Annotated in this window: 194 protein-coding genes, 2 tRNA genes and 5 pseudogenes; 94 read left to right on the forward strand and 107 right to left on the reverse strand. The window is 54.1% G+C overall.

The genetic code is table 11. The features are described from left to right. From RG807_RS10915 to RG807_RS17805, 7 genes and pseudogenes are all read right to left on the reverse strand, one after another. The coding region (locus RG807_RS10915) for a hypothetical protein (RefSeq protein ID WP_309044947.1) at nucleotides 1–273 on the reverse strand (273 nt) is incomplete at its 3' end. A gap of 180 nt (nucleotides 274–453) precedes the next feature. After that, nucleotides 454–1,536 carry an IS630 family transposase gene (locus tag RG807_RS10920; protein WP_200371531.1) on the reverse strand — a complete coding sequence of 361 codons (1,083 nt, stop codon included), beginning with the start codon at nucleotides 1,534–1,536 and terminating at the stop codon, nucleotides 454–456. 97 nt (nucleotides 1,537–1,633) lie between these two features. Next, on the reverse strand, nucleotides 1,634–2,038 hold the full coding sequence (locus RG807_RS10925; protein ID WP_200371533.1) for a hypothetical protein: 405 nt from the start codon (nucleotides 2,036–2,038) through the stop codon (nucleotides 1,634–1,636). A 241-nt stretch (nucleotides 2,039–2,279) separates the two neighbouring features. Beyond that, nucleotides 2,280–2,756, reverse strand: a complete 477-nt coding sequence (locus RG807_RS17735) for a LysR substrate-binding domain-containing protein (RefSeq protein WP_200371535.1) — start codon at nucleotides 2,754–2,756, stop codon at nucleotides 2,280–2,282. A gap of 5 nt (nucleotides 2,757–2,761) precedes the next feature. After that, a pseudogene (locus RG807_RS10930) lies at nucleotides 2,762–3,280 on the reverse strand (IS21 family transposase); the annotation flags it as partial. A 173-nt stretch (nucleotides 3,281–3,453) separates the two neighbouring features. Then, a complete protein-coding gene (locus tag RG807_RS10935; RefSeq protein ID WP_200371537.1) occupies nucleotides 3,454–6,180 on the reverse strand; it encodes a winged helix-turn-helix domain-containing protein in 2,727 nt (908 codons plus the stop codon). Between the two features lie 166 nt (nucleotides 6,181–6,346). Further along, a pseudogene (locus tag RG807_RS17805) lies at nucleotides 6,347–6,510 on the reverse strand (transposase domain-containing protein); the annotation flags it as partial. A 51-nt stretch (nucleotides 6,511–6,561) separates the two neighbouring features. On the opposite strand from RG807_RS17805, the pseudogene RG807_RS10945 reads away from it, so the two are divergent. Continuing rightward, nucleotides 6,562–6,789, forward strand: a pseudogene (locus RG807_RS10945) (transposase); the annotation flags it as partial. 302 nt (nucleotides 6,790–7,091) lie between these two features. Here the strand turns inward: RG807_RS10945 and tnpB are convergent. Continuing rightward, entirely contained in the window at nucleotides 7,092–7,313 is a 222-nt protein-coding gene (gene tnpB, locus RG807_RS10950; protein ID WP_227714992.1) for an IS66 family insertion sequence element accessory protein TnpB, read from the reverse strand. A gap of 20 nt (nucleotides 7,314–7,333) precedes the next feature. Next, nucleotides 7,334–7,699 carry an IS66-like element accessory protein TnpA gene (gene tnpA / locus RG807_RS10955; protein ID WP_200371541.1) on the reverse strand — a complete coding sequence of 122 codons (366 nt, stop codon included), beginning with the start codon at nucleotides 7,697–7,699 and terminating at the stop codon, nucleotides 7,334–7,336. A gap of 376 nt (nucleotides 7,700–8,075) precedes the next feature. On the opposite strand from tnpA, the gene RG807_RS10960 reads away from it, so the two are divergent. From RG807_RS10960 to RG807_RS11005, 10 genes and pseudogenes are all read left to right on the forward strand, one after another. Beyond that, nucleotides 8,076–10,187: a 3-hydroxyacyl-CoA dehydrogenase NAD-binding domain-containing protein gene (locus RG807_RS10960; protein ID WP_200371543.1), complete on the forward strand. Its 2,112-nt coding sequence runs from the start codon at nucleotides 8,076–8,078 to the stop codon at nucleotides 10,185–10,187. Between the two features lie 21 nt (nucleotides 10,188–10,208). After that, nucleotides 10,209–11,393: an acetyl-CoA C-acyltransferase gene (locus RG807_RS10965; RefSeq protein ID WP_200371546.1), complete on the forward strand. Its 1,185-nt coding sequence runs from the start codon at nucleotides 10,209–10,211 to the stop codon at nucleotides 11,391–11,393. A 79-nt stretch (nucleotides 11,394–11,472) separates the two neighbouring features. After that, nucleotides 11,473–12,324: an enoyl-CoA hydratase-related protein gene (locus tag RG807_RS10970; RefSeq protein WP_227714972.1), complete on the forward strand. Its 852-nt coding sequence runs from the start codon at nucleotides 11,473–11,475 to the stop codon at nucleotides 12,322–12,324. A 2-nt stretch (nucleotides 12,325–12,326) separates the two neighbouring features. Beyond that, nucleotides 12,327–14,462: an acetate--CoA ligase family protein gene (locus tag RG807_RS10975; RefSeq protein WP_200371548.1), complete on the forward strand. Its 2,136-nt coding sequence runs from the start codon at nucleotides 12,327–12,329 to the stop codon at nucleotides 14,460–14,462. Nucleotides 14,463–14,536: 74 nt separating this feature from the next. Continuing rightward, on the forward strand, nucleotides 14,537–15,568 hold the full coding sequence (locus RG807_RS10980) for an ABC transporter substrate-binding protein (protein ID WP_200371551.1): 1,032 nt from the start codon (nucleotides 14,537–14,539) through the stop codon (nucleotides 15,566–15,568). After that, on the forward strand, nucleotides 15,565–16,596 hold the full coding sequence (locus tag RG807_RS10985) for an ABC transporter substrate-binding protein (protein WP_200371554.1): 1,032 nt from the start codon (nucleotides 15,565–15,567) through the stop codon (nucleotides 16,594–16,596). The genes RG807_RS10980 and RG807_RS10985 overlap by 4 nt, the downstream gene beginning before the upstream one ends. 129 nt (nucleotides 16,597–16,725) lie before the next feature. Continuing rightward, entirely contained in the window at nucleotides 16,726–17,808 is a 1,083-nt protein-coding gene (locus RG807_RS10990; protein WP_200371556.1) for a quaternary amine ABC transporter ATP-binding protein, read from the forward strand. Beyond that, complete coding sequence (locus RG807_RS10995) at nucleotides 17,798–19,132, forward strand: ABC transporter permease (protein ID WP_200371558.1); 1,335 nt, start codon at nucleotides 17,798–17,800, stop codon at nucleotides 19,130–19,132. Before RG807_RS10990 ends, RG807_RS10995 begins: the two co-directional genes overlap by 11 nt. 266 nt (nucleotides 19,133–19,398) lie before the next feature. After that, complete coding sequence (locus RG807_RS11000; protein WP_200371559.1) at nucleotides 19,399–20,205, forward strand: enoyl-CoA hydratase/isomerase family protein; 807 nt, start codon at nucleotides 19,399–19,401, stop codon at nucleotides 20,203–20,205. 95 nt (nucleotides 20,206–20,300) lie between these two features. Next, nucleotides 20,301–21,247, forward strand: a pseudogene (locus RG807_RS11005) (IS5 family transposase). A gap of 436 nt (nucleotides 21,248–21,683) precedes the next feature. Here the strand turns inward: RG807_RS11005 and RG807_RS11010 are convergent. Next, nucleotides 21,684–22,559 carry a HEPN domain-containing protein gene (locus tag RG807_RS11010; protein ID WP_200371560.1) on the reverse strand — a complete coding sequence of 292 codons (876 nt, stop codon included), beginning with the start codon at nucleotides 22,557–22,559 and terminating at the stop codon, nucleotides 21,684–21,686. Between the two features lie 611 nt (nucleotides 22,560–23,170). Next, nucleotides 23,171–23,473, reverse strand: a complete 303-nt coding sequence (locus tag RG807_RS11015; RefSeq protein WP_200371564.1) for a hypothetical protein — start codon at nucleotides 23,471–23,473, stop codon at nucleotides 23,171–23,173. A gap of 813 nt (nucleotides 23,474–24,286) precedes the next feature. On the opposite strand from RG807_RS11015, the gene RG807_RS11020 reads away from it, so the two are divergent. Beyond that, the gene (locus RG807_RS11020; RefSeq protein WP_200371565.1) at nucleotides 24,287–24,526 is read left to right on the forward strand and encodes a hypothetical protein; all 240 of its coding nucleotides are present in this window, start codon (nucleotides 24,287–24,289) and stop codon (nucleotides 24,524–24,526) included. Beyond that, nucleotides 24,526–24,969, forward strand: a complete 444-nt coding sequence (locus RG807_RS11025) for a hypothetical protein (protein ID WP_200371568.1) — start codon at nucleotides 24,526–24,528, stop codon at nucleotides 24,967–24,969. Before RG807_RS11020 ends, RG807_RS11025 begins: the two co-directional genes overlap by 1 nt. Here the strand turns inward: RG807_RS11025 and RG807_RS11030 are convergent. From RG807_RS11030 to RG807_RS11055, 6 genes are all read right to left on the reverse strand, one after another. Continuing rightward, a complete protein-coding gene (locus RG807_RS11030) occupies nucleotides 24,960–25,643 on the reverse strand; it encodes a metallophosphatase domain-containing protein (RefSeq protein ID WP_200371569.1) in 684 nt (227 codons plus the stop codon). The two genes, RG807_RS11025 and RG807_RS11030, sit on opposite strands and share 10 nt — an antisense overlap. A 7-nt stretch (nucleotides 25,644–25,650) precedes the next feature. Beyond that, nucleotides 25,651–26,346 carry a 3'-5' exonuclease gene (locus RG807_RS11035; protein WP_200371570.1) on the reverse strand — a complete coding sequence of 232 codons (696 nt, stop codon included), beginning with the start codon at nucleotides 26,344–26,346 and terminating at the stop codon, nucleotides 25,651–25,653. Beyond that, on the reverse strand, nucleotides 26,339–27,052 hold the full coding sequence (locus tag RG807_RS11040; RefSeq protein ID WP_200371574.1) for a metallophosphoesterase: 714 nt from the start codon (nucleotides 27,050–27,052) through the stop codon (nucleotides 26,339–26,341). The genes RG807_RS11035 and RG807_RS11040 overlap by 8 nt, the downstream gene beginning before the upstream one ends. A gap of 1,105 nt (nucleotides 27,053–28,157) precedes the next feature. Next, on the reverse strand, nucleotides 28,158–28,634 hold the full coding sequence (locus RG807_RS11045; RefSeq protein WP_200371576.1) for a hypothetical protein: 477 nt from the start codon (nucleotides 28,632–28,634) through the stop codon (nucleotides 28,158–28,160). Then, a complete protein-coding gene (locus RG807_RS11050; protein ID WP_200371579.1) occupies nucleotides 28,622–29,098 on the reverse strand; it encodes a toxin-antitoxin system HicB family antitoxin in 477 nt (158 codons plus the stop codon). The genes RG807_RS11045 and RG807_RS11050 overlap by 13 nt, the downstream gene beginning before the upstream one ends. Before the next feature lies 1 nt (nucleotide 29,099). Continuing rightward, nucleotides 29,100–29,327 carry a type II toxin-antitoxin system HicA family toxin gene (locus RG807_RS11055; RefSeq protein ID WP_200371582.1) on the reverse strand — a complete coding sequence of 76 codons (228 nt, stop codon included), beginning with the start codon at nucleotides 29,325–29,327 and terminating at the stop codon, nucleotides 29,100–29,102. Nucleotides 29,328–29,887: 560 nt separating this feature from the next. Here RG807_RS11055 and RG807_RS11060 point away from each other — a divergent pair. From RG807_RS11060 to RG807_RS11090, 8 genes are all read left to right on the forward strand, one after another. Continuing rightward, the gene (locus tag RG807_RS11060) at nucleotides 29,888–30,460 is read left to right on the forward strand and encodes a recombinase family protein (RefSeq protein WP_200371584.1); all 573 of its coding nucleotides are present in this window, start codon (nucleotides 29,888–29,890) and stop codon (nucleotides 30,458–30,460) included. A 46-nt stretch (nucleotides 30,461–30,506) separates the two neighbouring features. Then, complete coding sequence (locus RG807_RS11065; RefSeq protein ID WP_200371586.1) at nucleotides 30,507–32,492, forward strand: type I restriction-modification system subunit M; 1,986 nt, start codon at nucleotides 30,507–30,509, stop codon at nucleotides 32,490–32,492. Then, a complete protein-coding gene (locus tag RG807_RS11070; protein ID WP_200371588.1) occupies nucleotides 32,489–33,853 on the forward strand; it encodes a restriction endonuclease subunit S in 1,365 nt (454 codons plus the stop codon). The genes RG807_RS11065 and RG807_RS11070 overlap by 4 nt, the downstream gene beginning before the upstream one ends. A 66-nt stretch (nucleotides 33,854–33,919) precedes the next feature. Next, nucleotides 33,920–34,138: a GIY-YIG nuclease family protein gene (locus RG807_RS17740; protein ID WP_353962126.1), complete on the forward strand. Its 219-nt coding sequence runs from the start codon at nucleotides 33,920–33,922 to the stop codon at nucleotides 34,136–34,138. Nucleotides 34,139–34,290: 152 nt separating this feature from the next. Next, a complete protein-coding gene (locus RG807_RS11075; protein WP_200371590.1) occupies nucleotides 34,291–34,581 on the forward strand; it encodes a type II toxin-antitoxin system TacA family antitoxin in 291 nt (96 codons plus the stop codon). Further along, nucleotides 34,578–35,069, forward strand: a complete 492-nt coding sequence (locus RG807_RS11080) for a GNAT family N-acetyltransferase (protein WP_200371592.1) — start codon at nucleotides 34,578–34,580, stop codon at nucleotides 35,067–35,069. Before RG807_RS11075 ends, RG807_RS11080 begins: the two co-directional genes overlap by 4 nt. A gap of 43 nt (nucleotides 35,070–35,112) precedes the next feature. Further along, entirely contained in the window at nucleotides 35,113–38,304 is a 3,192-nt protein-coding gene (locus tag RG807_RS11085; protein ID WP_200371594.1) for a type I restriction endonuclease subunit R, read from the forward strand. Between the two features lie 30 nt (nucleotides 38,305–38,334). Continuing rightward, nucleotides 38,335–39,135, forward strand: a complete 801-nt coding sequence (locus RG807_RS11090) for a hypothetical protein (protein WP_309044948.1) — start codon at nucleotides 38,335–38,337, stop codon at nucleotides 39,133–39,135. Nucleotides 39,136–39,242: 107 nt separating this feature from the next. Here the strand turns inward: RG807_RS11090 and RG807_RS11095 are convergent, their stop codons facing one another. The 3 genes from RG807_RS11095 to RG807_RS11105 form a co-directional block, all read right to left on the reverse strand. Further along, the gene (locus RG807_RS11095; RefSeq protein ID WP_309044949.1) at nucleotides 39,243–39,485 is read right to left on the reverse strand and encodes a hypothetical protein; all 243 of its coding nucleotides are present in this window, start codon (nucleotides 39,483–39,485) and stop codon (nucleotides 39,243–39,245) included. 556 nt (nucleotides 39,486–40,041) lie between these two features. Next, a tRNA-Arg gene (locus tag RG807_RS11100) sits at nucleotides 40,042–40,118 on the reverse strand. A 100-nt stretch (nucleotides 40,119–40,218) separates the two neighbouring features. Then, a complete protein-coding gene (locus RG807_RS11105) occupies nucleotides 40,219–40,758 on the reverse strand; it encodes a YaeQ family protein (RefSeq protein WP_309044950.1) in 540 nt (179 codons plus the stop codon). Between the two features lie 75 nt (nucleotides 40,759–40,833). Here RG807_RS11105 and RG807_RS11110 point away from each other — a divergent pair, with 75 nt between their 5' ends. The 12 genes from RG807_RS11110 (at nucleotide 40,834) to RG807_RS11165 (ending at nucleotide 52,372) form a co-directional block, all read left to right on the forward strand. After that, nucleotides 40,834–41,199 (forward strand): CidA/LrgA family protein, encoded by a 366-nt coding sequence (locus tag RG807_RS11110; RefSeq protein WP_309044951.1) that lies wholly within the window; start codon nucleotides 40,834–40,836, stop codon nucleotides 41,197–41,199. After that, a complete protein-coding gene (locus RG807_RS11115; RefSeq protein ID WP_309044952.1) occupies nucleotides 41,192–41,914 on the forward strand; it encodes an LrgB family protein in 723 nt (240 codons plus the stop codon). Before RG807_RS11110 ends, RG807_RS11115 begins: the two co-directional genes overlap by 8 nt. Nucleotides 41,915–42,081: 167 nt before the next feature. Then, entirely contained in the window at nucleotides 42,082–43,644 is a 1,563-nt protein-coding gene (locus RG807_RS11120) for an ABC transporter substrate-binding protein (protein ID WP_309044953.1), read from the forward strand. Between the two features lie 96 nt (nucleotides 43,645–43,740). Beyond that, on the forward strand, nucleotides 43,741–44,790 hold the full coding sequence (locus RG807_RS11125) for an ABC transporter permease (RefSeq protein ID WP_298453090.1): 1,050 nt from the start codon (nucleotides 43,741–43,743) through the stop codon (nucleotides 44,788–44,790). Next, a complete protein-coding gene (locus RG807_RS11130; protein WP_298453087.1) occupies nucleotides 44,787–45,719 on the forward strand; it encodes an ABC transporter permease in 933 nt (310 codons plus the stop codon). Before RG807_RS11125 ends, RG807_RS11130 begins: the two co-directional genes overlap by 4 nt. A gap of 2 nt (nucleotides 45,720–45,721) precedes the next feature. Continuing rightward, nucleotides 45,722–46,732, forward strand: a complete 1,011-nt coding sequence (locus RG807_RS11135) for an ABC transporter ATP-binding protein (protein WP_309044954.1) — start codon at nucleotides 45,722–45,724, stop codon at nucleotides 46,730–46,732. Then, nucleotides 46,729–47,739, forward strand: a complete 1,011-nt coding sequence (locus RG807_RS11140) for an ABC transporter ATP-binding protein (RefSeq protein WP_298453081.1) — start codon at nucleotides 46,729–46,731, stop codon at nucleotides 47,737–47,739. Before RG807_RS11135 ends, RG807_RS11140 begins: the two co-directional genes overlap by 4 nt. Nucleotides 47,740–47,847: 108 nt before the next feature. Further along, nucleotides 47,848–48,762 (forward strand): LysR family transcriptional regulator, encoded by a 915-nt coding sequence (locus tag RG807_RS11145; protein WP_309044955.1) that lies wholly within the window; start codon nucleotides 47,848–47,850, stop codon nucleotides 48,760–48,762. Beyond that, complete coding sequence (gene pepQ / locus RG807_RS11150; RefSeq protein WP_309044956.1) at nucleotides 48,755–50,047, forward strand: Xaa-Pro dipeptidase; 1,293 nt, start codon at nucleotides 48,755–48,757, stop codon at nucleotides 50,045–50,047. Before RG807_RS11145 ends, pepQ begins: the two co-directional genes overlap by 8 nt. Before the next feature lie 98 nt (nucleotides 50,048–50,145). Then, a complete protein-coding gene (locus RG807_RS11155; protein WP_298453072.1) occupies nucleotides 50,146–50,352 on the forward strand; it encodes a bacterioferritin-associated ferredoxin in 207 nt (68 codons plus the stop codon). Between the two features lie 182 nt (nucleotides 50,353–50,534). Then, entirely contained in the window at nucleotides 50,535–51,011 is a 477-nt protein-coding gene (bfr, locus tag RG807_RS11160; RefSeq protein ID WP_298453070.1) for a bacterioferritin, read from the forward strand. Between the two features lie 8 nt (nucleotides 51,012–51,019). Continuing rightward, nucleotides 51,020–52,372, forward strand: coding sequence for a phosphohexomutase domain-containing protein (locus tag RG807_RS11165; protein ID WP_298453066.1), 1,353 nt, complete (start codon nucleotides 51,020–51,022; stop codon nucleotides 52,370–52,372). Nucleotides 52,373–52,555: 183 nt separating this feature from the next. Here the strand turns inward: RG807_RS11165 and RG807_RS11170 are convergent, their stop codons facing one another. Both RG807_RS11170 and RG807_RS11175 read right to left on the reverse strand, forming a co-directional pair. Beyond that, nucleotides 52,556–53,680: a phospholipase A gene (locus tag RG807_RS11170; RefSeq protein WP_309044957.1), complete on the reverse strand. Its 1,125-nt coding sequence runs from the start codon at nucleotides 53,678–53,680 to the stop codon at nucleotides 52,556–52,558. Nucleotides 53,681–53,693: 13 nt separating this feature from the next. After that, nucleotides 53,694–54,032, reverse strand: coding sequence for a hypothetical protein (locus tag RG807_RS11175; RefSeq protein WP_298453062.1), 339 nt, complete (start codon nucleotides 54,030–54,032; stop codon nucleotides 53,694–53,696). Nucleotides 54,033–54,230: 198 nt separating this feature from the next. On the opposite strand from RG807_RS11175, the gene RG807_RS11180 reads away from it, so the two are divergent. Further along, nucleotides 54,231–54,644, forward strand: coding sequence for a c-type cytochrome (locus RG807_RS11180; protein WP_309044958.1), 414 nt, complete (start codon nucleotides 54,231–54,233; stop codon nucleotides 54,642–54,644). Nucleotides 54,645–54,693: 49 nt separating this feature from the next. On the opposite strand, the gene rep is transcribed toward RG807_RS11180, so the two are convergent. Continuing rightward, complete coding sequence (gene rep, locus RG807_RS11185; protein WP_309044959.1) at nucleotides 54,694–56,712, reverse strand: DNA helicase Rep; 2,019 nt, start codon at nucleotides 56,710–56,712, stop codon at nucleotides 54,694–54,696. 146 nt (nucleotides 56,713–56,858) lie between these two features. Here rep and RG807_RS11190 point away from each other — a divergent pair, with 146 nt between their 5' ends. The 4 genes from RG807_RS11190 (at nucleotide 56,859) to rmf (ending at nucleotide 62,985) form a co-directional block, all read left to right on the forward strand. Beyond that, nucleotides 56,859–58,595 (forward strand): putative bifunctional diguanylate cyclase/phosphodiesterase, encoded by a 1,737-nt coding sequence (locus RG807_RS11190; protein WP_309044960.1) that lies wholly within the window; start codon nucleotides 56,859–56,861, stop codon nucleotides 58,593–58,595. 47 nt (nucleotides 58,596–58,642) lie between these two features. Continuing rightward, the gene (locus RG807_RS11195; protein WP_309044961.1) at nucleotides 58,643–61,000 is read left to right on the forward strand and encodes a Tex family protein; all 2,358 of its coding nucleotides are present in this window, start codon (nucleotides 58,643–58,645) and stop codon (nucleotides 60,998–61,000) included. 68 nt (nucleotides 61,001–61,068) lie between these two features. After that, the gene (gshA, locus tag RG807_RS11200; protein ID WP_309044962.1) at nucleotides 61,069–62,622 is read left to right on the forward strand and encodes a glutamate--cysteine ligase; all 1,554 of its coding nucleotides are present in this window, start codon (nucleotides 61,069–61,071) and stop codon (nucleotides 62,620–62,622) included. A 144-nt stretch (nucleotides 62,623–62,766) separates the two neighbouring features. Continuing rightward, a complete protein-coding gene (rmf, locus tag RG807_RS11205) occupies nucleotides 62,767–62,985 on the forward strand; it encodes a ribosome modulation factor (protein ID WP_309044963.1) in 219 nt (72 codons plus the stop codon). Nucleotides 62,986–63,023: 38 nt separating this feature from the next. On the opposite strand, the gene RG807_RS11210 is transcribed toward rmf, so the two are convergent. Further along, entirely contained in the window at nucleotides 63,024–63,467 is a 444-nt protein-coding gene (locus RG807_RS11210) for a flagellar basal body-associated FliL family protein (protein ID WP_309044964.1), read from the reverse strand. 114 nt (nucleotides 63,468–63,581) lie between these two features. Between RG807_RS11210 and RG807_RS11215 the strand changes: the two genes are divergently transcribed. Together RG807_RS11215 and rsd are read left to right on the forward strand one after the other, a co-directional pair. Next, the gene (locus RG807_RS11215; RefSeq protein ID WP_309044965.1) at nucleotides 63,582–64,088 is read left to right on the forward strand and encodes a disulfide bond formation protein B; all 507 of its coding nucleotides are present in this window, start codon (nucleotides 63,582–63,584) and stop codon (nucleotides 64,086–64,088) included. Nucleotides 64,089–64,189: 101 nt separating this feature from the next. Continuing rightward, on the forward strand, nucleotides 64,190–64,669 hold the full coding sequence (rsd, locus tag RG807_RS11220; protein ID WP_309044966.1) for a sigma D regulator: 480 nt from the start codon (nucleotides 64,190–64,192) through the stop codon (nucleotides 64,667–64,669). 100 nt (nucleotides 64,670–64,769) lie between these two features. Here the strand turns inward: rsd and bamJ are convergent, their stop codons facing one another. The 3 genes from bamJ to RG807_RS11235 form a co-directional block, all read right to left on the reverse strand. Next, a complete protein-coding gene (bamJ, locus tag RG807_RS11225) occupies nucleotides 64,770–65,504 on the reverse strand; it encodes a BamJ family beta-barrel-assembly machinery protein (RefSeq protein WP_309044967.1) in 735 nt (244 codons plus the stop codon). A gap of 159 nt (nucleotides 65,505–65,663) precedes the next feature. Then, a complete protein-coding gene (locus tag RG807_RS11230) occupies nucleotides 65,664–66,050 on the reverse strand; it encodes a DUF4124 domain-containing protein (RefSeq protein WP_309044968.1) in 387 nt (128 codons plus the stop codon). Beyond that, nucleotides 66,044–66,604: a TIGR02444 family protein gene (locus RG807_RS11235; RefSeq protein WP_309044969.1), complete on the reverse strand. Its 561-nt coding sequence runs from the start codon at nucleotides 66,602–66,604 to the stop codon at nucleotides 66,044–66,046. Before RG807_RS11235 ends, RG807_RS11230 begins: the two co-directional genes overlap by 7 nt. Before the next feature lie 46 nt (nucleotides 66,605–66,650). On the opposite strand from RG807_RS11235, the gene RG807_RS11240 reads away from it, so the two are divergent. Further along, complete coding sequence (locus tag RG807_RS11240; RefSeq protein WP_309044970.1) at nucleotides 66,651–68,627, forward strand: ATP-binding cassette domain-containing protein; 1,977 nt, start codon at nucleotides 66,651–66,653, stop codon at nucleotides 68,625–68,627. A gap of 31 nt (nucleotides 68,628–68,658) precedes the next feature. On the opposite strand, the gene ppx is transcribed toward RG807_RS11240, so the two are convergent. After that, nucleotides 68,659–70,140, reverse strand: coding sequence for an exopolyphosphatase (gene ppx / locus RG807_RS11245; RefSeq protein ID WP_435404672.1), 1,482 nt, complete (start codon nucleotides 70,138–70,140; stop codon nucleotides 68,659–68,661). 256 nt (nucleotides 70,141–70,396) lie between these two features. Between ppx and trxA the strand changes: the two genes are divergently transcribed. Both trxA and mobA read left to right on the forward strand, forming a co-directional pair. Continuing rightward, nucleotides 70,397–70,723 carry a thioredoxin TrxA gene (trxA, locus tag RG807_RS11250; RefSeq protein ID WP_100639177.1) on the forward strand — a complete coding sequence of 109 codons (327 nt, stop codon included), beginning with the start codon at nucleotides 70,397–70,399 and terminating at the stop codon, nucleotides 70,721–70,723. 70 nt (nucleotides 70,724–70,793) lie between these two features. Beyond that, nucleotides 70,794–71,384: a molybdenum cofactor guanylyltransferase MobA gene (mobA, locus tag RG807_RS11255; RefSeq protein ID WP_309044972.1), complete on the forward strand. Its 591-nt coding sequence runs from the start codon at nucleotides 70,794–70,796 to the stop codon at nucleotides 71,382–71,384. 175 nt (nucleotides 71,385–71,559) lie between these two features. On the opposite strand, the gene RG807_RS11260 is transcribed toward mobA, so the two are convergent. From RG807_RS11260 to moaB, 4 genes are read right to left on the reverse strand one after another with little or no spacing between them, the layout of a single operon-like run. After that, nucleotides 71,560–72,009: a molybdenum cofactor biosynthesis protein MoaE gene (locus RG807_RS11260; RefSeq protein ID WP_309044973.1), complete on the reverse strand. Its 450-nt coding sequence runs from the start codon at nucleotides 72,007–72,009 to the stop codon at nucleotides 71,560–71,562. A 1-nt stretch (nucleotide 72,010) separates the two neighbouring features. After that, a complete protein-coding gene (gene moaD / locus RG807_RS11265) occupies nucleotides 72,011–72,271 on the reverse strand; it encodes a molybdopterin converting factor subunit 1 (protein WP_309044974.1) in 261 nt (86 codons plus the stop codon). A 1-nt stretch (nucleotide 72,272) separates the two neighbouring features. Continuing rightward, on the reverse strand, nucleotides 72,273–73,484 hold the full coding sequence (locus RG807_RS11270; protein ID WP_309044975.1) for a molybdopterin molybdotransferase MoeA: 1,212 nt from the start codon (nucleotides 73,482–73,484) through the stop codon (nucleotides 72,273–72,275). Between the two features lie 22 nt (nucleotides 73,485–73,506). Continuing rightward, nucleotides 73,507–74,079 carry a molybdenum cofactor biosynthesis protein B gene (gene moaB / locus RG807_RS11275; RefSeq protein WP_309044976.1) on the reverse strand — a complete coding sequence of 191 codons (573 nt, stop codon included), beginning with the start codon at nucleotides 74,077–74,079 and terminating at the stop codon, nucleotides 73,507–73,509. A 365-nt stretch (nucleotides 74,080–74,444) separates the two neighbouring features. Here moaB and rho point away from each other — a divergent pair, with 365 nt between their 5' ends. The 3 genes from rho (at nucleotide 74,445) to RG807_RS11290 (ending at nucleotide 78,464) form a co-directional block, all read left to right on the forward strand. Then, the gene (gene rho / locus RG807_RS11280) at nucleotides 74,445–75,707 is read left to right on the forward strand and encodes a transcription termination factor Rho (protein ID WP_309044977.1); all 1,263 of its coding nucleotides are present in this window, start codon (nucleotides 74,445–74,447) and stop codon (nucleotides 75,705–75,707) included. A 263-nt stretch (nucleotides 75,708–75,970) separates the two neighbouring features. Beyond that, a complete protein-coding gene (ubiD, locus tag RG807_RS11285) occupies nucleotides 75,971–77,458 on the forward strand; it encodes a 4-hydroxy-3-polyprenylbenzoate decarboxylase (RefSeq protein ID WP_309044978.1) in 1,488 nt (495 codons plus the stop codon). Nucleotide 77,459: 1 nt separating this feature from the next. Further along, complete coding sequence (locus RG807_RS11290) at nucleotides 77,460–78,464, forward strand: 2Fe-2S iron-sulfur cluster-binding protein (protein ID WP_309045077.1); 1,005 nt, start codon at nucleotides 77,460–77,462, stop codon at nucleotides 78,462–78,464. 41 nt (nucleotides 78,465–78,505) lie between these two features. On the opposite strand, the gene RG807_RS11295 is transcribed toward RG807_RS11290, so the two are convergent. From RG807_RS11295 to RG807_RS11320, 6 genes are all read right to left on the reverse strand, one after another. Next, nucleotides 78,506–79,747, reverse strand: a complete 1,242-nt coding sequence (locus RG807_RS11295) for a heme biosynthesis HemY N-terminal domain-containing protein (protein WP_309044979.1) — start codon at nucleotides 79,745–79,747, stop codon at nucleotides 78,506–78,508. Next, nucleotides 79,744–80,826 carry a uroporphyrinogen-III C-methyltransferase gene (locus RG807_RS11300; RefSeq protein WP_309044980.1) on the reverse strand — a complete coding sequence of 361 codons (1,083 nt, stop codon included), beginning with the start codon at nucleotides 80,824–80,826 and terminating at the stop codon, nucleotides 79,744–79,746. Before RG807_RS11300 ends, RG807_RS11295 begins: the two co-directional genes overlap by 4 nt. Nucleotides 80,827–80,834: 8 nt before the next feature. Further along, nucleotides 80,835–81,647, reverse strand: a complete 813-nt coding sequence (locus RG807_RS11305) for a uroporphyrinogen-III synthase (RefSeq protein ID WP_309044981.1) — start codon at nucleotides 81,645–81,647, stop codon at nucleotides 80,835–80,837. Further along, nucleotides 81,628–82,569, reverse strand: a complete 942-nt coding sequence (gene hemC / locus RG807_RS11310) for a hydroxymethylbilane synthase (protein ID WP_309044982.1) — start codon at nucleotides 82,567–82,569, stop codon at nucleotides 81,628–81,630. The genes RG807_RS11305 and hemC overlap by 20 nt, the downstream gene beginning before the upstream one ends. A 104-nt stretch (nucleotides 82,570–82,673) precedes the next feature. Then, a complete protein-coding gene (locus RG807_RS11315; protein WP_309044983.1) occupies nucleotides 82,674–83,444 on the reverse strand; it encodes a LytR/AlgR family response regulator transcription factor in 771 nt (256 codons plus the stop codon). Beyond that, entirely contained in the window at nucleotides 83,441–84,409 is a 969-nt protein-coding gene (locus RG807_RS11320) for a sensor histidine kinase (RefSeq protein ID WP_309045078.1), read from the reverse strand. The genes RG807_RS11315 and RG807_RS11320 overlap by 4 nt, the downstream gene beginning before the upstream one ends. Before the next feature lie 307 nt (nucleotides 84,410–84,716). Between RG807_RS11320 and RG807_RS11325 the strand changes: the two genes are divergently transcribed. Together RG807_RS11325 and argH are read left to right on the forward strand one after the other, a co-directional pair. Then, complete coding sequence (locus RG807_RS11325) at nucleotides 84,717–85,568, forward strand: substrate-binding periplasmic protein (RefSeq protein WP_309044984.1); 852 nt, start codon at nucleotides 84,717–84,719, stop codon at nucleotides 85,566–85,568. 58 nt (nucleotides 85,569–85,626) lie between these two features. Next, nucleotides 85,627–87,036, forward strand: coding sequence for an argininosuccinate lyase (gene argH / locus RG807_RS11330; RefSeq protein WP_309044985.1), 1,410 nt, complete (start codon nucleotides 85,627–85,629; stop codon nucleotides 87,034–87,036). 40 nt (nucleotides 87,037–87,076) lie between these two features. Here the strand turns inward: argH and RG807_RS11335 are convergent, their stop codons facing one another. Then, complete coding sequence (locus RG807_RS11335) at nucleotides 87,077–89,545, reverse strand: EAL domain-containing protein (RefSeq protein ID WP_309044986.1); 2,469 nt, start codon at nucleotides 89,543–89,545, stop codon at nucleotides 87,077–87,079. A 117-nt stretch (nucleotides 89,546–89,662) separates the two neighbouring features. Here RG807_RS11335 and RG807_RS11340 point away from each other — a divergent pair, with 117 nt between their 5' ends. The 8 genes and pseudogenes from RG807_RS11340 to RG807_RS11375 all read left to right on the forward strand — a co-directional run bounded on the left by RG807_RS11340 (nucleotide 89,663) and on the right by RG807_RS11375 (nucleotide 101,005). Then, nucleotides 89,663–92,533, forward strand: coding sequence for a class I adenylate cyclase (locus RG807_RS11340; RefSeq protein ID WP_309044987.1), 2,871 nt, complete (start codon nucleotides 89,663–89,665; stop codon nucleotides 92,531–92,533). Between the two features lie 70 nt (nucleotides 92,534–92,603). Beyond that, nucleotides 92,604–92,711 (forward strand): annotated as a pseudogene (lptM, locus tag RG807_RS17810) (LPS translocon maturation chaperone LptM); the annotation flags it as partial. A gap of 126 nt (nucleotides 92,712–92,837) precedes the next feature. Beyond that, nucleotides 92,838–94,088: a diaminopimelate decarboxylase gene (lysA, locus tag RG807_RS11350; RefSeq protein ID WP_298452976.1), complete on the forward strand. Its 1,251-nt coding sequence runs from the start codon at nucleotides 92,838–92,840 to the stop codon at nucleotides 94,086–94,088. Between the two features lie 14 nt (nucleotides 94,089–94,102). Then, nucleotides 94,103–95,020: a diaminopimelate epimerase gene (dapF, locus tag RG807_RS11355; protein WP_309044988.1), complete on the forward strand. Its 918-nt coding sequence runs from the start codon at nucleotides 94,103–94,105 to the stop codon at nucleotides 95,018–95,020. A 16-nt stretch (nucleotides 95,021–95,036) separates the two neighbouring features. Next, the gene (locus RG807_RS11360; RefSeq protein WP_309044989.1) at nucleotides 95,037–95,783 is read left to right on the forward strand and encodes a DUF484 family protein; all 747 of its coding nucleotides are present in this window, start codon (nucleotides 95,037–95,039) and stop codon (nucleotides 95,781–95,783) included. 52 nt (nucleotides 95,784–95,835) lie between these two features. After that, nucleotides 95,836–96,759 carry a tyrosine recombinase XerC gene (gene xerC / locus RG807_RS11365; protein WP_309044990.1) on the forward strand — a complete coding sequence of 308 codons (924 nt, stop codon included), beginning with the start codon at nucleotides 95,836–95,838 and terminating at the stop codon, nucleotides 96,757–96,759. Next, entirely contained in the window at nucleotides 96,759–98,198 is a 1,440-nt protein-coding gene (locus tag RG807_RS11370; protein ID WP_309044991.1) for a sensor domain-containing diguanylate cyclase, read from the forward strand. The genes xerC and RG807_RS11370 overlap by 1 nt, the downstream gene beginning before the upstream one ends. Then, a complete protein-coding gene (locus RG807_RS11375) occupies nucleotides 98,198–101,005 on the forward strand; it encodes an ATP-binding protein (protein ID WP_435404670.1) in 2,808 nt (935 codons plus the stop codon). Before RG807_RS11370 ends, RG807_RS11375 begins: the two co-directional genes overlap by 1 nt. A gap of 6 nt (nucleotides 101,006–101,011) precedes the next feature. Here RG807_RS11375 and RG807_RS11380 read toward each other — a convergent pair whose 3' ends face one another. Further along, nucleotides 101,012–101,377, reverse strand: coding sequence for a hypothetical protein (locus tag RG807_RS11380; protein WP_298452961.1), 366 nt, complete (start codon nucleotides 101,375–101,377; stop codon nucleotides 101,012–101,014). Nucleotides 101,378–101,604: 227 nt separating this feature from the next. Between RG807_RS11380 and RG807_RS11385 the strand changes: the two genes are divergently transcribed. Beyond that, nucleotides 101,605–102,180 (forward strand): septum site-determining protein MinC, encoded by a 576-nt coding sequence (locus tag RG807_RS11385; RefSeq protein ID WP_298452958.1) that lies wholly within the window; start codon nucleotides 101,605–101,607, stop codon nucleotides 102,178–102,180. Between the two features lie 28 nt (nucleotides 102,181–102,208). Beyond that, complete coding sequence (locus RG807_RS11390) at nucleotides 102,209–104,425, forward strand: patatin-like phospholipase family protein (protein WP_309044993.1); 2,217 nt, start codon at nucleotides 102,209–102,211, stop codon at nucleotides 104,423–104,425. Here RG807_RS11390 and RG807_RS11395 read toward each other — a convergent pair. The 3 genes from RG807_RS11395 to RG807_RS11405 all read right to left on the reverse strand — a co-directional run bounded on the left by RG807_RS11395 (nucleotide 104,422) and on the right by RG807_RS11405 (nucleotide 107,680). Further along, nucleotides 104,422–105,105: a GntR family transcriptional regulator gene (locus RG807_RS11395; protein WP_298452954.1), complete on the reverse strand. Its 684-nt coding sequence runs from the start codon at nucleotides 105,103–105,105 to the stop codon at nucleotides 104,422–104,424. The two genes, RG807_RS11390 and RG807_RS11395, sit on opposite strands and share 4 nt — an antisense overlap. 98 nt (nucleotides 105,106–105,203) lie before the next feature. Further along, nucleotides 105,204–106,634 (reverse strand): cardiolipin synthase, encoded by a 1,431-nt coding sequence (gene cls / locus RG807_RS11400; protein ID WP_298453182.1) that lies wholly within the window; start codon nucleotides 106,632–106,634, stop codon nucleotides 105,204–105,206. After that, nucleotides 106,634–107,680, reverse strand: coding sequence for an AraC family transcriptional regulator (locus tag RG807_RS11405; protein ID WP_309044994.1), 1,047 nt, complete (start codon nucleotides 107,678–107,680; stop codon nucleotides 106,634–106,636). The genes cls and RG807_RS11405 overlap by 1 nt, the downstream gene beginning before the upstream one ends. Before the next feature lie 401 nt (nucleotides 107,681–108,081). Between RG807_RS11405 and RG807_RS11410 the strand changes: the two genes are divergently transcribed. The 4 genes from RG807_RS11410 (at nucleotide 108,082) to RG807_RS11425 (ending at nucleotide 111,554) form a co-directional block, all read left to right on the forward strand. Next, on the forward strand, nucleotides 108,082–108,885 hold the full coding sequence (locus RG807_RS11410) for an alpha/beta fold hydrolase (RefSeq protein ID WP_309044995.1): 804 nt from the start codon (nucleotides 108,082–108,084) through the stop codon (nucleotides 108,883–108,885). Between the two features lie 35 nt (nucleotides 108,886–108,920). Beyond that, on the forward strand, nucleotides 108,921–110,003 hold the full coding sequence (locus tag RG807_RS11415) for an SMP-30/gluconolactonase/LRE family protein (RefSeq protein WP_309044996.1): 1,083 nt from the start codon (nucleotides 108,921–108,923) through the stop codon (nucleotides 110,001–110,003). Beyond that, entirely contained in the window at nucleotides 110,003–110,467 is a 465-nt protein-coding gene (locus RG807_RS11420; protein WP_309044997.1) for an acyl-CoA thioesterase, read from the forward strand. The genes RG807_RS11415 and RG807_RS11420 overlap by 1 nt, the downstream gene beginning before the upstream one ends. A 103-nt stretch (nucleotides 110,468–110,570) precedes the next feature. Then, nucleotides 110,571–111,554 (forward strand): NADP-dependent oxidoreductase, encoded by a 984-nt coding sequence (locus RG807_RS11425; RefSeq protein ID WP_309044998.1) that lies wholly within the window; start codon nucleotides 110,571–110,573, stop codon nucleotides 111,552–111,554. A gap of 22 nt (nucleotides 111,555–111,576) precedes the next feature. On the opposite strand, the gene RG807_RS11430 is transcribed toward RG807_RS11425, so the two are convergent. The 6 genes from RG807_RS11430 to speA form a co-directional block, all read right to left on the reverse strand. Beyond that, entirely contained in the window at nucleotides 111,577–113,529 is a 1,953-nt protein-coding gene (locus RG807_RS11430; RefSeq protein WP_309044999.1) for a cation:proton antiporter, read from the reverse strand. 21 nt (nucleotides 113,530–113,550) lie between these two features. Then, entirely contained in the window at nucleotides 113,551–114,342 is a 792-nt protein-coding gene (gene tcdA, locus RG807_RS11435; protein WP_309045000.1) for a tRNA cyclic N6-threonylcarbamoyladenosine(37) synthase TcdA, read from the reverse strand. Nucleotides 114,343–114,477: 135 nt separating this feature from the next. Beyond that, complete coding sequence (locus RG807_RS11440; protein WP_309045001.1) at nucleotides 114,478–116,253, reverse strand: acyl-CoA dehydrogenase C-terminal domain-containing protein; 1,776 nt, start codon at nucleotides 116,251–116,253, stop codon at nucleotides 114,478–114,480. A gap of 265 nt (nucleotides 116,254–116,518) precedes the next feature. Further along, nucleotides 116,519–117,157, reverse strand: a complete 639-nt coding sequence (locus tag RG807_RS11445; protein ID WP_309045002.1) for a ChrR family anti-sigma-E factor — start codon at nucleotides 117,155–117,157, stop codon at nucleotides 116,519–116,521. Continuing rightward, on the reverse strand, nucleotides 117,154–117,753 hold the full coding sequence (locus tag RG807_RS11450) for a sigma-70 family RNA polymerase sigma factor (protein ID WP_309045003.1): 600 nt from the start codon (nucleotides 117,751–117,753) through the stop codon (nucleotides 117,154–117,156). The genes RG807_RS11445 and RG807_RS11450 overlap by 4 nt, the downstream gene beginning before the upstream one ends. 132 nt (nucleotides 117,754–117,885) lie before the next feature. Next, entirely contained in the window at nucleotides 117,886–119,796 is a 1,911-nt protein-coding gene (gene speA, locus RG807_RS11455) for a biosynthetic arginine decarboxylase (protein WP_309045004.1), read from the reverse strand. A 214-nt stretch (nucleotides 119,797–120,010) separates the two neighbouring features. Here speA and speE point away from each other — a divergent pair, with 214 nt between their 5' ends. Continuing rightward, nucleotides 120,011–120,892 carry a polyamine aminopropyltransferase gene (gene speE, locus RG807_RS11460; RefSeq protein WP_309045005.1) on the forward strand — a complete coding sequence of 294 codons (882 nt, stop codon included), beginning with the start codon at nucleotides 120,011–120,013 and terminating at the stop codon, nucleotides 120,890–120,892. Nucleotides 120,893–120,958: 66 nt separating this feature from the next. Here speE and RG807_RS11465 read toward each other — a convergent pair whose 3' ends face one another. Beyond that, nucleotides 120,959–122,227 carry an ammonium transporter gene (locus RG807_RS11465; RefSeq protein ID WP_309045006.1) on the reverse strand — a complete coding sequence of 423 codons (1,269 nt, stop codon included), beginning with the start codon at nucleotides 122,225–122,227 and terminating at the stop codon, nucleotides 120,959–120,961. Nucleotides 122,228–122,298: 71 nt separating this feature from the next. Further along, nucleotides 122,299–122,637, reverse strand: coding sequence for a P-II family nitrogen regulator (glnK, locus tag RG807_RS11470; RefSeq protein WP_200203395.1), 339 nt, complete (start codon nucleotides 122,635–122,637; stop codon nucleotides 122,299–122,301). 390 nt (nucleotides 122,638–123,027) lie between these two features. On the opposite strand from glnK, the gene RG807_RS11475 reads away from it, so the two are divergent. From RG807_RS11475 to trmB, 3 genes are all read left to right on the forward strand, one after another. Beyond that, nucleotides 123,028–123,282, forward strand: a complete 255-nt coding sequence (locus RG807_RS11475; RefSeq protein ID WP_298452910.1) for an accessory factor UbiK family protein — start codon at nucleotides 123,028–123,030, stop codon at nucleotides 123,280–123,282. Between the two features lie 90 nt (nucleotides 123,283–123,372). After that, nucleotides 123,373–124,899 (forward strand): YifB family Mg chelatase-like AAA ATPase, encoded by a 1,527-nt coding sequence (locus RG807_RS11480; RefSeq protein ID WP_309045007.1) that lies wholly within the window; start codon nucleotides 123,373–123,375, stop codon nucleotides 124,897–124,899. Between the two features lie 71 nt (nucleotides 124,900–124,970). Then, nucleotides 124,971–125,723, forward strand: a complete 753-nt coding sequence (gene trmB, locus RG807_RS11485) for a tRNA (guanosine(46)-N7)-methyltransferase TrmB (protein ID WP_410800629.1) — start codon at nucleotides 124,971–124,973, stop codon at nucleotides 125,721–125,723. Between the two features lie 17 nt (nucleotides 125,724–125,740). On the opposite strand, the gene RG807_RS11490 is transcribed toward trmB, so the two are convergent. The 10 genes from RG807_RS11490 to RG807_RS11535 all read right to left on the reverse strand — a co-directional run bounded on the left by RG807_RS11490 (nucleotide 125,741) and on the right by RG807_RS11535 (nucleotide 134,809). Then, the gene (locus RG807_RS11490; RefSeq protein ID WP_309045008.1) at nucleotides 125,741–126,274 is read right to left on the reverse strand and encodes a hypothetical protein; all 534 of its coding nucleotides are present in this window, start codon (nucleotides 126,272–126,274) and stop codon (nucleotides 125,741–125,743) included. Continuing rightward, entirely contained in the window at nucleotides 126,274–127,422 is a 1,149-nt protein-coding gene (hemW, locus tag RG807_RS11495) for a radical SAM family heme chaperone HemW (RefSeq protein ID WP_309045009.1), read from the reverse strand. Before hemW ends, RG807_RS11490 begins: the two co-directional genes overlap by 1 nt. A gap of 5 nt (nucleotides 127,423–127,427) precedes the next feature. Then, nucleotides 127,428–128,027: an RdgB/HAM1 family non-canonical purine NTP pyrophosphatase gene (gene rdgB / locus RG807_RS11500; protein WP_309045010.1), complete on the reverse strand. Its 600-nt coding sequence runs from the start codon at nucleotides 128,025–128,027 to the stop codon at nucleotides 127,428–127,430. A 7-nt stretch (nucleotides 128,028–128,034) separates the two neighbouring features. Next, entirely contained in the window at nucleotides 128,035–128,460 is a 426-nt protein-coding gene (locus RG807_RS11505; RefSeq protein WP_435404673.1) for a DUF4426 domain-containing protein, read from the reverse strand. Nucleotides 128,461–128,492: 32 nt separating this feature from the next. Further along, nucleotides 128,493–129,095 (reverse strand): methionine biosynthesis protein MetW, encoded by a 603-nt coding sequence (gene metW / locus RG807_RS11510; RefSeq protein WP_298452892.1) that lies wholly within the window; start codon nucleotides 129,093–129,095, stop codon nucleotides 128,493–128,495. Next, nucleotides 129,092–130,240, reverse strand: coding sequence for a homoserine O-succinyltransferase MetX (gene metX, locus RG807_RS11515; RefSeq protein WP_309045012.1), 1,149 nt, complete (start codon nucleotides 130,238–130,240; stop codon nucleotides 129,092–129,094). The genes metW and metX overlap by 4 nt, the downstream gene beginning before the upstream one ends. A gap of 135 nt (nucleotides 130,241–130,375) precedes the next feature. Next, nucleotides 130,376–132,340 (reverse strand): dynamin family protein, encoded by a 1,965-nt coding sequence (locus RG807_RS11520; protein WP_309045013.1) that lies wholly within the window; start codon nucleotides 132,338–132,340, stop codon nucleotides 130,376–130,378. A 254-nt stretch (nucleotides 132,341–132,594) separates the two neighbouring features. Next, nucleotides 132,595–133,179, reverse strand: a complete 585-nt coding sequence (locus RG807_RS11525) for a YggT family protein (protein ID WP_309045014.1) — start codon at nucleotides 133,177–133,179, stop codon at nucleotides 132,595–132,597. A gap of 30 nt (nucleotides 133,180–133,209) precedes the next feature. Further along, a complete protein-coding gene (gene proC / locus RG807_RS11530) occupies nucleotides 133,210–134,043 on the reverse strand; it encodes a pyrroline-5-carboxylate reductase (RefSeq protein ID WP_309045015.1) in 834 nt (277 codons plus the stop codon). 61 nt (nucleotides 134,044–134,104) lie between these two features. Beyond that, nucleotides 134,105–134,809, reverse strand: a complete 705-nt coding sequence (locus tag RG807_RS11535) for a YggS family pyridoxal phosphate-dependent enzyme (RefSeq protein WP_309045016.1) — start codon at nucleotides 134,807–134,809, stop codon at nucleotides 134,105–134,107. Between the two features lie 139 nt (nucleotides 134,810–134,948). On the opposite strand from RG807_RS11535, the gene RG807_RS11540 reads away from it, so the two are divergent. The 3 genes from RG807_RS11540 (at nucleotide 134,949) to RG807_RS11550 (ending at nucleotide 138,723) form a co-directional block, all read left to right on the forward strand. Continuing rightward, complete coding sequence (locus RG807_RS11540) at nucleotides 134,949–135,983, forward strand: type IV pilus twitching motility protein PilT (RefSeq protein ID WP_200203444.1); 1,035 nt, start codon at nucleotides 134,949–134,951, stop codon at nucleotides 135,981–135,983. 75 nt (nucleotides 135,984–136,058) lie between these two features. Next, complete coding sequence (locus tag RG807_RS11545) at nucleotides 136,059–137,180, forward strand: PilT/PilU family type 4a pilus ATPase (protein ID WP_298452874.1); 1,122 nt, start codon at nucleotides 136,059–136,061, stop codon at nucleotides 137,178–137,180. A 121-nt stretch (nucleotides 137,181–137,301) separates the two neighbouring features. Next, nucleotides 137,302–138,723 carry an OmpP1/FadL family transporter gene (locus RG807_RS11550; protein ID WP_309045017.1) on the forward strand — a complete coding sequence of 474 codons (1,422 nt, stop codon included), beginning with the start codon at nucleotides 137,302–137,304 and terminating at the stop codon, nucleotides 138,721–138,723. Nucleotides 138,724–138,796: 73 nt separating this feature from the next. Here RG807_RS11550 and polA read toward each other — a convergent pair whose 3' ends face one another. Beyond that, complete coding sequence (gene polA, locus RG807_RS11555; RefSeq protein WP_309045018.1) at nucleotides 138,797–141,544, reverse strand: DNA polymerase I; 2,748 nt, start codon at nucleotides 141,542–141,544, stop codon at nucleotides 138,797–138,799. 87 nt (nucleotides 141,545–141,631) lie between these two features. Here polA and RG807_RS11560 point away from each other — a divergent pair, with 87 nt between their 5' ends. Next, nucleotides 141,632–141,970, forward strand: coding sequence for a DUF2782 domain-containing protein (locus RG807_RS11560; RefSeq protein ID WP_298452865.1), 339 nt, complete (start codon nucleotides 141,632–141,634; stop codon nucleotides 141,968–141,970). A 13-nt stretch (nucleotides 141,971–141,983) separates the two neighbouring features. Here RG807_RS11560 and RG807_RS11565 read toward each other — a convergent pair whose 3' ends face one another. Beyond that, nucleotides 141,984–142,499, reverse strand: coding sequence for a fibronectin type III domain-containing protein (locus tag RG807_RS11565; protein ID WP_309045019.1), 516 nt, complete (start codon nucleotides 142,497–142,499; stop codon nucleotides 141,984–141,986). A 362-nt stretch (nucleotides 142,500–142,861) separates the two neighbouring features. Between RG807_RS11565 and RG807_RS11570 the strand changes: the two genes are divergently transcribed. Then, nucleotides 142,862–143,242 carry a hypothetical protein gene (locus RG807_RS11570; protein WP_309045020.1) on the forward strand — a complete coding sequence of 127 codons (381 nt, stop codon included), beginning with the start codon at nucleotides 142,862–142,864 and terminating at the stop codon, nucleotides 143,240–143,242. A gap of 134 nt (nucleotides 143,243–143,376) precedes the next feature. Here RG807_RS11570 and RG807_RS11575 read toward each other — a convergent pair whose 3' ends face one another. Further along, nucleotides 143,377–144,030: a DUF4124 domain-containing protein gene (locus RG807_RS11575; RefSeq protein ID WP_309045021.1), complete on the reverse strand. Its 654-nt coding sequence runs from the start codon at nucleotides 144,028–144,030 to the stop codon at nucleotides 143,377–143,379. Nucleotides 144,031–144,033: 3 nt separating this feature from the next. Continuing rightward, nucleotides 144,034–144,672, reverse strand: coding sequence for an orotate phosphoribosyltransferase (gene pyrE, locus RG807_RS11580; protein ID WP_309045022.1), 639 nt, complete (start codon nucleotides 144,670–144,672; stop codon nucleotides 144,034–144,036). 81 nt (nucleotides 144,673–144,753) lie between these two features. On the opposite strand from pyrE, the gene RG807_RS11585 reads away from it, so the two are divergent. Next, nucleotides 144,754–145,560 carry an exodeoxyribonuclease III gene (locus RG807_RS11585; protein ID WP_309045023.1) on the forward strand — a complete coding sequence of 269 codons (807 nt, stop codon included), beginning with the start codon at nucleotides 144,754–144,756 and terminating at the stop codon, nucleotides 145,558–145,560. A 271-nt stretch (nucleotides 145,561–145,831) separates the two neighbouring features. Here the strand turns inward: RG807_RS11585 and rph are convergent, their stop codons facing one another. Further along, nucleotides 145,832–146,548, reverse strand: coding sequence for a ribonuclease PH (gene rph, locus RG807_RS11590; protein ID WP_200203464.1), 717 nt, complete (start codon nucleotides 146,546–146,548; stop codon nucleotides 145,832–145,834). 168 nt (nucleotides 146,549–146,716) lie between these two features. Here rph and RG807_RS11595 point away from each other — a divergent pair, with 168 nt between their 5' ends. Beyond that, nucleotides 146,717–147,583 (forward strand): YicC/YloC family endoribonuclease, encoded by an 867-nt coding sequence (locus RG807_RS11595; protein ID WP_309045024.1) that lies wholly within the window; start codon nucleotides 146,717–146,719, stop codon nucleotides 147,581–147,583. Nucleotides 147,584–147,617: 34 nt separating this feature from the next. Here the strand turns inward: RG807_RS11595 and RG807_RS11600 are convergent, their stop codons facing one another. Then, nucleotides 147,618–148,202: a TetR/AcrR family transcriptional regulator gene (locus tag RG807_RS11600; RefSeq protein ID WP_309045025.1), complete on the reverse strand. Its 585-nt coding sequence runs from the start codon at nucleotides 148,200–148,202 to the stop codon at nucleotides 147,618–147,620. A gap of 151 nt (nucleotides 148,203–148,353) precedes the next feature. Here RG807_RS11600 and RG807_RS11605 point away from each other — a divergent pair, with 151 nt between their 5' ends. Together RG807_RS11605 and RG807_RS11610 are read left to right on the forward strand one after the other, a co-directional pair. Next, complete coding sequence (locus RG807_RS11605) at nucleotides 148,354–149,574, forward strand: oxygenase MpaB family protein (RefSeq protein WP_309045026.1); 1,221 nt, start codon at nucleotides 148,354–148,356, stop codon at nucleotides 149,572–149,574. Between the two features lie 254 nt (nucleotides 149,575–149,828). Next, nucleotides 149,829–150,443: a TetR/AcrR family transcriptional regulator gene (locus RG807_RS11610; RefSeq protein ID WP_309045027.1), complete on the forward strand. Its 615-nt coding sequence runs from the start codon at nucleotides 149,829–149,831 to the stop codon at nucleotides 150,441–150,443. 11 nt (nucleotides 150,444–150,454) lie between these two features. On the opposite strand, the gene RG807_RS11615 is transcribed toward RG807_RS11610, so the two are convergent. The 5 genes from RG807_RS11615 to RG807_RS11635 are packed head-to-tail and all read right to left on the reverse strand — an operon-like array spanning nucleotide 150,455 to nucleotide 157,511. Next, nucleotides 150,455–151,876: a coniferyl aldehyde dehydrogenase gene (locus tag RG807_RS11615; RefSeq protein WP_309045028.1), complete on the reverse strand. Its 1,422-nt coding sequence runs from the start codon at nucleotides 151,874–151,876 to the stop codon at nucleotides 150,455–150,457. Nucleotide 151,877: 1 nt separating this feature from the next. Continuing rightward, nucleotides 151,878–152,840 carry an alpha/beta hydrolase gene (locus RG807_RS11620; RefSeq protein WP_309045029.1) on the reverse strand — a complete coding sequence of 321 codons (963 nt, stop codon included), beginning with the start codon at nucleotides 152,838–152,840 and terminating at the stop codon, nucleotides 151,878–151,880. Between the two features lie 2 nt (nucleotides 152,841–152,842). After that, nucleotides 152,843–154,378 carry a class I adenylate-forming enzyme family protein gene (locus tag RG807_RS11625; protein ID WP_309045030.1) on the reverse strand — a complete coding sequence of 512 codons (1,536 nt, stop codon included), beginning with the start codon at nucleotides 154,376–154,378 and terminating at the stop codon, nucleotides 152,843–152,845. 33 nt (nucleotides 154,379–154,411) lie between these two features. Continuing rightward, nucleotides 154,412–156,022: a GMC family oxidoreductase gene (locus tag RG807_RS11630; RefSeq protein ID WP_309045031.1), complete on the reverse strand. Its 1,611-nt coding sequence runs from the start codon at nucleotides 156,020–156,022 to the stop codon at nucleotides 154,412–154,414. Then, the gene (locus RG807_RS11635) at nucleotides 156,012–157,511 is read right to left on the reverse strand and encodes a flavin-containing monooxygenase (RefSeq protein ID WP_309045032.1); all 1,500 of its coding nucleotides are present in this window, start codon (nucleotides 157,509–157,511) and stop codon (nucleotides 156,012–156,014) included. The genes RG807_RS11630 and RG807_RS11635 overlap by 11 nt, the downstream gene beginning before the upstream one ends. 366 nt (nucleotides 157,512–157,877) lie before the next feature. Between RG807_RS11635 and RG807_RS11640 the strand changes: the two genes are divergently transcribed. Then, a complete protein-coding gene (locus RG807_RS11640) occupies nucleotides 157,878–158,651 on the forward strand; it encodes an enoyl-CoA hydratase/isomerase family protein (RefSeq protein WP_309045033.1) in 774 nt (257 codons plus the stop codon). A 6-nt stretch (nucleotides 158,652–158,657) separates the two neighbouring features. Here the strand turns inward: RG807_RS11640 and RG807_RS11645 are convergent, their stop codons facing one another. After that, nucleotides 158,658–159,473 carry an RluA family pseudouridine synthase gene (locus tag RG807_RS11645; protein WP_309045034.1) on the reverse strand — a complete coding sequence of 272 codons (816 nt, stop codon included), beginning with the start codon at nucleotides 159,471–159,473 and terminating at the stop codon, nucleotides 158,658–158,660. Further along, the gene (locus tag RG807_RS11650) at nucleotides 159,473–160,360 is read right to left on the reverse strand and encodes a universal stress protein (protein WP_309045035.1); all 888 of its coding nucleotides are present in this window, start codon (nucleotides 160,358–160,360) and stop codon (nucleotides 159,473–159,475) included. The genes RG807_RS11645 and RG807_RS11650 overlap by 1 nt, the downstream gene beginning before the upstream one ends. 147 nt (nucleotides 160,361–160,507) lie before the next feature. On the opposite strand from RG807_RS11650, the gene gmk reads away from it, so the two are divergent. From gmk to RG807_RS11670, 4 genes are all read left to right on the forward strand, one after another. Beyond that, the gene (gene gmk / locus RG807_RS11655; RefSeq protein ID WP_309045036.1) at nucleotides 160,508–161,152 is read left to right on the forward strand and encodes a guanylate kinase; all 645 of its coding nucleotides are present in this window, start codon (nucleotides 160,508–160,510) and stop codon (nucleotides 161,150–161,152) included. An 89-nt stretch (nucleotides 161,153–161,241) separates the two neighbouring features. Beyond that, the gene (gene rpoZ, locus RG807_RS11660) at nucleotides 161,242–161,454 is read left to right on the forward strand and encodes a DNA-directed RNA polymerase subunit omega (RefSeq protein ID WP_298452807.1); all 213 of its coding nucleotides are present in this window, start codon (nucleotides 161,242–161,244) and stop codon (nucleotides 161,452–161,454) included. A 147-nt stretch (nucleotides 161,455–161,601) separates the two neighbouring features. Then, complete coding sequence (locus RG807_RS11665; RefSeq protein WP_309045037.1) at nucleotides 161,602–163,743, forward strand: RelA/SpoT family protein; 2,142 nt, start codon at nucleotides 161,602–161,604, stop codon at nucleotides 163,741–163,743. Between the two features lie 89 nt (nucleotides 163,744–163,832). Further along, nucleotides 163,833–164,219 (forward strand): RidA family protein, encoded by a 387-nt coding sequence (locus RG807_RS11670; RefSeq protein WP_309045038.1) that lies wholly within the window; start codon nucleotides 163,833–163,835, stop codon nucleotides 164,217–164,219. 65 nt (nucleotides 164,220–164,284) lie between these two features. On the opposite strand, the gene RG807_RS11675 is transcribed toward RG807_RS11670, so the two are convergent. Then, nucleotides 164,285–165,151 (reverse strand): NAD-dependent epimerase/dehydratase family protein, encoded by an 867-nt coding sequence (locus RG807_RS11675; protein WP_309045039.1) that lies wholly within the window; start codon nucleotides 165,149–165,151, stop codon nucleotides 164,285–164,287. A gap of 76 nt (nucleotides 165,152–165,227) precedes the next feature. On the opposite strand from RG807_RS11675, the gene RG807_RS11680 reads away from it, so the two are divergent. From RG807_RS11680 to RG807_RS11690, 3 genes are all read left to right on the forward strand, one after another. Then, nucleotides 165,228–166,187 carry a hydrogen peroxide-inducible genes activator gene (locus RG807_RS11680; RefSeq protein WP_309045040.1) on the forward strand — a complete coding sequence of 320 codons (960 nt, stop codon included), beginning with the start codon at nucleotides 165,228–165,230 and terminating at the stop codon, nucleotides 166,185–166,187. Between the two features lie 8 nt (nucleotides 166,188–166,195). Beyond that, nucleotides 166,196–168,271 carry an ATP-dependent DNA helicase RecG gene (recG, locus tag RG807_RS11685; RefSeq protein WP_309045041.1) on the forward strand — a complete coding sequence of 692 codons (2,076 nt, stop codon included), beginning with the start codon at nucleotides 166,196–166,198 and terminating at the stop codon, nucleotides 168,269–168,271. A gap of 102 nt (nucleotides 168,272–168,373) precedes the next feature. Next, the gene (locus RG807_RS11690; RefSeq protein ID WP_309045042.1) at nucleotides 168,374–169,738 is read left to right on the forward strand and encodes an aminoacyl-tRNA deacylase and HDOD domain-containing protein; all 1,365 of its coding nucleotides are present in this window, start codon (nucleotides 168,374–168,376) and stop codon (nucleotides 169,736–169,738) included. Nucleotides 169,739–170,033: 295 nt separating this feature from the next. On the opposite strand, the gene RG807_RS11695 is transcribed toward RG807_RS11690, so the two are convergent. From RG807_RS11695 to rpsU, 10 genes are all read right to left on the reverse strand, one after another. Next, complete coding sequence (locus RG807_RS11695) at nucleotides 170,034–170,489, reverse strand: DUF2489 domain-containing protein (protein WP_309045043.1); 456 nt, start codon at nucleotides 170,487–170,489, stop codon at nucleotides 170,034–170,036. A 19-nt stretch (nucleotides 170,490–170,508) separates the two neighbouring features. Continuing rightward, nucleotides 170,509–172,806, reverse strand: a complete 2,298-nt coding sequence (locus RG807_RS11700; RefSeq protein WP_309045044.1) for a molybdopterin oxidoreductase family protein — start codon at nucleotides 172,804–172,806, stop codon at nucleotides 170,509–170,511. 160 nt (nucleotides 172,807–172,966) lie between these two features. Beyond that, complete coding sequence (locus RG807_RS11705; RefSeq protein WP_309045045.1) at nucleotides 172,967–176,218, reverse strand: Ig-like domain-containing domain; 3,252 nt, start codon at nucleotides 176,216–176,218, stop codon at nucleotides 172,967–172,969. Between the two features lie 13 nt (nucleotides 176,219–176,231). Continuing rightward, nucleotides 176,232–177,569: an outer membrane protein transport protein gene (locus tag RG807_RS11710; RefSeq protein ID WP_309045046.1), complete on the reverse strand. Its 1,338-nt coding sequence runs from the start codon at nucleotides 177,567–177,569 to the stop codon at nucleotides 176,232–176,234. Nucleotides 177,570–177,907: 338 nt separating this feature from the next. Further along, on the reverse strand, nucleotides 177,908–178,717 hold the full coding sequence (locus RG807_RS11715; RefSeq protein WP_309045047.1) for an OmpA family protein: 810 nt from the start codon (nucleotides 178,715–178,717) through the stop codon (nucleotides 177,908–177,910). Nucleotides 178,718–178,743: 26 nt separating this feature from the next. Continuing rightward, a complete protein-coding gene (locus RG807_RS11720; RefSeq protein WP_309045048.1) occupies nucleotides 178,744–179,118 on the reverse strand; it encodes a DUF4398 domain-containing protein in 375 nt (124 codons plus the stop codon). Between the two features lie 367 nt (nucleotides 179,119–179,485). Then, a tRNA-Ile gene (locus RG807_RS11725) sits at nucleotides 179,486–179,562 on the reverse strand. Nucleotides 179,563–179,661: 99 nt separating this feature from the next. Next, a complete protein-coding gene (gene rpoD / locus RG807_RS11730) occupies nucleotides 179,662–181,518 on the reverse strand; it encodes an RNA polymerase sigma factor RpoD (protein ID WP_309045049.1) in 1,857 nt (618 codons plus the stop codon). 107 nt (nucleotides 181,519–181,625) lie between these two features. After that, nucleotides 181,626–183,362, reverse strand: a complete 1,737-nt coding sequence (dnaG, locus tag RG807_RS11735) for a DNA primase (protein WP_309045050.1) — start codon at nucleotides 183,360–183,362, stop codon at nucleotides 181,626–181,628. 150 nt (nucleotides 183,363–183,512) lie between these two features. Then, nucleotides 183,513–183,728: a 30S ribosomal protein S21 gene (gene rpsU / locus RG807_RS11740; RefSeq protein ID WP_072794797.1), complete on the reverse strand. Its 216-nt coding sequence runs from the start codon at nucleotides 183,726–183,728 to the stop codon at nucleotides 183,513–183,515. 249 nt (nucleotides 183,729–183,977) lie between these two features. Here rpsU and tsaD point away from each other — a divergent pair, with 249 nt between their 5' ends. Beyond that, on the forward strand, nucleotides 183,978–185,036 hold the full coding sequence (tsaD, locus tag RG807_RS11745) for a tRNA (adenosine(37)-N6)-threonylcarbamoyltransferase complex transferase subunit TsaD (protein ID WP_309045051.1): 1,059 nt from the start codon (nucleotides 183,978–183,980) through the stop codon (nucleotides 185,034–185,036). A 1-nt stretch (nucleotide 185,037) separates the two neighbouring features. Here tsaD and plsY read toward each other — a convergent pair whose 3' ends face one another. Beyond that, nucleotides 185,038–185,628 (reverse strand): glycerol-3-phosphate 1-O-acyltransferase PlsY, encoded by a 591-nt coding sequence (gene plsY / locus RG807_RS11750; RefSeq protein ID WP_309045052.1) that lies wholly within the window; start codon nucleotides 185,626–185,628, stop codon nucleotides 185,038–185,040. A 140-nt stretch (nucleotides 185,629–185,768) separates the two neighbouring features. On the opposite strand from plsY, the gene RG807_RS11755 reads away from it, so the two are divergent. Both RG807_RS11755 and folK (RG807_RS11760) read left to right on the forward strand, forming a co-directional pair. Further along, on the forward strand, nucleotides 185,769–186,146 hold the full coding sequence (locus tag RG807_RS11755; protein ID WP_309045053.1) for a dihydroneopterin aldolase: 378 nt from the start codon (nucleotides 185,769–185,771) through the stop codon (nucleotides 186,144–186,146). Beyond that, nucleotides 186,139–186,663 (forward strand): 2-amino-4-hydroxy-6-hydroxymethyldihydropteridine diphosphokinase, encoded by a 525-nt coding sequence (gene folK / locus RG807_RS11760; RefSeq protein WP_309045054.1) that lies wholly within the window; start codon nucleotides 186,139–186,141, stop codon nucleotides 186,661–186,663. Before RG807_RS11755 ends, folK (RG807_RS11760) begins: the two co-directional genes overlap by 8 nt. Here the strand turns inward: folK (RG807_RS11760) and pgi are convergent. The 10 genes from pgi to dksA form a co-directional block, all read right to left on the reverse strand. Beyond that, nucleotides 186,646–188,310 carry a glucose-6-phosphate isomerase gene (gene pgi / locus RG807_RS11765; protein WP_309045055.1) on the reverse strand — a complete coding sequence of 555 codons (1,665 nt, stop codon included), beginning with the start codon at nucleotides 188,308–188,310 and terminating at the stop codon, nucleotides 186,646–186,648. The two genes, folK (RG807_RS11760) and pgi, sit on opposite strands and share 18 nt — an antisense overlap. A 32-nt stretch (nucleotides 188,311–188,342) precedes the next feature. Continuing rightward, complete coding sequence (panC, locus tag RG807_RS11770; RefSeq protein ID WP_309045056.1) at nucleotides 188,343–189,191, reverse strand: pantoate--beta-alanine ligase; 849 nt, start codon at nucleotides 189,189–189,191, stop codon at nucleotides 188,343–188,345. Continuing rightward, complete coding sequence (gene panB, locus RG807_RS11775) at nucleotides 189,188–189,982, reverse strand: 3-methyl-2-oxobutanoate hydroxymethyltransferase (protein WP_298452751.1); 795 nt, start codon at nucleotides 189,980–189,982, stop codon at nucleotides 189,188–189,190. Before panB ends, panC begins: the two co-directional genes overlap by 4 nt. 72 nt (nucleotides 189,983–190,054) lie before the next feature. Then, on the reverse strand, nucleotides 190,055–190,552 hold the full coding sequence (gene folK, locus RG807_RS11780) for a 2-amino-4-hydroxy-6-hydroxymethyldihydropteridine diphosphokinase (protein WP_309045057.1): 498 nt from the start codon (nucleotides 190,550–190,552) through the stop codon (nucleotides 190,055–190,057). Next, nucleotides 190,552–191,934 (reverse strand): polynucleotide adenylyltransferase PcnB, encoded by a 1,383-nt coding sequence (pcnB, locus tag RG807_RS11785; protein ID WP_435404671.1) that lies wholly within the window; start codon nucleotides 191,932–191,934, stop codon nucleotides 190,552–190,554. Before pcnB ends, folK (RG807_RS11780) begins: the two co-directional genes overlap by 1 nt. A 704-nt stretch (nucleotides 191,935–192,638) precedes the next feature. Next, nucleotides 192,639–194,036: a sigma-54-dependent transcriptional regulator gene (locus RG807_RS11790; RefSeq protein WP_309045058.1), complete on the reverse strand. Its 1,398-nt coding sequence runs from the start codon at nucleotides 194,034–194,036 to the stop codon at nucleotides 192,639–192,641. Between the two features lie 7 nt (nucleotides 194,037–194,043). Beyond that, a complete protein-coding gene (locus tag RG807_RS11795; protein WP_309045059.1) occupies nucleotides 194,044–197,007 on the reverse strand; it encodes an ATP-binding protein in 2,964 nt (987 codons plus the stop codon). After that, the gene (locus RG807_RS11800) at nucleotides 196,997–197,173 is read right to left on the reverse strand and encodes a hypothetical protein (RefSeq protein ID WP_298452738.1); all 177 of its coding nucleotides are present in this window, start codon (nucleotides 197,171–197,173) and stop codon (nucleotides 196,997–196,999) included. Before RG807_RS11800 ends, RG807_RS11795 begins: the two co-directional genes overlap by 11 nt. A 50-nt stretch (nucleotides 197,174–197,223) precedes the next feature. After that, the gene (gene gluQRS, locus RG807_RS11805; protein ID WP_309045060.1) at nucleotides 197,224–198,099 is read right to left on the reverse strand and encodes a tRNA glutamyl-Q(34) synthetase GluQRS; all 876 of its coding nucleotides are present in this window, start codon (nucleotides 198,097–198,099) and stop codon (nucleotides 197,224–197,226) included. Between the two features lie 63 nt (nucleotides 198,100–198,162). Further along, nucleotides 198,163–198,603: an RNA polymerase-binding protein DksA gene (dksA, locus tag RG807_RS11810; RefSeq protein WP_298452730.1), complete on the reverse strand. Its 441-nt coding sequence runs from the start codon at nucleotides 198,601–198,603 to the stop codon at nucleotides 198,163–198,165. Between the two features lie 182 nt (nucleotides 198,604–198,785). On the opposite strand from dksA, the gene sfsA reads away from it, so the two are divergent. Further along, a complete protein-coding gene (gene sfsA / locus RG807_RS11815; protein ID WP_309045061.1) occupies nucleotides 198,786–199,517 on the forward strand; it encodes a DNA/RNA nuclease SfsA in 732 nt (243 codons plus the stop codon). On the opposite strand, the gene RG807_RS11820 is transcribed toward sfsA, so the two are convergent. From RG807_RS11820 to RG807_RS11830, 3 genes are read right to left on the reverse strand one after another with little or no spacing between them, the layout of a single operon-like run. Further along, nucleotides 199,501–199,887 carry a Rieske (2Fe-2S) protein gene (locus RG807_RS11820; protein WP_309045062.1) on the reverse strand — a complete coding sequence of 129 codons (387 nt, stop codon included), beginning with the start codon at nucleotides 199,885–199,887 and terminating at the stop codon, nucleotides 199,501–199,503. The two genes, sfsA and RG807_RS11820, sit on opposite strands and share 17 nt — an antisense overlap. Then, entirely contained in the window at nucleotides 199,884–200,243 is a 360-nt protein-coding gene (locus RG807_RS11825) for a pentapeptide repeat-containing protein (protein WP_309045063.1), read from the reverse strand. The genes RG807_RS11820 and RG807_RS11825 overlap by 4 nt, the downstream gene beginning before the upstream one ends. Nucleotides 200,244–200,275: 32 nt before the next feature. After that, on the reverse strand, nucleotides 200,276–201,814 hold the full coding sequence (locus tag RG807_RS11830) for a bifunctional aminoglycoside phosphotransferase/ATP-binding protein (RefSeq protein WP_435404674.1): 1,539 nt from the start codon (nucleotides 201,812–201,814) through the stop codon (nucleotides 200,276–200,278). 157 nt (nucleotides 201,815–201,971) lie between these two features. Here RG807_RS11830 and mrcB point away from each other — a divergent pair, with 157 nt between their 5' ends. Both mrcB and RG807_RS11840 read left to right on the forward strand, forming a co-directional pair. Beyond that, nucleotides 201,972–204,305 (forward strand): penicillin-binding protein 1B, encoded by a 2,334-nt coding sequence (gene mrcB, locus RG807_RS11835; RefSeq protein ID WP_309045065.1) that lies wholly within the window; start codon nucleotides 201,972–201,974, stop codon nucleotides 204,303–204,305. Next, nucleotides 204,302–204,874 carry a tetratricopeptide repeat protein gene (locus RG807_RS11840; RefSeq protein WP_309045066.1) on the forward strand — a complete coding sequence of 191 codons (573 nt, stop codon included), beginning with the start codon at nucleotides 204,302–204,304 and terminating at the stop codon, nucleotides 204,872–204,874. The genes mrcB and RG807_RS11840 overlap by 4 nt, the downstream gene beginning before the upstream one ends. A gap of 55 nt (nucleotides 204,875–204,929) precedes the next feature. Here the strand turns inward: RG807_RS11840 and RG807_RS11845 are convergent, their stop codons facing one another. From RG807_RS11845 to RG807_RS11870, 6 genes are all read right to left on the reverse strand, one after another. Next, the gene (locus RG807_RS11845; protein WP_309045067.1) at nucleotides 204,930–205,850 is read right to left on the reverse strand and encodes a lipase family alpha/beta hydrolase; all 921 of its coding nucleotides are present in this window, start codon (nucleotides 205,848–205,850) and stop codon (nucleotides 204,930–204,932) included. A 345-nt stretch (nucleotides 205,851–206,195) separates the two neighbouring features. Continuing rightward, entirely contained in the window at nucleotides 206,196–207,476 is a 1,281-nt protein-coding gene (hemL, locus tag RG807_RS11850; RefSeq protein ID WP_309045068.1) for a glutamate-1-semialdehyde 2,1-aminomutase, read from the reverse strand. Nucleotides 207,477–207,491: 15 nt separating this feature from the next. Further along, nucleotides 207,492–208,160 carry a thiamine phosphate synthase gene (thiE, locus tag RG807_RS11855; protein WP_309045069.1) on the reverse strand — a complete coding sequence of 223 codons (669 nt, stop codon included), beginning with the start codon at nucleotides 208,158–208,160 and terminating at the stop codon, nucleotides 207,492–207,494. Then, nucleotides 208,148–208,936: a bifunctional hydroxymethylpyrimidine kinase/phosphomethylpyrimidine kinase gene (thiD, locus tag RG807_RS11860; RefSeq protein WP_353962127.1), complete on the reverse strand. Its 789-nt coding sequence runs from the start codon at nucleotides 208,934–208,936 to the stop codon at nucleotides 208,148–208,150. Before thiD ends, thiE begins: the two co-directional genes overlap by 13 nt. 12 nt (nucleotides 208,937–208,948) lie before the next feature. Beyond that, nucleotides 208,949–209,371: a protoporphyrinogen oxidase HemJ gene (gene hemJ / locus RG807_RS11865; protein ID WP_309045070.1), complete on the reverse strand. Its 423-nt coding sequence runs from the start codon at nucleotides 209,369–209,371 to the stop codon at nucleotides 208,949–208,951. Between the two features lie 3 nt (nucleotides 209,372–209,374). Further along, nucleotides 209,375–211,150 (reverse strand): chloride channel protein, encoded by a 1,776-nt coding sequence (locus RG807_RS11870; protein ID WP_309045071.1) that lies wholly within the window; start codon nucleotides 211,148–211,150, stop codon nucleotides 209,375–209,377. A gap of 170 nt (nucleotides 211,151–211,320) precedes the next feature. Here RG807_RS11870 and argC point away from each other — a divergent pair, with 170 nt between their 5' ends. From argC to erpA, 4 genes are all read left to right on the forward strand, one after another. Further along, on the forward strand, nucleotides 211,321–212,358 hold the full coding sequence (gene argC, locus RG807_RS11875; RefSeq protein ID WP_309045072.1) for an N-acetyl-gamma-glutamyl-phosphate reductase: 1,038 nt from the start codon (nucleotides 211,321–211,323) through the stop codon (nucleotides 212,356–212,358). Between the two features lie 9 nt (nucleotides 212,359–212,367). Then, nucleotides 212,368–213,108, forward strand: a complete 741-nt coding sequence (locus RG807_RS11880; protein WP_309045073.1) for a DUF6776 family protein — start codon at nucleotides 212,368–212,370, stop codon at nucleotides 213,106–213,108. A gap of 2 nt (nucleotides 213,109–213,110) precedes the next feature. Further along, on the forward strand, nucleotides 213,111–213,590 hold the full coding sequence (locus RG807_RS11885) for a bactofilin family protein (protein WP_309045074.1): 480 nt from the start codon (nucleotides 213,111–213,113) through the stop codon (nucleotides 213,588–213,590). 84 nt (nucleotides 213,591–213,674) lie between these two features. After that, complete coding sequence (gene erpA / locus RG807_RS11890; RefSeq protein WP_298453167.1) at nucleotides 213,675–214,007, forward strand: iron-sulfur cluster insertion protein ErpA; 333 nt, start codon at nucleotides 213,675–213,677, stop codon at nucleotides 214,005–214,007. A 38-nt stretch (nucleotides 214,008–214,045) separates the two neighbouring features. Here the strand turns inward: erpA and RG807_RS11895 are convergent, their stop codons facing one another. Beyond that, a complete protein-coding gene (locus tag RG807_RS11895; RefSeq protein ID WP_309045075.1) occupies nucleotides 214,046–215,143 on the reverse strand; it encodes an anhydro-N-acetylmuramic acid kinase in 1,098 nt (365 codons plus the stop codon). Nucleotides 215,144–215,149: 6 nt separating this feature from the next. Next, the gene (locus RG807_RS11900; RefSeq protein ID WP_309045082.1) at nucleotides 215,150–216,529 is read right to left on the reverse strand and encodes an OapA family protein; all 1,380 of its coding nucleotides are present in this window, start codon (nucleotides 216,527–216,529) and stop codon (nucleotides 215,150–215,152) included. A gap of 303 nt (nucleotides 216,530–216,832) precedes the next feature. Here RG807_RS11900 and tyrS point away from each other — a divergent pair, with 303 nt between their 5' ends. Further along, the gene (tyrS, locus tag RG807_RS11905; protein WP_309045076.1) at nucleotides 216,833–218,035 is read left to right on the forward strand and encodes a tyrosine--tRNA ligase; all 1,203 of its coding nucleotides are present in this window, start codon (nucleotides 216,833–216,835) and stop codon (nucleotides 218,033–218,035) included. Nucleotides 218,036–218,159 lie beyond the last annotated feature (124 nt).

A 218,159-nucleotide genomic window follows, 5' to 3' on the forward strand; every position in this document is an offset into this window, starting at 1 on the left:
CTTTAGCTCATCCAACCTTTCTTTGGCCAAATCTAAGCGTGAAATCTTGGTATCAGCATTTTTTGAGTCATTGGCGATTTGGAGAGATTCGTTGATGATCTCAACTAGCCGTTGAGCAGACGATGCGGCTATCTGTTGGGTTACATCGAGTTGAGGTTCTTGGGCTGAGTGCGGCCTGCTACCTTTTTGAGAGCTGCCAGGTCTCGATTTGAAGGACCATATCAGGACGAACAACAGAGCCACGACGATGATCAGAACAACTAAACCTTCCACTCACTACTCCATATTGCTAAACGCCAGACCATTGACGCAGTGGTTAGTGTGGGATCATAATATAGTTGGTAACTTAATAATAAAGTCGGTAACTTCGTAATAAAGTTGGTAACTACCGAGCGTTGTGGCAAAGTCGGGTCATTCTTCTCAGGAATCTAGTGTCTCGTTTGGTTAATTCGCTCACTTATTATCAATTAGACTCAGCTTTGCTTTCGCCACCGATGTCATAATGGACTCGGCACTTTTATGCCACCGGAACGGCTTTGCCAGTTTTTCGTTGTGAACCTTGATGAACTTTTTAATCGCAGACTTTAATTCGCCGACACTGGTGAAAATGCCTCGATAAAGTGCCCGTCGCTCCAGTTGGCTAAACCAACCCTCCACCGCATTGAGCCAGGACGCGCTCGTGGGCGTGAAGTGCAGCTTGAATCGAGGGTGCTTGGCCAACCAAGCTTTGGCCTCTGGCGTCTTGTGAGTCGAGCTGTTATCCAGAATCAAATGTAGATCCATACCCTTCGGAGTTTCTCGATCAATCTGTCGCAAGAAATCCAAAAACTCCTTGGCCCGGTGGCGCTGAGTGACTCGACCAATCACCTGGCCCGTCAGTGTATTAAACGCAGCGTACAGACTGGTTGTGCCATGACGCTTGCAATCGTGTGTGCGACGCTCCACTTGTCCTGGACGAAGCTGCAATTTTGGCTGAGTTCGGTCAAGAGCCTGAATTTGGGTCTTTTCGTCAACAGACAGAACCAGTGCATTGTCCGGGGGATTCATATAGAGCCCGACAACATCACAAACCTTCTCGGCGAAGTGAGGGTCGTTGCTGATCTTGAACGTTTTGATCCGGTGCGGTTTCAAATCGGCTGCTTTCCAGATTTGATGCACTTGCCACCGCGTCACCCCGGCATGCTCGGCCATAAGGCTGATGCTCCAGTGTGTGGCTTCTTTCGGAACCTTATGGACCGTGTCATCTAAAATCTTCTTGACGGTTTTACCGGCCAGCTTTCGCGGCTGACCGGGTCGCGGCGCATCATAAAGCCCCTCAAGACCTCGCTCACTGTAGCGTTTGCGCCACTTGAAGACGGTTTGAGTGCTAACCTGAAGAGAGTCTGAGATCCCTTTTGGTGTCTCACCTTCGTTCAGTAACAAAAGAATCTTGGCGCGTTGCGCCAGATGCTGGCTCAGGGTATTGGTTCGGCACCAACTTTCGAGTTCCAACTGATCGTTTACAGTTAGATTAAACGGCGCTGCGGGTTTGGCCACGATGGGAGCCTTTTATTGCTGATGTATAGCTCTTATTATACCCAACATGAATAAGCGAATTAAACAGACGAAACACTAGGCGAGGGAATCTCAGTCTTCAAGCAGTCACTGATCGGATGTCGCGCACCAACCTGATCAACGTTTCGGTGTTGGGATTATCCAGCAGGTGCGTTCGGATGGAGGTTCCATTCAGCCTCCACAAACGGGTGGGTTTGGTGAACCATTCTGCAGCCATTTTTTCATGGCCAGCAGGTGTTAGGAGCACCAGAGCTTTATGCAGCCCAAGAAACAGACCGATCCGCTCGACGACTGGCGCGGGTAATTCGAAGTTCTGATTGTTAGGAGCTTGTATCTCACATGACCAGTGATGCAGGGTCGTTGTCGTGATATCCAACAGTGTTGCTAGCTCGGCGTCAGAAAGATGCCAGCTTTTAGCCTGATCGAGAATCCATCTGAGGCCAGCACTACCGTGGCTATTGGTGATGTTAGGAAGTTGATTCATTGGCATTAGCTCTCCGGAAAGCCTGAGATCAGGCCGGCGCACTGTAGACAACTTAACTTTAACACTTGAACAAGCCCTGCTACATACTCGTGCAGGCCTGATAGGGTAGTTGCGGCGATGGCGTGATGGTGATTAATTGTTGTGAAATTCGCGGGGCCAATGCGAGTAGACGAGATCTCTGAGCAGGTCACTCAGAGGGTTGTCCACGATACAAGCGAGTATGAGGGGCTGGGAGAAGCCCTCATCGGTAAGCGGTATAGCAATCAGTCCGTGAGCCATAGACGCGACGCTGGCAGGAAGGATCGCGATGCCAATATCGGATACCTCTAGAACACGGCTTATGGATATTCCTGCCTTGTTTGCTAATGTCTCCAGTTGTCGCCTCAGAAAGGTTCTTTGGGTAGCCGGCTGAAGCAAAACCGCTCCCCATCAAGCTCCCTAAAACCGATTTTTCCTGCAATCTATGACCCCGGTTCAGAATCACAAAAAGCGGCTCATTTCCTAACCTGGAAACTAATAAGCCAGACAGGGCGCCTTCATCCAGATCTGCGCGGGGAACCCCAGCATCTAGCTTGCCAGCTTTCAGCGATGCGATATGAAAGAGGGCGTTCCCTTTGTGTAACTCCAGATTGGGCATTGGGCGATTTGCGAGTAAATCAGCCAAGACTGAAGTAAGTGTTTTGGAGAAGATGGCGCTTGCCGAATAACCGACCCGCAATGTGCCTCCTCTGGCAGGCCACCGAAGTAACGCAGGGCTTCATCGTGAAGCTGGATAAAAGTCTGGGTATCCAGAGGGCGAAAGGCCAGACCCACGTACATCAACCGCGAGTACGACAGCACGAATACTACAAAATGCAGCGCGCGCTCGTCGCCACCGATCAGCACACTGCGCAACTCACCGGGGTCCACCTGGCACTGAACACCGGGCACGTCGTCCAGAATGGGCTCGTAGTAGCATATCTGAGCCGAGGCCACTTCCTCCTTGAGCATTCGCTCATAGCGGCGAATGGACCGATCTGAAGCTAGCAATTCACCCACCTTCGATTGCAGCTTGCGGGCACTCCTGACGACGCTGGGCTTGGAAAACTTCTTGAGCAAATGCACCAAGTAATCACGGTGGTCGTCGAGGCGCTTTGTGCGCGAGGGATTCTCAATCTGTTCCGAAATCGCGTTCTCATCCATTCGCAGATACTTGCGAACGGTATTGCGGGACAGCACCAGTTCCTGACTGATGGCGCGAATCTACGATCCTTTACCGTTATCGTGCAGTGCTTTGATCTTGTGTATCACAACCCACTCCTTCACTGACATGCCCCCGGCCATCGATAAAAGCGGGGGACAGTAGCTGGTTCTGTGGTTTGACGGTCACTCGGAGGTGGGTCACTTTAATTGGCCACTAACAGTCCATAGCCACTTTATGATTCAAGTGCTGTGGTCTTAGTCAGTTGGAGCAGGCACGCTTTTTGGATTAGGCCCTCCCTGCTGTCGGTATTGAGCTTCCTGAAAATACTGTTGATATGCGTTTTTACCGTACTGATACCAATGAATAGGAACTCGGCAATCTCCTGATTCCTACGGCCTTCAACTATATGAAACAACACGTCAAGCTCTCGTTTCGAAAGTTGATCAAAAGGGGGTGGCAGTGGTTGCTCGCGAAAGGGGGAGGGTGAGGATGCTTCGCTCTTGAGTTCGAAAAGAAGCTTTCGTATTGGGCCTGCATTTTTAAGTAGTTGTGTTGTGCCCTGTTGTTGGAAGGCTTTTTCTGAAAGGCCGAGCTGGAAAAGCTCGAAGAGGTTTTGTCTTTCATGAAAAAATAAGCGATGTAAATTACTTTCTGCTGCAAGTTCTACTGCTTTGTCCAGGCTGTGAAGCGCTATTTCCTCAAGATCCTTACTCCACTGCAGTCGGCTTTGTAGCAGGTAAGCGTCGATCAGCAGCTGCTGGTGGTTTTGCTTATCTAGTGCGGAAATCAAAAGTTCACAACTACTATGGGCATCTTGCCAGTTGCGGCGATGATACTCTACCCAGCAGTAGGCAAGCCGCTCTTCCGGCATAGTGTCTATACCATAGAGTCTTAACACCCGATCCCACTCGCTCAGCCAAACATTGATGGCAGTCTCATCGTCACGCTCTACTGCCAAGCGGACTCGATAAGCGCCGCATAGCCGGTAAACTCCCCAGAGCTTATTTTTAGTAGCGACTGCCTGGGCTTCCGCCCATGCTTTATCGGCCTGCTCAGGTTTGGCTTGAGCCCAATAGAGTCGGGCCTGATGGTGAAGGACCCAAGGCAAGATAGCCGCTGGACGGAATGCCATGGCGATCAATGCGGCGCGATCGAGTAAGCGTTCGGCGCTGTCTAGTCGGTTTATTTCCAGGCGGGCCAAACCCAAACCCAAGAAATAGAAAAGATCGTAGAAATTACGTGCCACGGCCTCCAAATCGCCACTGGGCCTTAATCCGACAAAACGAGCCTCTGCCTGTCGGACCTGACCTTGAGCAATCTCGATCTGGCCGAGCAGGAAATCCAAATAGTTGGGTAATCCTCTAACGCCGAATAACCTTAGTTCATGGAGTGATTGCTCGGCGTTTCTTTTCGCTGTAGATAGCTCGCCAAGCCCGAAGTGGGAACTGGCTCGAAAGAATTTTAATATTGACAGGGCAGCGTTATTGTTTTTTCCGCTTAGCAGCTCAGCGTCACAAATGGATATACAATGGCGCAGGTTGCCCCCGAGATCCGCCTGTCTGGCTCGCAAATAGGCAACTGTTTGACTAAGGCGCTGCTGAGGATTGCTGTTAAGGGGGTGCGGTTTAAGCAAGCGCTTCAGTCGGCTGAGGTTGCTTTTTATACGATTGAGATCGTTGCTAATAATAATTGCCGAGGCTTCGATGATCGCCAGAGTGTGGTGGTCATCTGTTAGCTCCTGAGGGATAGTCTCGATCAGATTAACGACGTCGTTTACTTCGCCCTCACGAACCAAATCGAAAGTGTGCTTCTCGATAAAGCGGAGCAGAGCTTTGAAATCATGACAGCGTCCATACTGCTGAAGTCCCTCAGCATAACGGCCCTTTTGTAGAAACCACTCCACTGCCAGTCGGTGGAGTTCTTGGGTACGGGCTAAATCTGTCTGTTTTAACTGCTTGTATAGGTAGCACTGAAACATAGGGTGATAGCGGTGCCAGCCAATCTCATGGCCATGCGGCTGGACAAACAAGTTGTGTTGCAGTAGCCGTGCTATAGGGTCACGCTTCGATTGGGGATTCAAATGCTTTACAAGGCCTACATTGAATGCGTCGACAACGCTGGTGTCATATAATAGATCGCGCAATGATTCGTTCAGCTGTTCGAGGATCTCCTGTTGGAAATAGGTGCTTATATATTGCTCGGCAAGCGCAGCAACATGTGAGTGGTCGAGCTCAAGCTCATCGCTTTGTCTGAGCTTTTGGTAGGCGCTACCCCAGAGTTGAATACCGGTAATCCAACCTTCGTTGCAAGAGTTGAGATGGCGAACTGCGGCTGGTGTGGTCTCAAATCCTGATAAATTGCAGAGCTTGGCGGTGTCGTCAGCATTAAAGGCTAAATCCGTGAGTTCGAATTCAACCAGCTGATTTTCAGTGCGTAACCGGCTGAGTGCAATGTTGGGGCGGGCGCGAGAGGCAAGTGCCAAGTGCAGATTATCAGGTGCTTCATCCAGAAGGCGTTGAATTCGTTGTTTAACACGAGGAGCTTTAATCTGATCGACGTTATCCAGCACGAGTGTAATAGGGTGCATGAAGTGTTGTATCTGGTTAAGCAACTCCGCCCAGACTCGCTCGGACACCGCAGGCAGCGATTCTTGTGCCTCTTTTAGAAGTTGCTCCCCTACGACCCCGGCTTTTTTGAAGGCGGCAACCAAATAGGTCAGGAAAAGGTTGCTGTCGTTGTCCCGGCTATCCAACGTATACCAGGCGGTATGCAGGTCGGCGCGATGGGCCCATTGGGTTAGCAGCACCGTTTTTCCGTAACCACCAGGGCAGCAGATCATTATTAGTCGATGATGTTTTGCCGTGCTCAAGCGTGCGAGAAGACTGTCACGAACCACCCAGGTCGAAACCTCAGTGGGAATTTTGACTTTATTGATAATAACTGGCACAGGCATAAACATGTCACTCGAGAGTAATTTGTTATCAGGTAAACATTTTTATTCTTAATTAATAAGATGAAAACTCTGTCATCAGTTAACAAGGGTTAGATGGCTCAGTCAATATGCCTTGGTGATTGTCGCAGTTCCGGCAGTGCGCTCTGAATGCTGCGCCCCTCGTAAGGCCTGCCGGCGTCCAGTTGTGCGGTAGCAACTCATCAATGGCATTTTTTTCTGCATCGGCTGTCTCGTCAGCACGTCTTTAAGATAAGCGTACGGATAGTGATCATTGAGCTTTGCAGACTGGATTAAAACTATCACTGCAGCGGCACGTTGAGACTGTAGCAAAACCCCAAACCAGACCGGTTTCGGTAACATTGGGCAAACAGACAAGGAGCAGTCGGAATGCCCTGCTTCAAGTACTACAACTACGACCAGGATGCTATGGTCGTCAATTATCAGGAACAGCTTCAGCCCGGCACCTTTGAACACAAGTTAGATCTGTCGGTGTTTCACCCCAAGTATTGCAACGACGACACAGGCAGCACGGCCTACGATCCTGCCATTCTCCTGAAGATCTTTGTGTTTGCTTACTCCAAGGACATCACCTCCAACCGCGAGATCCAGTGGTGCTGAGAGATCAACAGCACCAGCGCTCGATCTTTCAGGCTCAGTGCCTGTTCTTTGGCGTCTAGGGACGTCATCAACTCCGTCGCTAAGGAACGGAGTTGATCGGCAGAGAGCTGGTTAAGATCGGGATGTTTTTACATACCGAGCAGCATGCCAAGCCACGACCACCAAGACGATGCGCTATTCTGATGATGTTCTGGGTAACCGGCTTATGGTTATAAAACCGAGATCACTCCGGCCTCACCGAGGCGCTGCCATGGAAGTCCTTGAACCAGTGCAGCCAACTGTTCGTCCGTTAACGTCACTTACTTACCACGCCAGGCTTCGCCCCAGTGGAATTTGCCGTGATTCAATCGTCTGGCACAGAGCCAGATGCCCAGGCCATTGTGGATCAGCACTTTCATCTGGTTGCCCCGCTTGTTGGCGAATAGGTACGCACAATGGGGTTTGGTTGAGTCAAGCACCTGAACCACACACGCCAACGCCGTATCTGGCCCGGCCCGCATATCCAGCGGTTTGGTGGCCAGCTAGATCTAGTCAATGCGGATCATGACAACAGCTTACGCAGAAAAGCCGCGCACTGTTGGCCTTGATCGGCGGGCCACTCCACCACAACCGAGCCGCCGGCTCGTGGGGTCTCGATGCGGATGGTGCGATCGGTATCGGCAGGATTGGTGGTATGCCCGCCCATTGCTGGCAAACGAACCGGTACAAAGGCTGGAGGCAGTCCTCCATCTGCTTGTTTCGTCTCCCTGATCCAACGCCGAAGTTGGTTGGCGTTGAGGTCATTATCCAGGGCAATACGTAAAACAGACGCACCCGGACTATGATACTCGGCCACCAGCCGAGCTTTAAATTCCGGAGCGTGCCGACAACGTTTTCGGTAAGGGCGGGGTACGCTTACGTGGTTCATAGATAGTGTCCACTAAAGAATAAGTGGACACTATCTTGAAGGCTTCAGCATCAGGCTCAAGAGGGGTTTGGCGGACGGTTACCGTAAGAGGGCCTAACATAGCGCTTGACGCGCGCACGCAGCTCGCGCTTTCCACCCCGGTTCATATTAATTCCACCCACCTGGTTACGCAAAACCAACCCGCAGGTTGACGCCTCGGTGTGCCTGTCATTGTTATAAGTAGATGTAGGTTAAGCGACGGTGTAGGGCGACTACGGGAAAATAAAATCGCCGAGAAAACCCACATGAGTTCGGAGCCGCAGAGGCAGGAGCTGATTTAGCATCATCGAAGCGCGTTGACCCTAAAGCTAAAGTAACAGAATCAAGAGAGAGTTTTATGGTTGAGTTTCTGAATTACCATACCGAAGGTCCAATAGCGGTGATTAGTCTAAACCACCCGCCAGTTAACTCCTTGGGGCACGGGCTGCGTGTAGCAATTCTGCAGGCTTACCAGAATGCGATTTCTGACTCGGACGTCCGGGCGATCGTCCTGAATTCGTCTGGTCGTATCTTCAGTGGCGGTGCGGATATAAGCGAGTTAGGCAGTGATCTGGCGTGGAGTGAGCCTGCTTTGCCGCATCTTTGCAGAATGCTGGAGGAGTCGCCAAAGCCGGTCATCGCGGCGATCAACGGCATGGCTCTTGGTGGTGGTTTTGAGTTGGCACTGGCCTGCGATTATCGTATCGCCGAAGCCGGCGCTCAACTGGGGCTCCCTGAAGTCCAGCTCGGTCTCATTCCTGGCGCCGGCGGTACCCAACGTTTGCCGCGCTTGGCCAATCCCAAAATGGCGGTAGAGATGATTACTTCCGGCAAACCGGTTTCCGCAGAGCTGACTGTACTCTCTGGGCTGATCGACGAAATCGCCGACGGTGATCTCGCCGATGCCGCGATTCAATTCGCCAATAAGCTACTCATTAATGGGGCACCGGTACGTTCTTGCGTTGACATCCCGGTCGATATTCGCGAGCTAGACGCGAATTACTTTGATGATTTTCGCGCCTCTCTCGGCCGCAAAACCCGCGGTTTCTATGCACCTGAAAGAGGGGTTCAGGCGGTCGAAGCAGCTTGTCGATTACCGCTGACAGAAGGTCTGGCTAAAGAGGCCGAACTGTTCGCTGAGTGCCTAGATACGCCACAAGCCCGAGCTCAGCAACACCTGTTCTTCGCCGAGCGCGAAGCCAGGAAGATCCCGGGGGTCGACCACAAGGTTCCACCGCGCAACATCAAACAGGTTGCCATCATTGGCGCGGGAACTATGGGCGGTGGTATTGCAATGAACTTTGCCAATGCTGGTATCCAGGTCAAACTGCTGGAACAGCAAGAAGATGCGCTCACTCATGGCCTGAACCAGATTCGTAACAACTATGAGAAATCAGTAGAGAAAGGTCGTATAACCGGCGCTCAAGTCGAAGAGCGCATGGCGCTGTTGCAAGGAACTCTAAGCTATGAGGATCTGGCTGACGCCGACTTGGTGATCGAAGCGGTATTCGAAAGCATGGAAGTTAAGCGCGCAGTCTTCAAAAAGCTTGATCAAGTCTGTAAGCCTGGAGTCATTTTGGCCAGCAACACCTCGACGCTCGACCTGGATGCGATCGCCGATGCGACCGACCGACCGCAGGATGTTATCGGCCTGCACTTTTTTAGCCCTGCCAACGTGATGCGCCTGCTTGAAATCGTGCGTGGCGAGAAGACATCAGATGATGTCATTGTCACCGCGCTGAACTTGGCCAGGACTATCAATAAGCAGCCTATCGTGGTCGGTGTCTGCTACGGTTTTGTCGGTAATCGTATGCTCGAGCCCTATGCCCGCGAAGCGAACCGCCTGGTGCTCGAAGGTGCTTCTCCGACGCAGGTGGATAGTGTGCTGACTCGGTTCGGGCTGGCAATGGGGCCGTTTTCAATGTTCGATCTTGCCGGTATTGATATCGGATACATGGTGCGCGAAGCACGCCGCGACATCATTGCCCATGATCCTTCCTACTGTCTCATCTCCGACAAGCTCTGTGAACTGGGTCGCTACGGACAGAAGACCAAACGTGGTTTCTATCTCTACCAAGGTCGCGATAAACAAGAGAACCCCGAGATCCTCGAGTTGGCTGTGCAGATTGCCAGCGAGCTCGGCATTGAGCGACGTGAGATCTCTGACCAAGAGATCTATGAGCGCTGCATTTACATGCTGATCAACGAGGGCGCCAACATTCTGCAGGATGGTATCGCTTATCGCTCAGGTGATTGCGACTTAGCCTGGGCGAACGGTTATGGTTTCCCGATCTGGCGCGGTGGTCCGATGCAGTACGCGGATGAAACAGGACTCAGGCAAATACTCGCTAGCATCGAGAAGTATCGCACCGCACTGGGCGCATACGGCGACATGTGGTTCCAGCCTTCGACCCTGCTAAGGAAGCTGGTTGCAGAGGACAAGACCTTCGCCCAGTTCCAGGTTCAATAACTTTTACGACGAGAATGTATCATGAAAGAAGCCGTTATTGTTTCAACCGCCCGTACACCGATCGGTAAGGCCTTCCGCGGGTCGTTGAATAACATCAAATCGCCGACATTGGCTGCCCATGCAATCCGTGCTGCTGTTGAGCGCGCCGGCATCGAACCCGGCGAGATCGAAGACGTGGTTATCGGTACCGCCCTGCAAGGAGGCACCGCTGGCTGGAACCTGGGCCGAATGAGCGCCCTGGCTGCAGGCCTGCCGACCGGCGTCAGCGGCCAAACTCTGGACCGCCAGTGTGCCTCTGGCTTGATGGCGATCGCCACCGCCGCCAAACAGGTCATTGTCGACGGCATGGACGTGGTGATCGGCGCTGGCCAGGAAAATATCAGTGCGGTGCAAAACCGGTTTTTGGACTGGGCTCTGACCGAACAGGACGAGAACGTCCTACGTCATGTTGAACACGCGTATATGCCGATGCTCTACACCGCAGAAAACGTGGCGAACAAATATGGTGTTAGCCGCCAGGCCCAGGACGAATACGCACTGCAGTCTCAGTTGCGCACCGCCGCCGCCCAGGAGGCGGGCCTTTTCGACAGTGAAATCGTGCCGGTCCTCACCACCAAGGCTGTAGCCAATCGCGAGACCAAAGAGATCAGCTACCAAGAGGTGACCCTGACCAAGGATGAGTGCAATCGGTCTCAGACTACGCAGGAGAGCCTCCAGGCACTGGGCCCGGTAGTCGAAGACGGCACCATCACCGCCGGGAACGCCAGCCAGTTGTCCGACGGCGCTTCGGCTAGCGTACTGATGGATCGCACACTAGCCGAGCGACGCAACCTCGATATCCTTGGGCTTTATCGAGGGATCGCCGTTGCTGGCCTGGCACCGGAAGAGATGGGTATCGGACCGGTCTATGCGATACCCAAACTGCTCAAACAGCATGGCTTGACCATTAACGACATCGGCCTCTGGGAGCTCAACGAAGCTTTCGCCTGCCAGGTATTGTACTGCCGGGACAAGCTGGGTATCGATAATGACAGGCTCAACGTGAACGGCGGCGGTATCTCTATCGGTCACCCCTATGGCATGAGTGGCGCCCGTCAAGTTGGTCATGCCCTGCTCGAAGGCAAGCGGCGCGGTGTGAAGTATGTGGTCGTAACTATGTGCGTAGGAGGGGGGATGGGAGCCGCCGGGCTATTCGAAGTGGCCTGACCTCATAGAACATGGGCTGACAGGTTGTGCTTTGACGCAGAGTCTAAAAGAGATGGAATTGTAAAAGCCTGTCACTAGTTTGTTGAAATTAAATAAAACGGTTGCTTTTATGGAAAGTTCAATTAATCACGGCGTTTTAGTTGTGCGTCGTGGCAAAGTGCTTGAAATTACGCTCGATCGCTCTCCTGCGAATGCGATTAATCGCGCCGCTAGCTATGCCCTCTATGATGCATTCAAGATGCTGAATGACGACCCTGATCTGTTGGTAGGCATTATCACCGGCGCCGGAAAAATGTTTTCGGCCGGCTGGGATATGAAAGAGTTTGCCGGCGAGTCTGAGGTTGCAGACCCTTCATCACTTGACCTGGGGCCAGGCGGTATTGGTGGTCTGCCTGAGTTTGAAGGGCTGACAAAGCCTGTCATTGCCGCCGTTAATGGCTATTGTGTGGGCGGCGCGTTTGAGTGTGTGATGGCGGCAGATTTGATCGTAGCCTCTGAGACAGCTGAATTTATCCTGCCGGATATACAGCTTGGCTTCCTACCCGATGCCGGTGGCTTGCAGCGCTTGCCCAGTATCTTGCCCAAACAGGTCGCCGCTGATTTGTTGTATACAGGACGTAGGATGGGAGCTGCTGAAGCGCATCGCTGGGGGATGGTCCGTGATGTGGTACCGACGGATCAGCTGATGGCTAAGGCCCGTGAGATTGCCGATACGATTGCCGATGGTGCGCCTTTGGCCGTGCAGGCACTCAAAACCGTTTTAAACGCCTTAGAGCCACTCTCGGTCGAGGAACGGTTCGTAAAAACCCACCAGGCCTGGAAGGGCGAAAGTGATTTGACGATCTATGAGCGGATGTTGCGCTCCGAAGACTACTTGGAAGGTCCTCGGGCCTTCGCTGAGAAACGTAAACCTGTTTTTAAAGGGGCCTAAGTATGAAGAAGAGAATTGACCATCCAGTTGTGTTGAACAAAGTGCATAAGCTAGATGCGTTGTTGACCCCGAAGTCTATTGCCTTTGTCGGCGCGTCGCCCACTGAAGGAACCATCGGCAACGATATGATTCGTACATTGGTAGCCGGCGGCTACGAAGGCGATATCTACTTTATCAACCCAAAATATTCGGAGATTGATAATCGGCCTTGTTATGCCTCTCTCTCAGCGTTGCCGCAGACACCAGATCTGGTCGTGCTCAGTGTTGCCGGCCATCGGATTGAAGGGCTTTTTGACGAAGCCATCAAGATAGGCGTGGGTGGCGTCGTTATCTTCGACGCATGCCATATGGTGGAAGAGGCTGACACTACATTACTGGAGCGGCTCAAAAGCAAGGCCCAGGCTGCGGGTATGCCCGTATGTGGCGGTAATGGCATGGGTTATTTCAATTTTATCCATAATACCCATGCCGGCTTTCACGCTCCGAGTGAAAGAAAGGCTGGCAACATTACATTGATCGCACACTCGGGCTCGGTATTTATCTTGCCTGTAAGCAACGATCCGCGTTTTCGCTTCAATCTGGCGGTATCGGCGGGCCAGGAGATCGGTACAACCGTTGCCGACTACTTGGATTATACCCTCGAGCAACCCTCAACCGGCGTTGTTGCGCTCTTTCTGGAAACCGTGCGTGATCCTGCAGGTTTTGAGGCTGCATTGAAAAAAGCCAATGAACGAGGTGTTCCGGTGCTGGTCACCAAGGTTGGGCGAACCGAGGCCAGTGCGCGCCTGGCGGCAACCCACTCGGGGGCGATCGCGGGTAACGACGCCGCTTATGAAGCCCTGTTTGACCGTTATGGAGTCATCCGCACAGCATCACTGGATGAAATGCTGGCAACCGCGCAGCTGTTGTCACAGCCACAAAGGGTCGGTCCGGGCGGCATTGGTTATGTGAGTGACTCCGGTGGCCTGCGAGAGCTGGCGATCGATATTGCCAGCGATATCGATGTTCCCTTCGCGCAGATCACCGATGAAACAACCGATAGATTGCGCAGCTTCCTACCCATGGAGCTGGCGCCGGTCAATCCTCTCGACTGTGCCGGGCCGATGGACGCTAACTATCTCAATGTCTTCGAACAGGGTGTTCGCACCGTGATGGAGGATCCGAATGTTGCTATTGGCATCCTGGAAGTCGGTATGCAAGACAGTTTTATCTATGAGCCAGGTTTGATCGCACTCGCTAAAGAGGTTCAAAGGTATTCCGACAAGCCCTTTGTGGTCATCAACACCCTATCCAGCGCGCAAAACTGTCGAATCGCTGAGGATCTCGCCGACAGTGGCGTCCCATTGATCAACGGTGTCGAGCATGCCTTGAAGGCCATTAGCCACGCGATGAAATATCGGGAGTTCATGGCGCGCCAGCAAATGGTCACTGCCAGTGTGCCTGATGAGGACATCGTCCTGCGTTGGCGGCAACGGCTGACGCAGGGTGAAGCCCTGGGTGAAGCGGACAGTCTGGCCTTATTGTCTGACTTCGGCGTGCCCACGGTAAAAGCCCAGGTTGCCAATGATCGTAATGAGGCGATGGCTGTTGCTCAGGCGGTCGGCTTTCCGCTGGTGTTGAAAACCGCGATGCCTGGTATCCATCACAAGTCCGATGTCGGGGGGGTTGTGTTGGGGCTGGCGGATATCGATGCGTTCACCGAAGCCTATGACGACCTGGTTGAACGACTCGGGCCGCGTGTGACGGTTGAACCGATGGCCGATGAAGGGGTGGAGTTGGCGTTTGGGCTGGTCAAGGATCCGCAATTCGGACCGCTGGTGATGGTTAGTAGCGGAGGTGTGCTTATAGAGGTGTTGAGTGATCGTGCTTTTGCCCTGCCTCCTTTTGATTTGGCGCAGGCACACCGCCTGCTGGATAAGTTGAAAGTTAAGGTGCTATTAGATGGCGTTCGAGGCCGTCCTGCAGCCAATATCGAACACTTGGCCGAATCGCTGGTTCGTTTTTCGGAAATGGCAGCGGTCCTTGGCGATGTATTGCTTGAGGTAGATGTGAACCCTGTTCTGGTCGGACCTAGTGGCTGTATAGCGGTGGATGCCTTGGTGATCGCGGATTCTATTTCCGAGGCGTTCTTGGTGTAAGCCTGGCACGCCATTGCGAGGTCGTAAACAGGACTGTCGTAAAGCTATTAAACAAGTGCAGCGAGGAAGGAAGAATGAAAATAACAAGAAGTGTTAAATCAATTATTGTTGGTATGGGTCTTTCGCTTGGTCTTACAGGTACAGCTTACGCCAACGATAAAGTAGTCATCGCCGATTCAGGTTGGGCCAGTTCTCAGGTCATGCAGCTGGTGCTCGCGGAGGTAATAAAAAACCGTTTAAATGTGGATGTTAAAACGCTGAGGCTTGATCTGAATCTCACCTATCCTGGAATGGACAAGGGTGATGGTACCGTCGATATCCTTAGCGAATTCTGGCTGCCCGCACAACAGCCAGCTTATGATAAATATATTGCCAAGGGATCACGCGAGACCATCGTGCGGGGAAAGAAGTTTACAGGTGAGCAAGGCTGGTATATTCCCGGATATATCCAGGACGAGTATGGCATCAAGTCGATCTATGACCTGGTCAACCCAGAGACCGCTAAACTATTTGATATGAACGGTAATGGTAACGGCGACTTCTGGGCCGGCGCTCCGGGCTGGGAATCAACATCTCGGGGCTTGGTCCAGGCGAAGAGTTACGGTATTTCCGAATATTTTGAGCCCATGGAAGTATCGGACGCCATCATGAAGTCGCAGCTAAAAAAAGCGTTCCGTAAAAAGCAAGGCTTTTTATTTGCCTATTGGAAGCCCGAAGGTGTGCATGCTGAGTATGATCTGCGAAGACTGGAAGAACCGCCTTTTACCGGCTATTCACACGAAAGCGCCAAAGGTAGCCCGGACTATAACCCCGATGGTTGCTTCTACTATATCACACCAACAGAAGATCCTGAGTGGTATGAGAAGAGCGAAATCAACTGTACCTGGCCGGTAATTGATGCTTCGGTCGCTTACTCAAAAAGCCTGGAAACGCGGTTGCCTGAAGTGGCCCAGTTCCTGAGCCAGGTAAGCATGGATTCCGACACAGTGTCACAGTGGAGCTACGAGGTCAGTGCGAATAAGAAGGAAGCTTTAGATGTCGCCCGGGAGTGGATCGCAGCGAACCCCGATGTCGTGAATGGCTGGTTAATAGGAGTAGAGAAATGAAAATAACAAGAAGTATTAAATCAATTATTGTTGGTATGGGCCTTTCGCTTGGTCTTACAGGTACAGCTTACGCCAACGATAAAGTAGTCATCGCCGATCCGGGGTGGGACAGCGCTCAGATCATGCAGCAGGTTCTCGCGGAGGTAATAAAAAACCGTTTAAATGTGGATGTTGAAACTCCGAGGCTTGATCAAAACCTCATCTACGCCAGTATGGATAAGGGTGATGGGAACGTCGACGTTCATAGTGAATTCTGGCTGCCCGCACAACAGCCAGCTTATGATAAATATATTGCCGAGGGATCACGCGAGACCATCGTGCGCGGAAAGAAGTTTACAGGTGAGCAAGGCTGGTATATTCCCGGATATATCCAGGACAAATATGGCGTCAGGTCGGTTCATGATCTGGCCAAACCTGAGATTGCTAAGTTGTTTGATGTCAACGGTAATGGTAAAGGCGACTTTTGGCCCGGCGCACCAGGCTGGGGAACAACGCCTCAGAACTTGGTCCAGGCAAAGAGTTACGGCTTTTCCGAATATTTTGAGCCGATGGAAGTATCGGACGCCATCATGAAAGCACAGCTGAAAACAGCGTTCCGTAGAAAACAAGGCTTGCTACTTTATTATTGGAAGCCTGAAGGTTTGCATCTTCATTATGATCTGCGACTTCTTGAAGAACCGCCTTTTACCGGTTATTCACACGAAAGCGCCAAAGGTAGCCCGGACTATAACCCCGATGGTTGCTTCTACTATGTCTCACCAACAGAAGATCCTGAGTGGTATGAAAAGAGCGATATCCAGTGTGCGTTCCCGGTAATTGATGCTTCGGTCGCTTATTCGAAAAGTCTGGAAACGCGATTGCCTCAAGTGGCCCAGTTCCTGAGCCAGGTGAGTGTTGACCCCGATATAATGTCTCAGTGGAGCTATGAGGTCAGTGCGAATAAGAAGGAAGCTTTAGATGTCGCCCGGGAGTGGATCGCAGCGAACCCCGATGTCGTGAATGGCTGGTTAGCAGGAATTAATCTATAAACGAGTTAAAAAAGCTCTGAGCATGCCTCGCATAGTTTGTTCAGAGCATGGGCTAGTCCCTCTGAATTAATCAGAGACATCTTAGCCGCTTGAAATCAAAAAGCGGATAACAAAAACAAGAGGTCTAACATGACAAACTTGAGTACTCCCTTGCCTGCCATAGAATGCCGAAATGTCTGGAAGGTCTTCGGCAAACGGAGCGATGAGGCCCTCGCGGCGATCAAAAGCCGTGGGCTGACCAAAGAGCAAGTGCTTGAGGAGTTTGCCTGTGTGGTGGGGGTGGCCGATGCTACCTTCCAGGTCCGAGAGGGTGAAGTGTTCTGCATCATGGGCCTATCCGGTAGCGGCAAGTCCACCCTGGTCCGCCATATTAACCGGTTGATAGAACCCACCGCAGGAGACATTCTGGTGGGGGAAGACAATATCAACGCCTTGAATCAGCAAGATCTGCGGCGCATCCGGGCTGAGAAAATTGGCATGGTATTCCAGCACACTGCGCTACTGCCGCACCGCAATGTGAGAGAGAATGTGGCACTCAGTCTCGAGCTGCGCAACATGGATGAGCAACAGCGCCTCAAGATCGCCGATGACAAGCTCGCGCTGGTGCAGCTCACGGGCTGGGGCGACCGTATGCCCGCCGAACTCTCCGGCGGTATGCAGCAACGAGTCGGTTTGGCCAGGGCGATGGCTGCCGACCCTAAGATCCTGCTAATGGACGAACCCTTCAGCGCTCTGGACCCCCTGATTCGGCGGCAGTTACAGGACCAGTTTGTCGAACTGGCTCAGGTGATGAAGAAAACGACTCTCTTTATCACTCATGATCTGGATGAGGCGTTCCGTATTGGTCATCGCATCGCCATCATGAAGGATGGCGCGTTCGTACAGATTGGTACTCCTGAAGAAATTATTACGGCGCCTGCCGATGATTATGTCGCGGAGTTCGTTAAAGATATCTCCCGACTGAAACTGGTCTTTGCCCATACGGTGATGCAACCGTTACAGGCCTATCTCAAAGAGCATAACCTCAAGGCAGATAACTTGGATCTCAGCCAATATCCCACCGCTGCCCGAGATGTGGACCTGAACCAGCTGATTGATCTGGCGGCGGATCATGACGAACCCATCGTGGTGCTAGACGGAGATACCGCAGTGGGTATTATCACAAAGCGTCAATTACTGCGTGGTATTCAAGGTGAGTCGAATGGGAAGTAATGTCATGAGTCAAGATATTAACGACAATGAAACGAAACAGCTGAAGGATTTCCTGGGCAGTTCCATCGATTATTATCAGCGTGAGTTCGAACGGATCGCGAAGGAACAGAAGTTCAGCTTTAATCTGGCGGCAGTGTTGTTCGGTCCTCTCTGGGCGGCCAGTCGTAACGTCTGGGCACTTTTCTGGATGCTGGTTGTTGCTGATGTAGTGGCGCTGGTGATCATTGGCCGGAGCCTGTGGGGCAGTGAAGCTTATCCTGAGGCAAGTCTGTTGTTTGGGTTAAGTTTGTTGGCCCTGTGCCGCGGTGTCGGAGGCTGTCTGGCTAATCACTTCTACCGTAACTATTTTAGTAAATGGTGTACAGGTCAGGAACAGTCTGGTGGTTTGAGCGCACATCGTATTGGTATTGGTGTGGTGCTGATGTTGGCCACTTACCCTTTAACTGTTTATCGCTTCAGCGCTGCTAGTGTAGTGGAGTATTTGGAGACCTTCCCTACCTCACGTGATGTAGCTTTGAAATCAGCTTATTGGATTGACGAAGTGTTCGATTGGCTGACTCTTTCACTGGAAACTTTTTTTGGTTCCATCACCGATGCAATCCGTGGGGTGCTTGATCTGTTGGATCTGCTGTTAATCGGAACTCCCTGGCCGGTGATGACCTTGCTGCTGCTGTTGTTGGCCTGGAAGAAGGCGGGTTGGCGGGTAGTGGTCTTTACTGCGGCAGCACTGGCTTATCTTGGCTTCTTCGGGTTTTGGGATAAAGCGATGAGCACTATGGCGTTGGTAGGGACCTCGGTTTTTGTCTGCCTTCTGTTTGGCATCCCGATAGGTATCCTCGCTGCAAAAAAACCACGTTTCAACGCGGTGTTGACCCCGGTTCTGGACATGATGCAGACGATGCCAAGTTTTGTTTACCTGATCCCGGCAATCGCCTTTTTCTCCATCGGCAAGCCGCCGGCAGTGTTGGCTACCGTTGTATTTGCCATGCCGCCAATGATTCGTCTTACCACTCTGGGTATCCAACAGGTGAGCCCCTCCGTGGTTGAGGCTATGCTGGCCTTCGGCGCTAGCCCCCGGCAGGTATTGTTTAAGGCAGAGCTGCCACTGGCTGTAGACTCCATCATGACGGGGATCAACCAGAGCATCATGATGAGTCTGTCGATGGTGGTGATCGCCGCTCTGATCGGTGCTGGTGGTTTGGGGTATGACGTGCTCTTCTCCCTGCAACAGCTCGAAGCAGGCAAGGGGCTGTTAGCGGGACTTGCCATCGTGCTCTGTGCCATGATTTTGGATCGGATTATTCAGGGCAGAAAAAAAGAATAGCCTACCTCGAAACCCTATGGGCAAAAAACATAGTGCATAGGGTTTCTCAGAGCGCTACCCGCTTAAGTGCACTGAGAAACGGTAAGTGCCACGACCTGAAAGCTGACTTGCTCCGGACTACAATCCAATAACGACGCAAGGACAGCATAGTCACTAATGGCTTTGTAGATTTTTTGTGGGATCGCTGGTTTACGCCAGCTTACCGCCAATTTGTAGGGCACACATCGCACCAATCGACCCAATAATTCTGCCTTGGAGCTTAGTTCATGCCAACACAGCGCAAGTGGAAAACTCTTACCTGTTACCAGAAAGGGCGGATACTTAACGTCCAGTTTGACACAGGGAACCGGCTCAACACTTGTAACTTTACTCTAATGGAGGAGTTGATCGAGCTGGCTCAGGCTCTTCACGACGACAGCGAACTTTCCGCCATCATCCTCCATGGCCAGGAGCAGGTCTTTTGCGGTGGTATGGATCTGATGGCCATTACGCCAGAACGGGCCCAAACTTCGGCACTGGGAGTATGGCGAAAAAAAATGCAGCTGGGACCCAGGATGTGTGAGCTTTGGGAACGACTTGAACCCATCACTATCGCCGCTATTGAGGGCTGGTGTATTGGTGCCGGTGTCGCCTTGAGCGCCGCTTGCGATCTACGTGTGCTTGGACGAAATAGTACTCTCTATGTACCTGAGATAGAACGGGGTATGAGCATGAGCTGGGGTAGCATTCCCCGTATGGTTAGTCTGATTGGCCCAGCCAAAACCAAACGTTTTTTCGCCTTGGCGGAAAAAGTTGATGCTGAGCTGGCGCTGGATTGGGGTATCGCCGATGAGGTGGTACCAGATGGACAAGCCTTGCTAAAAGCGCTGGAACTTGCTGAACGGGCTGCCGCCATGCCGCCAGTGCCACTGCGCATGTGCAAGCAGGGGATTAACGCCGCTGCTCAGGCCCTCAGTCATTCGGTGAGTTATATGGACACCGATCAACTGATACTGACTCAGCGTTCGGAAGACTTTGAAGAAGGAGTTGACTCTTTTCTTGAAAAGCGCTCACCGTCATACGAGGGGCGCTAGCCCATGGCTCGTCGAAATTGTTAGGGAGACTCTAAATAAGTCTCAAAATCAGCGATAATTCCGCCATCGTCAACCGCACAGAATTCATCACCACCATGGATCAGATCACCTTCTCCGAAGCCGAGTACCATAACAAGAAGCACCAGATTCGCCGCGCGGTCTTTCTGGAACGGATGGACAAGCTGATTCCGTGGAAGCAGTTGGAGAAGAAGGTAGCCCGATATTACCCGAAGGGCCAGTTGGGCCGACCACCGTATCCGCTGCCCACTATGTTGTGGGTTCACTGCATGCAGCTGTTCTACAACCTCAGCGACCCGGCCATGGAAAACGCATTGTACGAGATCGAATCCATGCGGTACTTCGCTGGCTTGAAACTGGATCGTTTGCCGGACGAAACCACCATTCTCAAGTTCGGTCATTTTCTGGGGCGCCACGGCCTTGGCAAGGTGTTGTTCAAGGAGGTGAACAAGCACATGGAGAAAAATGGGTTGATGCTGCGTGAAGGCAGCATTGTGGATGCGTCCATCATATTTCTGCCCCAAGCTCCACCAAGAATGAGAGCGGCGAGCGCGATCCGAAAATGCACCAGACCAGAAAAGACAAACAGTATTACTTTGGCAGGAAGATGCATATTGGCGTCGATGACACGCTCGGATTGATTCACAGCATCGACACGACGGCCGCCAATGTCCACGACCTTGTTTCCGCCGGCAACCTTCTTCATGGCGACGAGCAGCGCGTGTTCGGTGATGCCGGTTATCTTGGCATTCAAAAGCGGGATGAGCATAAAGATCGCCAAAATGTATTCTGGTTCGTTGCCAAACGCCCCGGCAGTCGGAAGAAGCTGGACGCCCGCAAACTGAAAGCCGAGAAGCTCAAAGCCAGCGCCCGGGCCAAAGTGGAACACCCGTTCCGGTACATCAAACAAGTCTTTGGCTACAGCAAAGTTCGCTATCGCGGTTTGGCCAAAAATAGTACCCGGTTGAATTTGCTTGCCGCATTCACCAACTTACTGATCGGTGAAAAATATCTACTGACGTAAGGCCAGTGCGCCCGAATTTCGCCGAAATAGCGGGAAACAGGAAAAAATGAACAAATAGAGGGGCTGGATCCTGCCTAAATTGCCTTTGAATAGCTTTTTTTCGAGCTAATAAAGTTATTCAGCAAGAAATCAGGCATTAATCAGACCTTCCTTAGCACTTGAAGTGCGGTTTTTGCCCTCTATATCGACTCATTTCCGGGCACCTTCAGCGACCATTGAAAGTAAGGGCTTATACCATATAGTGCCATATCACTCGGGGATAGGGCTTAGAGAGAAAAGTTACCAACTTTATTACGATGGAAATTGGTCGGTTTTGTGCCAGTGACTTCGAAAGTTACCAACTTTATTTATTTTTATAAGTGATCTGATGTCGTAAAGTGCAGGCTATAGATGTGTTTTGTTACCAACTTTATTACAAGACCACAGTTAGCTGATTTCATGCATCCGCACCAAACAGCATAGAGTCCAAACGGTCACTCGTTGGAACAGAACCAAGCTCAATGACCTTGCACAACACTTCTCTCAGCAAATTGAATGTATCTAACAAATGCAGCTGGCTGTGCTTCGGACGACCATGGGCCGCTTTGGACCGTTCGTCGTAGAGCTTTGCAATTTTCTTTTGACGCTCTCTTCGTCCAGTGCCAGGAGGCTCCAGAAAAGAGGCGATGAGAGCAGAAACCCTAAACCGAAGTTCAGACGAGCTTGGTGAAAACAATGCTTCTAGAGCACCCCACAACGACACAAGGGTGAGAGCTGTATTTTGAATGAACTGCCCCTGGTCAATTGAGTCGCTAGCCAGCGCAAATTCAGAGCTGCTATCCACTAGCTTTTGAGTTATTTCCCAATGGTTCCGAACCCACTCCAGGGATTCGTAGGCTGCTGTACTATCACTTACCGCCAATGGGAAAGAACGCCCTTGAACTTCAAAGGGGTGGAGCGTCTGATCTTTTGCACCTGCGTTTTCTTCCGAAAACGCCATGTTAGAAAATACCGGCAAGGTAATAGCTGGATTAACCCCAAGTCGAAGCAAGAACAATATGACGCGTGCGGTTTGAAGGGACTTTGCGGGTTCATCTTCTTTTTCGAGAGGGATTACGAGCTCTGCCGAGATGTCGTAAGAGACACCACCTGAAGCCGCGGACCATGGACCGGGGTGGTGCGTCTCTGGGGATTCTGGAGGAGCGAAAGCAACCATAAATGGGGCAAAAATACTGGCATAGGTCTTTCTAATTACTATGCCTTTGCCAAGTTCTATTTGCGGCTCAGTTAACTGAAGGCCATGAAGTCCAAAAAAAAATGACTCATTTTGCACAGAGATCCTTTCCTCCTTCAGCTAACACTGAAATAAGCAGCCCGTCAGGGGCGTCCGGTGGAGGCCGCAGGCCGGAACGTACTTAAGTGGTTTGCCCCCGTTTGACTTGATCTCCGGCCAACTGCAACGGAAGCAAACCATGTAAGAATCAGTTTTTGCAGCCGTTTTTGCCGCACGTGATCCTTTCATGCGATGAAACCCAATGGCTGGCGTTTTCACGGGTATCGAAACCGCAACCAGTTTTACCGCCCTTGTTACCGCTGTGAACTTCACCTGTTGGTGTATGCTTGACAGCCATCTTGAACCCTCCTCAAGGGTGCGAGCATTCCAGGATTACCCTGACCGATTGGTGTACGATTTTAGTACACAAAATAAGCCTACACCCTGATCAAAAACTGTTCAAGCATACAGCCTGTATAAATACACATAATGCCTTCCGTCACCGGTGGCAAAACTGAAGCGAAGAGCAGGTTTTGGAATCCGGTGCACGGCCTGGTTATATGTTCTTTCGGTCGTCACTGGACTCGACCTCATCTATTTTTTGGACCAAATCCTGTAGCTCTTTAGCAACATCACCACCACCTCGGACAGTAACTCGGTGTCCTTTATAGTCAACCGTGACCTCTTTCTGAGGGCGGGTTTTGAGGTACTCGATTATCAGGGGGGGCGAGATGTTTTAGGAGGAACCCAGCAGAAGTGATGACCGCAGGTATAGAAAACCCAGAGATCAAATCACTGGCGATCTGAGCGGAAGAGCTATCAGCACGAAATCCCGAGGTAATGAGGTTTGGCTTTTGCTCACCCTGAGATTCGCACTCGTGCATCAGTTGCTTAACAACTTTTGCCTGCCTCTCTTCATCGGTTGGCTTCCATTGATCAACATCATGCAGCGAGACCGCAAACCTGTTCTCCATGGCTATCTTTCCCTCATATAACAGAAATTAGGCCGCACGCTTTATGCTCGCAGAAATTCGACTGCGTCATTATTGCTGACTTTGAACCATCAAACACGTCGCACATGAATTTATAAAACAATAGCTTAGGCGAGCCCGGACATTTCTGCCATGCCATCATTCAGCGTCCCGTATTCGCTGTCCCAAACATACTGGATGAAATCGCTGTGATTAGCCTGGAGGCTCTGAAGAAAAGCCCCGACTCGAATGTTCGCTTTTGTTTAAAAGAAAACATTGCGAGAGGCCACAAGCGGTTGTGCGTTCGAACATAAATTGGCCATGCTGGCTAACTTATAGTTCCAACAACAGGCAAAACAAATAGCCTTTGAAAGAAACGCCAGCGAATCTCTGTTGAATGCGATCTACATCATTACCAAGCAACGCCTACCGAAAAACGCTCTTTTAGCGGGGTGATAGTTAAAGGCCAGGGTAATGCCTGAAAGAACCGGGAGCATTGTTATACTGCGGTATTGCATGGGGCGGGCGAAGCCCTTTCTGCCGGCCGTTGGCCTCTCTTCCCAGCCAGGCATAGCCTGTCCGGTCAGCTATCGGCTCGGCTTGCGCCTCCCCTCATAATAATTTGGCGCTAGTTTTTAATGTAATGCTCCGGCACCAGATAGTTCGCAGCATTAAGCAAGTTTTACAGTTGCTCGGCCGCTCAGGCTAGAAGCCTTGAAACAGCCATTCTAAAGAGCAAAACCAATATCATGTTGCAGCTTCGGCCGGCTAAGACTACAACAATGAGCAAGTCATCAATTTTTTAAAAGGCACATTATGAGCGCTACACATATCACAGAGGAGGAACTCCTCAAAGATCTTGATGCGTATGGAGCCCATGCGGACGAGTTAGCGGAGCTACTAATGCATGAGTTGACGCCGCTGGAGCGGCTCAAAGGGTTGGTTGTACGCTATGACCGACCGTTTGATTCTGTCTGGGAGGAGCACTTTAATTCTGATGAGGATGAACGCGATAAAGTTGCAGAAGATTGCCATAAAGAGGTTAGAGATCGGTAATGGCGGGGTCTTACATCACGGGCCTGACAGCTCTTTGCATCCCGCATCCTGGCCGGCACAAGCCCCTCTGGCACCACTTTGGACCGCCAGATAGATGGCAAATTGCAGGTGCGGATTACCCAGATACATCCTTCCTGTTTGGCAATCGTGAACTGGTTGATTTGACAGAGACTTTCGCGCTCTGGGGTATTGAGCCACCTTTATGTGTGAGTGCTAGCTATGAACGGGCGGTTTTTGACCTGTTATTTTTTTACGTTGAAAAAGAAGGCCGGGTGGTACCGAATGTGCAGCCATCGGATATTGATGATGTGGTGGATTTTCAAATAGTTGTGGATTGGATTAAGCAGTGGGAGCAGGCAGGCCAGCTTCAACGTGGGCAATCGATGCGGGACTGGTTGAACCCTAAAAATCCTTGGGTAGCGATGCAAAAAGATTACTTATAGTTTGGATTGGCGAGAGCTTCTTCATCGACATGGCTGTTGGCGAAAACCTCCAGCACTACAGGGGCGTTGTCTGGCTGGTACCGGACAGTACAAGTGCTGGCGTTGATCAATCGGGTTTTACCTAAACTGTACTCCCCATAACCCTCATGAATATGGCCAAAAATGTGTGCTTTCAGGGCAAGCTGTTGGATCCGGTCCAAGAGCTGATCACACCCTACGTTCTGGCACTGGAAACCTAGGCTTGCCTCATCACCAAAACCCTTGGGCGGGCCATGGGTGATAAGAACATCTGTGTTATCAGGAATGAGCTCCCATTTCTCATGCAGCGCTTCACCTCGGTCGAGCATAAACGCCCAATCCATGAAGGTGGGTGTCCAGGGCGAGCCCCAGAACCTTAGCCCCTCGATTTCAACGCCACTATCCTCGAGATAAGTGGCATTCGTCAGCAGATCCCGCGCGAGGTCTGGAGCTTCTTGAAACACCCAGTCGTGGTTGCCGGCGATGATAATCTTATGTCTGTGGGGCAGGGTGCCCAGCCAGTCGTTGAGATCTTCCAGGTTGTCCAATGTGCCAGCGCCCAGACAGTCGCCAGAATGGATTAAGACATCACCCTCTGGAATCTCTGGTATCCGACGATGCATGCTATGGGTGTCAGAAATACAGACGAGTTTCATAACCATCCTATCGCAGATTGCACTTGCCAGCTTTCTCGCGGATTGCCGAGGCCATATCTTCACCGCTGACAATTCGATCTGACGCAAAACTGCCTCTCAGGCTGAAAGCGCTGGGCAGAGTCAGCAGTTCCCTTTCAAGCGACCAGTCCATAAAGGGAAGTAACCGAACCATGTTGCGGGCATCATCTATGCCACGATGGTGGTGACCCTCTAATGTCAGTCCGTGATACTCCAGGGCATGAATCATCCCATTCTTGCGCTTCTGCCCCGTTGTTCTGCGCCAAATGCGCTTCAGATTCAGGTGCGGATAGTTCATTATCACCGGAAGCGCGCCATTCTTTTCTCCATCTGCCTGAATATGCAAGCGATCATAGTTGCCCCAGCTGCACCAGATGAAATTTTCATGGGGTTGCCCCAGCCACGCGTCGATCATCCGGCACACCTCTGGGAATAGCGGTGCGGCTTCGATCATTGATTGGCGGATACTGGTTAGCGACGTACAGAACTCGCTAATTTGAGGGTTTTTCGCAGGCTGCACCAGAAACGATTGGCTATCCAGTAACTCGCCATTTCTATTGGCCAGAGCGCAGCCAAACTCGATGATTTCCATGTTGTCGGTATTCTGGCCTTCTCCCGTTGGGGTAATCCGGTTTTCCCAGCAAGTTGCTTCCAGATCAACGACTAACAAAGGGCGCTCATCCATCTGTTGTTTGTCCTCTAATCCAGTTAATAATTTCGTTAGCTTGCACTAGGGTTATGTTCCCGGTTTGCTCCAGGGTATCAATCCAAACCTGATTCCCTTTTTGAACCACTTCTGCTGTGCCAATGTGGCCAGAGACAACGGCTGTCACACCGGTTATTGTCTGGTCAGGTCCTTGGGCTCGGTCCCATGGCCAGGTGCAATCAATCGCAAAGCCATCAGATGGTGTGGCCTGGAGAACATCCTGCCAGTTATCTACGGGGCTCTGTGCATGTACCAGCCCAAGGCTGCCATTTTCGCATTCTAGCGTGATCGTCAAGGGCATTTGTTTTATGCATTGGGTAGTCAGCTTCCGATACTCAGAAAAGTCGATTTTATCGACCCACTCTCCTCCAATAGCTCGGTGTTCTTCCCGATACCGGAAGTCGAACGAGCTGACAACAAACATCAGCTCGTGGTTTCCCATGGCACTCTGCACACAATCCGTGGATAGCACCCAGTTCAGCATCTCCCTCGATTTTGGTCCACGGTCTATTACATCACCCAACAAGAAAAGCCGATCCCGAGTTGGTCGGAAGCCCTTTGCTGCCAGTGCCAGTTGAAGCGCGTCAAACTGCCCATGTATATCACCACAGAGCCAATCAGTTCCGTATACGTTGCGCGAAATAGGCTTGTGCGTTGTAAGTTTCGAAATCAAAGTAGATGCCATACCGCTTAAGAACCAGAGGCCATTTTCATTCAACGATATTTGTCAGGGAGCCGTTTTAGCATAGCGTGGAGATCGAGAGTTAAGCCAAGGAAAAAGCCATTTGCTGGCAAAATCCTCTCCCGATTATCAAATGGTCTATAACCGATTTGTGATTGAGGCAGTTTATGGCCAACAGCGAAAGCTGATTGAGAGTACATGAGCTGTTTTAAGTCGAACCAAGTCTAAAACCATGTTGGTGCCAAAATCTCGTGTTTATTGGCCAGAGTTGTCGGATAGTACCCAATCATTACAAGAAATCCTCATCATTGTTCGCAACATGGTTTTAGACTTGAACTGTATACGCAACTTGGTGCTTTGAAATGGGCTGCAAGGTTTTGGGCACTTCTAGAAACGCTCTATTTGGGCCGGATGGTTGGCAGGTTCTGAAAGCTCCTCTTGGCCAAGTACATCAAGACTATAAGGTGGGGGGGTGAGCTAAGCCTGTGTCCGGAATCATTGGCTCATATAAGAGCAAGTCTAAAACCATGTTGATGCTAATGCTGAGTGTTTATTGCTCAGTGTTATCGGATAGTGCCCATTTGTCACATGAATAACGCTTTATTCTCGGCTTAAATGGTTTTTGGCCGGCACTTTTGACGCAACTTGCTTTGGGCGATGGGTCTATAAGGTCACAACATGGTTTTGGTAGGGTGCTCCTCACGCAACTTGAACAAAAACGCAAGAAACTGAAGAGATGAGGCTGTATAACCAGACTATCATCCTGAAAGGCATGCTGTTCACAAGGTGGGGCTCTGCGGCCGTACGTTCTTCGGGATAATGTGGCATGAATGCTCTCATGCGGCCACGACTAGTGACATTTAGGTACAATCGCCAGCTGGACAACTAATTTGACAGCGGGGTACTCCAATATCTGATATTGGTGAGACCCAGCCCTGGTCCCCGCATTCATATTTCCGAATAGGCAAGGCCTACAGCCTCAATGCATTGATCGATTGGGAGCCAAAGTGCTAATGGATCGCCGTCAACAATACGCTTTAAAGACTCAAGTAAAATCTGCCTTGGTACATATGTAATAAATTTCTGGCCAAGGTCTGCAGATAGCTGCCTAGGACTTCAGCATCCGAACAGGCAGTGCAATTTTGGGCAAGTTCATCCTGAGAGATTGTGACATCACAAATTCACGCCAATAGGGCCATAAGTGATAGCTCGCATTCTCGAGAGCAAAAGTATCCAGTGCAGCCTTGTCCTCGATAAGTGAGGTCTCGGTTATCCGATAATCAACCCTATATGAGGCTTCAATTTGAGCAATAGGTCGCTCTTCTGTCTTATCTCCTGGAAGTACAAGCCTGGCGCCAACGTCTATATAGACACGAAAGATATCGAAGGGGGACTCATTACCTTTGATTTCGATTAGGTTGGACTCGACAACGTGGTGTTTGAGCTGAAGGCGGCAGTCTTGCCCCCCTAAACCGAACCGAGGATCAAATTTTGGCTCAACCCAAGCATCTACCCTGGATTGAGATACATCCTCAAACTGTAACCCCTTCTTAGCCTTTTCTAATGGCTCATTCACGACGACCATTGTGCTGCAGATTCCCGGTACTGGTTGATATAAATCACTTCACCTGCCATGGTTTTGTGGTCATGGCTCTGAGGTTCGCAAATATTGATCCAGTTATCACGATCATGCATCAAAACTGCATCAAAACCGCGAAATGTTGCGAGTGCTGCCACTAAAAGCTGGTTTAGACTCACGCCTTCTCCTTCAGCCTTGGTTGCCAAGGCCCGATGCAATGTCTTTGGAAGGCGAAGAGTAACTCGACCACTGAAATTTTCTTCAGGTTCGCAGGGCAGAGGCATTTTTCGCCCTTTCTCATTGAGAACTGCTGCAGTCGTTTCAATAGAATCCAGAGCTAGCTCATAAGCCTCAACATGTGAATCTCCGTACTCTGCAATGTCTGGCAGCTCCTTCACCCGGGCCTCAAAGCATTCTTCACCTTCGAAAGTACCTTGGCGAACAGTAATGTTGTATGCATACGCATTCATTTTATTTCTCCTCCTCAAAATATTTTCTGAGGGCCGCCTCATGGTTATCAATGGTTCTGACAATCTTGGCTATGTAGGCTTGTTTAATTTCTGGGTTTTTCCCGTGACCGCAATTAAAACTGCCACTGTGAAATTCGGGAAGTCCATCATGGAAATATAGCTTGTGACCTCCACGCTTACCGTCGCGAACCTCGAAGCCTAGCTGCTGAAGTAGTGCAATTACTTCCACGCATCTAAGGTTTCCCTTGCGACTCAAGAGTTCCTGCTTCACATCAAGGACTGTCATCGTACCACTCTACTGACACCGTATATAGTGTCACCCTCCGAAAAAGACAAGTTCCTCTCCCTTTAATTACGAAACGTATAGCTGCCGATCCGGCTGTGTAAGCGAGAAGTTATCTTCGCTCAAGAGCGGATGGAAAGCATAGTGAGAGATGCTCTGCATGATCCGGCGCAGCTGATAACTTGTAGGCCCAAACTTTGTTGTGCCAGCATTGTACCGATGACCGCATCCAGCGCCAGCGATTCAAGCGCTCAAGTTCTAAGAGTGTGAAAAAAATCATTCTGTTAGTAATGTCGATTCTGAGAGATTAATCTGGACTAGCATTGCTTGCCACCATTAGAGAACAGGTATTGACCTTCTCGCTCGCTTTTTTTGATAACTTTTTAAGCAGTTAATAAACGGTCGTTTTCTGGACACTTGCCCGCTCTCTCAAAAAACCCGTTATTTCTCTTGTTTTGCGTCCAACAATCACGTACAACAATCTATGAACAGAAAAGGCACCTTTTATGATCGTAGGTTATGCACGAGTCAGCACCCAAGACCAAAATCCTGAGTATCAGGTGGACGCTTTAGGAAAAGCAGGGTGCGAACAGATCTTCCAGGAAAAAATTACCGGTAAGCTTCGAGAGCGACCGGAGCTGTCGCAATGTCTTCGTATGCTCCGGAAGGGAGACACCTTAATTGTTTGGAAGCTGGATAGACTCGCCCGATCACTCAAAGATCTGGTTGAGATTATTCAGGATCTCAACGAAAAAGAGATTGGGTTCAAATCGCTTACAGAGTCCATAGACACGACTAGCTCCGGTGGCCGATTGGTTTTTCATATTTTTGGCGCCCTAGCCGAGTTCGAGCACAGTCTGATTCGTGAGCGCACAATCGCCGGTCTTGCAGCCGCTCGGGCGAGAGGACGGAAGGGTGGTCGCAAACCCTCCATGTCCGACTCCGACATCAGGAAAGCGGCGGCCATGTTGTTGGACCCCAAGATCACGAAGAAAGAAGTCGCTGAACATTTTGAAGTGAGCAGAACAACATTGAACGCCTCACTTCAGCGGCTCGCCGAGCCGGCCGAAACACGCTAGGCACCTTTTACTATTTATCTTTTTACCCTTTAACGGAGTTCCACGGATGAGCCAGGACAAAACCAGCCACTCGCAAACCGCCGCTTTTATCTGGTCGGTAGCCGACCTGTTGCGCGGGGACTTCAAGCAAAGCCAGTATGGCCGGATCATTCTGCCCTTTACGCTGCTGCGCCGTTTGGAGTGCGTTTTGGAACCCAACAAGGCACGGGTACTGGCCGCGGCCAACGAGCATCAGACCAAACCGGACTCAGTGCGCGAAAAGCTGTTGCTTCGGGCCGCTGACCAGCAGTTCTTCAATGCCTCACCTCTGACCCTGGGCACTCTGTCGGACAGCCAGACGGCTGATGACCTGATGAGCTATATCCAGTCCTTCAGTAAGGAAGCACGGGAGATTTTCGAACACTTCAACTTTGAAGACTTTGTTCAGCAGCTCAACGCGAATAACTTGCTGTACCAGGTGGTGCAACGGTTCGCCAGCATCGACCTGAGCCCCAGTATCATCACCAACTTCGGCATGGGGATCATCTTTGAAGAGCTGATCCGCAAGTTTGCTGAAAGCTCTAATGAAACCGCCGGGGAGCACTTTACCCCACGGGACATCGTGCACCTGACGACTTCCCTGGTTCTGACCGGACAGGAAAAGAAGCTCGCACCCAACAGCATCGTGACCATCTACGATCCTACGGCGGGCACCGGTGGATTTTTGTCTGAGGGCGACGAGTACATCCAGCAAATCAGTAAGGGTGTAACGGTTTCCCTGCACGGGCAGGAGCTGAACCCGGAGTCCTATGCCATCTGTATGGCTGACATGCTGATCAAAGGGCAGGAGGTCAGCAACATCAAACTGGGCAACACCCTGTCGGATGACCAGCTGGCCGCCAATACGTTCGACATCATGCTGTCCAATCCCCCGTTTGGCGTGGAGTGGAAGAAGGTTCAGAAACAGGTGAACGACGAACACAAGCACCGGGGCTTTGATGGCCGCTTTGGCCCGGGCCTGCCGCGGGTGTCTGACGGTTCACTGCTATTCCTGTTGCACCTGGTCAGCAAAATGCGCGATGCCCGTGACGGTGGTTCCCGTATTGGCATTATTCTCAATGGCAGCCCCTTGTTTACCGGTGGCGCCGGCAGCGGTGAATCGGAAATCCGGCGCTACCTGCTGCAGAACGACATAGTAGAAGCCATCGTGGCCTTGCCTACCGATATGTTCTACAACACCGGTATTGCAACCTACATCTGGGTGCTATCGAACAACAAGCCTGCCGAACGCAAGGGCAAAGTGCAGCTGATCGACGCAACCGATCGCGCCACCAAGATGCGCAAATCCTTGGGCAGCAAGCGTCAGTTTGTCAGTGACTCGGATCAGGACGACATCGTGCGTCTGTACGGTGATTTCCAAGAAACCAAAAAGAGCAAAATCTTCCCGATTGAAGCCTTTGGCTACCGACGCATTACCGTTGAACGTCCGCTTAAGCTGAACTTCCAGGCCTCGGAAAATCGAATTGCACTCATTGCGGGTGAGAAGGCCATTCAGAAGATGGATCAGGAAGACCAGGACAAGATTCTGGCCGCCTGCCGCGCTATGGACGCCGATACCCTGTACCAAAACCGCAAGCAATTCCAAAAGGCATTGAAGGCCTCACTCACTGACCATCAGGTGTATTTGAGTGCGCCGCAACTGAAAGCACTGCTTAACGCCCTGAGTGAGCGCGATCCAGACGCCAATACTTGCACCGACAGCAAAGGCAATCCCGAGCCAGACACCGGCCTGCGCGACAACGAAAACGTACCGCTGGGCGAGTCCGTGTACGACTACTTTGAGCGGGAAGTCATACCCCATGTGCCGGACGCCTGGATCGACGAGTCAAAGCGCGACGAGAAGGATGGTGAGGTCGGCATTGTTGGGTTTGAGATTCCGTTTAACCGGCACTTTTATGAATTCACGCCACCGAGGCCGTTGGAAGAGATCGACGCAGATCTCAAGGAATGTACTGACCGGATCAAGCAGATGATTGAGGGGTTGTCGGCATGAGCATTCCCAAGTATCCAGAATACAAGGAATCAGGTTTTGACTGGATCGGGGCGTTACCCAAAACTTGGGTTCAAAAAAGACTTGGGCACTTTTTTACGGAACGTAGAGAAAAGGTTAGCGACAAAGAGTTCCAGCCTCTTTCTGTTACCAAAAACGGTATTGTACCGAGGCTCGAGACAGCAGCTAAAACTCAGGACGGTGACAACAGGAAAAAAGTTGTTGCGGGTGACTTTGTGATCAACAGCCGATCTGACCGGAAAGGCTCATCAGGTTTATCTCGGCTCGATGGTTCTGTTTCACTGATTTGCATTGTGCTTGAACCAAAAGAAATATCTGGTCGCTATGCTCACCACTTATTTAGGTCAGAAGTTTTTCAAGAAGAGTTCTACAGAAATGGCAAAGGGATCGTTGCGGACTTATGGAGCACAGGTTTTTCAGAGATGAAAAATATTGTTGTCCCTGTCCCTGGTGAGTTTGAACAAACCAAAATCGCCCGCTTCCTAGACCACGAAACCGCCAAAATCGACGCCTTGATCCGCGAGCAGGAGCGCCTGATAGCGCTGCTTCAGGAAAAGCGCCAAGCGGTGATTTCCCATGCGGTGACCAAGGGGCTTGATCCGAGTGTGCCCATGAAGGACTCTGGGGTAGAGTGGCTTGGGGATGTGCCAGGGCATTGGCAGATTTCAAAATTAGGCCACTATGCAGACATATTGACTGGTTTCCCTTTTCCTTCTGCATCGTTTTCGCATGATGAATCAGACGTTCGGCTTTTACGTGGTGTCAATATCGGTGTTGGCTCACTCAAATGGGTTGATGCCGTCTATTGGCAGCTCGATGAAGGCGGGGAGCTTCTAGGTTATCTCATGAAAGAGGGTCAGATCGTTTTAGGGATGGACAGGCCTTGGATTAGCGAGGGAATGCGGATAGCGCGGGTGGCTCAAGCAGATATGCCATGTTTACTTCTTCAGCGAGTCGCTGCAATTACCCCCAATTCATGGCTTGATGACGGGTATCTATATTACTTTCTTGCTTCAGAGATATTCAAGATTTATGTGGAGCCTGATCTCACTGGAGTGAGTGTTCCCCACATTAGCCCTGAGCAAATACTGGGTTTCAAAATACCCATTCCGGATCTCGACGAGCAGCTCAAGATTGGTCGCTTTATCAAGGTTCAACTTGATCAGATGGCAGCACTTTTTAAGCAGACTAACGAGAGCATTGAGATACTACAAGAACGCCGCTCCGCCCTAATCTCCGCCGCAGTCACTGGCAAAATCGATGTGCGCGATTGGCAGCCACCTGCCGATGAAAGTGCCTTTGACCGGGAAGTATTAGAAGCAGGATCGGAGGTCATAGCGTGAGGCACGGTCGCGGTATCCGGCTGTTCCTGGTGGGGGCCAGACCCTGACAATGCCTTACGCCCTCTGATGTATATCGGCGAGTCCGACGACGTAGCCAAGCGCCTGAAGCAGCACAACCAGCCGGAAGACAAGGGCGCACCCGGAAGACGAGGGCGGCAAGGATTTCTGGGAGCGGGTGTGTCTGATCACCAGCAAAGACCAGAACCTCACCAAATCCCATGTAAAGTATCTGGAAAGCCGGCTCATTGCGCTGACCAAGCAATCAGGCCGGTGTGGCTGGGCTGATAGCCTGGATTCTGATTAACCGTTACCTGTTACTCGCTAATAGACTCCGGGATTCCGGGATAAGGTGATATGTAGATTGAGATCGTCTTATCTGTAATGACATTAGCAGTACGTCCTGCTACGCTTGGAACTATCAAAAGAGGAATCTCATCATGATTTCAGCAAACACGGATCAGCCCAAGCGTGAAACTCTGAACATTCGGATCAAACCCGAAGAGCGTGGTTTGATTGATCGCGCCGCCAAGGCTCGGGGAAAAAATCGCACAGAGTTTGTTCTTGAGGCAGCTCGCATTGCCGCCGAGGAAGCCATTATGGATCAGGCTGTTATCTCGGTAACACCGGAGGCGTATCGGGCGTTTCTTGAACAACTGGATATGCCGCCGACACCGAATGAGCGGTTGCGTAAAACCTTGCAAACTCCGGCACCTTGGGACACGGAATGACACTATCGGCGCCCACACCCATTGGGCCTGAGCATGACGCGGAGAGTTTTGATTCCTCGGAGCCCAGTTTGGACTACTGGCTCAAACGCCGTGCATTGAAGAACCAGGCCAGTGGCGCATCCCGAACCTTTGTGGTCTGTGAAGGCAATCAGGTGAAAGCCTATTACGCCCTGGCGTCCGGTGCTGTGGTTGCAAGCCATACCTCGGGTCGCTTCAAGCGCAATATGCCAGACCCGATTCCGGTTGTGGTACTTGGGCGGTTGGCCATTGATCGTTCGTATCAAGGCGCAGGCTTGGGCCGTGCCTTGGTTCGCGATGCAGGATTGCGGGTTATTCAGGCGGCGGATGCCATTGGTATCAGAGGAATGGTGGTTCATGCCTTGTCTGAGTCGGCTAAAGAGTTTTATCAACGGCTGGGTTTCAACCCTTCGCCCCTTGACCCAATGATGTTGATGGTCACGCTGAGCGATTTAAGAGCCAATGTTTAAGCCACGCCAGATCAGATTTGGCGCAAGCCTTTAGGGAGCAGTTATGGTGGACACCCGCGAGCGCGTATTCCAAAACGACATTCTTGCCGCACTGGAAAGCCAGGGCTGGTTAGTGGGCAAAGCGTCCGAGTACGACAAGGCGAACGCTCTTTATCCGGAAGACTTGATCGGGTATTTCAAAGAGGCTTGGCCCGAGCGCTGGGACAAGTTCGCCAAAGCCAATCCGCAGGCCCCGGAAAACGTGCTGATCCAGAAGACCGTTCGGGAGCTTGAAAAAAAAGGCACGTTGGATGTGCTGCGCCACGGTTTCAAACTGCCTGGCGTTAAAATCGATCAGTGCAGCTTCAAGCCCGACCACGGCATGAACCCGGATACGGAACGTCGATACAAAGCCAATCGCCTGCGCGTGGTGGAAGAAGTGTCCTATTCCCCTCACGCCAAACCCGAAGGCAAGTACAACCCGAGGCTGGATCTGGTGCTGTTTGTGAATGGCATACCTACGGCCACGCTGGAGCTGAAAAGCGAGTTCAAGCAAACCGTTGAGAACGCCAAGCGCCAGTACAAACAAGACCGTCCGGTAAAAGACCCCATTACCCGCAAAGCCGAGCCGCTGCTGACCTTCAAGCGCGGTGCCCTGGTGCATTTCGCGGTCAGCCAGGACGAGGTGGCCATGACCACCAAGCTGGCCGGTAAAGACACCTTCTTCTTGCCGTTCAACCAGGGTTCCTCCGAAGGCGGCGCCGGTAACCCCCGGGCCGAACACGAAAACACCTACGCTACGGCGTACCTGTGGGAACGCCTGTTCCAGAAGGATGCCTGGCTCAAGGTGATCAGTCGGTTCCTACATCTGGAGAAGAAAACCAGCGAGGACTTCCACGGTAACCGCAAAACCAAGGAAACCCTGATCTTCCCGCGCTACCATCAGTGGGATGTGGTCAACTCGCTGGTGAATACCACCCGTGCGGAGGGGGCAGGGCAACGCTATCTGATTCAACATAGCGCCGGTTCCGGCAAATCCAACTCCATTGCCTGGACAGCTCATCAGTTGGCTCAGCTGTACGATGAGAACGGCCAGAAGCTGTTCAACTCGGTCATTGTGGTCACCGACCGTACGGTGCTGGACAGCCAGCTTCAGAACACCGTCTACCAGTTTGAACACGCCCAGGGGGTGGTCTGTCCGATTACCCGGGATGTGGGCAACCAAAGCAAATCTGAGCAGCTGGCCGAAGCACTGGCCGAGCAAACCCGCATTGTTATAGTGACCATCCAAACCTTCCCGGCGCTGTTTGATGCGCTGGATAAGTACCCCAGGCTTGCCTCTGGTCGCTATGCGGTGATTGCCGACGAAGCGCATTCCTCCCAAACCGGCTCATCGGCCTCCAAGCTCAAGGCGATTCTTGGAAGCGACCGGCCCGAAGGCGAAGACATCAGCGCCGAGGACATGCTGGATGCAGCGGTGTCCTCGCGCAAACCCAGCCAGCAGATCAGCTACTACGCTTTCACCGCTACCCCGAAGGCCAAAACCATCGAACTGTTTGGCCGGGTACCCGATGCCTCACTGCCCAGAAGCGACGACAACAAGCCCGAAGCCTTCCATGTGTATTCCATGCGCCAGGCCATCGAGGAAGGCTTTATTCTGGATGTGCTGAAACGCTACACCACCTATGCGGTGGCCTGGAAGTTGGCTCATCCAGACGAAGACGACGAAACCGTGGACTCCAAAAAAGCCCGCACCACGCTGGCCAAATGGGTACGCCTGCATCCCTACAACATCAGCCAGAAGGTGGAAATCATCGTTGAGCACTTCCGGGCCAACGTGAAGCACCTGCTCGACGGCCAGGCCAAGGCCATGGTGGTCACCAGCAGCCGGCAGGAAGCGGTGCGCTATCAGCTGGCGATGCAGAGTTATATAAGCGACCAGGGCTACACCGATGTTCATCCCCTGGTGGCCTTTTCGGGCAGCATCCTGCCCGATGACCATATCCCCGAAGAGGTAACCGAAACCAGCACCCTGCTGAACCCGGATCTCAATGGTCGTGATCACGCCAAGGCCTTCGATACCGAGCAGTACAACGTGATGATCGCCGCCAATAAGTATCAAACCGGCTTTGATCAACCCAAGCTGTGCGCTATGTACGTAGACAAGAAGCTTAAAGGCGTGGACTGCGTACAAACCTTGTCCCGGGTGAACCGGATTTTCCCGGGCAAGGAAACCTTTATTCTGGATTTCTTCAACGACGCAGACGATATTCTGGCGTCTTTCCGGGAGTATTACACCACAGCTGAATTGTCCGGCGTGTCGGACGCTCAGGTGGTCTACGACCTTCAGGAAACCCTGGATGCCGAGGGCATTTATCACTGGGGTGAAGTCGAAGCTTTTGCTCAGGCGTTTTTTGACCCCAAAGCCCAGGCCTCCACACTGAGTTATTACTGCCACCCGGCCCGCGAGCGTTTCACCAAACGCTACAAGCTACTTCGCGACGAACGCGCCAGCGCCCGAGCTGCCAGAGCCCAGGCTGAGGCAGACGGAAACACGGTGGGCCTGAAACAAGCCGAGACATTGTTAACCGAGATTGGCAAAGGGCTGGATCAACTCGACTTGTTCCGCAAGAACCTCACCGGCTTTGTGCGCTCCTACGAGTTTTTGTCACAAATTGTGTCCTTTGAGGACGCCGAACTGGAACAGCTGTGCGTGTTCGCCCGAACCCTGGCGCCACTGCTGCGGCAGGAGTCGTTGGATGATGATGACATCGACATTTCCGAGGTGGAGTTAACTCATTACCGGCTGACCAAGCGCAAAGAGCACGAACTGAAACTGGCGGATGATCAGGGCGAGTATAAGCTGGATCCGATTACCGGTGTCGGAACCGGAAAACCACACGATCCGGAGAAAAAGCGCCTTTCAGAAATTATTGAAACACTGAATGATATTTTTGGTGCTGAGGTGAGTGACGAAGATCAGCTACATTTCGCACATGGGATTGCAGATCGAGTTCGCAGGGATGAACCTGTGATGGCGCAGGTAAACAGCCATTCCACGGAACAGGTCATGCACGGGCTATTCCCCAAGCGATTGACGGATCTGGTGCTGGACTCCATGACGGATCATGAGAAATTATCGATGGAGATCCTTGAAAGCGAACCAAAACAGAAAGCTTTTGCACTACTGATATTGAGTTTGCTGACGAATCAGCAGGCTCACCGGGAAGTGAGCGACCCATCCGTAGATTTATAGTGCTATCTCGGAACTGCCCAGGGAACAATGATGAACGGAATAGTATTTGATGCCGGAATCCTCATCACAGCAGGATTGGCCGTTATTGGTTATTTGTGGAAATTAAGTCGCGAACGCAAAGAAAGCGCGCGTACCCTGTTGTTTCACTTGATGGAAATACGGCAAGAATTACTTATTGAGCGCCCTAAGCTCGCAGCTGCTGTTGATGCATTTCAAGCGGATTTCCAGGAAATCCTTGGGGACAGACCTAACTTGAGGAGCGTACTGGACAAGGGTTTCCCAAGAGAATACGTCGCAACTACTTTAACTTCATTAATGGATGGGTTGGTCAGGGCAGACCCAAAACTGCTTGAGAGCTATGAAATAGCGCTTTATGACTACTCCCGGATTAACCCTCTGCTGGCCCACCGCGTCCGCGGTATGAAATTGCTTCCTAAGTTATCGCAAAATCTAACGGGTATCATGGCTGACCTGACTGGCGCGTTGCCTGATGATGAGGGGGCGGAGTTAGTAAGCTCTCTCGGTAAAAAGGAACTCGAATCGTCCAGCGAGAAAGCGCTCCAAGAATTTGTGCTAGACCTTGAAAAAATAATTCGTCGTATTAGCTTTAGCGCGGGAATGTGGTTTTGGGCGTGTAGCTGGTTTTTAGGAGCAAGGCGCAGAAGAGACGCTATCCAAGATAAATCTGAAAGTATCGACCTACGCGGATTTATGGAATCCTTTTTCAGGGCGATTGCGCTGGCTAACAACCCTCCGGGTGAAGTCAGAGAACAAATCCAGCACGCGAAACTGGACGATATCCTGGATCTGTGGGAAGCCTCTCTGGAGTGATTAACCAACTAGGCGCTTGCCAGGGAACGTCGCAGCGTAATAGTTTTGCCGAGTTGTAATCCCTCCAGCCAGAGAAGGGGCTATGGGCAGTCTTGGCTATATTCTGCTTATCCTAACACCTTTCTCATCAAGCTGATGGCTGTTTGGAGTTCTCTTGGCGATAAGCCCAGTCTGGCGCTCACTGCTGCTTGGTTTGCTCCGTCCAAGCAGTGGCACCAAAGCAGAGCATGAGCGGTCTCCAAAGATCTAAGGCGCTCCTTTTTTTCCTCGACATAAATCCTGTCGTGGCGCTCTGCCAAAACGTCGATTATCACTTTCGCTACCAGGCTGTTCATTTCATCGGCCTTCATAAAAAAATCCTGCAGTTTTGGTCATGTTGGTTGTAAACAACAATAATTATACGAGCCAAAAGGGCGCTAAATTGGCGTTGTACACACTTGTAGAAATATGCGCGGCAGAATAGAGGAACTGTTACTGGAGCGTTCTTTTAAGGGGCAGGACGCCTTGTTCATGGCAACGAATCTTGGAGAGACCAATTCACCAAGGCGAAGTTAAAGCAATGAGCGAGGCCGGAGTGGTCAGTGAGGGCAGGGTGGGTCAATGTGGACAGAGTGGACAGGGTGGACAGGGTGGACAGAGTGGCCACCCTGTGGATAACTTGCGATGACCCCTGCGTTCGGCTCCATCAAAAGGCTCCACTAACCGGTGAGGGCTGGTTCCGATTTGATCTATGCCCGCATTAGGGCGTTTGTGGCTGCAGTTTTGGTCAGCATGCACGTTGACTGCGTTTGCAGCGGTCTTCAGGAGGTGTAATTTGACTTTGTGTCGTGTGGTTACAAGTGTGGTTATTTTTTAGGGTTGGAAATAAAAAAGGCCCTACGCTTTCACGTAAGGCCTTGAAAAATATGGCGCGCCCGACAGGATTTGAACCTGTGACCCCTGCCTTCGGAGGGCAGTACTCTATCCAGCTGAGCTACGGGCGCATTCGAATGCGACGGCTGTGCGTCAATTTCGAGAGCGCAATCTTACGTGCGCAGGCCCGTGCTGTCCAGCCCTCGGTGCGTTCGCCGGGGTTCCTGTGGGTTACGGGAATAGAAGGGCTGGAGTGATGTTTGCTAGCGCATCTTCATTGCTGAACGACACCTCGCCATCCTGAATAGTTACCTGATAACTCATGTTGCGCTCCGCCAGCTTAGCCAAGGCTTCAGTAGATTCGCTCGGCAGTTCAATAATCGTCAGATTTTTGAAGCGGCTCAGTTTACTTTTGTGCTTCTCCAGCCATACGGGAACAGCGCGAGCGCCATAAGCGTACAGGATAACCTGGCGCGCACGGTTGCAGGCTTTGCGTAGGCGGCTTTCGTCGGGTAGGCCCAGTTCAATCCAGAGTTCAATCTCATCACTCAGGCTTTTCTGCCACAGTTCCGGTTCGTCGTCTGTACTTAAGCCTTTGGTGAATTCCAGATCGTCGCTGGCATTCAGGGCAAAGGCCAGGAGGCGAATCATCATGCGCTCATCATTCTCTGACGGGTGTTGCGCTATGGTGAGCTGATGGTCCGCATAATAGTGCCTGTCCATGTCGGCAATATTGAGCGTGGCTTTTAATATAGTTGCTTTGAGCGCCATGGCTGTCCTGCATTGGTATCAAGATGTTGATTTGCGGTAGTGTAAAGCAATTCTGTAAGTGGTGAGTAAGACGACATGCCGATGTTGCGTGGTTTTCTGATTCTGGTTTTGTTTTTCCTGCTTGGTGAGGCCTTGCGGGTACTTTTCCTGTTGCCGGTCAGTGGCGGCGTGCTGGGCATGATTCTTATGACATTATCATTAATGCTGCGGGGCAGGGTGAATGATGACCTGGCAACGGCAAGTCAGGCGCTGATCTCCGTGCTGGTGTTGCTGATCATGCCGGGTGTGGTGGGGGTGTTCTTCCTGGCGTCACAATTCTCAGGGCAGTGGCTGGCGGTTGCTGCTGCCTTGTTGCTGGGCACCTTTCTGAGCGTCCTTACAACACTGCTGGTCATGAAGGGCGTGCTTCGTTTATCGGCACAGAGACGCTCCAATGACTGAGTTCGTCAGCCGTTTTATCGCGATTCCCGACTTGCTTGCGGCCAGCCCGATACTCGCAATCGGGCTTACCTTGACCGCATTTTTTGTCGGAAACTGGCTGTTTGCGCGCATTGGCAAGCCATTATGGATGCCGCCAGTATTGCTCTCCGCAGTAATTTTATCGGCAGTGATTGCGGTGTTATCCATTGATTATGTTCGTTATCAGGAGGGGGCGCTCTGGATTACGGTGTTGCTCGGGCCGGCAACTGTCGCTTTGGGGATTCCCCTGTATCAGCAAATCCATCATATCCGGGCTCTGTGGCTTCCGATTGTGGTTACACTGCCGCTGGCGGCCACAATGGCGGCGGTGTATGCCGTGGTGATCGCATGGACATTAGGTGCTACGCCTGAGGTGCTGGCGTCACTGGCCCCTAAGTCTGTAACCGCGCCGATTGCCATAGGTATTACCGAACAACTGGGTGGATCTGTGGCGCTGATGATGGGTGGGTTGCTGATTACCGGAGTGGTTGCAACGTTGTTTGTTGATCTTTTGGCGAAGTGGTTGCCGGTGGAGGATGAGCGCATTCTCGGGTTTGCCTTGGGCCTCAATGGTCACGCGATAGGCACAGCCAGAGCCTTCGAGATCAGCCATACCGCTGGCGCTTTTTCTTCTCTGGGGATGGGGCTTACAGGCGTGTTTACGGCGCTGATCCTGCCGTTGGTGTTTCGCCTTTGAGAGCGCGATACGCCTATCGAATTCGCCGTCATTCAGTTCGCGCATAGCTGCAAGTTGTAATTTCGATTGCCGTAAGTAGTTTCCGGGACTAGTTTCTAATACAGGCGTCCGGTGCGCCCGAGGTTCGGTGCGCCGTAAAAACTCGTAAAACAACGACGGAAAACGCAATGAAAAAACTACTCGCAGCTTTTATTGGTTCCCTTGCGCTGGCTAGCGCGCCAGTTGCTCTGTCTGCTGAGGCGACAAAAGAGCTTAAAATGGCGTACGACGCCGATCCGGTAACCCTCGATATTCATGAGCAGCTCTCCGGCGGCATTCTGCAGCTATCCCATATGTCTTTTGATCCGCTAGTACGCTGGACCAAAGACCTCGATTTTGAGCCCCGCCTTGCTGAAAGCTGGGAGCGTGTTGATGAGAACACCATGCGCTTCAAGCTGCGTGAGGGGGTGAAGTTCCATTCCGGCAACGAACTCACCACCAAAGATGTGAAGTTCACCTACGATCGCCTGAAGGAAAGCCAGGACTTCAAAGCCATCTTCAAGCCCTTTAGTGGCATTAATATTATTGACGATTACACCTTTGAACTGGTAACCAGCGAGCCATTTCCGCTACTGCTCAATACCGCCACCTACATCTTCCCGCTGGACAGCGAGTTTTATTCCGGTGAAACAGAAGACGGCAAGATGAAGGGCGCTATCCTGAAGCACGGTAACTCTTTTGCTTCCGGTAATCTGTCAGGTACTGGTCCCTACAAGGTGACATCCCGCCAGCAGGGCGTGCGTATGGAATTTGAGCGCTTTGCGAACTATTGGGATGAAGAGTCCCCAGGTAACGTAAAGAAAATCGTGCTGACACCAATCAAAGAGAACAATACGCGGGTTTCGGCACTGCTGTCTGGCGGTGTGGATTTTATCGCCCCGGTACCACCTACCGATCTTGATCGCATCAAGCGTGATAAGAACTCGGAGCTGGTTACCATGAGCGGTACCCGCATCATCCTGTTTCACATGAATCAGGATCGGGTTGAAGCCTTCAAGAACCCAAAGGTTCGCCAGGCGGTCGCTTATGCCATCAATCAGGAAGGCATTGCAGCCAAGATCATGAAAGGCTTTGCCACACCTGCAGCTCAGCTGTCACCGGCTGGCTACCAGGGTTACAACGAATCCTTGAAACCACGCTATGACGTGAAAAAGGCCCAACAGCTGATGAAAGAGGCCGGCTATGAAGACGGCTTCACCATCACCATGATGGCGCCGAACAACCGCTACGTGAACGATGACAAGATCGCGCAGGCAGCAGCTGCCATGCTGGCCCGTATCAACATCAAAGTGGATCTGAAGACTTTGCCAAAAGCTCAGTACTGGCCGGAGTTTGATAACCGTTCTGGCGACATGATGCTGATTGGCTGGCACGCAGATACGGAAGATTCTGCCAACTTCTACGAGTTTCTGACCTTCTGCACAGAAGCGGGCAGTGGCGCAGGCCAGTACAACGCCGGTAACTACTGCAACCCGGAAATCGACGCCTTGGTAGCAAAAGCCAGCGTAGAGACCGATATTGCCAAGCGCACCGCCATGCTGCAGGAAGTTGAGCAGCGCCTATACGACGATGCCGCGTTCATTCCGCTGCACTGGCAGGATCTGGCTTGGGCCAGCAAGAAGAACGTGAAGATTGAGCCGATTCTGAACGTTATGAACTTCCCTTATCTGGGTGATCTGGTCGTAGAGTAAAGGGGAAAACTGCCCCCCTCTCTCCAACCTCTCTCCCGCCTTTCGTTAGGTAAAGGGAGAGAGGCTTTTTAAATACTCATCAGTGGTAATTCCTGCATGTTAGCGTTTTTGGTTCAACGCATTTCCCAGGCAGTGTTGGTCATGTTCGTGATCAGTGTGATCGCCTTTGCCATTCAGGATGGCCTTGGTGACCCGCTTCAGGAAATGGTCGGCATGTCTGTTTCCATGGAGGAGCGCGAAGCCCTGCGTGAAGAACTGGGGCTGAATGATTCCATGGTGGTTCAGTACCTGCGCTTTGCGGGCAAAGCCATTCAGGGCGATTTGGGCAACTCCTATTTTTACGGCAAGCCAACGCTCACAGTGATTGCAGAGCATCTGCCGGCCACTCTGGAGTTGGTGATCGGTGCCAGCCTCATCATCATGCTGTTGTCTGTACCCATTGGCGTTTATGCCGCCATCCGGCCTCAGGCCTGGTTGGCCAAGTTTTTCATGGGCGTGAGCACGGTAGGAATCTCCATTCCTGTGTTTCTTACGGCCATTGTTCTTATCCAGATATATTCCATTGGCATTACCGTTGAGTGGTTTCCTGTAGATTCCGGTTGGGGCCAGTGGCTGAACGGTGCCTTGAGTACTGATGGCGGCATGCCCTCCTACGGGCGTGGCGATGACCTGAAGCACCTTTTTGGAACCTGGAATTCCGGCTTTTTCTCAGAGCTCGGGCTGATGCATCTCGTATTGCCCTGCGTCTCCTTGGCATCCATCATGCTGCCGCTGTTTATCCGCCTGATCCGTGCAGAAATGATGGAAGTGCTGCAAAGCGATTACATTCGTTATGCCCGGGCAAAAGGCCTGAGCTCGGCACGCATTAACTTTCTCCATGCTCTCAAGAACACCATGTTGCCAGTCATTACCGTAGGTGGTGTGCAGGTGGGTGTTATGGTGGCTTACACAATTCTTACGGAAACCGTGTTCCAGTGGCCCGGCGTTGGGTTGATGTTTCTGGAAGCCATTACCCGAAGCGATATTCCTCTGATCGTCGCCTACCTGATGGTGGTGGGGCTGATTTTCGTGATCACTAACACACTGGTGGACCTGGTTTACGGGCTGGTGAACCCCACGGTGAAACTGACAGGTAAGAAAGCATGACAACGGCGACCCTCTCCCGCTGGAATCGCTTTCGCGAGTCCTTCCTTTGGTACAGCTTCAAGCGCGACAAGGTGGCGATTGCCAGCTTTATCGTTTTGCTTTTGATGGTGTTTGCAGCTGTATTCGCGCCACTGTTCGCGCCAACGAATCCTTACGACCTGGCGCAGATCGATATCATGAACTCGGAACTGCCGCCGGTGGGTATGTCCGGGGCTGATCCGGCCTTCCCTCTGGGTACTGATGCCCAGGGCAGGGATATGCTCTCTACCATTCTTTACGGTACACGGGTGTCCTTGTTGATCGGCTTTGGCGCGGTGGTGCTGCAGGCGGTGCTGGGTATATTGTTCGGCCTGCTGGCGGGCTACATGGGCGGCAAAGTCGACTCTATCCTGATGCGGATTGCAGATGTTCAGCTTTCCTTCTCCACCCTGATGGTTGCCATCATTGTGGGCGCGGTGTTCAAGGCCAGTTTCGGCAACCTGATGTTTGGTGAAATCGCCATTTACATGCTGATTTTTATTATCGGTGTAGCTGAATGGCCGCAAATTGCCCGAACCGTTCGGGCGTCTGTGCTGGCGGAGAAAAAGAAAGAGTACGTAGATGCGGCCAAGGTGATGGGCTTTCGCACCAACCGCATCATGTTCCGTCATATTCTGCCCAACACGCTGTCGCCAATTTTTGTTATCGCAACGGTGCAGATTGCTAACGCGATTATTTCCGAAGCGGCTCTGTCGTTCCTTGGCTTGGGTATGCCTGAAACCCAGCCGTCGTTGGGTTCTCTGATCAAATCCGGCTTTGATTACATTCAAAGCGGTTCCTGGTGGATAACTCTGATTCCCGGCCTGGTGCTGGTCGTGCTCGTACTGGTCATCAACCTTTTGGGTGACTGGTTACGGGATGTGATGAACCCACGGCTGTACAAGGGCTAACTATGAAAAGCGACACACCACTGTTGGAAGTAAAGAATCTGGATGTTCGCTTTGCCGTTCGCGGTGGCGATCTCACGGCCCTGCGCGGAATCAGCTTCAGCCTCGATAAAGGGGAGCGGTTAGGATTGGTAGGGGAGTCTGGTGCCGGTAAATCGGTTGCAGCCTTCTCGATCCTCAATCTGATTGCCCGCCCCGGTTATATTGCTGGCGGGCAGATTTTGCTGGAAGGCAAGGACTTGGCGGCCATGAGCGAGCGCGAGCTGCGCAAGATCCGTGGCAATCGCATTGCCATGATCTTCCAGGACCCCATGATGACGCTCAACCCGGTGCTGACCATTGGCACCCAGATGGTTGAAGCTATCAAGGCGCATCGCCGAATCAGCACCAAGGCAGCGCGGGATATAGCACTGGATAAGCTGCGCAAGGTGCAGATCCCCTCGCCGGAAAAGCGTCTCGACCAGTACCCTCACGAGTTATCGGGCGGTATGCGCCAGCGTGTGATCATTGCCATCGCCTTGCTGCTCGACCCGGAAATTATCGTGGCTGATGAGCCCACTACCGCACTGGATGTGACCATTCAGGCGGAAATCATGGCGCTGCTGCTGGATTTGTGTGAACAGGAAAATGTGGCGCTGATGCTGATTACTCACGATCTGGGTGTTGTTTCCCAAGTCACCCAGCGCATGTTGGTGATGTATTCCGGGCGCATTATTGAACAAGGCCCCACGCGGGAAATTATTAACGACGCCCAGCATCCCTACACTCAAGGGCTGATTAATGCGTTGCCGCAGATGGGCGAGCCAGGTGCGCGTTTATTCCAGATTCCCGGTTCCATGCCCTCTCTTAAAAACGTACCTACTGGCTGTCCCTTCCACCCGCGCTGTGATTTTGCAACCGACCAGTGCCGGCAAACCATGCCGGAGTATGTGCGATCGGGGAATGTGGATGTGGCGTGTTACGAAGTCAGCAATCTGATTGAGCAGGAGAAACGCATGCAGGAGGCCGGATCATGACCTCCCCGTTGGTAGAAATTCGCGGGCTGGAAAAACGGTTTGATTTGTCTGGCAGCCTGCTCGAGCAGATAACCTTCAAGGGCGGCCGATTCCAGCGCAAGCAGGAAGCCGTTCATGCCATTAACGGTGTGGATCTGCAGGTGCACAAAGGTGAGGCTTTGTGTGTGGTGGGTGAATCCGGCTGCGGCAAGTCTACGGTTGCCCGAACGGTGATGGGGTTGTTATCACCCAGCGCAGGCGAAGTTCATTACGACGGCCAGCGTATCGACAACCTCAAAGGCCGGGATGTACTGCCGTACCGCCGCAAAATGCAGATGATCTTCCAGAACCCCTATGCCTCCCTGAATCCCCGCATGACGATTCAACAAACGTTGGAAGAACCGATTCATTTCCATCGTCCTGAGCTGTCCCGAGATGAGGTGCGCGGCAAGGTGCAGGAGGTTATGGCATCTGTGGGTATCGACCCGGATTGGGGTAGCCGGTTTGGCCACGAGTTCTCCGGCGGTCAGCGTCAGCGTATAGCCATTGCCCGTGCTCTGGCGGTAGACCCTGAGTTTATTGTGGCGGATGAGCCTATTTCGGCTTTGGACGTATCCATTCAGGCTCAGGTGCTGAACCTGCTGATGGAGGCGCAGGAAACCCGCAATCTAACGTATCTGTTCATCACCCACGATCTGGCCGTAGTAGAGCACTTCGGCACCCGTGTGGCAGTGATGTACCTCGGGCGCGTGTGTGAACTTGCAGAAACAAAAACTCTGTTTGCCGAACCCCGGCACCCATACACCCAGGCGTTGCTTTCGGCTATACCCAAGCTGGAAGACGACAGGCCTAATTACATTCGCCTGCAAGGTGAAGTGCCAACGCCAGTGAACTTGCCTTCTGGCTGTGTGTTTCATGGTCGTTGCCCCTACGCCAATGACCGCTGCCGCCAGCAAATACCCCAATTGATCACTACGGATAGCGGCACACAAGTAGCTTGCCATGCGGTGGAGGAAGGGCGGCTGTAAGCGAGCAGGTTTTAAGTGTGCGGTAGCAATAGGCTATGATGCGCCCAACGATTAAGCCTTAATCGAAATCGCCTACTGCACACTTACCTGTCATTCGCTGGGGAGCCCATGGAAATACGTTGGCTGGAAGACTTCATGGTGCTGGCCCGTGCGCGCCATTTTTCCCGTGCCGCTGAACTGCAGCACGTAAATCAGCCCACGTTCAGTCGCCGAATCAAACTGCTTGAAGAGGCCATGGGTGCCACGCTGGTTAACCGGCAGACATTGCCCTTGTCTCTGACACCCGCCGGGGAGATGTTTTTAGAGCTTTGCCAGCGAACGACTCGGGACGTTCGGGACGTTCGGGGGCAGATTGCCAGTATGGAGGCAGAAGTCTCTGCGCGAATCAGTGTGGGCTCAACCCAGGGACTGTTTTCTCACTTTTACCAGAGCTGGGCCCGTGCAGCGGGCGTAGCAGACAGGCTTCAGCTGAACCTGAAGGCGACCAGCTGGATCGGGGAGCAGTTTCTGGATGCTCTGGATAGTGGAGAATGTGATCTGGTGCTGTGTTATTGGCATCAGGATTTGCCTTGGGGTGGCCGGTTGAGTCGTGGTGAGTATGAATCTATCACCCTGGCCAATGAGTCATTGGTCCCCGTCAGTGTTGTGGCAGAAAACGGTGAGCCCCGATTCTCCTTGCCGGGGGCCGCAGGCCAAACCGTACCGCTGATTGCCTATCACTCACGGGGCTTTTTGCAATCTGCCATTGAGGCGCATCTGTCACGCTGCGAACAATCCGTAAACCTGCTGCCGCTGAATGAGAATACTCAATCGGCCAGTATCAAAGCACTCGTGAAACAGGGCTTTGGTATGGGTTGGCTGCCCAGTCGGATGACAGAAAAGAGCGAGCAGTTCGGCAGTTTGACCCGAGCCGGCGACGAGCGCTGGGATGTGCCGCTGGAGATTCGTTTGATCCGGTTGCGGGAACCTCGTTCAGAAGACCTTTTAACCCTCTGGAAAACACTGGATAACCACCATGCCTGAAACCGACCTGCTATCTCTTCAGATTGATCACGTGGGTATTCTGCAGAAGCGCTATGAACAGGTTCTGGAGGATCACGGTTATGACGGCCTGCTGATCAGTTCCGGTGCTGCCCCCATGCGCTACGGTGATGATCAGGCCTGGCAGTTCCAAGGTTATGGACCTTTCCTTCACTGGACAGGGCTCACGGGTTTTGAACATGCCTGGCTACTGATTCGTAAAGGCAAAAAACCAGTGCTCTCTCTGCATAAGCCCGAGGATTTCTGGCATGCAAGCCTTGAAATCCCACAGGAGCCTTGGCTGGAAAAGTTTGATCTTCGCTTCAATGAAAGCCAGTCGGCGCCTGAGCTGAAAGAAATGAGCCAGCTTGCGATTATTGGCGATCCTTCTTTGCTTGCAGGCTTGCCGGGTGATGAAAACCCCGGTTCTCTATGTGCAGCGCTGGACGAAACGCGGGTGCACAAAACAGCCTACGAAATAGCCTGCCTGGCCCAGGCGAACAAACTGGCAATGGCTGGCCATCATGCTGCTCGCGATGCATTTCTGGCGGGCGCCAGTGAATTTGAAATCAACCTTGCTTATCAGCGAGCAACGCAGCAACGTGAAGCTGAGGCGCCCTATAGCAGCATTATTGGAGTGAATGAGCACGCAGGCACTTTGCACTACCAGTATTACGATACGGCAGTACCCGTTAAATCCCGCAGCTTGTTGATAGATGCCGGGGTGCGCTACCGGGGCTATTGTTCCGATGTTACCCGTACCACCGCGGGTGTTGGCGAAGGGCGATTTGCAGCACTGGTGCATGGTCTTGAGCAATTGCAGTTCAGGCTCTGCAAGATGGTTGCCCCGGGTGTTGATTACCTGGATATTCACCGCAAAACCCACTTTGGCATTGCAGCACTATTGAGTGCAGCAGGGATAGTGGACGGCTTGAGCGATGAAGAGTTGGTTTCTGAAGGCCTTACCCGGGCCTTTTTCCCCCATGGCATTGGCCACTTCCTCGGCGTGCAAGTGCACGATGTGGCCGGCAAACCGGTAGCGCCCCCTGCCGATGCACCTTTCCTGCGCCTCACGCGCACATTGGAGCCCGGTATGGTGGTGACCATCGAACCAGGCTTGTATTTCATACCGTCTTTGCTGGAGCCATTACTATCTGGCCCACTCGGGCACCACATCAACCGGCCGTTGCTTGATGAGTTGCAGGGGTGCGGCGGCATACGCATAGAAGACAACGTAGTGGTAACCGACACAGGGTGCCGCAACCTGACTCGGGAGGCCGAAGCCTGAAACAACCCGTTGCACAAAATTAACACAACACGCTTGCAATCTTTGATGCTAATGATAATAATTATCACTATCTTTAGTGTTGATGGTGAGATTGCATTATGTACGTATGCCTATGCCACGGAGTGACAGACAGAGACATCCGAGCAGCCGCAGATAATGGTGTTTCCTCGATGCGTCAGCTTGGTAAAGAGCTTGGCGTAGGCACCCAGTGCGGGCGTTGCGCCAGTATGGCGCGGGGCATACTGCGAGAAAGCCGCTCACCGGATTACCTGGCCCTGGCGAACATGCTGGCAAGCCCCGCCTGACCCGACTGGCCTTTATTTCCTTTCTGCAATTTTGTAATGCGCCGTAACGCGCTATCCTTGTCGGGTGACGAGAGAGTTAGTCAACCAGAGCGTTGAAGGCTCACCGAACCCGAATCAAACAGCCGGGCAGGCCTTTCGTCAGTGAAGGGAGAATGAGCCGGCTGAGATCAAGGAGTGCTGCAATGAAAGGCGACAAGAAAGTCATCCAGTATCTGAACAAAGTCCTTGCCAACGAACTGACGGCCATCAACCAGTATTTCCTGCATTCGCGCATGTACAAAGATTGGGGCATCACCAAACTCGCGGCCAAGGAATACGAAGAGTCCATCGATGAGATGAAGCACGCTGATCAGTTGATCGAGCGCATCCTGTTCCTGGAAGGCCTGCCCAACCTGCAAGATCTGAACAAGCTGATGATTGGCGAGAACGTTGAGGAAATGATCGCCTGCGACCTCAAGATCGAACACATCGCCCATGTGGATCTGAAAGAAGCCATTATCTACTGCGAAGAAGTGCAGGACTTCACCAGTCGCGAGTTGTTCCGCAGCATCCTCGATAGTGAAGAAGAACACATCGACTGGCTGGAAACCCAGCTTGAAATGATCAGCCAGATGGGCATCCAAAACTATATCCAACTTCAGTCTTCTGCATCGGAGTAAACCAGACAATGGATTTGTCCTGTTTCAAAGCCTATGACCTGCGCGGCAGTGTTCCAGAGCAGTTGAACCCGGTTCTGGCAGAGCGCATCGGGCGAGCCTACGTGGAAATCACCGGCGCCAGGAAGGTTATTGTCGGATACGACATTCGCCTCTCAAGCCACGAAATCACTGAAGCCTTGAGCTCGGGCTTGATGGCCGCAGGTGCGGATGTATTCGATATTGGCTTGTGCGGCACAGAGCACGTGTACTTTGCTACCAACCATTACGGAATGGACGGCGGCATTATGGTGACTGCCAGCCACAACCCCAAAAACCACAACGGAATGAAAATGGTTGGGCCGGGATCCCGCCCTATCAGCTCTGACAATGGTCTGAACGACATCCGCGACAGAGTGCGAGAGCCCTTTGGGGATGCGCGGGTGCAAGGGCGTTATGAGCCACTGGAAGTCACCAGTGCCTACATAGATCATCTTTTGGGTTATGTAGACGCGGCTGCCCTGAAGCCCATGAAAATTGTCGTTAACGCCGGCAATGGTGGCGCTGGCCTGGTGATCGACCAACTCGAAAAGCATCTGCCTTTTGAATTCATCAAAGTGCACCACCAGCCAGACGGCAACTTCCCTAACGGCGTACCCAATCCCATCCTCGAAGAAAACCGCGCGGCCACAGCCGACGCCGTCATCGAGCACGGTGCCGCCATGGGCATCGCCTGGGACGGCGATTTCGACCGCTGCTTCTTCTTCGACGAAAACGGCCGCTTCATTGAAGGCTACTACATCGTTGGCCTGCTGGCAGATCAGTTCCTGCGCAAAACTGGCCCCGGCAAAGTCATCCACGACCCAAGGCTGATCTGGAACACCCTGGATCTGGTAGAGGCTGCTGGCGGCAAAGCCATCGAAAGCAAAACCGGCCACGCCTTCATCAAACAGCGCATGCGCGACGAAGACGCCGTATACGGCGGGGAAATGAGCGCCCACCACTACTTCCGCGACTTCGCATACTGCGACAGCGGCATGATCCCGTGGTTGCTGCTCGCCGAACGCCTGTGCCAGTCCGGTAAGCCGTTCTCATCCCTCATCGACGCCCGAATCGAAGCCTACCCGGCCAGCGGCGAAATCAACCGCACCATCGATAACCCCCCTAAGGTCATCGCTGCGATTGAAGAAAAATACGGCGCCGACGCAAAGAGCGTGAGCTATGTAGATGGCTTAAGCGTGGAATTCGACAACTGGCGCTTCAACCTGCGCATGTCCAACACAGAGCCCGTCGTTCGCTTGAACGTGGAATCCCGTGCTGACATACCACTGATGAAGGCTAAAACTGAAGAGTTGCTTGCAGAAATGGAGCGGTTGAATAAGTAGTTGCGATTGATTAAGTGGCCGTGAGTGGAAGCTAGGTCGGCCACCTGATCTGGCGCTGGGATGTCGGTGGGGCGGCGGTCGGAAACTGTGCGAAGCCATGGATGGCGTAGCCAAGCGTACACGGACGTATCCACAGCGTGTTTCCGACCGCCGCCCCACCGGCAGCCCGGCCAGGCACCAAACTCAAAGCCAATCGTTCAGCATAATCCCAAGCCCAAACCGCTCAATCCGATGATTGTAGTCAATCAGACTCTCCCCATACCCATTGTAATACTGGAAGAACCCCTTAATCGTACCCCCCAACGGAAAGCTATAACCAAACTCCACCGACGTGCGATTATCCGAACGCAAATTGTTCATCAGATTCAAAGAGAATGTCCGATCCTCGGCAAGCTTATAAATCACGCCGTAGTTCGCATGCCCAAGATACCGCTCGATATCCTCATTATCATCTTTACTGTCTTCAGGAATCCGATACCAGGGCTCAACAACAAATAGCCAGCGCCCACTCGTAAAGCCGGCGCTGGCTTTCACCCTGTTCCAACTCCGTGAACGGGGCTCCGACTGCCCATTAGACTGGTGATTCATCCCAATCGTCACACCACTCAGGGTTACCGCTCCCAGATTCCAGTTGGTCTGATGCCGCAAAAAAACCTCCGGCTCATAGTTGGTCTCTCGGAACGGCGCAGAATCATCCTTGTTATACACCTGCCAGAAAGAACGCTGTGTATAACCGAACCATAACGTCGTGCGGTCCTCCAGCCAGCCCGTCAGCAAAGGAACCTTGAAACTTATTTGATACTTGGCTTCCTCATTTTCGAGTTCGTAATCGTAACCTGTCGTCCCCAGTCTGGGGCTGGTTGGTGTTTGGTTGGTGTCATCCATCCAGGTAACCGGGAGGATATAAGAGGGGCGGTGGCTGATAAAACTGCCTGAAAAGGAAAACAGCGCTTTTTCTGCATTAACGCTGCGATCCACCATGTTGCCCATTACGTTTCGGTCAGGGTCATCTTCGTCTGATGCTGTACCCGTATTCTCCAGATTCTGACGGTCAGGCGCTAAATTGTCAGCGGCCTCCTCGGCTTCCTCAATCTGTTGCTCCGGTGCAGTGTCTCGTGCCATTTTGGGATTATTGAACGAGTCGTAACAGGCTAGGCGCGGCACGCCTTCGTTTATCAGCGCGCAGTCTTTCGGGGAGGAAAGCCCGTGTTCTCCGGCGTGCGAATCCCCCTGTGCAACCGCCAGTGTTGGCCACAGACAGGCAAGCGCAGCTGCCTTTGAAAGCATGGCATAAGGGCGTTTGAGCATATTCGAGGTCTCTCTATGTTGCATTGAGGCTGAGCCAGGTACTGGCAATGCCGTAAACCCAAACTCCGATAAGGGTGAGGGCCAAGAGCGCAAAAACAAGCTTATGTCGGAGCTGGTTTTCGGCACTTGCTGCCACAACCCAGCGTAGATACATAAGACCAATAAAACTGATGAAAACACCAAGGCTTGCAATAGCGGGTATCAGCAGCCACGCCGGATTGATACTATGGCCGGTATCTGTCTGACTTGAGAACCAGCCCATCGATGTCAGCAACACTGCCAGCGCGCTGAACTCTGTGATCAGCAGCGCCTTGCGCAGGGGATGTGGGGAGGGTTTCTCCGGGTTATTCATGGGTCGGATCCTGGAAATACTGAGTAAGCTGCAACATGGTAACCGGATGGCCAGAAAGAGTCTCCACGCTTACGTAATGGCAATATAAATGGTGGAAATCAATTTATGATTTTGCTATTCGGTTTTTTTGCCGGGATTCAGTCGCTATAATGCGGCAACCAAAGATTATAACGCTCAAAGGCGAGGTGCATTGTGAAGATGAAGAGAGTCCTGGCTGTCGTACTGCTTGGTTTTGGCATTACGGCCGGTGCCGTCATGGCAAGTGTTGATGATGAAATCCGTGCGCGCATTCAGCCAGTTGGCGAAGTGTGCCTGCAGGGTGAAGAGTGTGGCGAAGCTGCGGCAGCTACCCAAACGGCAAGCTCCGGACCTCGCTCAGGTAGCGAAGTCTATGGTGCTGTATGTCTGGCATGCCACACCACCGGCGCTGCAGGTGCACCGGTTATCGGCAACGCCGGTGACTGGGCTCCTCGTATTGACCAAGGCATGGATACTTTGATCGATCATGCCATCAATGGCTTTAATGCCATGCCAGCTAAAGGTGGCTGTGCCAGCTGTTCAGATGAAGAAATTGTTGCTGCGGTCGAGCATATAGTGGCTGAGAGTAAGTAACGTCAGCATCTTTATTACAAAAACCCCGCTCCGGCGGGGTTTTTGCGTTTTATAACCCTAAATCACCAATCAGGGCGCTTAAGGTTGCTTTGCCCTTTTTCTGGTTCGCTTCAACATCCAGATCGCCTGTGCCCTCCCAGCGCACGTCGTCCGGGGGCAGTTCATCCAGAAACCGGCTGGGAATAGTTTCGATTTTTTCGCCATATTGCCTGCGTTGGGCGGCGTAGGTCAGGGTGAGGGTTTCTTTTGCGCGGGTAATGCCCACGTACATCAGGCGTCGCTCTTCTTCTACGTTGCCTTCTTCAATGCTGGATCGGTGCGGCAGGATTTCTTCCTCCAGCCCCAGAATAAATACGTGAGGGAACTCCAGGCCCTTCGATGCGTGGAGTGTCAGCAGTTGTACTTTATCGCTGTCATCCTCTTCTTCTCGCTGCTCCATCATATCGCGTAGAATCAACTTGGTGATGGCGTCTTCTATGCCCAGCTCATCGGCAGTGCCCTTGCCGTCCTCCAGCATGCGCTGGATCGACTCCACCAGATACCAGATGTTCTCCATGCGGCGTCCGGCCTGTTTCGGCGTGCCGGAGTGCTGGTGCAACCATTCTTCATACTCGATATCCGTGAACAGCTGCTTGATAACCGGCACCGGGTTTTCGCTGTGCAGGCGCTCGCAGGTGACATCCACCCAGTGGGCAAAGCGGCGCAGACGGTCCAGCCCCTTCTCGGTTACGTGGGATTCCGCCCCCATGTCACTCAGGGATTTAAACAGGCTGACGTTGCGCGCCCGGGCGTAGTGGCTCAGCTGTTCAAGGGTGCGAGGGCCGATTTCACGCCGCGGTACATTCACTACTCGCAGGAATGCGGCGTCGTCATCCGGGTTAATCAGCAGGCGCAGGTACGACATGGCGTCCTTGATTTCGTTTTTTGAGAAAAACGATTGCCCTCCCGAAATGTGATAGGGAATCTGGTAAGCCTGCAGCTTCATTTCCAAAAGCCGGGCTTGGTGGTTGCCTCGGTAAAGCACCGCAAAGTCCTTGAACGCCAGCCCCTTTTTCAACTTTTGGTCGAGGATTTCCGTGGCCACCCTTTCGGTTTCTGCGTCTTCGTTACGGCACCGTACAATGCGGATTTCGTCACCGATGGTGTGGTCGCTCCAAAGGGCCTTTTCAAACACGTGAGGGTTGTTGGCAATAACCGTGTTGGCAGCCCGCAAGATGCGCGATGTGGAGCGGTAGTTCTGCTCAAGCTTTACAATCTTCAGGCTCGGGAAGTCTTCCTTCAATTGCGCCAGGTTTTCTGGCCGTGCCCCTCGCCAGGCGTAAATGGATTGGTCATCATCGCCAACAACGGTGAACGCCGCGCGCTCGGCAACCAGCATTCTCACCAGTTCGTACTGACAAATGTTGGTGTCCTGGTACTCGTCCACCAGCATGTAGCGTATTTTTCTGCGCCACTTGGCTAGCACCTCGGGGTTGTTTCGGAACAACTGCACGGGCAGCAAAATAAGATCGTCAAAGTCGACCGCGTTGTATGCCTTCAGGTACTCGTTATAATGCTTGTACACAATGGCAATACGCTGCTCCCGCTCATCCGCCGCTTTGCTGTAGGCTTCCGCTGGCCCCCGCAAGGCGTTTTTCCAGGACGATATGGTCATCTGAACATCGTTGAGCTCGTCGCCGGCATCGGCGCTGGCCTCCCGAAGCATCAGGTCCCGTATCAGGGCTTTGGCATCTTCTGCATCGAAAATAGAAAATCCCGGGTGGTAGCCCAGGTGGGCATGTTCCTCCCGGATCATGTTCAGTCCGAGGTTGTGGAAGGTGGAGACAATCAATCCGCGAGCCAGTTTACGGTCGACAATCCGGCTCACCCGTTCTTTCATCTCACGGGCCGCCTTGTTGGTGAATGTAACGGCCGCAATGTGGCGCCCCGGAATGCCAAGGTGTTCAATCAGATAGGCGATTTTGCGGGTGATTACGCTGGTCTTCCCGCTGCCGGCGCCGGCCAGCACCAGCAAAGGGCCGTCGGTGTAGCGGACTGCTTCATTTTGTCGCGGGTTGAGTTTGTTCACAAATACATTGCCAGAATGGTTTGAGACGGGGGTTGTCTTACTAGGACATTAGTCTACACCAGCCAGACTTCCTGTACCTTGTCGATCTATCAGCTATTCTTTTAACAGAACAGGATTGTTGTTCACGTACCCATGGATTCTGCTTAATGACCTTGCCACTGGAAACTGTTGGCTCAGACCAGCTTCGTCTTCTGGTTCTGACACCGGATTATACCGATTTTCTCTGGCTCAACGCTTTGTTGGCGGATGAGCCTGAGATCCGTACGGATTTAACCTGGTGTCCGGAGCTTTTGGATTGTGACGATCTTATCCGCAACGCGAAGTTCGATGTTCTGGTTTGGGATGTTGCATTCCATGGTGGCCCTGAATCCTCATTTTTGCAGTATCTGGCGGTTGCCAGCGGCGATCGGCCGATATTGGCGCTGGGTGCGGAAACGTCCCGTGAGCGTGCGGCAAGCCTTATTTCTGGTGGTGCATCCGATTATTTGAGTCGTCAGGAACTTGATTCCTGGAATTTTCGCCGAGCAGTAAAATGCCTCTGGTATCAGGAGCAGTTGGCGAACTCGGCCCACAGCCTCTTGGGTCGGGGGGTGGCGAGTGGGTTCATTAACCGGGATCTGTTTTTTGACAGACTGCAGCAAGCGTTACACAGGGCTCAGCGCGGGAACCACCGGCTGGCGCTTTTGCATCTCAACATTGATGATTTTCGCAGTATTAACGAATCCTTTGGTTATCAGAAAAGCGATCAGCTGATGATCAAAGTAGCTGCTAAGGTTCGACTGGCGCTGCGTCGTGTGGATTCTCTGATGCGCATCGGCGGAGACGAACTCGCCATTATTGTTGAAAAGCTTGAAGATACTTTGGACATCACCCAGATTATTCGCAAGATTGTGCAGGTGCTGGATGAGCCAATATCAATTGATAGCCAGAGTGTAGTTGTCAGTGCCAGCCTGGGAGTGGCTACTTTTCCGGAGTCCGGAGACAGCCCCGAAAACCTCATGCGCCGGGCAAACCGGGCGATGTTTGAGGCCAAGCGGGATCCTGGTAGCAGTTACCGCTTTTACGACCGACAGCTGCACATTTCTGCCGGGTACCAACTCAGACTGGAAGCGGACCTTCGCAATGCGCTCAGGGGCGATGAGCTGGAGCTGTATTATCAGCCAAGAATCGATCTGGCCAGTAACGAGGTGCGTGGTGTTGAGTGCCTGTTGCGCTGGAACCATCCAGAGCGTGGTTTGGTCGGGCCCGACGAGTTCATTCCTGTTGCCGAGCGCAGCGGCTTGATCGTTCCGATTGGTTATTGGGTGATCGAGCAGGCCTGCAAGCGCCTGCAGGAGTCTGCAGAAATCGGGTACCCCGGTTTGGTGTTCGCGGTGAACCTTTCGTTCCGCCAGTTTCATGATAGAAAAATGACAGAAACGATATTTCGCATCATTTTCAATGCCAACGTTGATACCAGTTTGCTGGAACTGGAATTAACGGAAAGCGCAATGATGCACGACCCTGAATACGCACAACGTTGCCTGCGGGAGCTTAACCAGCTGGGTATCAGTTTCGCCCTGGATGATTTTGGCACTGGCTATTCCTCTCTCAGTAATCTTCAACACCTACCAATCTCGCTGGTCAAAATTGATAAGTCGTTTGTGCAGGATCTTGGTAAGTCTGCGGATGCCGAGCACATTATCCGTGCGATTATCAGCCTGGCTCATAGTCTCCAGATCAGTGTGGTCGCCGAAGGCGTCGAAACGGAAGGCCAGCTTGAGTTTCTGCGCCAACAGCACTGTGATGAAATACAGGGTTACTATTATGCCCGCCCCATGCCCTGGGTTGACCTTGTGCAATTCCTGAACAAGCGTGGCGAGTCCGCTTGCCTGCAACTGTAAGCCGCTGTACCTTTGCTGCTTTATCAGAAACGCATCACAGAGGTTGCATGAACAGTATCTCCAGGCGCATAGCGGACGAACTCGGCGTACGCGAGCAACAGGTTAATGCCACCGTCGCCCTGCTGGACGAAGGCTCCACCGTTCCTTTTATTGCCCGCTACCGAAAAGAGGTGACGGGTTCTCTGGATGATAGCCAGTTGCGGTCGCTTGAAGAGCGCCTGCGCTATCTCCGGGAACTGGAAGATCGTCGCAGCACCATTCTCAAGAGTATTGAGGAGCAGGGTAAACTGACCGACGAACTGCGTAGCAGCATTGAAAGTGCGGATGCCAAGAACCGGCTAGAGGATCTGTACCTACCCTATAAGCCAAAACGCCGCACCAAAGCCCAGATTGCCCGGGAGGCAGGTCTGGAGCCTCTGGCCGATGCGTTGTATGGCAATCCTACCCTTGAGCCGGAAGCCACAGCTGAAAGTTATATCAATGCGGATGCAGGCGTTGCAGACACCAAAGCTGCCCTCGACGGCGCCCGCTTTATCCTGATGGAGCGCTTCGCCGAGGATGCAGAGCTGTTAGGTGAGCTGCGCGATCTCATCTGGCAGCAAGGCCAGTTAAGAGTCACCGTGATTGAGGGCAAGGAAAACGAAGGTGCCAAATTCCGGGATTACTTCGATCATGTAGAGCCCTTGAAAAAAGTGCCTTCACACCGTGCTCTGGCAATACTGCGCGGTCGCAACGAAGGCATTCTTTCCTACACGCTGGCTGTAGGCGATGTGGAAGATGATCGCCGTCAACCGCACCCCGCTGAGCAACGTATTGCAGCCCGCTGGAACATCCGGGACAACGGCCGTGCCGCCGATAAATGGCTGTCAGAAGTGGTGCGCTGGACCTGGCGGGTAAAGCTGTCCACTCAGATCGAAACAGATCTTATGACCCAGGTACGTGAAGCGGCCGAAACCGAAGCCATCAACGTATTTGCTGCTAACCTGAAAGATTTGCTGTTGCTGGCGCCCGCTGGGCCCCGTCCGACCCTTGGCCTGGACCCTGGGCTACGCACTGGTGTGAAAGTTGCCATCATTGATGGCACCGGCCAGGTAGCAGGGCATGGGGCTATTTTTCCCCACGCGCCTAAAAATCAGTGGGACAGCTCAATCGAAAAACTCGCAGCCTGGTGTCGTGAATACAAAATTGAGTTGGTGGCCATCGGTAATGGCACAGCTTCCCGTGAGACCGAAAAGCTGGTGGGCGATCTTACCAAGCGTTACCCGGAGCTAAAACTGGCGCGCATTGTTGTGAGTGAGTCTGGAGCATCAATCTATTCTGCTTCCGAGTTTGCGTCCAAGGAATTGCCCGATCTGGATGTGACCATCCGTGGTGCTGTCTCCATTGCCCGGCGGTTGCAGGACCCACTGGCCGAACTGGTGAAAATTGAACCCAAGTCAATTGGAGTTGGCCAGTATCAACACGACGTATCTCAGGTTCAGCTTTCCCGCAGCCTGGACGCAGTGGTTGAGGATTGTGTGAATGGTGTTGGCGTTGATCTGAACACAGCCTCCACACCGTTGTTGGCAAGGGTGTCGGGTCTGAATCAGACCATTGCGCAGAATATCATCGAATTCCGCAACCAGAACGGCATGTTCCGCAACCGCAAACAGCTGTTGAAAGTGCCCAGGCTTGGCGCACGCACGTTTGAGCAGGCTGCAGGCTTTCTGCGCATCGCCAGCGGTGAGAATCCATTGGACCGCTCATCGGTGCACCCGGAAGCTTACGGAGTGGTTGAGAGCATTGCGGCAAAGAATAACCGGAAAGTTGATAACATTGTTGGCGATTCCGCGTTCTTGCGAGGTCTGAATCCCCAGGATTACGTAACAGATCAGTTCGGTGTGCCGACCATTCGGGATATTCTCTCCGAACTTGAAAAACCTGGCCGTGACCCGCGCCCTGAATTCCGCTCTGCAAGCTTTGAAGAAGGCGTGGAAACACTGGGCGATCTCGTACCAGGCATGATTCTGGAAGGTTCTGTTACCAACGTGACGAATTTTGGCGCGTTTGTAGACATTGGCGTCCATCAGGATGGGCTGGTGCATATATCGGCACTTTCCCATACCTTTATCAAAGACCCCCGGGAAGTCGTCAAGGCCGGGGATATTGTTAAGGTCAAGGTGATGGAGGTGGATATCCCTCGCAAGCGGATTGCACTTTCCATGCGTATGGACGACCAGCCAGGTGAAAAGTCGGAGTCGAAGCGCTCGGCGCCGGGCAAGTCAGCCAGCAACCGTGCGGGGCAGCCGGCAGGCCGACCAGCACCACAGAACCAGAATAAGGGTGCTGGTCAGAACGCCGGGCAGGGTGCCATGGGGGGCGCATTGGCTCAGGCATTTGCGTCGGCTCGTAAAGACAAGCGTTAGCTCGTTTAAAATATATCCAACAGCCGGCACCGCCCACAAGGCACCGCCGGTTGCAGCAGGAGTCAATCATGGCTGAATCCCGCCACTCTGTATTCCGCCAGTTCGCAGCCAGCGACTGGAACGGGTTTCTGAAAGGGGTAGAGAAAGAAGGTTTGCGCGTTGACCGCAACGGTTTCATCGCGCAAACACCACATCCGGAGGCCTTGGGCTCTGCGCTCACGCACCCGACCATCACAACGGACTATTCCGAAGCCTTGCTGGAGCTCATAACACCCGTTTGTAGCAGCACGTCTGAGATGATGGAGTCCCTGCGCAACACCCATCGGTTCGTACAACAGAATCTGGGAGATGAGGTTTTCTGGCCGGCCAGTATGCCCTGTGAGCTGAATGGCGATGCCAGTATCCCCATTGCCGAGTATGGCTCGTCCAATACCGGGCGGATGAAGCATGTATACCGTCAGGGGTTAGCGGTGAGGTACGGGCGGATGATGCAAAGCATCGCCGGCACTCACTACAACCTTTCGTTGCCGGACAGCTTTATGGAAATCTGGCAGCGCGCGCTGGGTGACCAGCAAAACATGAAGGACTTCAAGTCCGATCAGTATTTTTGGCTGATTCGCAATTTCCGCCGCAGAAGCTGGTTGCTGATGCTTTTGTTCGGCGCCTCACCGGCCCTGGATGCGAGCTTTGTAGACGGCGTGCGTCATGAGCTGGCCAGATGCGGTGAGCGGAGCTGGTTTGGCGAGACAGCCACCTCGTTACGCATGAGTGACCTGGGTTATCACAACAACGCTCAGTCATCGTTGAATATCTGTTTCAACAAGCTCAGCACCTATACCCAAACACTGGATAGAGCCATTCATACCAATTGGCCGGCATACGAAGCGATTGGCACGCAGCGTGATGGAGAGTTTATCCAGATCAACACCAGCGTTTTGCAGATTGAAAATGAGTATTACAGCGCCGTGCGTCCCAAGCGCACTGCCCGAAGCGGAGAAAAGCCGATTCACGCGCTCGAATCCCGCGGTGTAGAGTACATTGAAGTGCGCTGCCTGGATCTCGATCCCTTCTCCCCAGTGGGTGTCAGCGAGGCCCAGGTCGACTTTCTTGATCTCTTTCTGCTGGATTGCTTGTTGTCCGAATCGCCGAAAATCAGCGATGCGGAGTGCGTCTTGCTGGATGACAACTACAAAGACGTTGTCTCCAACGGGCGTCATCATGAGCTCAAGCTGTGCCGAGCGGGTGAGCGCACGCCCGTTGGTGAAGCTGCAACAGCGATTCTGGATGGTCTTGAACCGCTGGCTGAAATACTGGATGGCTGGAACGGTGGAGAGGTTTATCGCAAGGCTCTATCAGCCCAGCGAAGTGTTCTGTCGGGTGATCGTCAGGTGCCGTCTGCCAGGGTTGTTGATGCGATGCAGGCGTCTGGACTCGGCCACCGGGACTGGACAATGGACATGGCTCTCAAGCACCAGAATATGCTTCGCAAGGAAGGTATGGATACTGGCGTAAAAGCTTCATTTGTCGCCGCGGCCAAGGACTCACTGACGCAGCAGCAACAGATTGAAGCCTCAGATACTTTGGCGTTCAGTGATTTTCTGGAGCAGTATCTGCGCTCCTGACCGGAATGGGCTATTGCTTTTGAAAAATGCGGATTTTGCAGAATTGTAAAATCCGCGGGCCTGCTTCACAGAAGGTGTGCAAATATTTGTCACTTTCTGACGCTGGTGCTAGATTCATTAGCATTGGCTTAAGGGAGAATTGGCATGGCAAGGGATATAAAGCTCGGCTGGGATGTTGAAGCGCTGAACAAAGCCTATCGCCAGGGATATATGGCAGCGTCCATGGGAATGGACAAAACTCGCTGCCCCTATCGTGGCGAAGTTGTTGTAGCCGCCTGGGAATCTGGCTGGGAGGATGCCGGTGAGGTTGTCCGGGAAGAAAATGCCCTCGGGGATAACGGCCTGTACTCCCGGATTGCCTGAAGCGCGCTGGTTCTGTATCAGTTCGCGCTTAGCTTGTACTACTTCTGTACAACAAATTCTGTAAACAGCACGCCGGTAATGGCTTCGCCGGTTTGCTGTTCTTCCAGCACCCCGTTTATTCGTGATTTGGCTTCTTCTCGCAGCGCTTGCTGGCCTTCCATCGTGGTCAGCGTGGCCGTATCTGTCTGCTCACCAAACAGCATTACAAGTTCATGGCGCAGCCGTGGCATGTGGGCTTCCACAGCAGATCGTGTTGTCTTCTGAGAGGCTCTGAGGCTCACCGCTGCTTTCAGGTAAGTCAGCTTGCTACCCGGGGTGCCAACATGGGTTACAAAGGCAGGGTCCATGGCAATATAATCCGTGGTACCTGATTTTTCGGTGGTTTCCCCTTCCTCGTTGGTAGCTTCTTCCGCCCAGGCTGTGGAGAGTGCAAAAAGCAGTAGGGCGATACTGAATAGAGCGAATTTTGGCTGGGGTGTCATAGGCTTGCAGTTCGTTATGGTTTAGGGTTTAGTGACAAAATCAGCAGCGGTTCCGCCGGATAAGCCGAGAATAGCAGGCTGGACAGCGCATTTGTGTAAAACTGAGGAATCTTTGTGAAAGTAAGAGCAATTTTTGCACTCATTTTTGTTGTCTGCGCCGGGTTGTTGGGTGTGGCGTTTTATATGGAGTACGTAATGGGGCTTGAGCCCTGTCCCTTGTGTTGGCTCCAGCGCTTTGGCTTTATGGGCGTGGGTCTGGTGAGCTTGCTGGCGGCGTTGCATGGCCCCGGGGAAGTGGGGGTGCGTGTATACGGCTTGCTGCTGGCAGTAACGGCAGGTGCCGGGCTGGGCGTGGCGGGTCGCCAGTTGTGGCTGCAGAACTTGCCTGCTGATCAGGTGCCTGCCTGTGGCCCCTCTGTGGACTATATGCTGGAGGTGCTGCCTTTTATGGAAGTGTTGTCTACGGCACTCAAAGGCACAGGAGACTGCGCTGCCGTGGTTTGGCGCTTTCTTGGTTTGAGCATTCCCGGATGGAGTGCTGTGTTTTTTGTCCTGTTAGTGATTATGGGGCTGACGATGCTCTTCCACCGGGGGCGCGTGAAAACCTGGCTGGTGACCTGAAACGGTTGCGGCCGGTGGCCAGCATAGGGTAACTTGATCCGGACTTAGCCAATATCAGCGTCAGGCCCATTGTTAGGGTTTCCAAGCGGAGAGCGGGTGTCATGTTGGAAAATTGCCGAAATGCCAGGGAACGCTGGGGTGGCGTCAGCGAGCTTATTGATCGCTGGCTAAAGGACCGCCAGGAGTTGCTGGTTCATTACTGCGATTTGTCTGCAGAAAGCGACTTCTCGCAAACCGAAGCTCTGAAACAAAAGTTTGTTCGCCTGTGCGAGGTATTGGTGGACTATGTTTCGACAGGCCATTTCGAAATATATGAGCAGTTGGTCAGGGAGGCCCGGGAGTTCAACGACGGAGGTCTGGAACTGGCAGGCAAGGTATACCCCCGCATTGAGGAAACCACAGAGGTGGCACTCAACTTCAACGATCAGTTGGGGGAGGGCGATTTATCCGAACAGGGCATCACAGCCCTGTTTGAACAGCTTTCTCATCTGGGTGAAACCCTGGAGAGCCGATTTGAAATGGAGGACTTCCTGATACAGCACCTCCATACTGTGCATGCAGATAAAGTCGCATCGGTCTGAACTGTTCAGACATCTGAAGGGATTAAAAAAAAGCCTCAGTAGCGCGAACGCTCTGAGGCTTTTTTGTGGCTTCAGACAAGCTGAAGCTCGGCTTTTCGGATTACTCGGAGGCAGAACCTTCTTCGTTTGCATCCGGGTTAATGGCTAGCAGCTCTACATCAAACACCAAGGTTTCGTTAGGGCCAATCGCTCGGCTTCCGCCTGGGCCGTAAGCCAGGTCAGAAGGGATGTATAGCTTGTAACGGGCACCCTCGCTCATTAGCTGCAGGCCTTCTGTCCAGCCCGGAATGACCTGGTTCAGGCCAAAGGTCACAGGCTCGCCGCGTTCACGGGAGCTGTCAAAAACCTCACCAGAGAGCAGTTCGCCGGTGTAGTGCACCTGCACCATATCGGTTGCACCAGGTTTAACGCCATTGCCTTCTTCCAGAATTTCATACTGGAGGCCGGATTCGGTTGTTTCTATGCCGTCGCGTTCAGCGTTTTCGGCAAGGAAGGTATCACCGGCTTCGCGGTTTTTCTGGGCCAGCTCTTCAATTTGCTTACCCTGCTCTTCCTGCAGAGTCTGCTGGTATTCCATCAGTGCTTGCTGGATTTCTTCACGGCTCATGCGCTTGGTTTCGTCATCGCCTGCGTGTCCATGCTGGATACCCTGAAGGAACTGATCCATTTGCAGGTTTGGCAGGTCGTTGCCCATGCGTTCGCCCAGTACCAGGCCCATGCCATAGCTAACCTTCTGATCGGTAGAGTCCAGCTTTGGATCCGCCGGAGTTTCAGGAGGAGTTGAGCAGCCGGCAACCAAGCCGGTTATCGCCAATGCAAGCAGCGTTTTCTTCATTACATCATCCTTTTGGGTTATGACGGTTTTATAGCGGAGAGGGCCGTGGCCCACGTATTGTGTTTATCAGGTGGGAAAAGGTAACGGGTTCTGAGCGCAGATTCCACTGAACATCTGTTAAGGCGCTACAGATTGTTCCTTGTCGGGGCTGTTAGATCCTTAACTTTCATTATTCACGGCGCCAGTAGGGCTAAGGGAGAAGGGTGCGCTGTAAGGAGATTGCCAGTCGGTCTCTGGGTTCGAGATTCTCGAGGGCGACCGTTGCTTGTCCATCCTTTCAATGGCCAGCGTGTTCCAGGGTCCGTGTTCTGGTGGTTGATCGGCGTAATGCCAATTGCCATCAGTATCCTGCCATTTGAATACTATGTCGGGGCCTTCAGTTGGCACTGGAGAAGGAACCAAGCCTTCAAACGCAGGTATTCCTGACTGGGTCTCTTTGGCGACAGGCTCCGATGCCTGCTCTGCTTCATTCAGACCAAAGAACATAAGTAGCATTAGTAGCCCAAGAGCCGGGAACGCCAGCCGGACAAGCCATTTGATCAGCATGGCTGTACCTCGCCCGAAGCAAAGGCGGAAAAAATATCGACCAGTGTATTGAGTCGCTGCCTGGTGCCTTGCGTTATGCCGGCTGCTGGTGCGGCCGCGGTAAGATTGGACTGGATAAGCTCGTCACATACGTACATGTTGCGTTGTTCCAGTTTGGGGGCTGAAAAAGACCGCCAGGTTATAGCCAGTTCTATGCGCTCCGCCTCCAGCTCAAGGCTGGCCAGGTTTGTGCGCAGGGCACTATAAGCTGTCTGCGCCTTGGGCACCGACATGCGAATGGCTCGCAAGCTGCCGGTTACACGATCGCGCCACTCTGTTACCGTAGCCTCTTCGATACCGGTATATGCCCTGCCGTTGAGTGCAAGCCATCCCGCGCATAAAATTCGTGTTACGCTCCAGCCCTCATTTTGTAAGGCCAGACACGTTTCTTGCGCCAGCGAATGCTGCCAGAACGCCAATGCAAATTGCCAAAGGGGGTTGTCTGGCTCCAGGTCTGCCGGCAACGCCATGGTTTTTAACGGTAAACCCTGGTTGGCTTGAGAACGGGCTGGCATGGGCAATGAACCGACTCTGACAATTTCACGTTGATTATATGACAACATGTTAACGATAACCGATCTCAGTTTACAACGGGGTGGCGTCTGGTTGCTAGATGCTGTTGCTCTGACAGTGCAATCTGGCCAGCGTGTGGCAATTGTGGGTGCCAATGGTGCCGGTAAATCCAGTCTGTTTCAGTTATTACTGGGCCAACTGTCACCCGAGCAGGGTAGTGTGTCACTTCCTGGCGGTACCCGTATTGCCCATATGGCGCAGGAAGTTGAAGCAACAGGGCGAAGCGCGAGAGACTTCGTTCTTGATGGAGACATTGATTTGCGTCGGCTTGAGCGAGAGCTTGAACAAGCTGAAGCCCGGGGCGACGACAATGCCGTTGCGCACATTCACGGTGAGTTGGATATACATGAAGCCTGGTCTGCCGCAAGGCGCGCAGAATCCCTGTTGCGAGGCTTGGGTTTTCAGAATGAAGATGCAGACCGGCCTGTCTCCGCTTTTTCTGGTGGCTGGCGCATTCGCCTGAACCTTGCTCAGGCACTGATGCGCCCTTCAGATCTTCTGCTCCTTGATGAGCCAACCAACCACCTGGATCTGGATGCCTGCCTTTGGCTCGAAAACTGGCTGCGCCGTTATGATGGCACCCTATTGTTCATTTCCCACGACAGGGACTTTATGGACCGGGTGGCTACCCATGTGGTGCATTTTGATCAGCGCAAGCTGGAGGTGTATACGGGTAATTACTCTGGGTTCGAGCTGCAACGCGGCGAAAGGCTTGCGCAACAACAGGCAGGTTTTGAAAAGCAGCAGGCGAGAATTGCAGAGATACAGCGCTTTATTGATCGCTTTAAGGCCAAGGCCACCAAAGCCCGCCAGGCTCAAAGCCGGGTTAAATCGTTGGAGCGGATGGAGAAGATTGCCCCTGCACATATCGATTCGCCGTTCAGTTTCGAATTCCCGATGGCAGACAAAGTATCGAACCCGCTGCTATCAATAAGGCACGGGCAGGCGGGACACGGTGACACCACCATTCTCGGCAACATTAACCTGACTCTTTTGCCGGGCAGTCGCATAGGCCTGTTGGGGCCGAACGGTGCCGGCAAATCCACCTTGATGGATGCCTTGCTTGGGCAGGGTGAACAGGGCGTTTCTAGCACTCTGCTGTCTGGTGAGCGAACCTGTGGTGAGCATTTGGCAATAGGCTACTTTGCCCAGCATCAGTTGGAATCTTTGGACCTCGATGCCAGTCCTTTTCTGCATTTGCAGCGCTTGTCGCCGCGAGCTTCCGAACAGAGCATTCGCAACTTCCTGGGTGGGTTCGATTTCCATGGAGATGAGGCCTTAAGTCCTATCCGGTCTTTCTCGGGTGGTGAAAAAGCTCGAGTTGCCCTGGCGGTTATTGCCTGGCAAAAACCGAACCTGCTCTTGCTTGATGAGCCGACCAACCACCTTGATCTGGAAATGCGCCAGGCATTAACCATGGCCCTGCAGAACTTTGAGGGCGCCATTGTGGTGGTATCCCACGACAGGCACTTGCTGCGTAATACAGTTGATGAATTCTGGTTGGTTAATGATGGCCGCGTTGTGGAGTACCAGGGCGATCTTGAAGATTACGAAAGTTGGCTGGCAGACCGCCGAAAAGACGATACTGAGGCGCCAAAGCGACAGTTGACCGGTATCCAGAATGCCGAGGATCCGCCAGGGGCTGAATCAGACATCGCAGTAGGAGAAAGTGCCGACGACAGAAAAGCCCGCAAGCGTGCAGAAGCAGCACTACGGCAGAAGCTGAGCCCATACCGCAAGCGCCAGACTGCACTGGAAAAGCAGATGGATTCCCTGAATGAGATACTAAGTAATCTCGAAACGGAGCTTGCCGATCCAGCTGTGTACGGTGATGGGTCTAAAGTCCGCTTGAAAGAGCTGTTGGCCAAACAGTCAGAGGCGAAAGGCAAGCTCGAAGATACCGAAGCGGAATGGCTGGAGGTCAGTGAAACGGTCGAGGCGATGGAAGGGGAGCTGGGAGGGTAATTCGTATCCCTCCCATCAGTCCACCAGCCTGTTAGCCGCCCGCTAGCTCAAGTACAAAGTTCTGCTTGGCAAGATATTCCTGCTCGTTCATCAGATCGGCATAGGTGAGCGGGCGCTCATCAAACCAGCATTCCGGGAACGTCAGCAAAAGACCATTTTCTCTTGGCTCCAAGGTGAAGTCCGGTGGCGGCTCCAGATTTCGTGAATGCTGGATCAGCACGGCCAATCGCACCAGAATGCAGAGATGCCTCAGTCGTTCCAGATCACCAGGGTCGACTCCTTCAAAAATGGACGAACTGAATTTCCGCCGATGGCCACGCACCAGAATCGCCAACTCCATTTGTGCCTGCTGGGTAAAACCTGCCAGATCGGAGTAGCGCAGAAGATAGCCACCGTGTTTGTGGTACTGGCTGTGGGAAATAGCCAAGCCAATTTCGTGAAGCCGGCAAGCCCAGCGCAGAGCCTCTTCGTCGGCAAGGGTGTTCAGCCCCCAATGCTTTGCAATTTGCGCCCATGCAGCAACAGCGGTTGCTTCCACTGCAGCCCCGTGGTTCTGGTCTGCTTGATATCGCTCTTGCAGCGCTGAAATACTGCGCTCCCGCACATCTTCATGTTTGATTCTACCGGCGATTCCGTACAGGAGGCCTTCCCGAAGTGCGCCGTCTGTATAGGTCATTTCCTGAATGTTCAGGGATTGGAATACACCCATAAGAATGGCAAAGCCGGCGGGGAAAATGTTTTGTCGATCAGGCCGCAGCCCCAGTTCACCCAGTTTTTCGACGCTGCCCATATCCACCAGTCGCCGACGTAACTCCTCCATGGCGCTCCAGGTTACGGTGCCATCGGTGATCTTCAGGGTTGCCAGCACGTTGCAAATGGCTTTGATTGAGCCGGATGCGCCGACAGAACTTTCCCATCCAACTGATCGAAAGCGCCGGCGAATACCCAACAGCTCCTGTTCCGCATGAGTAATGGCGTTATCCATTTGCTTGCGGGTAATCCGGCCGTCGGCAAAATACCGGTTTCGGAAAGACACGCAGCCCATGTGCAGGCTTTCCAGCTCCTGGGGTTCAAAGCGTTCACCAATAATCAGCTCGGTACTGCCGCCACCTATATCGACCACAAGGCGCCTGCCAGCATCGTCAGACAGCGTGTGCGAGACGCCTAAATAGATAAGGCGAGCCTCCTCCCGGCCCGCAATAATCTCCGCCGGATAGCCCAGGACTTCCTCCGCCCGGGCAATAAATTGGTTGGCGTTGCGTGCCACCCTCAGGGCATTGGTGCCCACTATCTGAACGCCTTCCGGTGGTGTGCCGTTGAGGCGCTGGGCGAACCGCCGCAGGCAGTCCAGGCCGCGTTGCTGGGCTTCTTCCGTCAGGTTGTTGTTGGCATCAAGACCGTCGCCCAGCTGAACTTTTTCGCCCATTCTTTCCATGGTTCGGATTTCGCCCTGAACCAGTCGGGCCACAACCATATGGAAACTGTTCGAGCCCATATCAATGGACGCAAGCATGTCTGGTGGTGCAGCTGTGTTTTCGGCGGAAGAAGTGTCCGTCACGGTGGTCAGGATCCTTTGGTAAGAACTTGCGCGTACTATAAGCGATAATCCCGGTATATGTCAGTCAATGCACCGCTGTACGACAAGCGGAAAGATGATCAATTTGATTGAGGTCAGAAGATTGTGGATTCAAGCCGGTGGATCTACTGCTTCACATCCGCGGGACCAATCGCGTAAAGTAGTCACCAAAGCATTAATCAGGAAAATTGAAATGAGCGGAAATATTGTAAATGTAACGGATGCATCTTTTGAACAGGACGTACTTCAGTCTGACGTGCCCGTGTTGGTAGATTACTGGGCTGAGTGGTGTGGACCTTGCAAAATGATTGCGCCCGTACTCGAAGAAATTGCTGACGAATACGCTGGCAAACTGAAAGTCTGCAAACTCAACATCGACGAAAACGAGCAGACCCCGCCCAAGTTCAACATCCGCGGCATCCCGACTCTGATGTTGTTTAAAAACGGCAACGTTGACGCCACCAAAGTCGGCGCACTGTCCAAATCCCAGCTTGCGGCATTCCTGGACAGCAATCTCTGATTGCATCCTGATGGCCTGAAAACCGCCCCTGGGCCACGCTCTTGGGCGGTTTTTTTTGCTTGGACCTGTGATGACCCAAATAAATTTGGAAAAAGTCTGCGCCCTGCTGCTCGCCGGCGGCGCCGGAACGCGCATGAACGGCCAAGACAAAGGCCTCATGCTTTGGCGCGAACGTCCAATGGCCCACTGGGTAGCCGAAGCCTTGAGCAGCGTTGCCGCCCCATTACTCATCAGCGCTAACCGCTCCTTGCAAGATTACCGCCTGCTGGGCGACGTACTGCAAGACACCCCTGAATTCAAAGGCCAGGGCCCCTTGGTCGGATTGCTCGCAGGCCTGACCGAAGCAAGAAAACGCGGCTTCGACGCCGTGCTTGTCTGCCCCTGCGACACTCCTGGCATACAGCCCAGCGTATTCAAACGTTTATTAACTGTCTGGGAAGAACAGCCTAACGCCCCGGTTATCGCCCAATGCAAAGGAAAATCCCACCCCTTGCACGGTGTGTTTCCTGTTTCACTTATCAACCGGCTGGAAGCCCAACTTAGAGACGACAATCGAAGAGTTATGGTATTCGCTGAAAGCGCCGGCGCCAGAATTCTGGATTGCGCAGATGCCGAAGAAGCGTTCAAGAACCGAAACCGGCCAGAAGATTTAATAAGCTGAAGGCAGTGCCAGCTAGAGGAATGGGCACAAACCAGGGCTTTGGCGGGGAACCTCTTCCCGAAAATGTGCGGAGCCATGGATGGCGGAGCCAAGCGTACAAGGACGTATTAACAGCGTTTTTCGGGAAGAGGTTCCCCGCCAAAGACCGACCAGCCAAGCACCACTTAGGGGCTAGCTACTTACCCCAAGCCTTACCGCGAGCAACATCCGAAGCCTTCTGCTCCACCCAATGCTCCCCAGCCTCAGAAAGCTCCTTCTTCCAGAACGGCGCCGACGTCTTCAAAGCGTCCATAATAAACGCGCAAGCCGCAAACGCATCCGCCCGATGAGCGCTACAAACCCCCACAAACACAATCTGCTCCTGCAACAACAAACGCCCAACCCGATGAATAACCCGAGCCTTCCGCACATCCCAGCGCCGCGAAGCCTCCTCAATCAGCCCCGCAATCACCTGCTCTGTCATCCCGGGATAATGCTCCAGAAACAACCCGGATACATCCGCCGTATCGCCATTGTCACGAACCAGCCCCGTAAATGTGGCAATAGCACCCGTGCCCGCGCCACTATCCCGCAGAGCGGCATATTCAACGCTGGCATCAAAATCCTCAGACTGAACACTGATCATCTCAACCTCCCGTTACCGGCGGGAAAAAAGCCACCTCATCCCCGGCCTTAACCGCCGCTGCAGGCTTCGCTATAGCCTGATTGATCGCAATCATCACCGGTTGCCCGCCTTGCAGCTGTGCCCAAGGCCCGCCGCGACAAGCCAGGGCTGCCAGCAAATCACCGGCCGTCTGCTCCTTCTCTGCCGGTAGCGTGAGTTCCTCCGTACCCAACTCCTCCCGGAGGCGGGCAAAAAAACGAACAGTCAGGGTCTGGTCAGTCATATCAGCTCAATAACTCAGTAAATGGGTAGTAGGTCAGCAGGTCACCCTCTGCCACTGTGGCATGCTCCGGAACCACGGCCAGGCCACCAGCCCAGCAGGCAGAGCTCAACACGCCAGAACTCTGGTTCGGGTAGGCGCTGACCCGTGCGTTGCCGTTAACAGACTCGGTGCGTGCACGGACAAACTCCCTGCGCACGGAAGCCGAAGCAACCGTAAACGCAGCAGGCACCTGTTGGCCCATAGGGTGAACCTGCATGCGCCCTTGGCAGGTGCGGATGTAAGGCATACCTACAACCAGAAATGTCACCAGCACGGCGGCGGGGTTCCCGGGCAGACCCAGTACCGGAGTACCCTTGATCGAGCCGAATGCCAGAGGTTTCCCGGGCTTGATGGCCATGCGCCATAGTGACAGCTCGCCAGACTCTTCCAGCACCGCCCGCACGTGATCCTCCTCACCCACGGACACGCCTCCGCTGGTGATAATCAGGTCTGCTTGCGCTGCCGCGCGTTCAAGCGTGTCGCGAGTAACCGAGCGAGTGTCTCTCAGGGTCTCGCATAGCACTGCATCACAACCGGCGTCTGCCAGCAGTCCAAGCAATGTAAAACGATTGGTGTTGTAAATCTGCCCCGGCCCCAGTGGCGTGCCCGGGTCTACCAACTCATCGCCGGTAGACAGAATCGCGACACGCAATTTTTTCATCACTGTAACGTCAGCCACGCCCATGGACGCCAGAAGGCCCATTTCCTGCGCTCTGATCTTCGTGCCCTTTGCCAAAGCAAGGCTGCCCTCGGCAAGATCCTGGCCGCGCCTGCGAATATTCTGATCGGTTTTCACCTCGGCATTGATCAGGATGCCCTTATCCGTAACATCCACTCGCTCTTGCATGATCACCGTGTCGGCGCCCTCGGGAACCTCCGAGCCTGTAAAAATGCGGGCAGCCGTGCCGGGTTTTAGAGGGCTGGGAGCAGAGCCAGCGGGGATGCGGTCTGAGACTGGCAGAGCCTGGCCAGGAATGTAATCCTCGGCGCGCAGAGCGTAGCCATCCACCGCGCTGTTATCTGCTGGCGGCACATCTGCCGGCACCTGATAATCTTGAGCCAGTATTCGCCCCAGGCTTTCAGTGAGCGGCAAGCACTCGCTCTCTGTGATCACCGGGGCCTTACTCAGAAGGTGGTCAATAGCCTCTTCAACCGGTGTCAGATTGGCGGCCATGGTTCTCTCTCCCTAGTCAAAATTAGCGCGCGGCGCGAGTTCCTATAACCTGATGAAGACGCTCAACGGCGCGTTCAGGTTTGCGGCCAACCAGCGCGGAAAAGTTGCAAGGGCCATGGCGGCTATCGAGCTGAGTACTTAAAATGCCGTTCCAGCCCGTGCGGCATGCTCCGGTAGAACCGGGTAGACAAAAAATCGCTGTATGGTTGGCAAGGCCACCGAAGGCTCTGGACTGAATAGTAGAGGTGCCGATCTCAGCAGCCGACTGGCGTCGGAATTCTTCGCCAAAACCTTCAATAGTCTTGTCCAGCAAGGGCGAAACCGCCTCGGGGGTGCTGTCACGCTCATGAAAGCCGGTACCGCCTGTAATGATCACTACATGCACGTCGGGTTCCGCAATCCAGGCCGACATGGCTGCACGCACGAGATAAACGTCGTCCGGTAGTATGCGCCGTGAAATCAGCGTGTGCCCGGCTTCCAGTACGCTGTCTTCAAGAAACTGCCCGGAGGAGTCCTCCTCGGGCCCACGAGTGTCGGATATTGTGAGAATGGCGATATTGAGTGGGTTAAGTTCGCTGGTGCGTTCACTGCTCATGATCGGGGCTCCGAAAAAACACGAAAAAATTCTATGGTGCCAGTATCCCCATCAGGGCCGGACAATGGAAGGGAGTAACCCATCAGGGGGAGGTTCCGGCCCTTGTGCGCAGGCATGGCGGCTGAAAAAACTGGCGTTAATTTGGTTGGTGCTCTTGACATTGGCCAGCAAGGTAGATGATTATCGGTCTCGCCCTACGAACGTTTGTACCCACTCTATACTGGCTTCTGTTTTTTTCCGGCTCTCATTCGCACCGGTTGCTCCATCTGCCAGCATCTGTTTTGACAACGAATTACACAATCTGTTCAGGGCACCCCTGTCATACCAACGTCCGTTTAATTCCATTCCTGAAAATCTAATAACCTATGAATCTTACTGAACTCAAGCAGAACTCCATGCCCGAATTGCTCGAAATCGCGCAAGAAATGGGCCTCGATAACCTGGCACGCTCGCGTAAGCAGGATGTTATCTTCACGATATTGAAGAAACATGCGAAAAGCGGCGAAGACATTTACGGCGATGGCGTATTGGAGATTCTGCAGGATGGTTTCGGCTTCCTCCGGTCTGCCGACGCTTCGTACCTGGCTGGACCAGACGACATATACGTCTCCCCCAGCCAGATTCGCCGCTTCAACCTGCGCACCGGTGATACCGTTGCCGGCAAGATCCGGCCCCCGAAAGACGGCGAGCGTTATTTTGCTTTGTTGAAAGTGGCTGAGATCAACTTCGACAAACCGGACAACGCCCGTAACAAGATCCTGTTTGAAAACCTGACTCCGTTGTTCCCGGACGAGCGCATGCAGCTGGAAACCGGTAACGGCAGCACCGAGGATCTGTCATCCCGCGTGTTGGACCTGGTTGCGCCTATCGGTAAAGGCCAGCGTGGTTTGATTGTATCGCCACCCAAGGCAGGTAAAACCCTGCTGATGCAGAGTATTGCCCAGTCTATTGCGCGTAATCATCCTGAGTGTCACATCATTGTTCTGTTGATTGATGAGCGCCCGGAAGAAGTGACCGAAATGCAGCGCACCGTGCGCGGCGAAGTGATTGCTTCTACTTTTGATGAACCACCTGCGCGCCACGTTCAGGTAGCCGAGATGGTTATCGAGAAGGCCAAGCGCCTGGTTGAGCATAAAAAAGACGTGGTTATTCTGCTGGATTCCATCACCCGCCTAGCTCGCGCCTATAACACGGTCATCCCGTCATCTGGCAAAGTACTGACCGGTGGTGTTGATGCCCACGCTCTGGAAAAGCCCAAGCGCTTCTTCGGTGCAGCCCGTAATGTAGAAGAGGGCGGCAGCCTGACTATCCTGGCCACGGCTCTGGTGAACACGGGTTCCAAAATGGACGAAGTGATTTACGAGGAGTTTAAGGGCACAGGTAACATGGAAGTGCACCTGGACCGTAAAATCGCCGAGAAGCGGGTGTATCCTGCGCTCAACGTTCGCAGCTCCGGCACGCGCCGCGAAGACTTGCTGATGAGCGAAGCGGATATCCAGCGTGTATGGATTCTGCGTAAGCTGTTGCACTCCATGGACGACGACACTGCGGCCATCGAGTTCTTGCTGGACAAGCTTAAAGACACCAAGACTAATGACGAATTCTTCCAGTCTATGAAGCGTCGCTAGAGTCGAAGTTTTGGGCGTGCGCCTTTATTGGATTACAGTTCAGCTTTAGCGAGTTTTTGCCTTGAGTTAACTGGTGATTCCGTGAACGCGGTGAGGGCCTGCTTTCCCAGACTGTGTCTTGCCAAGGATGGCAAGACCAAGCCCCCAGGGATGGGTTTACGGCGTGTCTGGGAAAGCAGGCCCTCATTGCGTTCTGGCACTGGCTGAGAAGTCTGGAAGGTGGCGAACTCCGTATTAGAAGCTAACCGTGAACGGAGCCAACGATGAAATACAACGATCTGCGGGACTTCATTGACCAGTTGGAGAAACTGGGTGAGCTGAAACGCATCTCAGTGGAAGTAGACCCCCACCTGGAAATGACCGAAATCTGCGACCGCACGCTGCGGGCAGGTGGTCCTGCGTTGTTGTTTGAAAACCCCAAAGGCTACGACATGCCTGTGCTTGCCAACCTCTTCGGCACCACCCGAAGAGTGGCTCTGGGCATGGGGCAAGAAGACGTCACTGCACTCCGGGAAGTGGGCAAACTGCTTGCCTACCTCAAAGAGCCAGATCCCCCCAAAGGCTTCAAAGACGCGATCGAAAAGTTGCCATTGCTTCGGCAAGTGATGCGCATGAGCCCGAAAGTGCTCAGGTCAGCGCCCTGTCAGGACGTGGTGATAGAAAAAGACAAAGTTGATCTTTACCAAATCCCCGTACAGCACTGCTGGCCTGGGGATGCCGGGCCACTGGTGACATGGCCACTGGTGATTACCCGTGGGCCCCACAAAGAACGGCAGAATCTGGGGATTTATAGGCAACAGGTGATTGGTCGTAACCGGCTGATCATGCGGTGGTTGAGTCATCGTGGTGGCGCATTGGATTTTCAGGAGTTTCAGAAACAGAACCCTGGCAAACCTTATCCCGTTGCAGTCGCCCTTGGCGCCGACCCGGCAACCATTCTGGGTGCAGTGACGCCTGTTCCTGATTCTCTTTCCGAGTATGCGTTTGCAGGCTTGTTGCGGGGTAGTCGGACCGAGTTGGTGCAGTGCGGCCTCAGTGATTTGCAGGTGCCAGCCAGTGCCGAAATTGTCCTGGAAGGCTTTATTTACCCGGATGACAACGCCCCGGAAGGCCCGTTTGGTGACCATACCGGTTATTACAACGAAGTGGACGAGTTCCCGGTGTTCACCGTTGAGCGGATCACCCACCGCAAAGATCCGATTTACCACAGCACATATACTGGCAGGCCGCCCGATGAGCCGGCGATTCTGGGTGTGGCGCTGAATGAGGTGTTTATCCCCATTCTGCAAAAGCAGTTTCCGGAGATTGTGGATTTTTATCTGCCGCCCGAAGGCTGCTCCTACCGCTTGGCAGTGGTGACCATGAAAAAGCAATACCCTGGCCATGCGAAGCGCGTGATGATGGGGGTATGGTCTTTCCTGCGCCAGTTTATGTACACCAAGTTCGTGATCGTGACCGATGACGATGTAGATGCCCGTAACTGGGAAGATGTGATTTGGGCCATTACCACCCGCATGGACCCGATTCGCGATACCACTCTGGTCGAAAACACGCCCATTGATTATCTGGATTTTGCATCGCCGGTGTCTGGCCTTGGCTCCAAAATGGGGATGGACGCCACCAACAAATGGCCGGGTGAAACCACCCGCGAGTGGGGCGAGCCCATCGCCATGACCGACGCTGTAAAACAGCGTGTGGACGAACTCTGGGACAGTCTGGGTATTGAAACTTCGGCTGGCCGCCCTGATTGATATGAGCAACAGGCAGTGGCAGGTGACTATTGAGCCCTCCGGCATTCGCTACCTGGCGCCCGCTAACGGGGATCTGTTAAACGCAGCAGGCAGTGCCGGTATTGCTGTTCCCCACGCCTGCAAAAATGGTGTATGCGAACTTTGTGAAGCTCGCCTGAAAAGCGGCTCCGCTCTGAACACCCGAAACCAACAGATGATTCCGGTCGGCGCGCGACTGATGATGTGCAGAACCGCCGCGCTTGACCATCTAGAATTGGAGATGAGTGCCGTTATGGCAGCAGGACAGAATCAGCCCCGAAAGTTTCAGGCAAACGTGGTGGATGTGAGCTCAATCAGCCATGACGTGTATCGGGTTGAGCTTCAGTTGCCGCGGCGGCGGGAGGTGGCTTTTCATGCGGGCCAGTATTTGTCCATCAACCTGCCGGATGCTGAGCCCTGTTATTTTTCCATTGCCAGCAGTCCGTCGGAGCAGAATATTGAGTTGCATATTCAGGCGTCCCCGGAGTGGCTGTCGGCGCAAAAGGTTATTGATGCGCTGACTTCGGGTGAAACCGTCAGCCTGGAATTACCCCACGGCAAAGCCTGTCTGGCGAGCACTCCTGAGAAGCCATTGCTTCTGGTTGCAGCAGGTACGGGGTTTGCGCAGATGAAAAGCCTGGTGGACTATTTGCGCGGCATAGCTTCTAGCCAGCCGGTAAGATTGTTCTGGGGCGTGCGTCGCCACGAGGATATGTACCTCAGATCCATGGCTCGACAGTGGGAACAGGAGTGGCCTGTTTTCAGCTTTCAGCCAGTGGTGGGTGATGACGAAGACAGCGAATGGAGTGGGCACCACGACCAACTTGTACGCGCTGTGTTGGCCTCAGGCATGGATTGGCAAAATGTGGAAGTACACGCCAGTGGCTCGCCAACGATGGTTTACACGTTGATGGACGCTCTGGTGGAAGCGGGGCTTCCACCTCAAGCGTTCTTTTCTGATGTGCTGGAGTATGCACCTCGCAGTTGAGGTGCTGGGTAAATGGTCAAATCTTGCAGGCTGGCCGCTGCTCAGGCCCTTGGCATGGGCAGTTCCGGCAGCCCGTTATCGGTTGCCAGCCCTTGCATCATAAGCTTTATGCTCATTTCTTCATCGCCCATATGAGCGCTCAGTCGGCTCAGTTCTGCCAGAGTGTCCCGGCTGCGGCGTAATCTCAAGCTGGTTTCAAAATATTCCCGGGCTTTTCCCCACAGCTCATTTCTCAAGCTGAGCCGGCCCAGTGCCAGTAGCAACTCCGCATTGCTGGGGCGATCTTTCAGCCACTGCTCTGCGGTAAGAAGCTGCTCGTCGGGTTTGCGACCTTCTATCCGGCCATAGAGGTTGACCAGGTCATCGCTCCAGTGATTGTGTAAAACTTTGCGTAGCAGGGTTTCGGTCTGTGCTTCATCGCCAAGATCGGCCAGCAGGCGGGCATAATCAGCAATGGTTTTTTCATCTCTGCGCAAAAATCCGGGCAGTTCATCCCAGAGGCGGGTGAGTGGCTCCAGGGATGAGTTCGGATCAGCCTGTTGCTGACGCCGGCAGTCTTCGGCAGCCTTTTCCAGCAGGTTGTGCCAAACAAGCCGCTCAAGCTCACCAAGTTCTGATTCGGGGAGCACGCTACGCTTACGCAACTCTGGCAATAGCCTTGAGAGTTCGCGCCAATCTTCAAGACGAAGATAGGTGGTTTTCAGTAGCTTCAGAACGAAGGGGTGGTGTGGAGATTGTTTGCGCAGGCGCACCAGTGTTGCCAACGCTTGTTCCAGACGGTTACCTGCAAGCTGCAGCTGAGCCTGGGTGATGCCCACGGCCATGTCCGATCCTGGAGTGCTTTCAAACGCTTTTCTCAGCAGTTCATCTACGGCTTCATGGTCGCCACTCTCAAACGCTGCCTGGGCAGCTGCCAGATAGTTAATAAGGGGCGTGTCTGCGTGGCTGGCGGCTGAGGTCAACATCTTGCGGGCTCGAGGCCAGTTGCCTTCTGCCAGAGCCAGTAAGCCGATTGTGGTGCGGCGGCGGGCCCTTCGCTCCTTGCCCCGGGAAACCCAGTTGGCAATCAGCCCAGTGCCTTGTCGCATGCGGCGGATCAGGTTTGTAGTGAGCACGATCAGCGCAACCACAACCACCAGGAGCAAAAGCCCAACCCAGAAGTTGGTTTCTACCAGATAGTTGCCCAGGCTGATGCGAATGTAACCCAGGTCGTATTGCAGCCCGAGTGAAAGCGCGGTGCCAATGAGCAGGGCAAAAAGAATGATCAGAAGCAGGCGAATCATGAATCACTGCCTTTGTTGAGTCGGCCTGCCAGCCGCTCTTTGAGCAGGCCCAGAGATTGGCTTATGTCGGGTAGATCCGGTGCTACGTTCCGTGTAGTCAGTTCGCCGAGGGTATTGGTCAAAGCGCTGACTCGTGGATTGCTCCCGTCGTACCAATCGTCAACGGCGGCTTGAGCCTTGGCTAGAGAGCGCTCGTAAAGTGGTTGGTTGCCTCTGAGTACAGCCATCTCTGCTTCTTCAAGCATCAGCTGCAAATTCAGGCGTGCGTATGCGCTCTGGTCTGGCGATAACAGTGGTTTGACAGATTCGTCCAGGCGGCGAACCACAACCACTTGCATCAGGGTAGATTTGAACTTTTTCCAGGCCCTGAGTAGCACGCCGGGTTCGCCGCCTTCTTCGGAAGTTTCCTCAGACTGGGCGTTACCAACAAATCCGGGAGCTTGCTCACTGATAAGTGCTTGATCGGTTAGCTGATGAACGCTGTCTATGACCGCTTCAAGGGTGAGATAGAGCCCGGTTCTGTCGACACTGGAAATGCCTTTTAGTGCCAGAATTTCCCGCGCCAGTTGCTGACGTACAGGGTACACGCCAACATCATCGGATTCGGTCAGCACTTCGTCTGCAGCTTCAAGGGCAGACAGCGCGCCGCGAATGTCTTTTTCAATCAGCAGGCGCTGGTTGGCTATGCGCAGTAAGTACTCTGCCTCTGCCAGTAACCAGTCTGTACGGGTGCGGTTGCCGGCTTCGAGTAATTCGCGGGCAGTGTGATCAATTTGCCGCTGCTGGGTGGCGATCAGTTCGCGCTGGGATGCAAGTTTATCTTCCAGAGCCTGCAAGCGTTGGCTTTGCTGGGTTCCCTGGTCGCCATACATATTCTCAAGCTGCGAGGTATCCTGCTGCAAGCTTTTCAGCGTTTGTAGGGTGGACTGGTTGTCGTTCCATTGCTGCCAGTTCCACAGTGCCAGCGCGGCAACACTGACCAACGCAATGATGGCGATAACCCAAACCGGCCAGACTTTCTGTCGGGCAAGTTGTTCTTTGGCAATCGGGACAGGTAATTGTTTTGTTGTTTCAGTCACGGGCGTCCTTACTTGGCTTTTCCGGAGCCACCGTCCAGGCCTGCCAGTTGTTCTGCGGCGGCGGCCACGATGTCGTTATCGGCAAGGCTTCCTGGTATACACGGAGCCTTGAATCCCGCCGCAAGCGCCTGATCGGCGATACGCCGAGCGGGCACGATGACGGGTCTGTCGTATAGATTATGGCTGCAATTGGCACATAGTGCGATGAGATTGTTCAAGGTTTCTCCAGAGAGCGCAACAATAGCATCCGGGGCGAACGCAATCAGGGCGGTGTTGATCTGCGCAGGCGTGTAATCCGGGCAGAATCTTCGATAAAGAGGCAATATGGTGACTCGGGCACCACGCTCTTCCAGTGTTCTGCGGGTCAATTCTCGCCCTTCCTCGCCTCGGGCAACAAGTACCCGCTCCCCTTCGATATTCGCAAGGCGAGGTAGCTTCAGCAAAGCTTCGCTGGTCCAGCCTTCATCAGGTTTGCGCGGGTTTATGCCATATTCCGCGAGTGCTCTGGCCGTGCCGGCCCCCACGCCATACCAGTCTAGTCCGGTAGGTAGTTGCGGCCACCAGGTATCCAGCTCGTCGAGCAGCAGGCGTGCAGCGTAGGGGCTGACGGCAATAACATGGGAGAACTCGTCGAGGTTGAGAAGGGTGGTGCGCCGTTCGGGGGTTTCTGGCAGAGGCTCTCTTTCTACCAGTGGGAATACGTGCGTCTCGGCGCCGGCAGCCTGAAACTGCCGGGCCAGCCTGGATGCTTCCGGTTCCGGCCGGCATATAAGAATACGCCGGCCGGCCAGGGTGGCTGGATTAGTCTGGAGTGTGGCCATAAACTTCAGCCAGGATTTTGTCTGCACCTAACGCTAAAAGCTCTTCCGCCAATTCACGGCCAAGGCGTTCGCCTTCGGCGCGCGGCGCGCGGCCTTCCACACGGAGAATCTTTGTGCCGTCCACAGCGCCAACCAACCCACGCAACCACAAGGTGTCGTCGTCTTCCAGCAGGGCATAGGCCGCGATAGGCACCTGGCAACCACCTTCAAGGCGACGGTTCATTGCTCTTTCGGCTTTCACCCGGTCGGAGGTGTCAGCGTGGCTCAGGGGTTCCAGCATCGCCCGCAGTTCGTTGTCATTCAGCCGGCACTCAATGCCAAGGGCGCCTTGGCCAACCGCTGGCAGGGATACTGTGTCTGGTATGGCGTAGCGAATTCGGTCATGGAAGCCCAAACGCTTCAGGCCAGAGCTGGCAAGAACGATGGCGTCGTAGTCACCGGCGTCCAGTTTTGCCAGCCGGGTGTTTACGTTGCCCCGTAAAACCCGAATTTCCAGATCTGGCCGGTAGGCACGCAGCTGGGATTCTCGGCGCAGGCTGGCGGTGCCTACCACAGCGCCTTGTGGCAAGGCGTCTACGTTTGCGTAGTTGTTGCTGACAAAGGCATCGGTAGGGTCGTCTCGCTCGCAAATAGCGACCAGGCCCAAGCCTTCGGGAAAGGCCATTGGTACATCTTTCATGGAGTGCACGGCAAGGTCTGCACGGCCGTCAAGCATGGCTTCTTCCAGCTCTTTTACAAACAGACCTTTACCGCCAATTTTAGCCAGAGGCACATCGAGGATTTTATCGCCCTGGGTTTTAATCTTGATCAGTTCCACAGCCACGTTGTCGTGGAGCCGTTCCAGTTCGGCCTTGATGAATTCTGCCTGCCATAGCGCCAAGGCACTACTTCGGGTTGCGACGCGAAGGGTTCGTTTGGACATGATGCTCACTGCCAGTTATGAAAATGTTCGCCAAGGTTACCCTGTGGCGCCGTAAAAGTCCCGTGGATGGCCGCGCTGCAGCGCCTGCAAGGTATGTGGTTGCCTCAGCCCGGCTGTTGTCTTTGTAGCCACTGGCGCACATTGCTGGTGTGCCTTCGGCTTACCTGCAGTTCACCCAGACCGTCTCTGAGTGCTAGCAGGTTTTGGCCATCCGGTGTGCGCCTGAGTGCCTGGATATATTGTACGCCCACCAAAGTGTTGCGGTGAATCCGGAGCAGCTGGTTGGGGTAGGCGCTTTCCAGTTCTTTGAGGGTGTAATCAGATACAGTCTCACCACGGGTATGGTGAATGGTCACGTATTTCTGATCTGCCTGACAATAGCGGATCCCGGCTATATCAATTAGTTCTGTACCTCGATGGGTTCGAACCGACAGCTGCCCATCTTCCACAGTTTCCCGTTCGGCGGCGCTGCCCGCCATGCTGTCAGAAAGTGTGCGTAGCTGTACGCGATTAATCCGCCCCGCACGGGCCAGGGCCTCAGTCAGTGCATCTTTGCGCACGGGTTTGAGCAGGTAGGCTACAGCCTGAACCTCGAAAGCCTGAATTGCATAGTTGTCGTAGGCGGTGCAGAAAATGATTGCTGGCGGGTTGCTGAGCCGGCTCAGGCGCGCGGCTGTTTCCATGCCATCAAGACCGGGCATGCGTATGTCCAGTAAAAGAATATCAGGCTGCAGGCCGGCAACCTGAGTGAGTGTGGTGTCGCCGTCCCCGGCTTCCCCGCAAACCACGTATTCAGGCAGGCTCTCGGCAAGACGCCTCAAGCGCTGCCGGGCTAGAGGTTCATCATCCGCGATTAGAATCTTCTGTTTGGTCATGAGTACTGTGTAGTTTTGGGCAGCCGCAAGGTGACGGTATAAACGTCCCCCTGATGGCTGTGTTTAAGTACAGCGGCCTCCCCGAATAGAGCCTGCAGCCTTGCCTGAATGTTGCTCAGGGCCATTTGGTTGCCGTTGTGCTGACTGCTGTTGTTGTCCGGTTTGGGGTTTTGAACGAGCAGGTACACGTATTTGCCCCGAGCTTCGGCCTCTATGCGCACCGTACCACCCTCGGGGCGAGGTTGTATGCCGTGATAAACCGCGTTCTCAACCAGTGGTTGCAAGGTTAGCGGTGGTATCGCCTGGCGCTCCAGCCCGTCGGCAATGTGCCATTCGAGTTTCAGGCGGGGGCCAAGACGCAGGGATTCGATTGCCAGGTAGCGCTGGCAGAGATCCAGCTCCTTTGTCATTGGAATGAGTTGGTCGCCGGTGCGCAAGCTGGCGCGAAAGAGTTCAGAAAGATCAAGCACGGCTTCTTCGGCCTGTTCCGGATCCGAGGCAATAAGGCTGGCGATGGTGTTCATGCTGTTGAACAAAAAGTGCGGCTGTATTCGCGCCTGCAGGGCAATCAAGTGTGCCTGCATTTCGGCTTCCCGCTGCTGTTGCCACTGGTGCTGCAGGTAGAAGTAGCGAAGAACGATGAGCGTAATCAGCAGAGCCAGCAGGAGCTTTTTGGCGATAGCCTGCCAGTCGACAATGCCCGGTTTCGGATGCAGAACGCTGTCGGCAAACAGGCTGAAGGCGAGCACATCTATGAGCACTATGGCCGCAATAGCGAAGGTGGCCCGGGAGACGGGCATTCGAGCCAACCGGGTGCGCAGGAGGCAAATCAGCGCGGCACTGGTGAGGGTGGTCCACTGTACAAATAGCGAGAGAAGTGCGAAGTAGTTCCAGTCAATCCAGCCGTCGCTGGCCTGAACAATTGCCAGCACCAGCACCAGCAGTTCGCTGGTGATCAGTAGCATGAATACAGAGCGTACCCGACAAAGATCGGGCACGAAAAAATTCTGTATGGCGACAGTCTTGTCCCTGCTCAGGGTAGTCACTTTTCTGCGGGTCAGAATGTTATACTCCCGTCACGATCATTGTGCCCATTCCGCGCGAGATAGTGTTGGGCTGTCAGCACAAAAGATAGACTATATTCAGTACTCACTAAAGCGTTCCCTGTTGCGGCCAAATAATTTGATCCTTCTTCTTCAGGCTCAGGTGGGTTCCGCCGGTTTTTGCGGGAATGACAGTTCGATCTAAATCAAGAGTTAGGCGGAGCCCATAATGAGACAAGCCACCAATAACTCTGAATCTGCAACATTGTTGATTCTGCGGGGTGCTTCGTGCGCAGGACTATTCAAAGCGGTTGTTTTGGCTATTTCACTGCTTGGGTACGCAGCGCAAAGCTTTGCTGAGTGCAGTATAACGCTACGCTGGGATGATGACGCACCTTACTTCATCCCGCAACGGGGCCGTGTTGCGGGCATCGATGCTGATATTAGTCGTGAAGTCATGCGACGAATGAACTGTAATCTTACGCTGGTTAAGCTTCCTTGGGCGCGTGGGCTGGTAGAATTGCGTCAGGGGCGTATCGATATGGTCTCAGGAGCCCATCGCACACCCGAACGGGAAATATACGCTCACTACGCTAATACAGTGCCGACCATCTCGCCCAATCTGCTGTTCATTCGTCGTTCTGACAAAGCTGAGTTCAGGTTTTCGGGATTGCGAGAGGTTCTGAACTCGGGGTTCAAGCTAGGGGCACAAATCAACGTATCTTATAGTGAGGAATACGGCGCCCTCGTCCAGGATTCAAGGTACAGAGGAAATATCGAGTACACGTCCCGCCGGGATTCGCTTTGGAGAATGCTGGCCCTGAGTCGTGTTGATGGGGTAATTGCGGATAAACTGACGGCTATGCACGAGATCCAGGCGCTGGGGCTTTCTGACCGGATAACACACAGCTCGATGGTCGTCTCGAGCATAGAAGCCCATTATATTTTCTCGAAAGAATCAGTCAGCCCGGAGTTTGTCGCGCACTTTGATCGTGCGTTGGAAGCCATGCAAAATGACGGTACCTACGCAGCCATTGTTCATCGTTATGTTTGCCCCTCCTGTCGAGATATGCCCGATTGAACGCACGCTGATATATGAATCTATTTGACTCATTACATGTAACGAGAGTACTTACACCATGACGGACAAGAAACAACCTGATCAGGCCGCAACCTCCGAAAAACCATGGGGTGGACGCTTCAGTGAGCCCACCGACGCATTTGTGGAGCGTTTTACAGCATCTGTCGGGTTTGATCAGCGCCTGTATCACCACGATATTACCGGTTCCATCGCCCATGCGACTATGCTCGCAGAGGTTGGCGTCCTGACGGTGGATGAGCGCGATCTCATTATTGAAGGCCTGAACGGCGTAAAAGAAGACATTGAAGCCGGGCGCTTTGAGTGGTCGGTCAGTCTCGAAGATGTTCACATGAATATCGAGGCCCGGTTAACGGATCGTATTGGTATTACAGGTAAAAAACTGCACACAGGGCGCAGTCGAAATGATCAGGTAGCCACCGATATCCGCCTGTACCTGCGTGATGAAATTGATGTGATTGCCGAAGAACTCAAGCGTCTGCAAGCCGGCCTGCTGGATCTCGCCGAGCGCGAAGCCGATACCATCATGCCGGGCTTTACCCATCTTCAAACGGCACAGCCAGTCACCTTCGGGCACCATCTTCTGGCCTGGTATGAAATGCTGGTGCGTGATGGTGAGCGTTTGCAGGACTGCCGCAAACGCGTGAATGTGATGCCTCTGGGGGCCGCGGCACTGGCAGGTACCACTTACCCGATCGATCGCGCCATGACCGCAAGGTTGCTGGGCTTTGAGCGTCCTTCTGAAAACTCGCTGGATTCGGTCAGTGACCGGGATTTTGCCATTGAGTTTTGCAGCTTCGCGGCCTTGCTGATGACACACATGTCCCGCTTCAGCGAAGAGCTGGTGCTGTGGACCTCAGCGCAGTTTGATTTTATTGATTTGCCGGATCGTTTTTGCACCGGTTCTTCAATCATGCCCCAGAAAAAGAACCCCGATGTGCCCGAGCTTGTCCGCGGAAAATCCGGGCGGGTGACGGGCCATCTGATGTCTTTGCTCATGCTGATGAAGAGCCAGCCGCTAGCGTATAACAAGGACAATCAAGAGGATAAAGAGCCTCTGTTCGACACGGTCGACACTATTAAGGGCTGCTTGAAAGCCTACGCCGACATGGTCCCGGCTATTCGTGCGAAAGCCGATAACATGCGTGTTGCCGCCAAGCGCGGGTTTTCGACGGCAACAGACCTGGCGGATTATCTGGTCAAAAAAGGCATGCCGTTCCGCGATGCCCATGAAGTAGTAGGCAAGGCCGTGGCCTTTGGTGTTGCCGAAGAGCGGGATCTTTCTGATATGACTCTGGTAGAGCTGAAGCGTTTCTCTGACACCATCGATGAAGATGTCTTTGATGTGCTCACACTCGAAGGATCAGTTCAGGCCCGTGACCATTTGGGCGGAACCGCTCCAGCTCAGGTGCGGGCTGCTGTAGGCCGCGCTCGCAAGTTGCTGGGCTGAAGCCTTTGCCCCCGAGCTTGTTGTTACTGAGTTTGGGGGCTTAGCCGCCTATCCGTCCGGTGGGGAGATCTACCGCCACCGGCGTCAGCTCCGCCAGGGGTATAGGTGGCCCAAGCCTGAATCCTTGGCCAAAATGAATGCCCAGTGTCCGGACCTTCCGAAGAATGTCATCGTTCTCGATAAACGTTGCCACCGTTATTTTCCCTGCTTCCTGTGCGATCCGATGCAGCGCTTCTACCATGATCTGCTGAACCGGATCGGTTCCCAGTCTGAGCATCAAACTGCGGTCGAGTTTGACAACGTCTACTGGCAGTTTTGCCGCAAGCCTGTAACTCTCCACAGACGCGCCGGCACCATCCAGTGCTACTCGACAACCAATCCTGTGTAGCGCGTCGCACAACACGGCAACCTCATCCGGGTATTGTGTTGCGTGGGCTTCACGAACCTCAAGGCAAAAGGATTCTGCCGGGTAGTTTGACGCTCCGAGGACAGATTCCATGAAGTCCGCAAAGGTGTCATCCAGGACGCTGGCGAGGGACAGGTTGAAACCACAATATTTCAGCCTGGGCTCCAGTAATTTGTGCTCGCCAAGCCAGGTAAACGTTTGCAGTATGACTTGGCGATCCAGTCGCTTGGCCAAATCAAAACGTTCGGCTACCGGCAGGAACTGCTCCGGCTGCAACCATTGCTCATGCACACCGTTACCTGGAATTCTTGCGAGAATTTCGATGTGATCACCCCAGGTAACGCTGGAGACCGGCTTGAGTGGCTGGAACTCCAGAAACAACGACTGCTTGTCCAGGGCTTTTCGGATCTGGTCGACAAGTTCATTGCTGTCGCTGTGATCCGGTTTCGGGCGTGTGGCGTGGGCAGTGTGAACTCGGTTGCGACCGGATGTTTTGGCGTCATGACACAAATCTGCAGCTTGTCCCAGCAATTGTTCGGAGTTGGTAGGCGTGTTTTTTCCGATTATCAGCAGGCCACCGCTGGCGGTGGTTTGTAGCTGGTGTCCTTGCCACTCGAAAACAAAATTTCGGATGAGGCATAGAAGGTTGTCTGCAAGCTTGCGGGCTGCCGACTCTGTACAGTCTTCGATGAGCAGCGCGAAGGTATCACCGGCAAGCCTCGATACCGTATCCTGTGGCCTACTGCGCACATCGAGAATGCTGGCCAGCTCCCTGAGGTAGCGGTCGCTGGCGCCGTTTCCGGCGATGCTGTTGAAGTTGCCAAAGGCGTCGAGGTTCAGATATAAAAGGCAGCTGTCGGTAGCTTCTTTGCCAGCTTGGTCCAACTGGCGCTGAAGGCGTGCGATAAATTCTCTTCGGTTTGTGAGGCCAGTTACCGGGTCGTGCCGGTATCTGTATTCGCTGTCCCCTGTTTTGCTGGCGCGGTTGCTGATGTCACTGGCTACAACCACAGCACCCGCAGTTTCGCTTTTGTCCGTGCCGGGGTCCCCGATTTTGCTGTCTGTCAGGCGCTGGTAGTGAAACTCGTAGACCGGCCACTCACCACTTTGTTGCGTGACAGGCATGTCCACAATAAAGCTGTCCTGCTCAAAGGCACGTTGCCAGAGCTGTTCCGCCAGATGTCGTTCATTCGGGTGTTTTTCAAGTAACTGACGCAGGTTGTCGCCCACTTTGGGTGTTGCGCCAAACAGGCTGCCAAACAAGCGGGCATAGGGCGCGTTGAAATGCAGCAGATTTAGGTTTTTATCCACGGCAGCGATCAACCCGGGGCTCGCGGCCGTGGTGGCATTCAGTATGTTTGTAGCCTTCAAGCGGGCATGATCGCGTTGCATTTCGCCGGTACGATCTACCAGAGTCCCCCCGAGTTTACGTAACCTGCCGCCGGTTTTAAGGGCTCGGCCATTTAGTGTTGCTCGAATGTTTTTTTCTTTGGCAGTCAGCAAATGAAGCTCAATTGTGAAGGGTGCGCCGGTGCGTGCGCATCTGCGGAAAAGTGCCCGAATACGTTCCTGGCCACCCTGGCAGTAGAACAGTGCTTGTTCCGGTGTAATTTCCGTTCCCGGTTTCAGCTCCAGCAACCGATATAACCCTTCTGTCCAGGTCATCTGGTTGCTGGTGATATCCAGTTCCCATATTCCGAAGCCCGCTGCGCTTTCAGAAAAGCGCAATAGGCGGGTGTCTATGGCAGAGCTTTCCTGCTGAGCAATGCGGGCGCTCGCAGCCCCATCTGAATCGCGTATACTGATGCGCAATGAAAGGCTTGCCGTGTAGAAAAAACCTTCCTTGTGACGAAAGGTGACCAGCACAGTTTGGCCACTCTCGATACGGTGTCGATTGGCTGGTGCAAAGGGGTCGTCTTCTCTGGATGCCAACACCCGGTGTACCATAATGCCTTCCAGTTCACTGGCATCGTACCCAAGTACAGCCTCGGCATTGCTGTCCGCGTATAGAACCTTACCTTCATCATCAATACGCAACAGGGTCTGGCGACCGGTGACACTGGATGTATCAGTGCGATAACGCTGTATGACAAGCTCTTTCACTGGGCCGGGCCTCGGGTTTACTTAAGCGTATGCCGCTTTTATTTTTTGATGATTGTGCCACGATGAGTTCATCATACTGATAATTAAACCGGAAAGAACCTCTCCCCCGGAGCTGCCTTGACTGCTCACGCTGCACCGATTGCCCTGGATTTTGACGAGGGCATTGACCGCAAAATCCTGCGCCGCCTGCGGGACAGATTTCTCATGCTTAACCGCCAGCGCTGGGAGCGAGCCCACTCGTCGCTTACCTACCGGCAGCAGGTGGTGCTGGAGATTTTGCCATTGGTGTTTCACACCAATCATCCAGCGCTGCCGGGCTATCTGGATGTCCAATGCCCCTATGGCCTAAGCCATTACCAGCCGGATTCCGCCACCATAGGCGCAGCACGACGCCTGGCTCGCACCTTCAGCATGCGGGATGAAGGCAGGCGCAGAGCCGATCTGGAAGCGCTCTTTCTAATGGGTAGCCCTGGTACCTTGGGCCATTCTGTTACCAGTGATCTGGATGTGTGGCTATGTCATAGGGACGACCTTCAGGAGCGGGGAATCAGGCTTCTGGAACGTAAGGCGGAACGGTTGACTGAGTGGGCCTTGTCGTTTGGCATTGAACTGCATGTATTTGTGTTTTCTGCCGCCGAATGGCGTGAAGGTCGGCAGCGGATTGAAGTGAGTGGGGAAAATTGCGGTAGCTCCCAGCATTATTTGCTGCTGGATGAGTTTTATCGCACGGCCATTCATTTAGGTGGGTGTTATCCCATGTGGTGGTTGATTCCCCCGGAGCAGGAAGAGCGGTACCAGAAGTGCGTCGATATGCTGGTGGACTATCGCTTTATTCGTGGTGATGCATACATTGATTTTGGCGCTGTGCCATCCATACCCGCCAGTGAGTTTTTGGGTGCGGGTGTGTGGCAGCTCTACAAGGGAATTGATGCGCCCTGGAAAGCAATTTTGAAACTGCTGCTTATTGAGTGCTACGCCCATACGCAGGATCTTCCGGTTTTATCGCTTGTTTTCAAGCAGGCAGTGTTCGATGGAGATACGAACGCGGATGATCTGGATCCGTATGTGATGCTCTACCAGCGCCTTGAGCAGTGGCTTCTGAATGATGGTGCCAGTTCGCGGTTGGATTTGGTGCGTCGTAGCTTGTATATCAAGGCGGGCCTGCCACTGACTCGCACAGGTATGGTGGGGCAGCAGGGGACGGAGCCCTGGAGAGCTCGACTGCTGAGGAGCCTGGTTGATGACTGGGGGTGGCAGCAAAAGCAGCTTGAATTGCTGGATAATCGACACCGTTGGCGGGCGGAGGAAGCATCTTCCCTGCGCCGAGTAGTGGTGTCGGAACTGACTCACAGCTATCGGTTGCTGTCGAAAATGGCCCGTGATCACGGTGAGCAATCAGCCATCAGCGCAAACGATATCAATTTGCTTGGCCGCAAACTCTACGCAGCGTTTCAACGCAAGGCCGGCAAAGTAGAGCTGATCAATCCGGGGTTAGTGCCATCATTGGCAGAGGAAAATCTGGCCTTTCACCATCAGTCAGAACAGGGCGGTACAGGAACCGGCTGGCTGCTATATCGGGATCTGGAAGACCCTTCGGATGCCTTCTGGCAGCCGGTTATCCGGCGCTCCGGTAATCTCGCCGAGCTGGTGGTCTGGTGTTACTGCAACGGCTTGCTCACCCGCTCCACTCGACTCAACGTCCGCACCGGGCAGGGCATTGCCTCGGTTAGCGAGCTGCGGGAGATGCTGGATGCGCTTGCGGGGTTTTTGCCGTTTCCAGTCGAACCTGCCGAGCGAGATGCTCTTGCCCGTGGCGTCCGCCCTTTGCGCAACCTCCTTCTGATCAACGTGGGTGTTGACCCCCAGTCCCATCTTACTGAGCGAGGCCTGCACAAGCTCAGTGCCAGGCACGATTCATTGGGGTTCAGTGGCGGTCGCGAAAATCTGGTTATTTGCATTGATCAGATCACACTCAACAGTTGGCAAGAGGTCAGCCTTCAGCATTATGCATCCGGGGATACCTTGATCCAGTGCCTGAAGAATGTTCTTGCTTCTGTGGCCGTGGCGCCCCACAACATACCCGGTCTTGAGGTGCACAGCCATAACCGGGGGCACGGCAGTGCTATTGCCCGGAGGGTGCGGGAGCTGTTTGCCGACGTGTTGCGCCAGTTCTTTGCCGGAGGCTCAGGCCCCCACCCCTTGCGCTATGTGATTGAAATGGATCGTCGGTATTTTCTGCTGGAGTTCAGCGGCACCGAGCCCGGGTTTATGGCCCTTGAGAATCGGGCTGCCTTGCTGGAGTGTCTTGCTCAACCCCGCGACACTTATCTGCCTGTCGTGTTTGATCGCCACGCACTGCTGGACGATCCGGCTTTGCGGGTAGCCTGTCAGGCAAGTGAGCCAGACAGCATCCAGGTGTTCTATATGCTGCGGGGCGAGGGGGTTCAGATCCGAGTGATTGATGAACGTGGATCTGTTTTTGGTTGGAGTCAGCAAGCCGCTGGTCGACGCCATCTCTTGGCCCCGTTGTTGCGGTTCCTGGAAAATCTGGTGGAAAGACGCACCCTGCGCAATACCGAAATGCCCGTCGGTCTCGCTGGAGTTCGCTGTTATGAGTTGGTTTCAAACAACGGAGTCTGGCGCTCGGAATATCGGCCGCAGGCAGATGCTGGTGCGCCTCTGCCGGGATTCGAGGTGCAAGCGGTGGGCGTCCAGGAAGGAGATAGCCGCGTTCGTTTCGACCTTTACTGCGGTGAGCAGGAGTTTACGGTTCTGCAATACGGTGATCAGCTGATTCCGGCTGTTGCTCACTATATCCATTCTCTTCGACAGAGTCGTGATCGCTATCCGGTTTACCTGACGGATCTGCACTTGCCCCACGATCTGGACCCAAGGGTGTACCAGCAGGATATACAAACCAGTCAGTACCTGTATTACCGGGCTTTTCTTGAGGATTCCCTGAACCGTGAACTGGAGGCATTTCTGTAGCGCTCCGGCCTCGCCGTGCAGGGCGTGGGTCAGGTATACTTTGGACATTATGAACTCAGAGGTGTCAAGTATGCGCGTGAGGAACATGCCGATCGTGATACTGGTTGTGGCAGCAGCACTTGGTGGCTGTGGTCAGAAAGGACCGTTATACCGGGAGAATCCGGAAACATCGTCCAAGCCAGTCGAGCAGGCAAACAGCGCTGTAGCTCAAAGCGGGCACGCGGGCGGCCGCAGCACTCGGGCTGACACGCAAGCTGAATAGCCCCACGCGCAACCAGACACCGCTAAACGAATCAGGAATAAAATGGATTATTTCAACTACCGTGACGGCGAACTTTACGCCGAAGATGCACCTGTTTCCTCCATTGCTGAGCGTTTTGGTACGCCAGCTTATGTGTATTCCCGTGCTACGTTGGAACGCCATTACAGGGCCTATGATGAAGCCCTGAGTGAGCGCGAACTTCTCATTTGCTATGCCGTTAAAGCCAATAGCAATATTGCCGTGCTGAATGTTTTGGCACGCATGGGCGCCGGTTTTGACATAGTGTCTGCGGGTGAGCTGGAGCGGGTTTTGCGTGCCGGCGGCGACCCGGGCAAGGTGGTGTTTTCCGGGGTTGGCAAGCAGGAATGGGAAATGCGCCGTGCTCTGGAAGCGGGCGTTCGTTGCTTTAACGTGGAGTCTGACACTGAGCTCGACCGACTTAATGCCGTAGCAGGCGAGCTGGGAGTGAAGGCGCCTGTCTCGTTGCGGGTGAACCCGGACGTTGATGCAGGAACACACCCATATATATCTACCGGTCTGAAAGAGAATAAGTTTGGTATTGATATCGCGGAAGCGCTGGCCGTTTATGCCCGTGCTGCAACCTTGCCAAACCTGGAAATTATAGGTGTGGATTGCCACATTGGTTCTCAGCTTACCTCGGTAACGCCGTTCCTGGATGCACTGGACCGTGTATTGGAGCTGATCGATGCTTTGGCAGACAACGGTATTCATATTCGGCATCTGGATATGGGCGGTGGCTTGGGTGTTACTTACAATGATGAAACACCGCCTCAACCTGCTGAATACGTGAAGGCGCTGGACCAGCGTATCGGTGAGCGCAACCTGGCGCTCGTTCTTGAGCCTGGCCGCTCTATTGCGGCCAATGCCGGCATACTGATTACCCGGGTTGAGTTTCTGAAGTGCACCGAACATCGGAACTTCGCGATTATCGACGCAGCCATGAACGATTTGATCCGTCCTGCGCTATATAGCGCCTGGCAGGCGATTGTTCCGGTGCAGCCTCACGAGGATGCAGAAGAGAAAATCTGGGATCTGGTTGGTCCAGTGTGCGAAACCGGAGACTTCCTGGGCAAAGATCGCCCGCTCCAGCTCAAGGCTGGAGATCTCTTGGCGGTGCGTTCTGCTGGAGCCTATGGTTTTGTGATGAGCTCAAACTACAACACTCGGAACCGGCCGCCGGAATTGATGGTTGATGGTGATGAAGTACACATTGTTCGGCACCGCGAAACCATTGAAGAACAGCTCGCGCCCGAAAACTGCCTCCCTGAATGAGTGATGGGCAGGATATGAACTCGCAGCGTCGACATCAGGGGCCATTGCTCCGGTTCAGTAAAATGCATGGGCTGGGGAATGACTTCATGGTTGTCGACGCCATTAGCCAACCATTCAGGCTGCGCCCGGAAATGATTCGGGAGCTGGCAGACCGCAACTTTGGTGTCGGTTTTGACCAACTTCTGGTTGTGGAGCCACCGGGATTGCCCGATGTGGATTTCCGTTATCGGATATTCAATGCCGACGGCTCTGAGGTTGAGCAGTGTGGCAATGGCGCCCGGTGCTTCGCAAAGTTTGTGCGCGATCAGCGCCTGACGAATAAGAAGACCATCCGTGTGCAAACAGCCGGTGGCGTAATTGAGTTGCGAGCAGCTAAAGACGGCATGGTCATGGTCAACATGGGCGTGCCTGAGCTGAACCCCCAGGCTATTCCCTTCGCCGCTGACAATCGTAAGAACGTATACACGGTGGAAGTGGGGGCAGAAGCCGTTGAACTAAGCGCGGTTTCCATGGGCAATCCCCACGGTGTTATTGTCGTTGAGGACGTGGATACGGCGCCAGTGGAGCGCCTTGGGCCGCAACTGGAAAGTCACTCGCAGTTTCCCGAGCGCGGCAATATAGGGTTCCTGCAGATCATCAGTCGGAATCATGTGCGCCTGCGGGTATACGAGCGCGGTTCTGGCGAAACCCTTGCTTGTGGCAGCGGTGCCGGTGCTGCAGTTGTCGCAGGGCGCTTGCGCGGTCTGCTTGATGAGCGCGTAGAGGTGGATCTTCGTGGCGGTCGGCTGGTCATCGAATGGAAGGGCGAAGGGTCGCCTGTTATGATGGAAGGCCCCGCCACAAGTGTATTTGAGGGGCAGTTGAGACTGCCCGGTGAACCAGGTGGCGCCCGGCGTAGAAGGCCCAGCCGCCCACACAAACAACGGATCTGATAGCCAGGAGAGCGCGATGACAGACCAAACGGCCCACCAGAAGGCCGGTGAGCTCACCCGGGAAGCGGTGGTTGAGTACCTGAAAGACAATCCTGATTTTTTTGTCGATCAGGACGAACTCCTGCGCAGCCTGACCTTGCCCCACGACAGTGGGCGGGCAATCTCGCTTGTAGAGCGCCAGGTGCACCTTTTCCGCGAACAGCGGGACACGCTTCGCCATGAGCTGGTTGAACTGGTATCCATCGCCCGTCATAACGACCGTTTGTTTGAAAAGAGCAAGCGGTTGCTGATGCAAGTAATCGAAGCCCGCAATCTTATGGATATGGCTTCTACCATTGATGACAGCATTCGTGGTGACTTCGGGCTGGATGCAGCCTCCGTGATTCTGTTTACTGATGCGGCGGTGGCCGGCAGTGCCCAGGGCGCACTTCACGTTGTTACACCGGCTGAAGCCCAGGAACATCTCGGTAACCTTTTGGAGGGCAGTAAAGCGGTTTGCGGCCAATTCCGTGAAAACCAGCGGGAGTTCCTGTTTCCGGATCGCGACGAACCCATTGCGTCCGTTGCTCTGGTGCCTTTGCGCCATGAAGAGTTGGTGGGCGTTTTTGCGGTCGGTAGTTGTCAGCCCGGTTATTTTGATGAGCAGATGGGTTCTCTGTTTCTCAGCTACATCAGCGACACATTGAGCCGACTATTGCCTCCGATGGTTCGTCGCCACACAACTGCTGCTCCGGTCGCCGACCTTGCGACGGAGTCTCGCTAGAGTGGTCGTTTTGCCTGGTTCAGTTCAAATACCTGATGAGCTAGCCAGGCACATGGCAGATTTCCTGCGACACATGGCCTCTGAGAAGCGCCATTCCCCCCGAACGTGTGACAGTTACCAGCGAGATCTGCATCGCTTTGCGGTTTGGCTGGTGGAGCAGGGCGGCGCTCAGTGGTGCGCCGTTAATAGTCATGACCTTCGCCGTTACGTTGCTAACCTCAGTCGCCAGGGGCTCAGTGGCCGAAGCATTGCCCGCCACCTGTCAGCCGTAAGACGTTTCTATCAATACCTGTTACGTGAAGGGTTGGCCAAAGATAACCCCGCACTCGATATACGGGCGCCGAAAAGCAGCCGGCGCCTGCCCCGCGTGGCCGACGTAGATCAGGTCAACACTCTTCTTGATGCAGCACCGGATGATCCTCTGGAAGTGCGCGACAGGTGCATGTTCGAGCTGATGTATTCTTCAGGCCTGCGTCTTGCGGAGCTGGCCAGCCTGGATATTGATGCTGTTGACCGCCAAGGCGGCGAGGCACGGGTCGTCGGTAAGGGTGGGAAAACGCGGTTGCTCCCTGTTGGTCGAAAAGCGCTGGAGGCCATAACCCTGTGGCTGCCCATCCGGGCTGGGTTGGCTCCCGAGACTGAACCAGCCCTGTTTGTAAGCCGCCGGGGTGACCGAATCAGCCATCGCAGTATTCAGGCTCGGCTGAGTCGTTGGGGCATGGTAAAAGGGGCTGATCAGAAACTCCATCCCCACATGCTCAGGCACTCGTTTGCCAGCCATATGCTGGAATCCAGTGGTGATTTGCGTGCGGTACAAGAATTGTTGGGCCATGCGGACATAGCCACAACTCAGGTCTATACTCATTTGGATTTCCAGCATTTGGCTCGGGTTTATGACCAAAGTCATCCAAGAGCGCACCGACGTAGTCCCCGGGGCCACGACGACCAGAACGCCGGACAGGAAGGAAACACTTGATGTCATCGGATCAAATCTGGAAAACAAAGTACTTCCAGGAGCTTGAGACAGCCGAGCAGCGGGAAGTGCAGTGGAAAACCGAGCGCAATGTGCTGGAGCGTATGTTAGTGCGTACGAGTCTCGCATCCGCGGGCCAGACGCCAGAGTTGGATCGCCTGCTGGATCAAATACGGTCTGATCTACGCAAGAACCGAGTGGATGTGGAAAGCTGGCGGCAACTGCAAGAACAGATAGATCGCCAGATTGCTCTGCTCGACGATGCCGCAATCTCTGAGGCCAGGAGTGTCCAGCAACCTCCTTGTGTGGCACCGTCATTAGTCGCTGAACCTACCGATGAAGGTGTGGGTGAAGCCGATCAGCCCGAGCCTGTCGTGGATGCTGAAGATCAGAGCCAGCGCCTGCGGATTGCCCGGCGTGTCGGACACCTCCTTGGGCAGTTGCTCAACCAGGTTTCCCTTGAGCCTGATGCCGAGGCGCGCGCGCGAAACCTGCAAAGGGCACTTCTCGCCAGTGATGATTGGGACGAGTTGCGAGAAGGTCTGAATCAGGTGGCAGATCTAATTGTTGCCGCTGTAACCCGAAGCCAGAGGGAGTTTGAGGCATTCCTCAAGCGTCTTGATGAACGCCTGGCGGTGCTGCAGGAGCATTTTTCGGTGCAGTCGTCGGCCCAGTCGGGCCGCGAAGCTGCAGCTGAAAAACTGGATCGTAGCATCCGAAATGAAATTGAGCAGGTTGGCCAGCAGATCAAAGCAAGTGGTGACCTTCAGGAGTTGAAGCAGTCGGTCAGCAGCCATCTGGAGTCTATTGGTCAAGCGGTCGGTCGTTTCCGCGTTGAGGAAACAGAACGGGAAAAAATGCTTTCCGAGCAACTGATGGCCATGAAAGAGAAAATGGTTGTCATGGAAACACACTCTGAACAGATGCGTGGGCAGATGCGCAAGGAGCGTGAGCGAGCTGTGACAGATTTGCTTACACAGCTGCCCAATCGTGAGGCTTGGCAAGAACGCCTTTCTTTTGAATTCAACCGCTGGAAGCGCTACCAGTATCCACTGACAGTGGGTGTTCTGGATGTTGATCTGTTTAAACGTGTGAACGATTCATACGGGCACAAGGCAGGGGACAGGGTGTTGCAGCTTGTGGCCAAGGAAATTAAACACCGGCTGCGCAAAACGGATTTCGTCGCCCGTTTTGGCGGTGAAGAGTTTGTCTTGCTGTTTCCGGAAACCCTCCCTGAAAATGCTCAAGTCGTCTTAGACAAGCTTCGCGTCCACGTCAGCGCCTTGCCGTTTCATTTTGGTGGGGATCCGGTGATGATTACTTTCTCTGGCGGAATTGCAGGCTTTGGTCCTGATGATACTGAAGAAACCGTTTTTGACAGAGCTGACAAGGCGCTTTACCTTGCCAAGGACAGCGGCCGGAATTGCATCAGAATCGGCTAATGCAGCGCAACCTTTTAGGATATCCAGTGAAGGCCTCCCTTCTGTTTTCGATTTACCTGTTGTTGCTGGTTTTTCAGCCGTCAGCACTGGCAGACCCTCCCCAAGCTTCACCAGCCCCGGTGCTGGGCAGCAAAGATCTGACCTGGGTCAGCGAGCAGGACAGGCTCAGTATCGGTGTGCGCGCTGATCAGGTGCCTCTGGTGTTTGATACCGGAAACGGCGAGCTTGCCGGCACCTACATTGACTATCTTGCCCGGTTATCCAGCAAACTGGGTCTGCCGATTGAACCTGTTGTGATGGGCGGCACCAATGCCGGACCGCTGCTCAATGTGCCCAAAATTGATGCGCTGTTGACCACCAGAATCCCTGGCTCACCTGTGCCTGAGGGCAAGCGCTTTACCAGCCCGCTGATGACGCTTACCTATGGTTTGTTTGTGAGCGCAGGCGATGCGGCCATCCGTTCGCTGGCAGACCTTGAAGGTGGTCGCATAGCGGTTGTGGAAGGCGACCCTAACCAATACAGCATGCTGGACTCCGTTGAAGAGTTTACGCCTGTGCCCATTCAGAGCTTGGGTGAAGCTGTCAGCCACGTGTTGTCCGGCCAGGCCGATGCTTTTTTGGGGCCAATTCCAGTGGTTTCGGACTACCTGCAGTCAGCCATGATTAATGGCATTGGCTTGTCGGTATTGCTCGATCAGAAATCGGTCGACGTGGTGTTTCAGGTGGAAGTAAACAATGCGCCTTTGTTCCAGGTTCTGGATAAGTCCGTCGAAGCCATAAGCCACAACGAACACCGTGTTATCCGGCAGTCCTGGTTGCAGGTGGATCTTACCGAGCTGGAGCAGAACGGTGTGGAACTCTCCGGTTCAGACGTCGATTGGCTCAAGCGCCACCCTGACCTCAAGATCGCTTTCCGTTCAGACTGGCCCCCTTTTGAATACGCGCAGGACGGCCGCGCCACAGGATTGGTGCCGGACCTTGTCGCGCGGTTGGAAAACCAGTTGGGCGCTCGGTTTGAACGAAAAATTCTGGAAGACCGCGTGGTCGCAGAACACGCCCTGATGTCTGGAGAGGTGGACATTCTTCCCGGTCTTTCGCGCACCCCGAGAACAGAAGAGTCGTTCCTGTTTACCCGGGCTTATGTGAATGTTCCGATTGCCCTGGCAATCCGGGATGACGGTCGTTTTATTGGAGACCTGAGGGAGTTACGCACAGAGCGTGTGGGCGTAGTCAACCGCCATGCCGCTCACGACTATCTACTTATCAACCATCCAAACCTCGACCTCTATCCGACGGCAACGATAGAAGCCGGGCTGCTTGCGCTGTCCAATGGTGATCTTGATGTAATGGTGACCCATATTCCGGCGGTCAGCTATACCGTTGCCAGACTGGGGCTTTCGAATCTCCGAATTACCAGTATCACGCCCTATCAGTACGATCTCCGGCTAGCGGTACGAAAGGACAGCCCGGAGCTTCACCGAATCCTGAACAAGGCACTGGGCAGTCTCAAACCAGCTGAAACCGAGGCTATCTACAATCGCTGGATCCATCTGGATATTGAGCAGGAAACCGATTACACCGTCGTTCGCCGGGTTGTTCTGCTCGCTATTGTTGTTGTGTTGATCTTTCTTTACTGGAACCGCAAGCTTTCCCGTGAGGTGGATGAGCGGATTCGTTCAGAAAATGCCCTGCGCCGAAGTGAAGATGAGCTGCGAGCCGCCAAGCTGGAGGCGGAACGTCTGGCCCGGAAAGCAGAGGCTGCCAGCCGAACCAAGAGCGAGTTTCTGGCCAATATGTCCCATGAAATCCGGACGCCCATGAATGCGGTGATCGGCTACAGCGATCTGCTCAGTAACACGGTTACGGACCCTCAGCAGCGCAACTATCTGGATGCCATCCGGGCAGGCAGTCGCAGTTTGCTGATGCTGATCAACGATATTCTTGATCTGTCCCGCATTGAAGCTGGCAAAATGCGCCTGGATTATACCCCCGTTTCCGTGCGCCGGTTGCTAGATGATGTTCGGCACATTTTTGATCTTCGTGCACGGGAGCAAGGAATCACGCTCGAGGTTAGCGTAGGTTCTGACATGCCAGTCGCCATGATGCTGGATGAAACCCGTTTCCGGCAGGTGCTGTTTAATCTTGTGGGCAACGCTATCAAATTTACCCATGAGGGCGGTGTCGCTGTAAGGGCGACCGTCAAACCAGTAAAGGACAAAGCTGGAGAAACACCTGAGCAACAAAGTTATCGGCTCACGATCAAGGTGAAAGATTCGGGCATCGGCATTCCGCCCGATCAGCTTGAACGTATTTTCGACGCTTTTGAGCAGCAGGAGGGACAGAACACGCGCCGCTATGGAGGCACCGGGCTCGGGCTTGCCATCAGCCGTAAGCTGGCTCAGATGATGGGCGGTGAGTTGAGTGTAGAGAGCGAGCCGGGGAGTGGTTCTGTTTTTACGCTCACGCTGCCTGACGTTCAAGCGACTGGAGATCAAGCCGAGGACGAAGGCGAAACCAAGGAATCTGAAAGGCTGTTAGCACAAACGCTGAGTATTCAGGAGCGGGGTTGGCTTAAAGAACAGTTGACTGCCGATTTCGGTGATGAGTGGGAGGCCGTGCGGGAAAGCGGAGACCCTGAAGAAATGAACGATTTTGCTCGCCGGGTATTGGAGTGGGGCCAGCGTTACCGTTCACGGTCTGTTACACGCTACGGCGAGAAGTTGATGGCCGATGTAGAGGCGTTCAACCTGGATGCTGTTAACAGTGCGCTTGATGCCTTCCCGAAACTGCTTGGCCGGGAAGACTAAGCAGGTTTACAGGCAGTCGAACTGGGAGCGGCGATCAAAGGCTACAGAGACCATGTCATAGCCGGAGTCTGAAAGGCTGCGAACCAACTCGCGGTCTTTCAGCAAAGCCATACAGACTTTGTGAACGCTGGCCTGGAGATGTTCTGCTGCTGGTTGGCTTGCCGCAAGACGAAAGTCGACCACAAGATACTTGCGATCGATGGCAGAGGTGGCCGGGACATCTTCACGCTCAATGCTTTCAAAACCGATGTAAGTTGCCTGATCCCGAGGGAATACCTGGCTCATAACAATGTCCAGATTCTCCGCTTGGGCTAAGGGCGTGCTGAGTAAAGTTGCAGCAGCTGCCGAACGGATCAGGTGTTGAATAGTCATGGTGGCAGCTCCCCCGGCATAGCTTCCGGATAGCGTGTAACGAAATGTAATGTTTGGTTAAGATTGATTATTGCAAATACTGTCGTCTATTACGCGGGGTTGAGCCTACCTTTTTCAATTGTTTGCAGTTTGCATACATTTAGACAGCATGTTCCGGGAACAGGGGCTCCCCTGACAGTGCGCTATCAACTATGATGGAACGAAAATCGACAGCAGGAGAGTTGCCCATGTTTCAGCTCGTGTTCAAGGGCGAGTGTGCCTCTGGCACCGAAATGACAACAGCGCGGAACAATGCCCGCACGCTTTTTAAAGCCAGTGTTGAGCAGATAGAACGCATGTTCAGCGGCAGCCCTGTAGTGATCCGCAATAAACTTGATGAAGATCAGGCCGAAAAGTATCGCCAGGTGTTGCTCAAGCACGGCATGATTGCTTATGTTCAGTCCATGCCTGAGGCCCAGACACAGGCAAGATCGGCACCGGCGTCTGCACCCACTCCCAAGCCCCAACCAGCCCCCGCTAAAGCAGTTCCCCATTCGGTGGTACCCGCTGTTGAGGCCGGTGACCGTTTGCCGGTAGCAGGAGACAAGGTTGATGACATTCTTGCGGGATCAGCCTTGGGGCTCGATCCTGTCGGGGTAACGCTGGTGGAGCCAGATGAAGTAGAACCACCCATGTTTCAGCATCTTGATGACTGGACGCTGGCGCCCCCGGGGAGTGACATAGGTGTTGAAAGGGATCTCCCTCCACCGATGGTGCCCGACGTGTCTCACCTTTCGTTGGTAGACGATGAGCCCAAGAAGTGAACATAAGACGCACGGAACTTGCCCGGTTTTGAAGCCGCTCTCATTATTAGCGCTGACCTGGTTGATTTTGGTGTCGCCCATATCGCTCGCTGCAGCGGCCAGTGATACTGCGGCTGAGCGCCCCCGAATAGGACTGGTGCTAAGCGGCGGTGGCGCCAAAGGCATGGCCCATGTAGGCGTGCTTCGGGTGCTGGAGGAAATGAAGATACCCGTGGACATGGTGGTGGGAACCAGCGCGGGTTCTGCTGTCGGCGCCCTCTATGCCTCTGGCATGCCAGTTTCCGAGATTGAGCACCGCTTTCTTGAGATGGACTGGTTGTCGAGCTTCCGGGATGACCCTGGCAGGGTTTACAAGCCTGTTCGCCGGAAACAGGCCGACTGGAAATACCCGCTAGCGCCGGGCCTCGGAGTTAGCCTTGATGGCCTGCATGTGGGGGCCGGCATCATTGCCGGTCAGAATCTGGGGTTTATCCTCAACGAACTGACAAACAGTGTTTCGCTGGTAGAAGATTTCGATCGATTACCTATTCCCTTTCGCGCTGTTGCGACTGATCTTGAAACCGGTGAAATGGTGGTGCTTGGCAGTGGGAATCTTGCTACAGCCATCCGTGCCAGTATGAGCATTCCCGGTGTTTATGCACCCGTCAGGTTAGGCGACCGCTTGTTGGTTGATGGAGGCATTGCTGCCAACCTTCCTGTCAGTGTCGCTCGCGATATGGGTGCAGACCTGATCATTGCGGTTGATATTACCGATGCCTTGTTGGGGCCAGATGAACTTCGGGAGGCATTCTCTATATTTGGTCAACTGACAACGATCATGACCCGGCGAAACACCGACGAACAATTGGGTATGCTTGATGAGAAAGATATTCTCATCCGTCCGGATCTGGAAGGCCACGGTGCTGCAGATTTTGAAAACGCCCCGGTTTTGTTCGAATTAGGCGCCAGCGCTGCCCGAATGAACGCAGTTGAGTTGAACCACCTGGCCGTATCAGACGAAGCGTGGCAGTTATACGCATTACACATGGCCTCTGCCACCCATGGGAAACATATCGTTGCCGGAATTGAGGTGAGGCATGAGCGTCGCCTGGGCCGCGAGTTTCTTCGAGAGCGGATACGGCAGCCCATTGGTGAGCCGCTGGATGTAGAAGCGCTGGAAGCAGACCTGAAACGTATCTATGGGCTTGGGTACTACGAAATTGTGTCCTATTCCCAGACGCCATCTCCGGATGGAATTTTGCTTCTTATAGAGGTTCAGGAAAAAAGCTGGGGGCCCAACTATTTGTCGTTTGGCCTTAGTTATGAAGACAATTTTGACGGCGACACTCATTTCAATCTTGCGTCCTCCTTACGTGTAACCGAACTGAACGTGTTGGGCGCCGAGTGGCAAACGGGGGTGCAGCTCGGTACTGAGCCCTTTATTCGAACTCAGTGGTACCAGCCGATTGATTATGGGTATGAGCGGTTTCTGGTGGCAGGAGTGGAGTACTATCAGGACACCTTTGGAATTTATGGCTCCGAAGGTGAGCGGGTTGCTGAATTGGATGTGGCGTTTAGTCAGGTAGATCTCGGTTTGGGTATGGAATTAGGCGGCAACGCCGAAATCCGGTTTGAGTATGCCCGAGGGTATGCCACCGTAGATCAGCAGCTTGGCACCACAACGGCGCCCGAAGACGCAGTTCACCAAGGCAACCTTAGCCTGCAATTGGTACACGACTCCCTTGATGATGCCTTCTTCCCCCAAAATGGAGCGTTTGCGGGTATTCGTGGCCGTGTGGAGCGTGAAAGCCTTGGATCTGACAGGCACTTCGATTCGGTGACCGGAATGGTACTTGGCACTGACAGCTGGAATAGCTTTACCCTCACAGGACTGCTTTACGCACATACAGTCACTCGCGGGGAACCCGGGATTGAAAATGCGATTCGTCTTGGAGGGTTTCGGCGTTTGTCTGCCTATGCGCCCGGTCAGATTACGGGCGACAGTGCGGCCATGGGGTCTGTTTATGCCAGCCAGTCGTTCGGTGGGCCTATTACCCCATGGTTTGCCGGCATGGGGTTTGAGACGGGAAATGCCTGGGAATCGCTCAGTGATGCCAGTTGGGCGAGCTCGGTGAGATCATGGAGTGCATTTGCCGGGCTCGATACATTTCTTGGCCCCGTGCAGCTTGCAACAGCCTATAGCAACCAGGATAACTGGACGGTTTATCTGAACATTGGATTTTCGTTCACGCAGCTTTTTTATTAGATCTTTTTGCCTGGGCCATCGGTGGTGGCTGTCGCCTCCCGCACTTGCTGACACTGCTGGTTAGCATATTGGTGGAGGATGGCGGCCAGCCTCTCTTCGTCTCTGTCCTTGAGTGCGCTGATCGATTCCCGCATGTGCTCCAAGTTGTCTTCCAGGAGGCGACTTCCGCCACTTTTGAAGGCCGCGAAGGCGCAACGTCTTGCCGAAGGCCATAGGTCTTCAATTGCCGCAACGATAAAATAGTTGTCAGCGTAGGCGAGAGACGCTTGGGTATACTCAATGCCCAAATCCAGAAAAGCCATCAAGTCATTGTTATGAAAATGAGCTTCCATTTGTTGATACAGCTGCTCTAACCGCTCAATGTCTTTTGGTTGCCACTGGCGGGCGAGTTTTTGACCGGTATGGGTCAGGTACAGCTTCAGTGTTTCGTAAAGGCTGCGCACAAAATAATCATCCAGCTCCGTCACAAAAGCGCCCTTGCGCGGCACGTTCTTTACCAAGTGACGCTTTTCGAGAAGTAACAGACCTTCCCGGATAGAGCCGTGGCTGACTTCCATACTTTTGGCCATGGCAGCCTCGTAAATGCGCTCGCCGGAGCTAAGCTGGCCGAAAACAATCAGGTTTTCGATGTGACGGGCGACCTGCTCGGTCAGCGTTACCTTGGGCTGGAAGGACTTCATGGGTGGTGTTCGCTGGGCTTAAGTGAATGAATATTGGGGATAATCGCATATTCATCCATAGCGGAGCCAGTGTTCCTGTGATTTGAGGCCAGGCCAAGCTAGAGCAAAGGCGCCAGAAGCCGAACGGCACGGCACGTCAGCCGGAAGGCAATGGAGCGATCCTGATAATCCTCTTTTGTCATTTTTCGGCAATAGGAAAGGTCCTCGGTGAGCATGGTAGCTACATCGGAAACAAAGGCTTCTGAGGTGTTGATAGCCATTATCTCGAAGTTCAGGCGCATAGAGCGGTTGTCCAGATTTGCCGTGCCCACAGCGGCATAGTGATCATCCACGAGGACAACCTTCTGATGCATAAAGCCGGGCTGGTAACGATAAATACCAATGCCAGCCTGGTTGGCTTGAATCAAATAGGAATAGGCTGCCAATCCAACCAGTCGGCTGTCTGATTTTTCCGGAATTATGATTCGTACGTCCACCCCCCGGAGGGCAGCGAGCTGCAGCGCGTTCACAACCTGAACATCTGGAACAAAATAAGGGGAGGCGATCCAGATGCGGGAGCGGGCATTGTTGATACAGCTCAGGAAAAACAGTGTGCAGGTTTCCCAGGTATCCGCCGGGCCAGTGGGGAGTACCAGCACCTGTTCATTGCCAGGCAGTGTTTCCTTGGGAGTCCAGTCCAGGTCGGGGAATTCATTGCTTGCCCAGTTCCAGTCTTCCAGCCAGGCAAGCTGCAACCCGGTCACGGCGGGGCCTTCTATCCTGCAGTGGGTATCTCGCCAGAACTCCTCGCCCAGTGCAGTGCCCATATACTCATCGCCGAGGTTGATGCCCCCGACAAAACCGATTCTTCCATCGCAGACCAGCAGTTTTCGATGATTGCGGAAATTGATCTGAAACCGCCGGCGCCGGATGTTTCCGTCGCCGAACGAAGCCACCTTGGCGCCGGCTTTTGCCAGTTCTTTCAGATAGCGGCGGGACAGGCCGAAGCTGCCAACGTCGTCATAGAGAAACCACACCTGCACTCCCTCTGAAAGCTTTTTTTCAAGGGTCGTTTTGATGCGTTGGCCAATCTTGTCTGAGCGAACAATATAGAATTCCAGAAGAATATAGGAAGTGGCGCTCTCCATCGCCGAAATCAGCGCCTCAAACGTCGCTTCGCCATCCTTGAGTAGCGTGCATTTGTTGCCCTCGGTGAACGGCTGCCGCCCGAGCCTGCAAAGAACCTGGAGCTGCTCATCAAGATGCTGTTGCTCCAGCATGGAGAGAGATGTGGTGTGCTGTTCAAAGCGTTTGAGCAGGGCCGTGAGGGACTTGTCTCCCATCCGCCGCGCTTTAACGTACCCGCCGAATCGCGAACGTCCCAAGACCAGGAAAAGTGGCACTGCAATATAGGGCAGGCCTAGCAGACCAATGATCCAGGCGATGGCGCCCTGAGTGGTGCGGTAGGTGAGCAGAATTCGATAAATACAGGCCGCCGAGCCCAGATAGAGCAGGCTGACAGCAAGGGCCACTAATGAGGTATCAAGCATCATTCATCCGCTTTTGGAGTAAGGTGCTGCTCGCGGTATTGGGCTGGGGCCATGCCGGTCCAGCGCTTGAACGCGCGGCTGAACGCACTGAGTTCGGAGAACCCGAGCAAAAAGGCGATTTCACCCAGAGCGAACTGGTCAGACGCAACGTAGCGCAGAGCCTTGTCTTTGCGCACATGCTCTACAAGTTCATGAAAACTGTAACCTTCCTTTTTCAGCCTCCGGTACAGGGTTTGGCGACTCATGTGGAACTGCCGTGCCAGAGTATCTGCATCAATCTTTTCCGTCGACATCTGGCGCGATATCAGTTTGCGTATTTTGCGACTGAAAGAGCGCCGGGTTTGCAGGCGCGCCAACAGACCGTTGACCTGTTTCAGGACGGCTGAATACACATAGGGATTGCGGTGGGGTATCGGGTGGCTCATGTGGCGACTGTGGATGGCCAGCCGGGTCACCGCGGCTCCGAATACCACGGGCCCGCCCAGAAGAGTCTCATATTTATCGGCGTAGTCCGGACGAGGGTGAGCAATTTCTGCCCACTCGACAGTCAGCCCGGAATAGATAAAATACCGGCCCCGGGACAAGGCAGCGGCTATTGTCCGGTCCATATCCTGGCGACAGTAGTGTTCCGGCGAGTCCGCTTGCCAGGTCAGAATGACCAGGTCGCCAACCTGCTCAAAGCTTAGTATCACGGATTCATTAATGAGTCTGTGCAGGCGCACGTATTGGGTGACCGCTTCGCCCAAGGTGTCGCAGTTGAAGAACACATGCCCCACCAGCCCCATACGTTCGGGGTCAATAATCTGGCCGGCTTTCAGGCCCACGGCGGGGTCGCCGGTGACTCGCTCGGCATGATCCCAAAGACGATAGTGTGCCTGCGCGGGTACACGCCTGTCGGGCTCCCTGAGTGCTGACAGGTCCATATCAAGAATCTGTTCAACCCGTTGCCTGTTCAGCACACCTTGGCGGTTCAGATAGTGAGCCAGCGCCAGCGTACTGGATGCAGCAACAAAGGGTGTTGTGGTGCTGATAGGCGTTTGGGTCACATTTACTGGCTCATTAACGAGTTGCTATTGGGGTTGTTACAAAATGTCAAGTGATTGGAACAGTCTGTCAACGCATTTTGTCTCTTGTAACGATAGCATTTAAGTCACAGGTTGAAGTAATGGATAACTCATCAAGGAGATGTTTTATGAAACCAGTCATTTTTGTACCCAGTACAGAGTTTGAGCGCAAAAACGTAGCAGCGCTGGCAGAATATCTTGGCGAGATGTACTACTGCTAATTGCTCACTAAATCAGCTTATGACATTAATAACCGGGCACTGCCCGGTTTTTTTCTGCCCCCAGGAAAGCTTCGCCGACAATCCTTCCCCTTGCTCGCCTGACTGGCAGTGTTAATGTATCCGCATCTGAACATTGTGATACCTGACGGAGACTGCCTGCCCATGAGTGTAATACTGAACCATCGAATTACCGGAGAAGGTGCCCCACTTATTCTGATGCATGGCGTTTTTGGCGCGCTGGAAAATCTGGGCGCTATAGCCCGTAAGTTCCATACAGACTGGCAGGTTCATGGTCTGGATTTGCGCAACCACGGCAGTTCTTTCCATGCCGACACCATGGACTACCCTTCCATGGCGGGGGATGTCATAGCGTACATGGATGAGCAGGGGCTCGACAAAGCCTGCCTGCTGGGACATTCCATGGGGGGCAAGGTTGCCATGCAGGTTGCTTTGCAAGCACCAGAGCGGGTGGAAAAGCTGATCGTTGCCGACATCGCTCCGGTTGCCTACAAAGCCGGGCACGATGCGATTCTTGAGGGCATGATGCGAGTCGATCTTGCAAGCGTACGTTCCCGCCGCGATGCCGATAAACAACTGGCTGAGTTTGTTGAGACACCAGGTGTCCGGCAGTTTTTGCTGATGAATCTGGAACGTATTCCGAACGAGGACCAGCCAAAAGACGGATCTGTATATCGGTGGCGCCTGAACCTGGAAGCGATTGATGCCTGCTATGCCAATCTGGCTGCCGCACCAGAAGGCGATACGCCCTATAAAGGCCCGGTTTTGTTTTTGAAAGGCGCTGATTCGGCCTATATTCAGGAAAAACATCGTGAGGAAATCTACCGGCTGTTCCCTGAGGCGCAGCTGGAGGTGATTGATGGCACCGGGCACTGGCTGCATGCGGAAAAGACTGACACCTTCGTGGCGTTGTGTCAGCAGTTTTTGACGGGGAAGGGTGCCGTTTAAGCCTTTAAAAAAAACAACAAACACAGGTTGAGCGTATGAAGTGGTTGATGGGTGGGTTAGTGGTTTTGTTTATTCTTCTGGGTGGCCTTTTTATGGCGCCATCCCCTATTGATGCCAAAGCCTGGCAGCCGCCAGCCCCGGAATCCATGACGGGCTTGCTTACCCCGAATGAGCATCTACGGCAGGCGAAATTGTTGGCAAAGGGCCAGGTTTATGGCCCGGAAGACACAGCCGTTAGCTCCGAAGGTGTGGTTTTTGCCGGCACCCAAGACGGTTACATTGTGAGGGTGTTTCCCGATGGTCGGGTTGAAAACTGGTTGTCTACCGGAGGCCGCCCCTTGGGCATGGTGTTTGATCAGAGTGGCAACTTGATTGTCGCGGATGCATGGAAGGGCCTGCTGTCCGTGACGCCTGACGGCGAGATTACGGTGTTGAGCACGGAGGCTGAGGGAGTACCCTTCCGGTTTACAGATGATCTGGATATCGCTTCTGATGGGCGCATCTATTTCTCCGATGCCAGTTCCCGTTTCTACCAGCATGACTACCTTCTCGATCTTTTTGAAATGCGCCCCCATGGTCGGCTTTTGCGGTATACCCCGGAAACCGGTGCAACCGAGGTTTTGCTGAGAGACCTGCATTTTGCCAACGGCGTTGCGGTGGCACCGGATGGCGATTACCTGCTGGTGAATGAAACCTGGAAATATCGCATTCATAAATACTGGATAAATGGCCCGAAAGCTGGCCAGGCAGAGATTTTTGCAGAAAACCTGCCAGGCTTTCCCGACAATCTTGCGGTGGATGACCAGGGTAGGTTCTGGGTAGCCTTTCCTACACTCCGGAATGCCAATATTGATAAGTTACACCCCAAACCCTGGCTCAAAGAACTGGTTGCAAAACTGCCGCAGAGCTTTCAGCCTGCACCTCAGGAATATGGTCTGGTGGTAGCGTTTAATGGGGAAGGAGAGGTCATCACCAGTCTGCACGACACCGAGGGCAAACATTTGCAGGAAATTACGTCGGTTAACCCCCACGGCGATTACCTGTATTTTGGCTCATTGCACAATGATCGCATCGGGCGTTTGCCGTTGCAGGATGTTCCGGGCCTTGGAGAGCGGTAATGACCGAACAGAAGCCAATACAATGGGATCTTCCTGACCCCTATACCCTTGAGATCCAGGTGGTTGAGGAGGATACCGACGAGTTGGGACACGCCAACAATGTGGTCTATGTGCGCTGGCTCGAAGACGTCAGCTGGGCGCACATCAAGAGTCTCGGTATGACCTGGGAACTACATGAAGCCACTGGCAAAGCTATGGCAATCACCCGTACAGAGATCGATTATCTTGCATCTGCCAACCCGGGTGATCGGCTGATTTTGGGCACTTGGCTTACCGGCTTCGACGGCCGTTTTCGTTCTGCACGGCAGTTCCAGCTGGTGCGACCAGCCGATGGGAGAACTCTGGTGCGGGCAATGTCGACTCACGCCTGCGTGGATCTGAAAACCCAGCGTCCCTCTCGGGCACCGAAAGAATTTGCCGACATCTTGAAAGCCGCCAGTGTAGACGGCGGGAAAGGTTTGTAAGTTGGTGGCCAGTCACTATTACTGTCAACTTCTGGTAGTCTGAAAAGAGAATAAAACGCCCCATCCAAATCAATCACTATCGGCACCCTTTGCGGAGATACCCATGGATACCCCCATTGATCAGCATTCTGAATCGTCCATGAAAAAGGTGGTCTACCACCAATTTGGTGAGCGTGATGTTCTGGACGTTGTCAGCTCAGAGATTCCATCGCCACATCAAGGTGAGGTGCTAATTCGTGTTCACGGCGCTGGGGTGAATCCTATCGACTGGAAAACCCGTAAAGGCTTCGGATTTGTAGCCCAGCAGATAGAGAGTTCGCTGCCCTGGACTCCAGGCTACGATGTGGCTGGGGAAGTTGTTGCCATCGGTGATGGCGTAACCACCTTGGCACCCGGCGACCGGGTTATGGGGTTGGTGGGCTTTCCATTGAATGGTGGGGGCTACTCGGAATATGCGCTGGCAACGGCAGACGAGTTGGCCGTTGTGCCCGAGGAGCTTGATCTTGTAACCGCAGGTGCCTTGCCGCTGGCGGCACTCACAGCCTGGCAGGCGCTGTTTGAGGTGGCAGAGCTTGCGCCAGGCCAGAAAATTCTTGTGCACGCAGGCGCTGGCGGTGTGGGGCACTTGGCGGTGCAGTTTGCACTTGCACATGGGGCTCACGTTATTGCCACGGCCTCTGCAGGCAATCGTGATTTCCTTGCGGAGCTGGGTGTGCACGAAGTGATCGACTACAACACCACAGATTTTGCTGACGAATGCTTTGGGCTGGATGTTGTGTTGGATCTGGTTGGCGGTGAGACGGGCAAACGCTCCCTGCGAACACTTGGGGAGAGCGGCGTGTTGGTTACTATTCCGACGGTGACAGCCGATGAGGTTATCAGCGCCGCCGAAGCCCAGGGGCTGAAGGCTTACGGCATGACCGTGCGCCCGGATGTGTTTCACCTTGATGAAATTGCCGAGCTGATTGAAGACGGTGATGTGAAGGTGCACATTGAGAAGGCTTTTAAGCTGGATCAGGCGGCACAAGCCCACGAACTACTTGAGGGTGGGCATGTGCGGGGCAAGCTGGTTCTGGATTGCAGCTAGCCCTGAAGTACTTTTGCTGAATTCAGCTTCTGGGGGACGAGCTTTCTGTTGAGGAGTCGCCCTCTGAAGCTGAGGCCTCCTTCCCGGGGGTCGAGGGCTCTTTGCCCATGACCGAAGGCTCCTTACCCATAGCCGAAGGCTCTGCTCCTTCCCCATTACTTTCTCTGCTTTTCCGTTCTTTGCGGTCTTGTGGTGGCACCAGGCTTATCAGGATCCAGTCATCATCTGGTTTCAGATCATCCATGCTGCGCACTGGTTTGATGCGGCTCTTGCTGTCAAATACAAACAGTACCAAGGCCTCTCCCTGGTACTTCGCCAGAAAGTCGTTGTATTCAAACTCTTCGCTGAGCTGGGTGGTTTTTACCGTGTACCCCTGGCTCGCCAGGCTCGCAAGGTTGGCGTAGCTCACGTCGTCGAACAGGCCGCGAGTCATCTGAATCTTCCCTGCGGTCTGGTGCCGAGCCTTCTGATCCTGGTCGCCTTCCGAAAGGCTGAATACGCTGGTGTCACCGAACCAATCGAGGAAGTGGTAGGTGGCCAGCGAGTTCATGTGTTTGTACGGAGAGATAACCAGCAGGTTGCCGATTCCAGTGAGATCAAGGTGAGTTGAGGCATGCTCGGAAATCGGGTTACCGAAATACACCTTCAAGTTGTCCATCCGCGCCTGGCGCACGTTCTCCCAGTTGGTGTCCGCCAAAGCTACCGGAACGTCATGTTTTTTGAGAGCTTGCCCAATCATACGGGCCACCGGGTTAGCGCCTAAAATCAGAAAACCATACTCAGCCGGCTCGGTGACTTTGAGCAATCGGGCGATAGGCCGTGCAGTCAGGCTTTGCAGCGTAACAGTGGCAATAATCAATACGAACACCATGGGCACAAGGGCGGCTGCGCTTTCGTAGCCTAGGTTTTGAAGCTGGAAGGCGAACAGGGCAGAAACAGCAGCCGCAACAATGCCTCTTGGCGCAATCCAGCTTAAGAACAGCTTTTCACGCAAGTTCAGATCAGTGCCTATGGCCGAAAGAAATACGCTGAGTGGCCGGGCGACCAGCATCAGAACAGCGAGAACCACGGCCAATCCCCAGCCCAGATCCGCAATGGCAGCAAACTCGACCCGGGCGGCGAGGATGATAAACAAAGCCGAAATCAGCAGTACGCTCAGGGACTCCTTGAACTCCAGAATACTGTCTACAGAAACCTGCTTCATATTGGCCATCCAGATGCCCATGACCGTAACGGTGAGCAGGCCGGATTCGTGGGCCATTTCATTGGAGAAGGCGTAGACACCCAGCATAAAGGTGAGTGTTGCGGCGTTGTGCAAGTAGTGCGGCATCAGGTGCTTGCGCAGCACCAAGCCATTCAGATAACCCGCCAGAGCACCAGTGGTGAAGCCGATGACCAGGGTTTTACCGAAGATATACAGGGAATGGCCGAACACGTTCCCCTGACCCCATGACACTATGCCCTCGAATACCAGAACTGCTAACAGGGCACCTACAGGGTCGATAATGATGCCTTCCCAGCGCAGGATATTGGCCAGCTTGGCGCTCGGGCGCACAGAGCGAAGCAGGGGCGCGATCACGGTTGGCCCTGTGACAACAGAAATTCCACCAAAAAGCATGGCAACAGCCCATGAAATCTCCAATACCCAGCGTGCAGCCAGAGTGGCAATAATCCCGGTAACAACAGAACCAACGAATATGAGATTGCGGGTCATTTTGCTGTGCCCGCGAATCTCATCAAAGCGCAGAGTCAGGCTGCCTTCGAACAGAATGATGGCAACCGCCAATGAGACCATGGGAAATAGCAGGTCACCGAATACTTCGTCGGGCTTCAGAAAACCCAGTACCGGGCCCACCAGAATACCGCCGGCAAGCAGAAAAAGAATGGCAGGCACGCGCACACGCCAGGCAAGCCATTGAAACGACAGTGAAAGAATACCAATGATGGCAAGAATCAGGACTGTGCTGGCTGGCATAAAGATCTGGAACCCGTGTGATTATTGGTTAGCGCGTTTTGCAATGCGATTTAACAGCCGGGAAGCTGCAAACAGGCCAAAGCTGGCCGTAACAGGGCAGGCGGCGCCAAAGCCGGTGGCGCAGTCTAGCCGTGTGGGGCCCGAGGTTGCAGGCTTTTGCAGGCAAATTTCGCCATCTCCGGCAGGATATGTGAGTTGTTCAGTTGAGTATACGGCCTCGATCCCAAATCGCCGCTTTGGATTACGAGAAAAACCGTATTCCCGGCGCAGGAGATTACGAACCTTCGCCAGTAACGGATCCTGTGTGGTTTTGCTGAGGTCTGCCACCAGAATTTTAGTGGGATCTGTTTGGCCACCCGCGCCTCCGGCGCAGACGATGGGGATCTTGCCCCGTTGGCAGTGGGCAATCAGGGCCGCCTTGGGTTTCACGCTGTCTATGGCGTCTACCACCGCTGTCATGTCTGGGGTGATCAGCTCGGCCAGGTTTTTCAGAGTGAGAAAGCCAAAGTGAACACGGATATCGGCATGGGGATTGATGGCTTTCAGCCGATCCGCCATGGCATCGGTTTTTGTGCGCCCGTACTGGCCTTCCAGAGCATGGAGCTGGCGGTTGGTGTTGGACACACAGATATCATCCATGTCGACCAGTGTAATAGTGCCAACGCCACTGCGGGCTAATGCCTCCGCCGCCCAGGAACCCACTCCGCCCAAGCCGATTACTGCAACGTGGGCATCGCGGAAGGCGTGCAGGGCGCGGCGCCCGTAAAGGCGTTCAATGCCGCCAAAGCGGAGAGCATAGTCGTCGGTGTTCATGGGGTCTCCGTTTGGATCCGGGCGCTAGCCGGATGAAATCAAGGGCGCGATTATACCCTAGTGTCTGAGCAGACATAAAACAGGTGAAAAAAGCCACGCATTGTGTGGCTTAATCAAGAATGTCTGGCTGAGGGCTCAGGCAGCCCAGTGAGCGTCCTCCATAGCCATAAGAGTGTCCTTTCCACTCTCAATGTCGCTCAACAACCAGTGAATTTCCGGCAACAGCTTGTCAAAATAGAAGCGGGCAGACACCAACTTGGCCTCCAATAACGGCTTGTTGCCTTCTCCTGCCGCAAGTTGCTGACTCGCCACATTTGCCATGCGCGACCACATATAGCCGACAACCGTCAGCGCCATCAAACGCAAATAAGGTGTGGCTGCTGCGCCGGCCTGCTCAGGATCTTTCGGGGCGTAGGTTGCCAGCCACATGGTAGCTTTTTCCAGCGCACCCATGGCACCTTTCAGGTCTTCGCGATGAGGCGCTTCCGGGTTGTCCTTCAGGTAGCCTGAGAGTACACCAAATAAAGTGCGCACAAGCTGCCCGTCTTTCAAGCTCAGTTTCCGGCCCACCAGATCCATCGCCTGAATACCGTTTGTACCTTCGTAGATGCGGGCAATACGGCCATCACGAACCAGCTGTTCCAATGGCCAGTCGGTGGTGAAACCAGAGCCGCCAAGTACCTGCAGACCTGTATTGGCATTATTGGCGCCTTCGTCGGTCAGAAACGCTTTGACTACGGGGGTGAGCAGTTGCACCAGATCATCCGCCGATTCGCGTGTGGATTCATCGGTGTGGGCGACTGAGAGGTCCAGCTGGTGACCGGTAAACAACGCCAAAGCACGCATACCTTCATTCAGGACCTTCTGGCGCATCAGCATTCGACGCACATCCGGGTGCACGATGATCGGGTCTGCCGGGCCATTCGGGTTCTTCGGGCCGCTCAGGGAACGGCTTTGCAGACGCTCTTTGGCAAATGCGAGGCTCTCCTGGTAGGCCATTTCCGCAAGGCCCAGGCCCTGCATGCCAACCATCAGGCGGGCTTCGTTCATCATGGTGAACATGGAGCGCATGCCATCGTTCGCCTCGCCTACCAGCCAGCCTTTGGCGCCCTCAAAGTTCATCACGCAGGTGGCGGAGCCCTTGATACCCATTTTGTGCTCCAGGCCACCACAGAACGCCGGGTTGCGCTCGCCGGATTCCGGCAGAAACTTGGGCACTATAAACAGGGAAATGCCTTTAGTGGTATCCGGCGCGCCGGGCAACTTGGCTAGCACCAAATGCACGATATTGTCAGTGAGATCGTGTTCGCCGCCGGTAATCCAGATTTTGGTGCCCTCAATGGCGTAGCTGCCATCATCATTCGGCGTGGCGCGGGTGCGAATCATACCGAGGTCGGTGCCACATTGAGGTTCTGTCAGACACATGGTGCCTGTCCATTCACCGGAGATCAGCTTTTCCAGATAGGTTTGCTTCAGTTCGTCAGATCCGTGGGCGTAAAGAGCGCTGATGGCACCATGGGTCAGCCCCGGGTACATGCCCAGAGACAGGTTGGTGGAACACACCATTTCATCCACCACAAACTTGAGGGTGTGGGGCAGGCCTTGACCGCCAAATTCTACGGGTGCATCCAGAGCCGTCCAGCCGCCTTCCACAAACTTTTTATAGGCTTCCTTGAACCCTTGTGGTGTTTTCACATCATGGGTTCCAGGATCGTAGTGGCAGCCTTCACGATCACCATTCTGGTTGGTGGGCTGAATGACTTCGGCAGCCAGCTTGCCGGCTTCATCAATCACTGCAGAAATAAGATCCGGTGTGGCATCGGCGTACTTTTCCAGTTCGTGAAGCCGGTCAACACCCAGTACATCAAACAACAGAAAGCGAAGATCATTTGCTGGAGCCTGGTATTGCATGAGCATTCTCCTTGGTGAGCGCTTTTGGTCTTTTGCTGGTGTTATTACCAATTCATACGGCTGTTTTAATTCGGTGGTTCACCGGTTTATTCGGTCTGGGGCAACTGCAGGTGCACAGCCCGGCTGAGACCGCCGGGAATCTGTTGTCAGTTATTGGGGGGATAGCACACAGAAGGAGAAGAGCCGCTTTAGGAGCTGGGACGGCTCAAGCTTGCCGAAGTAATGGGCAGCTAAAGCGGCAGTAAACCGAAATGGGCGTGAAAAGTCAGCGTATAAACGGGTTCAGCAAACGAGTGAAGGTGCCCGTCAGCTTCAATGGAGCACTCAGAACCGAAAGCGTAATGCAGTCATCTGAACCCAGTGCGATGGGCTTGTGTTCATCCTGTTCATTCAGAACCACAAAATCCCATTGGTTGAATACGCCTTTCTGGTCAGAGAACATTCCCTGCAACACGATGGTTGTTTCTGTGCCACGATGGGTGTGAGCGGGCGCTTTGCCTCCTGCTACCAGTTTCTGTAAGACAACCTGCTCATTCTGGCCCGGAAACTTTTCGGTGATGTCCAGAACGCTGACATCCCCCAGTTGTCGTTTCCAGGGCAAATTGTTGATGTCTTCACCTAACAGTTTCTGGAGAAGGCTCGTCTTTGGCTGCACGGTCGCTTGTGGTTTGAGCTCCGGAGAGCTGTCAATTCTGGCAAGAATATCGTCGAACATCGCCCCGGAAACGCTGACTTTTGGCTGCTGCTCCATCATCACAGCACCAAGGCTGTCGAGGGTGTCAACCTGGTGGCGGCAATGTGAGCATTTATCGAGATGGAGGCGGATGCACAGAGCGTGGGGTTCGCTCAGGTTGCCCGCACTGTATTCCATCAGGCTCAGGCTATCGGGGTGATGCCGTGTCATACGTTCTGATCCTGCAAAATCACTTTCAGTTTGCTTAGCGCCAGGCGCACCCGGCTCTTCACCGTGCCCAGGGGAATGTTCAGTTCGTCGGCCACCATCTGGTGGGACTTCTGCTCCATGTATACCTTGGCAATGACCGTAATCTGATCTTCAGGCAGTTGGCTGAGCGACTCCCTTACGCGCCGCTCAGACATGAGCCGGTGCAGAGAGGTTACCGGTTGGTTGTCGTCTTCTCCGGGAATCTGCCAAAGATCTTCGGTTTCAACCGCCATTTCAACACTGGTTCGGCGCATCTTGCGCAACATATCAATGCGCTGGTTACGTGCGATGGTGAAAATCCAGGTGGAGGCTGCGGCTTTTTGCCAGTCATAAAGGCTGGCCTTGCGCCAGATAGAAACGAATACTTCCTGAACCAGCTCATCTGCGTGACTGGCCATGCCGTTTGCCATAGCGTAATACTTGAGCTGTGGCGCGAAGTGCTCAAACAAGGAGTGATAGGCTTGGCGGTCCTGGCTTTTCCCCACCTTCACCAACAACTGGCTCCAAGGGTCCTTTCGGCCCTCGGCACGTGCTGGCTGTTGATCCAGTGTGGTCACCGGACGCTCCTTGACTGTTGCATGATTTATGTTTGTTACGGTATTCATTCTATGCACTCGCCCCGAGAATGTCAGTCACCGTATTTACGGGGCGGATTTCAGTGCGGATCAGTCTGGTATCGAAAGAAACGCTTATTCTTCGAGATAGGTGTATCCCTCAAGCCCGGCAGCCAGCTCTTCCTGCAGCGCGGATTGGATACCTTCAGGCAAGCCGCTTGAAGCAAACTTGTTGCGGTAGGCTTGCAGCAGGTTGTTGGGCTCGAAGTTAACATACCTGAGCACATGGGCCACCGTGTCGCCGATAATGGGCGTATTGATGTCGTAGCCCCCGGCTTCGTTCAGGCGCACGTCTACAGAATGCGTGTCACCAAACAGGTTGTGCATATCCCCCAGGATTTCCTGATAGGCGCCGGTCATAAAGAAACCCATCAGCAAAGGCTCGCCAGGCTTCTCTTCGGGCAGGGGTAGGGTGGTTTCCGTGCCTTGGCCATCCACGTAGCGATCGATACGACCATCCGAATCACAAGTGATGTCTTGAATAACGGCTCTGCGGGTAAGCGGGCGGTTAAGACCATTCACCGGCATTACCGGGAATATCTGGTCGATCCCCCACACATCCGGCAATGATTGAAACAGCGAGAAGTTTACAAACAGCTTCGCAGCAAGCTTTTCGTTCAGCTCGTCAATGATTTCACGGTGGGCACGGCTGTTTCTGTCCAGCTGACCATGAAGCAAACGACAGCAGCGGATATAGAGTATTTCCGAATCTGCACGCTCCTGCAGCGACAGCGTACCGTGGGCAAACTGGCCGTGAACATCTGACATGGCGTGCAGCACGTCGTGATAAATTTCTGCCAACGAGCGCGGGGATTCGGGGTCTTCCAGGCTCTTCAGGTCACGCCATAGATCCTGCAGAGGTGCCGGTGCATCCTGCTCTGGCTGTTTGGCAGAGTGATCTTCCGGCTCCTCATGGTCAATTACATTGGTCACCAGCACAGAATGGTGTGCGGTCAGTGCCCGGCCGGATTCGCTGATCAGATCTGGATGCGGAAGGTTGTAACGATCACATTCAGCTTGCAGCACGCGCACCACGTTGTAGGCGTACTCATACATTGTGTAATTCATGGAGCAGGCGCTGCGGGAGCGGGTACCCTCGTAATCAACTCCCAGACCACCGCCAATATCCACAGTGTTCACCGGGGCACCCATGTGTCTCAGTTCGCTGTAAAAGCGCGCACATTCCCGCAACCCGGTCTGAATATCGCGAATATTGGCTATCTGGGAACCCAAGTGGAAGTGCAGCAGTTGCAGGGTATCCAGGGCATCGGCTTGGTGCAGCGTGTTCACGACATCCAGAACCTGGCTGGCAGACAAGCCGAACTTGGACTTCTCGCCGCCCGTGTTCTGCCAGTTGCCCTTACCAATGGTGGCCAGACGAACCCGAACACCAATAAGGGGAGAGACCTCCAGCTTTGCGGCTTCTTCCAGGATCAGCGGCAGCTCCGATTGCTTTTCCACCACAATAAACACCCGGTGGCCCAGCTTCTGGCCGATCAACGCCAGGCGGATGTACTCTCTGTCTTTGTAGCCGTTGCACACGATAACCGAGCCAGCCTGCCTGGCCAGTGCCAGCACGGCCATGAGCTCTGGCTTGCTGCCGGCCTCCAGGCCGATTTGGCCATTGCTGGCAGCCGGTTCTGCAGCAATCAGTTCTTCAACTACTCGCCGCTGCTGGTTTACCTTGATGGGATAAACCGCGGTGTATTGCCCTTTGTAGCCATGCTCCGCGGTGACTTTGTTGAACGAGTTGCACAGCTTGTTCACCCGGTCGTGAAGAATGTCTGTAAAACGGATCAGCACAGGCAGCTGGAGCCCGGAGTCCACCAGCGAACGTGTTAACTCTGGCAGGTTGATTTCTGCATCGTTCTTGCCTCGGTTTGGCCGAATAACAACCTCGCCCTCGGTATTAACGCCAATATAGCCATCGCTCCATTGGGTGATGTTGTAAACCTTGTGAGCCGGGGAGGCGCTGGTGTTGCTCATGCTTGCAATCCTTATGGAAAACCTGGGCCGGGCAGGCCGGCTGCCTGGCTGGTATTGTAGGGTTTAGCCTTTGCAGCTGAAAGAGGCTGTGGCCATCGATTTTTCGGCAACAGGGCTAAACCACAATAATTGCCAACAAACACTATGGCTGACCGGCACACGCCCCTACAATACCGGTTTTGGCCATTGCACCAGGGTTTTGCAGGAGAGCACCATGACAACGCTGAATAACGATTGGTTCACCGAAGTATTCCAGGATCAGGGAACCGCCTTCTCCCTTCAGGTGAAGAAGAAACTGCACGAAGAGCAAACACCGTTTCAGAAACTGGAAATCTACGAAACCGAAACTTTCGGCAACCTCATGGTGCTGGATGGCTGCGTGATGTTGACCACTCGGGATAACTTTCTCTACCACGAAATGATGACCCATCCGGTGCTCTTCACCCATAAAAAACCGAAAAAGGTAGTGATTGTGGGTGGCGGCGACTGCGGCACCTTGAAGGAAGTGCTGAAGCACCCAGACGTTGAAGAGGCATGGCAAGTTGAAATCGACGAGCGTGTCACCCGCATGTCTGAAGAGTACTTCCCCGAACTGTGTGAATCCAATGATGACCCACGAGCCAACTTTTTCTTTGGTGACGGGGTTCAGTGGATGCGGGAAGTGGATCCTGGCAGCATCGATATCATCATCATTGACAGTACCGACCCGGTCGGCCCTGCTGAAGGACTGTTTGCTCTGGATTTCTATCGCGATGCCATGCTTGCGCTGGGTGAGGGCGGTATTATCGTGCAGCAGAGCGAATCGCCGTTGCTGCACACGGATACCATCATCAAAGACATGCACAACGACATGCGCAAAGCTGGCTTCGACCACGTACAAACCATGCCGTTCCCTCAGCCTGTATACCCCACCGGCTGGTGGAGCTGCACCATGGCTAGCAAAGGCAATCCGCTGAGGTATTTCCGCGAAGACGACGCCAATAAACGCCCCTTCGTGACCCGCTATTACAACAGCGGCATGCACCACGGAGCGCTGGCTATGCCGCAGTTCATGATCGACGCACTTGAAGATGAGACACGTCCGGGTGAAAGTTAAGATTTAGCTCCGCTTGAAAAAAAGGGGTGCCATTTGGCACCCCTTTTAGCATGGATAGAATCTGTATCACTTCCCGGTAACAAACTCCGGATAAGCCTCCATGCCACACTCAGACAAATCAACGCCCTCGTACTCGTCCTGTTCGCTGACTCTTACTCCCATTACCGCCTTGATGATGCCCCATGTCAGCAGGCTGGCGAGGAACACCCAACCGAAGATGGTTGCGGCGCCAATCAATTGCCCGCTGAAGGTTGCATCGGCGTTGGTGACAGGTACCAGCATCAGTCCGAGCAAGCCGCATACGCCGTGAGCCGAGATGGCGCCCACCGGGTCGTCGATACGCAGCTTGTCGAGAAAGATAACGCTGAACACCACAGCGACACCGCCCAGGCTGCCCCAGAGTGTTGCAATCAAGGCACTTGGAGTGGAGGGTTCGGCGGTGATAACCACCAGACCAGCGATTGCACCGTTAAGGAGCATGGTTAAATCCGCTTTACCGAACAGTAGGCGACCGGTTATCAGGGCGGCGATGGCGCCACCAGCGGCAGCTGCGTTGGTGTTGAGGAATACCATGGCAACGGAGTTGGCACTGGCGATATCGCCCAGTTTAAGAACAGAGCCACCGTTGAAGCCGAACCAGCCCATCCACAGAATGAAGGTGCCTAGCGCAGCCAGCGGCAGGTTGGATCCGGGGATTGCTCGGATTTCGCCCTGGGGACCGTATTTGCCTTTCCGTGCGCCCAGCAGCAGTACACCCGCAAGAGCGGCGGCCGCGCCTGCCAAGTGGACGATGCCGGAGCCGGCGAAGTCACTGAAACCAAGGTCGCCCAGGTTATACAACCCGAAAACATCCTTGCCGCCCCAGGTCCAGGAGCCTTCCAGAGGGTAGATGACGCCGGTCATTACTACTGCAAAGGCGAGAAAAGCCCAGAGTTTCATTCGCTCCGCAACGGCGCCGGATACGATCGACATGGCGGTGGCGACAAATACCACCTGGAAGAAGAAATCCGCAGCGCTGGAGTAAATGGCACCGCCCTCAAAGCCATCTTCACGGCCTGCAAAATCACCCAGAACTGCTGCCGCATCGGTTTGCTCAATGCCGTTCAGTAGGAGGGTGCCGTCGTACATGATGGCATAGCCGCACACCAGATACATGGTGCAGGCAATGGCATAGAGTGCGACGTTTTTGGTGAGGATTTCAGTGGTGTTTTTAGCTCTTACCAGCCCGGATTCGAACATGGCAAAACCGGCAGCCATCCACATTACTAATGCGCCGCACATCAAGAAATAAAAGGTATCTATTGCATACTGCAGGTGAAAAACATTGCTTTCCATAGGAAGCCCTCCGCACAAGGCACTTCAGAGTGGTTTTTTTGCGTTGGTTTGTTCAGGTAATCAGAGCCGAATCAGACCGCTTCTTCGCCGGTTTCGCCTGTCCGAATTCGAATCGCCTGTAGCAGTTCGGTCACGAAGATCTTGCCATCGCCAATCTTGCCGGTATTGGCAGCTTTGGTAATGGATTCGATAACCTGATCCAGCAGGTTGTCGCCAATAGCGACTTCCACTTTCACCTTTGGCAGAAAATCCACCACATACTCTGCGCCACGATAGAGTTCCGTGTGGCCCTTCTGCCGTCCGAAGCCTTTCACTTCGGTGACGGTTACGCCTTGTACGCCAATCTCGGATAGTGCCTCTCGGACATCATCCAACTTGAAAGGCTTGATGATCGCTGTCACAAGTTTCATTGCTTTCTCCTTGGTAAAACCGTCCCAACATACGAGGCCACCGGCCATTCGTTGAGTTCGGAGTGCTGCTGCTCTGCACGTCAACTGTGCGGATTGCGTACAAGAGCTATAGCACCGGGTGTGCCAACGCAAAAAAATACATTTAAATCAATATTTTGTAGCTTTATGATTGCAGGGCGGTATTAATCCTGGAACCAGTTTATGCACCAGATTAGGGCGCTCTGCCATCCCGTGAGCCACAACGGAGCAAGCCAAGGGGCAGGCAGGGTTATTATAGTGCTCACCACGCCTAGTATGGCAGGGCTGGCTGTGTGATACACTCCTGCTAACAGGTAGCGGCTGTTGTCTTTTGGCCGAAACCGGACATTATTTTAATCAGTGAGGTGACGAGTGAAAGGCCCACAGGATATTTTTGCGCAATTGCAGGGGCAGTTTGGGCAATTTGTACCGGATATGGCACGTGCTGCCAGGGACGATTTTGAAACCCAGGCCCGTGCTACGGTCATGGCGGTACTGTCTCGCCTGGAACTCGTGACTCGCGACGAATTTGATGCCCAGCAAGCAGTGCTTATGAAAACCCGTGAAATGGTAGAGTCCCTCGAAAAAAGAGTGGTTGAGCTGGAGAAGTCTGCGAAAGCGCAGTAAGTTGATTTTAACCCCGGCAGGAAGCCGGGCTAAGGTGGGTCCATCAGCCCAGGGCCCGCACTGATTCGTCAGAAACCATGGAAGGTTGTTATGCTTGCCGTTGTTCATTCCCGCGCCATCATTGGCGTGTCTGCACCCGAGGTCACGGTTGAGGTTCACCTCTCAGGAGGACTCCCCGCGCTTTCTATTGTTGGCCTGCCAGAAACCGGGGTGCGTGAAAGCCGCGAACGGGTAAGAAGTGCATTGTTGAACGCAGGCTTCGAATTCCCAGCCAGAAGAATAACCATCAACCTTGCCCCCGCAGATCTCCCGAAAGAGGGTGGGCGTTTTGACCTGCCCATTGCTCTTGGCATCCTGGCCGCTTCAGGACAGATTCCTGCCGAAAGCCTTGCTGCCTTGGAGTTCCTTGGAGAGCTCTCCCTCGATGGTGCACTTCGCCCGCTAAAAGGCGTGTTGCCTGCGGTTCTCGCAGCGCGGAATGCGGGGCGGAGTTTGCTGGTGCCCAATAGCAACGCTGAAGAAGCAGCGCTTGCAAGCCATGATGATGTGCTGGCAGCAGGGCATATACTGGCGGTTTGCGAGCACTTGTGTGGGCGCGCCAGATTGGTGCCTGTGCCCCGCACAAAGCCTGAACCATTCGCTCTTTCGAGTACGCCTGATCTCGCGGATGTGCGTGGCCAGAGTGTCCCTCGCCGGGCACTGGAAGTGGCTGCCGCTGGTGCCCATAATTTACTCTTTTTTGGCCCTCCAGGAACCGGCAAGAGTATGTTGGCCAGCCGGTTACCCGGAATCCTGCCGGACTTGAGCGATGATCACGCCATGGAAGTGGCCAGCGTGCACTCGGTCGCCGGGTTGGGAGTGGGCGAGGGCAGTTGGCGCCAACCACCGTTTAGATCTCCCCATCATACCGCTTCCGCAGTGGCGCTGGTGGGCGGGGGCAGCAGCCCGAGGCCGGGCGAAATCTCGCTGGCACACCGGGGGGTGCTTTTTCTTGATGAGTTGCCGGAGTTTGAGCGTCGGGTTCTGGAAGTGCTGCGTGAACCCATGGAAACCGGTGAGATTTCCATCAGCCGCGCGGCGCGGCAGGTCACTTTTCCTGCTCGATTTCAGGTCATCGGCGCGATGAACCCCTGCCCATGTGGTTACAACGGGCATCCCACCATTGAATGCCAATGTACGCCGCAGCAGGTGATGCGTTATCGCTCGAAAATTTCCGGGCCACTGTTGGATAGATTCGATTTGCACGTAGAAGTGCCTGTGCAAAGTGGCGATGTGTTGATGCAATCCGGCGGTGACGGCGAGCCCAGTGCCGCGGTGCGAGAGCGGGTAGCGCTTGCCAGAGAGCGCCAGACACAACGCGGGTGTGTGAATGCGACTTTGGCCGGCCGCCAGTTGCAGAAGGCCTGTCGCCTTGAATACACCAGTGAAAAGTTGCTTTCTGGCGCCATGGAAAAGCTGGGGCTATCAGCCCGGGCGCTGCACCGGATACTGCGGGTTGCCCGTACACTGGCAGACCTTGATGGGTCAGATTCGGTTACTCAGCCTCACCTGATCGAGGCCCTGGGTTACCGACAGTTTGATCGCCAAACCGGAAAGAGCTCTGTGGTATCCGCCTGATTCTTTCTACTCTGGTAAACTGTATGCAAATACCGTTAACAACACCCACAGCCGGGGGTTAAGGATTGCAGATGACTGATCAAAAAGAACCGCACGACCTTGGCGACGAAAATCTATCGAAACAAGCAACAAGCGACTCACCGATTACAACTCGTCGCGGCGTCCGTAGTTTTGTGTTGCGCCAAGGGCGCATGACGGAAGGCCAGAAAAAGGCCTACGAGCGCAGTTGGCCAAAGTTTGGCTTAAGCCGTGAAAACGGAATGATTGACCCGCGTCAGGTATTTGGCCGCGATGCCATGCTCAACCTGGAGGTCGGTTTCGGCATGGGTCGTTCCTTGGCGGACATGGCTGAAGCGGCGCCGGAGCAGGATTTCATTGGAGTGGAAGTTCATTTGCCGGGCGTGGGCGCTTTGCTCAAGGAGATCGAAGAGCGAGGCCTGGAAAATATCCGCGTTTATAACATAGATGCTAACGATGTGATCGATCTATGCCTGCCGGATGCCTGCCTGGATCAGGTTATGGTTTTCTTCCCGGATCCCTGGCACAAAAAGAAGCATCACAAGCGCCGGTTGGTTCAACCTGAATTTGTTCAGCGCATCCGCCACAAGTTGCGTGTTGGCGGCATTCTGCACCTGGCTACAGACTGGGAAAACTACGCAGAGCATATGATGGACGTAATGGGCGAGTCGGAAGGTTTTGCTAATACCCAGGAGCAGGGCAAATACTCACCGCGACCGGATTATCGCCCGGTCACCAAGTTTGAAAAGCGTGGGGAAAACCTGGGCCATGGTGTTTGGGATTTGTTGTTTCACCGCACCAACTAGGTTTCACGTTCTGGCAGTTACCCCGGTGCCAATGGCTGGCGCCGGGCAGCACGAATAATCACCAGCCCTGCAATGCCGAGTGTAAGCGCCGTAAATTTGGTCAGGGAGCTGATAGTGGCTGCAAGACTGATGGCATCTGTAGGTGCGTCCAGGTTGTTCAGCAGCAGAACGTTCTCCGTCGCATCCGCCAGACCGGCCAAAATAAACAATGTTCTGACCCAGCGGGCAGCGGTCCGCTCACGAATGCCAGGTCGGTCGAGTGTGCAGTGTCGCGTTAGCAGAATCAGGGTCAGGCAGTAGACAGGAATGAAAAAGAAATCGAGCCAAAGGGACAGTTTGGCCCATTGCAGACCCTCCTCTCCCCAGCTTTGTACAATCGCCAGCGCGTGCTCAGCGCCCCCCGCTAGCTGAAAGCTTACAATTCCTTGATGCGCAGAGCCGGTTTTCAGCGGCTGATTAATCAGTATTAGTGCAGCGAGTAACACCGCCGTTGCGATCAGGCAGCCTTTCAGACGCTTGGGAAAAGCCAACAATCGTTTTGCCGTGTTCATTACAGAAAACGCTCCAACAGGCTGTTCAGGTACCTTTGCCCCAAGCCGGTGGCTTGAAGTCGGTCACCAATCAGCAGTTTATCATCACGCAATGACTGAAGTTGTACCTCAATGGATGACAAGGGTAAACCCGTACGCTCATAGAAAAGACGTTCGTCCACCCCTTTGCGCAGGCGCAGCGCGTTCATCAGGAACTCTAAAGGGAGCTCGGCGGCCTCAATAGTGTCGCTTCCGGCGGTGCGACTGCCAATTCGGTTCAGGTAGGCCTCTGGCTGCCGTGTTTTCCAGTAACGCTTTATGGTGCCATCGGGAAGACTGATTTTGCCGTGGCCTCCTGCGCCCAGTGCCAGGTAGTCCCCGAAAGTCCAGTAGTTAAGGTTGTGCCTTGAAGCCTTGCCTTGCTGGCACCAGGCAGATACCTCGTAGTCACTGAATCCGTGCTGGTGCAAAAACTCGCCACCGCGCTGAGCAATCTCCCAGAGCAGATCATCGTCTGGCAAATCTGGCGGACGACTATAGAACTCGGTATTCGGCTCAAGAGTCAGCTGGTACCAGGAAATGTGAGGAGGCTCATGACCCATTGCTGTCTTGAGGTCGTCAAGCGCCTCGCTTGGAGTTTGGTCGGGGAGGCCGTGCATCAAGTCCAGATTGAAGTTATCGAAGCCGGCTTTTTTAGCAGACTCGATCGCTCTATGTGCCGCCGTGCTGTCATGAATACGGCCGAGAGCTTTCAGGTGAGCCGGGTTGAAGCTTTGTACACCGATAGACAAACGGTTGATGCCGGCATCGCGGAAGGCTTCAAACCGGCCTTCTTCCAGAGTGCCCGGGTTAGCTTCCAGCGTAATCTCTGCATCGGCAGCAAAGGTCAGCCGCTCCCGCAGCCCTTTGAATAGATTTTGGTAAAATCCACCGCTCATGAGCGAGGGTGTCCCACCACCGATAAACACGGTTTCCACCGTGCGGCCTGATGCCAATGCGATATCCTGATCAATGTCTTCAAGCAGTGCATTCAGGTAAGCGGATTCTGGTATGTCGCTCTGAACAGCGTGGGAATTGAAGTCGCAGTAGGGGCATTTGCGCACGCACCAGGGTACATGAATGTACAGGCTTAGAGGTGGTGTGACCGGCTTGGGGGTGAGTGTGGCCAAGGGGCTCAGGCCTCGGCCTTGAGCTGTTCCATCAGCAACGCCAAGGCCCGGCCCCGGTGACTGATCCGATTTTTTTCATCCCGGCTCAGTTCCGAGGCGCTGCATTTCTTTTCCGGGCAAAGAAAGATGGGGTCGTAGCCGAAGCCGCCGTCGCCCTGCGCCGCCCTGAGAATCGTGCCCGGCCAGCGTCCATGGCAAACAATGGGTGTCGGGTCGTCTGCATGGCGCAGGTACACCAGCACACAGTGGAATTGCGCACCGCGTTGGCCATCGGGCACATCAACCATCGCCTCAAGGAGCGCATTAAGGTTGTCCAGGTCGGAAGCCCTGGCCCCTGCATATCGTGCAGAGCGAACCCCAGGCGCGCCGCCCAGCGCGTCCACCGCCAGACCGCTATCGTCAGCCAGCGCAGGCAAGCCGGTTTCGCGTGCGGCATGGCGCGCTTTGAGAATGGCGTTCTCAACGAAGGTAACCGCAGGCTCTTCGGCTTCGCTCACTCCCAGTTCGCCCTGGGGCACCGGAATAAGATTCAGTGGCGCAAGGAGTTGGGTAAATTCGCTGATTTTGCCTTTGTTGTTACTGGCAATAACGAGTTGCTCGGGCATAGTCTGCTCAGTCGCCAAAAAGTGTGTGGGCAAATCGTACCGGCAGCTCTTGCTTATACCCGGTAGGGCGAGCGGTAACGTTGAATGTCATCAGCTCACCGGATGAGTACTGGTACTGGGCAATAAAGTACACGGAATCACCTTCCTGTATCCTGCGAAAGGCCAGAAACTTCACTTGCTGAATATCGTTTGAAACCTTGCCTTCCACCTGACCGGATACGGGCTCAATAGCACCGTTTGTGCCTTCCTGCATAATGGAAATATTGACGACGCCAATACTTCTGCTGCGCTGCAGGTTGTTGGCCTTTGCGACTTCAGGTGTCAGAAAGGTGCTTGGGAACACACTCCAGTGAACCTGGTAGTCTCCAAAATCTTCCGATCCAGCCAGAGCAGGAAGGCTCACAAGGGTGGCTAAGAGAGCAGCTGCCACCATGGCAATAATGTTGTGCAGGGCGTTAGGTTTCATTACGTTTTCTCCCGGGTAATGCGGTAGATCGCGATCTCACCCAACAGGTTCGGCCAGAAACGCGCCAGCCAGTTGTTCTGGTGCTGACCGTCCACTACGCGACGGCTTTTGATGCGAATGCCTTTCTCTCGGCACAGGGCTTCAAAATCCTTGAAGGTACATAACCGTATGTTAGGGGTGTTGTACCACTTATAAGGCAATGCGTCTGATTCGGGCATGCGACCGCTAAGAGCCAACCCCCAGCGCAGCCGCCAGTGTGCGAAGTTGGGGAAGGTCACTATGCCTTCGTCGCCTAGGCGCAGCATTTCATCCAGCACCTTATCTGGGCGGCGAACTGCCTGCAGCGCTTGCGTCATCAATACAATGTCAAAGCTGTTGTCTTCAAAGTTGTCCAGGCCCTGGGTATCCAGGTTTTGCTCGATCACTGAAACACCGCGGTTCATGCAGGTAGTTATGTGGTCGGGGTTAATTTCCAGACCAAACCCGCTGGCATTGCGCTCCCGCTTGAGGTAATCGAGCAAGGTGCCGTCACCACAGCCAAGATCCAGTACATGGTGGCCAGGCTTTACCCATTGCTGAATGATTTCAAGATCCGCTCTCATGCGCCCACCTCTCTGGCAACACGATCCATGTATGCGGTAAAAATATCAGTGTAGCGAGGGGTTGGGATCAAAAATGCATCGTGGCCCCAAGGTGCGTCAATTTCTGCATAACTGACCTTCCGGCGAGCAGCGATCATGGCGTTTACCATCTCTTCTGAGCGGGCTGGAGTGAAGCGCCAGTCGGTGCTGAACGAAAGTACCAAAAACTCACAGGTGGCTTTGGCCAGAGCTTTCGAAAGATCACCGCCAAATTCATAAGCGGGGTCAAAATAGTCCAGCGCGCGGGTCATTAGCAAATACGTGTTGGCATCGAAGACTTCAGAGAAGCGTTCGCCCTGATAACGAAGGTAGCTTTCTACCTGGAACTCGGCATCGTAACCAAATTTGTAAGCCTGATCTCGCAGTTCGCGGCCAAACTTCTCTCCCATGGAGGCATCGGAGAGGTAAGTGATGTGGCCCACCATCCGCGCCAGCATCAACCCGCGGCGGGGCAGTGTGTCGAAATCAAAATAGCGGCCATCATGAAATTCCCGGTCTGAGGTGATTGCCTGCCGCGCGACTTCATTAAAGGCGATGTTCTGAGCTGTGAGCCTTGGGCTGGAGGCAATGGCCACGGCATGATTCAGCCTGTCCGGGTAATCCAGGCTCCATTGCAGTGCTTGCATACCGCCCAGCGAGCCACCCACTACGGCTGCCCAGCAGTCAATCCCGAGGCGATCCGCCAACAGTGCCTGGCTTTTAACCCAGTCGCCAACGGTGACTACGGGGAAATCCGGGCCGTAAGGCTTGCCTGTGGCAGGGTTGGTCGAGATGGGGCCGGTGCTGCCGTGACAACCACCAAGGTTGTTGAGGCAGACTACAAAAAACCGGTTGGTATCAACGGGCTTGCCGGGGCCTATGCAGGTATCCCACCAGCCGGGCTTGCGGTCGTTCATAGAATGATAGCCGGCGGCGTGGTGGTGACCACTCAACGCGTGGCAGATGAGAACAGCATTGCTGCGGTCGGCGTTAAGTTCGCCGTAGGTCTCAACCACAAGATCGTATCGCTCCAGTGCTTGGCCACATGCCAGTTCAATGGGCGTTTCAAAATGGTAGGTCTGCGGGGTGACTACCCCGACAGAATCCACAGGCAGGGAATCGGGCATTGGCGCGGCAGGTTCCTGGTTCGGTCCGTTAAAAACTGCTTTGCTGGTAAGGGCAAAAACCTGTACCAGCAAAGCAGTTTAAAGGCGGGTCGTCATACCTGCAACCAACAGACCGTATGAGGGTCAAGCGGCGGGCTAGAACCCGCCTGAAATGTTGACTACTTTTTGCTGGATCATGGTTGGTGCAGGCTTGCGGATTTGCCGCTGCATGGCATCTGCCAGTTCCAGCTGACGGCGCAGGTCCGTGATGGTGTTGTGGAGTCGTTCGCGCTCGGTGCGGCTGTCACGATCGCTTCTCACCATATCCCTAAGGCGACGGATTTGATGTTCCAGTAGCTGCTTTTGCTCCATGGAGTACTGCATGATCGGTAGCAGCGCTTCTGAAGGCCAGCGCTCTACATCTGCGCGTACACGGGCATGTAGGGTTCTGGCTTCGCTCACCATGATATTGAAAAAACGTTGTACCAGGACAGACTGCTCGGTCAGCAGGTTTTTGGGGCTGGCGCGGAAGCGTCGGGCTTTTTTGCGCAGCTCTCTTATAGCAATAACATGGCGGCCGGCGCGAAGAGGAATTGGCTCCAGGTGGCGGGCACGGGTATCTTCGTTGTAGCGACGGTAAATAGCACCAACCATCTTCTCGGCAAGGCGACCCTCACTGAGAAGGTTGCTGAAGTCGCCCTCAAGCAGCTCGAAAAACTGTTCCATGGCGTTGTTCATGCCGGCCGTCGTCCAGCTTTTGGTCATGGATTTGCGGATTTTTTCGGCATGAGCTTCAAACCGGTCTTCGTCTACCAGCTTTTTCAACATATCGCCTTGAGATGCCATAAGCCGGCGGCTTGAGCGCAATGTGATCAGCTTTTTGTAGTAAAAGTCGTAATCTTTCTGGGAGCGGTCGGCCAAGCGAGCAAGGGCTGCTTTGTCCATGGTGACGCCGGAGCAGGCCTTGAATTCCTCATCAAGGGAATCCAGCCGGTTTTGCATGGCGGCCTGGCTGTTTTGCAACATACCCAGCAGATCGTTGATCAGGCTTTGGGTGATCAGCTGCTCTTTATGCATCAGAATGCGTTGAATGATCAGATGCTCAAGATTGCCAATGTTGGAGCGGGCAAACAGATCGTTATCTTTCCGCACTCTGGCAACCAAGCCCTGCTTTGCCGACAGTGGGATGACATCTTGCTGGCGGATGCCCAAATGGTCTGCGGTATAGCCGCGCACCCGTTCAATCGCATCGTGAGTGTGCTTCTCGCCCTGCAAGTCATCCCACAGCACGTCAATCTTGTTCAATACCGCAAAGCGACCGGCGCGGTGGTCAGCATGCTCGGTATCAATGAATTCCTTCCAGATAGTCATATCGCTGGCGGTGACGCCAGTATCGGCACTTAGCACGAAGATTATAGCGTGCGCGCGCGGTAACATGCTGATGGTAAGCTCGGGCTCGGAGCCGAGTGCGTTCAGCCCTGGCGTGTCGAGAATTCGTAAGCCGCGCTCAAACAGAGGGTGACGAATACTGATCTGGGCATTGCGCCAGGCAGGAATGAGAACCTTGCCGGGATTGTTTCGGTCTTGCTCCAGCATGCCTTCATCAAAGCCCAGAGCGCGTGCTTCTCCGGGGGAAACGCTTTTCACTCGAGCTACTTCACCCAGCACCTCGCGCATGATTTCAGGGTCGCGCTCATCCAGTTCATGTTTTACCCAGCGTTCTGGTTGCTTACGCAACTGCTGCAGTGATAATTCGCCGGTGCGGGTTTCGATGGGGAGCAGCAAAAGGTAGTTTTCGTTGGAGTTGCGATCAAAAAACAACTCTGTAGGGCACATGGTTGTGCGCCCGGCCTGTGAAGGCAGCATGCGCTGGCCAAAGTCGGAAAAGAACAGAGCGTTTATGAGTTCCGTTTTGCCACGGGAATACTCGCCAACGAATGCAATGGTGAGCTCATCTTCAATAAGCAGTTCAAGCCCATGGCGAATCCGTGCGCTGATGTCATCAGAAAACAGGTTGTTGTCCTGAAGCCATAGCCGGTAACGGCCGATCTGGCGGATCAGCTCTTTTTTCCAGTTATGGTAGGCCTCTACCTGCTGGGTAAGGTTTCCCTGAAGACTCATCGGATATTCCCTCTGCACCACTTTCGGCATTCCCCCGGCTAGCTGAACCGGGATCCGCATGATGGACGAATTAATTAATTACTTTTAATACTAACCTGTTCCCGTAATGTTTGCGGCTAGGCATTTTCAGGGTGTGTAGCGGTCGGTGGCAGGATTCTAATGGAAGTTGCCGCAAAATCAATAGGTTGAAGATGCGGCATGATATTCTTGGATTTTGTGGAAAACTGTTACGGATTGTTGATTTGAGACGTAACCTACATTCCCAGCCCAATGGCGCCAAGGCCAACAGCCATTTTCATGTGGCCGATAACAACCGTGAGAACGTTCAGTATCAGGAAAACGATAATGGGTGACAGGTCAAGTCCTCCCATGGACGGCATCAAGTTGCGCACCGGGCGCATGACTGGCTCTGTGATTTGTGCGACAAGTTGAATGGCAGGGTGGCTGCTTCCCGGGGCAATCCAGCTGACGACGACTACAGCGATAACCGACCAGAAGTAAATCTTCACGATCAGTTCCAATACTGCAACAACCCCCCAAACCAGGAGTATGAGAGGGTTTATGGATGGAATACCGCCGTTAAGGGCAACAAGAATCAGGAAGAAGACGACTGCCTGAATGAGAACCGCCAGTACCAGTGCTGCTCCGTCAATGCCGCCCCAGCCAGGAATAATCCGGCGCATAGGACGAAGCAAAGGGTTTGTTGCTTTCACCGCGAACTGGGAAATCGGGTTATAGAAATCAGCCCGGGCCAGTTGCAGCAAAAAGCGCAGCAGAATAATGGTCATGTAAAATGTGGACGCGATCAGCAGGATCGTAATCAGGATGTCTGCCAGCATGTAGCCTGTTCTCCGTTGTCAGTGACTGTTTTACTCTTTACCTGCCAATTCTTTGGCCATTTCTTCCGAGCGCGTGTACGCGGCGTTGTACGCCTTTTTAACCAGCTCACGCATGCCGCCTTCTTCGAAGGTATGCACGGCTTGTTCAGTTGTGCCGCCCGGAGACATCACGTTTTTCTTTAGCTGCGCCGGATCCTGCTCGCTCTTTGCGGCCATTTCCGCAGCGCCCGCCATGGTCTGAATGGCAAGTTGGCGGGCGGTTGCCGGATCTACGCCAGCGTCGGTTGCCGCGGCCTCAAGGGCCTCCAGCATCAGGAAGAAATAGGCAGGACCGCTACCCGACAGGGCGGTTACGCCATGGAGTAAGGCTTCATCGTCAACCCACACCGCAATGCCGATGCCTTCGAAAACCGACTGCACAGCTTTTTTCTGGGCATTCGTAACACTTTCGCTGGCGAATAGACCGGCCGCGCCCTTGCCCACAAGCGAAGGGGTGTTTGGCATGACTCTCACAATAGGCAAGCCACCACCGAGCCACTCATCAAGAGTTTCGGCGCCCAGGCCAGCGGCGATAGAGACCATCAGAGGGCGAGTGTTCTGGGCAATGGGAGCTATGTCGCGACATACGTCGGCCATGGCCTGGGGTTTAACCGCGAGCACCACTATGTCTGCTTGCTGTGCGCAGTACCGGTTATCGGTTGTCACACTAATTCCAAAACGCTTGCGAATAGACTGCAGATGCTCGTCGTCTGGCGCGCTGGCCCAAATGCTGCTGGCTTTGAAACCGCTATCCAGCATGCCGCCAATGATGGCGCTGGCCATGTTGCCTGCACCGATAAACGAAATGGTTGGTGATTTGCTCAAAGTCTGCTCCAGCGATTGTTCATGTGTATTCCGGTTCCGATAATAACAGGTAAGGGCCCGCTCAGCTCTTCTGGGGGCGCTCGCCAAAAACGGCTGTGCCAACGCGAACACAGGTGGAGCCTTCTGCGATTGCCATTTCGAGATCACCGGACATGCCTATGGATAGAGTGTCCAGTGGCCCGGCTTCCGGAAAGTCTCGTTTCAGCTCTTTTATGATAGTCGCAAGCCGTCGGAAGCTTTCCCTCAGATCGGGCTCGTCTTGGTCTGGGTCGGGTATGGCCATAAGGCCCCTGAGCGTGAGCCCCGGCAACTGCCCTATCTCTGAAGCCAGTTCCGGTAGTTCATCTGGCCGGCACCCGGATTTACTCTGTTCGTTGTTAATGTTGACCTGAAGGCAAATATTCAATGGGGGCAGGTCAGTTTCTCTTTGTTCGCTCAGGCGCCGCGCCACTTTCAGGCGATCAACACTGTGAACCCAGGAGAAAGCCGAGGCGATTTGCCGAGTTTTGTTGGATTGAATGGGGCCAATGAAATGCCATTCAATGTCGGCCAGATCGCTGAGCTCTGATATTTTGTCGAGCGCTTCCTGAAGGTAGTTTTCCCCGAAGGCCAATTGGCCAGCCGCAGCCGCTTCTCTGAGTTCCTCTGCCGAGCGGGTCTTACTGACCGCCAACAGGCTCACAGAACCGGCATCGCGGCCTGCCTGCAATGTTGCTTTTTGTATGCGTCGGGTTACGCTCCCGAGGTTGTCTGCTATGCTGCTCATAGTATGAAATAGTCGCGTTTGGTCTGCCCATTATATGGCGACACGTTACTCGCAGGTCACTGAAATGCCAAGTGATCGCAGTAGGGTCTTGCCAGACAGGCGCTATCTGGATAAAAGAATAAGCCCTCCGAGGACTTGTATGGATATTACTGAACTGCTTGCCTTCTCGGCGAAACAGGGTGCGTCTGACTTGCATCTTTCCGCCGGCCTGCCACCGATGATTCGTGTTGACGGTGATGTGCGCCGTATCAATCTTCCGCCCCTGGAACACAAAGAAGTTCATGGGCTTATCTACGACATCATGAACGACAAGCAGCGCAAGGACTACGAGGAGTTTCTGGAAACGGACTTTTCCTTCGAAGTACCCGGTGTCGCACGCTTCCGTGTTAACGCCTTTAATCAGAACCGGGGCGCAGGTGCTGTTTTCCGTACCATCCCCTCGAAAGTTCTGACCATGGAAGACCTTGGCATGGGCCAGGTGTTCAAGGATATTGCCTCAGTTCCCCGTGGGCTGGTTTTGGTTACCGGGCCGACAGGTTCGGGTAAATCGACCACGCTTGCAGCGATGGTGGACTATATAAACGATACGCGCTACGAGCACATTCTCACGGTAGAAGACCCGATCGAATTTGTGCACGACTCCAAGAAATGCCTGGTCAACCAGCGGGAAGTGCACCGGGATACTCTCGGCTTTAACGAAGCCCTGCGTTCCGCATTGCGGGAAGACCCTGACATTATTCTGGTTGGTGAGCTTCGAGATCTGGAAACCATCCGTTTGGCGCTCACTGCGGCAGAAACAGGACACCTGGTATTCGGAACTCTGCACACCACCTCAGCAGCAAAAACCATCGACCGAGTTGTAGACGTATTCCCCGCGCAGGAAAAATCCATGGTGCGATCCATGCTTTCCGAATCGCTGCAAGCTGTTATTTCCCAAACGCTCATGAAGAAAATGGGCGGCGGCCGTATAGCAGCTCATGAGATCATGATTGGTACCTCTGCGATTCGGAACCTGATTCGCGAAGATAAAATTGCCCAAATGTATTCATCCATTCAAACCGGCGGTTCGCTGGGCATGCAGACGCTGGATCAGTGTCTGGAACGCTTGTTGCAAAAGGGTCTGATTTCCCGCGAAGCTGCGCGGCTTAAGGCGAAAATGCCGGACAATTTCTGACCCTCGAGTCATCGAGGCAAAGAGAGTGCTGGCAAGGTAGTCCCAAAGAAAAAAGAAAGAACATAGGTAAATAAAATGGAATTCGAAAAGCTGCTTCGCCTGATGGTAGAAAAAGGAGGCTCAGACCTCTTTATCACCGCCGGTGTACCGCCCAGCATGAAAGTGCACGGTAAAGTGTTGCCTGTCACCAAGAATGCACTAACGCCGGAGCAGACCAGGGATTTGGTTTACGGTGCAATGACTGAGAAGCAGCGTGCCGAATTTGAGGAATCCCACGAGTGCAACTTTGCCATCAGCGCCCGGGGTATTGGCCGCTTCCGGGTGAGCGCTTTTTTCCAGCGCAACCTGTGCGGCATGGTACTGCGACGGATTGAGGTGAAGATCCCTCAGGTCGATGAGCTTGGGCTGCCGGAAATCGTCAAAGAGCTCGCTATGACCAAGCGTGGGCTGATCATGTTCGTGGGTGCCACAGGTACGGGTAAATCAACCTCGCTGGCTGCCATGCTGGGGCACCGTAACCGCAACAGCCGTGGACATATTATTTCCATTGAAGACCCCATTGAATTCGTGCACCAACATCAGGGTTGTATTGTGACCCAGCGGGAAGTTGGTATTGATACCGAGAGCTTTGAGGTCGCGCTGAAAAATACATTGCGCCAGGCACCCGATGTTATTCTCATCGGCGAGGTGCGTACCCGCCAGACTATGGAGTACTCGGTTCAGTTTGCTGAAACTGGCCACCTATGCCTTGCGACACTCCACGCAAACAATGCCAACCAGGCGCTCGACCGGATTATCCAGTTTTTCCCGCCAGAGCAGCACAATCAGATCTGGATGGACTTGTCTCTTAACTTGAAGGCTATTGTCGCTCAGCAGTTGATTCCCACACCGGACGGTAAAGGCCGCAAGGCGGTCATTGAGGTTCTGATCAATACGCCACTGGTCGCCGATCTGATTCGAAAGGGCGAAGTTCACAAGCTAAAAGAGCTGATGTCCAAGTCCAACGAAACCGGTATGCGGACTTTTGACCAGGCGCTGTACGAACTTTACGCTGAAGGTTCAATTACCTATGAAGATGCTTTGGCGCATGCCGATTCGGCAAACGATCTGCGCCTGATGATCAAGCTGGGTGCTGATGCACAAGGGGCAGATAAGCTGTCGTCATCTGTGGATAAACTGACCATACAGAACGACTAAGCAGGTATACCCGGTCTGGCCGGGAACTGTTAGCAATTCGAACTATTAGTTTTGGCATTTGAGGCCAGTAAGCACAGATGCGTATACTCCGCCCAAATTACACAATGGAGTTAACGTTGTTATGCAATCTACACGTCTGAATCGCGCTATTCGGCTAGCCACGCTGGCCGCAGTGGCTGCTCCAGCCAGCGTTTTCGCTGGCGGTTTTTCCCTGAATGAACAAAGCGCAAGTGCTATGGGCGTTGCTAACGCCGGTGCTGTCGCCAACCCTGAGAACGCTACCACGGTACTGTTCAACCCGGCGGGCATGAGCCAGCTGAAAGGGACGAACATCTCTTTTGGTGCGGCAGTTCTTGATATTAACGCTGAGGCTAAGAGTGCCAGCGCTACGAATACACTGGGTGGGCCAGTAAATGGTGGTACCGGCGGTGATATTGCAGACCCGGCCTTTCTGCCTAACTTCTACCTGACCCATGAAATCAACGAATCGATCGATGTGGGCTTTGGTTTTCATGCGCCTTATGGTCTGGCTGCAGATTACGAGGATGATTTTGTTGGGCGCTATTTTGCAGATAAAACCGAACTGACCGTAATTTCGTTTTCGCCAGCGATATCTGTGAATAACGGTAAAGGCCTGTCCATGGGTCTTGGCTTGAACGTAATGTACGCTGAAGGACGTTTGTCGAAGTATCAGGATATCCGTGGAGCGCTTGCGCAGCAAGTTGGCGCTGCAGCGGCGGGCCCTTTAGCAGACGCATATGAGGCTGAATTCGGCGCCCCCTACGCGGATATAAACGGTGACGACATTGGCGTAACTTTCCGCGTTGGCTTTTTGTACGAGCTGTCTGACCGCACTCAGTTTGGTTTGGCTGCGCAAACAGGCACCGAATTTAACCTGGAAGGGGATGTTGAAATTAGCAATTTCCCTGCTCCAGGTGGGCAGCCACCAACTGGTTTGATGCCGGTAACTCTTACCGAGGACGTGCGAGTACCCTTGGCCATTCCCGAGAGCATCACTCTTGGCGCACGGCATCAGTTGAATGATACCGTCACGCTTCTCGCTGGAGCTAGCTATTCCAGATGGAGCCGTTTTGAGGAGCTGGATATCATCAGCCGCGAAGGCGGGACGGGCGAGGTTTCCGGGTTGACAGGAAACGAAGTCATTACCCACATCACCGAAAAGTGGAAAAACACTTGGCAGTTTAACGTCGGTTCAATCTGGCAGGTAACTCCAGAGTGGGCGTTGAAGGCTGGTTATGCTTGGGATGAATCGCCTGTAGACAACTATCTGACAGCCCGTATCCCTTCGAGCGACCGGCACTGGCTGACACTGGGTGGCCAGTGGAAGAGCGTTGATAACGGTTGGACCGTTGATGCGGCCGTCGGTACCTTGCTGTTTACTGACGACCCGAAGGTTGATGAATACTCCTACCTTCATGCTGCGCCAGATCAGAAGGATCCATCTGCGGGTGCGTCCAACTATAAAGGCGAATACGAGCTGAGCGCCTGGAGTGCTTCCCTGCAGGTTAGCAAAGCTTTCTAAATTTATGGGTTAAAGCTTAGCTGAACCAGAAATAAAAAACGCCCGGTAGAGTATTCTCACCGGGCGTTTTCATTCAGTGCGCCTGATCCCAGTTATCACCCACGCCAGCTTCTACCAGCAGAGGCACGGCAAGCTTCGCTGCGCCGGACATGCGTTTGATCAACCCTTCACGAATCTCATCTACGGCTTCTTCCTTCACCTCAAGAATCAATTCGTCGTGGACTTGCATGGTCATGCGAGCGGTATCGGGATGCTCTGCGAGCAGCCAGTGTTCCACCTCGATCATTGCCAGTTTAATGATGTCCGCCGCTGTGCCTTGCATGGGCGCGTTAATTGCTGTGCGCTCAGCGGCCTGTTGCAGCTGCTTGTTTCGGGCATTGATCTCGGGCAGATACAGGCGTCGGCCAAACAGGGTTTCAACAAAACCGTCGTCATGGGCCTGCTTGCGGATATTGTCCATGTAGGTGAGTACGCCGGGGTAGCGTTCAAAGTAGCGGTCTATGTATTCCTGCGCTACTTTGCGGCTCACGTCCAGTTGCCGACCCAGGCCGAAGGCAGACATGCCGTATATCAGGCCAAAATTGATGGCCTTGGCACTGCGACGCTGGTCGCTGTTCACATCGGCCAGTGCCACGCCAAAGACTTCTGCGGCAGTTGCCTTGTGGATATCTTCGCCATTCTCAAAGGCTGTCAGCATGCCTTTATCGCCGGAAAGATGCGCCATAATGCGTAGTTCAATCTGCGAGTAGTCCGCCGCCAGAAGCTTGTAGCCCTTCTCGGCTATAAACGCCTGGCGAATGCGCCGCCCCTGGACTGTCCGAATAGGAATGTTTTGCAGGTTGGGTTCAGACGAAGACAGCCTTCCGGTGGCTGTTACCGCTTGATGATACGAGGTGTGCACGCGCCCGGTGCGATGATGGATTAACTCCGGCAAGGTGTCCGTATAGGTGGACTTGAGCTTGCTAAGGCTGCGGTGCTCCAGAATCAGTCTCGGCAGCTCGTGCTCATGGGCCAGTTCCTGCAACACGGGTTCCGCTGTGGAGGGGGCACCTTTGGGCGTTTTCTTAATCACAGGTAGCCCCATTTTCTCGTAGAAAATAGCCTGCAGTTGCTTGGGTGATGCGAGATTGAAGTTTTCGCCGGCAACGTCGTGGGCTTCTGATTCCAGTTCTGCCATCCGTTCCGCCAGTTCCTGGCTATGCTGTCGCAGGGTGCTTGCGCGGATTAATGTGCCGCGTTGTTCCATGCGCGACAGCACCGGCACCAGGGGTAAGTCTATGTCTTCATAGACTGATTGGAGCTTGCCGACCTTCGCCAGTTGGGGGCGCAGCACCTGGTGCAGACGCAAGGTAATGTCCGCGTCTTCTGCGGCATAGGGACCAGCCTTCTCAAGATCCAGCTGATTAAATGTCAGCTGCTTGGCGCCTTTGCCGGCAATGGATTCAAATGTGATCGTCTCCTCGCCCAGGTAGTTCCGGGCCAAGGTGTCCATATCGTGGCGAGACGACACGGAATTCAGCACGTAAGACTCCACCATGGTGTCTTCGGCAATGCCTTCCAGGCAGATGTCGTGGTTGGCCAGTACGTTTTTATCGTACTTCAGGTTCTGGCCGACTTTTTTCAGGGCCGGGTCTTCCAGTAGCGGCTTGAGCTGGGCCAGAACGTCATTTCGATCAAGTTGCTCAGGTGCGCCCATATAGTCATGTCCAAAAGGCACATAGGCCGCTTCGCCTGCTTCAATGGCAAAAGACACGCCCACCACTTCCGCACTCATGTATTTCAGGCTTGTTGTCTCAGTATCAAAAGCGAACAGCTCGGATTTTTTCAGCTTTGCGACCCAATCGTCCAATTCCTTCTGGCTGGTAATTACGCTGTAACGCTTCTCCTTTGGTGCCGGAGCAGGGTGTTCATCGGGGGTTTCGGCTGGCTGTTTGGAAGCGCCGGCGGCAGCTTCCGGAGCTTTGCTTTCCAGCTCGTTCGTCCAACCCCGAAGTTCGTATTCCCTGAATAGCTCCAACAACTCTGCGTCGTTTTGCTGCCGCTCTTCCAAGTCTTCAAGGCCGAATGCCAGTTCCACATCCATTTTAATGGTGGCCAGTTCGCGGCTTAACGGCAGGGTGTCGAGGGCATCACGCAAGTACTCGCCAATCTTGCCTTTAATCTCGTCGGCGTGCTCCATCACCCCGTCTAAAGTGCCGTATGCGGCAAGCCATTTTACCGCTGTTTTCGGGCCACACTTATTAACGCCCGGAATGTTATCCACTTTGTCGCCAACCAGCGCCAGGTAGTCAATTATCTGGTCTGGGCGAACGCCAAACTTTTCCACAACTCCGTCCCAATCCATGTGGACTTCGGTCATGGTGTTGATCAGGGTTACGTGGTCGCTCACCAACTGCGCCATGTCCTTGTCGCCGGTTGAAACTACTACATCAATGCCCTTGCTGGTGGCTTCGTTGGCCAGGGTGCCGATAACGTCGTCGGCCTCCACTCCCTCCACAATCAGCAGTGGCAGGCCCATGGCTCGCACCATTTGGTGAATGGGCTCAATCTGTATGGCCAGGTCTTCCGGCATGGGTGGCCGGTTGGCCTTATACTCTTCATAGAGGTCGTGGCGGAACGTTTTGCCTTTGGCGTCGAATACCACAACGACTTTTGATCCGGGAAAATCCTGGTCAAGGCGCCGGATCATTGCAATAACGCCTTTAATGGCGCCAGTAGGGTGGTTCTTGCTGGTCGTTAGTGGCGGAAGTGCATGATATGCACGGAATAAATAGGACGAACCGTCCACAAGCACCACAGGTGGGGTCTTTTGCTCTGTCATGTCAAAACGGGTCCGGATTCTGATTGAAGCGTGGGTTGGCTTGTGCAACTCTGTACTTAATAGGATGTTTAAAAGGGTATCACGAAAATGAAGCGAATCGCCTGCTCTGCCTTTTTGTTGGTTTTGGGCTTTGGTTCTGCAATAGCACAAGACAGCGGTGCTTTGGATGAAACCTTGGTGGAAACACCCAGAGAGCCGGTGGTGGTTTCTGATTACCAGTCATCAAACGCAGGCCCACAGATTGTTATCCGGCCAGGTGATGATGAGGTGTTCTATGAGTACCGGGTGAATGGTCAGCTTATGGAGATCAAGGTGGTACCGGAAGTGGGGCTCGAATACTATCTGGTGCCCGCGGATGGCGGCGGTTGGATACGGGAAACCGATTCCGACATGCTGGTGCCGAGCTGGATTCTGTTTCGCTGGTAAGCCTGTGTTGCGTTCAGATCAAGTCAACCAATACCGGTGCTGAGCGCCGGCTTTCCAATCCTTCTGCATCCACGGTTGTAATCTCAAATTCGTAAGCGCCAGGCGACAGGTCGGTAAGTGGCTGAGTTGTGCGCTCCGGGTTGTCGACAGGGATTACATGGAAGCTGTCCTCGTGCCGTAAGCGGTAGTAAATCCGGAACCCTGCAATTTGCCCTGGCGTCAGTGCGGAACCATCCTCTCGAGTTTGTGGAGCGCTCCAGCTCAATGCTTTCGGGGGCTTTGCTTCATCTGTGGGCTTGTTGGCTGGCGGTTTTTGTCCAAGCGTTTCGAGTAAACCACCTGTTGCCATGTCGAACCTGCTGTTTGCGAGCTCAGATGCCCGGGCAACCGTTGTGCGAGTTGCTCTGTCATCTTCCTGGCAGCCGGTCAGGAGCAACAATGCCGAGGTAATAGCAATAAATTGCAGGCAAACGAGCAGGCTAAACCCGCTCCGCCGCGAGAAGACTCGATAAGGCATGGCACGTTTCATGAGGTTCTCTAAATAGACTATCGATACAGCCGCAGCTGTATCGCTCGCACGTTGGGGCTGGTATTGCAGCCTCTATTTTTTATGAGTTCGCGGCGCCGGAATAAAACGGGGAGACGGGCTACAGAAAACAGCTAAGCATTATGCGGATCGAGAGGTGCCTGACAAGTGAATAATCCGTAAAAAAACCTATATGCAGACGCAGTGCTCATTCTGGTTTTAGTATGAACATTCTAATTTTTCACCGTAACCTTGGACACAGAATCAGAGAAAGGGGCTTTTCTTCTCGCTGATCAAGCAGCCCAAACCGCGGTCAGCAGTGAGGGGAAGGTCTAAACAACTTCGGTTAACCAAGGAGAAGTGACATGAGCAAACTCAAAACTTACCAGGAACAGCTTCAGGAAATCGTAGCGAAAGGCATCAATGCCGCTGAAGAGCAGCAGAAGAAGCTTTCGGCCAAGCCATTCGATTTCGCAGAAAAACTCGAAACTGAAGCGCGTGAGTACAGCGTTAAGACCCTGCGCAAGCGTTACAACGGATACAGCGACAGCCTGTTCGGTCAGCTGCGCACGTTGAACAGCCGTTTCGGTAACTTTGCTGGCGACCTCGTAGCCAAGCTTGAGAAAGAAGCTGCTGAAGGCGCAGATGTTGTCGCCGAAACCGCTCAGGACGTCAAGAAGTCGGTAGAGACCAAGAAGCCGGCCGCTAAGACGACTGCAAAGAAGAAAGCTGCTGCTTCTGCTTAATTTAAGGTGATGCAGTAAGGCCAGCACGCAGTTGAGTGCTGGCATGTAAAAAAGGGGCGCCAAACTTGGTTTTGGCGCCCCTTTTTATTAGGTACTGCTATGTGGTGGCCGGTCGTCGGCGCTTCTGAGGCAACTCAGTTGTCAGAGTTGTCGGGGTCCAGTGTCAGGGTGCGGGTTTCGCCGGTGACTCGTTCAAGGCGTTCGATGTCTTGTTCGTACGACTGTTTAAGTGAGTCTATTTCTTGAGTTTGCCAAGAGATTTCCCGTTCAATATCGCGGATCTGTGACTCAAGACGTCGGATTTTTTCGAGTGTGGTGTCCGGTATCTTCTGCCCGGTGCGCTCCATATCCGCTGCGCGGCTCTGTTCGCTGTCCAGCTGGCTGGAAATGACAGAAATGTTGCCTCGCTTAAGCTGAATCAGCCCTCGCAGCTCATCCAGCTTGCGGTGCATGGCCTTGATGGCTTGATCCGGATGGCTGAATCGTTTTAACAGCAGCGCGTCTTTTTCACGCTGAATCGACAGCTCTTTCTGGCGCTGCTTTTCTGCTTCGCGCGCGGTGATTTCATCTTCTGTTGGCGCGGGTGGAATGGTTTCGATTACGCGCCCGTTCGAGTTGAGGATGTCGTAGCCGCGCTGTGTGGCTGGTTGCGGGATGGTGTTGCTGATGACAAGTTGGCCGTCTTCGTCCGTGAAACGGTACATGCTAGCCTCTGCTTTTACTGGAATAACCAGCGACAACAGAAGAGCAGAAGCAGTAATTGAAAAAACGGTGCGGCGTTTGTGCATCAATCAGACTCCATAGCGTTCCCGGTAGTTGGCAACCTTTGCAGCGTGGCCAGAAAACTCAGGGTTAGTCTCAAGATAGTCTAAAACCTGTTCCAGGCGGATGATACTGACCACCGGAATACCAAATTCGCTTTCTACTTCCTGTATTGCGGAAAGCTCGCCGTTGCCTCGCTCCTGCCTGTCCAGGGCGATCAATACGCCGGCAGGCTCGGCACCTGAGGCGCGAATAAGGTCGATGGATTCGCGTATGGCTGTGCCGGCGGTAATGACATCATCGACGATTAGCACTTTGCCCTGCAACTGGGCGCCAACAATATTACCGCCTTCGCCGTGATCTTTCTTTTCTTTACGGTTGAAGGCAAAGGGCTTGCTGTTGCCCTCTTGGGCCAGCGCCATGGCGGTTACAGTGGCCAACGGAATGCCCTTATAGGCAGGCCCGAATATGATGTCATAATCAACGCCGCTGCGGGCAATAGCGGCCGCATAAGCTTGGCTGAGGTTTAGTAGGTCGTCGCCGGTGTTGAACAGCCCAGCATTAAAAAAATATGGGCTGGTGCGGCCGGATTTGAGAGTAAAGTCACCAAAACGAAGTACGTTACGACGAATGGCGAATTCAATAAAATTTTGCTGATAGTCGTGCATGGCAGGGCTTCTGGCGGGTGTGAATCTTTTAATAGCGCGTAAAAACGGTATCATACACACAAACCGAATCAGGGAACACGTATGCGGGTAGTATCAATCAGCGTCAACGGTCTTGCCCAGGCTGTTGAAAAAGGTTTTTTTGACTGGCTGGCCGAGCAGGACGCAGACGTTGTGTGTGTTCAGGATCACCGTATGCGCGCCTATGAGGTTGAGGATTTTAACCTCATTCCTGAAGGGTATGAAGCTTACTTCATCGATGGCGAAAACAACGAGGACGGTGGCGTGGGCATTTACACGCGGCACTTCCCCAAGGCCATTATGTATGGCTTCGCTAATGAGCAGGCGGATCGCGAAGGGCGCTTTATTCAGGCAGATTTTGATAAGGTTTCAGTTGCCTCTGTTCTGGCACCTTGCGCGCTGGGACGTGAGGAGGAGCTGATTAGCGAGGACGATCTGACGGTTCTCGACCATAAAGATGATTTTATGGATGCGTTTGGCCTGCATATGCAAAAAACCCTGCGTAAGCGTCGGCAGTTTATTTTCGGTGCAAACCTGCAGACGGCACATCATGTGACGGATGCCAGCCCACTTTACCACCGGGTAGATTTTTCAGGGTTCCTGCCCCACGAGCGGGCCTGGTTGGATCGTTTGTTTGATGAGATGGGGTGCGTGGATGCGTTCCGTGATATCAACAAGCAGAGCAATCAGTTTACCTGGTGGCCGGAGCAGACTGAGGGTTCGCGGAAAAATGCGGGGATTCGGGTGGATTATCAGTTGATGACGCCGGGTATTCGCAAGACCATTCAGGATGGCTGGATTGATAGCACGACCCGGTTTTCGGATCACGCTCCGGTGATTATGGATTACGATATCGAAATCGGCATATGAGATAGGCGGTCGCGTGTCCGGAGGGGGAGACCTTTCCGGGAAACGCTACAAGCACCCCTGCGGGGTCCGGCCAGCAATCACAGATTGCTGTCGTTCGGCTACGCATGAAGCTGCGCTTCATAAACGCTTGCCTCACCCCTGTGCGCTCGACTCCGGCCGTCCTTGGCCGGAGACGTTCCCGGAAAGGTCTCCCCCTCCGAACCCGCGAGATTGCAATAAGCCTCTATCAACCTTGGGTAACTTAGCTGTCCAGACTTGAGAGCTGCCTTCCTTAGCCTTCCAGCGCTTCTTTCTGCAGTACAAACAACTTATCAATACCCTGCTTGGCCAATGCCAGCATGCTGTTCAGTTCTTCCTGAACAAACGGCGCGGCTTCTGCAGTTCCCTGAATTTCGATGAAGCCGCCCTGGTCGGTCATGATCACGTTCAGGTCTGTATCGGCTTCGGAGTCTTCCGGGTAGTCCAGATCAACCACCGGTTCTCCTTTGTAAATACCAACGGACACAGCTGCAATCATTTGCTTCAGCGGTGACTTCTTCAGTCGCTTGGTTTCAACCAGGTGGTTCAAGGCATCAACCAATGCCACGCAACCGCCGGTTATGGCTGCTGTGCGGGTGCCGCCGTCGGCCTGGATAACATCGCAGTCGATGGTGATGGTGTGCTCACCCAGGGCTTTCATGTCGACGGCTGCGCGCAGGGAGCGGCCAATGAGGCGCTGGATTTCGACGGTGCGGCCGCCTTGTTTGCCACGGGCTGCTTCACGGCCCATGCGGCTGCCAGTTGAGCGGGGCAGCATGCCGTATTCGGCTGTGATCCAGCCTTTGCCTTCTCCGCGCAGGAAGGGCGGTACTTTGTTTTCTACAGAAGCAGTACAGATGACCTTGGTGTCCCCGAATTCAACCAGTACGGAACCCTCGGCGTGGCGGGTGTAATTCCGGGTCAGGCGAATTTCTCTGGGCTGTTCGGGGGTTCTGCCGCTTGGACGCATAGTGTTTCCTGATTTCTGAGGTAAGTGTCCGGGATTTTGCCCCGGGCGGATTCGAATTTGGTAGCCGGAAAGTATATCACGTTGGATCTGGGTGCCGGGGTGGCTGCTGGCTGATAGACTCGGGTTCTGTATTGAATGATCACGATTACTGACCAAGCCGGAGCTAACATGATCAGAAGTATGACAGCATTTGCCCGGAAGGATGTTCAGGATGGCCAGGGAACGCTGACCTGTGAGATTCGTACCGTTAATCACCGGTATCTTGAACCGTCGTTCCGGTTGCCCGAAGCCCTGCGCGAGCTTGAAAGCCCGTTTCGGGAAGAGCTGCGGAAGCAGTTAAAGCGAGGCAAGGTGGATGTGTCGATTCGCCTGCAGTCGGCTGAGGCTGGCGTGCCGGGGTTTGAGATCAATGAAGACATAGCGAAGGCGGTCAACGAGGCTGCAAACCATGTTAACCGTATGTTGGACAACCCCGCCCACATCAATGCTCTGGATATTCTGCGCTGGCCTGGCGTTTTGTCGGTGCCCGAGCAGGACTACAGCTCGGTTAAGGAAGCTGCGCTGAAGCTCTTTAAGGACACGGTTGAGGACCTTGCTGTTGTTCGAGAGCGGGAGGGGGAGCGCTTGCGCCCTTTATTTGAAGAACGCCTGACACAAATGAGAGCCTTGGTTATGACCGTCCGTGAAGGCATGCCGGGGCTGCTAAAGGCGCAGGAAGAGCATCTCCGTGAACGTTTTCAGAAGGCGAAAGTGGAGCTGGACCCGGAGCGCGTTGCCCAGGAAATGGTCATGCTGGCGCAGAAGAGTGATGTGGCAGAAGAATTGGACCGATTGGATGCGCACATCAGCGAGGTGACAGACACCCTCAAGCGTGAGGAAGCCATCGGTCGACGGCTCGATTTTCTGATGCAGGAGCTGAACCGGGAAGCCAATACTCTAAGCAGCAAGAGTATTGATGCCGGCGTGACACGCGCAGCAGTGGATTTGAAGGTGTTGATAGAGCAGGTACGTGAGCAGGTGCAGAATATAGAATGATGATCGCAGGGGGCGGCGTTGTGCCGCTGCCCCTTTACAGTTGCCCTGCTGCTACCCGATGAATTAATTCCTCAGCAGTGGATGCAAGCGCCATCAGTGAGCCATTATCCTTCTCAGTGAGTTCATAGAGAATGAGCTCATTTATTCCCGCCGCCAGCGCCATGCTCATTAGCAGGCTCAGCGACTGCAGCGTGTTGTCTTGGGCACGCTGCTGCTCAACTTGTTTCTGCAGAAAAACGGCGAACTGCTCTGCTACCTTACGCCGCATTTCCACCCCTGACTCGCCCAGCGCCGCGAGATCGATATACAGCGCCCGCATCAAGTGGGGTTTGGACTCGATAAAGGACAGGTAAGCCTGAGTTATATCGCGAACCAACGCCGGCCAGGTTTTGGTGGGTGAAGTGGCGTCAAGAACGGCCACCATCATGCCTTTGCTTGTGTAATCGGCAAGCGCTAGCAGGCAATCGTCTTTGCTCTGGAAATGCTCATAAAACGTACGTCGCGACACCCGTGCAGCTGCGGCGATATCCGCCAAGGTAATCGCACGATAGCGTTTGCTTTCAAGCGCTTGCGCAAGGCCGTCAAGCAGCCGAACACGGTAACTGTTCTCAACCTTCATTCTGTAATGTCCAGCTCGAGAGCCTCGCCAGTCGGGCCTATTAGGCGAGGTGCAATTAATTTTGGTACTCAATAGTACCAAAATGCATCGGGCGCTGGTAGTCTGGTACTAGATCGTACCAAAAACAATTGATATCAGGGGAAGCTGATTTATGGATCGTCAAAAAGTGCCATCACGGCACGGCACGGACAGAGCCGAAGCTGAACGAATTGCCAAGCCGCTGCTATGGCTGATTCGTGACCGCAAAGCGGCAGTTCCCGATGAGCAGCAATGGCAGCGCATGGGAGAAGCCCTGATGGTAGGTGATCCTGTTGCAGACGACTTGGCAAAATGGGTTCGTGGTGAAGGTGGTGGCAAAGCATTTAGTCAGTTCAAGAAAATACTGGATTCCGGAAACTTCGACCAGAAGGATATGGCTCCACCATTGCGTGCCTTCTTCGATGCTATCAAGCAGCCCCCCGCCTGGGTGGACTGGGAGCGGCTCGAACGGGGCGCGCGGGCTAGCGCCATTTCAGGGCAAACTGGTATGCGTGTTTTGCGTGATCTTGGGCTTATGGCCGGATACCAGGCAAGAGGCATCAATCAGACACTGATAATGACTGGCGCGCTGGAGCGGGGAGCTACGCGACGGGTAGCAGAGACCACAAAATGGTGGCTCGACTGTATTACCCCTGGCGGCCTGAATCGTGATGCCGAAGGCTTTAAAACAACGCTTCGAGTTCGCTTGATTCATGCAATGGTTCGGCAACAACTTCTTGATAGTCCCGACTGGGATACTTCCGAGTGGGGGCTTCCGGTCAATCAGCTTGATATGCAAGCGACCTATCTGGCGTTTTCTGTATCCTTCCTGTTTGGGCAAAAGCTAATGGGAACTCTCATCAGTCGTCAGGACTCAGAAGACATCATGCATCTTTGGCGCTATATCGGCTGGCTTATGGGCGTTGATGAATCGCTGCTGTGTGAATCCGAGCAGGAAGGCAGAATTGCGCTGTACCAAAACGTAATTAGCCAGGCCACGGCCGACGAAAACAGCCGCAAGCTTGGTCGCGCCTTGATGGACGAACCCCTCGGCAGACGTTACCCCAACTTTGGCAAAATCCGGGGGCGTTGGGAGCGTCAGGTTCATCTGAGCATGACGCGGTTGTTTGTAGGTGGGAAAGGAATGGAAGCGCTTGGCCTTCCGAAGCTGACATTGCCGTGGTATCCCGCCGTGTTTGCGCCACTGAACGCAGCCTGGACGACTGGCCATAGAATATTGCCAGGTGGGCGCAATCGATTGATGCGCCGGGGTCGAAAAGCACAACGAAATCAATTGCAGACGCTGTTCGGAGAAGACCATCCTGAGATTACGAGCGGTGTGCAATTCGGGTAACGAATATCGCCTGATAAATGCTTTGGGTATTTTCGGCATGGCCAACCATTAGAGCATAGCGTAAGCGCTCCGACAGTACCGCCCCATCAGCTGATGGGGCGGCCACCAGCCGTCGAGGAAACTTGCAGTTACCCGGTCGAATGCCGGATAATAAGGCCTCAAATTATCCCTTCGTAAATCACTATCCCGGTTGCCGATCAGGTCTCCGACAGTTCTGATCAGGGGGCGCAATTCACTCGCATGGCTGATGTTCAATGACCGGTGTACAGCGACATATTCTGGATACTGCCCTTCGACATTTTGCCGATACAGGTGAGCAGAGCATATCGGTAAGTGACCTGTCGCGAACGGCGAAAATCGCCCGTGGCACCATCTATAATAATTTTGATGATGTAACGAACCTCTTCCCCATGGTGACGGAGCAAGTCTGTAGCCGATTCGAGGGTGAAGCCCGGGAGTTAATCAGTACAGTTGGTAACCCTAGAGTCGCTTTGAGTGTGCTCCTTGGGCTTTTCCTGAGATATGCGCATGAGTTGCCAGAGCATGGGCGTTTTCTTATCCGATTTGCACCTTATATTGGGCGGCTTAGGGATATCTGGAGCAATCTGCCTTATGAGGTTTTGCGCCGTGCTGTAGAAGAGGGGGAGTTGCCGCTGGCGAAAGACCAGGCTGTGTACTACCTGCAGCTACTTGCAGGGTCCACGTACGGGTTCATGACTCTCGTTGTTGAGGGGCAAAAAAGCTGGAGGGAGTCGACCGAGGCGTTAAGCTTGATGGTGCTGGCTGCGTGCGGCGTACCTCAGCAGGACGCCAAAAATGATGCCCGTGAAGCGCTTGAGATTTTGACGGCCTCCTCAGAGGCCGTCTGAAAGCAATCAGATCATACGATCTTCCGCAGTACCTTTCCTACGAACTTGTTAAAACCACCGGCTGGCGGATTGAAGGCAAATGCGCCGTTAAGCTTCGGCTGTATGAGTACCGACTTGAGATGGCTTAGCTGATCAAATCCAGCTTTACCGTGATAGGACCCCATGCCGCTCTCACCAACACCGCCAAACGGCATGGTGTCTGCAACCACATGGAACGCGGTTTCATTCACGCAGGCTCCGCCAGACAGAGTGCCATTGAGCCAGAAGTCGCGCTCTTGGCGACCGTCTGAGAAAACATACAGCGCCAGCGGAGACGGGCGAGAGTTTACGAAGTCCCGGGCTTCCTCGGGAGAGTCGTAGGTGATCAGCGGCAGTACAGGCCCGAATATCTCTTCACGCATTATTCGGCTGTCTTTGGGCGGGTTAAGCACCAGCGTTGGGGTCATTTTGCCTTTGGCATGCTCGGTGTTGTTGGGCAAAAGCTCCCGCACTTCAGCACCTGCGGTTTTGGCGTCAGCGACCAGCTCTCGCAAGCGGTTCAGGTGGCTGTCGTTAACAATGCCAGTGTAGTCCGGGCTTTGCGGGCCATCCGGGAAGAAGTTGTGCACCGCAGTTTCCATTGCCGTCGCAAAGGCTTCCACCTGATTCCGAGGTAGCAAAACATAGTCTGGGGCAACGCAGATTTGCCCGGCGTTGGCCACTTTTCCGAATGCAATTCTGCGTGCTGAATAATCGATACTGGCCTGTTCACCAATGATGGCCGGAGATTTTCCACCCAGTTCGAGCGTAACGGGGGTGAGATTTCGCGCAGCTGCGATTGCCACTTCCCTTCCTACCCGAGTCGAACCGGTGAAAAACAGGTGATCAAATGGCAAATTGGAGAATTCCTGAGACAGTTCAACGCCGCCGATGCACACAGAGACCTCTGTTGGTTCAAACGTGTCGGCAATCATCCGGGCCATCACTTCGGATGTTTTGGGGGTTAATTCCGATGGCTTCAGCATTACGCGATTGCCCGCAGCAAGTGCCGCAGCTATGGGAGCAATGGCCAGATACACGGGGAAGTTCCAGGGCGATATGACGCCCACCACCCCTTTGGGCTGGGGAATGATACGGCCGCGCGCAGGCTTCAGGTGCAGTGGTACTCCGACCTTACGCGGTTTCATCCAATGTTTGACGGAACGGCGATTGCGCCGAATGTCGCCAAGCGGAACAGTGATGTCGAAGATGCTTGAATCAGCCTCCGAACGGTGCCGGAAGTCCGCATTCATCGCGGCGACCAACTCCGGCTCGTATTTGAGCAATGCCGTTTCAAGTCGGGATAGGCGTTCTTTACGCAATGCCGCAGAAGGCATTGGGTTGGTTAAGTGCGCGGCACGAGCTGCTGAAAAAATGGCTAGCAGGTGATCAGATTGGGGAGGGTTCGAAGTCATATCAGCGCTCCTCAGCGAGATGAAGCTGGAAAGTGTCGGGCCAGAATGCACGCCTCAGGAAGGCGGCCATCTGGTTGTTGGCGTAGCTGGCTTCAGGCGTAAGATGCATCCGGACGGGCCAGATGTGACCCGCGCCGGCCTGCCGCAATACCTCTACCTCACCGCCGGCAGCTGAAAGAGCGCTAGCCATGCGCTCGGTGTCATCACGCAGGAGTTCGTCTTCGCCGGTGAGCAGCATGGTGGGTGGCAGCGGGCGGTCCCATTCTACAAACAGTGGTGATATTGCAGGGTCATCAAGTGGCTGACCGTCAGCATAAAGTTGTGCTGTGCGCCGCAGCCAGCTTTCCGGCACCATAGCTTCGCTGCGCTTGTTAGTGCGCACAGATTCACCAGAAAGTGACAGATCCAGCCAGGGAGAAACGGCGACTACGGCTGCTGGGTCTGCTAAGCCTGCCTCTCGAATTCGAGCCAGCAGGCCGAATGCCAATGCGCCGCCAGCGCTGTCGCCTGCAATAGCTATTGATGAAGGCTTGTAGCCTTCATCAAGCAGGCCACGATAAACCGCTTCGGCATCGTCGGGGGCTGCGGGGAATGGATGTTCCGGCGCTAGCCGATAGTCAGCGAGAAACGCACGGGCGCCACTCGCCGCGGCAACTCCGGCCGCCCAAGCCCCGTGGGAACCTACGCCGCCTACCGTAAAGGCACCGCCATGAAGCCATACCACCACTTTTTTGGAGTCAGGTGTGACGGTGGGGGTGCCAAGGTCGCACCAGTGCCCCGGAACCCCGCCCACTTCGCCTTTTTGCAAGCGAACATCCATAGGACGGGGATAGCACAGCCAAGCGTGCAAGCCAGCCACGCGGCGTAATAGCTTTTGTGATGGAACCGCGCCAATCAAGGGCTTTTCAAACAGTTGCTGGAACAGAGTCCAGAACCGTTGGCGCTTTGAAATACCATTCGCCATGATCAGTCTCCGGTGAGTTGGGCGCGGAGCTCGTGCTTAAGCACCTTGTTCATGGGTGAGAGTGGCAGCTCCTTCACCAGCGACAGGCTTCGAGGGTGCTTGTAGCCGGCAATCCGGTCTTTCAGATAGCTGTTAACCTCGTCCAATGTAAGGGTGTGGGTTTCTTTAGGGACGATTACAGCATGGACTCTTTCGCCCCATTTCTCGTCCGGTAAGCCGATCACTGCGACCATGGCGACACCAGGCAGTGTTGATATGGCGCTTTCAACCTCCGAGGAATAGACGTTCTCGCCGCCGGTAATGATCATGTCTTTTAACCGGTCGCGCACATAGAGAACGCCCATGTCATCAAGCATGCCGAGATCACCCGTTCGGTAGCCTCCTTTACGCAGTGGGGCGTCGGTCTCTGAGGGGCGGTTGCGGTATCCGGACATCACCGTTGGCCCATAAACCACGATTTCACCAACCTGGCCTTGGGGCAGGGCGACACCATTATTGTCCTCGATGCGGACCTTTATGCCGGGTGCCCCCGGCTGGCCTGCGCCGTCGATGCGTTCAAATTCGCCACTATGAAATTGGGGCCCTAGAAATATGACTATCCCAGCTTCCGTCATACCGTAGGCCTGAGTGTAGGTGACGCCAGGGAAGGTCTCTTTGAGGCCCGCAAGGAGTCCGGCGGAGATTGGCGAAGAGCCATACATCAACCGTTCCAGACCAGCGAAGTTTTTGCAGCTGAACTCCGGGTCTGTGATCAGCATCTGCATCATAGTGGGTGCCAGGCCCAGTTCTTGCACGCCGTGGTCACGTACTGCTGCGGCCACAAAATCCGGCCTGAACATAGGCATCAGCAGTTGGGTTGAGTTTTGGATCAAGCGGGTCAGCGTGGGCTGGATTCCGGCAACGTGGAAGAACGGGAAGCAGGAGCTGTAGGTCTTTCCAGTGCTGGGGAAACCGGCCATAGCCATAACCATGGCGCCGGCGACCAGGCTTGCATGGGAATGAACCACTCCCTTGGATCGCCCGGTGGTGCCTCCGGTATACAGAATAATAGCCGGGGCTGCTGGGTCTCGCTCATTATTCAGCTCAACAGGCTCGGCGCGCAGATCATTTACCGCCTGCATACCCCCAGGCGTTTCGCCCTGACCGATATGCACGAAGATCAACTCCGGCCTGTTTTTGGCAAGTTCGGTCGCCAAGGGCAGGAATGGATCGTCCAAGGCGACCACTGCAACATCTGCATCATCCAGCGCAAAGGCAATTTCTGCCGCAGCCCATCGTAAATTGAGAGGGACTGGAATCAGGTTCGCCAAGGGTGCAGCGAGGATGATCTGCAGCGTTTCGATGCTGTTAAGTCCCAGTACAGCCACGCCCTTGCCGGACTCTAGCCCAAGCTGGGTTAGCCCGCCGGCTATTTGCCGAAGGTCGCGCACAAAATCCGGGCTGGTTAGCGCTCGCCCGGACAGGTCACTGAAAGCTGCTCGCCCGCTATCGGTTGTTTCGGCGAATAGGTAAAGCTCATCTAACGTCTGGAAGGTCATTGTTATTTTCTCTAACCAGTGAGGAAGGCTGTATCAGTCGCGGAAGAATTCCGCTGCTGCCTTCTCTGCAATCATGATTGTCGGTGCGTTTGTGTTGCCGCTGATTAGCGTTGGCATCACAGAAGCGTCTATCACGCGAAGACCTTCAACGCCTCGTACCCGCAAAGATGTATCGACAACCGAATCCTGATCGCTGCCCATGCGGCAGGTTCCAATGGGGTGGTAAACGGTGTCGCAATGGTTGCGGATCATTTCCAGCAGATCCTCGTCGCTGTCAGTGGAGCGGGCGGTGAAAGACCGGGTAATTCGGCTCGCGACCGGCTCAGATTCCATGATCTGCAAGGTGCGTCGAACCGCCTTTGCAAGTAGCTGTGCATCTCGCTCGTCGCCCAGGAAGTTGGGATCGATTAGCGGTGCTGCCATCGGGTCAGAGGAGGTGAGAGCAACATGACCTCGGCTTTCAGGCCGCAGAATGCAAGCATGGCAAGAGATTCCATAGCCCGGTTTGATCTTCCTGCCATGATCCTCAACTCGCGCGATAACAAAGTGCAGCTGAACGTTGGGCCAGTCATCATGAACTCCATCCACTGAGAAAAATGCACCACCTTCTGTGAAGTTGGTGGACAGCAAGCCTTTACCGCTGGAAAACCACTCTCGCATCCCACCCAGTAAGCGGAAGGTGCCTGATACACCGACACCAAACACATCGGTGGTGCTAACCCCGTAGGACAAAACAACATCGGGATGGTCTTGAAGGTTCTGACCTACCGCTGGCAGATCATGAATTACGGGGATACCGTGTTGCTGTAGATGCGCCGCAGGGCCAATTCCGGACAGCATCAATAGCTGAGGCGACTGAAATGCACCGGCAGACAGAATGACTTCGTTGGTAGCTTCGATGGTCAGCGTTTTACCGCCTTGGCGGTATTCAACACCTGTGGCCTTGTTCCCGGAGAACAAAACGCGGGTAGCATGTGCACCGGTAATCACTTTCAGGTTGGGGCGGGTGTCCATCACAGGGTGGAGATAGGCCGCCGCCGCAGAGCATCGTTGTCCCCTGCGACTGTCGTGGAACTGGGTTACCTGGTAATAACCGATTCCAGCCTGGGTTTCGCCATTAAAGTCGTTTGTAAGAGGCAGTTGGCAGGCTTGGCCGGCAGCAATCCAGTCTTTGGTAATAGAGCGGGGGCTAGAAGGATCGGCCACATGCAATGGGCCTGCAGCGCCATGAAAATCGCTTCCGCCGCGTTCATTGCTCTCGGATTTGCGGAAGTAGGGCAGTACGCCCTTCCAGTCCCAGCCTTCAGCGCCGAGCTCAGCCCAGCGATCATAATCCCGGGGATTGCCACGGGTGTATACCATGGCATTAATTGCTGAGGAGCCGCCCAAAGTGCGCCCACGTGGCTGATAGCCGCAGCGGCCATTGAGTCCTCGCTGGGGCACGGTCGTAAATGCCCAATTGTTCATCTTTACGGGTTTGCCTGGCATCATCGCTACTGTCAGCGCAGGCATGCGAACAAGCAAGCTTTTACCGTCGCCACCGGCTTCAAGCAGGCATACTCGTTTTTCCGGATCCTCGCTTAAACGAGCTGCGAGCACAGAGCCAGCCGAGCCCCCTCCAACAATCACATAGTCAAACTGCATGGAGAATCTCCTGCTGGCAAGGTTTGACGCATGCCATGGTCAGCTCGCTCCGGTCGATCTCAGCCATGGAGGCGACAAATTCTTTCCAGGTGTAGGGGAACACGACGGGTATTCCGGCCGCATCCAGATACCAACTTTGGCAGCCACTCGTCCAGACGGACTCACCAAGCCCGGCCTTTATATACTCAACGAAGGCCGACACAGCTTCCGGGGTGGGTTCAATCTCGTCTGCCTCGCCGTCACGCCAGATGTCCATCAACCGCAACACGTAGTCCAGCTGCTCTTCAGCCATGCCAATCACCGAGTTGTTACCGATGGGGGTGCCAGGGCCGAGCATAAGGAAGTAGTTGGGGAAGTTTTCCATGAGCACAGCGTGGTAGCTGGGGTAGGTGCCGTCTTTCCAAGCATCATCAATGGTATGGCCAGAGCGGCCGACCAGACTGCCTGGGCGCATGTAGGCGAAGTTGTCGAACCCGGTTGCCAGCACAATAACGTCAAGGGGAACCAGCTCTCCTGTAACCAGTCGCACGCCTTCAGCCTCGATACCTTTGATGCCGTCAGTAATCAGGTGAGCATTTTCTTTCTGTATCGCAGGGTAAAACGTGAAATTGACCACCATGCGCTTACAGCCAACGCCGTAATCCGGCGTGAGCTTCTCGCGCAAATCGCGCTTGCGAACACCCAGGCGAAGATAGGCTTTGCTGGACAGGTTCAGAAGCGTCCGCTGTACCGGCTCGCCTGTTGTGGCTTTTACAAAGAACTGCTCAATAAATGTTTTGTACAGTGACTTCCAGGGCTTCATCCGCGCGGGCTTTTCTTTCCAGCGGTTGCGCATCCATTCCGGGAAGCTCAGGTTTGGAAAGGGAAATACCCACTGAGGTGTTCTCTGGAATACAAAGGTTTCGTGCCCTGCCTTCACCAGTTCGGGTACCACTTGGTGAGAGGTGGAGCCTGTACCAATTACGCCTACACGTTTTCCTTTCAAATCCACATCGTGCCGCCATTCCGCGGTGTGCCACATCTCGCCGCTGAAGCTGTTCAGTCCGGGAATGTCAGGGCGCTTGGGTTTGTGAAGAATGCCGGTTGCTGCAATCACAAAATCTACCGTGAAAACATCGCCCTTGTCGGTCTTCACAGTCCAGGTTGCTGTGGTCTCATCATAAATGGTGGAAACGACAGCCGTTCCAAAGCGGATCATCGGAAGTACGTTGTATTTTTTAGCAACGTGTTCCAGATACTCCTGAATTTCGCCGCCTTGTGCGCACTGGCTTGACCAAGGCCAGGGCTCGAATGAGTAGCAGTAATGAGGTGAGGGGATATCGCAGGCTACTCCGGGGTAAGTATTCTCACGCCATGTGCCGCCAACCCGGTCTGCTTTTTCAATAATGATAACGTCGCTGATCCCTGCTTCCGGTAGTTTGATACCTGCAAGAATACCGGTGGCACCTGCCCCGATTACCAGCACTGAAGGCTGCCTTTTATTACTCATAATATCTCCCTCTAGCTGGCCGGCATCCGGCCCTATGCACTCCGCTGTCATCGCGAACGTTTTTCTGGAACGGCTTACAGTGAACACCTGTGATCAAAAATATTCAAAGGCGGTTAACAGCTAATCATAAAAGCAGAGCATAGACAAACTTTTTGGACTATGTTGACTTGTTTTGAACGCTGGTGTTCAATTTGGCCTGATGTGCAAGATAAAGCGGCTCCTTATGGAGGGGATCGATGGAGGGTTTCGCGGATGAATATTTGTGTTCAGAAGTGCAGTCTAGGTATATCGAAAATATCAGTCGTGATTTTGGCGAAAGCCGGCGCGAAATCAAAAGAATCGATTTAACAGAGAAGGAACATTGAAATGAGTGACACGCCAGTTCTTTTGTCCCGCGATGGGCAAGTTGCGACGATTACACTCAACCGGCCGGAGCACTACAACGCTCTGAATGCGCCGATGCGCAAAGCCTTGACCTCTACCCTGGCTGAGGTGGAGGCAGATCCAACCATTCGGGTTTGCATCATCGGTGCAGCCGGTAAGGGATTTTCTGCGGGGCAGGATTTGCAGGATTTTGACTACAAGCAAATATCGGATCTGCTGCTGGACGAATATGAGCCACTGCTGAAAACCATACATCACGGAAATAAGCTGTATATCGCGCGCGTTCATGGTCAGGCAGCCGGTATTGGCGCTGCGCTGGCTCTGACATGCGATCTGGTGATGATGGCAGAAGATGCCAGTGTGTATCTCGCGTTTGCTGCCATTGCGCTGGTGCCCGATGGCGGGCTCACATGGCATCTGCTGAATGCCATGGGGCGTCACCGTGCACTGGCGGCCATCATCGAAGGCAAGCGGCTTGACGCAGAGACTTGTTTAACTCATGGCTTGGTCAATAAGGCCGTGCCTGCTGAAAGCCTCGAGCAAGAAGCGTTTGAATGGGCCAGTGCGTTGGCTGGTGCCGCGCCGCTTGCTGTCGCCGGAACCAAGCGATTGCTGCGCGAAGTGGCCAGCTGCGACTGGCGCTCAGCGGTAGCGGTTGAGGCCGAGGAACAGAATATTACAACCAAGTCGAAGGACTTCATGCGGGGCGTTCAGGCATTTGTTGCTCGCCGTGCCCCGGAGTTTGAAGGTAACTGAGTGGGCTCATTCGGCCAGGTTGGCAAGCTCTTTGGGTAATTCCAGAGTTACCCGCTGGCGACTAAAGGGGCAGTCGAACTCCAGGCCGGCGGCGAGCAGCTGCAAGGGAACTCGTGCAGGTTTGCCGTACAGACGATCGCCAATAATCGGATGCCCTATGCTCTGTAAATGTTTGCGGATCTGATGTTTGCGCCCCGTCTCGATGATGACCTGCAGAAGGCTGGTTTCGGCGGCTTTATCGGTGCTTAGTGTCGTTACCCGGCTGATAGCCGCTTTATCGTCAACAGGGGAGTCAATTAGCTGATCCTGTGTATTGATAATGCCGGCTACTCGGGCCAGGTAGCGTTTGGTCATGGTGCGGCCGGCAAAGCATTGAGACAGCGCGCCCGCGGCTTTTGAGTCGTGGGCAATCAGCATTAGCCCCGCAGCATCCCCATCTAACCGGTGAACCAGAAAGCAAGGGCGCTTCAGCTCAAGCTCAGCCGAGCGCAACAGGCTGCAATGGTCTCCCCATTGTGAGCCTTGAGCTAACAAGCCATGGGGTTTGAACCACACACTGTAACGGCTTTTATCTTCGACCAGAGTGGCCGCTTCGGGCTTGCGGTTCAGAACATTTTCATCGTAATAAAGCTGCAACTGGGTGCCGGCTTGCAGCTCTTTGGTTGCACGCCGCAACCGCACTTTCTTGCCTTTCAGAGTCCACCAGCAGGCGCCTTTGTTCATGGCGTCTTTGATGCGTTGGCGGGGAAGCCCTGATGCCGTGCTCAGGGCTTCGCTGGCTGTTTCAGGCTGCTTTATCGTAACGTCAAATTTTCTACGCATTACTGGCCAGTGTCTCCGGGCTTGATCGCTAGCAAGTCGGTTCTCAGGTGAATGAGCACCTTCTCTGCGGTGTTACCAATCACGCGAGCCTTCAGGCCGGTTTTACCGCTGGTACCAATGACCACCATATCGGCTTTCAACTTGCTGGCCACGCTGGGGATAACCTTGTGTGCCGGGCCAGCGGCCAGGTGAACCTGGTCCCGTCTCAGGTGCCAGGTGTTGCACAGGTGGGTAATGGTCGGCTCCAGTGCTGCCCGGCGCCGCTGCTCATGTTCGGCCACATTGATGATCTCCAGATCTGCCAGCACCTCGGAAATATGCAGGGCATGAACCAGATGAACCTCGGATCCAAAGGCCTTTGCCAATGCGCGAGCCTGCTCAATGATTTTAGTGTTCAGGGCCTTTTTGACCGGTTTGGTGGAACTCAGGTCTACCGCGGCCAGAATCGGGTGGGCCTGGTTCCATTTCTGTTCTGCTACCAGCATCACCGGTACCGGGCACTCACGGATCAGGTGCCAATCGGTGGGCGTGTATAACCACGTTTCCGAGCGGCTTCCGGTTTTGATGACGGCCTTGAAGCGGTTTGGATGGGCGTGTTCAATGATCCACTGGTGAATATTCTTTTCCCACACAGCATGCGTGGCGACTTGCAGATCGGTGCAGTCGGAAAGCGCCAGCATCTGATCCAGCCAGCGCTGACGAAGTTCAATTAGTGCGTCCCGGGCAGTTTGCTGCACGGTAGGGTCTGACGGCAAAGCGCCCAGATGTTCATGGATGAACGCCACGATTTCCAGTTGGGCGCCCGTGGCGCGTGCCAGTTCGATTCCCCGGGCCAGAGCTTTCTGGTGCTTGTGAGCCGGGTCCATGACAATCAGAAGTTTATCCATGCTGCCTTCCGTCGTTTGCTACTGTTTCCTTGATGTTACCAGTTGTGGCGGCATCCGGGATGCGGTGTTTGGTCAAAGGTCGTATAATTATTCGCTTTGCGGGCCTCCAGTAGTGGCGGCCAAGTCCAGTCCAGGAGTTGTTCAATCATGAGCCAGGCCGGTGAAACGGGTACGCTGTTCGTTATTTCTGCGCCATCGGGTGCCGGTAAGACCAGTCTTGTAGCAGAAATGCTACATGCAGACCACAAGTTGGGAGTATCCGTCTCTCATACGACGCGCCCCATGCGCGAAGGCGAGAAGGATGGCATTAACTACCATTTTGTTGGCCGCTCCGAGTTTGAAACCATGATCGGTCAAGGCGACTTTCTGGAGCATGCAGACGTTTTCGGTAATTATTACGGCACATCTCAGGTCTGGGTCCGAGAGATGCTGGCCAGCGGGCGAGATGTGATTCTGGAAATCGACTGGCAGGGCGCTTCCCAGGTGCGTCGGCTTATTCCCGAGTGTGTCAGTATTTTCATCGTGCCGCCTTCGGCTGAAGCCCTTCGGGATCGCCTTGTGGGCAGAGGAACCGACGCGCCGGATGTTGTGAGTCGGCGGTTGACTGAGGCAAGAGAAGAGTGCCGCCATGTAGGCGAGTTTGACTACATTGTTGTAAACGATGCGTTCAAGGAAGCGCTGGCGGACCTGCTGGCGATCGTACGCAGCCAGCGTATGCAGGTAACCACGCAACAGTTACGGCACAGGCAACTGCTTGCGGAACTCTGTGGTGAAAGTGACGGCTCCGCCTGATAGGGACTTTTGCTGTATACAAATTGTGCCGCTGGCAGTAAACTACGCGGTCTGCTAAATCAGTCATTTTTATTATTTTCGGGGATGTTATGGCACGAGTTACTGTTGAAGATTGTCTGGAACACGTTGATAACCGCTTCCAGTTGGTCATGCTGGCCACCAAGCGTTCCCGCCAGATAGCCACCAAAGGCGCTGATCCGATGGTTGCGGAAGAAAACGATAAGCCTACGGTTATCGCCCTGCGCGAAATTGCTGCAGGTTTGGTCAGTCGCGATTTGCTGAACGAAATCGAAGAAGACTAAGAATGCATTGAAATCTGCCTCCGCAGTTTTATAGTGTATCTATAGATCGTTGCTGGAAGGATAGAGAAAAGACCCGAATGCATGCATTCGGGTCTTTTTGTTTATGCTCCTGGTAAGCGTGGGAAATTGGAGTATTACGGAGGCGCGGTGTCACTTGAGGCTAGGGTAGAAGGTCTGGCGGTTGAGCTCAGCACCTATCTGGATACCAATCGTATTAACCAGGTGCGAAGGGCCTACTATTATGCCGAGCAGGCCCATGAGGGCCAGATGCGCAAAAGTGGTGATCGCTATATCACCCATCCCCTCGCCGTTGCTCACATTCTTGCAGATCTGAAGCTTGACCATCAGAGTTTGATGGCGGCTATGCTCCACGATGTTATTGAAGACACCGGTATTCCCAAGGATGCGCTTGCCGAACAGTTTGGTGACGATGTTGCCGAGCTGGTGGATGGGGTCAGTAAACTGACCCAAATAGAATTCCGTTCCCGTGCAGAAGCGCAAGCCGAGAATTTTCAGAAAATGACCCTGGCCATGGCCAGGGATATTCGCGTTATTCTGGTAAAGCTGGCTGACCGCCTGCACAACATGCGCACTCTCGGCCCCATGCCCTACGAAAAACGCCAGCGCATCGCTACAGAAACCCTCGATATATACGCCCCCATAGCTAACCGCCTTGGTATGCACGCAATTTCCACAGAGCTTGAAGACCTGGGGTTTGCTGCGCTGCATCCGATGCGCTCCCGCTATATCTCCAAGGCCGTGGACAAGTTGCGCGGCAGTCATCGGGAGATTATTGAAGACATAAGAGGCCGACTTCAGGAAAAGCTGGAAGAGCGTGGCCTGCCGGGCCGGATCATGGGGCGCGAGAAACATCTGAACAGCATTTATAACAAGATGAAGCTCAAGCAGAAGTCCTTTTACGAAATCATGGACGTATACGCCTTCCGCATCATCACCGACACCGAAGACGATTGCTACCGGATTCTGGGTGCTGTCCACAGCCTTTACAAGCCAATGCCTGGTCGGTTCAAAGATTACATTGCCATGCCCAAGGCCAATGGTTACCAGTCATTGCATACCACCCTTTTTGGTATGCACGTAAACATTGAAATCCAGATCCGTACCGAGGAAATGGAGCATATAGCCAACGATGGTATTGCAGCCCACTGGATGTACAAAAATGAGCCCAGCAGCGTTACCAGCGTGAACCAAACGCGGGTTGATCGCTGGGTGAAAGGGTTGATGGAGATGCGCGAACGCGCGGATGACTCTTTAGAGTTCATCGAACACGTAAAAGTGGATCTCTTCCCGGACGAAATCTATGTGTTTACCCCGAGGGGTAAAATCATGGAGCTACCCAGGGGCGCTACGCCCGTGGATTTCGCTTATGCCATTCATACAGATATTGGCAATGCTACAGTCGCTTGCCGAATCAACCGTAATCTCGGATCGCTGAGCAAGCCATTACAAAGCGGCCAAACCGTAGAGGTTATCACTGCGCCCGGGGCACGCCCGAACCCCGCCTGGCTCAGTTTTGTGGTAACCGGTAAGGCTCGCAGCAGCATACGTCATACCCTTAAAGGGCAAAAGCTGGCGGAATCAATGGAATTGGGACGCGTGCTGCTGAAAAAATCCCTCAACGGGTTTGGTAAGCGCTTGGCCGATATCGATGATGCCCAGAAACAGGCTGTTGTGAACCATAATCAGGTAAACAGTTTCGATGAGCTTATCAGCGATATTGGATTGGGCAATCGAATGGCCTACCTGGTTGCGCGCCAGCTTGTGAGTGGTGCTGAAAGCGCAGGGTCCAGCGGGGAGGTCAAGGATATTCAGGGTGGTAATGATGTGCCAGTAACCATCCAGGGAACCGAAGGCATGCTGGTCCACTTTGCCACCTGCTGCAAGCCGATCCCCGGAGACCCGGTGGTTGGCGTGATGGATTCAGGCAGCGGCATGCATATCCACTCTGATACCTGCTCTCGTTTGCCGGAAGACAATGAGGGTCGATCCCGCCTGACTCACCTCACTTGGGCTAAGGACATTACCGATGAGTTCTCCGTAGAGCTGCGGGTTGAGTTGGAGCGGCAGCATGGAGTGATTGCCGAAGTGGCCAATGCAGTAGCCATGGCGGATGGCAATATAGAGCGGATAAATGTAGATGAACAGAATGCCCGCTTTAGCGTGGTCAGCCTTGTGGTGAAGGTGCATGGCCGCAAACATCTGGCCCGCGTAATGCGCCGGGTTCGCAATATCAAAGCCGTTACCTCGATCAACCGGGTCAAATACTGACGAGGTGGACAGGGGTGAACTGTCTGGTTGACAGTTCACGTATGGAACAGCGACGATTGGTGTTTTAGACGATAAGGAAAGTAAACGGTATGACCAACAAATCCATAATTCAGACTGAAAACGCACCCAAGGCAATTGGCCCCTATTCCCAGGCTGTAAAGGCTGGTGACACTGTCTATATTTCTGGTCAGATTCCGCTGGATCCTGAAACCATGGATGTGGTCGGGGGCGATTTTTCCGCGAAAACCCGTCAGGTATTCGATAACCTGCAGGCCGTCTGTAAAGCGGCAGGTGGTGAGCTGAAAGACATCGTTAAAGTGAATATCTATGTGACCGATCTGGCAAACTTTGCCACGGTTAACGAGATTATGGCGACGTATTTTCCCGAGCCATACCCGGCACGCGCAGCGGTGCAGGTTTCAGCGTTGCCTAAGGATGTTCCTGTAGAAGTAGAAGCGGTAATGGTGCTGAGCTGATTCAGCACACAGCCAGGATAGTCAGAACAAAGGCGGCCTGCGGGTCGCCTTTGTTCGTTGTAGGTCTAGCCCTTATCGATCATATCGCGATATCCGGCACGGAAGTCCGGGTAGCGAAAGGTAAAGCCTGATTGCAGTAGCCGCTGGTTGCTGCAGCGCTTGCTGCCCGCCCGGCCGCCTTTTCTGGCGTCGGCTACGGGCTCGGCGCAGGGCACTTGCTGGCGAACCCAGTCGACCACCTCATCCAGCCGCACCGGCTCGCAATCGCTGGCCACATAACAGGTATCCAGGGGCTTGCCGGAGAGCGCCTTCTGGTTAAGGAAGGCTACAGCCGCTGCGGCGTCCTCTTCATGAATACGGTTACTGAAGGGCGCTGGCTTTGTGGGGTTCATGCGGCCTGCGATCACCTCTTCCAGAAAACGACTTCTGGATGGCCCGTATATTCCGCTGAAGCGAATAACCGTAGCTGGGTGGCCGCTATCCAATGCTGTTTGCTCCCCCGCCAGAATCTGCTGGCCGGTTACACGGGAAGGGGCAGCAGTACTGGCTTCATCAACCAGGCTGTCATCGTTTTGGGCGTAAACGCTGGTGCTGCTGATAAAAAACAGCCGCTTCAGTGGCTGATCGCCAATGCCATCCAGCAGATTGGCCAAGCCGTTTACGTAGGCATCGCGGTAGCCTTGCTCGTCGTAACTGGACGGTGTCAGGCAGTAGATCACCGTTTCCAGGTTATCAGGCAGCATGCCCGTTAGGGTTTCCGGGCGAGTCAGGTCTGCACCTATCCCCGTCACGCCTTCAGGCACCTTGGCCGGGTTACGACGTAAGCCATACACCTGCGCCGACTCTGTCAGCATACTGGCGATGGTGCCCCCGAGCTTGCCACAACCTGCCACAAGAATTCTGGGCATACTATTGCGATCAGCGATTGCCATAGACAATATCAATCCTTATCCTCTATCTCATAAATTAGTGAAACTTCGACCTGTATCCTTTTGACCGGAGATCACCATGACTCTTACCGAGTTAAGATACGTCGTTACGCTTGCCCGCGAAAGGCATTTTGGCCGTGCCGCCGAGCGCTGCCACGTTAGCCAGCCGACACTCAGCGTTGCGGTCAAAAAACTCGAGGAAGAGTTGGGTATCCCGCTGTTTGAGCGAAGCAAAAGCAGTATTCGCGTAACGGAAACGGGTCAGCGTATTGTTGAGCAGGCCCAGCGGGTTCTGGATCAGGTGGGTGTTATCCGCGACATGGCTCAGGATGGTAAAAACCAGTTGAGTTCGCCGCTCAAAGTGGGCGCCATTTATACTATCGGGCCTTATCTGTTTCCGCACCTTTTGCCTGAATTGCGCCGTGCCGCGCCGGAAATGCCGCTCTATATAGAAGAAAACTACACTGCTAACCTGCGCAAAAAACTGCGTCAGTCCGAGTTGGACGCCATTATCATTGCGCTGCCGTTTGAAGAGGCGGAGGTGCTGACCCTCCCGCTGTACGACGAGCCGTTTGTGGTGCTACTGCCTGCAGACCATCCCCTTGCCGCCAAGGCGGAAATCACAGGGGATGAACTGGCCAACGAGCAATTACTCTTGCTTGGCCCCGGCCACTGCTTCCGGGATCAGGTGCTGGAAGCCTGCCCACCTCTGGTGGAAGCCGTCACAAACCGGGCAGATGCAGGATCGCCTTCGCTGGTTACGGAAGGCAGCTCTCTGGAAACCATACGCCACATGGTTGCCTCCGGTTTAGGAATTACCGTACTGCCACTCTCCGCCGCCACCGGTATGCGTTATCAGCAGGATGTGCTCGTTACCCGGCCCTTTGCCGCCCCGGTACCATCCCGAACCGTGGCCCTGGCTTGGCGGGTCACCTTTCCCCGGCCCAAAGCCATCGATGTTCTCTCGCTTGCAGCTGGCCAGTGCCGGGTGATTGAAAAAGCGACAGAGGACACCCCGGTTGCTGCCGCAACGGACTGACCCCAGCCATGGCCTCACTGGACGACATCCCGGTTACGGAGCTTAAAGGCGTAGGCAGCGCCCTTGCCGAGAAGCTTGGGCGGCTGGGTATCGCCTCCATGCAGGATTTGCTGTTTCACCTTCCCCATCGATACGAAGACCGCACGCGAATCATACCCATGGGTAGTTTGAGGGTTGGTGATGTGGCCGTTGTGGAAGGCGAGGTAATGAAAACGGATCTGGTGATGGGCCGTCGCCGCAGCCTGCAAGTTACCCTGAAAGACAACAGCGGGTTTCTGGTGCTGCGGTTTTTCCACTTCAACGCTGCCCAGAAAAACCAACTATCGGAGGGCACCCGGGTTCGCTGCTTTGGCGAAGTGCGCCCCGGCCGGGCCGGATACGAGTTTTACCACCCGGAGTACCAAACCAGCCCGCCGGCTATGCCCACAGGGGAACAGGCCACCCTTACGCCGGTTTATCCGCTGACTGAAGGCATACAGCAACCCAGAGTGCGAGGGTTGTGCCAGCAGGCCCTGGGATACCTAAAACGCCATCCTATACGAGACTGGTTGCCTGCCGAGTTGCTGGCGGGTTATCAGCTACCGGGAATTACGGAAGCCGTCCAGTTGGTGCATTCCCCGCCGGCCAGTGCCCCGGTTCATCTGTTGATGGAGGGACGCCACCCGGCCCAGCAGCGCCTGGTGATGGAAGAGCTGCTGGCGCATCAGTTGAGCATGCTGCAGGTTCGCGAACAGATTCAGGCCCGGCAAGCCTTGCCCCTGCTCCCCACCGGCGACCTGGCAGAGCGTTTTCTTGAGGAGTTGCCGTTTGCGCTCACGGGTGCTCAACGCCAGGTTGTGAGTGAGATTCGACAGGATCTCAGCCAACCGCTGCCCATGCTGCGATTGGTACAGGGGGATGTGGGCTCGGGTAAAACCGTGGTGGCCGCGCTGGCAGCTATACAAACCCTTGGCGCTGGTGCCCAGGTGGCCCTTATGGCGCCGACTGAAATATTGGCTGAACAGCACTATCAGAACTTTAAAGGCTGGCTGGAGCCACTCGGTATCCAGCTGGCCTGGCTGTCTGGCAAGGTCAAAGGCAAAGCCAGGAAAGAAGCGCTGGAAACCGTGCATACGGGTACGGCCAGCGTAATCATCGGCACCCATGCGTTGTTTCAGGATGATGTGCTGTTTCACCGCTTGGCGTTGGTCATTGTGGATGAACAGCACCGGTTTGGCGTGCACCAGCGCCTGGCCCTGCGGGAAAAAGGTGTAGGCGGAACCCTTGCACCCCACCAGCTGATCATGACCGCCACACCCATTCCTCGTACTCTGGCCATGAGTGCCTATGCCGACCTTGATACCTCGGTGATCGACGAATTACCCCCGGGCCGAAAGCCCATTGAAACTATCATCATTCCTGACAGCCGTAGGGACGATGTGATTGAGCGCGTACGCAGCGCCTGCACTGACGGTCGCCAGGCATACTGGGTGTGCACACTGATTGAAGAGTCGGAAGCCTTGCAGTGCCAGGCGGCAGAAGTAACAGCGCAAGAACTGACTGATCGCTTGACTGGCCTGAAAGTCGGGCTGGTGCACGGGCGACTAAAATCTTCGGAAAAGGCCGAAGTGATGGAACGCTTTAAACAGGGGGAGCTGGATTTACTGGTTGCCACTACGGTGATTGAAGTGGGCGTGGATGTGCCCAACGCCTCACTTATCATCATTGAAAATCCGGAGCGCCTGGGCTTGGCCCAGTTGCATCAGCTCCGTGGCAGGGTGGGGCGGGGCGAGCAGGCCAGCTTCTGCGTGCTCATGTACCATCCTCCGCTGTCGACCAATGGCAAGGCGCGCCTGCAGGCCCTGCGAGACAGTCAGGATGGCTTTGTTATTGCCGAAAAGGACCTGGAGATACGTGGGCCAGGGGAAGTGCTTGGAACCCGCCAGACTGGCATGATGCAGTTCCGGCTGGCAGACTTTGAGCGGGACAAGGGGTGGATTGAACCGGTGCGGGAGATGGCGCCGGGGCTCATGAGGCAGCCACAACTGGTGCAGGCGCTGATTCGACGGTGGATGGGTGAAAAAATGCGTTACGGGGATGTTTGAACCGGTGCATGAAAATTTATACAGCTAACCCATGATCTATACTAAAAACCAACGCCAGATTCTGGTGGCCGGATGGCAAGCAGCGATAATCAGGAGAAAAAGATGGAACTACCTGTCACGGTTCAACAAGCTTTGGGCAATTCAGCCAAAGGCGTATCACTGAGAGATATGCGCCAGGCTAATCAGCACGAGCTGTTGCGGATGGTGTTGCTTCACGACGGGCAGGACAACCTTCAAGCCATATGCTGCAAAGACGATTTGATTGATCTGGAGCGATTGAACAAGCAGATGGGGCGGGACTTTCGCCTGATGAAACCTCGCGAGCAAATTCGGGTTAAAGAGCGTGCCGGCCTGCGAGAACTGCCGGCTCTGCCTTCACTTACGGGTTGGCCCACCATCGTGGATCGCCGGGTCGATGATTTGCCCTCGGTAGCTTTAGCGTTGGGCGATCAAAATCTGGCGATGGTGATGCCTGCTGAGGAGTTCCGTGCTCTGACGCAAAATGCGGATCGCCTGTCGTTTACGGTGGCATCGGAAAACATAACCGTAAATCTGGATGATCCGGGCAATGACCGTAACCAGTTAACCTTCGCCATCAAAAAATTCACCAGTCTGCGCATTCAACAGCGTCTGGAAGACACGCTGGAGTTGCCACCGTTGCCGGAAACTGCACAGCGCATTATTCACTTGCGGGTAAACCCAAACGCTGTCATGGGGGATTTGGTCGATATCGTCGAAAGTGACCCAAGCCTGGCGGCTCAGGTGGTGAGTTGGGCATCCTCATCGTTTTATGCCGCGGCCGGGCAAGTGCGCTCAGTGCACGATGCGGTATCACGGGTGCTTGGCTTTGATATGGTGATGAACCTGGCTATGGGCTTGTCGTTGGGGCGAGCACTCAAGCAGCCCCAGGACCACCCCGAAGGCTATGTGGACTATTGGCAACAAGCCATCTGGCAAGCTCAGTCAGCGGGCATTCTGGCGAGTATGATGCCGCGGGGAGAGCGCCCCATGTTCGGGCTAGCCTATTTGGCAGGTCTGCTACACAACTTTGGTTACCTTCTGCTGGCCCAGGTTTTCCCTCCCCATTTCAAGCTGGTATGTCGCTCTTTGGAGGTGAACTCTGATATTGATTCCTCGGTATCGGAGCACTATCTTTTGGGGATCACCCGGGAGCAGATCGCAGCTCAGCTTATGGAAAACTGGGGTATGCCAGATGAGGTCACACAGGCCATAAGGTATCAGAAAAGCATAACCTACCAAGGCACCCACAATGTATATGCCCGAATCCTGTGGCTTGGCCGCCAGTTGCTTACCGAAAGGGGCGTCGCCATGGGTGCATATACACCCGCTGAACAAGAGGTCTATGACGAGCTCGGCCTCAATCGTGAGCTGGTAGAAGAACAGTTTGATGAGTTGGTAGCCAACCGGGACAAGGTCATGGCCATGGCTGGTATGATGAATCAGTAGATATAAAAAGGCCGGCCATAAAGGCCGGCAAGGTTTCCGCTCATTGCAGCGTCGTCCGAACGTAACAGGAGAAATAACCCAGGGCGATCATCGCGATCTCAACACCAACCGTAAAAACCTATCACCCTGATTTCAACTTAGACAACATATGCAAAAAGGAAAGGCACCCACCGGCGGGAATGAGAAGCTGAGCGCTCCGTCATTTTTAGGGATTCGAGCAAGCTTCTGATATCAAATCGATAAAATTATCATTTGCAGACAATTCTGTTACAAAACGACACAAATCCGGAGCAAGTCAGAAGCTGTGATTCCGGATGGCCGTTGCGGCACGGCGTATTTCATCGGTGTGTCGCCTTTCCACTTCAAACCGCTCCTTGTCCATCTTTTCCACGAAGCGCGTCTCGGTATTCTGACGAGCTTGGTGAGTAGGCATGTGGCGAAGCTGTTCATATACATCCATAAACACCCGGTATGGCGGGGCATTCATCAATTCTGGAGCTACATGGTCGAGCAAGCCTTTTATGCGAAGGCATGCCTCGGAGTATTCGATCTGGTTTTCTTCAATGGCCATGGCAATAACGCGAATGCTATCGACCATATCCTTGCGCCGTTTCGCCTGAAAAGCCTCTGCTTTTCGCTGCCGCCTCCGGTCTTCAGACAGGGTGACCATTTGCCGCCGGATAAATCCCAGCAGGGCAAGGATGGCGACCGCGCCGGCAATAATCAGGCTCCATTGTAGCCAGTGAGGCATGTTGTTCTCCCAGTCTGGTTCAGGCGGGTGTAGGTTGCTGTTCTGGTTGGCAGACTTTGACAGTTACTGGCTGACCATTCAATACGGAAGTACCCGCCACCGGGTCGGTTAATTCATCACTCAACACATCGTTGATACTGGTGCCAGCATGGGCTGTCGCCGTGGACTGCTGAGTTCCTTCGCGGTTATGACCCCAGCCATGGGGAATGGAAACCACTCCGGGCATCATGTCTTCAGTAATTTCCACGGCCATGACCACCAGGCGATCATCAGCGCGGACCTCAGCTGTGCTGCCTTCCTTAAGCCCCAAACGCTTGGCGTCGTCCGGGTGGACCAGCAGGGTACAGCGGTCTTTGCCTTTTACCAGACGGTGGCTGTTGTGCATCCATGAGTTGTTGCTGCGAATATGGCGCCGCCCAATCAGCAGCAGTTCGTTGGGCGATTCAGGCGCAGAGAGCTGCTGGTGCAGGCGTTCTACGTCTTTCAGATAGCGCCGGGGAGCCAGGTTAATCTTTCCATCCCGGGTGAACAGCCGGCCGGGCAGAGCGGGCCTCAGGGCGCCGAGATCAATCCCGCTGGGGTGCTCCTTCAATCGCTTCAGGGAAAGCCCTTTAGGAAGTTTCTGCCACTGGGGGTTGAGAGAACTCAGTTCGGCAAGGCCTCGCAAAGGATGTTGCTTGGGCAGCAGTTCCAGAATCCGTTTCGTCGCGGGCTCCAAAACCCCACGGACGCGCCCTGTATCTGTGCCATAAGGCCCGGTACGCAGAAGCATATCAACGATGGTGTCAGGGCCTGCGCGTTTGAACGCTTGCCAGCCCAACTCGGAACGGATCGGCAGCTTGCCACCCTTGCGTAGTTTCTCAAGCCTATGCGCCAGCTCCAGCAGAATCTGCCAGTCATGACGGCTGTCCGGGCCAGCATCAAACAGTGCTTCGCTGTATTTCGATACATTGCGAACGGCCAGCATGTTGAAAATAATGTCGTAGTGGCTGCGCTCGAGCACGGCGGTGGGCGGCAGGATAATGTCGGCATGACGAGTAGTTTCGTTAATGTAGTAATCCACCGATACCATAAAATCCAGCCCGTTCAGGGCTTCGTCCAGCCGGCGCCCGTTCGGGCTGGAAAGCACCGGGTTGCCGGCAACGGTCACAAAGGCTCGGATTTGCCCGTCGCCCGGTGTGAGTATTTCATCAGCCATGGTGCTGGACGGATATTCTCCAGCAAACTCCGGCAACCCCTTAACCCGGCTATGGCGAGCGCCAAAGTGCCCTCGCTGACCAGACATGGCGCCCAGGGCAATCAGATCGATGGCTGGCTGGGTAAACATCACGCCGCCCACGGTGTCCAGTTTTCCGGTAAGAATGTTCAGGCAGTACGCCAGCCAGGTTGTGATGCTTCCGAACGTTTGGGTGCTGGTGCCCATGCGGGTGTAAAGTGCTGCTTTTGGCGTGTCTGCAAGCTGTTGAGCAAGATCCCGTATAGTTGCCGCTGCAATGCCTGTGCGTTGGGCTACGGCTTCGGGTGTAAAGGGCATGGATGCCAGGCGCAAAAGATCCAGGTCTTTTATAAGATGCTCTGCGGGCCCTGGATGGATCAGCCCTCCTGAGAACAGCGTGTTCACCATGGCCATCAGCAAAAATGCATCGGTGCCAGGGCGAATAAAATGAAAGTCATCGGCCTGCTTGGCGGTTTCTGTGCGCCTGGGATCCACCACAATCATTTTACCGCCGCGCTTTTTAAGCGCTTTCAGCCGGCCACGGAAATCCGGCACCGTCATCAGGCTGCCATTGGACGCCATCGGATTGCCACCAATACAGATAAACAAATCCGTATGGTCGATATCCGGTATGGGGAACAGAACCTGATGGCCGAACATCTCCAGGCTTGCCAGCATGTGGGGAAGCTGGTCATTGGAGGTGGCAGAAAAGCGATTCTGGGAGCCAATGGCCCGTAGAAACGGCATGGTGGCGATTAATGAGCTGTGGTTGTGGGCATTTGGGTTGCCTAGGTACACGCCAATACTATTGCGGCCGTGGGTTGTGCGGGTTCCGTGAAGCTTTTCAGCCACGATTGAGAAGGCTTCATCCCACTCAATCTCTTGCCAGCCATTGGCGGTTTTACGAACCGGCTTGCGTAAGCGCTCAGGATCTTCATGTAGATCCTGTAGGGCCACCGCCTTGGGGCAAATATGGCCCCGGCTCAGAGGATCCTTGTCGTCTCCACGAATTGACGCAATGCGCCCCTCCTTCACATCAATGGCAACGCCGCACATGGCTTCGCATAAATGACAGGTGCGGTAATGAGTGCCGTTTCGCATGAAGGTCTCTCCTGATGTTTTTGTTGTTACAGGTTGGGTTTCATTGTGCAACCAGATTAGCAGGAAATACGCTGTGGTGGGAAACTCCGGGGTATTGTTTTAGGCACAAAAAAGGCCAGTCCGGAGACTGGCCACTGGCCTTAAGAGTACCGCGGCAGATTTACTGCACGGAGGGGAGATCCTTAACAGGATTTGTAATGAAGTTGAGGTAGGTGCCACCCACAGGGATCTGCAGGGGCAGGTCTATAATGAGGCCCAAAGGTTTGGCCTCAACTTTGATATCTACCAGGTTCGTATTGCGTTGCTCGATCTGCATGCGACCATCATCAAAGAAGGTAACATCGCCCTCTAGATCAAAGTAGAAGGGCCGGGCGTAAAGGTCGTGCGGGCCGTTGGCAGTAATTTTCATTTCGGGAGCATCAAGCATCAACTCCGCTCGTGTTTTGAATACTGGCTTCCCATCAACCGTCACGATTGCGCCCTTTATCAACTGATTGCGAGGGCAACCGTTTTGTCCAGCACAGCTCGGGTCTTCTGAATAGCGCATCCGAATGATCTGGGTGTTTGTAGGGACATCAGCTTCCAGTATTCCAAGATCAACGTAAGTATCGATGGAGCTCGTAGCCAATAGAGTTGGATACAACTCAACAAGGATTGCATCTTCCTCGGTACCCGTCGCCGGGTCGGTCCAGGTACCTGGACCTATGACTTCGCTATTCAACGCATAGGTTTGATAGATGAATTTGTCTTTCGGACATCTCTCGTCATTTTTACATCCGACGCGAGCGGGAATCTGACTCGGAATTCCAAGGGCCGTCAGCTTGGCCTTGTTATTTACGACGCTCAATTTTGTTGAGTTTGCTGACGGCAGCCATCCGCTTACATGGGTGCTGTCCGCGACTTCTGCAGGGTCCTTATATTCATGAACAAAGGGCTCAAGGCAGTCAGGATCGTCGTTGGAGCCACAGTCGATGTTGAAGTTGGCATTGGTGTCGCGAATTGGAAGATTCCGCAAGGCTGTGAATACTGAATCTTTTGCTTCAGCACCCTCGAAGTAGATCTTCATGGGGTTATATGGGTCTTCTCCATTTCCCCAGCCGCCATTCAAACCTTCCAGCAAATCCGCTTTGAGCGGGTAAGCGTTTGCACCGCAGATGGATTGAGGCACGCTCATATCGCAATAGTTGGAATACGCTGAGCCTGCTGTGGAGTCGTCGCCTCTCCTGGAGATCAGTGTGTACTGGTAGAATGCACCTACTTCCCAAGGCTGATCCGGATAGAAGCGCACACGCTGGTTGTTTTTTTCTAAACGACCAGTGATCGGTTCTACATCATTCCCATCGCTATCAACTTTTTGGACTATGAAGGTTTCGTTCAAGCGTATCGAATCAAGATCCATGGGCTGCGAAAAGACTACGGTGATCGGGCGATCTCCCGGCATTTTGCTAACCGGTAATACGTCCCCCCGGTTATCTTTTGCTGTCCAGCATTTACCCAAAACACCAGCTTCCAGATCCAGCTGTGTGTGGTCGGTTTCGCATGGGTAGCCAGGGTAGGTGGTTAACGCCAGAGGTGGCGCATTGGCGAGCACATCGCGCTGGCCATCGAGGCTGAACGATAAATCATCCGCCAATACGAAGGGGTTTCCGGCCAAATCGATTAAACCAGGAGCTGACACTCTATATTGAACACCTGGCTTCAACCCGCCTTCCGGATTCAGTGTTAAGGCTGTTCCGTCGAGTGCGGTATTGAGCGTGCCGTTGGCTACCGTTAGCTCTTGGCCATCGGCATAGAGTTTTACACCTGCGGAGATTGACGCAGGATCCAAAGGCTCATCAAAGAACAGGATAATCGGGTCACCTGGGCGCTGCATAGACTGACGTGTTGCAGGCTTGGCATCTTCTGCTCCCGGCATCCAACTAACCAGCTGGGGAGGTGTTTGATCACGGGTGGCTTCCCACTCGTCTGCCGCATCCAGGCCTTTTCCATCCATGTTGGCCTGCAGATGGAATGCGATAGTCGAATCGGTATACTCCTGGCCCAACAAGTTGGGTTCAACCATGCCTATGGCATCGATTGTCAGTACACCATCCTTAACACGCACAATACCTCGAAGCTCAACCCCCATTAAATCCTGGGACAAAGCAGCATTAGGCATTTTTTCCTCTGTGTTCATGGAAACGTCCATAAACAGAGTAATGTGGCGAGGTGCTGTTTTTTCGTTGGTATAAGAGTTGGGGGTCATGTAGCCGGAGGCGTCAGACAGCATGGTAACCTTGATGGTACCGGTTTCCTGAGGGCTGCCATCATCAATGTTCAGAGCCTGAACTGTGCCGCCAACCTTAATGCTCAAGCTGGTGCTCTCCAGCACACTGCCTTTGGGAATCCGCAACGGTATTGCTTCATCCGCGGCAAAGGAGGGTGCATGCCCTAGCTCGGCAAACAGTGAGCCGGTTTGCTGTGATGAATCGGTGACGCCCTGAAGTACGGAATTAAGCACTACCCCGTTAATGGCTTGGCCATTCAATATGGAGGAGTACCTTCCGTCAATTGAGTCTATAGCGTCCTGAGCCAATACAGCAGTTGGGCCTGTGGCGCGCGGTGTGAAGCTAAACTCTTCGCTGTATCGAGTGCCGTCTGGGCCATTCGTCAGGCTGGCGATGCTATCGAGCTTGAGAGTATAAGTTTCGCCAGCGCTCAATACGTCTGCACGGCTTCCGCAGTCGATTTTTTGCTCTGTGAGACAAGGGTCAACGGTAATTCTGTTGCCTTTTACCAGTACAGTGGCAGGGACCGCCTCTCCGTCTTTGTCCAGAAGCTCAATGGAACCCCCAAGTGTTTGCCACTCAGGGTGAACCGGTTGAGTCATGGCCAGGCGGAAGGTAGAAAAGTTCATCGCTTGGAAAAGGCCTTCAGTATCGGGCACCTGCCAAGCGACACCAAAGGTATCAGACGTGTTGGCCAGGCCAGCAATACCGCTAAGCTCACCGCGGGTATTAAACTGGATGCCTTCATCGCCAACAGCGTTGGGGGTGTCGACAAGTCTGCCGCCTTCAGCGTTGAGAGGTGCGTTGAAGGTAAGGGAATAACCCGCTCGGCTGCCCAGCTTTTGCCCATCAGCAATTTCCAGCTTCAGGCTTTTGCCACCGTCGATCTTTTTCACGGTAAACGCCGGAACGCTGCCGCTTGAGGCCAGCTCAATCTTATCGGCAATGTCTGATTCATCATCCACAATGGCGTGGCTGAAGCGTAAAACGATGTCAGCTTTAGGGCTTACATCTGCTTGCCCATCGGTCGGGTAGGAATAAACCAACGAGCCGGGCGTAGCTCTTTCTTTAACGCTTTGTTCGTCCCCACCACAAGCTGCTAGCAAAATGGCAGGAACCAAGGCTAATGTTTTTAGTTTTCTCATGACCTGCTTCTCCTCAGAACTTCAGGGTGATGGAGCCGCTGATTACATGGATATCACCGTCGGCCGTGACGCTGGTTTCGTTCCCGTCATAGTCGACCAGTGTGAAGTCCCGCTCTTGTAGTTGTTGGTACTGATAGCCTAAGTCCAAACGCACCGGGTAGGCCAGAAGGCGCGTACGGTTGTACGTAGCGCTTACACCCACCCCGACGATTATTTTGTCGGTATCCAGATAGTTCAGTTCGGGGTTTTTAGTGGTTTTCAGAGGCGATTCTTCGTAGGCGATACCGCCACGGAAAGCGAAGTTCTCGTTAAGCTGATACTCGGCGCCGATGCGGGGAATAATTGTGTCGTTGAAGCCGATGCGGTTGCCTGGAGGAACGGCCTCCTGATCCTTAATGCTGTCTTTGGCAAACTCATTTTCAAGCTCAGACCAGTTCTGTTGCTCGATGCTACCGCCAACCCGCCAGCCATCGCCGCGGTACTGAGTACCAAAAACAAACGTTTCGGGCTGGAACGAATCAATAGTGGAGACCGCCAAAATCAGGGGCTCGCTGACGGTTATACCCGGAACCTCAATGTTGGAGCCAACGGTGGTCTTGGCTGCTGATTTGGTGCGGTAAGAGAAAGCGGCTTCCCAGCCATCAAGAAAACAGCTGTTGTCGGCGCAAAATGTGCTGCCAAAATCAATGTTAGTGCCGAGAATGGTTTTCAGAGTGGGCTCAGCGTTTACCGTCAACTGCTCCTGCCGGGAGTCGCCGTTAAGTTCGGTTACTGCGTTAAGTTGTGCAGCTGCTGCAAGTGTAATTCGAACAGAGGCTCCGGCCGAGATACCCCGCCAAATGGGTGTGGCACCACCAATGTTCAGAAATAGCGGCTCTTTTCCGTTTTGCAGGAACTGGCCGGTTTCCGACGTTTCCGATCCGAAGGCCAGCATTTCCTTGCCGTATTTCTCAACACCGGCAATGAAACCCAAATAAATCGGGTGATCAAACCGGGTAAGTGAGCCCAGGTTGGTTTTCATGCCGATTAATACGTGCTGGCTGGGAGAGCTGGAAAGCACATCGCCAGTTGCGTTGGGATTTGCAGAGCGAAGTTCTTGTTCGGCGTGCAGCAGACCAGAGGTAAGTTCGCCGCGCTCATCCCGGGTAAGTGCAGCCGGATTGTAGTAGGTAGCGGAAACCTGGTCATTAAACATGGAGAGAGACTGGGCAGTAGCAACGTCTACGGGCATTACGCCATAGGTTGTACCTATGTTGCCCATGCTGCCAGATGCCGACATGGCGAAAGTTGTGGATACAGCTGCAACCGCTAGGCTCAGCGCCCGTACTGAGAACCGGGTGATGGGAACCATTGATACACTCCATTTTATCGCGTTGTTTTTATACTCTGGCCGTATGCTCATCAACTCGCAGGAAGACGGTTCAGTAACGGCTGGTACGTTGATTGATCTGACAGTGTATGGCGCTTGTCCTTTTAGGACGTTGGCATTTTTGACACGGTATCATGGCGGAATGATCATTTTCGGTGTATTGGTTCAAAAAATGCCTGTTAATACAGTAGGTAAGAGTTTATTAATCTTGTCTCATTTTGGAGTATGGGAGGTAAATGCGGTAAACAAGAGGGGGCATCTGGAACGAGGGGAGAGGAAAGCCTCCCCCCTGGTGAGATTTACAAACGGTTGCGCTGGTTTTACCGCGTCTCGATCTTGCCTTCCTTATCGGAGATCACAATCTCTACGCGGCGATTTTGTTGGCGGCCAGTAGAGGTGTCGTTGCTCGTTACAGGGTATTGCTCACCAAAACCTTTGGTTTCGACTCGGTTGCGATTAATGCCTTGGGATACCAACGCATCACTCACTGACTGTGCCCGCCGCTCGGATAGGGTCTGGTTGTAGCTCTCGGCACCAGTGCTATCGGTGTAGCCTTCCACGCGGACTCTCCGGTCTTCATATTCCCTCATGAACTCTGCAAGACGCCCTACAGTCTGTTCTCCAGATGGTTTCAGATCTGCCTTGTTGAGGTCGAAGAGCACATCACCCAAGGTGAGTACCATGCCCCGATCCGTGCGCTCTGCTTGCAGTTCTTCCATTCTCTTGCGCAGCATTTCGGCTTCTTTTTGAGCGCGGGCCGCCTCGCCGGAGCGCTTGTCCAGCATGAGTGTGCGCCGACGTTCTTCGGCAGAGTCAATCTGCTTTTGTAGTCTGGCGCGCTCTGCTTGCTCACTGGCAATCTGAGCGTGACGATTGGAAAGGTAGGCAGCGTGCTCAATGCGCGAGGTATCTTCGCCTTCCTCCAACAGAGACTCGGCTCGGGTTAACTCATCTCGTGCGCTACGCAACTGGCGGTCGCCACTGCGAGCAACATCCGGGTCATCTTTTATCTTGGCATAGGATGCGCGGGCTTCATCTACCATTGCATTTTCCTGCGGCGTTGAGGCGCAGCCAGCAAGCACTACGGACAAGCCCATCGCCATGCCCAGTGTTATGTTGCGTTTGTTCATAACAATCTCCTTTTCACGCAGGGCGGTTACTGGTCTGGATTGATTTGCTGGCGCAGAGATTCAATATTGCTATTGATCTCTTCTACCGCGTGTTTCGCCTTTGCTGTATCAGAGCGCGCGCTTGCAAGTTGAGCATCTACAGCGGCTTGCTCCAGCAGTCGCTCAGCTTGCGAATATTTTTCCTGCTCGATCAGTTTTTTAGCGTCGGCGACTTTGTTCTGGGCATTATTGAGCAGAACCGGCTCAAATTCCCGGGCGTCTGCGGCAACGGCCTGCTGGAGAGAACTCTCTGCGGACTGAAGCTCGGAATCCGGCGGCTCGCCAGGGCTGGCGCAACCACCCAAAGTAAGTAGTAGTCCGGCGATGCCGGCGGTGTACAACATCGATTTATGTGTTTTCATGCACGATCTCCTTTCAGCGATATAACTGCTCTGCAGGAAAGTGTGGACTGCACGAATACCAACCTGCCGTCAGGGTTGACGGACACTTACCATGAACGGTGAGAACACCGTAAAACTGCGGAGTGCCATGCGCACCTGACCTAAGTTTAGCAGTCGGTTAGCCATCAACGGTGACTGATTTGCAATAGATACAGGCTGTCGGACACCGCAGGCGCGCAATCTAGGGTTTGCGAGTGCGCTCAAGTGATTGAAATAAAATAATTTCGGGGGACCGATCTGACGTGAATAAGATGTCACAAACGATGATCTGAGGGGTCGCGATAAACAACAAAGCCCGCTCGAAAGCAGGCTAAGTTATTGAAAAATATGGTGGGCCCAGGTGGACTCGAACCACCGACCAAAGGATTATGAGTCCTCTGCTCTAACCAACTGAGCTATAGGCCCGAAATGCAGTGTTTGCTTTGGGAGTTCCCGGAAGAGGAAACAAAGCGGGCGCCATTATACCGATGAGGCACAGCGCCCGCTACTGTTAGTTTTTTCGATTTACCCCTGATTTCCCTGATCGTCAATAAAGCCGCGCAGGTGATCGGAACGGGAAGGATGGCGCAATTTGCGCAGGGCCTTGGCTTCGATCTGACGGATTCGCTCACGGGTTACGTCGAACTGTTTACCGACTTCTTCCAGTGTGTGGTCCGTGTTCATCTCGATACCGAAACGCATCCGCAGTACTTTGGACTCACGAGCTGTGAGGCCGGCCAGTACTGAGCGAGTAGCCTCACGCAGGCCTTCGGCTGTTGCGGAATCCACTGGTGAGAGGGCCTGGATGTCTTCAATGAAGTCGCCCAGATGGCTGTCTTCATCGTCGCCAATCGGCGTTTCCATGGAAATCGGCTCTTTGGCAATCTTCAGAACCTTGCGGATTTTGTCTTCCGGCATTTCCATGCGCTCACCCAGTTCTTCTGGCGTGGGTTCGCGGCCCATTTCCTGCAGCATCTGGCGAGAAATCCGGTTGAGCTTGTTGATGGTTTCAATCATGTGCACCGGAATACGAATGGTGCGGGCCTGATCCGCAATGGAGCGGGTAATGGCCTGACGAATCCACCAGGTGGCATAAGTTGAGAACTTGTAGCCACGACGGTATTCAAACTTGTCGACGGCTTTCATCAAGCCGATGTTGCCCTCCTGGATCAGGTCGAGGAACTGTAGACCACGGTTGGTGTATTTCTTGGCGATAGAAATAACCAGACGCAGGTTGGCCTCAACCATTTCTTTCTTGGCGCGGCGGGCTCTTGCCTCGCCAATAGAAACTCGGCGGTTGATCTCTTTGATGTCGACAACATCAAGGTCCACATCAATCTGCACGTTCATGATGCGCTTTTGGAGGCGGACGATTTCGTCCATGCGCTCGTTAATGGCAGAAGCGTAAGGCTTTTTACTTTTGGCGATTTTCTCGCCCCATTCCTGGTTTGCTTCGTTGCCCGGGAATGATTTGATGAAGTCCTTGCGTGGCATTTTACACTCGCGCACACAGATCTTCATGATTGCGCGTTCGTTTTCGCGTATCAGATCGTTGGTTGAGCGAACAACGTTAACCAGCTCGTCAAATGCCTTGTTTCCCAGTTTGAACGGTGCGAAAACCACGCCCAGATCGTTCAAGGCGGCCTGGGTTTTCTTGTCGCCCCGGCCGTGCTTGGCCAGCAATTTTTCCGCAGCTTCCAGCTTTTCTTTGAGCAGCTCAAACCGCAAGCGTGTCTCTTCAGGATCTGGACCGCTTTCTGGCTCTTCCTCTTCCTCGTCCGCATCGTCGTCGGCATCGTCGTCAGACGTATCGTCAGTGGAGGCTTCGGGTTTTGGTGGCGGTTCCGGCATGAAAGGTTCGGCGTCGTCCGGGTCCAGGAAGCCTGTAATAATGTCGGTAATGCGGCCTTCATTCTCGATGATGCGATCATAGGCCTGAATAACCGTGCCGACGGTGCCCGGGAAGTGGGCGACGGCTGCCATAACATCGCGAATGCCTTCTTCGATGCGTTTGGCGATAACAATTTCGCCTTCACGGGTCAGCAGTTCCACGGTGCCCATCTCGCGCATGTACATGCGGACAGGGTCTGTGGTGCGACCGGCGTCGGATTCAACGGCGGCGAGAGCAGCGGCGGCTTCAGCGGCAGCGGCTTCGTCGGCGGTGGAATCACCGTCGGTCATCAGCAAGGTATCGGCATCCGGTGCCACTTCGGATACCTGAATGCCCATATCGTTGATCATGCGAATGATGTCTTCGACCTGATCCGGATCGGCAATGTCTTCCGGGAGGTGGTCGTTTACCTCGGCGTAAGTCAGGTAGCCTTGTTCCTTGCCTCGTGCGATGAGGTCTTTCAAACGTGATTTCTGCGAATTGCCTGACATAGACACCCTGTGAACTCGCTTAAATAAATAAAAATGAAACAGCCATTATAGCTGCCGCTCTAATGCACTGCCACCGAATGGTTAGATGGTGATCAATGCGCAAAGTTTCAAGTGCTGCTTTCCGGGGTTCCCCCGCTCAGCTCTCGCAGTTCCTGCCGTTCGTCGGCGGTAAGATTTGCGAAGTTACGTAAAAGTGTAGCCAGCTTTTGCTGTCTTGCAGCTTCTTCGTTGGGGCTCAACAGTTCCCGTGCTGCGGCCAGCGTGCTTTCCCGGGTTGGGATGTGCTCAATGCCGTCAAACAGATTGTAGAACCGTTCGCGTGCCTGGCTATCCATTGCCAGGGTTGTTATAAGTGATTTCCGATCCCGGATCTTTTGGTCCAGGATAAAGCCGGCAAATGTCATGGCTTGGTTATACTGGCGGGAGCTGCGCGCCAGTTCAGTTACTTCTGTCGCCAGATCCGGTGCTTCCAGTAGAGCAAGGCACAAGATGCTATCTTTGCTCAGCTTTACGTCAATGCGTTCTTCTGTGACCCGGTCGCGGCGCTCGCCTTTCCAGTTACCCCGCTGTTGGGGCTTGCGATCTTGCCACTGGTTGCGCCCCCCGCAGAGCCGCAGCATTTCGTGCCACATGGCATCCCTGAGGGTGCTTCTGGGCATTTTATTCAGGAGCGGTTCTGCTCTGGCTCTCAGTTCGCCTCGATTTTCCGGTAGCTGAAGGTCCAGTCCTTCGCTCTGACGGTCAAACAGATACCGCGAGAACGGTGTTGCGCCATCAATGCGTTTCTGGAATGCATCTGGGCCTTCTTTGCGCACCAAAGTGTCCGGATCTTCGCCTTCTGGCAGCATCAGGAATTGCAGATGCAATCCGTCTGCCATTAGTTCCAGGGCGTTTTCCATGGCTTTGTCTGCGGCTCGGAACCCGGCCTGGTCACCATCAAAACAGAACACAATGTGCCGCACCTGTCTTAGCAGGGCGGTGAGGCTATCCTGATTCGTTGCTGTGCCCAAGGTCGCTACGGCGTAATGAATACCGTTCTGTGCGAGGGCAATAACATCCATGTAACCTTCTACTACAAGCAGTTTGTCGAGCTGCTTTAACGCCTGCTTTGCCTCAAACAGGCCATATATTTCCCGGCTTTTGTGAAAAACATCCGACTCCGGGGAGTTGATGTACTTCGCTTTGTCATCACCAAGGGTTCGACCACCGAAAGCAATGGTTTTGCCCCGGCTGTTACGAATAGGGAACATGACCCGGTTGCGAAAAAGATCCCTTGGCCTGCCGTACTTATCCGAGACGGTCCCGGTTTCGATCAGCGGCCCCTGCAAGTCCTTGCTGGCAACATCGAACAATGCAGTGCCAGCGGCAGGTGCATAGCCCACTTGGTACTGCTGAATAATAGTGTCGTCCAGTCCCCGTTGTTTTAAGTAGTCACGGGCGAAGGCGCCTTGCTGGCCATAAAGCGCCGATTGGTAAAAGCGGCTGGCAAAATCCAGAGCGTCGGTCAGTGTTCGAGCTTGCTGAATTTCATGTTTGGCCGCCTCATCGTAAGGCACTTCCAATCCCGCACGGCGGGCCAAATCTTCTACGGCTTCGGTAAACCCCAAGCCTTCAAATTCACGAACAAAACTTATGGCGTCACCATGGGCGCCACAGCCAAAACAATGGTAGAAGCCTTTATCTGGCCTAACATTGAACGACGGCGTTTTCTCATCGTGAAACGGGCAGCACGCCTTGTAGTTGGCGCCAGCCTTTTTGAGAGTGATGCGCGTTCCGATCAGCTCTGCCAGATCTACCCGGTCGAGCAGGTCTTCGACAAAGCGCTGGGGGATCAGTCCGCTCATAATGGCTCCACATCAGGTCCTTGGCGTGCAAGGGCCAATAGCCAAAAATGCCGCCGAAGCCAGGCCCCGGCGGCATTTCTTGGTCGCTCTGTGCAGCCTGTGGCTGTACAGGCAATCAGTGCTTTGCAGTCAAGCGGCGTCTGCGGTAACTCAGTACAGACGCTCGAACTTGCGCTGTTCCCGCTGAAGCTTCTTGAGATGACGCTTAACGGCTGCAGCTGCTTTGCGCTTGCGAACGGAAGTCGGCTTCTCATAGTGCTCACGACGACGTACTTCCGAAAGCACACCTGCTTTTTCGCAAGAACGCTTGAAGCGACGCAGTGCTACGTCAAACGGTTCATTCTCTTTCACTTTAACAGCTGGCATTCGACAATCACCTACCTGATAGATTCGGTTTCATTTAGATGCGCATCTGGCAAGGCCAGACTGGCTCGATTCTCTCGATTCCTGGCCAGATTGGCTAAAACTCGACCAGTTCGTAATTTAGGGCGGCAATGATAGCGCCTCGGTCGTGGCAAGGTCAATGTTTGTTCGACGAAACTGCCTGTGAGTTTCGGGTTTCTGCTAAAATGCGGGTCGTTTATCCATTTACGCCAACCGAAGTGGGCGGGTTTTATGCTGATTCTGGGTATTGAGACTTCCTGTGATGAAACCGGTGTTGCGTTGTTTGACACCGACAAGGGGCTATTGAGCCATGCCCTGTTCAGTCAGATTGACATGCATGCTGATTATGGCGGTGTGGTGCCGGAGCTGGCATCCCGCGACCACGTTCGCAAGCTGCTGCCCCTGTGTGAGCAGGTTCTTGCAGAGGCTGGCCATGCTCGCGAGGACATAGACGGGATTGCCTACACCGCAGGGCCGGGTTTGATTGGTGCGCTTATGGTGGGTGGGTCGGTGGCCCATGCTCTGGGCTTTGCTCTTGGCATTCCGGTGCTTGGGGTACACCACATGGAGGGCCATTTGTTGGCACCTATGCTGGAAGACAATCCACCGGCCTTTCCATTTGTGGCGTTACTCGTGTCGGGTGGGCATACCCAGTTGGTCCGGGTAGATGGCATTGGGGAATACCAGATGCTGGGGGAGTCGGTAGACGACGCAGCAGGAGAAGCCTTCGATAAAACGGCAAAAATGCTTGGGCTGGATTACCCCGGTGGGCCCCGGGTGGCTGCGCTGGCAGAAAAAGGCACGCCTGGTCGTTACCGTTTCCCTCGGCCTATGACGGATCGCCCGGGCTTGGATTTCAGTTTCAGTGGCTTGAAAACCTTCACGCTGAATACAGTGAATGCAGAAATGAAGTCGGCGAAGGGCTTGAGTGACCAGGTTCGAGCTGATATTGCATTGGCGTTTGAAACGGCCGCTGTAGATACCCTGGTGATCAAATGCCGCAGAGCGCTGGAGCAAACAGGATGTGACCGGCTGGTCATTGCCGGCGGGGTGAGCGCCAACAAGCGGTTGCGGGCTGGCTTGGAGAAAATGGCTGAAAAGCTCCGCGCTCATGTGTTCTATGCGCGCCCCGAATTCTGTACTGATAATGGAGCGATGATTGCGTACGCTGGTGCCCAGCGAATGAAAGTGGGTCAGCGTGACGGAGAGCGCATTGTAGCTGTGCCTAGATGGCCAATGAATACATTGCCACCTCTCAGTGAGGCTCGGCTGGCCGGGCTGGTAGACTGAACTAGAGGCTGGTTTCCCGGCCTTGTGCGAGCCGGATCAGGTTGTTGCGGTGGCGTACAACAACGAGGATTGCCAGTAAGCCGAACATGGGAAGCGTTTCGGGTTCGATGAGTGCGCTAATGAGTGGCCCGCTAACAATGGCGATCACTGAGGCTAACGCGGAGATCCGCCAACGCCAAATGACCAGTAGCCACAGTGCTGCCATGGAGGCTGTGGTGACGGGAGCCAGCGCAAGCCCCGCGCCAAGGGCTGTTGCGACTCCTTTACCGCCTTTGAAACGATAGAAAACCGGAATCATATGCCCGGTAACTGCGAAGAGCGCCACCATAGCCTGAACCAAAGCAGATAGCCCAGCGTTGTGTGCGAGCCAGACTGGCAGCCAGCCTTTTGCCGCATCCAAGGCCAAAGTTATTAGCGCCGGGCGCCAGCCCCCGGTTCGGTAAACATTGGTGGCCCCGGGATTACCGGAGCCCTGTGCCCGTGGATCGGGCAGCCCCCATATCTTGCACACCGGCAGCGCAAACAGTACTGAGCCCCCCAGATAGGCAGCCATACAAAGCAAAACAATCATTACTGGGTCACTCAGGAACATTTGTGCGCTCAGAGACGAAGACGTGTCAGGGTAAAATGTGCGAAAATGCCGGCCCTCAATTTACAGGCCGGCGCCGTTACAGTAGTCGCAGTTTGTATGTTTTTCAATCAGCAGTGTGTGGGATCGCCCCGGGAGCCCTCTTGGCAGACAGCGTATTGATCGAAGGCTTGGTCGTAGAAACCGTGGTGGGTGTATACGACTGGGAGCGCGATGTGACCCAGGCCCTGGTTGTGGATCTGGAAATGGCTTGGGATAACCGCATTCCCGGAGGGTCTGATGATGTCGCGGATGCCCTTGATTACGCATCGGTCAGTGAGTGCGTAGAGCGCTGCTTGAAAGAGCTAAAGCCAAAGCTGTTGGAGCACGGTGCTGAGGTTCTTGCAGAGAAACTGCAAAGAGAGTTCGGCATCGGCTGGTTACGATTAACGCTACGCAAGCCAGGAGCTGTGCCTGCCGCCCGATCTGTCGGTGTTTGTATTGAACGGACTGCATGTGAAGGAGTGCCCGGTGATGCCTGATGAGGTTCCGGTATATATCAGTGTCGGCAGTAATATCGACAGAGAGCGCTATGTAAAAGCGGCTCTGGACGCTCTGGCAAGTTGGTTTGGTGAGCTGGAGATTTCTCCCGTGTATGAGAGTGAGGCGGTAGGGTTTGACGGCTCTCCGTTTCTGAATCTGGTAGTGGGCGTGAAGACCAGCCTCGCAGTGGGCGAGCTTTCACAGCATTTCAAACAGCTGGAAGCTGATAACGGTCGACGGCCAGAGGCCCCGAAGTTCAGTGCGAGAACTCTGGACTTGGATATTCTGACTTACGGTGAAGTGGTAGGTTGTCTCGACGGCGTGGAGCTGCCCAGAAGTGAGATTCTTAAGAATGCTTTTGTGTTGCGGCCTCTGGCAGATGTTGCCCCGGGAGTAAAGCACCCGATATGCCGCAAAAGCTACCTTGAACTATGGCAGGCATATAGCATCGACCAGAAACTCTGGCCGGTAAACTTCAGCTGGCAGGGCAGGGTGATTTCAACGGCCGTTTGCTGATCGAAATAGCGCTATCAGATTGTCCGTAGCGCTGTCACTCGCTTCGCCCGACGTTTCCGATTCAAGCAGCCTCGGTAGAATGTTTTCACCCAGTTTCTTGCCCAGCTCAACACCCCACTGATCAAACGAATCCAGGTCCCAGATAACACCCTGCACAAAGGTGCGGTGTTCATACAGGGCTATGAGTGCGCCGACGGTTTCCGGAGTTACCTTGCTCATCATCAAGGTATTGCTGGGCTGATTTCCCGGTATCACCTTATGTGGCGCCAGGCGTTCAATGTCTGCTTCCGCCATACCGCTGGCCGCCAGTTCGGCTTTTGCTTCCTCCAGTGTTTTTCCGGTCATCATAGCGCGGGATTGGCCCAGGCAGTTGGCAAACAAGTCGGCGTGATGGGTCGCAACCGGGTTGTGAGTTTGCAGAGGAATGATGAAGTCGGCAGAAATCAACCGGGTGCCCTGGTGAATCAGCTGGTGGTAAGCGTGCTGGCCATTGGCTCCCACGCCGCCCCAGATGACGGGGCCAGAGTGGTAATCCAAAAGCTTGCCTTGCTGATTAACCCGTTTGCCGCTGCTCTCCATGTCCAGCTGCTGAAGATGATCCGGCAAGCTGCGGAGGTAGTGATCGTAAGGCAGTATGGCGTGGGTTTCTGCGCCCCAGACATTGCTGTACCAGATGCCCAGCATGGCCATGACAACGGGCAAGTTCCTTTCCAGGGGGGCGTCGCGGAAATGGTTATCCATGGCGTGGGCGCCTGCGAGCAGAGCCCGGAAGTTATCCATTCCTATGGAGAGCGCTACAGGCAGCCCGATCGCAGACCAAAGCGAGTATCGGCCGCCAACCCAGTCCCACATGGGGAAGACATTGTTGGGGTCTATTCCGAATTTTTGTGCGGCATTCACGTTGGCAGTCACCGCCATAAAGTGGCTGGCGACCGCCTCTTCGTTACCGCTGCGTTCTATAAACCACTTTCGCGCGACTTTGCTGTTTTCCAGGGTCTCTCTGGTGCCAAAGGATTTTGACTGAACCAGAAAAAGTGTGGTTTCAGGGTGCACCTTCTCCAGGGTTTCGCTGATTTCTGTGCCATCAATGTTGGCCACATAGTGGCAACGGATGCCCGGTGTCCGGTACGGCTGTAACGCTTCGGTGACCAGTTTGGGGCCTAGAAAGGAGCCGCCGATGCCAATGCTGACTACGTCGGTGAAGCCCTTGCCGGTATAGCCGGTCCGGGAGTGGTTCAGCACTTCTGCGACGAAGGTCTCCATACGATCCAGGGTGGCGTTCACTTCCGCAATCACGTCCTGCCCATTAATTATTAGGGAGTCCGTTCCGGGATTGCGCAGCGCTGTGTGCAGTGCAGGGCGGTCCTCGGTAATGTTCACCTTGTCGCCGCGCAGCAACGCAGCCCTGCGATCTTCCAGCTTCCGGCTGCGCGCCAGAGCCATCAGTGCCTCAAGAGTTTCGTCGGTAAGCCGGTTCCTGGAGAAGTCGAGGGACAGGCCGGCACCTTCAATAAAATACCGGCTCGCTCGCTCCGGATCTTCCACAAAAAGCGACTTCATGGGGCGGTGTCGCAGGCTTTCCCGACAGGCAACCAACGCTTGCCATTCGGGAGACGATGTCAGTGCAGCGTCTGGCGAAGTCGTCATAGAGTCCTTTCCTGGTGTTTGGGCATATGGCTTCAGCGGGTTATCGAGATGTTGTCAATCAGCCTGGTGGAGCCGAGAAAAGCGGCTGCCAACAATGTAAGGTCCCGGTCTTCCCGGGTGGCTGGCTTCAGGGTCTGGCTGTTTGCGATGTTGAAGTAATCAAGGCGCAAGCCGGCCTCGCTCAGGCGTTCACTTGCTTCCTGTGCAAGGGCAAAAAAGTCATCGCGCCCGCCTTCAATCTTCGCGGCGGTGGCTTGCAGTACCTGGTAAATGGCCGGCGCCTTGGTGCGATCGTCTTCCGAGAGGTACCCATTGCGCGAGCTTTTGGCCAGGCCATCGTCTTCCCGCACGGTGGGCGCGCCGATAACTTCAACCGGCATCATTAAATCCCGCACCATCTTGCGAATCACCGCCAGTTGTTGAAAATCCTTTTCACCGAACACGGCGAAATCCGGCTGGATCATGTTGAACAGAACGGAAACCACCGTTGCGACACCTTCAAAGTGCCCAGAACGACTGGCTCCGCAGTGGCCATCGCTGACATCAGGCACCACCACCCGGGTGTGCCGGGCCAGGCCGTCGGGATAGACTTCTTCAGCAGAGGGTGCGAACACCAGTGTGTTCCCGGCCTCGCCAAGCTTGTTCTGATCGTCGATCAGCGTGCGCGGGTAAGTATCAAGATCTTCGTTGGCGCCAAACTGCATGGGGTTCACGAAGATGCTGGTCACCACAACGTCTGCCGCTTCGGCAGCTTTGCGAACCAGCGAAATATGCCCCTCATGCAGGTTGCCCATGGTAGGCACCAGGCCAATGGTTTTTTCCTGCTGGCGGTAACCGCGGAGGATGGCACGCAGTTCTTTCAGCGAATGGACGGTTCTCATGCCTTGAACGTATGCTCCTCGGCGGGGAATGTGCGCTCACGCACGGCTTTTGCGTAGGCCGCAATGGCCTCCTGAATGGAATCTGTCTCTGCCAGAAAGTTTTTCACAAACCGTGGTTTTCGGCCTGTGGTAACCCCCAGCATGTCGTGCAGTACCAGAATCTGGCCATCTGTATCGGCGCCGGCACCAATGCCAATCACCGGGGCAGTTACTGCTTGCGCGATGCGGGCGGCCAAGGGCGCGGGTACGCACTCCAGCAGGATAACGTCTGCGCCGGCAGCGACCAATTCGCAGGCGTGGTTGATCATCAGCTCTGCAGATTTTTCATCACGACCCTGAACCTTGTATCCGCCAAATTTGTTGACGAACTGGGGCGTAAGGCCCAGATGTGCGCATACCGGCACCGCTCGCTCGCTGAGCGCGCTAATGGTGTCTTTCATCCAGTCTGTGCCTTCCAGCTTGACCATGTGGGCACCGGCCCGCATGAGCTCGGCGGCATTTTCCAGCGCAGCCTCTACAGTGCCGTAACTCATGAAAGGCATATCAGCCATGATCAGAGAGCCACGGTTGCCCTTGGCGACACAGCTGGTGTGATACACGATCTGATCCATGGTGACGGGCAAGGTGCTGTCGTGGCCTTGAAGCACCATGCCCAGGGAATCGCCAATCAGGATAACATCCACGCCGGCTTCGCTGACTACCTGTGCAAAGGTAGAGTCATAAGAGGTGAGGGCGGAGAAGGCTTCGCCTTTTTGCTTGTATTCCAGCAGGGTGTTGATGGTAACAGCCATAATATCCTTGCCTTTTGGGTAGGTGGGCCAAGACCGTGCCGGGATGACCGGCGTTCAATTGCTATCTAATTGCTAAGGGTAATCCCGAGGCGGAAGTTTGCGCAACCGGTTGTCAGGGCATTGTGCCCTCAAGTTAGCGATTGTGGTGCCGTCAGGCAACTGCAGATCCGGTTTCAGATCCAGCAGCGGCTGAAGAACAAAGTTCCTGTTTGGGAGTTCGCGGTGGGGGACGGTAAGCCGGTCGTCGTCCAGTAACTGGTCGCCAAACACCAGCAGGTCAAGGTCCAGCGTGCGTGGTCCCCAGTGTTTCAGGCGTTCCCGCCCGTGGGCTTGTTCAATGGCCTGAAGCTGGTCAAGCAGGGCATGGGGCTCAAGCCCGGTGGAGATCCACGCGGCGCCATTAACAAAGTCTGGCTGATCTTGCGGGCCCACGGGGCTGCTGGCATAAAACGGCGACTGCGCGACCAGTGTTGTCTCGGGCAGGGCTGCCAGCTCTGCTACCGCTCTTGCCAGCTGGGCTGCCGGCTCTTGCAGATTGCTGCCCAAGCCAATAAAGGCATCGGTTCTCATCAGGGGGCTGGCCGTTTGACCGGCTTGCGGCGACGGCGCTTTTTAGGTGCGTCGCTGCTGAGCTCTGAAAGCATGCGCTCCTGCCCGCGCTCATCCATGCGCTGAAACTCTGTCCACCACTGGCCCAGGCCGGGTTCGATTTCGCCGCAGTCTTCCCGAACCAGCAAGAAGTCGTAGGCTGCACGGAATCTTGGGTGGCTCATGGTTACAAAGGCCCGCTTGCCTTGACGGCGAGGCAGGCGCATCTGCAACTCCCAGATTTCCTTCATGGGGCCCGAGAAACGCTTGGGTATAGAGGTGGCCTGTACCTGGCGGCCAATGACCTTGCCAATTGCGCCGTGCAGAGCAGGCTGCACCGGGTCGCCGTTATCCTGGCGATGGTTCCACTCTCTTTGCAATGCAGGCCAGAGCATGGCGGCAAACAGGAAGTAGGGGGTAACGGACTTGCCTTGGGCTATACGGCTGTCGGTATTGCGCAGTGCCTGACGAATCAGTTCATCCGGCTCCCCGGCTTCGATGGCTTTCACCGTTTCAGGAAATAATGGTTCCAGCAGATTGTAGTGGGTGAGAAGGTCGTAGGTTGCTTCGCCGTAACCGGCGGAAAACAACTTCAGAACTTCTTCAAACAAGCGCGCTGGAGGAATGTGAGTCAGTAACGGTGCCAGTTTCCGGATCGGAGCTTCTGTCTCGGGCTCGATGGCAAAGTCCATCTTTGCCGCGAAGCGAATTGCGCGAAGCATGCGCACAGGGTCTTCGCGGTAACGGGTTTCCGGGTCGCCAATCAGCCGGAGTTGCCGGTTATGGAGATCTTCCATGCCGTTTGCAAAATCAACAATAGTAAAGTTTCGAATGCAGTAATAAAGCGCGTTGACTGTAAAGTCCCGGCGCAGTGCATCTTCTTCCAGGTTGCCATAAACATTGTCGCGCAACAGCAAGCCGTGCTCGCTGGTTTTGCGATCATCGTCAGTATTACTGTCATCTGCATCTGTTGCATTGCCGCGGAAGGTGGTTACTTCAATAACTTCGCGCCCGAAAACAACGTGAACAATCCGAAACCGCCGGCCTATCAGGCGGGAGTTGCGGAACAGGTCGTGTACTTCTTCCGGAGTGGCGTTGGTGGCTATGTCAAAATCTTTGGGTTGTTTGCCAAGAAGCACATCGCGCACGCCGCCACCCACAAGGTACGCCTCATAACCGGAGTTGTTGAGGCGGCTGAGAACCTTTTTGGCGGGCTCGCTCAGTACTGAGCGTGATACATTGTGCTGGTCCCTGGGAACCTCCCGTCGCTGGTAGGCCCGAGCTTTCTTCTTACCGTTTCCGGGGATGAATGAGCGGAGCTTGTCGACGGATTGCTCGAAAATGGAGGAGAGTGATTTTGACATTGAAATCCGTGGTTGCGTTGAGCAAAACCGAGAGTTTAACGGTTTGAGCAGGATTTGCACACGTTTGCCGTGGAATCTTGCATACCCCGAATAATCAAAAGGCGGATTCGCTTACACGAATCCGCCCTCAAAACGTTGACGATCTGCATTGTTTTTATTTTTGTTCGGGATTTTTCTTCGTTTTTTTACCCCACTGTGCGTCCCCGAAACCGGGGCTAATCAGTAGTGCAAACGGAAAGCTTTGAACACAATGAGCAGTCAACGACATCAAACAAGTTATTGGTAGGTGCTGCGTCACCTCAAGGGTGATTCTTCTTTGCATCTCTACAACTTGCCCATGCCAAGGGACTACCAAAAAAGCAAAGTACCCAAAACACTCAGTTCGCTCACGTTCTATTTTTGTTTTTGTTACTGAACGCATTCCCGCAGCTTTTTGTTTTTGTTGAGGCGCTGCATTGTCACTGTTGTTTTTGTTGTCGTGCGCTTAAATAGGTTGCAGTTGGTGTGCCAACATTTAAATATCGTTATTTAACAGTAGGTTAAAAAATTTATCAGTGTAAGTGTTACCCCGTACCCGGTATAAGTGTTACCCACTACCTGTGGTTTTAGTGGGAAGTGTTACCAAGAGGAACAGGCGGTAACGTCTGAGTCGTGGTTCATACTATGGCTTTTGTAAAGAGGGGCATTCACGTCCCTTAAAGATGTCAGTTTCCAGAGGTCTTTTTCCGGGGAATGCCAAGGCGCTGTCGACGCTCCCAAAGGGATTTCCGGCTAATGCCCAGCTTCTGAGCTAACTCGGTTTCACTCATGCGATCTTGGTTTTCCAGCACAAAATGCTGAAAGTAGTCCTCCAGGGAAAGGTCATTTGCACTATCGGGTTCCCGGGCCGTTAGTTGCTCATTGTTGCCTGCCACCAGTGATTCCGGGATGTACTCGTCACCACCCTCACTATCGAGGTCTAGCAGTGACGGCGTAATGATATCCCCATCGCTCAGAATGCTGGCGCGCTCGATGGCATTTTCCAGCTCCCTCACGTTACCCGGCCAACGATGCCTTTCAAGCGCTCGCATGGCTTCGGGGCTGAGGTTCAGGTTTGGTCGGCCCACTTTGTTGCCCTGGGTGATAAGAAAGCGTCGGGCAAGACCTAAAATATCGCTCTGGCGTTCCCGCAGCGGCGGAATGCGTATCTGCATTACATTCAGGCGATAGTACAGGTCTTCCCGGAACTCGCCGGTGCGAGTCATTGCTTTCAGGTTGCGGTGGGTGGCTGCGATCATACGTACATTCACCTTTCGGCTCTGGGTTGAGCCCACTTTGCGAATTTCACTCTCCTGAAGAACCCGCAGTAAACGTGCTTGGGCTTCCGCTGGCAGCTCGCCAATTTCATCCAGAAACAAACTGCCACCATCTGCAGCTTCGATCAGACCTGTTCTGGCCGACACGGCCCCGGTGAAGGCGCCTTTTTCATGCCCAAATAGTTCAGATTCGATGAGGCTTTCGGGAATGGCTGCGCAGTTTACCGAGATCAGCGGTTTTGTGGCGCGGGGGCTGAGGAGATGAAGCGCGCGAGCAACGAGCTCTTTACCGGTACCCGACTCCCCCTGAACAAGCACGGTTGTCTCGGTCGGTGCCACCTTTCGAATAAGAGTGAACACTCTTTGCATGGGCTCGCACTGGCCGTACATGATGCTTGCAGGGTCACCGTTCTCCGGGGCCGCGGTGGCATCGGTGTCACGGTCATGGCCGGACGGCGCAGTACGAGCGAGAATGCTTTCTACCGCTGCCAGCATTTCATCATGATCAAAGGGCTTGGCAATATATTCCACTGCTCCCAACTTCATGGAGTCTACCGCTGAGCGCAGGCTTGCGTAGCTGGTCATGATTAACACTGGCGTATTTGGCGCGCGGTTGATCAACTCTGTACCAGCAGCGCCCGGGAGTCGCAGATCTGAAATGATCAGGTCGAACTGGTCAGGATCGTGGTTTTGTTCGGCCTCTTCTACAGAGCCGACATCTTCAACTTCGTAGCCCGCGTGCAATAGCAGTTTGCGAACGGCGGAACGAATAATGTCTTCATCTTCCACGATCAAAATACGGGGCATGGCAGTCTCAGTACCTTTCGTTCGGGCGGGTGGTGACGGAGTCTGTCTCCGGCTCGTAAGCGGGTAACTTCAATCGTACACAGGTACCAAGCCCGCTTTGAGCATTGGCCGGGCTTTCAACCTGAATGTTCCCATAGTGTTCTTCAATAATGCTGTAAACCAGCGATAGACCAAGCCCCGTTCCTTTGTTGGAGGCTTTAGTGGTGTAGAAGGGCTCGAAGACATGATCAAGCTGATCTTCGGGTATACCCGAGCCCTGATCAATGATCTCGATGATAGCCGAGTAGCCGTCTTGCTTGCCAGTCACCTGGATTGAGCCTCTGTCTGGAGAGGCATCACGGGCGTTGGCCAACAGGTTAACAAAAACCTGTACAAGCCGTTGTTCGTCACCCAGTACCTGCAGGGTGTCGGGGCAATCGTTAATGTAGCGAATGCCCATCCCTTTATCGCTGAGAGAGAGAAGGTTGCTGGCTTCCTCTACGCAACGGCGGATGCTAACAGGTTCGTATCGGTTGGTTCTGGAATGATTGCCAGTGCGGGCAAAGTTCATCAGTGATTGCAGAATGGCTGATATGCGGCGCGTCTGCTGTTGAATCTGACTGGCGGTTTCAAGGATATCCGGGTTGTCCGTTTCCAGCTTCAGGTTCTGCGCCAGAGAGGAGATGCCCGTAACCGGATTGCCGATTTCGTGGGCAACGCCTGCAGCTAAGCGCCCCACGGAGGCGAGTCGCTCGCTGTGCATCAGTTCGTCTTCCAGCAAACGGGTTTCAGTTTGATCTTCAACCAGAATAACACTGCCACCATCCGGGTGGTCGGGGCCGCTCAAGGCCGCTTTGTGCAGGTTTAGCCAGTGTGGCCGGCCTCGCAGATCCAGGCGGTGTTTGTAGCGATGCAGGTCTTCACCGCGGTTGAAGTCGTCGAGTAGGTGATGCCAGTGATCCGGTAGGGTCATCAGTCGGGCGCCGACAACTTCATCGGCCGTGATGCCGGTGAGCTCGGCAATCGCCTGATTCCACATCAGTATTTCGCCGTCTTCGCCCACAGAGCAGGCAGGTATAGGGAGGTTTTGAAGGGTCTGCCGGTAGTGCCGGCGCAGGGTGTCGAGTTCCCCGGCCAACCCTGTGAGCTGGCTTTGGTAATCACCCAGTGCGCGCTCTACATAGCGAATATCCTGGGCGCTGCTGCCGCGGGTCATCGGTTTGAAGCCCAGGTGGCGTTTTACCATATCCCTGGCCACCGATGGGCCAAGCAAGCCCGATAGGTTGATTTCAATCTGGTCGCGCAGGCGTCGTAGTTGGTACGGGCGGTATTCCACGTTTGGCAGCTTCAGCTGCCCGAGCGCACGCGTTATTTCGCGTTTGGCTACATCTCGGCCGAGGGGCTCGGCTAGCTGGCGTTCGAAGTCGTCTGACGAGCTTGCCAGTAATTCACGGCGCTGGGGGCGCGATAGGGCACCCATGGAGCAGGCTTGGGCTGCACTGGTTTCGTCATTTGAGCTGGAGCTCAATATTGACGTCAGGGTAAATACAATTATGTTTGCGGTAAGGCTGACAAACGTGAATATGTGCCAGTTGCCGTAATCCGGCACTATGGGGGCGTTCAGCCAGCCCAGCAGGTTAGCGGTGTGGGAGAAGGGCAGTACCAGGGTGATCAGCCAAATGGCTAAACCGGTCAGCAGCCCGGCAATCAGGCCTCGCCTGTTCCCTTCTGGCCAGTATATGACCCCCAGCGCGCCTGGCAGCAGTTGCAGTGTGCCTGCGAGAGATATTGCTCCGAGAATGGATAAGTCCAGATTCTTGCCAAGGGTCTCATGGAACAGCAGAGCCAAAAAGATGATTGCGGCAATCAGCATGCGCTTAACCCACTGTAGCCAGCGGTATATGTCGCCTTGATCCTTGGGGGTTTTCAGGGGCAGAACAACGTGGTTGAGAACCATGCCGGCTAATGCCAGTGTGCTGACGATCATCAGGCCGCTGGCGGCCGATAGTCCGGCAATGTACATGAACAGGGTCAGTGCCGGGTTTTCCAGTGCTTGAGCAATCCCCAGCGTATAGAAGTTGGGGCCGGTGGTTACCGCCAGTTCCTGACCACCCCAGAGAATCAATGGTACCGGGATGCCCAGCAGTAATAAATAGAACGGAAGCCCCCAGCTGGCTTTGGCTAGCGCCTTTTGTGAAGGGTTCTCGCTGAATGTCATGTGGTACATGTGGGGTAACACCAATGCCCCTGCGAAAGACATCAACATGAGTGCCCGCCAGCTGCCGTCGTCTATGCTCATAGACATGGAGGTTGCAGGCGTAGTGTTGCCCGCCAGCCAGGTTTCGAGTCCGCCCATGCCGCCAAAAACAGTGAAAAGCACAACGCCGCCAATCACCAACAGGGCGACCAGCTTGACCAGGGAATCAAACGCAATGGCTACGACCAGTCCGGGGTGGTTCTCCATTTCCTGATTGCGTCTCGCGCCAAAGAGCATGGCAAAGAGCACAACAATCAGGCTGAACATAATGCTGATCAGGTGGGGAGAAGTATCCGGGGCAAGAATGCTGGCTGATGTCGATACCGCCTGTATCTGCATACTCAGCAGTGACAGGATCGCGAGGCCTGAGCAAAGGGTAACCAGTGTTCCTGCCCATTGACTGCGATAGCGGTAGGCGAACAGATCGGCAAGAGAAGTGAGCTGGTAGGCCCGGCCAATTCTCATGATCGGGTTGAGAAGTACCGGCGCCAGTAAAAAGGCGCCACTGATACCCAGGTAGTACGCAAGGAAACCGTATCCGGATTCCGCAGCCAGACCCACAGCAGCATAGACCGCCCATATGCCGGCGTAGACGCCGAGGCTGAGAGTGTATACCAGCGGATGGCGTACCCAGTGTCGGGGAATAATGCCGCGCTCGGTTACCCAGGCAATGCCGAACAGAAGCATAAGGTAGAGAAGGCTGGCAAGGAGCAGCCCGGGAGCACTAAAACTCATTGGGGTCCCGTCGCCACTCAAGCCAGAAGCCGACGGCAATAAGAGCGGCCCAGATTACAAAGGGGCTGTACCAGGCATTCCCTGGTGTGGTCCACCAGTCAAGAATGTTGGGCGAAAAAATATAGATGGCCAGAACCAGCAAAAAAACCAGGCGATAGATATACATCCGGCATGCGATCCGCGCTGAGGATTGTGACAGGCTTTATACCACGGCAGTCACCGGGATGTCAGGTGAACGGCCCCTCTATTCCAGTGGATGCGACCCCACTCCAGAAGATCTTCCAGCGATCCGGACAGCAAGAATTGCGGTGGCTGTTGATTGAGAGCAACCAGCGCGGAAAACAGGTTTTGCACCGGATTAAGATTGTCCAGAGCCGGTGCGTGATTCTGTTTGGAGAGTTTTTGTCCGTGCTCGTTCACAATTACAGGTATGTGCAGCCATCGTGGGGGTGTTGCGCCCAGTGCCCGGTATACCTGTAGCTGCTGAGCTGTCATGTCCAGCAGGTCGGAGCCTCTGACCACATCAGTAATGCCCTGCTCGATATCGTCCACTTCCACTGCGAGCTGATAAGCAAAAAAGCCTTCCTTGCGCAAAATTACCGGGTCGTCGATTTCTGCGCGAACAATGTGTGTTTGCGGCCCCAGTAATTGATCTTGCCAGTGGCAGACTTCGTCCCTGAGAGCAAAGCGTATGGCAAAAGGCTGGTCGACGTATTTTCTGTTGTGATCCCTGCAACGTAGTGGATGCCTGCCGCGGTGTGCCTCAAGCTGTTTGCGCGAGCACATGCAGCGGTATGCAAAACCGTTACTCAGCAATTGCTCGGTGGCTGCCTGATAGACTGAATGGCGGCGAGACTGAAAAACGACCGGTTCGTCTGGAAAAAGCCCGTGGGCGTCAAGGCTATTCAGAATTTGCCCGGTGGCCTCCGGAGGTTCCCGCAGAGGGTCAAGATCCTCAATGCGGATCAGCCATTGTCCGTTTTGTGATTTGGCTTCCAGGTAGCTTGCCAGAGCAGTAACCAGCGAACCAAAGTGCAGTGGGCCAGTAGGTGAGGGGGCGAAACGACCTCGGTATTGCCGTGGTGTGATCATGGAGTGGACACAGTGGCCGGCTGGGCCATATCAGGCTGCGCCGGCCAGGTGGGGGTTGCCGTATCAGATGCCAGTTTGGCGCTCGCGGATTTCGGCAAGAGTTTTACAGTCGATGCACAGTGTTGCAGTCGGGCGCGCCTCAAGGCGACGGGTGCCGATTTCTACACCGCACTGGTCGCAAAAACCGTAGTCGTCTTTGTCGATACGATCGATGGTCTGATCAATTTTCTTGATCAGCTTGCGCTCGCGATCACGAGTGCGCAGTTCCAGGCTGAACTCTTCTTCCTGAGTTGCGCGGTCGCTGGGATCCGCGTAGTTTGCAGCGTCTTCCTGCATGTGGTGCATAGTGCGATCCACTTCTTCCATGAGCTCCTGCTTCCATTGCAGCAGCAGCTCTTTGAAGTGCTCCCGCATGTCAGCACTCATGTAGTCTTCACCCTTTTTCATTTCGTAAGGGGTGAAGTTGGTGAAACGTTCGCGTGATTGGTCTGCTGTGGTTGCCATATGACCAGGCCTCTTTTTATATTCCTTACAAGGACACCGAGCTTCCCTGCGCGCCAGCCCCCGCCGCGGCGCGGTTATTTAGTTGGATGAAGCGGTCGTCCTAAAACGGGATTTTGCGGAAAATAGCAGATAAGTCACGGAGGTGCCAGCCCTATGATACGTACTTGGTGTTTGGAGAGCTCATGAAATTCCCGGAACCTTTGATTGAAGGACGCTTAATTCGACGCTATAAACGCTTTCTGGCTGATGTGCGTTTGCCAGATGGCGAGGAGGTTACGGCCCATTGCCCTAATACCGGCTCCATGCTGGGCTGTCAGCCTCCCGATGGCAGGGTATGGCTAAGTCGTAGTAATAACCCCGCGCGCAAATTGCCGTTCACTTGGGAGCTTGTCGAAACGGCACCTGGCATGCTGGCGTGTGTGAATACAGCCAGACCGAATGCGCAGGCCCGTGAAGCCATTGAAGGGGGGCGCATTCATGAACTTGCCGGCTACAGCCATGTCCGGTCCGAGGTGAAGTACGGCGAGGAGAAAAGCCGGATAGATCTGCTGCTGTCTGGCCACAACTCCGAGCCCGATGCCTGGGTAGAGGTGAAGAATGCCACCCTTGAAGAATCCGGTCAGGGCTTCTTCCCCGATGCGGTCACTACCCGAGGGCAGAAACATTTGCGAGAGCTCATGGCTCAGGTGGCGCTAGGTGACCGCGCTGTTCTGCTTTTCGTGGTAAATCATACGGGGATTGAAACGGTGCGGCCGGCGGATCACATCGACCCCCATTATGGCCAACTGCTGCGGCAGGCGTGCGATGCTGGCGTGGAGGTTTTAGCCTATCGGGCAAATCTTATGGGTGAGGATGGTAATCCGACGGGTGGTTTGGCTCTGTCGGAATCTGTCCCGGTTATTCTGGAAATTTGACTTCGACAACGCCTTCGACCACTCGAATATCCAACGGAGTGAGTGCGTCGCCCTGACAGGGGCCGGCTATGCATTCGCCGTCCCGGGGCTTAAACAGGGCGCCGTGGGTTGAGCATTGAAGGAACAGGTTGTCGGAATCCATAAAGCTTCCGGGTTTCCAGTTCAGCTCAACGCCCATGTGAGGGCATTGATTCAGGTAGGCTCTTGGCGTTGAACCATCCAGGAATACAAAGCCGGTCGGCGGCAAGGTGTCGGAATATGTTGCAAGACCGGCTTCGGCCCGGGGCAGCGAACATTCAATAAACTGCCCTGCCTTTAAGTCTGCCCGGGCGCACACTGCCTGCCAAGGGTTTGTTTGTGTGTCGCTCATTTTTCGGCGTTGTACCGCATCCGTGTGCCATGGTTCAGCGACATCACGATTTCGGATGCCTCAAGTCTACGGGGGAAAAAACATCCAGAAATTTTAGCGCCGGCAATGCTTGCGCCTTCCATGGCAGAGCGTGCGAAGTTGATGCCCCGCAAGTCTGCTCCGCGAAAGTAGGCGTGCCGGAAGTCCAGACCTTTTGCATCCAGCCCGCGTAAATCGAGCCCGCGAAAGTCGCCGCGAGCGAAGCTTGGCAGATCATCAGTTCGCGCAAGTTTTTCAGCATTGAACGCAGTAACATCTTCCTTGCGAAGCATTTCGTAGAGCGGGTCATTGATTTGACGTACTGCGTCGGTGTCCATGGTTTTTCCTTATTATGTTTCTTTCATGTTCTTTAGCTTGGCAGGCCAAAGTGCTGTCGTATGCGGTCTGCCACTGCTTCTGCAACGTGTTCCTGATCACTGCGCAGGTGCACGGTGTAGCTTGTTTCTTCAGTTGTCAGGGGCTCAAACCAGTCCTTCTGCGCGTCCAGTAGCTCTACCGTGGCCTCTGACGCGTCGCCCTTACGGTTACGGACCCACTCTTTGCGCAAAGCTTCGGGCGCTTCGCAGTGAATCAGGGCAAAGGGTACTCCCTGACTTTCCGCAACGGCTGCCATCAATGCGCGCTCCTTTTCTTTCAGGCTGGCGGCATCGACGATTACAGGCAGCCCGGCAGCGAGCAAGCCGCCGGCAAGCGTGGCCAGCCGCGAGTAAGTTTTTTCGTTGGCTTCGGCAGAATACAGGTTTTCCCCGGTGGAGGACTGGCTGTCTTCCAATGGCGCGAGCCCATGCAGTCGCTTGCGTTCCACGTCAGATCTCAGGCGGATCAGGCCCAGTTCTGCTGACATGGCTGCGCTGATACAGGTCTTCCCGCTGGCGGAAAGGCCCACGGTAGCCAGCAGGTAGGGGTTTGGAATGTTGCTATAATCCTCCGCAAGTTGGGCGTAGTCGCGGTAGTGCTGCATCAACCCTTCTTTTTCTTGCTCGCTCAAGGACGGATTACCCAGGGTAAACAGTGCAATCTTCGCTCTGACCAGGGCACGGTATGCTTTGTAGAGTGGTAGCAGGGGCAGCGCTTCAAAATCGCCCCGGTACTCCAGATAGGTGTTCAGAACCAGGTTCGCCAGCGCCGACTCGTTCCGGGATTCCAGGTCCATCAGCAAAAACGCAAGGTCATTGATCACATCAATCCAGCGAAACGGCTCGTTGAATTCTATGCAGTCGAATACCGTAACCTCGCCTTCGTATACGGTGATGTTGGCGAGGTGCAGGTCGCCGTGGCATTCGCGTACATAGCCGTCTGCCCTGCGCTGTGCGATCAAGTCCCGGTGGCGCTCGAAGGTGGTTTGGGTCCAGGCTTCAAGGTTGTCGAGCTGGCTGAGCAGAGTGGCATCGCTGATCAGCGGCCGAATCTGGTCAAAGTTTTCCTGCATGGCCGCGTACACGGCTTCTGGTGTGCCCAGCGGCTTGTCGTCTGCGATCGGTTCAAGGCTGTTATGGAAGTTTGCCACCTGTTTAGCCAGGCTGGATAGCAGTTCCGGTTTAAGTTCGCCGGCTTCCTGCTGCTGGTCAAGCAGCTGGTTTTGACGGAACTGACGCATTTTCAGCATGTACTCAAACGGCTCACCATCGCCGCCGATAACGGGCTGCTCAGGGCTGCCGGTGATCGGAAGCACTTCGAGGTAGAGTGGCTCTGCCAAGCGACGGTTCAGGCGAAGCTCTTCTTCGCAAAAATGCTTGCGGAGTTCCAGCGTGGAGAAATCAAGAAACCCGAAATCCATAGGCTTTTTGATTTTGTAGGCATACTGGCCCGTTAGAATCACCTGAGAGATGTGGGTTTCTATAATCTGAAATCCATCTACCGGGTGGTGGTACAGTGCAGGATTCTGCATTGCCAGCAACAGATTGCCTGGGGATGTTTCACTCACGGTGTGCTCCTCGCTTCCCTGAACTTATTGAATTTTTATCGTCCCATCATAACGGGCAGGTTACATAAATAACACATAGTTGGCCTGCCTTATCTTGTACAGGCTTCGTTATAATCCACACATGAAAAAAAACAGCTCCTCTGCAAAAAAGCCCAATAAAAAGCCCCAGAAAAAAAACGCCGGGAATGGGCGCCGCTCCTGGTTCTGGAAATTGTTCATGCGTGTGTCTGCCATTGGCCTTGTGCTGCTGGCTTGCTGGATGGTGTACCTCGACGCAGTCGTCACATCCAGATTTGAGGGGCGGCGCTTTGAAGTGCCTTCCCGAGTGTATGCGCGGCCCTTGGAACTCTACGATGGCGCAGGGGTAAGTTCGGGCGCACTGGAGCGGGAATTGACGCTTGCGGGCTATCGCAAGGGCGACGGAGTAAAGCCTGGTAGTTACCGGCGCAACGGCGGCCACTTTATTATCAGCACCCGCGGATTTCGTTTTCCGGATGGCAATGAGCCCAGGCGAAGGCTTTCTTTGAACATATATGGCGATCGTATCCAGGGTTTCTCCGTATCCTCCGGTGACAACGCAGCAATCGTAAGGCTCGAACCTGCGCGCATTGGCGGAATTTACCCGGCGCACAAGGAAGATCGCATACTGGTGCGTCTGGAAGAGGTCCCTGAGTTGCTGCCCCAGGCCCTGATGGCTGTGGAAGACCGCAACTTTTATAACCATTTTGGAATTGCACCGGCCTCCATAGGCCGTGCCATGCTGGCCAATATGCGCGCTGGGCAAATCGTTCAGGGCGGCAGCACCCTCACGCAGCAGCTGGTTAAAAACTTTTTCCTTACTCGGGATCAGACCCTGCTACGCAAGGGCAATGAAGCTTTGATGTCGATCTTGCTCGAATGGCATTACGAGAAAGACGACATACTGGAAACCTACCTGAACGAAGTGTATCTGGGGCAGGCGGGCACCCGCAGCATCAACGGGTTCGGGTTGGCCAGCCAGTTCTATTTTGGTGAGTCATTGAAAGACCTGGGCGTTCACCAGATTGCGCTGCTTGTGGGTATGGTTAAAGGACCGAGCTATTACAACCCCCGTCGCCATCCGGAGCGAGCGACACAGCGACGCAATCTGGTTATCAGTGAGATGGAGGATGCTGGCCTGATTGATTCAGCAAAAGCGGCCCGTGCTCGCGGCCTGTCACTTGGCGTTAGTGCAAAACCGTCGTATTCAGAAAACCGCTACCCCGCGTATATCGATCTTGTTCGGCGGCATCTGGCACGGGATTACAAAGAAGCAGATCTGCGCAGCGATGGTCTCCGAATTTTTACCACCCTGAACCCGGCCATTCAGTACGCAGCTGAGTATGCCGTTACGGATACCTTGCCTAGGCTGGCCAGCGGAGATGTCGGCAAAGCCCTGGAAGCGACGCTGGTAGTCACCGCCAAGGATTCCGGTGAAGTTCTGGCTCTGGTGGGCGGCAAAGACCCGCAGTTTGCCGGGTTTAACCGGGCTTTGGATGCTAACCGCCCCATAGGATCCCTGATCAAGCCGTTTACTTATCTGACCGCGTTGGAACAGCCGGATCGTTACACCCTGATGACGCCAGTGCTGGATAAATCTTTTACGCTTGAATTTGATGACGGCCGGCGCTGGCAGCCGAAAAACTACAGTGGTGAAGAGCGTGGCGAAGTACCCCTGCATCGCGCACTCTCGAAGTCCTATAACTTGCCCGCCGTGCGTGTGGGCCTGGATGTTGGCGTTCCGGCTGTCATTAAAACCTTGCGGGCGTTTGGTGTGGCAACACCGATTTCTGAATACCCGTCCATGCTATTGGGTTCGGTTGCCATGAGCCCGGTCACCGTTGCCCAAATCTATCAAGGCTTGGCGACGTCCGGGTTCAATACGCCGTTGCGCACGATCAGAGAAGTGACGGATTCAGCCGGCGGAGCGCTTTCACGCTATAGCCTTGAGGTGGATCAGGTGGCGGACCCCGCGGCAGTGCATCTGCTGCAGTACGCAATGCAAGAAACCATGCAGGAAGGTACAGGGCGCTCGGCTTACTACTCGGTTCCCAAGGAGCTTACGTTGGCCGGTAAAACCGGAACAACCGACGACGGCCGCGACTCCTGGTTTGCCGGCTTCAGCGGAGATTTGCTGGCGGTTGCCTGGGTGGGCCGGGACGATAATGGACCCACCGCGCTAACCGGCGCTACCGGAGCCTTGCCCGTATGGTCGCGGTTCATGGCACAAGTGCCACAGCACGGTTTCTCCCCGGTAATACCCGATGGTGTCAGCTACCACTGGGTAAATCCGGAAAAGCAGGCATTAACCGATGAGTACTGCGATAATGCGCGCCTTCTGCCGTTTATATCGGGTAGTGAGCCGACACAGAAGGTGTCTTGCTCTGGTACCCTTGAGCGGAAAATTCGAGGCTGGTTTGAAGGGTTGTTCCAATGAGTAGGCAAGGTGTTTTTCATGTGGGTATGTTGGCAGCATTTCTGAGCCTGGCGGGTTGCGCAACTGGTCCGGGAGGCCCTATTTACGTGCCTGCAGGGGGCTCTGAACGTGCGCCGGAACCACCACAGACGGCTGAAGGAAAAGACGAGACTCAAGTCTGGCGCAAGAGTGAGCAGACGGAAAGCCGAGAGCCAGAACAGCAGCCCCAGCGTAGCAGCAAACCGAGTTATCAGGATGCCGGAGACGCACTTTCACCGGCAGCTCTCAGTCTGGTTCGCGAAGCGGACGCCCTGTTACAAAGGGGCGATACCCAGGGTGCCATTGTTCGGCTGGAGCGAGCGCAAAGAATCGCGCCGAGATCTGCAGAGGTCTACTTCAAGTTGTCGGAAGCCTATGTGGCCGGTAATAAGCTTGGGCCTGCAGAGCAATTTACGTTGAAAGGGTTATCTCTGGCGGGAAACGATTCCCGCCTGCAGCGGGCAGGTTGGTTGTTGCTGGCGGATATACGCAGGGCGCGGGGTAATGTGGCAGGGGCAAGCCAAGCTGAAGAGCGTGCGGCAGCCTTGTAACATAGCGTGGTGAATGACCCTGCCAGAGAGATTTTCTGGCAGGGCCGGGTGTCGCTTAAAGACCGGCGTTCTTCAACCGGTTTGCGTGTTGCTTGATTACAGCTTTCGGATCGGTCTCAAATAAGCTGTGCAGTCCTAATGCCTGGTTTACTTCATCCAGGTGATTCATGAAGTAGTTGTCCCGGATAATCTTGCCAAAATGGTTGCTGCAGCGCTCAACAAGGCCGTCATGCTGAGATGAACCCATTGCCAGGCTGGTAACACCAAGTAGGGCGTCGGAAGGATCCAGAACGTTGGTGAGAACGCCAGTGCCACCCCAGGAATAGAAGCGAACGCCGTTTGCGGAATGTGCGCCTTCACCGCAGGCGCTTGTTGGGATGCCTGCAGGTGCAAAGCTGTTGAACTCTGCACTGCCTTGGGTTGTAAGAGATTGAAGGCTTGCTTCCATATTTTGATCGTATCCGCCGCCGGAGATCAGGTCTATAAGACCGCCAAGCGCGTTGCCCAACGTATTTGCCAGTCCGCTTGCTGGTGATCCGATGATCACATCAGCAACAGCGGAGCCTTTGTGAGGCGAGCCTATAGATGTAACCGAGGCCACCAAGTCAGGCCGTACCCGGGCTACATAGCGGGCCGTAGGTCCGCCATGGCTATGGCCTACGAGGTTTACTTTGCCGTGCACGGCAGCAATAGATTCTACCTGTGACAGCAGTTCCTCACCCCTGGCAATAGTGCTTTCCAGGGCCGGTACCTGCGTTGCATAAACATCCGCGCCATTTTTGCGGAGATCCTCTGCGATGCCATACCAGTAGTCCACGCCAATAATCGAGTTGAAGCCGAACATACCGTGCACCAATACTATGGGGTATTGGGTGCCAGCGTAATTTGCGGGTTTAGAGTTCCACCACCAGGCGGCGGAGGGGGCTGACCAAGCTATGGTCACAACCAGAGCGAGTGTTTTGATCCAGAGTTTCATGGTTTTTCCTACAGTTTGAGGTTGTGTTTGTTATTCAAACTGCGGCTCAACCTAACGGGTTGTTCCAGATACTTCGCGCCTGTGCCATAACGCATGGCGCAGAGCCTCTGCTTACTGACTTCCATGTTGTTGTTAGATGTTTGCCGTCAGAGCATCGCTACGGATACTTGGCTATAATTTGATCAGTGCGGTTTTATAGTCAACGGCTAAAGGGGCAAAACTTCCAGGGAGGGGGTTATAGCGTGACGAGGGTCACAGATTGTCTCGACAGGACATCGTTTTGACGTCCTGCCGAGTGTCGGTGCAAAAGCGTATTGCCCGATCTGAACCGACAAGCTTGGGCAATTAAAGAGTTGCGAAAACCTTCTTGGCTGCAGCAATCGTATCGGCGATGTCCTGATCCGACAGAGCGGCGCTAGTGAAACCAGCCTCAAAGGCAGAAGGCGCGAGGTAAACTCCTTCTTTAAGCATGCCTTGGAAAAATGTCTTGAAGCGTTCCACGTCGCAGGCCATTACCTGATTGAAGCTGGTAACACTGGATTCTTCAGTGAAGAAGAAACCAAACATAGCGCCTGCGCCCTGAACGGCTAAAGGTATGCCTGCCGCATCTGCTGCAGCCTTCAAGCCATCCCGTAGTGCAACAGTTTTCTCGGTCAGACGATCGTGAAAACCTGGTTCAGAGATGGCGTTCAGGGTTGCCAGACCTGCGCTCATGGCCAGTGGGTTGCCGCTCAGCGTGCCGGCCTGGTACACCGGGCCTAGAGGCGCAATATACTCCATGATTTCACGCTTTCCACCAAAGGCGCCAACAGGCAGGCCTCCGCCGATTACCTTGCCTAGCGCTGTCAGGTCCGGGGTTACCCCATACAGACCCTGAGCACCGCCGAGTGATACGCGGAACCCGGACATCACTTCGTCAAATATCAGCACGGTGCCGTGCTCATCGCAGACTTCACGCAGGCACTCCAGAAAGCCCGGAACCGGAGGTATGCAATTCATGTTGCCTGCAACCGGCTCCACGATAATGGCTGCAATCTCATCGCCCATTTCTTTAAAGGTCTTGCGAACACCTTCAATATCGTTGAAGTCGAGAGTCAGCGTGAGCTCAGCCAGGCAACTGGGAATGCCGGGCGAGTTGGGAACGCCCAAGGTTAGTGCGCCGGAGCCAGCTTTAACCAACAGTGAATCAACGTGCCCGTGGTAGCAGCCTTCAAACTTGATGATTTTGTCGCGGCCGGTGAATCCGCGGGCTAGCCGAATGGCGCTCATAGTGGCCTCGGTGCCAGAGTTCACCATGCGCACCAGATCAATTGACGGTACCAGTTCGCACACTTTGCGAGCCATATCGGTTTCGATAGAGGTAGGTGCGCCGTAGCCAACCCCGAGATCTACCTGAGCGTGCAGGGCCTCTTTGATGCGCTTGTCAGAGTGGCCAAGAATCATTGGGCCCCAGGATCCGATGTAATCAATATAGCGCTGGCCGTCCTCATCGTAGAGGTAGGCGCCTTCAGCGTGTTTGAAAAAGATCGGGGTGCCACCCACGCCACGGAATGCGCGAACGGGGGAGTTAACGCCGCCAGGGATGTATTTCTGTGCCTGTTCGAACAGGGTTTCGGAGTGTGTCATTTGTGGGAGCTCCTGTTATCTGGGAGTTGAAAATAGTGGATGGTGGCTGGCAAACAGCCTTTGGAATGTCTGTGCTTTCTGTATTGTGGCTTCGGGGTTACCCCCAAAAAGTCCGCCAACAACCGCTAGCAGATCTGCGCCCGCGCGAACAAGGAGCTCGCCGTTTTCTGTAGTGATCCCACCAATGGCCGTAACTGGCCGCTTGAAACGTTTTGCTTCGGCCAATATGGCAGTTGAGGCGGGTGGGGCATCCGGTTTGGTTGATGAATTGAAAAACCGACCAAATGCCAGGTAATCTGCGCCACCTGCGGCGGCTGCTTCAGCCAGTGCAAGGTCGGCATGGCATGTAATACCAATAATTGCGCCATCCCCAAGCAGATGACGAGCCTCTGCCGCCGATCCATCTGTTTGGCCAAGGTGAACACCCGCAGCGCCTATGCGCTTTGCTAGCCCGACATCATCGTTAATCAGCAGAGGGGTGTCTGTAGTGGCGCATACGGATTGCAGATTTCTTGCTTGTGCCAGCCGTTCCGCCATGGGCGCCGACTTTTCCCGATACTGCACCATCACAGCACCGCCGAGAATGGCGGCTTCTACGGAGGCAACCATAGTTGCAGGAGGAGTTAGTTGGCTGTCGGTAATGGCATAAAGCCCGATGGGTATACGCCGTTTCATCGCTCCCACAGAATGCCCCGATCCGGAACCGGTTGGCCTCTTCCCACCTTAAGGGCGTGCAAAATAGTGCGGTGCACGTAGTTCTGAGCTTGGGAAATCGCGGCACGGGGTGATAGACCTAGCGCTCGACCGGCAGCAATTGCGGCTGCCAGTGTGCAGCCTGTGCCATGGTATTCTCCGCCAATGCGCTCAACATCCCACCATGTGGGTGTGGGGGCGTGGTTGTAAAGTGTGTTGGTGATGTGAATTCCAGTGCCATGCCCACCGGTTGCGAGCACCGAAGCACACCCTTTACTGAGTAGTTTGCGCGCAGCCTCGGCAGGATCATCACACTCCTCCAGTAAGGCCAACTCTACACCATTAGGGGTGATCATCTCCGCCAGGGGGAATAGGCGTGCTTTCATGGTGGCAAGCAGTTCATCATCCGCCAGATCGCCACCGCCAGCTGCCTTGATTACCGGGTCGGTTATCACCGGGATATCCGGATGCTTCTTGAGAAATTCAACCAAAACATCCACAACCGCAGAGTTGCCCAGGGCTCCGGTTTTTACCGCGTGTATTGGGACATCTTCGGCGATGCATCTGAGTTGCTCACGTATCAGTTCCGGGTTGACGGCTTCGGCACCGTATACATTCCGGGTATCCTGAACAGTCAGACAAGTGAGCACAGGTAACGGGTGGCACCCGAGTGATGTGATGGCCTGAATGTCCGCCTGGATGCCGGCGCCGCCGGAAGGGTCCAGGCCGGAAAGAACAAGTACGTGGGGGCGAGTGTAGTATTTGATTGCTAAAACTCCCTAGAACGGCTTAACGACAGCGAGAATAACAACTGCGAGCAAGATAAGCACCGGCAACTCATTGAACCAGCGATAGAATACATGGCCGCGAGTGTTGAGGTCGTCGCGGAACACCTTGACCAGATGCCCGCAATAAAAGTGGTAGATAATCAACAATGCCACGAGCAGCAGCTTTACATGCAGCCAGCCCTGGCTGAAGTAGCCCGACACATTATAAGTAAGCAACCAGGTGCCAAAGATCACGGTGGCAATCATTGAGGGTGTGGTGATGCCCCGATAGAGTTTGCGCTCCATGATTTTGAAACGCTCGCGCCCCGGCTCGTCCTCACAGGCTGCATGGTAGACGAACAGCCTTGGCAGATAGAACAGGCCGGCAAACCAGCACACCAGAGAAATTATATGAAAGGCCTTAACCCACAGCATTGATCAGCTCCGTCGATATTGGTAATAACTTTCGATGTCAGATTTAAGCATAACGCCGTAAACCCTTTGAATCATTGGTGCTACATGGCGTTGCACATACAACGCCTCAGCGCTGGAGTTCTCAAACTCGTGCATTGCCTCTTCGAGGGTCGCTTGATATTGCACCGGTGCAATATCGCGCCGGTGTGCGGGTATGTCCATCAGGTCAATCGATTCGACAGGTTCGTCCGTTTCGTTCGACGCGGCATCTACTGAATCTTCCAGGTAACGGGCAAGGTCGACCGCAGGTAACAAAGCTGTGGGGCCGTTCTTGCCATCGACGATCAACCACTTTGGTTCCGCCTGGAGCGCTTTGCGGGCCTCTTCCGCCGTGAGGTGTCTATTTATGCGCAGTATGCTCTTGTCCATGATTGCCGCCACAGATACCCGTCGCAAAGCCTGGATAACCGGTGAGCTTTGATAGCTAAGGCCTTGGCTTTTAAGTACGGTCAGGAAGAGGGATTTTTTTCCGAATGCCTCACTTGTGATAAGCGTAGCTGTGGTAATAACCAGCATACCGGGAAGAATAATGTTGGGATTGCGGGTTAGCTCCATAAGAGCCATTAGCGCGGCTAGGGGAGCCTGTAACACCGCACCCATCATGGCGCCCATTCCGAGCATGGCATAAAAGCCGACCGATGAAGCGTGGCCGGGGAGGATGTCTCCCCCGATGAGGCCCAGAGCCCCGCCAAGCGCAGCGCCCATGACAAGCGTTGGGCCTATAATGCTGCTGGGCATGCCCAGCCCGACGGTCAACGCGGTGATAACCAGTTTCGCAGCACCTACGCTAAGAAGTAACCAGAGGCCGAGTTCGCCGTTCATGGTTTCGTTTACTGTGTCGTATCCAATGCCCATGGTTTGGGGAACTGCCACAGCGGCAACGGCCATCAGCATCCCGGCGATGATCACTCGCAATAAGATGGGGCGCTGGTTGAACCGCCCCATGGCGTCGACCAGATGAATGAATAGCGCTGCGGAAACGCCAATAATAATAGCAATAACCAGAATCCAGGGTATCTCCAGAAACGAGTTCATGGTCAGCGCAGGTACGTTAAATGCGGGCTCAGATCCATACACTAGCTGGGTGACCACCGCTGCGCTAACGGCCGCAAGAATAATGGGCGTGAACCCGGCTATCGTGTACTCCATCATCACCACTTCCATGGCGAAAATTACTCCGGCAATTGGGGTGTTGAATGATGCGGATATGGCGGCAGCACAACCGCATGCCACCAGGGTGCGTATGCTGTTGTTGGGTAGGCGCATCCACTGCCCCATGAGGCTAGAGAATGCAGCGCCCAAATGAACGGCAGGCCCCTCCCGGCCAGCTGATTGCCCGGTGATCACCGTGCCCACACCCACAACGAACTGAATAATAGCGCTCCGTGCGGTGATGTAACCCTGGTGGTAATTCAGGCGCTCCATCACATGGACGACACCAACTTTCCGGTCATGAGTGGCTAGGCGGTGTAAAAACAGGCCAATACTGAGCGCGCCTGCAAGTGGCAGCACGCCGCGGGTGATTATATCGAGGCTTTCAAACGCTTCGGAGCCTTCTCCCGGCAGGAAATACTCCAGCGGCCATTCGATGGCCAGCCGGAAGACCAGAATCACGGCGCCCGTGACCAGCCCGGATAGCAGACCCAGAATAGCCAGCTGTGGTAAAGAATCCACACCGGACATACTGCGTGTGAAAACAGAGGTTATTCTTTCACTAATCCGATGCCAGACTTTATTCATGGGTGCCGATGTTCCGGAACAAGAGAGTGGCCTTCCAGAGGGTTTCTGACATCATTGTAACTGTCACTTTGCAGGCTGCAATGAGTCGTTGGTTTATCATGATAGACTAAGGCGTTAAGCTACAGGCAAAGACACCTCGAAATCCTTATCCAACGTCGCTGGAGAGCAAGTTGATAAAAGTAGGCATTGTGGGCGGCACCGGCTACACCGGCGTCGAACTCCTCAGAATTCTCGCTGTTCATCCGGAAGCAACGGTAAGCTGCATAACCTCAAGATCTGAGGCCGGAGTGCCGGTATCCGATATGTACCCAAATCTCCGTGGGCACTTTGATCTGGCTTATTCAGAGCCGAACGCCAGTGTTCTTGCCGCCTGCGATCTGGTGTTTTTTGCAACACCACACGGCGTTGCAATGGAGATGATTCCTGAGTTAATGGCTGCGGGTGTGCGGGTTGTTGACCTGTCAGCAGACTTCCGACTCAAGGATCTGAAGGTATGGTCCCAGTGGTACGGCTTGCCCCATAAATCACCGGAGTGGGTTGAAAAGGCTGTTTACGGTTTGCCAGAAGTCGCGCGCGCTGAAATTGCCAAGGCACAGCTGGTTGCTAACCCCGGGTGCTATCCGACAGCGGTTCAGCTGGGCTTTCTCCCACTGCTGGAGAGTGGGCTGGTTGACCCGTCACGGTTGATTGCAGATGCCAAATCCGGCGCCAGCGGCGGTGGCCGACAGGGCAAAATTGCCATGTTGCATGGTGAAGTCAGTGAAAGTTTCAAAGCCTATGGGGCATCAGGCCACCGTCACTTGCCGGAGATTCGACAGGGCTTGTCTGCCGCGGCCGGCACTGAAACCGGTGTAACATTTGTGCCTCATCTTGTTCCGATGATTCGCGGCATAGAAGCAACGCTCTATGCAGAACTGAAGAATCCGGTTGATTTTGACCGTTTGCAGGCACTGTTCGAGGAGCGTTACCGTGACGAGCCGTTTGTAGACGTGATGCCGTTCGGTAGCCATCCGGAGACCCGGAGTGTACGGGGTGCAAACTTGTGCCGTATGGCACTGCATCGCCAGGAACAGAGCAACATTGTGATCATTTCCTCTGTGATTGATAACCTGGTGAAAGGCGCGGCCGGCCAAGCTGTCCAGAACATGAACATCATGTTTGGCCTCAAAGAAACGCTGGGCCTTGAAGCACCTGCGCTACTGCCGTGAGGAACGCCAGTGAGCGAACAACGAAAGCCCTCTGAGGAGTATGTTGTTATCCGCCATCGGCCGGGGTATCGGCTGAAGCGGGTGCTGATTATGATCGTATTGACAGTGATTGCTGGCGCTGGCGGGTATGCAGCCGGGCTGGCTCAGGGAGGCTTTCGGTCCACAGGGGTCGAGGCCTCAAACGAGCGGCTGGAGGACAAGCTTGCAGCGCTGGAAGCCAACTACCGCGATGCTCGTCAGCGTTTGGTTAATCTCGAGCGTGGTAAACTCATCGATGAGCAAGCACTGAATCAGGCCCGGAACATTATTGTGGAATTGGAAACCCGGGTAGGCTCGCTTAAATCGGATCTCACGTTCTATAAAAATATCATGGCGCCCTCAGAAACCAGCAAGGGGTTGCAGGTTGATCGGTTTTCGCTGGCCAACGATCGCCTGGCGGGTGTTTATAACTTCAAGCTCGTGCTAACCCAGGTTGGTAACAACAAGAGCTATATTTCAGGAGTTGTTGCCGTCAATGTAATTGGCGTGCGCGATGAGGAAAAAGAAGTCATTGCACTGCGAGACCTTTCCCAGGAAATAGAGGATCTTGGCGTGAAATTCCGCTTTCGGTATTTCCAGGATGTGGAAGGTAAACTGACGTTGCCAGACGGTTTTGAACCACTTGAAGTGCAGGTGGTTGCTCAGGCCGAAGGACGCAAATCCTCGCAGGCCGAACGAACCTTCGGCTGGGGCGATTTAACGGAGAACTAGAAATGTTTGGCAAGAAAAAGGCAAAGCCCCGTCGGGCCACCGGTAACTTCGATACGCTGATCTCTTCGCGCACGACCATAGAAGGGGATGTGCGTTTTTCTGGCGGCTTGCATGTTGATGGTCATATCAGAGGCAAAGTGCTGTCTGAAGAGGGGAGTGATGCAGTTCTGAGAGTTTCAGAGGTAGGTGAGGTGACCGGCGACATATCCGCCCCGCATGTAGTCATTAACGGAACAGTTCACGGCGACGTGTATGCGTCTGCGCATCTGGAACTCGCTGAAAAGGCCGCTATTAACGGCAGCGTTTACTACAATCTCATCCAGATGGCGATGGGCGCATCGGTAAACGGCAATCTCGTTCACCAGCGTGAGCCTTCTGGGTTGCTGACCCAAGATAAGGTGTCGCGGCCGGAAGCTGATCGCAATCTTTCCGTCGAAAGCGCTGACGAGTCTTCCGGCGAAGATGGTGGTAAGTCCGAATAGTTGATTGTTTTACTCAGGAATACCATAATCAATGCAGTTGTATCAGGTAATCCGGAGGCAAGCTTGAGTGTAGTTCAACAGCAAATGGCAGCACCGCTGTTTTTCAGCGATAGTGCGGTCAACAAAGTACGAGAACTGGTTGATGAGGAAGGCAATTCCGACCTCAGGCTGCGCGTGTTTGTTACCGGCGGTGGATGTTCGGGGTTTCAGTACGGGTTCTCATTTGATGAAACTCAGGATGAGGAAGATACCGTAATTGAGCGGGATGGAGCTGTATTGCTGGTAGACCCTATGAGTTACCAGTACCTTGTTGGCGCCACCGTAGATTACCAGGAAGGCTTGCAGGGCTCTCAGTTTGTGGTACAGAACCCTAATGCGAGCTCTACCTGTGGTTGTGGTAGCTCGTTTACGATTTGAGGTTGTGTGAGTTTAATGCCCGGCAGCGATCGCTTGTATTATGCCGGGTAAATTGCCCCAAGAATTCGCGGACCTTTAGCTCCGGTTACCTCTGGCAAGTTCCCTGGTTTGTGCTCCATCGTTTGCTGTGCCAGCCATGCAAATGCAGTAGGCTCTACCCACTGCGGATCAAGACCGAGTTCAGCGGTGCTGTGCACGCGAATAGGGCTAAGTCCCTGAGAAATTTCCTTCATAAGCAAGCTATTCCGAGTACCCCCGCCACAGGCATAAACGATCATGCCCGGTGACTGAGGCATTTGTCGGATCGCTGTGATCACGGTCAGTTGCAGTAGTGTGCGCTGAACGTCTTCTGGCAGAACATTTTCGTGTCGCTTCACCAGAGTTTTAACCCATTCAAGATTAAACTTTTCTTTCCCGGTGCTCTTGGGGGTCGGCCGCTCAAAGTAAGCATCCGTGAGCATGTCACTCAACAGTGCGTGGTCAACAATGCCTTCCATGGCCCAGTGGCCGTCTTCATCGTAAAGGCGTCCGGTTTGATCCTGGCACCATGCATCCATCAGAGCATTTGCAGGCCCCGTGTCGAAGCCGGTTGCCGGGCTGCGTCGAGCTGATGGAATCCAGGTTATGTTGGCGATGCCGCCGAGATTGAGGATGCATCTGTCTTCTGTGTCCGAACCGAAAAAATGCTGATGAAAGGCTGGAACCAGAGGAGCGCCTTGCCCACCAGCGGCCATGTCACGGCTGCGGAAATCTCCCACTGTCGTAACGCAGGTTTTCTCTGCAATGATTGACGGGTTGCCGATCTGGAGTGAGAAGCGGCCGGGCCCGGAAGGTTGGTGCCTCACGGTTTGTCCGTGGCTTCCAATGGCACGAATTGACGACCTGTCTACCCCGGACTTGCAGATCAGGGCTTCCGCGGTGTTTGCGAAAAGTGTGCCGACCAGTGTATCGAGTTCGCCCACTTCGTCTGGTGTGGCCTGATTCTGGCTAGCCAGTACCAAGCGCTTGCGCAGGGCTTCAGGATAAGGAGAGGAGTGCGTGGCGTGAGTGCGGACAGATTTGCCCTGGAAGGACACCAGCACGGCATCTATGCCATCCATGCTGGTGCCGGACATGAGCCCGATCCAGGTGTCCATAATAACTCAGTTGTCCGAGGCCAAAGCCAGGTGCTGGTAGTTTGTCCGGAAGGCTTCAAACTGTGCAACTTGCTGTTGCGTATGCTTTTTGAATCGTGCCATTTCAGTCGCCGGAATTGGCTGTGCATCAGGCAATTTTACGGTTCTCGAGTTGCGCGGCGAGCCGTTTACGCGGAATTCATAGTGCAAGTGTGGCCCGGTTACCATGCCGGAGGAGCCAACGTAGCCTATAGTTTGGCCTTGCTTGACACGGGCGCCGTTTTTCATGCCTTTAGCTAATCGGCTCATGTGTGCATACAGCGTGGTGATGTTGTCACCGTGCTTTAAAACAATTGTACGGCCATAGCCGCCTTTCCAGCCGGAAAACTGAACTCTACCATTACCCGCAGCTTTGATTGGTGATCCTGGAGGTGCGGCGTAATCTGTTCCTTCATGAGGGCGCACTACATCCAGTACAGGGTGGCGGCGCTGTAGGTTAAATGACGAGGAAATTCGCGCGTCGATAGGTGTGCGCAAGAAAGCCTTGCGCATGCTTTTACCGTCGGGTGTGTAGTAGTCGCTATCGCCATTGCTGTCTGTATAAAGGAGGGCAACGTTTTCTTCGCCACGGTTTACGAAGCGAGCAGACAGAATGCGTCCGGTGCTGAACTTCTCACCATCGAGATAGAGTTCTTCATAGACAACTTCAAACTGGTCGCCCTTGCGAACGTCGTAAACAAAGTCTATATCCCAGCCAAATATGCCAGAAAGCTCCATAGTTAGGCGATCGTTTAGCCCAGCTTCGCGCGCGGCGAGGTAAAGTGAACCATCGATGGTGCCCGAAGCAAACGCAGGCTTGGGCTCGGGTTCGCGGACTTCCGTTTGGCCTGTAAAAGTCCCTTCTTGTATGTCAATCTTCAGTGTTTCCAGGCGGCTGCGCTGGAGTTCAACTGCTGCAAGCTCACCGTCGCTATCAATGGCAAAGCGGATCGTTTCGCCAGCGTAGAGGCGTTGCAGCTTGTCTGCCTCACCTTCGCCATGAATTACGGAGAGCATGGTGCCGTCGTTGAATCCCGCTTTCTTGAAAAGGGAAGATAGTGTGTCGCCTGATTTAATATCGAATGTTTGCCAGGTATGGCGGGGTGTAATTTCGGCGGTTACAGGCTCTGGAGTCTCCGGAGAAACAACAGCAGGCTGATCTGCAGCAACGGGCTCGGCAGCGGTGGAGCGCTTCTGTGGCGACTTTTGGGAGATAATTGCTGACGCCTTACCCTGCTCCAAGTCGAGGGTATATGACATTCGTTTGGCCTCAACGTCGGCGCTGGGGCTCATCAAAATTGCGGCAGATACTACAACGGTTGCAGCAGCGGCAATGGTAATATGGGTTTTTGGAAACATTTTCAACAAGTGTCGCATCCGTTTCAATCCGTATTCCGGCAGCTTGTGCCATCTAGTTAAAGCTGTTGTTCAAGTGTGAACCAACAGATTACCGTATAAAAAGCGCGTGGAACAGCGTAGAACATTACGGTTGTTGCGCTGCAGGCCGGATTTCTTGCGGTGCCATTGATATAATGCGACCGCCCGAAATGCCCGGCATTGTTTAAAAACTGAGCGCTTACACTTTAGCAGGGCACCAGGTAACTCACAGAGTTCTTTTGTTGAAGTCTGTAACTGATATTTTTTGTGAAACCGATTGGGGATACAAGATTCATGGCATCTATTGATGAAGCGCTGGCGATTATCAAGCGAGGCGTAGACGAACTAATACCGGAAGATGATCTGGTTGCGAAGTTAAAAGAAGGTCGCCCTTTGCGTATTAAGGCAGGTTTCGACCCTACAGCCCCCGATCTCCATCTCGGTCATACCGTGCTGATTAATAAGCTACGCCAGTTTCAGGATCTCGGGCACGAGGTCATCTTCCTTATAGGAGACTTCACCGGAAAGATCGGTGACCCGTCGGGTAAGAGTGCCACCCGGCCACCGTTAACCGATGAGCAGGTCGCGCAAAATGCGATTACCTATAAAGAGCAGGTGTTTAAGATTCTGGATCCGAACAAAACCCGGGTGGTCTTCAACTCTGAGTGGATGAGCAAGATGGCTGCGGCCGACATGATCCAGTTAGCGGGTCAGTATACTGTTGCCCGGATGTTGGAGCGTGACGACTTCACCAAGCGCTATCGCTCTGAACAACCGATTGCCATACACGAGTTTCTTTACCCGCTAATACAGGGTTACGACTCGGTTGCGCTGGAGGCGGATGTTGAGTGCGGCGGTACGGATCAGAAGTTCAATCTTCTGATGGGGCGTATATTGCAAAAGCACTACGGTCAGGCTCCGCAAGCTGTCCTGACTATGCCCATATTGGAGGGTCTGGATGGCGTTCAGAAGATGTCCAAGTCTTTGGGTAACTATATAGGTGTAAACGACGCGCCGGGTGAGATGTACACCAAGCTACTGTCTGTGCCCGATGAGTTGCTTTGGCGATACTTTGAGCTTTTGAGCTTCCGTCCCCTTGCGGAGGTGGCTGAGTTCCAGAAGGCTGTTGAGGAGGGGGCTAATCCCCAGGACTACAAGAAGCTGTTGGCGGAAGAGATCATTACCCGTTTTCACAGCGAAGAAGCTGCAAGTACGGCCCACAAGTCCGCAGGTAACCGGGTTGCATTGGGGGATATCCCGGAGAATGTTCCTCAAGTAGAGGTTTCCCTGGAGGGGCAGGCGGAGATTCTTATGCCGTCTGTCTTGCGAATGGCTGGCCTTGTAAAGAATGGAGCGGCTGCGCGTGATGTCCTGGGTCGCGGTGCGGTGTTTGTTGATGGTCAGCAATTTGAGGGTGATCGTGCCTTTGTCGAAGGTGATAGTTGTGTGATTCAGGCTGGGAAGAAGAAGATTGCCCGCATTTTGATCACTGCTTGATCGATTTTCGGCTATTTTGAGTTTATTTCAAAATGGCCGTTGACAGATCTGCGTGTGTCTGTAGAATGCGCATCTCCTTCGAGGGACACACCGCTGAGACGGGGTGGATTGAGAAGGTCAACTG

This window comes from Marinobacter sediminicola, from assembly GCF_031157525.1.
In the GTDB taxonomy this organism is placed as follows: Bacteria; Pseudomonadota; Gammaproteobacteria; order Pseudomonadales; family Oleiphilaceae; genus Marinobacter; species Marinobacter sediminicola.

Coding starts and splice junctions, on each gene's coding strand:
- RG807_RS10925 (WP_200371533.1), bottom strand. CDS start 2,038: ATGAATCAACTTCCTAACATCACCAATAGCCACGGTAGTGCTGGCCTC.
- RG807_RS10935 (WP_200371537.1), bottom strand. CDS start 6,180: ATGTTTATGCCTGTGCCAGTTATTATCAATAAAGTCAAAATTCCCACT.
- tnpA (WP_200371541.1), bottom strand. CDS start 7,699: ATGAACCACGTAAGCGTACCCCGCCCTTACCGAAAACGTTGTCGGCAC.
- RG807_RS10960 (WP_200371543.1), top strand. CDS start 8,076: ATGGTTGAGTTTCTGAATTACCATACCGAAGGTCCAATAGCGGTGATT.
- RG807_RS10965 (WP_200371546.1), top strand. CDS start 10,209: ATGAAAGAAGCCGTTATTGTTTCAACCGCCCGTACACCGATCGGTAAG.
- RG807_RS10975 (WP_200371548.1), top strand. CDS start 12,327: ATGAAGAAGAGAATTGACCATCCAGTTGTGTTGAACAAAGTGCATAAG.
- RG807_RS10980 (WP_200371551.1), top strand. CDS start 14,537: ATGAAAATAACAAGAAGTGTTAAATCAATTATTGTTGGTATGGGTCTT.
- RG807_RS10985 (WP_200371554.1), top strand. CDS start 15,565: ATGAAAATAACAAGAAGTATTAAATCAATTATTGTTGGTATGGGCCTT.
- RG807_RS10990 (WP_200371556.1), top strand. CDS start 16,726: ATGACAAACTTGAGTACTCCCTTGCCTGCCATAGAATGCCGAAATGTC.
- RG807_RS10995 (WP_200371558.1), top strand. CDS start 17,798: ATGGGAAGTAATGTCATGAGTCAAGATATTAACGACAATGAAACGAAA.
- RG807_RS11000 (WP_200371559.1), top strand. CDS start 19,399: ATGCCAACACAGCGCAAGTGGAAAACTCTTACCTGTTACCAGAAAGGG.
- RG807_RS11015 (WP_200371564.1), bottom strand. CDS start 23,473: ATGGAGAACAGGTTTGCGGTCTCGCTGCATGATGTTGATCAATGGAAG.
- RG807_RS11020 (WP_200371565.1), top strand. CDS start 24,287: ATGAGCGCTACACATATCACAGAGGAGGAACTCCTCAAAGATCTTGAT.
- RG807_RS11025 (WP_200371568.1), top strand. CDS start 24,526: ATGGCGGGGTCTTACATCACGGGCCTGACAGCTCTTTGCATCCCGCAT.
- RG807_RS11030 (WP_200371569.1), bottom strand. CDS start 25,643: ATGAAACTCGTCTGTATTTCTGACACCCATAGCATGCATCGTCGGATA.
- RG807_RS11035 (WP_200371570.1), bottom strand. CDS start 26,346: ATGGATGAGCGCCCTTTGTTAGTCGTTGATCTGGAAGCAACTTGCTGG.
- RG807_RS11040 (WP_200371574.1), bottom strand. CDS start 27,052: ATGGCATCTACTTTGATTTCGAAACTTACAACGCACAAGCCTATTTCG.
- RG807_RS11045 (WP_200371576.1), bottom strand. CDS start 28,634: ATGGTCGTCGTGAATGAGCCATTAGAAAAGGCTAAGAAGGGGTTACAG.
- RG807_RS11050 (WP_200371579.1), bottom strand. CDS start 29,098: ATGAATGCGTATGCATACAACATTACTGTTCGCCAAGGTACTTTCGAA.
- RG807_RS11060 (WP_200371584.1), top strand. CDS start 29,888: ATGATCGTAGGTTATGCACGAGTCAGCACCCAAGACCAAAATCCTGAG.
- RG807_RS11065 (WP_200371586.1), top strand. CDS start 30,507: ATGAGCCAGGACAAAACCAGCCACTCGCAAACCGCCGCTTTTATCTGG.
- RG807_RS11070 (WP_200371588.1), top strand. CDS start 32,489: ATGAGCATTCCCAAGTATCCAGAATACAAGGAATCAGGTTTTGACTGG.
- RG807_RS17740 (WP_353962126.1), top strand. CDS start 33,920: ATGTATATCGGCGAGTCCGACGACGTAGCCAAGCGCCTGAAGCAGCAC.
- RG807_RS11075 (WP_200371590.1), top strand. CDS start 34,291: ATGATTTCAGCAAACACGGATCAGCCCAAGCGTGAAACTCTGAACATT.
- RG807_RS11080 (WP_200371592.1), top strand. CDS start 34,578: ATGACACTATCGGCGCCCACACCCATTGGGCCTGAGCATGACGCGGAG.
- RG807_RS11085 (WP_200371594.1), top strand. CDS start 35,113: ATGGTGGACACCCGCGAGCGCGTATTCCAAAACGACATTCTTGCCGCA.
- RG807_RS11090 (WP_309044948.1), top strand. CDS start 38,335: ATGAACGGAATAGTATTTGATGCCGGAATCCTCATCACAGCAGGATTG.
- RG807_RS11095 (WP_309044949.1), bottom strand. CDS start 39,485: ATGAAGGCCGATGAAATGAACAGCCTGGTAGCGAAAGTGATAATCGAC.
- RG807_RS11105 (WP_309044950.1), bottom strand. CDS start 40,758: ATGGCGCTCAAAGCAACTATATTAAAAGCCACGCTCAATATTGCCGAC.
- RG807_RS11110 (WP_309044951.1), top strand. CDS start 40,834: ATGCCGATGTTGCGTGGTTTTCTGATTCTGGTTTTGTTTTTCCTGCTT.
- RG807_RS11115 (WP_309044952.1), top strand. CDS start 41,192: ATGACTGAGTTCGTCAGCCGTTTTATCGCGATTCCCGACTTGCTTGCG.
- RG807_RS11120 (WP_309044953.1), top strand. CDS start 42,082: ATGAAAAAACTACTCGCAGCTTTTATTGGTTCCCTTGCGCTGGCTAGC.
- RG807_RS11125 (WP_298453090.1), top strand. CDS start 43,741: ATGTTAGCGTTTTTGGTTCAACGCATTTCCCAGGCAGTGTTGGTCATG.
- RG807_RS11130 (WP_298453087.1), top strand. CDS start 44,787: ATGACAACGGCGACCCTCTCCCGCTGGAATCGCTTTCGCGAGTCCTTC.
- RG807_RS11135 (WP_309044954.1), top strand. CDS start 45,722: ATGAAAAGCGACACACCACTGTTGGAAGTAAAGAATCTGGATGTTCGC.
- RG807_RS11140 (WP_298453081.1), top strand. CDS start 46,729: ATGACCTCCCCGTTGGTAGAAATTCGCGGGCTGGAAAAACGGTTTGAT.
- RG807_RS11145 (WP_309044955.1), top strand. CDS start 47,848: ATGGAAATACGTTGGCTGGAAGACTTCATGGTGCTGGCCCGTGCGCGC.
- pepQ (WP_309044956.1), top strand. CDS start 48,755: ATGCCTGAAACCGACCTGCTATCTCTTCAGATTGATCACGTGGGTATT.
- RG807_RS11155 (WP_298453072.1), top strand. CDS start 50,146: ATGTACGTATGCCTATGCCACGGAGTGACAGACAGAGACATCCGAGCA.
- bfr (WP_298453070.1), top strand. CDS start 50,535: ATGAAAGGCGACAAGAAAGTCATCCAGTATCTGAACAAAGTCCTTGCC.
- RG807_RS11165 (WP_298453066.1), top strand. CDS start 51,020: ATGGATTTGTCCTGTTTCAAAGCCTATGACCTGCGCGGCAGTGTTCCA.
- RG807_RS11170 (WP_309044957.1), bottom strand. CDS start 53,680: ATGCTCAAACGCCCTTATGCCATGCTTTCAAAGGCAGCTGCGCTTGCC.
- RG807_RS11175 (WP_298453062.1), bottom strand. CDS start 54,032: ATGAATAACCCGGAGAAACCCTCCCCACATCCCCTGCGCAAGGCGCTG.
- RG807_RS11180 (WP_309044958.1), top strand. CDS start 54,231: ATGAAGAGAGTCCTGGCTGTCGTACTGCTTGGTTTTGGCATTACGGCC.
- RG807_RS11190 (WP_309044960.1), top strand. CDS start 56,859: ATGACCTTGCCACTGGAAACTGTTGGCTCAGACCAGCTTCGTCTTCTG.
- RG807_RS11195 (WP_309044961.1), top strand. CDS start 58,643: ATGAACAGTATCTCCAGGCGCATAGCGGACGAACTCGGCGTACGCGAG.
- gshA (WP_309044962.1), top strand. CDS start 61,069: ATGGCTGAATCCCGCCACTCTGTATTCCGCCAGTTCGCAGCCAGCGAC.
- rmf (WP_309044963.1), top strand. CDS start 62,767: ATGGCAAGGGATATAAAGCTCGGCTGGGATGTTGAAGCGCTGAACAAA.
- RG807_RS11210 (WP_309044964.1), bottom strand. CDS start 63,467: ATGACACCCCAGCCAAAATTCGCTCTATTCAGTATCGCCCTACTGCTT.
- rsd (WP_309044966.1), top strand. CDS start 64,190: ATGTTGGAAAATTGCCGAAATGCCAGGGAACGCTGGGGTGGCGTCAGC.
- bamJ (WP_309044967.1), bottom strand. CDS start 65,504: ATGAAGAAAACGCTGCTTGCATTGGCGATAACCGGCTTGGTTGCCGGC.
- RG807_RS11230 (WP_309044968.1), bottom strand. CDS start 66,050: ATGCTGATCAAATGGCTTGTCCGGCTGGCGTTCCCGGCTCTTGGGCTA.
- RG807_RS11235 (WP_309044969.1), bottom strand. CDS start 66,604: ATGCCAGCCCGTTCTCAAGCCAACCAGGGTTTACCGTTAAAAACCATG.
- RG807_RS11240 (WP_309044970.1), top strand. CDS start 66,651: ATGTTAACGATAACCGATCTCAGTTTACAACGGGGTGGCGTCTGGTTG.
- ppx (WP_435404672.1), bottom strand. CDS start 70,140: ATGCTTGCGTCCATTGATATGGGCTCGAACAGTTTCCATATGGTTGTG.
- trxA (WP_100639177.1), top strand. CDS start 70,397: ATGAGCGGAAATATTGTAAATGTAACGGATGCATCTTTTGAACAGGAC.
- mobA (WP_309044972.1), top strand. CDS start 70,794: ATGACCCAAATAAATTTGGAAAAAGTCTGCGCCCTGCTGCTCGCCGGC.
- RG807_RS11260 (WP_309044973.1), bottom strand. CDS start 72,009: ATGATCAGTGTTCAGTCTGAGGATTTTGATGCCAGCGTTGAATATGCC.
- moaD (WP_309044974.1), bottom strand. CDS start 72,271: ATGACTGACCAGACCCTGACTGTTCGTTTTTTTGCCCGCCTCCGGGAG.
- RG807_RS11270 (WP_309044975.1), bottom strand. CDS start 73,484: ATGGCCGCCAATCTGACACCGGTTGAAGAGGCTATTGACCACCTTCTG.
- moaB (WP_309044976.1), bottom strand. CDS start 74,079: ATGAGCAGTGAACGCACCAGCGAACTTAACCCACTCAATATCGCCATT.
- rho (WP_309044977.1), top strand. CDS start 74,445: ATGAATCTTACTGAACTCAAGCAGAACTCCATGCCCGAATTGCTCGAA.
- ubiD (WP_309044978.1), top strand. CDS start 75,971: ATGAAATACAACGATCTGCGGGACTTCATTGACCAGTTGGAGAAACTG.
- RG807_RS11290 (WP_309045077.1), top strand. CDS start 77,460: ATGAGCAACAGGCAGTGGCAGGTGACTATTGAGCCCTCCGGCATTCGC.
- RG807_RS11295 (WP_309044979.1), bottom strand. CDS start 79,747: ATGATTCGCCTGCTTCTGATCATTCTTTTTGCCCTGCTCATTGGCACC.
- RG807_RS11305 (WP_309044981.1), bottom strand. CDS start 81,647: ATGGCCACACTCCAGACTAATCCAGCCACCCTGGCCGGCCGGCGTATT.
- hemC (WP_309044982.1), bottom strand. CDS start 82,569: ATGTCCAAACGAACCCTTCGCGTCGCAACCCGAAGTAGTGCCTTGGCG.
- RG807_RS11315 (WP_309044983.1), bottom strand. CDS start 83,444: ATGACCAAACAGAAGATTCTAATCGCGGATGATGAACCTCTAGCCCGG.
- RG807_RS11320 (WP_309045078.1), bottom strand. CDS start 84,409: ATGCTACTGATCACCAGCGAACTGCTGGTGCTGGTGCTGGCAATTGTT.
- RG807_RS11325 (WP_309044984.1), top strand. CDS start 84,717: ATGAGACAAGCCACCAATAACTCTGAATCTGCAACATTGTTGATTCTG.
- argH (WP_309044985.1), top strand. CDS start 85,627: ATGACGGACAAGAAACAACCTGATCAGGCCGCAACCTCCGAAAAACCA.
- lysA (WP_298452976.1), top strand. CDS start 92,838: ATGGATTATTTCAACTACCGTGACGGCGAACTTTACGCCGAAGATGCA.
- dapF (WP_309044988.1), top strand. CDS start 94,103: ATGAACTCGCAGCGTCGACATCAGGGGCCATTGCTCCGGTTCAGTAAA.
- RG807_RS11360 (WP_309044989.1), top strand. CDS start 95,037: ATGACAGACCAAACGGCCCACCAGAAGGCCGGTGAGCTCACCCGGGAA.
- xerC (WP_309044990.1), top strand. CDS start 95,836: ATGGCAGATTTCCTGCGACACATGGCCTCTGAGAAGCGCCATTCCCCC.
- RG807_RS11370 (WP_309044991.1), top strand. CDS start 96,759: ATGTCATCGGATCAAATCTGGAAAACAAAGTACTTCCAGGAGCTTGAG.
- RG807_RS11375 (WP_435404670.1), top strand. CDS start 98,198: ATGCAGCGCAACCTTTTAGGATATCCAGTGAAGGCCTCCCTTCTGTTT.
- RG807_RS11380 (WP_298452961.1), bottom strand. CDS start 101,377: ATGACTATTCAACACCTGATCCGTTCGGCAGCTGCTGCAACTTTACTC.
- RG807_RS11385 (WP_298452958.1), top strand. CDS start 101,605: ATGTTTCAGCTCGTGTTCAAGGGCGAGTGTGCCTCTGGCACCGAAATG.
- RG807_RS11395 (WP_298452954.1), bottom strand. CDS start 105,105: ATGAAGTCCTTCCAGCCCAAGGTAACGCTGACCGAGCAGGTCGCCCGT.
- cls (WP_298453182.1), bottom strand. CDS start 106,634: ATGCTTGATACCTCATTAGTGGCCCTTGCTGTCAGCCTGCTCTATCTG.
- RG807_RS11410 (WP_309044995.1), top strand. CDS start 108,082: ATGAGTGTAATACTGAACCATCGAATTACCGGAGAAGGTGCCCCACTT.
- RG807_RS11415 (WP_309044996.1), top strand. CDS start 108,921: ATGAAGTGGTTGATGGGTGGGTTAGTGGTTTTGTTTATTCTTCTGGGT.
- RG807_RS11420 (WP_309044997.1), top strand. CDS start 110,003: ATGACCGAACAGAAGCCAATACAATGGGATCTTCCTGACCCCTATACC.
- RG807_RS11425 (WP_309044998.1), top strand. CDS start 110,571: ATGGATACCCCCATTGATCAGCATTCTGAATCGTCCATGAAAAAGGTG.
- RG807_RS11430 (WP_309044999.1), bottom strand. CDS start 113,529: ATGCCAGCCAGCACAGTCCTGATTCTTGCCATCATTGGTATTCTTTCA.
- tcdA (WP_309045000.1), bottom strand. CDS start 114,342: ATGAACACCGACGACTATGCTCTCCGCTTTGGCGGCATTGAACGCCTT.
- RG807_RS11440 (WP_309045001.1), bottom strand. CDS start 116,253: ATGCAATACCAGGCTCCAGCAAATGATCTTCGCTTTCTGTTGTTTGAT.
- RG807_RS11445 (WP_309045002.1), bottom strand. CDS start 117,157: ATGACACGGCATCACCCCGATAGCCTGAGCCTGATGGAATACAGTGCG.
- speA (WP_309045004.1), bottom strand. CDS start 119,796: ATGAGCAACACCAGCGCCTCCCCGGCTCACAAGGTTTACAACATCACC.
- speE (WP_309045005.1), top strand. CDS start 120,011: ATGACAACGCTGAATAACGATTGGTTCACCGAAGTATTCCAGGATCAG.
- RG807_RS11465 (WP_309045006.1), bottom strand. CDS start 122,227: ATGGAAAGCAATGTTTTTCACCTGCAGTATGCAATAGATACCTTTTAT.
- glnK (WP_200203395.1), bottom strand. CDS start 122,637: ATGAAACTTGTGACAGCGATCATCAAGCCTTTCAAGTTGGATGATGTC.
- RG807_RS11480 (WP_309045007.1), top strand. CDS start 123,373: ATGCTTGCCGTTGTTCATTCCCGCGCCATCATTGGCGTGTCTGCACCC.
- trmB (WP_410800629.1), top strand. CDS start 124,971: ATGACTGATCAAAAAGAACCGCACGACCTTGGCGACGAAAATCTATCG.
- RG807_RS11490 (WP_309045008.1), bottom strand. CDS start 126,274: ATGAACACGGCAAAACGATTGTTGGCTTTTCCCAAGCGTCTGAAAGGC.
- rdgB (WP_309045010.1), bottom strand. CDS start 128,027: ATGCCCGAGCAACTCGTTATTGCCAGTAACAACAAAGGCAAAATCAGC.
- RG807_RS11505 (WP_435404673.1), bottom strand. CDS start 128,460: ATGGTGGCAGCTGCTCTCTTAGCCACCCTTGTGAGCCTTCCTGCTCTG.
- metW (WP_298452892.1), bottom strand. CDS start 129,095: ATGAGAGCGGATCTTGAAATCATTCAGCAATGGGTAAAGCCTGGCCAC.
- metX (WP_309045012.1), bottom strand. CDS start 130,240: ATGCCCGATTCCCTGCCTGTGGATTCTGTCGGGGTAGTCACCCCGCAG.
- RG807_RS11520 (WP_309045013.1), bottom strand. CDS start 132,340: ATGAGTCTTCAGGGAAACCTTACCCAGCAGGTAGAGGCCTACCATAAC.
- RG807_RS11525 (WP_309045014.1), bottom strand. CDS start 133,179: ATGCTGGCAGACATCCTGATTACGATCCTGCTGATCGCGTCCACATTT.
- RG807_RS11535 (WP_309045016.1), bottom strand. CDS start 134,809: ATGAGCAGCATAGCAGACAACCTCGGGAGCGTAACCCGACGCATACAA.
- RG807_RS11540 (WP_200203444.1), top strand. CDS start 134,949: ATGGATATTACTGAACTGCTTGCCTTCTCGGCGAAACAGGGTGCGTCT.
- RG807_RS11545 (WP_298452874.1), top strand. CDS start 136,059: ATGGAATTCGAAAAGCTGCTTCGCCTGATGGTAGAAAAAGGAGGCTCA.
- RG807_RS11550 (WP_309045017.1), top strand. CDS start 137,302: ATGCAATCTACACGTCTGAATCGCGCTATTCGGCTAGCCACGCTGGCC.
- polA (WP_309045018.1), bottom strand. CDS start 141,544: ATGACAGAGCAAAAGACCCCACCTGTGGTGCTTGTGGACGGTTCGTCC.
- RG807_RS11560 (WP_298452865.1), top strand. CDS start 141,632: ATGAAGCGAATCGCCTGCTCTGCCTTTTTGTTGGTTTTGGGCTTTGGT.
- RG807_RS11565 (WP_309045019.1), bottom strand. CDS start 142,499: ATGAAACGTGCCATGCCTTATCGAGTCTTCTCGCGGCGGAGCGGGTTT.
- RG807_RS11570 (WP_309045020.1), top strand. CDS start 142,862: ATGAGCAAACTCAAAACTTACCAGGAACAGCTTCAGGAAATCGTAGCG.
- RG807_RS11575 (WP_309045021.1), bottom strand. CDS start 144,030: ATGCACAAACGCCGCACCGTTTTTTCAATTACTGCTTCTGCTCTTCTG.
- pyrE (WP_309045022.1), bottom strand. CDS start 144,672: ATGCACGACTATCAGCAAAATTTTATTGAATTCGCCATTCGTCGTAAC.
- RG807_RS11585 (WP_309045023.1), top strand. CDS start 144,754: ATGCGGGTAGTATCAATCAGCGTCAACGGTCTTGCCCAGGCTGTTGAA.
- rph (WP_200203464.1), bottom strand. CDS start 146,548: ATGCGTCCAAGCGGCAGAACCCCCGAACAGCCCAGAGAAATTCGCCTG.
- RG807_RS11595 (WP_309045024.1), top strand. CDS start 146,717: ATGATCAGAAGTATGACAGCATTTGCCCGGAAGGATGTTCAGGATGGC.
- RG807_RS11600 (WP_309045025.1), bottom strand. CDS start 148,202: ATGAAGGTTGAGAACAGTTACCGTGTTCGGCTGCTTGACGGCCTTGCG.
- RG807_RS11605 (WP_309045026.1), top strand. CDS start 148,354: ATGGATCGTCAAAAAGTGCCATCACGGCACGGCACGGACAGAGCCGAA.
- RG807_RS11610 (WP_309045027.1), top strand. CDS start 149,829: ATGACCGGTGTACAGCGACATATTCTGGATACTGCCCTTCGACATTTT.
- RG807_RS11615 (WP_309045028.1), bottom strand. CDS start 151,876: ATGACTTCGAACCCTCCCCAATCTGATCACCTGCTAGCCATTTTTTCA.
- RG807_RS11620 (WP_309045029.1), bottom strand. CDS start 152,840: ATGGCGAATGGTATTTCAAAGCGCCAACGGTTCTGGACTCTGTTCCAG.
- RG807_RS11625 (WP_309045030.1), bottom strand. CDS start 154,378: ATGACCTTCCAGACGTTAGATGAGCTTTACCTATTCGCCGAAACAACC.
- RG807_RS11630 (WP_309045031.1), bottom strand. CDS start 156,022: ATGCAGTTTGACTATGTGATTGTTGGAGGGGGCTCGGCTGGCTCTGTG.
- RG807_RS11635 (WP_309045032.1), bottom strand. CDS start 157,511: ATGAGTAATAAAAGGCAGCCTTCAGTGCTGGTAATCGGGGCAGGTGCC.
- RG807_RS11640 (WP_309045033.1), top strand. CDS start 157,878: ATGAGTGACACGCCAGTTCTTTTGTCCCGCGATGGGCAAGTTGCGACG.
- RG807_RS11645 (WP_309045034.1), bottom strand. CDS start 159,473: ATGCGTAGAAAATTTGACGTTACGATAAAGCAGCCTGAAACAGCCAGC.
- RG807_RS11650 (WP_309045035.1), bottom strand. CDS start 160,360: ATGGATAAACTTCTGATTGTCATGGACCCGGCTCACAAGCACCAGAAA.
- gmk (WP_309045036.1), top strand. CDS start 160,508: ATGAGCCAGGCCGGTGAAACGGGTACGCTGTTCGTTATTTCTGCGCCA.
- rpoZ (WP_298452807.1), top strand. CDS start 161,242: ATGGCACGAGTTACTGTTGAAGATTGTCTGGAACACGTTGATAACCGC.
- RG807_RS11670 (WP_309045038.1), top strand. CDS start 163,833: ATGACCAACAAATCCATAATTCAGACTGAAAACGCACCCAAGGCAATT.
- RG807_RS11675 (WP_309045039.1), bottom strand. CDS start 165,151: ATGGCAATCGCTGATCGCAATAGTATGCCCAGAATTCTTGTGGCAGGT.
- RG807_RS11680 (WP_309045040.1), top strand. CDS start 165,228: ATGACTCTTACCGAGTTAAGATACGTCGTTACGCTTGCCCGCGAAAGG.
- recG (WP_309045041.1), top strand. CDS start 166,196: ATGGCCTCACTGGACGACATCCCGGTTACGGAGCTTAAAGGCGTAGGC.
- RG807_RS11690 (WP_309045042.1), top strand. CDS start 168,374: ATGGAACTACCTGTCACGGTTCAACAAGCTTTGGGCAATTCAGCCAAA.
- RG807_RS11695 (WP_309045043.1), bottom strand. CDS start 170,489: ATGCCTCACTGGCTACAATGGAGCCTGATTATTGCCGGCGCGGTCGCC.
- RG807_RS11700 (WP_309045044.1), bottom strand. CDS start 172,806: ATGCGAAACGGCACTCATTACCGCACCTGTCATTTATGCGAAGCCATG.
- RG807_RS11705 (WP_309045045.1), bottom strand. CDS start 176,218: ATGAGAAAACTAAAAACATTAGCCTTGGTTCCTGCCATTTTGCTAGCA.
- RG807_RS11710 (WP_309045046.1), bottom strand. CDS start 177,569: ATGGTTCCCATCACCCGGTTCTCAGTACGGGCGCTGAGCCTAGCGGTT.
- RG807_RS11715 (WP_309045047.1), bottom strand. CDS start 178,717: ATGAACAAACGCAACATAACACTGGGCATGGCGATGGGCTTGTCCGTA.
- RG807_RS11720 (WP_309045048.1), bottom strand. CDS start 179,118: ATGAAAACACATAAATCGATGTTGTACACCGCCGGCATCGCCGGACTA.
- rpoD (WP_309045049.1), bottom strand. CDS start 181,518: ATGTCAGGCAATTCGCAGAAATCACGTTTGAAAGACCTCATCGCACGA.
- dnaG (WP_309045050.1), bottom strand. CDS start 183,362: ATGAGCGGACTGATCCCCCAGCGCTTTGTCGAAGACCTGCTCGACCGG.
- rpsU (WP_072794797.1), bottom strand. CDS start 183,728: ATGCCAGCTGTTAAAGTGAAAGAGAATGAACCGTTTGACGTAGCACTG.
- tsaD (WP_309045051.1), top strand. CDS start 183,978: ATGCTGATTCTGGGTATTGAGACTTCCTGTGATGAAACCGGTGTTGCG.
- plsY (WP_309045052.1), bottom strand. CDS start 185,628: ATGTTCCTGAGTGACCCAGTAATGATTGTTTTGCTTTGTATGGCTGCC.
- folK (WP_309045054.1), top strand. CDS start 186,139: ATGCCTGATGAGGTTCCGGTATATATCAGTGTCGGCAGTAATATCGAC.
- pgi (WP_309045055.1), bottom strand. CDS start 188,310: ATGACGACTTCGCCAGACGCTGCACTGACATCGTCTCCCGAATGGCAA.
- panC (WP_309045056.1), bottom strand. CDS start 189,191: ATGAGAACCGTCCATTCGCTGAAAGAACTGCGTGCCATCCTCCGCGGT.
- panB (WP_298452751.1), bottom strand. CDS start 189,982: ATGGCTGTTACCATCAACACCCTGCTGGAATACAAGCAAAAAGGCGAA.
- folK (WP_309045057.1), bottom strand. CDS start 190,552: ATGAGAACCGATGCCTTTATTGGCTTGGGCAGCAATCTGCAAGAGCCG.
- pcnB (WP_435404671.1), bottom strand. CDS start 191,934: ATGTCAAAATCACTCTCCTCCATTTTCGAGCAATCCGTCGACAAGCTC.
- RG807_RS11790 (WP_309045058.1), bottom strand. CDS start 194,036: ATGCCCCGTATTTTGATCGTGGAAGATGAAGACATTATTCGTTCCGCC.
- RG807_RS11795 (WP_309045059.1), bottom strand. CDS start 197,007: ATGAGTTTTAGTGCTCCCGGGCTGCTCCTTGCCAGCCTTCTCTACCTT.
- RG807_RS11800 (WP_298452738.1), bottom strand. CDS start 197,173: ATGTATATCTATCGCCTGGTTTTTTTGCTGGTTCTGGCCATCTATATT.
- gluQRS (WP_309045060.1), bottom strand. CDS start 198,099: ATGATCACACCACGGCAATACCGAGGTCGTTTCGCCCCCTCACCTACT.
- dksA (WP_298452730.1), bottom strand. CDS start 198,603: ATGGCAACCACAGCAGACCAATCACGCGAACGTTTCACCAACTTCACC.
- sfsA (WP_309045061.1), top strand. CDS start 198,786: ATGAAATTCCCGGAACCTTTGATTGAAGGACGCTTAATTCGACGCTAT.
- RG807_RS11820 (WP_309045062.1), bottom strand. CDS start 199,887: ATGAGCGACACACAAACAAACCCTTGGCAGGCAGTGTGCGCCCGGGCA.
- RG807_RS11825 (WP_309045063.1), bottom strand. CDS start 200,243: ATGGACACCGACGCAGTACGTCAAATCAATGACCCGCTCTACGAAATG.
- RG807_RS11830 (WP_435404674.1), bottom strand. CDS start 201,814: ATGCAGAATCCTGCACTGTACCACCACCCGGTAGATGGATTTCAGATT.
- mrcB (WP_309045065.1), top strand. CDS start 201,972: ATGAAAAAAAACAGCTCCTCTGCAAAAAAGCCCAATAAAAAGCCCCAG.
- RG807_RS11840 (WP_309045066.1), top strand. CDS start 204,302: ATGAGTAGGCAAGGTGTTTTTCATGTGGGTATGTTGGCAGCATTTCTG.
- RG807_RS11845 (WP_309045067.1), bottom strand. CDS start 205,850: ATGAAACTCTGGATCAAAACACTCGCTCTGGTTGTGACCATAGCTTGG.
- hemL (WP_309045068.1), bottom strand. CDS start 207,476: ATGACACACTCCGAAACCCTGTTCGAACAGGCACAGAAATACATCCCT.
- hemJ (WP_309045070.1), bottom strand. CDS start 209,371: ATGCTGTGGGTTAAGGCCTTTCATATAATTTCTCTGGTGTGCTGGTTT.
- RG807_RS11870 (WP_309045071.1), bottom strand. CDS start 211,150: ATGAATAAAGTCTGGCATCGGATTAGTGAAAGAATAACCTCTGTTTTC.
- RG807_RS11885 (WP_309045074.1), top strand. CDS start 213,111: ATGTTTGGCAAGAAAAAGGCAAAGCCCCGTCGGGCCACCGGTAACTTC.
- erpA (WP_298453167.1), top strand. CDS start 213,675: ATGGCAGCACCGCTGTTTTTCAGCGATAGTGCGGTCAACAAAGTACGA.
- RG807_RS11895 (WP_309045075.1), bottom strand. CDS start 215,143: ATGGACACCTGGATCGGGCTCATGTCCGGCACCAGCATGGATGGCATA.
- tyrS (WP_309045076.1), top strand. CDS start 216,833: ATGGCATCTATTGATGAAGCGCTGGCGATTATCAAGCGAGGCGTAGAC.